Genomic DNA, 227,302 nt, shown 5'->3' with positions numbered 1-227,302 from the left:
CCCGCCACGCATGAGCATGCAGGGAATGGCGCGCAGGTCGGAAACGGGGGCATGACGCATGATGATCTGCTTATGGATGGTTGAATGGCCTCAAGTATTCATCGCGGCACCGTTTCCATGGTTGCGTTGTGCCTGATGATTTGTTCTAATCTGCTTATCGTTACTACCGAGTGCATCTCCGCGCCATGATCCTGGTCAGCCTGCGCCACCTTCACGCTTTCAACGCCGTCGCCAACGCCGGCGGCATCCGCCGCTCGTCCGAAAGTCTCTATCGCGCCTCCTCGGCCATCGCCCGCTCGGTAACGGCGTTGGAGCAGGCCCTGGGCACCCTGTTGTTCGAGCGTAAAGGACGCGGCATGCTGCTCACCGCCGCAGGCGACGTGGTGCGACTGCGCGCCGGGCGCATCGAGGCCGAGCTGCATGCCGTGCGCGAGGATGCCCTGCGCCAGCGCGACCGCGACGGCGCCAAAGTCGGCGGCATCGAGGCCCTGCTCAATGAACGTCGCCTGCAAGCGGCCACACTGCTGGCCGAGACACACCACATGCCGACCGTGGCCAACGTCATGGGCGTGTCGCAGTCGGCGGTCAGCCAGGCCGTCTCGCGCCTGGAAGACATGCTGGGCCAGCAGTTATTCTTGCGCACCGCGCACGGCATGGTCCCGACCGACGCGGGTCGGCGCTGGACCGAGTCGTTCGAGCGCGTGCTGGCCGAACTGCGCCACATTCCGGAAGACATCGCGGCGCTTGAAGGCGTGGTGCTGGGCGTGGTCACCATCGGCGCGCTGCCGCTGGCGCGTTCACAGCTGCTGCCGACCGCCATCGCCTCGGTGCTGAAGCGCCACCCGCAACTGCAAGTGCGTTCGCTGGAAAGCCCCTATGAAGAGCTCACCGCCAGCTTGCTCAGCGGCCGGATCGACTTCATCGTCGGCGCGCAGCGTACCGGCGCTGGCGACGCCTTTGAATCGCGGGCGCTGTTCGAGGACAAGGCGGCGCTGGTGGCGCGCTGCGGCCACCCGCTGGCGGGCCGCGACCAGGTGCACATCGGCGCCCTTGCCGGCTACCCGTGGGTGTTGTCGCGTCACGGCACGCCACTACGCGAATCCCTGGTCGAGTTCTTTGTCTCCAACGGCGAGCGGCCACCCTCGCCGGCCGTCGAAACGGGCGACCTTGCGCTGCTGCGCGGGCTGCTGGTGGCCAGCGACATGCTCACCGTGTTGTCGGCCCACCAGCTCTATCACGAGGTGCGTAGCGGTCAGCTTGCCGTGCTGCCTTTCGAGATGCGGGGTATGGAGCGCACCATCGGCGTGACCACCCGCAAAGGCGCGCATCTGTCGCCCGGCGCCTATGCCCTGCTGGCTGAAATCGATACGATCAGCGCGCACTGGCGCAACTGAGAATATCCCGGCCGATAAGCAGATTGAAACAGTCCGGCAAGCAAAAGCAATACATCACCTCCTGTCGATACGTACACTGAAAAGCGTTATCAGTGCCTTCGCGCAAGCATCGGCCTTTACACCGCTTTACATATAACCAAAATCTTGACAGGAGACTTAATGAATATAGGACATGTTCTGGATGTGCGGGCGCACATCAATGGCCGCAAAATGAGCCCCCGCCAGTGGCTGTTGCTGGCCCTGTGCTTTTTGATCGTCGCCACTGATGGCATGGATGTCGCCATCATGGGTTTTCTGGCGCCAGCTATCACCAAGGAGTGGGGAATCTCCCGCGCCGCCTTCGGCCTCGTCATGAGCGCCGCCCCGATCGGACTGGCCATCGGCGCCATCCTCGTAGGCCCGATGTCGGACCGCTTCGGCCGCAAGAAGCTGCTGATGGTGTCGGTGGCATGGTTCGGCATCTTTACCGTGCTCAGCGGTTTCGCGCACGACGTCACCACCTTGTCGCTGCTGCGCTTCGTGACCGGCCTCGGCCTGGGTGCCGCCATGCCCAACACCACCACGCTGTTATCCGAATACGTGCCGGAACGCTCCCGGTCGGCCCTGATCGCCATCATGTTCACCGGCTTTAACCTCGGTTCGGCGCTGGTGGGCTTTGGCGCGGCGGCGATCCTGCCGGAGTACGGCTGGCGCGGCGTACTGATCGCTGGGGGCGTGATCCCGCTGGCCTGCCTGCCGCTGTACTTGATATTGATCCCCGAGTCGGTCCGTTTCCTGGTGGTGCGCAAGTTTCCGGCCGAACGCATCGCCCGCACGCTGCGGCGTGTGGTGGGCGGCAATGTTCCCGAAGGCAGCCAGTTCACCATCAGTGAACCGCAGGTCACCGGCTCGCAGCCGGGCAAGGTACTGTTGTCTTCCGCTTATCGCGGCACCACGCTGTCGCTATGGGGAACCTACTTCATGGGTCTGCTGGTCATCTACCTGTTGAGCGGCTGGCTGCCGACCATGATCAAGGACGCCGGTCTGCCGATCGAGCGCGCCGCCAACATCACGGCACTGTTCCAGCTGGGCGGCACCGTGGGCGCGCTGCTGGTCGGTTACTTCATGGACCGCGTGGCCCCGACCAAGGTGATTTCCGCCGCCTACATGGGTGGCGCCCTCTTCATCCTGTGCCTGGCCTCGGGCAGCGTGGAATCGACGCTGTTCGCCACCTTCGTGATGTTCGCCGGGTTTTGCATGAGCGGCGCCCAGACCGGCCTGAACGCATACGCCCCGCAGTGCTACCCTACCGCGGTGCGCGCCACCGGCGTCAGCTGGATGCTGGGCATGGGCCGTTTTGGCAGCATCTTCGGCTCGTTCGCCGGCGGCGTGCTGCTGTCGATGGGTTGGAGCTTCAGCGCGGTGATCGCCATCCTGGCTGGTCCGGCGACGCTGGCGGCGATCTTCATCCTCATGAACAAATACGGTCAGCGCACCGTCGCAGCCACGCATAAAACAGTCTAATCAACGCACCATCGCAACGCATAGGAACCATCATGGCTAACATCATCGGCGCCATCGCCTCATCCCACACGCCGACCATCGGCTTCGCGCTCGACGCCGGCAAGCAGCAGGATGCCGCCTGGGCGCCCATCTTCAAGGCGTTCGAACCGGTCCAGCAATGGTTGGCCGAGAAGAAGCCGGATGTCATGCTGGTCATCTACAACGACCATGTGACCTCCTTCTTCTTTGACCACTACTCGGCCTTCGCGCTCGGCATCGGCGACAGCTACCACGCCGCCGATGAAGGCGGCGGCGCGCGCAGCCTGCCGCCGATCGCCGGCCATGCCGGCCTGGCGCGGCACGTCGGCCAGTCGCTGATGGCCGACGAATTCGACATGTCATTCTTTCAGCAAAAGGGCCTGGACCACGGCTGCTTCTCGCCGCTGTCCATTCTGTGGCCGCACGACCAGCAGAACGGCTGGCCGGGAAGCATCGTGCCCTTGCAGATCGGCGTGCTGCAATTCCCGGTGCCATCGGCGCGGCGCTGCTACAAGCTGGGGCAAGGGCTGCGCCGCGCCATCGAAAGCTACCCGGAAGACCTGAACGTGGTGCTGGTCGCCACCGGGGGGCTGTCGCACCAGGTGCACGGCGAGCGCGCCGGCTTCAACAACACGCCGTGGGACCATCAGTTCCTCGACCTGTTCGAAAGCGATCCGGAGACCCTGCTGAACATGACCCATGCCGAGTATGCGAAGCTGGGCGGTTGGGAAAGCGCCGAAGTGGTGATGTGGATGGCGATGCGCGGCGCCATGTCCAGCAAGATCCGCTGCCTGCACCGCGAATACTACTTGCCGTCGATGACCGGAATCGCCGTTGCGCTGTACGAAAACGAGACCGTGCCGGACCCCGCGCTGAAGGCGCGCACCATCGCGATGCATCGCGAGCACATCGCCCACCAGACCAAAGGCGCGGAGGAATTGCAAGGCACGTACCCGTTCACACTGGAGACCAGTGTGCGCGCCTATCGCATTAACAAGTATCTGCACCAGCTGGTGGACCCGGCGTTCCGCCAGCGCTTCAAGGAGGCGCCGCAGGCGACCTACGACGATGCGCTGCTGACCGATGAGGAGCGCGACCTCGTCACGCGCCGCGACTGGCGCGGCATGATTCATTACGGCGTGATCTTCTTCCTGCTGGAGAAATTGGGCGCGGTGACCGGCGTATCCAACCTGCACATTTATGCGGCCATGCGTGGCCAGACGCTGGAGGAATTCCAGAAAACCCGCAACGCGCCCGGTGCGCTGTATTCGGTCGGTTCCAGCGCAGCGTGGGACAAGCCCGTCGACAAGTAAGCACGCCCGACTAGAAGGATGCCGCCGCGCCCCACAACGGGGGCGACCGGCACCCGCACGCCTATTCAAAACCAAAAGGAGACAGAACATGAAAAGAACCATCACACTGGCGGCAGCAGCCGTGGCCGCGCTCGCCTCGACCGCAGCACACGCGCAATCCAACGTCACCATGTACGGCATCCTCGATGTCGCCGTTGAGCGCTACAGCAACGCTGACGCCACCGGCAATAGCGTGACCCGCATGCCCAGCCTGGGCGGCGGCATGTTTCCTTCGCGCCTGGGATTTCGCGGCGCCGAGGACCTGGGCGACGGCCTGAAAGCCATTTTCCAATTGGAGAGCGGTTTCGCGCCGGACACCGGCGCCATGGGTCAAGGCAACCGCTTGTTTGGACGCCAGGCGTGGGTCGGTCTTTCCGGCAATTGGGGCCAGCTGACCTTCGGCCGCAACTACAACATGCTGAACGTGTCGACCTATGACGTCGACATCATCGGTCCTTCGCAATACGGTCTCGGCTCGCTTGACGCCTTCATCCCGAACGGCCGCACCGACAACTCGATCGCCTATCGCGGCACGTTCAGCGGCCTGACACTCGGTGGCACCTACAGCCTGGGCCGGGACACGTCGTCGGCGGGCGGCCCGGCAGCGACCAACTGCGCCGGCGAAAGTGGCACCGACGCCATGCAGTGCCGCGAATGGTCGGCGCTGGCGCGTTACGACGGCAACGGCTACTCGCTGATCAGCGCCTACGACCGCATCTATGGCGGGCCGAACGCGTCCGGTGGCCTGAACAGTAGCGACAAGACCGACAGCCGCCTTCACGTCGCCGCTTTCCTCAAGCGCGACGACTGGAAATTGGGACTGGGCCTGATCACTCGCGACAACGACGGCTCGGCGACGCCGCGCAGCCGCCTATCGTACATCGGCGCCGCCTACAACGTCACGCCGCTGTTCACCATTGATGGCCAGTTGTCCAAGCTCGATGTGCGCGACAGCAGCAACGATGCCACCCAGGTGGTGCTACGCGGGACCTACAACCTGTCGAAGCGCACCGCCGTCTACGTGGCGGTGGCGCGCATGAACAACGACGGCCAGTCGGCGGTGGTGTTGAGCGCCGGCGGGTCGGTTGGGGCCGGCCTGAACCAGAATGGTGTCATCACCGGTATCAAGCACAGCTTCTAACGCGCGTGCACGGGCATGAAAAAGCCCCGAAGTCAGGGGCTTGGTCTTAGGCTACTGCTAGGTAATCCTCAGGCTTTCACTCAGCCTGATCATTCCCACTCGAGTATCATCTGAGCTGCCAAGTCCCTGATTCGTCACAGATTTCACGCACTCGACGCCCGAACCACCATCAGAAATACCATTGGCTGCGCTTTGCTTAAATGTCGACAGATCAAAGGTCAACCACTAACACCGCTGTCTGCGCACGTGAAACGCAGGGCATGAACACCGTCCCGCCTAGCCGCTCTGCCCCGTCAAGGACCGAATCGCGGTGGTCCGGCTGCCCCTCCAGAACCGCGGTACGGCAAGTGCCGCACACACCCACCTCGCATGAACTATCGATATCGATGCCTGCGGCTTGCAAACAGGCCAGCGCCGACTCGCTCGCGGGCACCTCGACGTCGCGCTGCGATCTCGCCAGGCGCAACACGAAGCACGTGTCGCCTCCCGGCGGCGTTGCCACAGCACCAAACGATTCCTGATGGACCGCCGCATCGCCAAACCGCGTCGCTCCCTGATCCCTGACCATGTCCATAAAGCGACCGGGTCCGCACACATATACTTGGGTATCGGCCTGCGGCGCCGCACTCATCGAACTGGCAATCAAGCTAGCCACCGCCTCGTTGCCAAGGCCGGCGTGAATCTCGGCGTACGCTGCCAGCGGACCGGTTTCCAGCTCGTCGCCGAACGCAACGTCTTTCCCCTCGCGCACGAAGTAAATGAGCTTGAACGCGGCGCCACGCGCCAGAAGCGCGTACGCCATCGACAGGATCGGCGTGATACCGATGCCGCCCGCGTACAGCAAGTACTGGCCGGCGCCAGGCTCGAGCGCGAACACGTTGCGCGGCGCGCCCAATCGCAGGCACGTGCCAGGCTCAGCCATGTCGTGCAACCACGCCGAGCCACCACGCGAGTGCGGATCGCGCTTCACCGCGATGCGCCAGGCGTCGCGCGAGGGCGCGCTGCAGCACAGCGAATACTGGCGCACGAGGTTTCCCGGCAGATGCACATCCACATGGGCGCCGGCCTCGTAATCGGGTAGGCTTGCGCCGTCGACGGCGCGCAGTTCCAGGATGCGCACGGCGCCAACGTCGCGCACAGCGGCAATCACCATCTCCATGCAATCACCCTCCCGCCTGCGATGCGACGGCAGGTGGCCGCGCCGCATCGGACGCTTGGCTCGCCACCTGCGCCGCGACAATGCGACGCGCCCGGTTAGCGCCCGCGTCGACGTGGATATCGACCATCGGGCCGTTGCCGTAGCCTTTCATATTCGCATACTGCAACTCGATCAGGACGCGGTCTTCCTCGAACGTTTGTGCGGTCTGGCGATAAACAATCTCGGCGTTGTCCGGCTGGTCCGGGTGCGCCGAGCTGGCCATGGTCCAGAAATAGTGTGTGGATGTTTCCGTTTCCGGCGTAATGCCGTGGAAGCCGCGCATGTGGAAACCGCCCCGCTCAGGATCGTCCAGCGCGTAGGTGCCAGGGTCGACGGCACCGGTGAAGATTTGCAGATAGGTCATATGAAATTCGATTTCTTGCCAGCGATCGATGGCGCCTTTGAAGGGCCACGCGGCGGTGTAGGTTGCCGGCGGCTGCGACTGCTTCATCCATCGTACGACGCGCACCCGTTCGCCTTCGGAGGTGACCTCGGTCGGCGCCTCCATGTGCACCTTGGCGTTGCCGCCGATGGTTTTGCCGTGCAGGTAGCCCACGTGGCTCAAGTCCAGCAGGTTGTCGTGGATGAGCTGGAACGGCGCCTGGTAATGGAACGCGCCGCCCTTCCACGTGTACTGGGGATTTTCGTGAGCCGGCAGTTCAGGCGGCGGGCCGGGTGGCACGCTGTCGACGGTCACACCGAACCAGACCCAGATCACCTGGTTGCGCACCGCTGCCGGAAAGGCGCGCACCTTGGCTTTGCTGGGGATTTTCAACTGGCCCGGCACTTCGATGCACTGGCCGCTGGGGGCGAACTTCAGGCCGTGGTAACCGCAGCGGATTGCGTTGTCTTCGAGCGTGCCACACGACAGCGGCACGGCGCGGTGGCAGCAGCGGTCTTCCAGCGCTGCCACGCCGCCGTCGGCCGTTGGGAACATCACGATCGGATAATTGAGCAATTTTCGCGCTAACGGCTTGTCGCCGAGCTCCCAGGCAAAGCCTGCGACATACCATTGATTGAGTGGGAACATGGAGAGTCTCCTTCGTGTTGACGGGTTATTGGGCGGGATCGCGGACGTTGTCATAGCGGTCGATTTCGGTCGCACCGTAGCCACCACCCGCGAGCTTGTCGATGCGGCGGATGTAGATCGTCTGCACAATGTCGCGGGTGGCGGGGTCGATGGTGACGCTGCCGCGCGGGCTGGCCGCTTGATAGCCCTTCAGCGCGGCTGCGAAGGTTGGTCCGTCGGCCCTGCCGCCCGTCTTGGACAGCGTCGCCGCGATCAGGGCCATGCCGTCGTAGGCCGCCACGGCCTGGAAATTGGGTTTGAGGCGCGGGAACTTGAGCTGCGTCGCTACCTGACTGAAGGCAGCGGTGAACGCCGCGTTCTCGGCGCCGGGACGCGTATTCGCATAGAAGCCGGCCGTATAGATGCCGGCGATGGCATCTCCCGCCGCCCCGAGCACGTCGGCGTCAGCCCAGCCCTCGCCGCCCAGAAAACGGATGCCAGCCTTATCCAGCCCCTTTTCCCGGTACGCCTTCATAAACGCGATCATCGGTTGCCCGTTGGGCAGGAAGACGTGGATCGCGTCCGGCTTGGCATCCTTGATGCGTTGCAGGTAGGCGCTGAAGTCGAGCGTGGCCAAAGGTACTTTGACCGACTCGATCACCGTGCCGCCGGCGGCCTTGAAGGCGCTGCCGAACCACTCGTGGGCGTCATGACCAGGCGCATAGTCGGCAACGATCGAATACACGCGGCGGGAGCCGGTTTTATAGGCCCACTGCGCCAGCGGCTGCACGGACTGCGCAATCGTATAGGAGGTGCGTGTGAGATACGGCGAACGCTTCGTGATCGACGATGTGGCGGCGTTCATCACAACCATCGGGATTTTCGCACGGTCGGCCACGCCGGCCGCCGCGATCGCGTTGGGGGTAAAGACGAAACCGGCCAGGATATCGACCTTCTCACGCCCGACCAATTCGGCCGCCAGGCGCTTGGCCACTTCGGGCAGCGGACCGGTGTCATCCTTGTACACCACCTCGATGGTCTTGCCGGCGGCACGATTGCCATGTTGCGCCAGCCACGTCTGGATGCCGGCTTTCATCTGTTCACCGCTTTGCGCCGCAGGTCCGCTCAGCGACGTGATCACCCCAACTCGAATGATGCCAGTGTCGGCGTGGCAGATCGTGGCGGTACAAACGAAGGCGGCGGCGCCCAGCAGCGCCCTTGGGGAAAATTGCATGGTTTGTCTCCGGTTATTGTGAATTTTTATGCTTCGGAGCGATGATCAGCGATGTACGGCTATTTTGAAATAGAATAAAATGCATAACCAGTATGTGATTATCAAATACGACGAGATGGAGTAAGCAATGTCGGCCTTCGACCTCAATTTGCTACCTGTGGCCCTGGCGATCTTCGAGCAGCGCAGTGTGAGCGGCGCCGCGCGCGCGTTGGGCATGAGCCAGCCGGCGGTGAGCGTGGCCCTGAACAAGCTGCGCCGAGCTCTGGGCGATCCGCTGTTCGTGCGTACCGTGCAGGGCATGGCGCCGACGCCGCGCGCGCTGGCGCTGATGGACCCCACGCGCGACATTCTGCATCGGCTGCGCACTGACATTTTGGCCAGCGAGCAATTCGTGCCGGCCACTACCACGCGCAATTTCACGGTAGCGCTGTCGGACATCGGCGAGATGACGTTCCTGCCCCGCTTGTTGCAGCGGGTACGGCGCGATGCGCCGCTCGCCACCCTCACCTCCACCACGCTGCCGCCGGAGCAGCTGGCGGCGGCGCTGGAGGACGGGAGTGTCGACTTGGCTGTTGGATATTTCCCTGACCTGAAACACCAGAATTTTTTCCAGCAGCGCCTGTTCTCGCACTCGTTCGTCTGCCTGCTGAGTGCAGACCATCCGTGCCAAGCCAAGACATTTAGCCTTGCGCAGTTCCTGGAGTTGGGGCATGTGGTGATCAAGGCGGAGGGACGCAGCCAGGAGGTGTTTGAGCAATTCCTGGCGCGCAAACGGATCGAGCGGCGGGTGGTGCTATCGACACCTCATTTCATGTCGATCCCGTTTGTGATCGCCGGAAGCGACCTGGTGGCCACGGTGCCGAGGGCGGTCGGCGAGAGTTTCGCCCAGCTCGCAGCCATCAAACTGGTGGAGCCGCCGCTGGAGGTTCCGCCGTTCGACCTTAAACAACACTGGCACCGCAAGTACGCGAAGGACGGCGCCAACGCCTGGTTGCGCGCGATCCTGGCCGAGATGTTCGGCAACGAGGAACAGCAGGTCACTCGTCGAAGATTGCCACCGCGCGCGTCCAGCCAGCCGACGCTGCCCTGACCTTGTGCGGGAAACAGCTGATTGTGAATCCCGACGACGGCAGCGATTCCAGGTTGTGCATCTTCTCCAGATGGCAGTAGCCGATGTCGCGCCCGGCCTTATGCCCTTCCCAGATCAAGCTCACATCGCCTGTTTCCTGGATTTTTTTAGCGGTGTAGCTGAACGGCGCGTCCCAGCTCCAGGCGTCGGTGCCGGTCACGCGTACGCCGCGCTCGAGCAAATACATTGTTGCGTCATAGCCCATGCCGCAGCCGCAGTTGACGTAGTCGGGCTGGCCGTAGCGCGAACCGGCGCGGGTGTTGACCACCACGATCTCCAGCGGCCGCAGTGTGTGCCCGATGCGGGACAGTTCGGCCTCCACTTCGGCGGCGGTGACGACATGGCCGTCCGGAAGGTGTCGGAAGTCGAGCTTGACGCCGGGCTGGAAACACCATTCCAGCGGCACTTCGTCGATGGTGATCGACCGCTCCGCCGCGCCAAGCTTGCGGTTCATGGTGGAGTGGAAGTGATACGGCGCATCCAGGTGCGTGCCGCTATGGGTGGTCAGACGCACCCACTCGGCGGCGGCCGCTTCTCCGTCCGGAAAATCGCCAGCGGTCGTGCCGGGCAGCATGTGCATGAACTCCCCCAGCGTCTCCTTGTGGGTTTGGTATTCGATCTTGGGCGCGAGAATCGGCGGATCGGAGAGTACTTCGTTTTCCAGGTAGATCGACAGGTCGACAAAACGGCGGCTCATGGCATTTCCTTTCATAGGTTGCGGCATCCTATGCAGCCATGTCCGCGCCGTAAAACGAATTCTATCGATATGAGGTATCGACGGCGTCGATACCGGCATCCATCCTCCGCACCGCCTGATGCATCAGCGCACGCAACCACAGCAGCCCGGGATCCTGGGTGCGGTATTTGTGCCACTGCATCGCCTGGGTCATCTGCTTCATCGGCAGCGGCAACGGCAGGATCACGACCGGCGGACCACCGCTGACCGTACGCGCCAGCCGCTGATGCACCGTGGCGATACGCTCGGTGCCGACCACGAGATAAGGAGCGGCCAGGAAGCTGAACGAGGTCACCTCCACCCGTCGCGCCAGGCCCGTTCCCTGCACCAACGTGAACTCGAACGAGCGGTCCATGCCCGGCGGCTGCATGACGACGTGGCCAGCGGCCGCGTACTGCTCGGCGGTCAAGCCATCCCGGGCATGGCGGCTCTGGTCCCACACCACGCAGCAGAACTTTTCATCGAACAGCGGCTCGATCGGGTGTTCCTGCGAGCAGTAATCGTGCGGAATGACCAGCATGTCAGCGTCGCCGTGCTCCAGCGTACGCTGGGGCTGGCGCGTCTGCGGCAGAAGGTGGAAGCGCACCGTGCTCGATTGTTCCTGCGCCAGCGCAAGGACATGCGGCATCAGCACCGCCATCGAGAAATCGGAAACGAAGATGCGGAATTCGCGGTCCGATTGCGTTGCATCGAAATGCGGCATCGCCGTGATCGTCGTATTCACGCGCACCAGAACATCGCGCACCGCTTCCCGCAACACCTCGGCGCGCGGCGTCAGCTCCATCTGCCGGCCAACCTGCACCAGCAATTCGTCGCCAAAGTATTCGCGCAACCGTCCCAACGAGCTGCTCAACGCCGATTGGCTCATGTGCAGCTGCTCCGCCGCCCGGCTGACGCTGCGCAGCGTGAACATCGCATCGAGCGCCACCAGCAAGTTCAGGTCAAGCTTGTTAAATCGCACTAACGTCTCCTCTATTTTTTTGATGTATCCACAAAACCGATACTAGGAATGCATGCAATCAATTTTACACATATAAGCGGCGTCGGCACACTGTGCGCTCCAACTACAAAAACACGATGGAGACAAAATGGACTATTCGATTGGGCAGCGCCGCCTGCGGATGACCTGCATAGCCGCAGCCCTGCTGGCTGCTGGCCACACTGCCGCGGTGGAATTGGAAACCGCCAATCCCGACTGGAGCCTGCGCTTCGATAACACGCTGAAGGCGACCGCCCTGTATCGCCTGCATGACGCGGACCCGGCCCTGGTCGACAGCCTGCGCCTGCTGGTGCCAGGAGTTCCGGCGTCGGCCTTCCCGCAAGCGATGAACTTCAACGCTGGCAACGACAACTTCCGCAATCGCGGCTGGGTCTCCAAGCGGGTCGACCTGCTGAGCGAGTTCGACGCGGTCTACCGCAGGGATTTCGGCCTGCGCGTCAGCGGCGCCGGCTGGTATGACCAGGCCTACGACGGCAGGACCGACGCCGCCGACCGGCTCAACGGCCAGTCACCTTACAATGCCATGCCATCGAGCACACGCAAGCTGGCCGGCCGCAAGGCCGAGGTGCTGGACGCCTTCATCTTTGGCGGATGGGAAATCGGCGCGGGCCACAAGCTGACCGCGCGCCTGGGTCAGCATGCGCTGGTGTACGGCGAGACGCTGTTCTTTGGCGATAACGGAATCGCCCGCGCGCAAGGGCCGATCGACATCTGGAAGCTGCAGTCGTCGCCCAACGCCCAGTTCAAGGAAATCATCCGGCCGGTGCCGCAGGTGTCCGGCCAGGTCGCCCTGAGCCAGGACGTCACGCTCGGCGCCTACTACCAGTTCCGCTGGCAGGCCGACCGCATGGCGCCAGCCGGCAGCTACTTCAGCACGGCCAACAACATCTGGGGCGGCTCTCCGCTGCCGGAAGTGATCACCACCAGCGTCTTGCTGCCGGGCGCCGAACGGCATCCGTCGGACAGCGGCCAATACGGCGCCCAGCTCAAATGGCGGCTGGAAGAAACCGACCTGGGCTTTTACGCAGCGCGCTACCACGACAAGTCCGGCGTGTTCTACTCACGGCTGAACGTCACCAGCCCGGCACCGGGCAGCTGGTACTACGTGTTCCCGGACGCCGTCACCACCGCCGGCTTCAGCGCCACGCGTTCGATCGGCAACACCAATGTGTCGCTGGAGGTTTCGGCGCGCGACAACATGCCGCTGGTGAGCGCCAACATTGTGTACCCGAACGTGCAGCCGGAGCCGATGTACGCCACCGGCCGCACCGCGCACGCCAACCTCTCCTGGCTGACAACCATGGGCCCGAGCTTCCTGGCCCGCGAGGCGACGCTGATCGGCGAACTGGCCTGGAACCGCGTGCTGTCCAAGGACGACCAGTACCACACGCTGGATGAGCTGCGCACGCGCGATGCCACTGCTTTGCAGGTGGTGTTCTCGCCAAGCTATCGGCAGGTGCTGCCGGGCCTGGACCTGAACGTCCCTGTCGGTCTGCGCTACGTCGTCGATGGCAATTCATCGGTGACCGGCATGGGTTGGGGACCCAAGCACAGCGGCACCGCGACACTGGGCCTCGACGGCACCTACCAGGGCGTGTGGCAGCTGAGTATCAGCTTCAACAAATACCTCGGCAAGGCCGAACCCTTCGTCAACTACAAGCCGCTGCTGACCGGAGGCCACGCGGTCTACAGCAGCGGCAACGCGCTGGCCGACCGCGACTACCTGGCGCTGTCCCTGCGCCGCACCTTCTAACACACCAAAAACAGGAGACAACCATGAACCCACGTATCACTTCCGTGCTGGCGATGCTGGCCGCGGTATCCCTTCCAGCCATGGCGGCCGTCGGCGCCGACGAGGCGGCAAAACTAAAATCCGAATTGACGCCGCTGGGCGCCGAAAAAGCTGGCAACAAGGACGGCAGCATTCCCGCCTGGACCGGCGGCCATACCACCGCCATTCCCGGCGACAAGGCCGGGGGAAGGCGCGGCGACCCGTTCAAGGACGAGAAACCGCTGTACACCGTCAACGCAAAGAACGCCGAGCAGTACGCCGCCGTGCTGACCGACGGCACCAGGGCCATGCTGAAGAAGTACCCGGAATTCCGGCTCGATGTCTATCCGACCCACCGCACCGGTGCGGCGCCGCAATGGGTCTATGACAACACTTTCAAGAACGCCACCCGCGCCAAGATGACCGGCGACATTACCAGCGGCGCCTATGGCGGCATTCCGTTCCCGATTCCTAAAACCGGCGCCGAGGTGATGTGGAACCACATGCTGCGTTGGCGCGGCACGGCGTGGCAGTTCAACGTCAATCAATACCAGTTGACGGCCGATGGCAAGGCCGTACTGACCACCAGCGGCACCGGCGACCAGCAGATGCCCTACTACTTCCAGGACGGCACGCCGGAGCAATTCGCCAAGGGTAACGAGTTCTGGCTGCTGCGCCTGATTAACTCCGGACCGCCGATTCGCGCCGGGGAAGCGATCGTCGGTCGCACCAATATCGATCCGGCCAAGGACGCGGCGTGGGTCTACCTGACCGGCCAACGCCGCGTTCGCAAGCTGCCGAACCCTTGCTGCGATACGCCGACGCCGTCCACTGCCGGCGTGATGAGCTTTGACGAGATCGAGACCTGGAACGGCCGCACCGACCGTTTCGACTGGAAACTGATCGGCAAGCAGGAGATGCTGATCCCGTACAACGGCAACAAGCTGCTGCAGCCAAAGACCGATGCGGAGGTGCTGGGCAAGGCTTACCTGAATCCCGATCACGTGCGCTGGGAACGCCATCGCGTGTGGGTGGTGGAGGCCACGCTGCGCGCCGGCCAGCGCCACCAGGCGCCGAAGAGCCGCTACTACTGCGACGAGGATACGTGGAACTGTGTGCTGGGCGACCGCTGGGACGCCAACGGTCAACTTTGGAAGACACTGTGGTCGCAGACATTCGTGGCCCCGGACCTGCCTGGCACGGTCATCGGCGCCTTCGGCTTTAGCGACCTGATATCCGGCACCGGTTTTGTCGGCAATCTCTACAACGCCAAGGCATCGCAATATCCGCTGAAGCCGCGCTACCAGGACAGCGTCTTCACGCCGGACGCAATGGCTGGCGAGGGTGCACGCTGATGTCCATGAAATTGAATTTACTGGCCGTTGGGCTGCCGCTGGCGGCGCTGGCCTGCAGCGCTACGGCAGGCGCTCCCGGGTCGCCGGCCCCAGCGCCCGCCGCGGTCACGGCGGCCATGCAACGTCCTGCCGTGCTGTCCCGCACCGCCGCGCAATCGGTGCTACTGGGTGCAGCCAAAGCGGGCAAACGCATCGTCGCCGTCGGCGAGCGCGGTGTGATTCTGTTTTCGGACGACAACGGCTGGACCTGGCGGCAGGCAGCCGTTCCCACCAGCGTCACGCTGACGTCCGTGCGCTTTGCCGATGCCCGCAACGGCGTGGCCGTCGGCCATGCCGGCGTGGTGCTGACCTCCGCCGACGCCGGGGCCAGCTGGAAACCTGTGCTGGACGGCCGGCGCATCGCCGCGCTGGCGCTGGCTGCGGCAAAGGCGACCAATGACGATGCCGCCATTCGCGAAGCCGAACGCCTAGTAACCGACGGCGCCGACAAGCCGCTGCTCGACGTCTGCCTGCTCGGCGCCGGCCGCGTGCTGGTGGTCGGCGCCTACGGTCTGGCCCTGGCCACTGAAGACGGTGGCCGCACATGGGCGCCGTGGATGCAACGCATCGACAACCCCAAGGGAATGCACCTGAACACCGTGCGGCGCCAGGGCGACACCATCCTGATCGGCGGCGAACGGGGACTGGCGCTGCTGTCCAGCGACGGTGGCGCCAGCTTCCGGCGCTTGACCGTCCCCTATCAAGGCAGCTTCTTCACCGCGGAATTATCGAACGGTGGCAGCATGGTCCTGGCCGGTCTGCGCGGCAACGCCTGGCGGTCGACCGACGGCGGCGGCAGCTGGAGCCAACTGGCCAGCCCGATGCCGGTCTCGATCACCGCCTCGGCCGAACGCGCCGACGGCACGCTGGTCTTCGCTAACCAGGCAGGCATGCTGTTGACGCTGCGTGGCCAGACGTTGGTCCCTGCTCAGGCAAAGCCGATGGCGCCACTCAACGGCGTACTGGAAACGGACAACGGCAGCCTGCTGGCCCTGTCCGTTCAAGGACCGATCATCGCGGGAGCGGCGCGATGAAAATGAACGACCAGCTTCCCCCAGCGGCGCCCGGCGACTTGTCGCAGTTCGACAGCGCTTCAGGCTCCATCGTCGAACGCCTGCTGTTCAACCACCGTCTACTGGTGGTGATCGCCTGCGCACTGGTCACCATCTTGCTTGGCTGGCAGACCAGCAAGCTGTCCATCAACGCCAGCTTCGAGAAAACCATCCCGGCGCAGCATCCCTACATCCAGAACTACCTGCACTACCAGAACGAGCTCACCGGATTGGGCAATGCGGTGCGCATCGCGGTGGATAACCCCGAGGGCAGCATCTACGATCCCGCTTACCTCGACACGCTGCGCAAGTTGAGCGAGGAAGTATTCCTGGTGCCGGGCGTCGCGCGCAACCAGATGAAGTCCCTGTGGACACCAGGCACGCGCTGGGTCGGCGTGACGGAGGAAGGCCTGGAAGGCGGCCCGGTGATCCCGGACGGCTACGACGGCGGCGCTGGCAGCCTGGCGCAGCTCAAGGCCAACATCGCCCGTTCCGGCGAAATCGGCCAACTGGTGTCGTTCGACGGCGCGTCGAGCATCATCTATGTGCCGATCCTGGTGCGCGATGCCGAAGGCAAGTTGCTTGACTACGGCCATTTCGCCCAACGGCTTGAAGCGTTGCGCGTCAAGTACGAGCAACAAGGTGTACGCATCCACATCACCGGTTTCGCAAAACTGGTCGGTGACCTGATCGACGGCGTGCGCGCGGTGCTGTTGTTCTTCGCCATCGCCGTCGCCATCGCCACCGCCATGGTTTACTGGTACACCGGCTGCTGGCGTTCGACCGCGCTGGTGGTGCTGGCGTCGCTGGTGGCCGTGGTGTGGCAGCTCGGCATGCTGCCGATGCTGGGCTACGCGCTTGACCCCTACTCCATCCTGGTGCCCTTCCTGGTCTTCGCGATCGGCATGAGCCATGGCGCCCAAAAGATGAACGGCATCATGCAGGACGTCGGCCGCGGCATGCACAAGCTGGTCGCAGCCCGCTTTACCTTCCGCCGCCTGTTCCTCGCCGGGCTGACCGCGCTGCTGGCGGACGCCGTCGGCTTCGCCGTGCTGTCGGCCATCGACATCGCCGTCATTCGCGAACTCGCGGTGGCGGCATCGCTCGGCGTCGGCATGCTGATCGTCACCAACCTGATCCTGCTGCCGATCCTGCTCAGCTATATCGGCGTCAGCCCGAAGGCCGCAGCACGCAGCCTGCGCGCCGAGGAAGCGGCAGCCAACGGCGGGTCGCGCCACGCTTTGTGGGCTTTGCTGGACCGGTTCACGCAACGCCGCTGGGCTACCGGCGCGATCGTCACCGGCGTGCTGCTGGCGGCCGGGGCCTATGCCTTGAGCACCCAGTTGAAGATCGGCGACCTCGATCCCGGCGCGCCGGAGCTGCGCGCCGACAGCCGTTACAACCGTGACGTGGCCGCGCTCAACGCCGCGTATGGCGCCGCCAGCGACGTCCTTGCGATCATGGTCAAGACCGCCGACGGCCAGTGCTCCCAATACGACACGCTGAACAAGATCGACGCGCTCGAATGGCAGTTGCGCCAGCTTGACGGTGTGGAGAACACCAACAGCCTGGCGCTGCTGAACCGCCGCGTTCTGGCCGGTCTGAACGAAGGCAGCCCGAAATGGTATGAGTTCCTGCCCAACCAGGACATGCTCAACACCGTCACCGCCGGCGCGCCGCGCGGCCTTTACAACGACAGCTGCAACCTGCTGACGGTCTACGTCTACCTGCGCGACCACAAGGCCGATACGCTGGCGCGCGTGGTGTCGCATGTCGAAGCCTTCGCAGCCTCGAACAACACCAAGGACACGCAGTTTTTGCTGGCGGCCGGTTCGGCCGGCATCGAGGCGGCCACCAACATCGTGGTGCGCGACGCCTGGCGCACCATGCTGGTCCTGGTGTACGCCGCGGTGGTGTTGCTGTGCTTCGTCACCTTCCGCTCCTGGCGCGCGGTGGTGGTGGCGGTGCTGCCGCTGATGCTGACTTCCGTCATGGCCGAAGCCTTGATGGTCTTGTTCGGTATGGGCGTCAAGGTCGCCACCTTGCCGGTGATCGCCCTCGGCGTCGGCATTGGCGTCGACTATGCGCTGTATATCCTCAGCATCACGCTGGCGCAGCTGCGCAGGGGCGCCAGCCTGTCGGACGCCTACTTCCGCGCGCTGATGTTCACCGGCAAGGTCGTGATGCTGACCGGCGTCACGCTGGCAATCGGCGTCGTCACCTGGGTGTTCAGCCCGATCAAGTTCCAGGCCGATATGGGTTTGCTGCTGGCCTTCATGTTCATCTGGAACATGCTGGGCGCGCTAATCCTGGTGCCGGCGTTGGGGCACTTCCTGCTCAAACAGACAAAACAGAATTAACCACCAAGGAGCTTCAATGTTTCGCTATTTCCCCACCAACTACGTCTGGGACCTCTCCATCAACCTGGCCATCGAAATGGGCGCCAAGATGGGCGAGATCCAGGAGATGTGCGCGCCGCTGCGGGAAGCGGCTGACCAGCCCGACGCGGCCGGTACGCAAGCCTTTCGCACCACGTGGGTACGAATGGCCGACAAGCTGTGCGATCTGGCGGCGGAGGACGAGGCGCGCGGCCGGCTCATTTCCGCCGGCGACAAGTACGGCCGCGCCGCCACCTACTACCTGACCGCCGAGCGCCTTCAGGCGCACGGCGCCGAAGGCCGCGTGGCGCTGTATCGGCGTTTTCAGGAAGTATTCAACAAGGGCATCCGCATGGCCGGCGAGAACTGCGAGCGCGTCGAGATCCCGTATGGCGACAGCCACATCTCGGGCCTGCTGGTGCGCGCCGAGGGCGTCAGCGGCCGCGCGCCGATACTGTTGCAGCTCAACGGTCTCGATTCGACCAAGGAGATGAAGTACCGCGTCGGCCTGCCGCGCTGGCTGGCCCAACGGGGCGTGTCGTCCCTGATCATCGACCAGCCGGGCACCGGCGAGGCGCTGCGCCTGCAAGGCCTGACCGCCGTCTACAACGCCGAACTGTGGGCCAGCAAAGTGGTCGACTGGCTGGAAACCCGCGCCGACGTCGACCCCAAGCGCATCGGTTGCGAAGGGGTGTCGCTGGGCGGCTACTACTGCCCGCGCGCGGTGGCCTTCGAGCCGCGCTTTGCCTGCGGCGTGGTCTGGGGCGCCAACCACGACTGGCGCGACGTGCAAAAGAAGCGCTTGCAGAAGGAAGGCAGCTTCCCGGTGCCGCACTACTGGCAGCACGTGCAGTGGGTGTGGGGCGCCAAGGACATGGACGACTTCATGCGCATCGCCGAGAACGTCCACCTGGACGGTGTGGTCGAGCGTATCAAGGTGCCGTTCCTGGTCACGCACGGCGAGAAGGACTCCCAGATTCCGCTCCACTGGGCGCAGCGCACCTACGACCAGCTGGTCAACAGCCCTAAACGCGAACTGAAGATCTTCACCGACCGCGAAGGCGGTGTGCAGCACTCCAGCTTCGACAACTCCGCCAACGCCGGTGCCTACATCGCCGACTGGGTCGCCGAAACGCTCGGCGGCCGCGTCTCCATCTAAAAGGATCACCCATGAACATTATCGGACCAGATGCATTGATTTTCGGCGTCGACGACGTCGCCGCCTGCAGCCAATACCTGACAGACTATGGCCTGACGCCGGTGGACGCCACCGCCGCCGGCGGCCGCTTCGAAGCGCTGGACGGCACCGCCATCGTCATCGCCCACAAGGACGATGCCGCGCTGCCGGCGCCGCTGCCGACCGCCAGCATGTTGCGCAAGACCGTCTACGGCGTGGCCGACCAGGCCACACTGGAGGCGTTGGCCGGCGACCTGTCGCGCGACCGGGACGTCAGGCTGCTGCCGGACGGCTCGTTCGAAACCACCGACGATGCCGGTTTCGTGCTGGGCTTCCAGGTCACGGTGCGCCGCGCCATTGCTGTCGCTGCCGAGACGGTCAATGCGCCGGGGGCTGCGGCCCAGCGCGGACCGAACGTGGTCGCCGTCGACGAGCAGGCCTTGGTGCGGCCGCGCACCCTTTCGCACGTGGTCTACTTTGTCCCGGACGTGGCCAGGGCCGAGGCCTTCTACGTCGAGCGCCTCGGCTTTCGTTGCACCGACCGGCTGGCCGGCGCCGGCCCCTTCCTGCAGCCGGCCGGCACACTGGACCACCACACGCTGTTCCTGATCCAGACGCCGCCATTCATGCAGGGTGTGGAGCACTTCACCTTCCACCTCGGCGGCCCGACCGAGTTGATGTTGGCCGGTACCCGGTTCGTCAACAAGGGATACCAGTCGTTCTGGGGCCCGGGCCGCCACAAGTTCGGCTCCAACTGGTTCTGGTACTTCAACAGCCCGCTGGGCTGCCACGTGGAATACGACGCCGACATGGACTTGCACGATGCCAACTGGCAGGCGCGCACCACACCGATGAGCGCAGACGCTTCGCAGTTGTTCCTGTTCCAGTCGCGCGAAAAGTGGGCGCCGGGAGGTCCGCCACCAGGCGCAACTGGCGGGCCACCTGGCGCGGCGCCAGGCCGTCCGGGACCGGCACGCTAAGCCCGTGCGCGCCGGCGCCACCCTGCTCTGTCATCTGGCCGACCTGCCGGATGGCGACGCGCGCGGCTTCGATCCGCAGCGCACCGGCCAGGACAGCGTGCTGGTGGTGCGCAAGGGGCAGCGATTGCACGCCTACCGCGACCTGTGCCCGCACTATGGCGACACGCCCATGGCCTGGCGCCGCCATGCTTACCTCAATGCCGAGCGCAGCCAACTGGTCTGCGCGGCGCACGGCGCGCTGTTCGAGATCGAGAGCGGACTCTGTACACGGGGACCATGCCTCGGCCAGTCGCTCGCGCCGGTGCGCCTGGAAGTGTCGGACGACGGTGCGGTTTATCTGGTGGACGCGCCCTGACCACGGCGCAAGTATCGGCGATTCCGATACTGCGTATGTACACAATCAATTTTACAAATACCCGACCCGTCGTCAGACTGGCCTGCAATAAAACCTATACAGAAGGAGACAACATGGTATCGCCCGCAAAAAAAATCCTCATCATCGGCGGCGGCTTTTCCGGCATGGCGGCCGCCATCCAGTTGCGCAAGCAGGCGCTGGACGTCGACTTGGTGGAAATCGATCCCGGCTGGCGCTCCTATGGCGCCGGCATCAGCCTTGGCGGCGCCACGCTGCGCGCCTTCCAGACGCTCGGCATTCTGCCGCAATTCCTGGAACAGGGCGCGGCCAGCGACGGTGTCGACCTGTTCCTGGCCCACGGCCAGCATATCGGCATCTTGCCGACGCCGCGCCTGGCCGGGCCGGACGTGCCGGGCGGCGGCGCCATCATGCGCCCGGTACTGGCGCGCATCCTGGCCGACGCCACGCGCGCCAGCGGCGCCAACATCCGCCTGGGCTGCACCTTTACCGCGCTGCGCCAGCACGCCGACGGCGTCGAGGTAGACTTCACGGACGGCAGCACCCACAGCTACGACCTCGTGATCGGCGCCGACGGCCTGTATTCGCACGTCCGCGCCCATGTGCTGCCTGATGCGCCCAAGCCCGTCTACAGCGGACAGTGCGTCTGGCGCGCCGTGCTGCCCCGCCCGCCGGAAGTCGAACGCGCAATGATGTGGCTTGGACCGAAGATCAAGACCGGCGTCAATCCCGTCTCGCGCGACCAGATGTATTTGTTTGTGACCGAGGACCGGGTCGACAACGTCGCCATCGATCCCGCCGGGTTCGCGCCCATGCTGTCGGCGTTGCTGGCGCCGTTCCCTGCACCCCTGATGCAACAATGCCGCGCGCAGATCGAACAGGCCGCCGCCAGCGACAACCTGATCGTCTATCGCCCGCTGGAATCGCTGCTGGTACAGCAGCCGTGGCATAGCGGCCGCGTCGTTCTAATCGGCGACACCGTGCACGCCACCACGCCGCACATGGCGTCCGGCGCGTGCATCGGCATCGAAGACGCGATCGTGCTGGCCGAGGAACTGGAAGACGCGGCCAGCATCGAGCAGGCGCTGGCGCGGTTCGAGGCGCGGCGCTGGGAACGCTGCCGCCTGGTGGTGGAGAATTCCGCCCGTCTCGGCGAGATCGAAATCACCGGTGGCGACAAAGCCGAGCACGCACAGATCATGCGCGACACGCTCATCGCGCTGGCCGCGCCGATCTGACGCGCCGGGAGCCGCTCATGAGCAACGACAATAGCAAGCAAGAGCGCTGGCCGGCCCGCCTCGCGCTGATGGTGGCGCACTGCGCCGGCATGGTGGACCTGGTGGCGCTGCCGGTCTGGGTCGGCACCTTGATCACCCGCTATGGCCTCGATCCGCAGCAGGCCGGCACGCTCGCCACGCTGTTTCTGCTCGGCGCGGTCGGCAGCAGCCTGCACTGCGCGCCGCGCTTCCACCGCCTGCCGGCCGCACACGTGGCGGCCGCCGGATTCGGCGTCGCCTCGCTGGCCTTCCTCGGCCTGACGCGCACCAGCGACTTCGCGACGATGGCAGCGCTGCACGCGCTGGCCGGCGCCGCCGCCGGCAGCGCCTTGAGCATGACCCACGGGACCATCGGCCGCAGCGCCCGCCCGCACCGCACCTTCGCAATGGCTGGCCTGGCGCTGGCGGTGTTCGGCGTGGTCTTCCTGGGCGCGATGCCCGGCGTGGTGGCCGCACAGGGTGGACCGGCGTTGTTCTACGCCTTCAGCGGCGTGATGCTGGTGGCCACGCTGGTGTCCATCGCCGCGTTCCCGCGCGCGCAACCATCGTTGCTGGCCACAACCGGCGGCGCCGACGCACCATTGAGCCGCGCGGTGTGGTTCACCGCGATCGGCATCAGTTGCATGGGCCTGGTGCAGGCCATGATGTTCAGCTTTGTCGAACGCATCGGCGCCGATCGCGGCTACACCGTCAGCGCCGTCACCGGGGTGCTGATCGCGCTTGGCCTGGTCAACCTGCTGCCTGCGCCGATCGCCGCGCTGCTGGAAAAACGGCTGCCGGCGCGCATGGTGGTGCTGGCCGGGCCCGTGGTGCAAGCCGCGCTGGCGCTAGTGATTACGCAAAGCAGCGCGTTTCCGCCCTACGCCGCCGCCACGGCCTGTTTCGTCGCGGTGATGATCTTTACCCATACCTTCGCCTTTGGGCTGCTGGCCCAGCTGGATCCTGCGGGCCGGGCCCTGTCGGCCACGCCGGCCATGTTGATGACCGGCGCAGCGATCGGCCCTATCCTGGGCGGCACGCTGGTCAAGAGCGCCGGCTACGGCACTCTTGGCATCGCGGCCGTGGTCATCGCGACAATTTCAGTGGTCTGCTTTGCGCAGGCCGGCCGCCGGCGCGCGCCCGTTCTTCCCTGAATCGAAGGAATCCATCATGCCATTGCCATTTCCAGCTATTCATCGCGTGGTCACCGGCCACGATGCCGAAGGCCGCGCCCTGATCGTCTCCGACGGACCGCCACCTACCGTGGTGGAAGTCAGCGCCATTCCCGGGACCGTGTTCCATGAAATATGGAGCACCACCGGCTCGCCGGCCCCTGTCGACAACGGCGCCGATCCTACCCTTGGACCACTAGTGCTGCCACCGCCGGCGCAAGGAACGCGCGTGCGCTTTGTCGACATTCCGCCCGATACCGAAGACTTGCTGGCGCACGGCGCAAGCCGCATGCACGACGCCTTCAGCCAGATCGGCGACGCCGATGCCTCGACCGTCAAGCCGGGGTCACCCCATCCGTTAATGCACCGCACCGAGTCGGTCGACTACGGCATCGTCATCGAGGGCGAGTTGACGCTGGTACTGGACGCGTCGGAAGTCCGGCTGAAGCCAGGCAGCGTGGTGGTCCAGCGCGGCACCAATCACGCGTGGGCCAATCGCTCGCGGCATCCTTGCCGGATGCTTTTCGTATTGATCGACGGGGTCTATGACCCCGACATAGCCAAGGAACTGCAACGATGAAATTCGCCACACTCGATGACCACACGCCCGATGGCCGCCTGTTGCTGGTCTCGCGCGACCTGTCGCGCTGCATTGATGCCGGCGTCGTCGCCCCCACCCTGCTGTACGCGGTGCAGCACTGGCGGGAGGTGGAAGCGCCGCTGATGCGCATCTATGAGTCGCTCAACGGCGACGCGCAGGCCGGCCAGCCGTTCGATCCGCGCCGGTGCGCCGCGCCGATGCCGCGCAGCCCGCAGTGGTGCGACGGCTCGGCCTTCCTCAACCACGCCAACCTGATGGCGCAAGCGTTCGATACGCCGCCGATACCCGACCTGACGACCATCCCGCTGATGTATCAAGGCGCCAGCGACGATTTCCTCGGTCCGCATGCGGACGTGGCGCTGCCGAGCGAAGCGGACGGCATCGACTTCGAGGGCGAATTCGGCGTGATCGTCGACGCGGTGGCAATGGCCGCCACGCCGGAAGCGGCGCTGCGTCAGGTGCTGCTGGTGGTGCAGCTCAACGACTGGAGCCTGCGCACCTTTGGTCCGCGCGAAATGCGTACCGGCTTCGGCTTCCTGCAGGCCAAGCCGTCGACCAGTTTCGCGCCGGTGGCCGTCACTCCCGATGAACTGGGCAACGCATGGACGGAAGGCCGCGTCTATCTGGACCTCGAAGTGAAGTGGAACGGTGAGCGCTTCGGTCAACCACATGGTGGCGAGATGAACTTCAGCTTTGGCGATTTGATCGCCCATGCGGCGCGCACCCGGCGCCTGACCGCCGGCACCATCATCGGCACCGGCACGGTCTCCAACGTCAGCCGCGCGGCCGGCTCGGCGTGCATCGCCGAACGGCGCGTGATCGAGATGATCGACAAGGGCGGCGCCGAGACGGGCTTCATGCGGTTCGGCGACATTGTGCGCATGGAAGCGCGCTGGCCGGGCGCCGGTACCGGGCCATTCGGCATCATCGAGCAACAGGTGGTGCAGGTCAAGGTGGGGACATGAGCCATATCCTGGTCACCGGGGCCGACGGCTTCGTCGGCCGCGTGCTGGTGCGCCGCCTGCTGGCGCAAGGCGGCCATGCGCTGACGCTGATCGACCATCGCTTCGAGCATGGGCCGGCAGCCGACAGCGTACGTCAGTTCAAAGGCAGCTTTTGCGGGCCGGAGATTCTCGACCATGCGCTGGATCGGCCAGCCGATATTGTATTCCACCTCGCCAGCGTGCCGGGTGCGCTGGCGGAGCGCGACTACGAACTGGGCCGCGAGGTCAACCTGTACGCCACGCTCTCCCTGGCGCACCGGTTGGCGGACCAAGGGCGCATGACGGGCAGCGCGCCGCGCTTCGTTTTCGCCAGTTCGGTCGCAGTTTACGGCCCATTGGGCCCGGCGCCCGTACGTGAAGACCAGATGCCGCAACCGGCCCTCAGCTACGGCGCGCACAAATGGATGACGGAAATCGCGCTGGCGGACTTGAGCCGGCGCGGCGACATCGACGCCGTCAGCCTGCGCCTGCCGGGCATCGTCGCCCGTCCCCCAGGCGAATCGGGCCACGGCAGCGCCTTTATGAGCCTTGTCATGCACAAGCTAGCCGCAGGCCAGCCCTATGTTTGTCCGGTCTCGGCAACAGCCACGGGATGGTGGATGTCCTTGCCCTGCTGCGTGGACAATCTGCTGCACGCGGCCACCATGAACACGGCCGGCGCGCCGCCTTCGCGCACCTGGCAGCTGCCCGTTCTGCATCTCGGCATGGAAGAAATCGTGGCGGCGCTGGCAAGCCGCTATGGCCAGCAGTGCCGGAATCTCGTCTCGTTCGCGCCGGATGAACGGATCGAAGCGCTGTTCGGCCGCTATCCACCATTGCATACGCCGGCCGCGCTGGCGGCCGGCTTCCGCCACGACGACAATGCCGGCCTGCTGATAAAAGCGGCGTTGTCGTAGCATTTAGTCCAGCAGCAGTTCCTGACTCAGCGCCAGGTCGGCCGAATTTTGGCCGGCCGATAGCGTCACGCGGCCTTTGGGCATCACCCACCGGCCCGTCTTTTCATCCCAATACGACAGCTGGCGCCGTTCGATGGGGATCGTGACTACACGCTCCTCGCCTTTGCCCAGTTCGACGCGCGCGAATCCGACCAGTTTCGCCACCGGCGTCTCTATCGCCGCCGGCAACTTGCCGCTGTAGACTTGAACGACAGTGGTGCCGGCGCGGGCGCCGGAATTCTTTACCCGGACTGAAACGGTCGCCGCCGCGCCGCTGCCGGCGGGCTTGCGCACCTGAAGGTCGCTCAAACGATACGTGGAGTACGACAGCCCGAAGCCGAACGGAAACAAGGGCTGCTGGCCGTGCTTTTGCAAATAACGATAGCCTACCATGATGCCTTCGTCATAGCGCACCGTGCCGCCGCCGCGATATGGACGTACGCCCTGGCTTTCATCCGCCGGGAACGAAATTGGCAGTCGGCCGCCGGGGTCGGCGTCGCCGAACAACACGCTCGCAATACCGGTGCCCGCCGCAGCGCCGGGGTACCACATCTGCACCACGCCCTTGACCTTGGACAGCCACGGCATCTTGACGGCGCCCCCGGTGTTGAGCACCACCACCGTATTGGGGTTGACGGCCGCCACGGCTTCAACCAGCGCGTCCTGGTCGGCTGGCAACGCGTAATCGTCGCGGTCCATCTCTTCGCCCGTCACCTGATTGACGAACACCACCGCCACATCCGATTTGCGCGCCAGCGCCACTGCCTCCGGGATCTGCGACACCGGCTGCCATCCCAACTGCATACGGCTGCCCGTGAAGGCACCGCGCGTCGAATACTCAACCTCGATCCGGACCTTGCGGCCCGCCGACAGCTGCACCGTTCCCTGGAGCGGATAGGTCGATGGGCCGGACCCGGGGAAGCCTTCGGCGGTAGACCGCAAGCCTTCGATGACGGCCTTGCCGTCCACGGTCACCTTGACGGTCCCGCTAACGGAGGCCGCCAGCCGCACCAGGCCATCCCCCTGCGGCGTATAGTCGGCAGTCCACCTGGCCGACCATTTGGCCGGCAGCGCGGCGTTCGGTCTTGGTTTGACATCGATGCCTAGCACGGTTTCCTGCAGCGCGAGCTCGCCGTTGGGCTCCTCGCTTGCGTAGTAGCGAGCATGCCAGCCCGGTTTTCCATCCGGCGTCGTCAGCGCCGCCGGCGGAGCGAATATGCCGCCGTCAGCCGACAACGTCGGCAGCGTAACATCCCCCAGCGACCCCTGGGCATAAACCACCTTGGCGCCGGTGCCGGCTGCGGCGATGGCGTCGACCGGTGTGGCAAACTGTCCCGGATCGACAAAGCTGGACCACATGACACCTGTCACCGTCTCCTTGCCCGCAGGGCCGATCACGGCGATCTGGCCGCTACGTTTTAACGGCAACACACCGCCTTCGTTTTTAAGCAGTACCATGCCCGCCTGCGCCACCTTCAACGCCAGGGCTTGGTGCGCGGGCGTGGTGACCACGGCGGAAGGGGTATCGGTCACCGGCCTGTCATAGGCGCCGGTCGAGAACAAGGCCCACAGGTTGCGGCGCACGGCGTCGTCCAGCCTGGCCTGCGCGATACGGCCGTCGCGCAGGGCTTCGGGCTTGCGCAGGAATGGCTGCAGCGACCAGGAATCGATGCCGGCGTTGAACTGGGCTACCCCATCTTGCCCGCCCATGAAGTCCGTGGCCATGTAGCCATCGAACCCGTGCCGCTTGATCTGCGAAATCAGCGCCTGGTTCTCCAGCATGAACTTGCCGTTCACCTTCGGATATGAGCCCATCAGCGCACCAATTTTAGCTTTCTCGATCAGATAGTAGAACGGCAGGTTGTACACTTCATGCAGCGCGCGCGGCGATACCTCGACGCCCATCGTCAGGCGCTCGCGCTCCGTGTTGTAGGCGGTATAGTGCTTCGCCATCGCCACCACGCCCTCGCCCTGCATCGCGGCGGCCACCGCAGTCCCCATGACGGCGTTAAGCAAAGGATCTTCGCCGAAGGATTCCGTCAACCGCCCCGTAAGGCCGTCGCGCGCGACATCGACCGTCGGTCCGAGAATGATATTCCAGCCTTTGCCACGTGCTTCGAGCGCTATCGCCCTGCCGTACTCGGATGCCAGTTCCGCGCTGAACGTGGCGCCCAACTGCAGCGGCACCGGGAACGCCGTCACGCCGCGATCGCCGCGCAAACCCGACGAGGCGTCGACGCGGGTCATGGCCGGTATGCCAAGCGGCGCGAGGGGCGCGAATTCGGCCGGATCGACAGCGCTGACCAGCGCGACCTTCTGCTCCGGCGACATCGCCTTCAGCAGCTGCGCCGCGCGCACCTCGGCAGGCTGGTTAGCGTCGCGCCACGGCTGCGCCGCCACGTCCTGCCCCGCCGCGTGCGCCAGGCCGCCGACCGCCAGTGTCATGGCGACGGCGTAGCGTAAATTCTTCTTTATCTTCATTGTCTCTCTCCGTTGGAATAGATTAATGCGCCGCCGATGTCGGCAGCCGGCGAATGTACAGCCAGCCTAGCGTGGTGGTGAAGGCCACCGCCAGCGTCAGGGTCATGAACAGCGTCGAAGGCCCGCTTTGGATCAGGTATGGCGTGCCAAGCGCGGATACCGCCGCCAGCATGCGGGTGAAGAAGGTGGATGCTCCCTGGGCGGTCGACCGCAACAGCGTCGGAAACAGCTCCTGGCTCCACACCTTCCACATCGACTCGCCGGCGAAGGCTCCGCCGATGCCCTGCAAGATCTGCCATGCCGCCAGCGAGACGACGTTGACGCCGAATATCACCGGGATAGCCTGGCCGCCCACCGCGAGGATGCCGCCCACCAGGAACCACGACATACGCGAAGGCAAATCGACGGTGCGCATAAAGATGATCGCGCACAGGAAGGACACGGCCAACTGGAGGGTGTTGATCATGCCGGCGACCGACACCGACGTATGCGCCAGCTCGGTGTAGAGCAAGGTGCCGAACTGGCCGCCCGTATTGGCCGCCAGATTAAATACGCCGTAGAACAAGGCCAGCGCCACGAACGGACCAATGTAGCGGCGCCCGAACAGCTGGCGCAGGCCACTCGATTCGATGGCCACGCCCGCGAGATCCTTTTCGCCGCGCCGCGCGTGCGCCCTGACCCACTCCTGCGACTCGGGCAGCGTCGACCGAAGCCCAAGCACCAATAGCGTTACGATCAGGATGTGGGCCCACATGATGCGGCCACCGAACGCGCCAAGATCGCCCACCACGATCTGCAGCACGAACGCGACGCCGATGGCCGCCATCCACAGCACATGGGAAAAGGCGATTAGCCTGCCTTTGTAGCCAGGTGGCGCCTCTTCGGCGATCATCGCCATCGACACCGGCAAGTCGGCGCCGATGCAAAAGCCCACCACCGCCGTGCCGGCGTACAGCATCGCTACGCCGGGGGCGAACGCCAGCATCGCGGTGCCTATCGCCAGGCCGACCATCGTCACGGTGAACACCTTGCGGCGGCCGTAACGGTCGCCCAGGCCGCCGCCGACCAGCGCGCCGATCGCGAATAACGCCGTCAGCAACGCTGAAAGCTGGCCGATCTGCGACAGCGTCAGGCCGAAATGCTCCTTGTACAGCACCAGCGCACCGCCGCTGGTGATGATCGCGCCGGCGTCGAGGTACGAGGCCATGCCGGCCAGGATGGCGACCCGCCAGGCCGAGCGTGGCAGCTCGCGCAGGCGGGTTGCGGTGAAGGTGACGTCTTTCATGCAGGCTCCTCGCCGGACAGCCCAAGCCCGCATGCGCGAAACAGCCAGGTCGGCGAACAGCTCCACGCATGGCAGTAGCTATTGGCGTGGATGTCACCATAGGGCGACGTCAACGGATCCTCAGGATCGAAGGCTTCCCAGAAGGTGTCCGCGCCGGCGTCCAGCATCGCTCCCCAGTACGAACGCACCAGTTCAAGCGCCTCGTCGCGCATGCCGCAGGCCAGCATGGCCTCCGCCAGATAGTGGTAGGAGTACGGCGTAATCGGTCGCACGGCGGTTGGATCGGCCAGTGCGTTACGCAGCGCCGCCTGCGCGGTGGCCGGGGATTCGGGAATCTCCGCGAGCACCATCCACGCTTGCGTGGCGCACGAGACCTGCTGATCCGGCCCGCTGGTGTAAACGCCACGGCCCGCATGAAACAACTGCGTACGCGCTGCCGCGCACATGCCGTCGATGATGGCGGCATAGTGGCCGATCTCCGCCGAGGCACCCAGCATTTCCGCCAGCTTCACCATGCGGCGCAAGGCGAAAACGATGACCGCATGGGTCGCGGCGCTTTTATCCAGCCCGAAGGCCCAATCGATGAAGCACCAGGTCTCACCCGTATCGTGGAACATCAGCGTGTCGTCGAGCCTGGCCAGCAGGCAATCGATCTGCCGCCGTGCGACCGGCCATAGCTCCCGTCCACAATCGGTGTCGCCGGTCGCGGCCACATACTCTTGCAAAGTGACGCAGTACAGCGCCGCGTAGTCGAGCGTTGTGGTGTCCGCGTAGGTCGGCACCGGCCGCTCATAGACGCAGCCGTTCACCAGGCCGTCGGAACGCGGCAGGCCGGCGAACAGGTATAGGCAGCGTTTGACCACGTCGTTGGCACGGAACGTTTCGTAGCTGGCCAGCGCCTGCAGGCGCAGGTCGCCCACCCACAAGCGGCGATCCCGCCTTGGTCCATCCTCGAAACAGGTTTGCAGGCAGTCGCGCAGCGTGAACTGCGACACCAGGTCGACGCGCCTCACCCACTCTGGATAGCTATCCGGCAGCGACGAAGGCGCGCTGGTGGCTGATGTGACGGCATGCGCCGTCACGCGCTGGAAGCGTAATCCGAAGCGGCGCGAGGCGGCGAGCACCTCCACCTTCACATAGCGGAAGGCATGGCGGCGGCTCATCCGGAAGGCGGACGGCAGATCGTCGATCGTGACCACTTCGTCCGGCAACCATGCCGCGCTGACCCAGCCGCGGTAAGGGTAAAGCGGCTCGGCGACGTCGGTCGGCACCTCGCCGAAGGTCAGGCGCAGGCGAATCGGACTGTCCGCCACGCTACCGACAGGGCCGACGCGGAACGACAGGTAGCCTGTCAAATGTTCGCCGAAATCGACGATGAACTCTTCCCCCTCATGCCAGACGTGGTCGTCCAACGCCGCTCCGTCTGCGGTCTTGCGCATCACGAAACGCAGCGGCAGATCGGGCCTCGGCTGCGCCTCGACCAGCGCGTCGGCGCGCACGTCCCGCTCGATCAGCTGTGGGATCAACGCTTGCGCGGTGCTCAGGAACATCGTCACCGGTGCGCCGGCGGGCAAATTTATCCTGCGGGCTTCCTCCGCCGCGACGGCGCGCGCAATTTCTTCTGGACTAGGCTTCATGAACTCCTCTATGTTGGTCATTAGGGGCGTTTCCGGCGACCGGGAACGTATATGGATGGGATCAGGGGCATGCGCTGGCAGCCGGTGTCAGCGTCGGCTTCGACAATCTGCACCTGCACGCCGGCGCGCTCCAACATCTGGATGCCGGCATCGGGCGCGCCGGTGTCGGTGATGACGCGGGCGATCTTGTCGAGCGAGCACAGAAACATGCCGCCCTTGCTGGCGAACTTGGAGGAATCGGCCAGCACCGTCACCTGCTGCGCCTGCGGAATCAGGCGGTGCCCCGCCTGGATCAGCAAGGGGTCGGCTTCCATCAAGCCCAGCGACGACAGGCAATGAATGCCCATGAATAGGTGGTTGGCGTAGCAATACTGCATGGCCTCGCGCTCGAAAGGGCTCAGGATGACACCCTGCTCCGGATAGATTTTGCCACCGGCCAGTATTACCTCGTTGTCGGACGTGGTGATCGAATGGCGCGCCAACTCGAAGGAATTGGTCATCACGCGCATGCGCCTGCCGGCCATGAAATCGACCATCTGAAAAGTGGTGGTGCCGCCGCCGATCAATACCGTGTCGCCGTCGGCGCACAGTTCAACCGCGCGGCGGGCGATCGCGCGTTTGCGCTCCAGGTTGTGCGACATATTGGCCTCGAAGGACATGCTCCTGAGCCGTGGAGTGCCTTTCGGCTCCACGCGCCGCGCGCCACCGCGCGTGCGGCGCAGGTGCTGCGCCGCGTCGAGCAGGCGCAGGTCGCGCCGTATCGTCGCCACCGATACACCCAGCCAATCGACCAGTTGCGGAACCGTGGCGGCGCCGTGTTCGGCCAGTAGCCTCAGCACGCGCTTTTGTCGTTCTTGATGCGTCAAAACTGTCTCCTTGCTGCCATTTTTTTAATGGTCTCGCTAGTTAGCGGCACGGGAAAGGGATCAAAATCGCACGGTCGACCTTGCGGATGTCGCTCAAGCCGCAAAACGCCATGGTGAGGTCCAGTTCCTTGCGGATAAGCTCCAGGCATGTGGTCACACCCCGCTCCCCGCCGGCGCCGAGGCCGTACAGGAACGCGCGGCCGATGTAGACGCCGCGCGCGCCCAGCGCCACGGCCTTGATGACGTCCTGCCCCGAACGAATGCCGCCGTCCATATGGATCTCGATCCGGTCGCCCACGGCGTCGACGATGGCCGGCAATGCCGCGATGCTGGAAGGCGCGCCATCGAGCTGGCGCCCGCCGTGGTTGGAGACGATCAGCGCGTCGGCGCCGCTGCCGACCGCGTGCCGCGCATCCTCCGCGTCCATGATGCCCTTGATGATCAACTTGCCGCCCCAACGCTCCTTGATCCATTGGACGTCGTCCCACGACAGCGCGGGATCGAACTGCTGCGAAGTCCAAGCCGACAGCGACGACATATCGGAGACGCCCTTGGCGTGGCCGACCACGTTGCCGAAGCCGCGCCGGGACGTCGCCAACATGCCGGCGCACCAGCGCGGCCGGGTCATGAGGTTCAGAATGTTGGACAGGGTGAGCTTGGGCGGCGCCGACAGGCCATTGCGGATGTCCTTGTGGCGCTGGCCCAGGATTTGCAGGTCCAGCGTCAACACCAGCGCCGAGCAGTTGGCGGCCTTGGCGCGGTCGATCAGTCGCAGGATGAAGTCGCGGTCCCGCATGACGTACAGCTGCATCCAGAACGGCTTGCCCGTATGGGCGGCGACATCTTCGATCGAGCAGATCGACAGCGTCGACAGCGTGAAAGGCACGCCGGCCTTTTCGGCCGCCCTGGCGGCCAGGATCTCGCCGTCGGCATGCTGCATGCCGGTCAGGCCGGTCGGCGCCAGCGCCACCGGCATGCTGACATCCTGGCCGACCATCGTCGTCGCCAGCGTCCGGTTCTCAAGATTGACCGCGACGCGCTGGCGCAGCTTCATCGCAGCAAAATCATCGCTGTTGGCGCGGTAGGTCGATTCGGTCCAGGAACCGGAATCGGCATAGTCGTAGAACATGCGGGGAACGCGGCGTTGCGCCAGCACCCGCAGATCCTCGACACAGGTTATGACAGACATCGATACTCCCTCACAAATTACTCAGTTGCGCCGCGCTGACGGCGCGCCAGTGCCGCGCATAGGAAGCGAGCCCCAGCAAACGTAACGGCGTTACCGGTTCGGATGGGGAACCGGCCGGCAGGGCTTTTCCGGTAGCCAGCATCCAGCCGCCGGAAGTGGTGCCGCTGGCATCCTCCGAGACGGTAACGATGCGGCCGGGCCGCAACGCCGCCAGCAGCGGCCCGAAATATGGGTTGGCGCTGAAACTGCCCTCGATCACGACGGGCGCATCGCCATCCAGGCACTCAAGACAGTAATCGGTCATCAGTGCGCAGTACAGCGTGGCCAGCGCATAGCGCTCCGCCGCCGTCGCGGCCGGCGGGCCAAGTACGCGGCCCGGCTGTCCATTGAACGGCCCGCCGATGGGCGCAAAACACGGAACCGCGATCGTCATGCGTGCAATCAGGTGGGTCAGGTCGGCGACGCTGCATACCTCCGGCGCGACGCCGGCCAGTTCCGAGAATTCGCGCCCGCCCATGAAGCGCATGCACGACACGGGTGCGCCGGCGGCGCTGACGTTGGCCAGCATGTCCCGCCCCTCCGCCAGCGCGAGCACAGGCGCCCCCAAGGCGGCGGCGATCACCCAAGTACCGGTCGACAGCACTGTCTTGCGATGGCCATCCAGATGACGCAACAGCGATGCGTTGCTGTCGTGGATGCCGCAGACGATGCGGCAATCGGCACGCAGGCCGGTGCGGGCGGCAAGCTCCGGCAGCAGGACTCCCAGCACGGCGCCGGCGGGCCGCAGTGGCGGCATCAACTCCCGCCATTCCATTGCCTCCACCAGCGACGAATAGGCGCCGGCGCCGGGCTGCCACAAGTCCGTATGGCAGCCCAGCGATGTCACTTCAGCGGCGGGCACCCCGCTCAGACGCCATGCCCAATACTGCGGATACATCAAGATGTGTCGCGCGCGGCGGAACGCGCCGCCATGGTTGCGTTGCTGCCAATGCAGCTGCCTGCCCAGATTCAGGCCGGCCGGCAGCGCCGGCGAGCAAGTCTGAGCGAAAGGCGGCCGCACTTTCTCGTAGACCGGCGACAGCACCGGTTCCAGCGCCGCCTCGTAGTCCAGCACGGGCAGAACCAGGCCGTCGGCATCGACCAGCGCAGCGGTGGCGCCGTGGGCGACGGGCACGATGGCGCGTATATCGAAACGTCCCGCCCAGTCGCCCAGCGTCGCCAGCAGCCATGTCCAGATGCCGTCGATGTCGTGCTGGCGATATGGCGGCCGCGTCGACGGCTGATTGGCGCGCCGCGCTTCGACCAGCACCGCCGCCGAATCGTCGAGCGCTGTCAGCTTGACGTTGGTCTTGCCGATATCAAGCACGACGTACACCGCGCCGCTACCGTCCCCACTCATGCGTCCGAACCCTTCGCCCGCATCACACTATGCCCCCGCCGGAGCTGCGCACGGCTGGCCGCTCGGCGCCAACGCGGGCGCGATAGCCCTCCGCCCGATAGGCCGCGATCGGATCGATCGCGCCGCCCTGCTCCAGCCGCAGCATGGCCAGGATCGGCGAGACGTCGGTGGTGTACGCCTGCTTCAGCGTGCGGGTCGCGCTCAGCGCGTCGTTCGCCTCCTGGAATCCTGTCAGGGTTTCCCGATCGATCAGCAGCGCCTGTGTATAGGCGCGCTGCACCTCCATCGCGCTGTTCATCAGGCTTTCGATCGGATCGGTCACGTTGTGCGACTGGTCCAGCATGTAGGCCGGCTCGAAGTTGGTGGCGTGGCGCGTGGCCGCGTCAACCAATTCATTGAAGATCAAAAACAGCTGATAGGGATTGACCGAACCGCTGTCGAGGTCATCGTCGCCGTACTTGCTGTCGTTGAAATGGAAGCCGGCCAGCTTGCCGAATTGGACCAACCGGGCGACGATCATCTCGATGTTGACATTGGGCGCATGGTGGCCGAGGTCGACCAGGCAACGGGCCTTGTCGCCCAGCGTGCTGGCGGCCAGGTAGCTGCTGCCCCAGTCCTGCAGCACGGTCGAGTAGAAGGCCGGCTCGAACATTTTGTGTTCGAGGAACATGCTCCAGTCGTCCGGCAGCGCGGCGTAGATCTGGCGGTTGCTGTCGAGGTAGCGCTCGAAGCTGCGGGTGAAATTGTTCTGGCCGGGGAAGTTCGAGCCGTCACCGACCCACACCGTCAGCGCCTTGGAGCCGAGTTGCTTGCCGATCTCGATGCACTCGATGTTGTGCTCGACCGCCTGCTGGCGGGTCGCGGCATCAGCATGGCTCAGGCTGCCGAACTTGTAGCTCAGCGCTTGCCCGGGCTGGTCCTGGAAGGTGTTGGAGTTGACGCAGTCAAAGCTCAGGCCGAAGCTGGCGGCATGCTCGCGCAACTCCCGGTAGTCGCTCGCCTTGTCCCACGGTAGGTGGGGCGAGACCGTCGGCGTGGCACGGGTGAGCCGGTGCACCACGCCGCAGTCCTGGATTTTGTCGAACACATTGCGCGGCTCGCCCACGCCGGCGAAGCGCGCAAAGCGGGTGCCGCCGGTGCCGACGCCCCAGCTAGGCAGCGCGACCGCGAAAGTGCCGGCCTGCGCTTTGATCAGGCCGATGTCGATGTTACGGCGCGCCAATTGTTCGCCGAGCGCCGCGTAGTCCTGGCGCACGGCGTTGATCAGCGCCGCGTTGCCCGCCTCCACGGCGGAAGAAGTAATGACAGTGTTGTTCATCATGGTGCCTTAGCGGGTGAATGCCATCAGGTTGCCGCCGTCGACGTTGAGGATGTTGCCAGTGGACTTGCCCGACAAATGTTCGGCGGCGAAGAAGTACGCGCCTTCGGCGATATCCTCCGGCAGCACGCTGCGCTTGAGCATGGAGCGCTGGCGGTAAAACTCTTCCAGATCGCCCTCCCCGATCTTGTTCGCTTGCGCGCGCTCTTTGCTCCAGTCACCCGACCAGATGCGCGAGCCGCGTATCACCGCATCCGGATTGACGACGTTCGAGCGGATACCAAGGGGCGCGCCTTCCAGCGCGAAACACCGCGACAGCTGGATCTCGGCAGCCTTGGCAACGCAGTAGGCGGCCGCCTGGTTCGACGCCACCAGACCGTTCTTGCTGGCGATGAACACCATCGCGCCGCCGACACCCTGCGCCTTCATGGTGCGGAAGGCTTCGCGGCCGACCAGGAAGTAGCCGGTGGCCAGGATGGACTGATTGCGGTTCCACAATTCCAGGCTGGTGTCTTCGATCGGCGCGGAAGAGGCGATACCGGCGTTGGAGACCAGCAGGTCGACGCCGCCGAAGGCCAGCGCGGTGCCGCGCAAGGCCAGTTGGATCGATTCCTCTTTGGTGACATCGCAGACCGCGCTGTGCACCACGTCCCGGCTATAGGTCTTCGCCAGCTCGCCGCCAACCTGCGACAGTGCTTCGGCATCGATATCCAGCAGCGCCACGCATGCGCCCTCCTTCAGATAGCGTTCAGCGATGGCGCGGCCGATGCCGCCCGCGGCACCGGTCACCACGGCGATCTTGCCCGCAAGCGCTTTCGGCGCGGGCATGCGCTGCAGCTTGGCTTCCTCCAGCAACCAGTATTCGATGTCGAACGCTTCCTGTTCCGGCAGCCCGACGTACTTGTCCACCAGATTGGCATCGCGCATCACGTTGACGGCATTGACATAGAATTCGCCGGCGATGCGGGCGGTCGCTTTGTCCTTGGCCAGCGTGACCATGCCGATTTGCGGCAGCAGGAACACCACTGGATTGGCGTCGCGCATCGCCGGGCTGTTTTCACGCTTGCAGCGTTCATAGTAGGCGGCGTAGTCGGCGCGGTACGCGGCCAGCAGCGTCTCGAGCGCGGGGCGCAGTTCTGCCTCCTCCAGCGACCAGATCGACGGCGGCACCACGGCCGGGCGGATCTTGGTGCGCAGGAAGTGGTCCGGGCACGACGTGCCCAGCGCGGCCAGTTCTTCCAGCTGCACCGAGTTGACAAACTCCTGCACTACGGCACTACGGTCCACGTGCGCCAGCTTGTACACGCCGTTGGCCGAGGCCAGCCCGCGTAAGACCGGCAGCACGCGGCCCAAGATCGCATCACCGTCGGCGTCGGCCAGGCTGCTCAACTTGCCGCCGCCGAAGGCGCTGCGGCCGGCGCCCCTGGCCGCCAGCCAGGCGTTGGCTTTTTCAATCACGGCCACGGTGTTGTCGTAGCAGCTGCGGGCGGTGTCGCCCCAGGTGAACAGGCCGTGTCCGGCCAGGATCAGGCCGCGAATGCCCGGATTGGCCTTGCAATAGGCTTCCAGCTGCAAGCCGAGTTCATAGCCGGGACGGCGCCACGACATCCAGCCCAATTCGCCGCCGAAGATTTCGCGCGTCAGCTGCTCGCTGTTGGCGGTGGCCGCGACGGCGATCAGGGCGTCGGGGTGCATGTGATCGGTATGGCGGAACGGCAGATAGGCGTGTAGCGGCGTATCGATGCTGGCCGCGCGCGGATTGAGGTTGAAGGTACAGTGCGGCAGGTAGGCCACCATCTCGTCTTCGAAATCGGCGCCACGGTACCGCTTCTTCAGACCGTTCAGCTTGTCCATGTACAGCGAGGAAAAACCGTCCATCTTCATCGATCCCAAGTCGCCGCCGGAACCCTTTACCAGCAGAACCCGCGTCGGCTCGCCGGTGACGGGGTCGGGCAGTTCCACCTTGGCCGCCGTGTTGCCGCCGCCGTAGTTCGTAATGCGCAGGTCCGAGCCCAGCAAGTTGGAGCGGTACAGCAACAGCTCCGGCTCGCTCATGCCAGCGGTTAAATCATCGTTCCACTTTGGAAATGGGATCACGTTTTACTCTCTCTATCGTCAAAAAAATGTTGAAACAGCGGATGGCGGCCGTTGTCAGGCCGCCCCGCAACAGGCTTACCAGTCCTTGTGGAAACCGAGCGAAACCACGCGGCCCAGGGCTGAAGCGGATTGCGCATCGAAACCGATCAAGCCGTTGTTGCCGCTGGTGTAGTAGACCGGTGGATTGCGGTCGAACAGATTGCTGATGTTCAGCGTGAGCTTCGCGCCTTTCAACCAGCCGTCGGTGTTGGGCAGCGACCAGGCCCAGTTGGTGTCGACCGTATTGAACGAGGCGACCTGCTGCACACCGGTGCTGATCGAGTTGCGGTAGCCGCCGGTGTAGTTGTAGAAGACGCTGGCGGCAAAGTCGCCGCTGGACCAGCCCAGTTGCGCGCGCGCCTTGGTCTTGATTGCATAATTGGTGCCCAGCAGGTCGATCTTTTCGGCCACGCCAGGCACGATCTGATCGAACTTCAGCATGCGGGTGCCCGCGAGGTTCACGTTCCATTTTCCGAGGTCGTTGCGGAAACCGTAGCCGATATCGAAGTCGATGCCATGTATGCGCTCGTCGGCAAAGTTCTGGCGGCGCAGGTCATAGACGGCGGTCGGCAGCGCGGTGACGTCGGGATAGACCTGGCCGTCGTGGCGGAAGCCGTTCAGCATGGGCTGGATCACCGCCAGCCATTGCGCGTCGCTGACGCCGGCCGGGCGCACGGTGCGGTACTTGTCATACGCTGCCAGCGGGTTGGTGACCGGGGCGAAGGTCGGGAAGGTGATCACATCGTCGTAGTTGATGATGAAATACGACATGCTCAACTTGAAGCCCTTGAGCAGCGATGGTCCCAGGTCGAAGCCGAAGTTGTAGGTGGTCGCCTTCTCCGGTTGCAGGCCGCTGTTGCCGCCTGCTAGCACCACGGTGTAATCGGACGCGCCAGCGGCGGCGCAGCCGATGTAGCCGCCGGCGATGCAAGGGAAGCGGATGGCGCGCGTGTCGATGGCGGTGCCGGCGTCGGCCAGGCTTGGCGCGTGGAACGAGCGGCCGGCGCTGGCGCGCAGTTGCGCGCCCTCGACCACGGTCCAGGTCACACCCGCCTTGGGATTGGTGGTGCTGCCGACGTCGCTGTAGTTGTCGTAGCGCGCGGCCAGGGACAGGTCGAGTTTTTCGATGCCCGGAGCGCCGTTGGCCTTGCCCACCAACGGGAAGAACAGCTCGCCAAACGCCGAGCGGCTGGTGCGGGTACCGCCTGCATTGTAGGGGTTGCCGGCGTCGCGCGGCCCGGTGACGACCAGGCCATCGAACCCCTCCTGGCGCACATCCACACCCACCGCCAGCTTGACCTCGCCGCCCGGAATGTTGAAGATTCCGCCGTCGAGCTTGGCTTGGCCTTCCTTGAGCGTTTGGCGCGCATAGTAGCGGGTTTCATAGTTGCCGATGCGCGCCAGCAGCCCCGGCTCGGTGGCCGCGCCGACGCCGTAGGGATTGAAGGTACCGTTCTCGGCGCTGCTCGCGGCGAGCGCCTGGTTGATGCCGTGGTTGCGGACATCGTCGCGCTCCAGTCCATAGTTCAACTCCACCTTGGCGTTCCAGCCGCCGGACAGCTCGACGTTGGCGCCCGCCACCAGCGACAGCGTCTTGGTCTTGATGTTGTTGGTAAACGATGGACCGAAGTCGGCCGACGGATTGTAGGTCACCGATTGGGTCGCGGTGGAGCCGTTGATCGGCCGGTAGAACGGACTGGTCGAAGGCACGTTGACCGAGGTGCCGCCGCTGGTGATACCGTCCCCGGCGACGTGCGACTTGACCTCGCGGTGCGACGCCAGCACGCTGCCGTACAGCTCGGTATTCTCGGTGACGTGCTGGCGCACCGACGAGAACACGGAGTCGCGCGTTTGCGCGGGATACAGGTCCGTCGCACGGTTCACCTCGCAGTTGGTAGTGCCGGGCACAATGGCGCCGCCCGCATTCAATGTATAGGCCGCGCCGTTCATGGCGATGTTAGCCGGGTTGCAGAGCGTCGACCGGCTGTCGGGACCGCCGAAGCGGCGCTGGTCGTTGACGATATAGTCGCGCTTGGTACCGGCCAGCGCCGTGTTGTGCGTGTGCTCGTAAGACAGCAGCCAGCCGCCGCCGTCCCAGGTCTTGCCGAGCAGCTGGCTGAAGTTCGTCGTGCGGTAGCCGTTGCCGGTGCCGCTAGTCAAGCCCGTCTCGGCGCCGTTGAAGTTGCGGCGGGTGACGAAGTTGACCACGCCGGCGATGGCGTCCGATCCGTAGATGGAGGAGCCACCGTCGGCCATCACTTCGACGCGTTGCAGCGCGGACAGCGGAATGCCGCCGGCGTCCGGCGCGGTCTGGTTGATGCCGGCGCCCGGCAGGCGGTGGCCGTCCAGCAGCAGCAAGGTCAGGCCGCCGCCGCCGTTGCCCACGCCGATGCCGTGCACCGCCGGCTGGTCGACAAAGTTGGCCTGGTTGCTGCCCGTGTTGTTGCCGGTGGTGTTGAAGTTGTTCAACTGCGGCAGCGCGCGCAGCATCTCGGTGCCGGTGGTGGCGCCGGTGGCGGCGATCTCGGCAATGCTCATCTTGGTCAAGCCGGCGCCGACCGGCGCGACGCCGCGAATGCTGGTGCCGGTCACGGTGACGACATTGTCGACCGGCGCCGGTTTGGCTTCCGCCGCCGCCTTCTCGGCAACGGTATCCGGCGCTACGTTCTGGGCGGCTGCGATGACGGAAGTGCCCGCCAGGATGGCGCCGATGGCCGCAACCAGGGCTTTTTGCTTATACGGTGTCTTTTCCAACTCTGTCTCCATGGTGTAGTTTTTTGTTTGTATGGGTGGGGAGATGACTGCCCCAACGTTCGTCATCGCTGAATTTTCAACATTAACAATCGTTAATAAAATATAGCGTCACATTAATTTAATGTAAATCTCGGTAATGCCGACGATTCGATACAATCACATTCGTGATCGAAGTCGCTGGCATGCGGGTTCATATATTGTTAAACTTTGTCCATGCAAATACTCCTCGCAGAAGACGACACCATGCTGGCCGACGCCCTGAGCGCGCAGTTGCGCCACCTCGGCTATGCGGTGGAACTGGCCCCCAACGGTCCGGTCGCGCAGTACCTGTTGCAAAGACACCACTTCGACCTGGCCATCCTCGACCTCGGGCTGCCGATGGTGGATGGTTTGACCGTGCTGCGCGAGCTGCGCGTGGCGAACGAGCAGATGCCGGTGGTGGTGCTGACCGCACAGGACGGCCTCGATAGCCGGGTGGCGGGACTCAATGCCGGCGCCGACGACTACATCACCAAACCGTTTGACTTTCCGGAACTGGAGGCGCGTCTGCGCGCCCTCTTGCGCCGGGCCAAGGCGGTCACCGCCAGCGCCGACCTCAGTTGCGGCGCCCTGATCTTCGACGCCAAGAACCGCCGCGCCGCCGTCAACGGCCAGGCGCTCGAACTGAGTCCGCGCGAGTACACGCTGCTGGAATTGCTGCTGATACATCGCGACAATGTGGTGACCAAGGACCAGATCACGCAGGTATGGGCCAACGACGGGGGCGGCGTCGGTGCCGGCAATGCGATCGAGGTCTACATTCACCGTCTGCGCCGGCGCCTGGAAGGCTCGGGCCTCGACATCCGCACGGTACGCGGGCTTGGTTATCTACTGGAAGAATCAGGCAAGCCCGGCGTTCAGGCCGGATAGGCGGGCATGGTCTCCCTGTCCCGCAAACTGACGCTGTGGCTGCTACTCCCGCAGTTGGTGCTGTGGCTTGCCGGCGGCCTGGCGACCTACCGCCTGGCCGCAAACTATGCCAATCGCGCCATCGATGCGAGCCTGGTGCAAGCCTCGCGCGCCCTGCTGCGGCAGCTCAAACCGATCGACCAGGGCCTGCTGATCGACTTCCCGCGCGCCGCCCAGGATGTACTGGAAGCGGACCCCAAGGATCGGCTGATGTACACCGTCAGCACCCCGCCCGGCAGTTTCATCCTCGGTAACAATACGCTGCCGCCGCCCCCGCCGATCAAGGCCCGCAAGCTCGATACGCCCTACTTCTACGACAGCTCGGTGGCGCCGGCCGATGGCGCGCGTGGCCCGGAAAAACAGATGCGCATCGTGGCCCTGTACGTCGCCTTCGGGGATATCGCCGCCCCCAAGCAGACCATGCTGGTGCAGGTCGCGCGCAGCAGCACCAACCGCGAAGAGCTGGCGCGCGCCATTCTCGCCGACACTTTGCTGCCGCTGTCCGTGCTGGTACTGCTGATGACCCTCATTGTCAGCTACGGCATCCGCGCCGGACTGGCGCCGTTGGCACGCTTGCGGCGCGAAGTCGAGAGCCGCGCGCCGGACGACCTGACGCCGCTCAAGCTGGATTTGGCGCCGGTGGAATTGCGCTCGCTGGCCACCGCCCTGAACGACTTGCTGGCAGCCGTGCAGCGCCAGGTCGGCGCGCAAAAGCGCTTTATCGGCGACGCCGCGCACCAGCTGCGCACCCCGCTGGCAGGCCTGCAGAGCCAAACCAAACTAGCGCTACAGGCGGCCACCGACCCGGAGCAGCGCAAGCGTCTGGAGCTGGTGCATCAGAGCGCAACACGCAGCGCGCACCTGGTGTCCCAGCTCCTGGCGCTGGCGCACGCGGAGCCCAACGGCGCGGCCATGCCGGGAAGAGAACGCCTCGAACTGCGCCAGTTCGCCAGCGAACTGGTGGCCCAACTGGTGCCGCGCGCGCTGCGCGCCGGTCAGGACTTGGGCATGGACGACGATGGCGCCGAGGCCCCGGTCGTGGTACGTGCCAACGCCATGCTGTTGCGTGAGGCATTAAGTAATGTGATCGACAACGCCATCCAGTACGCCGGTGTCGGCGCCGAGCTCACTGTGCGCGTGCAGCAACGCAGCGGCACGGCGCTGCTGATCGTCGAGGACAACGGTCCCGGCCTGCCCGAGGCCGAACATGCGCGGGTGTTCGAGCGCTTTGTGCGCGCCACCCACGGCGGCAACGGCTGCGGCCTGGGACTCGCGATCGTCAAGGAAATCGTCGAGCGGCACGACGGAACGGTGACGCTGGAGCAGGTGCGGCCGCGCGGCCTGCGCGTCGTCATCGGACTGGCGCTGGCAGACAAGGAAGAACAGGTATGAAACAGCCCTGCCCGCGCGCGCACCGGCTTGCCCGGGCGCTCTTGCCGCTGCTGCTGTCCCTGTCGCTGCAATCCAGCGCAGGCGAGGTCGAAGTGCTGCATTTCTGGACCAGCGGAGGCGAAGCCGGGGCGCTGGCGCAATTGAAAACCTCGATACGCGCAAGGAACCATACCTGGAAGGATTTCGCGGTCGCCGACGGCGGCGGCGGGCTGGCGTTGACGCTGTTAAGTTCGCGCGTCATGTCGGGCAATCCGCCAACGGCGGCGCAGGTCAAGGGCGCAACCATCGAGGAATGGGCGCATGCCGGCAAATTGGCCAATATCGACGCGGTGGCCAAGGCCGAACGCTGGGACGACTTGCTGCCCAAGATCGTCAGCGACACGATGAAAGTCAACGGCCACTATGTCGCCGCGCCGCTGAATGTTCACCGGGTAAACTGGCTGTGGGTCAATGCCGCCGCGCTCAGGAAGGTCAATGCCAGGCTGCCAACCACATGGGACGAGTTCTTTGCGGTGGCGGACGCCATGCGCAAGGCCGGTATCGCACCGCTGGCCTATTCCGGGCAGTCGTGGCTGGACCTGGGCACCTTCGAGACCGTGGTGATCGGCATTGCGGGCGCCGAGTTCTACAAGCGCGCCTTCATGCAACGCGATCCGGCCGCGCTCAATAGCCCGCAAATGGAGCAGGTTCTGTTGACCTTCAAACGCATCAAGCGCTACACCGAACCGCACGGCCGCAGCCGCGATTGGGTGGCTGCGACGGCCGCTCTGGTCAAGGGCGAGGCGGGAATGCAGCTGATGGGCGACTGGGCCAAGAGCGAGATCCGTGCCGCTGGCAAAGTGCCTGGCGTCGATATCTTATGCACCGCAGCGCCGGGATCGGCGGCGGCGTTCACCTTCGACATCGATTCGCTCGCGATGTTCAAAGTGAGCCAGACCAACCAGGCGGCCCAGCAGGACTTGGCGCGCGCGATCATGGGCAAGGACTTCCAGCAAGCGTTCAACCTGGCCAAAGGTTCGATCCCGGTGCGGCGCGACGTCAAGCTCGATGGCTTTGACGAATGCGCCCGCCAGTCCAGCCGCGACTTTGCCGCCAGCGCCAGGCGCGGCACGCTGCTGCCCAGCTTTGCGCACGGCATGGGACTTCCGTATGCCACCACGCAAGCGATCTGGGAGGTGATACGCCAATATTGGAATCAAGACAGTATGAGTCCACGTGAAGCGATGGCCAGGCTTGCGCGGGCGGCAACGTCGCCGGCCGAACCGCCAAACCGCTGAGGCCGGTCCGCCACCGGCACCGCTCGGTTTTTCCGATACCACGGATTGAGAAATCCGCATATACGCCAAGTCCCAATTCCGTATGATGTGGCTGCATCGGCCATCGAAAAGGAAGGGAGCGGTATGTCACTATCTGAGAGCATGCGGGAGAACTTGCTCGAGCGAGAGGCGATGCGATGCCGCGCGCTGGTCGAACGCGATCGACAGGTGCTCGACGACATACTCGATCCGGTGCTGGTGCACACGCATTCGACGGGAGAAACCCACGACAAGCCGTCATACCTGACACAGGCGCTTGGCCCGGCGCTCACGCTGGCGGTGGAGCGCGGGCCGCTGGAGATCCAGTTATTCGGCCAGGTCGCCATTATGCGCGGCACCATCTCGACGACCGTGCAGCCACCGGTGCCCGTGGCCGCCGCGACGGTGCATTGCCAGCTGTTGCAGGTTTGGCGCCAGCACGATGGCGCATGGCGCCTGCTAGCCTATCAAGCCACCCGCACGGCGCGCATTTAATAGCCTTCGAAGTGCTGCGCTCTGCTGGCGGCGACTTCCTTCAAGACATTGCGGAACCAGATGTGGGCAGGATCCTTGTCGGAGAATTTATGCCACTGCATGCACTCCATCACCGGCGGCATGTCCAACGGCGGCTTGATGAGCCGAAGCGGGAAATAATGCGCATACAGCGACGCTAACCGCGTGTGCATGGTGGCGACGCGGTTTGTGCCGATGACGAAATGCGGCATCGCGCTGAACGTGTTGGTGGTGGCCTCGATACGCCGAGACAGGCCTGCGCTCTGCATGAACCATTCCTCGAAACTGGGCGCCTGCCGCTGGATGCCGAACAGTGTCGATACGTGGCCCAGCTCCATGAACTGCTCGAGCGTCAACGTGTCGCCCACAACGGAATTGCTGGCCCAGACCACGCAACTGTAGCTGTCTTCGAACAGCGGCACACTCGGATGCTGCGGCGACAGGTACTTCTCCGGCATGATCAGGATGTCGACCTCGCCGCGGTCAACTTGCTCCAGGAAGCCGTCGTGCGGCGCCATGATCTCCATCGTCATCCGGGGCGCCGAAATATGCAGGCGCCGCCCCACTTCGGCCAGCAGTACCGTCGCCGGGTAGTCGGAACTGATGATACGAAAATGGCGCTCCGAGGTGGCCGGTACGAAAGCCGGCCGAATGTCGATGGTGGACTGGATCTGCAACAGCACATCGCGTATCGGCGCCTCCAGGCTGACAGCCAGGGGCGTCAGCACCATCGCGCGGCCTACCTGCACCAGCAACTCATCGCCGAAAAACTCGCGCAGCCGCGCCAGCACGCCGCTGGTCGCGGACTGGCTCAGGTTCAATCGGTTGGCCGCACGAGTGATGCTGCGCTCGGCCATCAGGATATCGAGCGCCACCAGCAGGTTCAGGTCTAGACGATTAAAACGCATCGTGGGCCGTCCGCCATATTTGTCTCCGTCTTTTTATTTTGTATGGCCAAAATGATAGCACGGCGATACCGGGCCGATTCCATCGCCGTATCGCATTGCGCGATTGCTGGTATCGGAAAAGCCGAGTCGTGGCCGGCGCGCATAGCTCCTATACTTTCGGACATTACAACAAGGAGACCTCGATGCAAAAAAGACGACTAACCGTCGCGCTGGCTGCAGCTTTGGCCATGACCGCAGGCCACGCCGCCGACAGTGCCGACGCTGTGGCGGACCAACGCGCCACGGCGTTGCTGGCGAAGATGACGCTCGACGAGAAAATCCAGCTGGTTCATGGCGCCGGCTTGGGCACATCGCCGCTGGGCGGTGGCGGCTACATCCCGGGCATCGCCCGCCTCGGTATTCCGGCGCTGAACATGGCCGACTCGGCGACCGGCGTCAACGCCGGCATTACAGGGGCGACAGCATTCCCCTCCCCGCTGGCCTTGGCGGCCAGCTGGGACACCGCGCTGGCCGGCGACATGGCCGGCACCATCGCAAAGGAACTGCGAACGCTGGGATTCGCCGTCTCGCTGGGTACCGGCATTAATCTGGCGCGCGAACCGCGCAACGGCCGGACTTTCGAATACATGGGGGAAGACCCGGTACTGGCGGGCGCCATCCTGACCGCGCGCACCCGCGCGACGCAGGCGCTGAAGGTAGTCGGTACGGCCAAGCACCTGGCCGGCAACGAGCAGGAAACCAATCGCTTCGCTTCGAACTCCGTCATCTCGGAACGCGTGCTGCGGGAGCTATACCTGCTACCGTTCGAGATGACCGTCGAAGGCGCCCAGCCGGGCAATGTCATGTGTGCTTACAACCTGGTTAACGGCGTCAAGGCCTGCGAGAGCAAGGAACTGATCGCCGACATACTGAAAGGCGATTGGGGCTACAAGGGCATCGTGCAATCCGATTGGATCTTCGGACTGACCGACACGGTACGCGGCGCCAACGCCGGCCTGGACGAAGAGCAGCCGGGATCGCAGGACGACTACGCCAGCATCAACGGCCTGCCGCCGACGCATTTCAACCAGAAACTCAAAGCGGCAGTGCAAAGCGGTACGGTATCCGCAGCGCGCCTGGACGATATGGTGTTCAGGAAGCTGCGCACGTTGTACAAGATCGGCGTGATGGACGAGCCGCCAACCAGGGGCGGCACCTTGGACAAGGCGGCCGGCCTGGCGATGGCCCAACGGGCGGCGGCGCAGTCGATGGTGCTGCTGAAGAACGCAACGCCGGAGCGCAAAACGGCACCGCTGCTGCCGATCGCAAAGACGATACGGTCCATCGTGGTCGTAGGCGGCAACGCGGATGTCGGCGTCATGCACGGGGGCGGCTCGGCCTCGATCGCTCCGCAGGATGGCAACCCGGTCGCCTGCCTCCGGCCCAACATGGCCTTCGATCCGTTCGGCGTCTTCCCGCGCTGCGCGCCGTTCTTCAAATCGTCGCCGCTGGCCGCGATACGCGCTAAGGCGCCGGGCGCGATCGTGACCTACTTCGATGGCAGCGACTCGACGGCGGCGGCCGAAGCCGCCGCCAACGCCGATGTGGCCATCGTGTTCGCCACCCAGTTCACCAGCGAGAACATGGATCTGCCATCGCTCAACCTGCCGAACCAGAACACCGATCCCGCCAACCAGGCCTACGACCAGGACGCGCTGATCGCCGCTGTCGCCGCCAGGAATAAGTCGACCGTGGTGGTGCTGGAACACGGCACGGCGGTGGTCATGCCGTGGTTGTCCGGCGTACCCTCGGTATTGGCTGCATGGTATCCCGGCGTGCGCGGCGGCCAAGCGATCGCCGATGTGCTGTTCGGCGACGTCAACCCATCCGGTAAGCTGCCGCTGACCTTCCCGCAGCGCGAGCAGGATTTGCCGCAGCAGCTCATCTCCGAAACCGACACCACTGTGAACTACGCCGAAGGGCTGAATATGGGCTATCGCTGGTTCGATGCGAACAACATCGTGCCGCTGTTCCCGTTCGGTCACGGCTTGTCGTACACGACGTTCAGCTATTCCGGGCTGCAGGCAAGCAAACAGCCCAACGGCGATGTGGTGATCAAGGTCACGCTGAGGAATGACGGCGTGCGCACGGGAGCGGAAGTGGCACAGGTCTACGCGGCATTGCCAGCGGGGATAGACCAGCCGCCGCAACGCCTGGTGGCGTGGCAGAAGGTCGAGTTGAAACCGGGCGAGGCACGCCAGGTGGCGATGACGGTGGTGAAGAAGCGCCTACAGATGTGGAATACCAGTCAGCGCAGATGGGATACAGCACCCGGATCTTATAAGATGCGCGTGGGCGGTTCATCGCGCACGCCGACCATGCTCAGTGCGAACATCGACATGTAGGAAAAATGGGGGGGGGGTGGACAGCCGTTGCGGCGTTCACCCTGTTCACGCAATGCGAGCCGGCGGAAATAGACTGCCCTGCTTACCGCAAATTAAAGGCCGCTGACGATCTAAAACGCGTCGTCAACGACCTCAAAGTGCTCTTTTCAACCCAACGACGCAGGCGGACTCGTCACTCCCACTCGATAGTCGCAGGCGGCTTGCCCGAGATGTCGTACACCACGCGGTTAATCCCGCGCACCTCGTTGATGATGCGGTTCGACACTTTGCCCAGCAGCGCGTGCGGAAGATGCGCCCAGTGCGCCGTCATGAAGTCCTGCGTCTGCACCGCGCGCAGCGCGACCACATACTCATAGGTGCGGCCATCGCCCATCACGCCCACCGATTTGACCGGCAGGAACACCGCGAACGCCTGGCTGGTCGCTTCATACCAGTTCTTCGGCAGGTTGTCCGAATCGACCGCCTGACCGGCGATGAACTCATACGGCGTATTCCGCAGCTCTTCGATGAAGATCGCGTCGGCGCGGCGCAGCAGGTCGGCGAACTCCTTCTTGACCTCACCCAGAATGCGCACACCGAGGCCCGGACCCGGGAACGGATGACGGTAGACCATGTCATGCGGCAGGCCCAGCGCCACGCCCAGCTTGCGCACCTCGTCCTTGAACAGTTCGCGCAATGGCTCAAGCAGCTTGAGCTTCATCGTCTCCGGCAAGCCGCCGACGTTGTGGTGGCTCTTGATGGTCTGGCCCTTCTTGCCCTTGCCGGCCGATTCGATCACGTCCGGGTAGATGGTGCCCTGCGCCAGCCATTTGGCGTTGACCAGCTTGCCCGACTCGACCTGGAACACTTCGACGAATTCGCGGCCGATGATCTTGCGCTTCTGTTCCGGGTCGGCAACACCGGCCAGGTGACCCATGAACTGGTCTTCGGCATCGATGCGGATGACCTTGACGCCCAGGTTCTTGGCGAACATGTCCATGACCATCTTGCCCTCGTCCAGGCGCAGCAGGCCGTGGTCGACGAACACGCAGGTGAGCTGGTCGCCGATGGCGCGGTGGATCAGCGCGGCGGCCACGGACGAGTCGACGCCGCCGGACAGGCCGAGGATGACTTCGTCGGTGCCAACCTGGGCGCGGATCTTCTCGACCGCTTCCGAGATGTAGTCCGGCATGTTCCAGTCCGATTTGCAGCCGCAGATCTCGTGCACGAAGCGGCCCAGCATGGCCTTGCCCTGCACCGTGTGGGTCACTTCCGGATGCCACTGCACGCCGTAGAAGTGCTTCTCCTCGTGGGCCATGGCGGCGATCGGGCAGCTAGGCGTGTTGCCCATCAGGACGAAGCCCGGCGGCATTTCCAGCACCTTGTCGCCGTGGCTCATCCACACCTTGAGCATGCCGTGGCCTTCGTCGGTGACGAAGTCGTTGATGCCGTCGAGCAGCTTGGTGTGGCTGCGCGCGCGCACTTCGGCGTAACCGAATTCGCGCACCAGGCCGTTTTCCACTTTACCGCCCAGCTGCGCGGCCATCGTTTGCATGCCGTAGCAGATCCCCAGCACCGGCACGCCCAGCTCGAACACGGCTTGCGGCGCGCGCGGGGAGTCGCCGTCCAACGTGGAGTTGTGGCTGCCCGACAGGATCACGCCGGCGGCGCCGTAGTTGCGCACGAACTCGTCGCTGACGTCGTACGGGAACACTTCCGAGAACACGCCGGAGTCGCGCACGCGGCGGGCGATCAACTGGGTGACTTGGGAGCCGAAATCGAGAATGAGGATTTTAGAATGCATGGATGTCTACAGAAGAGGTCTGGAATGGAAAAACGCCGGCTGACTAGCCGGCGTCGCAAGGACTGCTTAGTCGCCGGAACGGTAGTTCGGCGCTTCCTTGGTGATTTGCACGTCGTGCACATGCGATTCGCGCATGCCGGCCGAGGTGATCTCGACGAACTCGGCTTTGTTACGCAGTTCGTCGATCGTGGCGCAGCCGCAGTAACCCATCGATTGACGCACGCCGCCGACCAGTTGAAAGATGATCGCCAGCACGCTGCCTTTGTAGGCGACGCGCCCTTCGATACCTTCGGGCACGAACTTGTCGGCCTTCATCGTGGCGTCCTGGAAGTAGCGGTCGGCCGAACCGTCCGACATCGCGCCCAGCGAACCCATGCCGCGATACGACTTGTACGAGCGGCCCTGGTACAGGATCACTTCGCCCGGCGCTTCTTCGGTGCCCGCGAACATCGAACCCATCATCACGGTCGACGCGCCGGCGGCCAGCGCCTTGGAGATGTCGCCCGAGAAGCGGATGCCGCCGTCGGCGATACATGGCACGCCGGTGCCTTCCAGCGCCTCGGCCACGTTGGAGATGGCGGTGATCTGCGGCACGCCGACGCCGGCGACGATACGGGTGGTGCAAATCGAGCCTGGGCCGATACCGACCTTGACCGCGTCGGCGCCGTATTCAACCAGCGCCTTGGCGGCGGCGGCCGTGGCGATGTTGCCGCCGATGACGTCCACGTGCGGGAACTTGGTCTTGATCCATTTCACGCGGTCGAGGATGCCTTGCGAGTGGCCGTGGGCGGTGTCGACCACCAGCACGTCGACGCCGGCGGCAACCAGCAACTCGATGCGTTCTTCATCCTTGGCGCCGACGCCGACAGCGGCGCCGACCAGCAGTTTGCCGTGCTGGTCTTTCGATGCGTTGGGGTGCTCGGTCGACTTCTGGATATCCTTGACGGTGATCAGGCCGCGCAGCTCGAAGGCGTCGTTGACAACCAGCACGCGCTCGAGGCGGTGCTTGTTCATCAGGCGCTTGGCTTCGTCGCGGTCGGCGCCGTCGCCGCTTTCCTTGATGAACACCAGCTTTTCGCGCGGAGTCATCTTGGCGCGGGCTTCGGCGTCGAGTTCCTGTTCAAAGCGCAGGTCGCGGTTGGTGATGATGCCGACCACTTCCTTGCCTTCCACGACCGGGAAGCCGGAAATGCCGTACTGCTCGGTCAGTTTGATGACGTCGCGGATTTTCATCGTCGGCGGGATCGTGATCGGATCGCGCAGCACGCCAGCCTCGAAACGTTTGACCTTGGCCACTTCGCGCGCCTGGTCCTTCGGATTGAGGTTCTTGTGGATGATGCCGATGCCGCCCTCTTGCGCCATGGCGATCGCCAGACGGCCTTCGGTCACGGTGTCCATCGCTGCCGACAGCAGCGGAATGTTCAACGTAATATTACGGGTCAGACGAGTTTTGAGGGACGTATCGGCAGGCAGAACATTCGAGTACGCTGGGACGAGAAGCACGTCATCGAACGTGAGTGCTTTTTGGAGAAGACGCATAGCAATTCCTATAGGCGCAAAAGCAGATTATACAGAGTTTGGGCCATTCTGTCTGGAACTTCTCCGGGCGCCGGTCGCAGGCCGTATAATTATTTTAACAATGTTACATTGTGATAGTTTGCGCACTTCACAAACTACGTATAGTACCGGCGACTCCTGGTTTATCGACATCGATCAGGGGCAGACAAACTTATCATCACAAAAGGGTGGACATGAATAAATCGATTTTGAAGTTGCTTTCCGCAGCAGCGCTAGTTGCCGCGACAGCGGCGCCGGCATTCGCAGACACCGCCCACGGCGCCGATGTCGACGTGTGGTTCTCTGGCTTCGATCTGCTTTCAAGCACCGGCAACACCTTCACCTTCTCCAGCGGCCCGTACGTCGGGAACGGCATTCCGGACAACAGCTCGTTCAAAAGCGCGTTCGACCTTACCGCGCACGACGGCAAGGTCTTGACGGGCAAACTGAGCTTCACCATGGACGTGCAATATCAGTTGGCGGCGCCGCCTAACCTGTACGATGGCGACTACAGCGCCTACGCACGGGCAAGCTTCGACATGCTGGCGCCCCACTGCGACCATTGCGGACCATATGATGCGGAACTGGTGGGTAACGCGCAAGGCAGCGCCAGCAGCGGTCCGACCACCGCGCCGACGAGCGGCACTTTGTCGTTCAACTCCAACGCGAGCGATGCCAGTGGCAGCTATGACCGCCTCATCGCGTATATGTTCTACAACCTGGACCCAAATCCGGCCTACGGCTCGATGACCATCACTTCGTTGACGATGTCCATCGAAACGGCGCCGGCCGTAAGCCCGGTGCCGGAACTGCCGCCGTTCGCCATGATGGGCGCCGGTCTGGCCGTGCTGGCACTGCGCGCGCGTCATAACAGCCGCAAGCAGGCCAAGGCCGTTCTGGCAGCGTAACTGACACTGCACTATCAAGGAAGCGTGGCGTCGGCACCCTTTGATGCCACTGACCTTGAAGCTTGGCGCTTCACACGACGTCGGTTGACACCGACGTCGAATCATGGCGAAATCAGCTCCATTGTTATCGGAGCGCACCATGGATCACTCACGCACCCGTCCCCTTCTTGTCTGCCTGACCGTGCTGCTGATGCTGCCGGCCGCACCGCGGACGGCGCTCGCGCAATACATCTGGATTGACGACAAGGGCATCAAGCAGTTGTCGGACCGTCCCCCTCCGCCATCGATTCCCGCCAAGCGCATCTTGAAAGCCCCCGGAAAGACCACGTTCAATCCCAACGCGACCAGCCCGGACCCTGGTGGCGCCGCCGCGCCCGTCGCCGACGTCAATACGGATACCGGCACCAAGGCCGCGCCCTCGCTGACGGAGCGCAACGACGCCTTCAACAAGCGCCGCGCCGATGCAGCCGCCGCCGAGCGCAAAGCAGCCGATGAAGCCCAGCGCAACGCCGACGGCGCCGCCAACTGCGAGGCGGCCCGGCAAAACCAGCGGGCGCTGGACCAGGGCATGCGCATGATGAACGTCGATAAAAACGGTGAGCGCGCAATCATGAGCGACCAGGAGCGCGCCGAATTGGGTAAAAAGAATCAAAAAGTGTTGGCTGGCTGCCAATAAGCGCTCTCCCCCCTCTCCCTTTAGCCCTAAGCTGCCGTATGATATCGCTATCAATATCCCTATAAGTCTTACCGATGACGAAATCACAAGCGAGCAGGAGCCGCGCGAGCGGCCGCATCACGCTGGCGATGGTGGCCAAACATGCCGGCGTGGCGACGATGACCGCATCGCGCGCCATCACCCAGCCGGACATGGTGTCGCAGGCGCTGCGCGACCGCGTCGACAAGGCCGTGATCGACCTGGGCTACGTGCCCAACCGCGCGGCCCGGGCGCTGGCCTCGTCCCAATCGAAGGTAATCGCCGTGCTGGTGCCGTCGCTGTCGAACGCCGTGTTTACCGAAGTGCTGGCCGGCATCCAGGACGCGCTCGACGCCGACGACTACCAGATCCTGATCGGCAACACCCGCTATTCGGACCAGGAAGAGGAAAAACTGATCGGCACCTATCTGCAGTCGAATCCGGACGGCATGCTGCTGTCGGGGCTGACGCACAGCGACCGCGTGCAGCAGATCCTGACCAACTCGCGGGTGCCGGTGGTGTCGATGATGGACATGTCCACCGACCCGTCCCAGCTGACGGTGGGGTTTTCGCAGTTCCAGGCCGGCCAGGCGATGACGCGCTACCTGCTCGACAAGGGCCACAAGCGCATCGGTTTCATCGGCGCGCAGCTCGACGAGCGCACCCTGCGCCGCGCCGAGGGCTACCGCCAGGCCATGAACGAGGCCGGCCTGTCCGACGTGCGGCTCGAGGTCATGGTGGCCGAGCCATCGACCATCGCGCTGGGCGCCGAACTGCTGGGACGCATGCTGGCGCAGGCGCCCGACTGCGACGCCATCTTTTGCTGCAACGACGACCTGGCGCACGGCGCCATCTATCAATGCCAGCGGCGCGGCATCTCGGTGCCGACCCAGCTGGCGATCTGCGGCTTCAACGACCTGCCGGCGTCGGCATGGATGAATCCTTCACTGACCACCATCGGCACGCCGCGCTACCGCATCGGCTTCGAGGCGGCCACCCTGCTGCGCGCCGTGATCAAGGGCGAGGCGCCGCCCAACCGCCAGATCGACCTGGGCTTCACGCTGATGGCCAGGGAGAGCGCCTGACGCAGGCCGCCACGGGCGCCGCTTGATGCGGCGCAGCATAGAATCTTGTTTACAAATCGCGGCAAAAGCTTACACTACAAACAATCTGTTAGCGCTAACATAAACTTACCAATATGAGTCATCAAACAACGCAGATCCGCTGGGTCGTCATGGGCGTGAGCGGCTGCGGCAAAAGCTCGGTCGGGCTGCAACTGGCCACCGCGCTGGGGGCGCCCTACCTCGAGGGCGACACGTATCACTCGTATGCCAACGTCGCCAAAATGTCGGCCGGCGTGGCGCTGACCGATGCCGACCGCGCCGACTGGCTGCAGGCGCTGCACGGCGAGATCGCGGTGGCGCGCGACCGCCACGCCGGTCTGGTCCTCTCGTGCTCGGCATTGAAGCGCCGCTATCGCGATCTGCTGCGCGGCGCCGATCCGCAACTGCGCTTCGCCCACCTGAATGGGCCGCGCGAACTGATCGCCGCGCGCATGGGTGCGCGCGCCGGCCACTATATGCCGACCTCGCTGCTGGACAGCCAGCTGGCGTCGCTGGAACCGCTGCAGGCCGACGAAGCCGGCATCGTGCTCGACATCAGCAAGGATCCGTCCGAACTGGTGCGGGAGATCCTAAATACTTATAAGCAGGAGACAGCATGACGTCCTTCACAGTTACCGCTACCAGATCCGCGCCGCCAGCCTTCGGCTGACGCGCACACCGGGCTCTCTCGGGGTGGCGTCTCCCGCCACGCTGGACTGTGCTAGTGCATGCGCGCATGTGGACAGTTCCAGCGTTCCGCCCTGTTCGGGCAGTGGAGTTCCGGCTCCACTGCCTCTTTTTACATGTGCAACCACCGACGGTATTAAACTGTCAGCTACCGTTTAAACAAGGCGACTGTGAATAAAAAACTGACTTGGCGTGAAAAGATCAGCTACGGCATCGCCGATATGGGCTTCAATTTTTATTGGACCAATATCGCCACTTTCCTGCTGATCTACTACACCGATGTCTTCGGCATTTCGGCCGGCGCGGCGGCGTCGATGATGTTTACGATTAAACTCATCAACGCCTTCACCGATCCGATGATCGGCGCGGCGGCCGACCGCACCAGCACCCGCTTCGGCAAATTCCGCCCCTATCTGATCTGGGTGCCGGTGCCGCTGGCCTGCGCGGCCATCCTCACCTACACCACGCCGGACCTGGGCCACGACGGCAAGCTCATCTGGGCCTACGGCACTTATCTGCTGATGATGGTCTGCTACACCTGCATCAACATCCCCTACAACGCGCTGTCCGGCGTGCTGTCGGCCGATCCGCAGGAACGCTCCACCGTCAACGGCCTGCGCTTCATCTTCGCCTTCGCCGGCGGCACGCTGGTCACCGCCGCCACGCCTGCCATGGTTTCCTGGCTGGGTGCCGGCGACGACAAACTGGGCTGGCAACTGACCATGCTGGCCTGGAGCGTGTTCGCCTCCGGCCTGTTCGTGCTAACGTTCCTGAACACGCGCGAGCGCATCGCGCCGGCGCCCTCGCAAAAGTCCAACGTGGCGCAGGACATTCGCGACCTGTCGCGCAACCGGCCATGGGTGGTGCTGTTCTTCCTGGCGCTGATCATCATGATCACCATCACGCTGCGCACCACCAGCGCGGCCTACTACTTCAAGTATGTGGTAGGGCGCCCGGAGCTGATGCAAGGCTTCGTGCCGGCGTATATGATCTCGGCGGCCGTCGGCGCCTCGATCACGCCGTTCCTCACGCGCTTCGTCGACAAAAAGAAACTGATGATGATTTTGATGAGCGTGACCGCGGTGCTGTCGTCGGCCTTCTTCTTCGTGCCCACGGACCAGGTCACGTTGATGTTCGCGCTGCAGATCGGCATGGGCCTGGCGCTGGGACCGAAGTCGCCGCTGGCCTTCTCCATGTACGCCGACACGGCCGACTACAACGAATGGAGCACCGGCCGCCGCGCCACCGCGATGACCTTCGCCGCCGCCACGTTCTCGCAAAAGCTCGGCACCGCGATCGCAGTCGCCGTCATCGGCTCGCTGTTCACCCAACTGGGCTATGTCGCCAACGCGGCGCAGTCGGTCGGCTCGCAAGCCGGCATCGTCTGGCTGATGTCGTTCATCCCGGCGGGGTTCGCGGCGCTGGCCGTTGCCGTCATGTTTTTCTATAACCTCGACAACACCAAACTGGTTCAGATCCAGGCCGAGCTGGAAGAACGCAAAGCCAAGACCGCATAACTTCACACCTCATATCGCTTTAATACGGAGAACCGTCTCATGCTACGCCCAACCCACAATGGCGACCGCTTCGAACTGACCAGCGCCACGGCCATGCCGCGCGCCGCCGGCTTCCTGTGGAACCAGAAAATGATGATACAGGTGACCTGCCGTGGCTACGCCGTCGCCCAGTACATGCAGCCGGAACCCGCCAAGTACGCCTACGCGCCCAACCTGGAGGCCAAGACCTTCATGCAGCCGGAGCAGAACTACTACGCCCATCATCCGGGGCGCTTCTTCTACATCAAGGACGAAGAGACCGGCGAGCTGTTTTCGGCGCCGTATGAGCCGGTGCGCACGCCGGTCGACAGTTTCAATTTCTCGGTCGGCAAAAGCGACATCGCATGGACCATCGAGCATCTGGGCCTGCGCGTCGAGCTGACGTTGAGCATTCCAACCACCGACGTGGTGGAACTGTGGTCGCTGCGCGTGACCAACCTGTCCGGCCGCGCGCGCAAGCTAAGCGTCTACCCCTACTTCCCGATCGGTTACATGTCGTGGATGAACCAATCGGGCGAGTATCGCGGTGATCTGGGCGGCGTGGTGGCGAGCAGCGTGACGCCGTATCAAAAGGTCACCGACTACTTCAAGCAAAAGGATTTCAAGGACAAGACCTATTTCCTGTGCGAGCAGGCGCCGGTGGCGTGGGAAGTGCAGCAGCAGGCCTTCGAGGGCGAAGGCGGCCTGCATTATCCGAGCGCGATCCGGGAGCAGTTGCTGGCCAACGGCGACGCGCGCTATGAAACCCCGGCCGCCGTGGTGCAATACCGGCTGGCGCTGGCCGAGGGCCAGGCACAGGACTACCGCTTCATTTTCGGCCCCGCCTTCGACGATGCGGAAATCATCGCCATGCGTGAAAAGTATCTGGGCGCCGCCGCTTTCGACCAGGCGCGCAAGGATTACGCCGACTACATCGCCGGCGGGCGCGGATGCCTGCGCATCGAAACGCCCGACAAGGAGCTCGATAACTTCGTCAACAACTGGCTGCCGCGCCAGGTGTTCTATCACGGCGACGTCAATCGCCTCAGCACCGATCCGCAGACCCGCAACTACCTGCAGGACAATATGGGCATGAGCTTCATCAAGCCCGGCGTGATGCGCAAGGCCTTCCTGCATGCGCTGTCGCAGCAGGAGGCCAGCGGCGCGATGCCCGACGGGATCTTGCTGGCCGAAGGCGCGGAGCTCAAATACATCAACCAGGTGCCGCACACCGACCATTGCGTGTGGCTGCCGGTGGCGCTGAAGGTGTACCTGGACGAAACCGGCGACTACGACATCCTCAACGAGGACGTCGTCGGCCACGACAGCGGCGTGGCCATCACCGTCTCGGAGCGCATGAGCAGCGCCATGGACTGGCTGCTGCAGGCGCGCGACCAGCGCGGCTTGAGCTACATCGCCCAGGGCGACTGGTGCGATCCGATGAACATGGTCGGCTACAAGGGGCGCGGCGTATCGGGCTGGCTGACGGTGGCCACGGCCTATGCGCTGAACCTGTGGGCCGAGATATGTGAAAAAAGCGGCGGCGCCAGCGCCTCGCTGGTGGAAAGCGCGAAGCACTTCCGCGCGGGCGCAGTGGCCGTCAACCGCGCGGCCAACGAGCACCTGTGGGACGGCGACTGGTACGCGCGCGGCATCACCGACGACAACGTCACCTTCGGCATCAGCAAAGACAAGGAAGGCCGCATCTATCTGAATCCGCAGGCGTGGGCGATGCTGGGCGGCGCTGCCGATGCCGGCAAGCGCGCCGCCATGATGGCCCAGGTCGAGGAGCAGCTGGACACCCCGTACGGCGTGGCGATGTTCGCGCCGCCGTACAGCGCCATGCGCGACGACGTCGGCCGCGTGACGCAAAAGCACCCCGGTTCGGCGGAAAACGGCGCGGTCTACAACCACGCCTCGATCTTCTACATCTACAGCCTGTACACCATCGGCGAAGGCGACCGCGCCTACAAGCTGCTGCGCCAGATGATCCCCGGCCCGAGCGAGGCCGATTATCTGCAGCGCGGCCAGCTGCCGGTGTTCATCCCCAATTACTACCGTGGGGCGTATCACCAGTACCCGCGCACGGCCGGCCGTTCCAGCCAGTTGTTCAACACCGGCACCGTCTCGTGGGCCTACCGCTGCTTCATCGAAGGACTGTGCGGCTTGAAAGGCGATACGGACGGTTTGCTGGTCAATCCCCAGTTGCCAAAACACTGGGACGCCATCAAAGTCACGCGCCAGTTCCGCTATGCGACGTTCGAGGTGTCGATCCGCCGCGCCGACGTCGGCGAAATTCAGGTCGCGCTGGACGGAAAACGATTGCCTGAACCGCGCGTGACCGGTATCGTTGCGGGTGGAGTATACGCGCTCGAGGTTTTGATCCCGCGCGCCGACCTATAAATCGAAATATAAGGACATAGCAATCGTATGAAGAAGCGTCTCTGGCTGTCACTGGCACTGGTTTATCCCCTCATGCTGTCTTCCACGTTAAGCGGAGCGGCCCATGCCGCCGACGCCAAACGTCCATGGCTCGATAAAAAGCTGACGCCGGACGCGCGCGCCGAGCAGCTGGTCAAGGCGATGACGCTGGATGAAAAAATCCAGACCGTGTTCGGCTACTTCTCCACCGATTTCGAGTCCAAAAAACACGTCGCGCCGAAGGAAGGCCGCAAGGATTCGGCCGGTTTCATTCCCGGCATCGAGCGTCTGGGCCTGCCGCCGCAATGGCAGGCCGACGCCGGCGTCGGCGTCGCCACCCAGGCCGCATCGAAAAAACCTTACCAGCGCACTTCCCTGCCCTCCGGTCTGGCAACCACCGCCACGTGGAATCCGGAACTGGCGTTCGCCGGCGGCGCGATGATCGGCAGCGAGGCGCGCAAGACGGGCTTCAACATCATGCTGGCGGGCGGCGTCAATCTGCTGCGCGAGCCGCGCAACGGCCGCAACTTCGAATACGGCGGTGAAGATCCGCTGCTGGCGGGCGTCATGGTCGGCGAACAGATTCGCGGCATCCAGTCGAACCACATGGTATCGACGCTCAAGCACTTCGCCTTCAACGACCAGGAAACCAACCGCAATCACGTCAACGTCAAGATCGACGACACCGCCGGCCGCATGTCGGACCTGCTGGCGTTGCAGATCGCGATGGAACGCGGCGATCCGGGTTCCGTCATGTGCGCGTATAACCGCGTCAACGGCTCCTACGCCTGCGAGAGCGACTATCTGCTGAACCAGGTGCTCAAGCAGGACTGGGGCTTCAAGGGTTACGTTATGTCCGACTGGGGCGCGACCCACTCCACCGTTCCGGCCGCGCTGCACGGACTGGATCAGCAATCGGGCCATCCGTTCGACAAATCGGCCTACTTCAACGAGGCGCTCAAGGAGGCGGTGGTCAATGGCCACGTGCCGCAGGCGCGCCTGGACGACATGGTCAAGCGCATCACGCGCGCGATGTTCGCCAACGGTTTGATCGAACATCCGGTCGTCACCCCGACCACCGACGGTGCCGGCATCGACTTCGCCGCCAACGGTAAGATCTCGCAGTCGGATGCCGAGGAAGCCATCGTTCTGCTCAAAAACAGCAACGACCTGCTGCCGCTGGGCGCCAACGTGCGTACCATCGCCATCATTGGCGGCCACGCCGACGCCGGCGTGCTGTCGGGCGGCGGTTCGGCCCAGGTTTATCCGGTCGGCCTGTCGCCGGTCGCCAACGAAGGCCCGGCCTTCTTCCCGGGCCCGATGGTCTACCACCGCTCGTCGCCGATGCATGAACTGAGCGTGCGCACCGGCGCCAAGGTGGTGTACAACGACGGCAAGGACGCCGCCGCCGCCGCCAAGCTGGCCGCGTCGAGCGACGTTGCCATCGTGTTCGGCAACCAGTGGATGGCCGAAGCCCTCGACGCGCCGGACCTGAACCTGCCGAACAAGCAGGACGCGCTGATTTCGGCCGTGGCCAAGGCCAACGCCAAGACCATCGTGGTGCTGCAGACCGGCGGTCCGGTCGTCATGCCATGGCTGAACAACGTCGGCGCCGTGGTCGAAGCCTGGTTCCCCGGCACCAGCGGCGGCGCGGCGATCGCGCGCGTGCTGACCGGCGAAGTCAATCCGTCGGGCCGCCTGCCCGCCACCTTCCCGGCCTCGGTGGCGCAGCTGCCACGTCCGGTGATCGACGGCGACGCGGTGACCAAGGATGAAAACATCATGGAGAAGGTCACCACCGACTACAACATCGAAGGCGCGGCGGTCGGCTACAAGTGGTTCGACCTGAAGGGCCACAAGCCGCTGTTCCCGTTCGGTTACGGCCTGTCGTACACCAGCTTCGCCTTTGCGGACCTGAGCGCGAACAAGTCGGCCGATGGCGCCGGCATCGACGTCAGCTTCAGCGTGCAGAACACCGGCAAGCGCGATGGCAAGGCGGTTGGCCAGGTGTATGTGTCGCCTGCGGCCGGCGGCTGGGAAGCGCCGAAGCGCCTCGGCGGCTGGGACAAGGTGGCGGTGAAAGCCGGCGCCAGCGGCAAGGCCAAGGTGAAGATCGATCCGCGTCTGCTGGGCGTCTACGACAGCGCCAGCAAGACCTGGAAGATCGCCGCCGGCGAATACATCGTTACGCTGGCCGAATCGGCGGGCGCCAAGCCGGCCGCCACCGTCAAGGTCAAGCTGGACGCGCGCACGCTCAACATCAGCGGACGCTAAGCGGTCCCGCAGGCGGCATCGCGGTTCACGCGGTGCCGCAAAACTCTTCCATCATTTCTCTTTCCAGAACACGTCGACGGTGTCGACGCTGTTCTGATTCCACGCCCGGACCTTGGCCTCGACAAAGGTGCCTTCCATATCGTCGCGGGGGCTGATGCCCACCGCGTGATAGCGGAACTGCTCACCGTGCTTTTCCCGCGCAAGCTGCTCCGCCTTGTTTTTCAAATCGCTGTTTTGCCCGAGCTGTTTGCCGGTCAGCGCCAGCATCGACAGCGTCACGCCGATGGTCAGCGCAACGTTGATGCCCGGCTTCTTGCGGCCTGTGGTCTGGATCGCCGCCTGCACCGGCTGACGGCCCAATTGCTGCAAAAGCCAGTACAACAAACCGCAGAACAGCACCAGCGGCAGCGCCGCGCCGAAGCGGGTGGCCGGCGCCAGGCGCAATTCCGTCACGGTCAGGTCGAGCGGCTGCATCAGCGACATGGCGCCGCTGGCCATGGCCATCGGCAACAGGATCGCGGCGATCCAGATCAGGGCGACGGCGGCTCTGACGCTGCCGCGCATCAACAGCACGCCGGCGATCACGGCGGGAATGGTCATGCTGTACGAGTAGCTCGCGCCGGTGGACAGGCACCAGATCAGGTAGGCGATATCGACCGCCCCGACGGCCAGCAATACGATGCCGGCCCGGTGCAGGATTTGTGGTGCGCTCTGTGTTTCGATCAATTTGGCTCCGCTGTATTTTCGGTCGGCCAATATTGTAGCTTATGCATGCGCGGCGCCCGTCGCCGCGCGGCATAGGTGCCGAAATCCAGCCCGCAGAAGTTCAGCAGGATTTCCGTGTTGTCGAGGCGGGCGGCGAATGTGCAAAAGCTGCGCAAACAACCCAGGCGCCCGAGGCATCACTGCTCGGGCCATGGGCGATGGCGGGCTTGGCCATGGCCGCGCACGGCCGCTGGCGGCAAGCCGTCTAATTGCTGTGGGCTTCGCGCCAGAGTTGCGGGCGCGAGCGCCGGTACTCGACGAACTCCCGCTCGACATAGGCGGGATCATGCGCGATATGCCATAACAGTGTTTCTTCGTTGAAACTGGGACGCGCCTCGCCCGATTCCCAGCGCCGAATGTTGCGCAGGCTGAGGCCAAAACGACTGGCGAAGTCGGACTGCGACAGGCCGGTCGATGCGCGCAGGTTGGCCATGTTGATCGGCGCGGGTATGAACTCGATGGTGTCAAGTTCGACCTCGCCACGAAGGTGCCGGCCCATTTCCTCAACCGCCTCGATTAGTGCGTGTACGTTCATCGCTACCTCCTGTCATGAGTATCATGTTGTTGGACTGATTAGGAATCAATAAGGTTCCATATCCATCTCAAGCCGCTGCGCACCGTTGCCGATACCGCGCTCGCGGTCGCCGCCGACAGCGCTACGCGCAGCAGGCGCTGTTCGTTCGCGGGCAGTGGCGGTTCGTCCCAATCGACTTTTTCGATGCTTAGCAGGTGAATCCGCATGCCATCGGCGGACAAATTGTAGTAAATAATGGTGCCGGCGAAATCGAGGCCACGCAACCCACCCGCGCCAAAGCCCCCCACCGGCTTGCCGCATCCTGCGTTGTGCGCCAACACCAGCAACAGCGCGCGGTGTTCTTCCCGGTTCAACGACAACTCCATGCCGCGTTTGAATTTTTTCGTGGAGGAGATCCGCACCGGCGGTAAGGACGAGGGAAGGGGTTGGTTCATAAGGCCGCCGTGCATGAGGAAGCGTCATTGTCTTCCTGCTAACGGCGGAGCTTATGAGCTATCTCAATTGAAGTCACATTGCGACAGCATAGAGCGCTACGCAGACGCGAAAACGGGTTAAATCATTTACCCGATTCAACGAACCAGTTTTTTCCGGCGGCGGGCGTTTTTCGGATCCGCAATCAGGGGACGGTAGATCTCCACGCGGTCGTGTTCGCGCAGCACCGTGTCAAGCGTCTTCTTTTTAGCGTAGATGCCGACCTGCATGGTCGTCAAATCGATGCCCGGCACTTCGGCCAGCACGCCGCTGGCGGCAATGGCCTGCTCCAGCGTGCTGCCGGCGGGCATTTTCAATTCGCGCAGGAACTGCACCGCGTCGCTGGCGTAGCACACCTGCACGTTGATAATCTCAGCCGCCATACACGGTTTCCGCCCGTTTGCAGAAGGAATCGACCATGCTGTTGGCGATCATGCCGAACACCGGCCCGACCAGCTTGTCGAGCAGGGTGCCGGAGAATTCGTAGCGCATGTCGAGCTCGATCTTGCAGGCGTCCTCGCGCAGCGCCTTGAACGTCCAGACCCCGTCGAGGCACTTGAACGGTCCATCGACCAGCTTCATCTTGATGGTGGTCGGCGCGGTGTTCTCGTTGGAGGTCGTAAAGCTCTGCTTGACGCCGTGGTAATTGATGCCGATGCTGGCCACGACGACGTTGTCGCGCCGTTCGCGTATCTCGACGCCGCTGCACCACGGCAGAAATTTGGGATAGTCATCGATGTTGGCAACCAGATCGAACATCTGCTGGGCGCTGTAACCGAGGAAAACTGATTTGTGCACTACTGCCATTGGCTAACCATTTGCTATGATGTTGAATTAGTCGCGTTTTTTGACGCGAAGCAGTAGTTTAACCGACCCGCACGCAAATACAGCTGATTTACGACCCCATGACCATAGCCGATAACAAAAAAGCCTTTTTTGACTACTTCATCGAGGACCGCTACGAAGCGGGCATCGTGCTCGAAGGCTGGGAAGTGAAGGCGATCCGCGACGCCCGCGTGCAGATCAAGGAAGCCTACGTCACCATCCGTGGCGACGAGCTGTTCCTGTTCGGCGCCCACATCAGCGCCCTGCCGACCGCCTCGACCCACATCAGCCCGGAAGCGGTGCGCACCCGCAAACTGTTGCTGCACCGTCAGGAGATGGACAAGCTGATCAGCAAGGTCGAGCGCTCCGGCTATACTTTGGTGCCGCTCAACCTGCATTACAAGGGCGGCCGCGTCAAATGTGAAATCGGCCTGGCCAAGGGTAAGAAAATGCACGACAAGCGCGCCACCGAGAAAGATCGCGACGGCAAACGCGAGGTGGCGGCGGCAATGAAGACCCACAGCCGCTAAAACCACGCGAACTGTTGCGCGCTCCGTACACAACCCGGTCCCGAACCGGGTTTTTTATCGCCTTGAGAATTTCTAAACGGAAACATCCATGCTAAACTGGACGCTGGATGATTTTACATTCGCGCCCGCCGCATACACCAAGCGGACTCGAATAACGGTAGACTTTTGACGATGAGGCAATAATGGCGCTGAAAACTGCAATGGCTCTGGCAGCCGGTCTGGTCCTGTCAGGATGTGCGGCGCGCTATACGCCGGCGCCACTGGCCGCGAACTTCCCCACCACCAAGCAGGCCAAGCTGCAAGCCGCCTACCATTGGGGCGTGGTGTCCAACAGCATCGAGAAACGGCTGGTGGCCCAGCTCAAGAAAAGTCCGCCGCGTCCGGTGTTCATCAACGAGCCTGCCGACTCCAACCCGTTCCAGCGCGCACTGGTCACCCAGCTGACCACCTCGCTGGTCAACGACGGCTATGTCGTCACGCGCACCCCGGCCGGTTCGCTCAAGATCGATCTGGACATCCAGGCCGTCACGTTCTCCGCCAGGCGTCCGCAATACCGCCCGGTCGGCGAGCGCACCGCCCTGCCCGGCGGCGTCTCGATGGTCGAGCTGACGCCGGCGCCGCTGTCGAACGAAGAAGCCTTCCACGGCGGCTGGGACCCTTACGACCTCGGCAACGCCCAGTTCGCCCCGGGCCAAACGCCCAAGACCGAAATCATCGTCACCTTGTCCGTGTCCGACCAGTATCGCTATCTGGCGCGCACCACGTCCGCCTACTATGTGGCCGATTCCGACCGCGAGCTGTATGGCATCGTCGAGCAGGACGCCGACCTCACCAAAGTGACCCGTATCTTCAAAGTACGCGGAGACATGTAATGCTGATGACATCCCTTGCCCGCGCCGCCGCGCTGGCGCTGCCGTTGATACTTGCGGCCTGCTCCTCCACCGCCACCAAGGACGAAGGCAACTATTCGACGATCTCGTCCAACCAGTTCATCGACGCCAACTACAAGGCCGCCGATTCGCTGATGCATCAACTCAGCGGCAAACTGACCGCCGACAAGCCGCTGATCATGGCCACCATCGTCAACATCGACGCGCTGGAGCAGACCACGACCCTGGGCCGGCTGGTGTCGGAGCAAGTGTCGACCCGCCTGGCGCAAGGCGGCATGCGCATGATCGAGATGAAACTGCGCAACAACGTCTACCTGAAGCGCAATCAGGGCGAGCTGATGCTCACCCGCGAAATCGGCGAAGTGGCGACCGCGCACAACGCCCAGGCGATCGTGGTCGGTTCGTACGCGGAAACCAGCGACATGGTGTTCATCAACGTCAAGGTCATCCAGCCGAACTCCAACCTGGTGCTGGCGGGGCAGGACTATGTGCTGGCCAAGGAAACCATCGTCCGCTCGATGTTGCAGCGGAACTAAGCCAGCCCCCAGCTAGACCAGGCGCGGCAGCACATCGGCCGCCGCCGCCTCCACCTTCAGTCCGATCAGGTCGTCCGCGCGGGTCTTGCCCAGGTTGATCGCCGCGATCGGCTTGCCCGCAGCGGCCGCCAGCTTGCAGAAGCGGAATCCTGAAAACACCATCAGCGACGAACCGACCACCAGCAGCGAATCGGCGCGCTCCATCATGGCCAGCGCGTCGGCCGTGCGCTGGGCCGGGATATTGTCGCCGAAGAAGATCACATCGGGCTGCAAGGTGCCGCCGCAATGCGCGCAGACCGGCACATGGAAGCGCTGCAACGCCTCGAGCTCGACCTCGGCGTCGCCGTCGGGACGCACTTCGGCGTCGACCGCGAACAAGCCGGGATTCGCTTCAAGCAACTCGGCCTGGATCGCGGCGCGCGCGCTGACGCGACGGCAATCCAGACAGACAACGCCGTGGATGTTGCCGTGCAGCTCGATCAAATTGCGGCTGCCGGCGCGCTGGTGCAGGCCGTCGACGTTTTGCGTGATCACACCGTCGATGCGGCCGGCCTCCTCCAGTGCCGCCAGCGCGCGGTGGCCGACGTTTGGCGCCGCTTGCGCCAACGTTGGCCAGCCGACCATGCTGCGCGCCCAATAACGGCGGCGCACGCCTTCGTCGCGGCGGAAATCCGGCCCCTGAATCGGCGTGCGGCCGCGCCGGACGCCGTCCTTGTCGCGGTAGTCGGGAATGCCGGAGTCGGTGCTGAGGCCGGCTCCGGTCAGGACCAGCACGCGCCGATGCTGGTGTAGAAAGGTTTGCAGGTGGTCGATTTGAGCGTTCAGGTTCATGATGCCATGGTAGCCGAATCCCGGTGGTAGCATGCGTCATGGACAGGTTTTGACCCGGCGTCGCCTGTTGCTGGCTTGTTGACTGCTTGTTGACTCCTTGTTGCACATATATATTTGCTGTTTAGTAGAACCATTTACCCGCCGACCGGCATCTACGGCAAACAATGGAGGATGGCGGATGCGTCAATCACAGGGCCTGTCGACGGGCTCATTACCGGATGCGAACGAGGCGTGCCTGCTAGGCAGGATAGCGGGCGGGGACAGGGCCGCCTTCGAGCAGTTGTACCGCAGCTATTTTCCGCGCCTGTCGCGGTTCATCGGACGGATGACCCGCAATGCCACGTTGATCGAGGAGATTGTCAATGACACCATGTTGGTGGTGTGGCAAAAAGCCGAGACCTTCGATGGCAGTTGCAAGCCTTCGACCTGGATTTTCGCCATCGCCTACCGCAAGACCCTCAAGGGTTTGCGTGGCAGCGACGATCCGGTGGAGTCCGACGCGTCGCTGTACGAGGATGAAAGCGGTAACCAGCCCGAGCAGACGTTCACCCGCCTGCAGTTGCAGAACACGGTCGCCGAGGCGTTGGACAAATTGCCCGCCGCACAGCGAGCGGTGATGGTGCTAACCTATTATCATGAGATGGCCTACAGCGACATCGCTGAAGTGGTCGATTGCCCGGTGAACACGGTCAAAACCCGGATGTTTCACGCGCGGCACAGATTGAAGGATTTGTTGTGGAACGAGAGAGAGAGCGGTCGATGAACGGGCAAGTCTTCAGACTGGATGTCCCGGCCCACCAGGCGGTGCAGGAACTGCTGCCCTGGTATGCGTCATCGCAACTGGAACCGGACGACGCGCACCGCGTGGAAGTGCATCTGCACACCTGCGAGCAATGCCGTCAGGATTTGCAATGGGAGCGCAAGATGCTGGACCAAGGGAGCGCGGACACCGCCCTGCCGCCGGGTGTGGATATGGAACGTGCGTGGGCGCGGCTGCTGCCGGCGCTGGGCCCGACCGAGCACGTGGAACAAACGGAACCGCCGGTGCGCGCCAGCGCAGCTTCGTCTCCGGCGGCGACCGCCGCGCCAGCGTTCGTCCAGCCGCCCGGCGCATCGGTGGTTCCACGGCGCTGGTGGGCTCTCGGCGCCGCGAACCAGCCCACCTGGCTGCGCTGGGCGGTGGCGGCGCAATGGGTGCTGATCGTCGGTCTGGTGGCGCTGCTGGCACGGCCGGATCAACCGCCCGCCGCCTATCGTGTGCTGGGCAACAGCGTCGGCGCCGGTGCCGTCGGCAACATGGTGGTGATGTTCCAGCCCACCACCACAGAGCGCGAACTGCGCCGCATTTTGCAAGCGCAAGGCGCGCGCGTGGTCGACGGCCCGACGGTCACCGACGCTTACCTGATCAGCGTGCCGGACGAAAACCGCGAACGCGCGCTGCAAGCGCTGCGCGCGGACCCGGCCGTCAAACTGGCCGAGGCGCTCGACGACGGCGGCCCACCTTGAACGCGCGTGCCGGCTTGCTGGCCGCCGTAATCGCCGCCGTGCTGTCGCTGACGCTAACTGGCAAGGCGCTGGCTGGCCCCGCCGAGCCGCAAACCGCACCGCCCGTTCGTGCGGCAAGCGCGGCGCCGCCGGCCGGCGACGAGCGCTTGCTGCCGCCCGCCGATGACGGCGCCCACGACCCCGGTGCCAACCAGTTGCTGGTCATGCTGCGCCTGCCGGCCACCCACTACCGGCCCGACGCCACGTACGGCGGCCGTTATATGGACGACAGCGGCAGCAGCGGTCGCATGCGCCGCGCTCAAGCGCTGGCGCAGAAGCATGGCATGACGGTGGTCGAAGGCTGGGCCATGTCGCTGCTCGGCATCGATTGCTACGTGATGCGCTACCAGGACAACGCCGACGCCACCAGCATCATCGAGCAGCTATCGCGCGATCCGCAAGTGGAATGGGCGCAGCCGGTGGCCAGGTTCGACGGCATGGCCGAACAGGCGCCGCACACCGTTCCGGCCGCACCAGCGAATCCGGTGGTACCGGTTGCCGCCTTGCCGGCCGGCGCCGCAGCGTCAGACCCGCTGTACCCGGTGCAACCGGCCTCCCGCTACTGGCATGTGGCCGACCTGCACCGCTACACCACCGGCCGCGAGGTACGGGTAGCGGTGATCGACAGCGGCATCGACGGCAACCACCCGGACCTGCAGGGCCAGCTGGCGGTCAACGCCAACTTCGTCGACAACGGCGAGCCGCCGCCGGAGATCCACGGCACCGCCGTCGCCGGCATCATCGCGGCGCGCAGCGGCAACGGCGGCATACTCGGGGTCGCGCCCAAGGCCAGGCTGATGGGCTTGCGGGCCTGCTGGCAACTGCCCAACCAGAGCACCCGATGTAACAGTTTCACGCTGAGTAAGGCAATCAATTACGCGATACTGAACGGCGCCAAAGTCATCAACCTCAGCCTGTCCGGTCCGCCCGACAGGCTGTTGGACCGTTTACTGGACGTCGCAATCGCGCGCGGCATCGGCGTGGTGGGTGCGGTGGACGCGCAGGCCAGCGCGCCGACCTTCCCCGCCAGCCATCGCGGCGTGCTGGCCGTGTCCTCGCAACCGAGCGTCAAGGTGTCCGGCAATTTCGCGCCGGTCAGCGCGGCCACGCTGATGGTGAAGGCGTCGGCGGCCGCCGGCCTCGAACGCCCGCTATTCGCTCCGGGCAACGACGTGCCGACCACCGCGCCCGGCGCGCGCTGGTCCTTCGTCAGCGGCAGCTCGTATGCGGCCGCGCATGTTTCCGGCATGCTGGCGTTGCTGGGAGAATTACAGCCGGGCGCCACGCCCGCGCAGTTGCGGCGCATGCTGCAACCGTCGGAAGTGTTGAACGCTGTTAATATTGACGCATGCGCCACCATTTCCCAACTCATCGACCACTGCAGCTGCGGCTGCCCAGCCAAACTCACCCAGCGCGGCGCCGCCCAGTGACATTGCGCGGCGCCGTCATCGCCCTCGCCGGTCTTTGCGCGCTGGCGCCGCCGGCGCGCGCGCAGCTGGATATGGATATCAGCGGTAGCGTGGCGCTGCAGTCGGAGTACCGGTATCGCGGCCAAAATCCGGGCCGGGGCAAGGCGGTGCCACAGGTGACCGTCAATATCGACGGCGTGGCGGGATGGTACCTGGGCGGGTTCGCCAGCGCGATGACCATCGGCGACGCCGAAGGCTACAAGCTGCAGGGTTACGCCGGTTATGCGCAACGTCTGCGCTCGGGCGGCAGCTGGGAGGCCGGCTGCAGCCGCATCACCTACACGCAAGCGCACGCTAACGATTTTTCAGAGTGCTACGCAGGCTTGAGCTTCGAGCGTGGCAGCACACGGATCTATTATTCGCCCAAGTACCTGGGCTTCCCGGTGAAGACGGTGTACGCGGAGGTCAGCGCCTTCTACCCGGTGCATCCGCGCTTCAATCTGATCGCCCACATGGGCGTGCTGCATAACATCAGCGGCGGCTACTGGGCCGGCATCCCGACCTCGTCACGCATCGACGCGCGGCTCGGCGTCGGCATCCCGTTCGGTAACTGGACGGTGCAAATCGCCCGCGAATATGTGCAGGACGACGGCCGGCGTTATGTCTGGTATCCGGTGCACCCGCCGAAATCCTGGAGCCTCGGGCTGACCTACGCGTTCTAAGTCGCAGCAACATTCGCCGACGAAAAAGCTCGCACAAAATAAATTACTGGATTACAATTTAATTATCCTATAAGGAATTCTAGTTTCCAAAAATAAATGTTACGGGGAAATACAAAAATGAAAATCACGACTTTGTTCAAATCTTCCATGCTCGCCGCCCTGCTGTTCGGCGGCAGCGCCTTCGCCGCGCCCGTGGAACTGCTGGTGAACGGCAGCTTTGAAGCCACACCCCAGGCGGCAGGCAGCTGGAACAATTATGCCAACCTGAGCGGTTGGACCGGCGGGCAGTACGGCATCGAACTGCGCAACAACGTCCAAGGCGTAGCCGCCGATGGCGTCAACTTCATCGAGCTGGACACCACCCGCAACAGCAGCTTCAGCCAGACGGTGTTGACCACGCTCGGCCAGCACTACACGTTGAGCTTCCAGTTCCAGGACCGCGCCGGCGTAGCCGCTTCGTCACAAGGCCTTTCAGTGAACTGGGGCGGCAGCTTGATCGGCCAAGTCAACAACTCGCTGAACGGCGGCTGGCAAACCCAGACCTACTCCCTGATCGGCGACGGTTCGGCGATGAAACTGAACTTCAGCGCTATCGGCGTCAGCGACAGCCTGGGCACGTCGCTGGACAATGTGTCGTTGATCACCGCCGTGCCTGAGCCGGAGACCTATGCGATGCTGCTGGCGGGCATGGCTCTGGTCGGCGTCGCAGCGCGCCGCCGCAAGGCCGCCAGTTAATTCCCGCGGCTCACCGTCAAAAAACGCCCTTCCGGGCGTTTTTTCATTTCAGGCGACGATGCGTTCACGCAGGGCTTCGACCGAGGCGCGCCATGCCTCGTAATGTTCGCTCTCGGCCCACAGCTCGCGCAGTTCCGATTGGTCGGACAGGATGCGGGCGATGGCCTGCAAGGCCTTGTCCTCCAGATCCGCGCGCCGACGCGCTTTCGGCTTGCGCGCCTCGACCCATTCGTCCACCGCCGCGCTGTCCTCGCTGGCCGCGCCGCCCTTGCCCTGAAGCCGCGCGAGGACTTCGATGGCCACCAGCGCCTCCGCCGCGAACGGCGCTTCCAGCTCGCCAGTGCCGGTGTCGAGCGCCGTGTTCAGCGTGTCCTCGACCGCGTCCAGATTACTAATCTCCTGCAAATCCTGCGCCCAATCCTGCGCGTAGTCGTTGCCGAACGCGTCCACCGCCCATGTACCCATCATCCGCTCCTTATGCTTTGGCGGGTTTGATCAGCGGCGCATCCTTCTGCGTCTTCACCACTTGCATCGCGGTGGCGATCAAGCCGCTCATCTCGCCCAGGTTGGCCGGGATGATAATCGAATTATTGGTTTTGGCAAGCTGGCTGAAGGCGCCAACGTACTGCTCCGCCACCTTCAGATTGACCGCGTCCTCGCCACCGGGCTCGCGGATCGCCGCGCCGACCTGGCGCAGCGCCGACGCATTCGCTTCCGCCAGCGCGACGATCGCCGCAGCCTGGCCCTCGGCGCGATTGATGGCGGCCTGCTTGTCGCCTTCCGAGCGGGCGATCTGGGCTTCGCGCTCGCCGTTGGCGATGTTGATCTGTTCCTGCTTGCGGCCTTCGGAGGCGGCGATCAGCGCGCGCTTTTCGCGCTCGGCGGTGATCTGCGCCTGCATGGCGTGCAGGATCTCCTTCGGCGGCGTCAGATCCTTGATCTCGTAGCGCAGCACCTTCACGCCCCAGTTGGCGGCCGATTCGTCGATCGCGTTGACCACCGTGGTGTTAATGTGGTCACGCTCCTCGAAGGTCTTGTCCAGCTCCATGCGGCCGATCACCGAGCGCAAAGTGGTTTGCGCCAGCTGCGTGATGGCGGCGATGTAGTTCGACGAACCGTACGAGGCGCGCATGGCGTCGGTGATCTGGAAATACAGTATGCCGTCCACCTGCAGCTGCGTGTTGTCCTTGGTGATGCAGACCTGCGGCGGCACGTCCAGCGGGATCTCCTTGAGCACGTGCTTGTACGCGATACGATCGACGAACGGGATCACGATATTGAGGCCGGGCCCCAGGGTCGCATGGTATTTACCGAGCCGCTCGACCACCCACGCGTGCTGTTGCGGCACCACGTTGATGGTCTTGAACACAAATACCAACGCCAGGACAAACAGGACCAAGCTTACGTTACCAAAACTGATATCCATCTAAACTCTCCAGTAAATTAATCTTAGCCAGCCACGATCAGGCGGCTGCCGCGCACTTCGCGTATCGTGTACTGGCCGGGCACCGGCGCAGCGTCATTCGGCACGCTGCGCTCCAGCTCCACATCCCACAGCGCGCCGCGATACATCACGCGCGCCGAGCCATCCTGCCACCCCGGCACATTGACCGTCTGGCCGATATCCATATTGACGTTGGGATCGCGCTCGGCCTTCACCTGGCTTCCGGTTTTGCCAAAGCGGCTGCGTCGCAGCGCGACGGTGGCGCCCACGCCAACCAGCGCTGCCACCAGCGTCTGCGTCGCCTGGCCGAAGCCCAGTAACGCCGCGAGCGCACCGGCGGCAAGGCCGATCGCGATCATCAGCAAATAGAAGGTGCCGATGAACAGCTCCACGATGACGGCCGCGCCGGCGGCGACGAGCCAGTAACTCCAGTCAGTCATGATGTTCCCCTTGGACCACGGTTGAAAAATGCAAAAACCCCCGCTTCCCGGAGTGGGACACGAGGGTTTTTGCAGCAAGACAGATAGTATTGATAGAGTTTTTTGCAACTAAATTCGACAACTCCAGTCTATACCATTTTAAGTCCGCGTCAATACTTTATTACTTTTGCAGCGCGGCCAGCTTCTGCCACGTGTCGATCACCGAGTCCGGGTTCAGCGACATCGACTCGATGCCCTGCTCCATCAGCCAGACCGCGAAGTCCGGATGATCGGAAGGACCCTGGCCGCAAATGCCGATGTACTTGCCCTGCGCGCGGCAAGCCTTGATCGCCAGCGACAGCAGCGCCTTGACGGCCGGATCGCGCTCGTCGAAGTCGGCCGCCAGCAGCGCCATGCCGGAGTCGCGGTCCAGGCCCAGGGTCAGCTGGGTCAGATCGTTGGAACCGATCGAGAAGCCGTCGAAGTGCTCCAGGAACTGGTCGGCCAGGATCGCGTTCGAAGGCACTTCGCACATCATGATCAGACGCAGTTCGTTTTCGCCGCGTACCAGGCCGTTCTTGGCCAGCAGGTTGACGACCTTCTCGGCCTGGCCGAGCGTACGCACGAACGGCACCATGATCTCGACGTTGGTCAGGCCCATGTCGTTACGCACGCGCTTCATCGCCTGGCATTCCATTTCGAACGCACCGGCAAAGTCATCGGCCAGGTAGCGCGCCGCGCCACGGAAGCCCAGCATCGGGTTTTCTTCGTCCGGCTCGTAGCGCGAACCGCCGATCAGCTTTTTGTACTCGTTCGACTTGAAGTCGGACAGGCGCACGATGACCGGTTTCGGCCAGAAGGCGGCGGCGATGGTGGCGATACCCTCGGCCAGCTTGTCGACGTAGAAGGCCTTCGGCGAGGCGTGGCCGCGCGCGACCGACTCCACCGCTTTTTTCAGGTCCGCATCGATGTTCGGGTATTCCAGAATCGCTTTCGGGTGAACGCCGATGTTGTTGTTGATGATGAATTCCAGACGCGCCAGACCGACGCCGGCATTCGGCACGGACTGGAAGTCGAACGCCAGCTGCGGATTGCCGACGTTGAGCATGATCTTGGTCGGCAGTTTAGGCAGCTCGCCGCGCGCCACTTCCGACACTTCCGTCTCCAGCAGGCCGTCGTAGATCTTGCCCTCGTCGCCTTCGGCGCAGGACACGGTGACGAAGGTGCCGTCCTTCAGGATGTCGGTGGCGTCGCCGCAACCAACGACCGCCGGCACGCCCAGCTCACGGGCGATGATCGCCGCGTGGCAGGTGCGGCCGCCGCGGTTGGTGACAATCGCCGAGGCGCGCTTCATGACCGGTTCCCAGTTAGGGTCGGTCATGTCGGCCACCAGCACGTCGCCCGGCTGCACGCGTTCCATGTCGGCCGCGTCGTGGATCACGCGCACGGGACCGGCGCCGATCTTCTGGCCGATCGCGCGGCCCGACGCCAGCACGGTGCCGCTCGATTTCAGCTTGAAGCGCTGCTGCACGTCGGTCGCCTTCTGCTGCGATTTGACGGTCTCCGGACGCGCCTGCAGGATATACAGTTTGCCGTCGCGGCCATCCTTGCCCCACTCGATGTCCATCGGACGGCCGTAGTGGTTTTCGATGATGACGGCGTACTTGGCCAGTTCCACAACTTCGGTGTCGTTCAGCGAGTAGCGGTTGCGCATTTCCACCGGCACGTCTACGGTCTTGACCGAGCGGCCAGCCTTGGCTTCGCTGGTGAACTCCATCTTCAGCAGCTTGGAGCCGATGTTGCGGCGGATGACAGGCGATTTGCCTTTTTCCAGCATCGGTTTGTGGACGTAGAATTCGTCCGGATTGACGGCGCCCTGCACCACCGTCTCGCCCAGGCCATAGCTGGAGGTGACGAAGACCACGTCCTTGAAACCGGATTCGGTATCGATGGTGAACATCACGCCGGCCGCGCCCAGGTCCGAACGGACCATGCGCTGCACGCCGGCCGACAACGCGACTTCGGCGTGGGTGAACCCTTTGTGGACGCGGTACGAGATCGCGCGGTCGTTGTACAGCGAGGCGAAGACGTGCTTCATCGCGTCCAGCACGTTTTCAATGCCGACGACGTTGAGGAAGGTCTCCTGCTGGCCGGCGAACGAGGCGTCCGGCAAATCCTCGGCGGTGGCCGAGGAACGCACGGCAAACGACATTTCGGTGCTCGAATCGGCGACCAGCTTGTCGTAGAACGTCTCGATCTCCTGCTGCAAGCGTGGCTGGAACGGGGTTTCGACGATCCATTGACGGATCTCGGCGCCCGCTTGCGCCAGCGCGCGCACATCGTCGATGTTCAAATCGGCGAGGCGGTCGGCAATGCGCTCGGCCAGCGGTTTGCCGCCGTCGATGCTATGCGACAGGAAGTCGCGGAATGCCTGCGCCGTGGTGGCGAAGCCGCCCGGAACCCGCACACCGGCTTCCGCCAGTTGGCTGATCATTTCGCCCAGCGAGGCGTTTTTGCCGCCGACGGATTCGACATCCGTCATGCGCAAATTTTCGAACGATGCGACATAAACCGCTTCGTTGTTTTGCTCCTTCAATGCTGCGTTAGACATGTTGACACCTTTTGATGATAGAAATCTTCTGGCGGTGCGCCGACGCTATACCTTCGCATTACTTGTTTCATTCTTGTTATTCTGGGCGTCGTGCAGCACAATCTTACCTATGGCGTCCATTCTACAGGCTGCGGCTCAAATTGACGATTCACAATCCTGACAGGCTTACATCACATGACACAAGAACAACGTCCTACCCTGCCGTCGTCCGCCCGCACCGTGTTCTTCGTCTCGGACGGCACCGGCATCACGGCTGAAACTTTTGGTCACTCGGTCCTGACCCAGTTCGAGATGCGCTTTCGCCAGGTGCGCCTGCCTTTCATCGATACGCTGGACAAGGCGCACGACGCGGCACGCAAGATCAACGAAGCATTTGCAACCGACGGTCAACGTCCGATCATCTTTTCAACGCTGGTGCAGACCCAGTTGTCGGACGTGATCCGCGCCTGCAAAGGCATGTATATGGACTTGTTCCAGACATTTGTTGCCCCGCTGGAACAAGAATTAAATGTCAAATCGACACACACGATCGGCCGCTCCCACAACATCGTGGACAGCGAGGAATACAAAAACCGCATCGAAGCGATCAATTTCTCGCTTGCGCACGACGACGGCCAGTCGCACAAGAACCTGGCCTCGGCCGACGTGATCCTTGTCGGCGTTTCGCGCTCGGGCAAGACGCCAACCAGCTTGTATCTGGCCATGCAGTACGGGATCAAGGCGGCAAACTATCCGCTGATCCCGGACGATTTCGAGCGCGGCAAGCTGCCGTCGTCGCTGTACGACTTCAAGCCGAAGATTTTCGGGCTGACGATCACGCCGGAGCGCCTGGCCGAGATCCGCAACGAGCGCCGCGCAGGCAGCAAGTACGCGTCGATCGAAAACTGCCGCTATGAGGTCAACGAAGCGGAAATGATGATGAAGCGCGAAGGCATCCGCTGGCTGTCGTCGACGACCAAATCAATCGAGGAGATTTCGACCACGATCCTTCAGGAGATCAAACCTAACCGTCGGGAGTACTGACATGATCCGACGCGCCGCGTTGACCGTGCTGTTGGGGGCTGTTGTCTTAAACGGGGCCGCGCAGGAGACGCCCTCCCTGGCGAAAGCCTATGAAGGACGGTTGAAGATAGGCGCCGCCATCGAACCGTCGCAACTGACGTCGGCCGAGGCGCCTCTACTGGCAGCGCACTTCAACAGCATCGTCGCCGAAAACGTCATGAAGCCGGCCGACATCCAGCCGAAGGAAGGCGCGTATAACTTCGCGCCGGCCGACAAGCTGGTGGCCTATGCCCAGGGGAGCGGCATCGCCATGCGCGGCCACACGTTGCTGTGGCATCTGCGCACGCCTGAGTGGATGTGGACCGACCGCGAAGGCAAACCGGCGTCGCGTGATCTGGTGCTGGCGCGCTTGAAGTCGCATATCGAAACGGTGGTTGGCCGCTACAAGGGCGCGGTGTACGCCTGGGACGTGGTCAATGAAGTCATCGACGAGAAGCAGCCCAACTGCCTGCGCAAGGACAAATGGTTCGCCGCCACCGGCGAGGACTACATCGAGCAAGCCTTCCGCTACGCCCACGCCGCCGATCCGAAGGCGCGGCTGTACATCAATGACTATTCTACCGACGAACCGGCCAAGCGCCAGTGTCTGGAGCGCGTCGTCAAGGGCTTGATCGCGCGCGGCGTGCCGGTGCACGGGGTCGGGCATCAAATGCATGTATCGGTGTTCGGACCGTCGACGGAAGCCATCGACGAGTCGCTGACCACTTTCGCGCGCTTAGGGCTGGAAAACCAGGTCACCGAGCTCGATGTCAGCTTGTACAAATATAAGGCCAAGTCGCTGTCGGACAGCGAGGAGAAGCTGCTCCAATTGCAGGGCGAGCGCTACGCGGCGCTGATGAAGGTGTTCCTGGCCCATCCGGAACTGCGCGCCGTCACGCTATGGGGCATCTCGGACAGCCACACCTGGCTCAACCACGGCGAGTATGAAGGGCGCCACGATTCGCCACTGCTGTTCGACCGCCGGCAAAAACCCAAGCCCGCCTACACCGGCATGCTGAACGCAGCAAAAACCATCACGAACTAGATATACAGACCACGGCGACAGCAAAAACCGCCGCGGGCATCTAGAAAAAATGCTGCCAGTCGGCGAGCCAGGCGGGAAATTCCTCGACCGGCATCGGCTTGGCGATGTAATAGCCTTGCGCGTAAGTGCAGCCCAGACCTTGCAGGAAGTCCCAATCCTGCTTGGTCTCGACGCCGACCGCGACCGACCGCCTATCCAGGCTGCGCGCGAGCCCCAAACATGAGCGCAGCACCGTGCCAATCGCTTGCTTCTTCGAGGCGCCGTCGACAAAGCTGCGGTCGATCTTCAACTCCGAGAACGGTATGCGCGCCAGCAGCTGCAGGTTGCTGCGCCCCGTGCCGTAATCGTCGATCGCCAGGCCGAAGCCTTTCATCCGCAGCCGCAGCAGCCGCTCGAGAAAGTGCGGGTCGGTCGTCAGCACCGCCGATTCGGTCATCTCGAAGGTGATGTAGTCGGGCAGGATGCTGTGCCGCGCCAGGCACGCCGCGATCTGCTCCATGAACTGCGGGTGCGCCAGCGTGCTCTGGTCGACGTTGATCGAAAACGAGATCGGAATGCCTTGATCATGCAAGACGCGGCAGGCCGCCACCGACTTTTCGATCATGCTCCAGTCGAGGAAGTCGATGCGGCGGTTCTGCTCCAGCGCCGGCATGAACGACGCCGGCCCCAGTACGCCATGCAGCGGATGACGCCAGCGCGCGAACATCTCCAGTCCCTTGACCTGCCCCGTCTCCAGCTCTATCTTCGGCTGGAAGAACGGATCGAATTCGCGCGCCTGCAGGCCCGCGCCCACTTCGGCAAACGACATCGGATGCACCTTGCCGGTGGCGGCGTGGGGCACCGGCCGGTGCAGATGATTGGCGACCAGCGCTTCGAGGCGGCTGCCGATGACCGGCTTGCCGATCGCGCCCAGCACGTCGACACCGTAGGCGTCAGCCATGGTTTCGACCGAGAACAGCACGGCGTTGGTTTGGGCGCCGACGATGATGATGCCGGCGCTGCTTTTTGCTTCACCCAGCCGGCGTATCAGTTCCAGCGCATCCATGCCGGGCAGCGCCAGATCGAGAATGGCGATATCGACCGGCGGCGTGATGCCGGCGCTGAAGTGGCGCAGCGCGGTGTAGCCGTCGGGCGCTTGCGTGATCCGGCCGACACCCAGGTGTACCAGGATATCGGCCAGCGCGTGCCGTTGTACCTGATCTCCTTCAGCCACCAGAAAATGCAACTGCGCGATATCCATGACGGCTCCGATCAAACGTTCTAGAGCTGATTCTGCCTGACTTGTTCGAAAAAGCATACTGCCGCGCATGCGGCGACGTTGAGCGACTCGACCTGGCCCAGATGCGGTATCACCACCTGATGGGTCGCCATCGATAGCAGATCGTCCGCCACGCCCTGCCCTTCGTGGCCGAACAGCCACGCGACCGGCTGCCGCAGATCGACATCGTACAAGCGCTGCGTGGCGTAGCCGCTGGTGGCAAGCGACGTCACTTTGGAGGCCGACACCAGCGCTGCCAGGTCGACGTTCTCGAAAATATCAAGCACAAAGTGCGCGCCCATCGCCGCCCGCAGCACCTTGGGCGACCAGCAGAACGCCGTACCGGCGCTGCAATAGACTTGTTTGATGCCAGCCGCCGCCGCGCTGCGCAGGATCGAACCGACGTTGCCCGGGTCTTGCACGTTATCGAGCAGCACCGCCGATACGGCCAGCGGCTCCGTGACGACGCGTTCCGGCGTCTGCACCGAGAACATCACGCCGACACCGTGTTCGACCTGGCTGACGGCGTTGTACAGCGCATCTGGCAGCGCCAGCACGTGCGCGTGCTTCGCTTCCAGCTGGCCGACGATGTCCATCACTTCCGGGTTGTGCAGCGCTGTCTCGCTGACGATGCACTGCTCCGGCAGGCCGCGCAATTGCAGGTACGCCTGGCAAAGGTGCACGCCGTCCAGCAAGGTGCGGCCGGACTTGCGGCGCGCCTGCGAACTGCCCGCCAGCTTGACCAGTTCCTTGTATTGCGCGTTGTCGCGCGAGGTGATGGTCTTCATGCATAGCCTCCGGCGGCCAGCAAGTCCATGGTTTGCGCGTTCTGCACCGCCGCTTGCACGACTTTTACCGTCTCGACGACCACGCCGTTGCGCAGCGCGTGCAACTCCAGCACCTCGCGCACCGGCGCGAACGAGCGGCGGTGAACCGGCGAGGCGCCGTGCTCGCGCAGGCGCTCCATGTGCAAGGCGGTACCGTAGCCCTTGTGCTGGTCGAAGCAGTAATGCGGATATCGCTCGTGCAGCGCCACCAGCGCGGCGTCGCGCGCGGTCTTGGCCAGGATCGAGGCCGCCGAAATGGCATCGACCTTGTCGTCGCCGCCGATGACGGCGATGCTCTGGATTTTCATGACCGGGCAGCGGTTGCCGTCGATCAGGGCCAGCGTGGGCACCGTCTTCAGCGCTTCCACCGCGCGCCGCATCGCCAGCATCGACGCCTGCAGGATATTGAGCTTGTCGATTTCCTCTTCCGACGCTTCGGCGATGGCCCAGGCCAGCGCTTGCGCCTTGATCATAGGCGCCAGCAGATCGCGCTTGGCTTCGGTCAGCTTTTTCGAGTCGCGCAGGCCGACGATGGGCCGCGAGACGTCGAGGATGACGGCGGCCGCGAACACCGGCCCGGCCAGCGGGCCACGGCCGGCTTCATCGACGCCGCAAATGATCTCGTCGGCCGAATCGGGCAGATCGTCGAACAGGCCGGGATGTTGATTTTTCACGTTGATTCTCTACTTCTACTTTGATATGACCTTGAGCACAGCCGCCGCGCTTTCCACCGCGCTGTTGCGCAGCAGGCTGTGATGCATGTCGCTGAAGCGCTGCACCAGCTTGAGACGGTGCGGCACGTCGCTCAGTTGCTTCCACATGGCGTCGGCCAGTCCCTGCGGGCTGGCGTCGTTTTGCAGCATCTCCGGCACCAAAAACTCGCGCGCCAGGATGTTCGGCAATCCTATCCACGGCTGGTAGCCGAAGTGGCGCAGGATCTGGTACTCGGCCGCCATCATTTTATACGCGATCACCATCGGCTTCTTGAACAGCGCCACCTCCAGCGACGCCGTCCCCGACGCCACCAGCACCGCGTCGGCCGCCGCGATGGCGGTATGCGACTGGCCGTCGAGCAGCTGGACTTCCACGTCCTGCAGGCCGGCCTGCGCCACCAGTTCGAGGAAATACTGGCGTTGGCGCTCGCCCGCCATCGGCGCGACAAAGCGCAACGAGCGGTCGCGCTGCTTGAGCAGTTTGGCCGCGCCGATAAACGCCGCCGTGTTGTACTTCAGCTCAGACATGCGGCTGCCCGGCATGATCGCCACCACGTTGGCGTCTTCCGGCAGGCCGAGGACGCGGCGCGCGGCCGCTTCGTCCGGCGCCATCGGTATCAGCTCGGCCAGCGGGTGGCCGACATAGCTGACCGGCACCCCCGCCTTGCGGTAGATCTCCTCCTCGAACGGGAAGACCACCAGCATGTGCGACACCGCCTTGACGATTTTCTTGATGCGGCCACCGCGCCATGCCCAGATCTGCGGCCCGATGTAGTGGATGGTCGGTATACCCGCATCCTTGAGCTGCATCTCCAGGCCCAGGTTAAAGCCAGGGTAGTCGGCGCCGATAAAGGCGGCCGGCCGCTCGGCCAACAGGCGGTCGCGCAATTCGTTCTGGATGCGTTTGATTTCCGGATAGCGCGGGATCACGGCCAGCAGGCCGCGCACGGTCAGCTTGTCCATCGAATAATGCGATTCGAAGCCCTGCGCGATCATATGCTCGCCACCGATGCCGTGGAAGCGCGCGTCCGGCAGATGCGGACGCAGTCCCGATAGCAGGCGCGCGGCCAGCACGTCGCCCGAAGGCTCGCCGGCGACGACCGCCAGCGACACGGGCGATCGCTCCGGCAGGTTCATATCAGCGGACGATGCCACGGCTGGCGATGCCGAGGAATTCGCGCATCGAGCGAATCTGCTCGGCGGCGGCAGGCGTCGCCTGCTCCTCTGCCAGCAGCGCGGCCTTGGCTTCTTCAAGCGTCAGGCCGGAGCGGTAAATCAGCTTATACGCGGTGCGGATACCGTTGATCTGCTCGCGCGTGAAACCGCGCCGCTTCAGACCCTCGATATTGACGCCGTGCGCCTGCGCCGGGTTACCGTTCAACAGCACGAATGGCGGCACATCCTGCGTCAGCGAGGTGCTCATGCCGACAAAGGCATGGGCGCCGATCTTGCAGAACTGGTGCACGTTGGCGAAGCCGCTCATGATCACCCAGTCGCCGATTTCTACGTGGCCGGCGATCTGCGCGTTGTTCGAAAAAATCGTGTTGCTGCCGACCTGGCAGTCGTGCGCCAGGTGCACGTAGGCCGAAATCCAGTTGTCGTGGCCGAGCGAAGTCACGCCCTTGTCCTGCACCGTGCCGGTGTTGAAGGTACAGAACTCGCGGATCGTGTTGCGGTCGCCGATGGTCAGCCGGGTCGGTTCGCCCGACCACTTCTTGTCCTGCGGGGCGGCGCCGATCGACGAAAACTGGAAAAACTTGTTATCGCAACCGATGCTGGTGTGACCTTCGATGACCACATGCGGACCGACGACGGTCCCCGAACCGATTTGCACGTTCGGCCCGATGACCGAGTACGGACCGACCTCGACGCTGCTGTCGAGTTCCGCTTTCGGGTCGACAATGGCGGTGGCGTGAATCTTCGACATGCTTACTTCCCCATCGGCTGGCTGGCGTCGACGGCGCTGCGGATGGTGCACATCAGTTCCGCCTCGAGCGCGAGCTGGCCGTCGACGGTGCCTACGGCCTTGTACTTCCAGATGCCGCGCGCGTGGCGCAGGATCTCGACGTTCATCACCAGCTGGTCGCCCGGTTCGACCGGACGCTTGAAGCGCGCGTTGTCGATGCCGACGAAGTACACCACCGAGTTCTCGTCCGGCTTGACGCCGATCGACAGGAACGACAGGATGGCCGCCGTTTGCGCCATCGCCTCGATCATCAGCACGCCCGGCATGACCGGCTTGTGCGGGAAGTGGCCGTTGAAGAATTCCTCGTTGACGGTGACGTTCTTGATCGCCGTGATGCGCTTGTTGGCCTCCCAATCCAGCACGCGGTCGACCAGCAGCATCGGATAACGATGCGGCAGGTACTGTTTGATCGCGTGAATATCCAGGCACTTCTTGGTGCAGGACGATTCGGTGGTTTCCGGAGTGGTGGTCATAATTATTTCTCTTCTTGATTCGTCAGTGTTTTAATTGTTTTTTCCAGCGCGCGCACCTTGTCGCGCATGGCCGACAGATTGCGCACGATGACGGCCGACTTTTCCCATTCGGCCGGCCGCGACATCGGGTAGTAGCCGATGTAGGTGCCGGGCTCCGTGAGCGAGCGCGGTATCATCGTCGACGGGCCGACATTCACGTGGTCGGCGATGGTGATATGGCCGTTGATCATGGCGGCGCCGCCGAAGGTGCAGTACTTTCCGACCGTGGTGCTGCCGGCCATGCCGACGCAGCCGGCCATCGCCGTATGTGCGCCGATGTGGCAGTTGTGGGCGATCTGGATCAGGTTATCGAGCTTGACGCCGTCCTCGATTACCGTGTCGGCCAAGGCGCCGCGGTCGACCGTGGTATTGGCGCCGATGTCGACGTCGTCGCCGATCATCACGCGTCCGGTCTGCGGAATCTTGATGTAGACGCCCTTCTCGTTGGCGAAGCCGAATCCGTCGGTTCCGATGACGGCGCCCGAGTGGATGATGCCGCGCGCGCCGATCTGGCAGTAGGCGTGGAAGGTGACGTTGGCGAAGAAGTGCGTGCCCTCGCCGATCACCGCTTCGCGCCCGATGTAGCAGCCGGCGTCGATGACGGCGTTCTCGCCGATCACGGCGCCAGCCTCCACCACCACCTTCGGTCCGATATGGGCCGAAGCGGCGACTTGCGCGCCCTCGCCGATGAAGGCGGTCGGATGGATGCCGGCCGGCGGCACGAAGGCCGTCAGCGAGTAGAAATACTGCGCCGCCTTGGCGAAGTAGACATACGGGTTGGGGGTGACGATGCGCGCGCCGGTGTAGCCGGCGGCGATGAATTCGTCATCGGCGGGCGAGACGATCAACGCCGCCGCCGCCGTCTGCAGCGCCTGGGCGCGCAGTTTGGTGTTGCTCAGAAAGCTGATGTGCGAAACGCCGGCGTCTGTCAATGGCGCGATCCCGGTCACTTCCAGGTTCGCGTCACCCATCAACTGACCGCCGAAGCGTTCGACCAATTCTCCCAGTCGAGTGCCCATCGGTGTATCCAATCTTGTGTGATTTATTTGTCTTTATCGAGCGCCGCCAGCACCTTGTCGGTGATGTCGATGCGGGGGCTCGCCCATACCGCGTCCTGCAGCACGATGTCGAAGCCTTCGACATTGGCCATCTGGCGGATGATCTTGGTGGCGCGGTCAGAGATGGCCTGGCGCTCCTCGTTGGTGCGCTGGCTCAGATCCTCGCGGAACTCGCGCTGGCGGCGCTGGTATTCCTTATCGAGTTCGAACACGTCGCGCTGGCGCTTGACGCGGTCGGCCTCGGACAGCGCCGGCGCTTCCTTCTCCAGCTTGTCGGACGCCGTCTTCAGGCGCCCGGCCATCTCCTGCATGGCTTTTTCGCGGCTCTTGAACTCTTCCTGCAGCTTCTCGCTGGCCAGCTTGGCCAGCTTGGACTCGTTGTAGATACGCTCGGGGCTGAGCCACGCGATGCGCGAGGCCGAGGTCTGGGCCTGCACCGGCGCCAATGCACTCCAGCCCAGTGCAAGCACGGCGAGATATTTGGTCAGATTAGCGGATGCAGTCTTCAACTTGTTTCTCCGAGGTAAATATTGGTGCGGTACGTCGTTCAAACGTGCCCGCATCAGAAGCCGCTACCCATCTGGAACTGGAAGCGTTCCAGGCGGTCGCCTTCCTTGGCGTTCAAAGGCTTAGCATAACTCAACTTGAGCGGACCGACCGGCGAAATCCAGCTGATACCCAGACCGGCGGAATAACGCAGCTGCTGCAGGCGCATCTTCTCGCCTTCCTGGTACACCTGGCCGCCGTCGACGAAGCCGAACCAGCGCAAACTGCGATCCTGCCCCGAACCCGGGAACGGCATCTGCAGCTCGGCGTTACCGATCAGGCGCGAGGCGCCGCCCAGCGCATCGCCGTAACGCGGATCGACCGCGCCCAGCGAGGAGCTCAGGTAACCGCGCACCGAACCGATACCGCCGCCGTAGAAGTTTTTAAACACCGGATACGAACTGTCGCGCAAGCCGCGGCCGTAATCGATCTCGCCCTTCAGCGCCAGGGTCACCTTCGAGAACAGCGGCTTGTACCACTGCTGCTCGTAGACCGCGCGGTAGTACTTCTGCTGGCCGATGATGTCCAGTTCCAGGTTGGCGCGCTGGTAGCGGCCGACCGTCGGCGTCAGCGCCGAGTCGCGGCTGTCGCGCGCCCACGCCATCGTCAGCGGTACGGCGTTGGTCTTGGCGCTGCCGATGCCGCTCTGGATGCCGGTAATGTCCCGCACATACTGCTGGAAGCGGGTCGGCGAAGTGGCGTCGGTCTCGATGTTCGAGCGTTCCAGGCCGATGCCGAAGAACACGGTGTCGACTTCGGAGAACGGCACGCCGTAGCTGACGCGTCCACCCTGCTGTTTAATCGTGTAGTAACCGGTGTTGAGCGCCGGCGGTTTTTGCGTACGCAGATAAATCTCGTACGAACGCGAGACGCCATCGTCGGTGTAATACGGGTCGGTCTGCGAGAACGAGATCGTGCGGCTGTACTTGGACGTGTTCAGTTCCATGCCGACGGTAGTGCCCGAGCCGGCGAAGTTGGCCTGCTGGATCGCCGCCTGGAAGGTGAACCGCTCCGACTGCGAGAACGCGCCGCCGATCTGGAAGTTACCGGTCGGCTTTTCGACCACGGTCAGGTTGACGTCGACCTGGTCGGACGTGCCCTGCGCTTCCGGCGTGTCCACGGTGACGTCCTTGAAGTAGCCCAGACGGTCGACGCGGTCGCGCGACAGCTTGATCTTGTTGGCGTCGTACCATGACGATTCGAACTGGCGGAACTCGCGGCGTATCACTTCGTCGCGCGAGGTGGTGTTGCCGGCGATGTTCATGTGGCGCACGTAGGCGCGCTTGCCCGGATCGATGAAGAAGGTGAACGCCACTTCGCGCTTGTCGCGGTTGATGTCCGGATTGGCGTTGACGTTGGCGAAAGCGTAGCCGAAGGTGCCGAGGCGGTCGGAAATGAGCTTGTTGGTCGCGGTCAGGCGCGCGCCGGAATAGGTTTCGCCGTTGCGCAGCAGGACCAGCGAACGCAGTTCTTCTTCGCGGCCGAAGGTCTCGCCCTCGAACTTGATGCCGGAGACAGTGTACTTCTCGCCTTCGGTGATGTTGATCGTGATGTAGATGTCCTTCTTGTCCGGCGTGATCGACACCTGCGTCGAATCGATGTTCATCTCGATGTAGCCGCGATCGAGGTAGAAGGACTTGAGCGACTCGATGTCGCCGGTCAGTTTGGTCTTGGAATACTGGTCGGCCTTGGTGTACCAGCTGAACCAGCCGCCGGTGTTGAGGGCCAGCTGCTCCTTGATCTCTTTATCCGAGAACACCTTGTTGCCGACGATGTTGATCTGCTTGATCTTGGCGACATCGCCCTCGTCGACCGCGAACGTGATGTTGACGCGGTTACGCTCGATCGGCGTGACGGTGGTGACGATCTTGACGCCGTACAGGCCGTGCGACAGGTACTGGCGCTTCAATTCCTGCTCGGCGCGGTCGACCGACGCCTTGTCGAAAATCTTGGCCTCGCCGACGCCGATGTCCTTCAGCGCCTTGACCAGCGTGTCTTTTTCAAATTCCTTGGTGCCGGTGAACTCCACCTTGGAGATGGCCGGGCGCTCCTCGACCAGCACCACCAGCACCTGGCCGTCGGCTTCCAGCTTGACGTCCTTGAAGAAACCGGTGGCGTACAGCGCCTTGATGGCGGTGACGCTCTTGTCGTCGTTGAAGGTCTCGCCCACCCGCACCGGCAGGTAGCTGAACACCGTACCGGCCTCCGTACGCTGAATACCTTCGACGCGGATGTCCTTGATGACGAACGGTTCGATCGCCATGGCACGCCCGGCGCACAGCGCCAGGACGGCGGCGCCGATCAGGCTGCGGCGTAAAGAAGGTGAAGTAATACGGTCAGAATATAATTTCATTGGGGTTATTCAATGGCTAAATCAACGAACTACTTTATAAAAGCCGGGCGACGTCGTTAAATACCGCCAACAGCATTAACGTCATCAGCAAACCGATGCCAACTCGCTGTGCAATCTCATTAAAACGTTCCGGCACAGGACGCCCAGTTAAAACTTCCAGCGAATAATACAGCAAATGCCCCCCATCTAGAACCGGAATCGGTAGCAAATTCATTACCCCTAAACTGATGCTGATGAAGGCGATAAAGCTTAAATAACTGACCACGCCCATGCGCGCGGTCTGGCCGGCGTAGTCGGCGATCGTGATGGGGCCGGTAACGTTCTTGAGCGAGACCTCGCCGACGATCATCTTGCCGATCATCTTCAACGTCATCGTACAAGTGTCCCAGACGCGGGCGACCGCCTTGCTTACCGCCTCGAGCGGGGACGATGGCACGACGATCATATCCGGCTGCAAAGCGACGTAAGCGCTGATCTTACCGACTGTTACAGTTCCTTTGCCGCTTTTTGCCTGCTCGGCCTGGGGCGTCATCGCCAGCGTGACCGGCTGGCCGGCGCGGCGTACCACCACATCGACCGTCTTGCCGGCCGACGCGCGGATGATGTCGATGAAGGCGATGCCGTCTGCCACCGGCGTGCCGCCGACCGACAGCAGCAGGTCGTCGACCCGCAAACCCGCGCGCTCGGCCGGACCGCCGGGCAGCACCTGCTGCACCACCGGCGCCGGACGCGCCACGCCGAGGCCCAGTTTGCCCAGCACGTCGCCTTCGAGGTCGAGCGCGGCCAGCACCTCGGCCGGCAGCACGAAGTGCATGCGGCCCTCGCCCGGACGTTCGACCGTCAGGCGCGCTTCTTTCTTGTCGATGGCCGACTGCATCAGGCTCCAGCGCAGCTCGGACCACACGGCCACCGGCTGCTCGTTGACGGCGGTGACCAGGTCGCCGCTGCGCAGGCCGGCGCGCCAGGCCGGCGTGGCGGCGCCGGCTGCCGGGGCGGGTGCGGATGCCGACGCCGCGTCGGCGACAACGTCGGCCGTCTCGCTGGCGTGCACGCTGATCTTGCTGACCGGCTCCTCGACGCCATACATATACAGGCCCGCGAACAGCACGATCGCGATCAGGAAATTGGCCAGCGGGCCGGCGGCGACAATGGCGATGCGCTTCCACACGTTCTGGCGCGTGAACTCGCGTTTCAGGTCGGCGTCGGGCAAGTGGGCCAGGTCGCCTTCGCGGGCGTCGAGCATCTTGACGTAGCCGCCCAGCGGCAGCGCCGACACGGCCCATTCGGTCTGGTCGGGGCCGAAACGGCGCGACCACACGACCTTGCCCATGCCGACCGAGAAACGCAGCACCTTGACGCCGCACCAGCGCGCCACCAGATAATGACCCAACTCGTGGAAGACGATCAGGGAGCCGAGGCAGACGACAAACGCCAGCACCGTTTGCAGGAAGTTCATTTTGCCAGCCCGGCGATGATGGTTTCAGCGGCGTCGCGCGCCAGCGCGTCCTGCGCCATGACCGCTTCGATGCTGTCGGCGGCGCCGTGCGGCAGCGCGTTCACCACCTGCGCGATCACGCGGTCGATCTGGCGGAAGCCGATCTTCAGGTCCAGGAAGGCCTGCACGGCGATCTCGTTGGCCGCGTTCAGCAGCGCCGGCGCGGTGCCGCCGGCGCGCAAGGCGTCGAAAGCCAGCGCCAGGCACGGGAAGCGGGCGTAGTCGGGACGCTCGAACTGCAACGTGGCGATCTGCGTCAGGTCAAGCTGGGCGACGCCGGAATCGATGCGCTCCGGGTAGGCCAGCGCGTGGGCGATCGGCGTACGCATGTCCGGATTGCCCAACTGCGCCAGCACCGAGCCGTCGACATACGACACCATCGAATGAATCACCGACTGCGGATGGATGACGACCTCGATCTGGTCGGCCGGGGCGCCAAACAGCCAGTGCGCCTCGATCACTTCCAGGCCCTTGTTCATCATCGTGGCCGAGTCGACCGAAATCTTGCGGCCCATCGACCAGTTGGGATGCTTGCAGGCCTGTTCCGGCGTGACGGCGTCGAGCGTCTCGACCGCGCGCGTCAGGAACGGCCCGCCGGAAGCGGTCAGCAGGATCTTGGCGACGCCGCTGCCGCCGGGCCGGCGGCCGTACGACGACGGCAGGCACTGGAATATCGCGTTGTGCTCGCTGTCGATCGGCAGCAGCACCGCGCCCGCTTCGGCGGCGGCGTCGATGAACAACTGGCCGGACATGACCAGCGCTTCCTTGTTCGCCAGCAGCACTTTCTTGCCGGCGCGGGCGGCGGCCAGGGTCGGCGCCAGGCCGGCGGCGCCGACGATGGCCGCCATGACACTGTCGACCTCGGGCGCGCTGGCGATGGCGCACAATGCCGCCTCGCCATATTCGACCTCGGTGTTGACGCCGGCCGCGCGCAGCAGCGCGGTCAGGCGTTGGGCGGCGTCCGCCGTGCCGACCACGGCGCGGACCGGACGAAACTGGATGCACTGCGCGGCCAGTTCGTCGACGCGGCTGTGCGCCGACAGCGCGTAGACCGCATAGCGCTCGGGATGGCGGGCCAGCACGTCCAAGGTGGACACGCCGATCGAACCGGTGGCGCCAAGGATGGTGATGCGTTGCATAGGGATGTCTTTCAGAGCCAGGCGGTCAGCAACGCGGCCAGCGGCAGCACGGGTATCAGCGCGTCGACACGGTCGAGCACGCCCCCGTGGCCCGGCAGCAGGTTGCTGCTGTCCTTGATGGCGGCGCGGCGTTTGAGTTGGGATTCGAACAGGTCGCCGATGACGGAGGCGGCCACGATGACCAGCAGCGCGAGCAGGGTCAGCGCCCAGCCGAAGCGCGCCTGCAGGCGCACGGCAAAGGTGTCCTGCAGCCATGGCGCAGAGCCGGCAACAACGATGGTCAGCGTAGCGATCGCCAGCACGGCGATGCCGCCGCCGATGGCGCCCTCCCACGATTTACCGGGGGAGATGGTCGGCGCCAGCTTGCGCTTGCCGAAGGCCTTGCCGGAAAAATAGGCGCCGATGTCGGCAATCCACACCAGGGCCAGCACCGACAGCAGGTACACCGGCGACTTCAGGTACAGGCCGACGATGGCGAAGAAGCAGGCGAAAATGGCAAAACTGAAGGTGATGGCCATCGACCAGTTGGCCGCGCCCTTGAGCGGCGGCAGCCCCAAGCCCAGCGTTGGAGCGTAACGAATCAGCCACAGCAGCGCGGCCACGCCGTACAGCGCGGTGACGGCGCCCGGCTTGGCGCTGTACATCAGCAGCACGAACAGGCCGCAGCTGACCACGCCGGTGACCTGGGCGGCCGTGGGCGACAGCCCGAACAGGCGGGCGCCCTCCCACATCGCGGCGCCGACAAACAACGTGACGACCACGGCAAAGGCGGGGAAATAATTGAAGAACAGGACCGGCAGCAACACCGCCAGCAAGAGCACCGCGGTAATAATCCGTGTTTTCAGCATTAGTTTTTCTTTTCCGCCAGTTGCGCGCCGGTGCGGCCGAAACGGCGCTCGCGGTGCTGGTAGGAGGCGATCGCCTCGTCAAGGCATTCGATGGAGAAATCGGGCCAGTAAATGTCGGTGAAGAACAGTTCGGTGTAAGCCTGCTGCCACAGCAAGAAATTGGAAATGCGCTGTTCGCCGCCGGTGCGGATGAACAGGTCCGGCTCGGGCGCGTACGCCATCGCCAGGTGCGGCGCCAGTTGTTCCTCGGTGAAGTTGCCGGCGCCCGGATGGGCGGCCACCATCTTGCCGACCGCTTGCATGATGTCCCAGCGCCCGCCGTAGTTGGCGCACACGGTGACGGTCATGCGGGTGTTGTTGGCGGTCTTGCGCTCGGCGCTGGCGATCATGCCTTGCAGCTTGGCGTCAAAGCGGCTCAGGTCGCCGACGACTTTCAAGCGGATATTGTTGGCGTGCAGCTTGGAGACTTCGCGGTCGAGCGCCGTCACGAACAGGCGCATCAGCAGCGACACTTCCTCCTCCGGCCGGCGCCAGTTTTCGGAGCTGAAGGCGAACAGCGTCAGGTATTCCACGCCGCGACGGGCGCACGCCTCGACCACGGTGCGCACCGCCTCGACGCCCTTGACGTGGCCGGCCACGCGCGGCAGAAAGCGCTTGGTCGCCCAGCGGCCATTGCCATCCATAATGATCGCCACGTGACGCGGCACATTCGGGGCTTCCGGAACCTCGGTAGTCGAACTCGTATATTTCATGAAAACTTTGGTGCCAAAGTATAAAGTATTGCAGGTGTGACGCGAAAAAACAAGACGCCGTGAAAGCGGACGCCGCCCGGACGCGTCGAAGCGGCCGGGCGGCGGGCGGTCAGGCCGCGCTGAACTTAAACCGTCAGCACTTCTTTTTCTTTTTCGACAACCATCTTGTCGATGTCGGCGATGAACTTGTCGGTCAGCTTTTGCACGTCGTCGGAGGCGCGGCGCTCGTCATCTTCCGAGATTGCCTTGTCCTTGACCAGCTTTTTCAGCGATTCATTGCCATCGCGGCGGATGTTGCGCACGGCGATCTTGGCGTCCTCGGCTTCGCTCTTGACCAGCTTGACCATCTCCTTGCGGCGCTCTTCGGTCAGCGGCGGGGTCGGCACGCGGATCATGTCGCCCTGCGACGACGGGTTCAGGCCCAGGTCGGCGTCGCGGATGGCTTTTTCGATGGTCGAGGCCATTTTCTTTTCGAACGGCTGCACGCCGATGGTGCGCGCATCCATCAGGGTGACGTTGGCCACCTGGGTCAACGCGGTCGGCGAACCGTAGTACTCGACCATCACGTGGTCGAGGATGCCGGTGTGGGCGCGGCCGGTGCGCACCTTGGCCAGATCGGCGCGCAAGGTTTCCAGCGATTTGGTCATGCGTTCTTGCGCATTCTTTTTAACGTCAGCTACGGACATTGCTGCTCTCCTGTGATCGGATATTGAATATGGTGATACTGCTAACTAAATAACAGCGTTAAACGTGGACCAGTGTACCCTCATCCTCGCCCATGATGACGCGTGCGAGCGCGCCCGGCTTGGTGATGGAGAACACTTTGATCGGCAATTTCTGGTCGCGGCACAGCGCGAAGGCGGTCGCGTCCATCACTTGCAGGTGCTTGGCGATCGCCTCGTCGAAGGTGATGGTCTGGTACAGCGTGGCGTTCGGGTCCTTCTTCGGATCGGCGGTGTACACGCCGTCGACCTTGGTGGCCTTCAGCACGATCTCGGCGCTGATCTCGGAACCGCGCAGCGCGGCGGCCGTGTCGGTGGTGAAGAACGGGTTGCCGGTGCCGGCCGCGAACACCACGACCTTGCCCTCTTCCAGGTACTGCAGTGCCTTCGGGCGCACGTACGGCTCGACCACCTGCTCGATGCCGATGGCCGACATCACGCGCGCGGTGATGCCGACATGGCGCATGGCGTCGGCCAGGGCCAGCGCGTTCATGACGGTGGCCAGCATGCCCATGTAGTCGGCGGTGGCGCGGTCCATGCCTTGGGCGCCGGGTGCGACGCCGCGGAAGATGTTGCCACCGCCAATGACGATCGCCAGTTCCACGCCCATTTTCGCGACCTCGGCCACATCGGCGACCATCCGTTCGATCGTGCCGCGGTTGATGCCGTAAGGATCATCGCCCATCAGGGCTTCGCCGGACAGTTTAAGGAGGACGCGCTTGTAGGCTGGTTTGGACATGAGACGGGGCTCCTAAAGTGTGTGGGGTTGATTCAGGGATGGCTGCCGGCGCCTATCATACCTTGAGATAGGCGCGACGGCCGCCGGGGACAACTGGTGTTACGGACAAGATTATCTTGTCGGGCTAAAAAAACGGGCCTCTCGGCCCGTTTTCACTATTAACCCTGGGAAGCGGCCATCTGAGCGGCCACTTCAGCAGCGAAGTCATCCACTTTCTTCTCGATGCCTTCACCGACGACGTACATCGTGAACGATTTCACGGTGGTCGCTTTTTCCTTCAGCATCTGTTCGATCGACTGCTTGTCGTTCTTGACGAACGCCTGGTTCAGCAGCGACACTTCCTTCAGATACTTCTGGACCGAACCTTCGAGGCGCTTGGCGACGATTTCCGGCGACTGCGCCGGCTTGCCGGCGGCGGCGGCGGTGGCTGCATCTTCGTCGGCCTTCAGTTGGGCGACCGAGCGCTCTTTTTCGATCAGTTCGGCTGGAACCTGGTCGGCCGACAGCGAGACCGGCTTCATCGCGGCGATGTGCATGGCCACGTCTTTACCGACTTGCTCGTCGGCGCCGTCGAACTCGACGACCACGCCGATACGGGTGCCGTGCAGGTACGACGCCAGTTTGGCGGTCGTTTCGAAGCGCTGGAAGCGGCGGATCGACATGTTTTCGCCGATTTTACCGATCAGGGCTGCGCGCACTTCGTCCAGGGTCTGGCCGTTGCCAGCTGGCAGGGCCAGCAGCGCGGCGACGTCGGCCGGGTTGTTTTCGGCGACCAGCTTGGCGGCGGTGTTGGCCAGGTTCAGGAAGTCGTCGTTCTTGGCGACGAAGTCGGTTTCCGAGTTCACTTCGATCAGTGCGCCCACGCCGTTGGCGATGTAGGTGGCGACCACGCCTTCGGCGGTCACGCGCGACGACGCTTTCGAGGCCTTGCCGCCCAGCTTGACGCGCAGGATCTCTTCAGCACGACCCATGTCGCCTTCGGCTTCGGTCAGTGCTTTTTTGCATTCCATCATTGGCGCGTCCGTCTTGGCGCGCAGTTCGCCTACCATTGCTGCAGTAATCGCTGCCATAGTGTTTCTCCTGTATTCGGTATTCGGTGGAAGGGGAGCGGCCGGTCAGCCCTGCTCTACCCATTTACGTTAAAAAAAAGGGGGAGCTGTTGGCCACCCCTTTTTCCTTACAGCTTACAGCCAGTTCGGAACAATTAAGCCTGTTCGTTCACTTCGACGAATTCGTCGCCTGCTGCGGCTTTGACCATTTCAACTACTTCGTTACCGGCGGCTGCACGGCCTTCCAGGATCGCATCTGCAACGCCACGGGCGTACAGCGTGATGGCTTTCGACGAGTCGTCGTTGCCTGGAATGACGTACTGAACGCCTTCTGGCGAGTGGTTGGTATCGACCACGCCGATGACCGGGATGCCCAGTTTAGCGGCTTCGGTGATGGCGCCTTTATGGTAGCCGACGTCAACGACGAAGATTGCGTCAGGAACGCCGCCCATGTCCTTGATACCGCCGATCGATTTTTGCAGCTTGATCATTTCGCGCTGGAACATCAGGCCTTCTTTTTTCGACAGCTTCTCAACCGAACCGTCTTCGATCTGGGCTTCCATGTCTTTCAGGCGCTTGATCGAGGTCTTGATGGTTTTGAAGTTGGTCAGCATGCCGCCGAGCCAACGCTGATCGACGAATGGAACGCCTGCGCGTGCCGCTTCGGCCGCGATGATTTCGCGGGCTTGACGCTTGGTGCCGACCATCAGGATGGTGCCGCGGTTCGAAGCAACCTGCTTCACGTGTTTCATCGCCTCTTGATACATACCCATCGTCTTTTCCAAGTTGATGATATGGATCTTGTTGCGGTGACCGAAGATGAACGGTGCCATCTTTGGGTTCCAGAAACGGGTTTGGTGACCAAAGTGGACACCGGCTTCCAGCATTTCGCGCATCGTTACGGACATATTTAACTCCAGGGTTGGGTCTGGAATCCGATCAGTCACCATAGAGGCACCCTTGTCGATCGGATTCGCGTTTATGAATAAACAATAATTTAACTACACATCGCCTGAACCGAAAGTCAAATTCAAGCAACCCGAGATTCTACCCTGAAAACAGCCACTTAGGCAAGTCCGCGCCGCTGGCGCGGTGTGCCCCGCAGCGCCCGGCAACTTGCCCTGGACAAAAAAAGCGAACGCGACCGCAATACAACGGTCGAAACGTTAAATTGTAACATTCGGAAATTAATTGTTCTGGATCACTCGAATCATAAGCAATTTGTAATATCATTCGCAAAAGATTAGTGCCGCTGCATTAAGACACTTGCCTTTTTGAAAGTCTGCTAAAATTGCAATGTTGTGTTTCGGAGAGTATTTAATGTCTACCCTTTTTGCCATTACCCTGGCGGCTGCGGCCACCGTTCAACCCAGCTGCTCATGGGATCGGCCGGGGGCCAATCCGTACACCGGCAACGCCGACGCCGCGATCGACCGCTATACAGACATCCCGGAACGCACCCGCGTCAAACTCAAGCACCGCCTGAATTATGGCAATCCGGACGAGACCGTCAGCATCACGCGCGACGCCATCACCGGCAAATATGCTTACGATCCCGCGATCCGCGACATGCACTTCGGCGCCGCCTCCGTGTGCCACAGCGTCACCCGCAGCAAGTGGTCCGCCAGCCGCAACGAGCCGGGCGCCGTCTACTGCGTCGACCAGCATTGCATTTTGGTACCGAAAATCTGCGGTAACGTCAGCCGCATCGTGCGTCCGCGCCCTGCCGTGGCGCAACTGCCGCCGCCAGCCGCCGCCACGCCGCCGAACTGGAACGAGCACGTCGGTGACACCGACCTCGGCCTGATCGACGCGCCCATCGTCGAGGACGTGCCCAACCTGCGCACCGCCGGCTTCCTGCCAGCGCCGGTGGCCCAGGCCCCGGTCGAGGAACGGGTGGTCGAGCAGCCCTTCGTCAACCGGCCGGTGCCGGGCAACCAACCGATCTTCCCGGGCGGCAGCGTGCGTCCGATCGTCCCGCCACCACCGGGCGTGCCGCCTGTCACCCCGGTGCCGGAGCCGGAAACCTACGCCATGCTGTTGAGCGGCCTGGGCCTGCTGGGCTTTGCCGCGCGCCGCAAGCGCCGCGCAGCCGCCGCGGCAGCCGCCAAGACCGCCTGAGTCGGGTCGCTGGAGCCGGGCGACCAGTGCCTGGCCGGGACCGATTCCGCCACAACCCGGCCGTTGCCGCACGCGACGCCCCCGGCGTCGTTTATAATTTCAGCATATTTGCACGCCGCGACGGACGAAAGTCCGCTCGCCGCCTGCGTTTTTACCGTTTACCTTGCTGATTGCGATCCTCTATGTCTATCTCCATCAAATCCGCCGAAGATATCGCCGGCATGCGTGTGGCCGGCCGCCTGGGCTCCGAAGTGCTGGACTACATCACCCCCTTCGTCAAGGCCGGCGTGACCACCGGCGAGCTGGATCGCCTCTGCCACGAATACATGGTCAACGTGCAGGGCACCATTCCGGCGCCGCTGAACTACTGCCCGCCCGGCTACACGCCGTACCCGAAGGCGATCTGCACCTCGGTCAACGACGTCATCTGCCACGGCATCCCCGGCGACAAGGTGCTCAAGAGCGGCGACTCGGTCAACCTCGACATCACCGTCATCAAGGATGGTTACCACGGCGACAACAGCCGCATGTTCCTGATCGGCGAACCGTCGATCATGACCAAGCGCCTGTCCGACATCACCTACGAATGCATGTGGCTGGGCATCGCCAAGGTCAAGCCGGGCGCGCACCTGGGCGACATCGGCCACGCCATCCAGCAACACGCGGAAAAAGCCGGCTACAGCGTGGTGCGCGAGTTCTGCGGCCACGGCATCGGCAAGATCTTCCACGAGGAACCGCAAGTGCTGCACTACGGCCGTCCCGGCACGCTCGACGAGCTCAAGCCGGGCATGATCTTCACCATCGAGCCGATGATCAATGCCGGCAAGCGCGAAATCCGCGAAATGGGCGACGGCTGGACCATCAAAACCAAGGACCGCAGCCTGTCGGCGCAATGGGAACACACCATCCTGGTCACCGAGACCGGCTATGAAGTGCTGACCTTGTCGGCCGGCAGCCCGCCGCCGCCGGCGTTCATCACGAACGCCGCCGCTGCCGCCGTCGCGGCGTAAGCGCACATGTCGGCGGTCGTTATCAAGAACGAACTGCGCGAGCAGCTCAAGCGCCAGCTCAAGGCCGATCGCCAGATCGTCATCGCCGGCTTCCAGGCCGACGGCATGCCGGAAAAGCTGCTGCGCAGCCTGCGCCAGAGCGTCGACGCGGTGCTGACGACGGCCTGGCACGAAGCGCGCCTGCCCGCCAACACGGCGCTGATCGGCGTCGGCGGCTACGGCCGCGGCGAGCTGTTCCCCTACTCCGACGTCGACCTGCTGATCCTGCTCGAGGAGGCGCCCGACGCCCCCACCACCGCCAAGCTCGAGGAACTGGTGCAACTGCTGTGGGACCTGGGGCTGGAGATCGGCCACAGCATCCGCACCGTCGATGAATGCCTGACCGAATCGGCCGCCGACATCACCGTACAAACCAGCCTGCTCGAGGCGCGCATCATCTGCGGCGACGAGCAATTGTTCGAACAGCTGCAGCGCCGCTACGACGCCGCGATGGACCCGCGCGCCTTCTACCACGCCAAGCTGTTGGAGATGCGCCAGCGCCACGCCAAGTACGAGGACACCGCCTTCAGCCTGGAGCCGAACTGCAAGGAAAGCCCGGGCGGCCTGCGCGACCTGCAGGTGATCCTGTGGCTCGTCAAGGCCGCGCGCCTGGCCAACTCCTGGCGCACCCTGGCCACCAGCGGCCTGATCACCCAAACCGAGGCCAAGCAGCTGATGGAAAAGGAGCGCGCCTTCAAGGACATCCGCGTGCGCCTGCATTTGCACGCGGGACGGCGCGAGGACCGGCTGGTGTTCGACATCCAGACCGCCATCGCCGAGTCGCTGGGCTTGCAGGCCACCGGCAGCGGTCCGGGCATGCGGCGCGCCAGCGAATATCTGATGCAGCGCTACTACCGGGCCGCCAAGACCGTCACCCAGCTCAACACCATCCTGCTGCAAAACATCGAGGAACGGCTGTTCCCACAGGAAGAGCTGGCCGCGCCGATCAACGCCCGCTTCAACGATCTGAACGGCCTGATCGACATGCGCGACGACGACACCTTCGTGCAGACGCCGTCTGCGATGCTGGAGATTTTCGTGCTGATGACCGAGCGCCCGTCGCTCAAAGGCATGACCTCGCGCACCATGCGCGCGCTGTGGCACGAGCGCTTCCTGATCGACACCGCGTTCCGCGCCGATCCGGTCAACCGCGCGCTGTTCCTGCGCATCCTGCAGGCGCCGCAGGGCATCATCCACGCGCTGCGGCGCATGAACGACCTGTCGATCCTGGGCCGCTACCTGCCCAACTTCCGCAAGATCGTCGGCCAGATGCAGCACGACCTGTTCCACGTCTACACGGTCGACCAGCACATCCTGATGGTGGTGCGCAACATGCGCCGCTTCACGATGGCAGAGCACGCGCACGAGTATCCGTTCTGCAGCCAGTTGATGGCCAACTTCGCGCAACCGTGGCTGTTGTACCTTGGCGCGCTGTTCCACGACATCGCCAAGGGGCGCGGCGGCGACCACTCCAAACTGGGCACCGTCGACGCCCAGCAGTTCTGCAGCGAGCACGGCATGAGCGCCGAGGACACCGAACTGGTGGTGTTCCTGGTCGAGCAGCACCTGGCCATGTCGCAGGTGGCGCAGAAGCAGGACCTGTCGGACCCGGACGTCATCGCCGCCTTCGCCAGGACGGTGGGCGACGAGCGCCACCTGACCGCGCTGTACCTGCTGACGGTGGCCGACATCCGCGGCACCAGCCCCAAGGTGTGGAACGCCTGGAAGGCCAAGCTGCTCGAGGACCTGTACCGCATCACCTTGCGCGTGCTGGGCGGCGAGCCGCACAGCGCCGACCACGAACTGAAGAACCGCCAGCAGGAAGCCTTGGCCACCTTGCGCCTGTACGGCCTGGGGCCGGACGCGCACGAGGCGTTCTGGCGCCAGCTCGACGTCGCCTACTTCCTGCGCCACGACGCCTCCGACATCGCCTGGCAGACGCGCGCGCTGTACGACCGATTCACCAGCGACAAGCCGATCGTCAAGTGCCGCCTGGCGCCGATCGGCGAAGGCTTGCAGGTCGCCGTCTACATCCGCGACCAGCCGGACCTGTTCGCGCGCATCTGCAGCTATTTCGACCGCAAGAATTTCAGCATCCTCGACGCCAAGATCCACACCACGCGCCACGGCTACGCGCTCGACACCTTCCTGGTGACCGAGCAGAACTTCGCCAAGAGCTACCGCGACATCATCAACCTGATCGAGCACGAGCTGAGCGGCGTGCTGACCCATCCGGAGCCGCTGAGCGCGCCCGGCAAGGGCCGGCTGTCGCGGCTGTCGCGCACCTTCCCGATGCAGCCGACGGTGGACCTGCGCCCGGACGAGCGCGGGCAGTACTACCTGCTGTCGATCGCGGCCAACGACCGCACCGGCCTGCTGTATGCGATCGCCAACGTGCTGGCCAAGTACCGCCTCAACCTGCATACGGCCAAGGTCATGACCCTGGGCGAGCGGGTCGAGGACGTGTTCCTGATCGACGGGCCGGCGCTGGGCAATGCCCGCAGCCAGCTGCAACTGGAAACCGATTTGCTCGAGGCCATCAAGGTATAAACCACACCGTTCACCATTATAGAAAAGCATCATGTCAGAAGAATTATTACGCCTGTCCAAACGCATGTCCGAACTGGGCCTGTGCTCGCGCCGCGAAGCCGACGAGTGGATAGCGCGCGGCTGGGTCCGGGTCGATGGCCAGGTCATCTCCGAACTGGGCAGCAAGGTCTACCCTAGCCAGAAAGTCACCGTCGAGCGCCAGGCCGCCGCCGAGCAATCCAAGCGCGTCACGGTGCTGATCAACAAGCCGATGGGTTACGTCAGCGGCCAGGCCGAGGACGGCTATCAGCCGGCCGTGGTGCTGGTCAAGCCGGAAAACCGCTGGCCGGACGATCCGTCGCCCGAGCTGTTCCACCCGACCCAGCTGCGCTCGCTGGTGCCGGCAGGCCGCCTCGACATCGATTCGGTCGGCCTGCTGGTGCTGACCCAGGACGGCCGCGTGGCCAAGCATTTGATCGGCGAGACCACCAGCGTCGACAAGGAATACCTGGTGCGCGTGGAGTACACCAAACCGGGCAAGCTGCCCGACAGCGACCTCAAAAAACTCAACCATGGCCTGTGGATGGACGGCAAGCCGCTGCTGCCGGCCAAGGTGCGCTGGCAAAACGACGACCAGCTCAGCTTTACTTTGCGGGAAGGCAAGAAGCGCCAGATCCGCCGCATGTGCGACATGGTCGGGCTCAAAGTGCTCGGTTTGAAAAGGGTACGCATCGGCAAGGTCAAACTGGGCGACCTGCCGGTCGGCCAATGGCGCTACCTGCGTCCCGAAGAGCAGTTTTAAGCAGCGGCCGAGGAGCGCCGACCGCGCCCTACCCGGCGTGCGCGTGGACCAAACCGCACAGTCAACGAAATATTCTCACTGTTTATTGCTATTTAGCAAGCCAAGTGCGCGAATAACTTGTAAACTGTTCGGACCGACCTCGCATTGCTGAAGTCACAATCAAAGAGATATGCCGTCGTGAACGATCCCATACCCAACGAAATTCGCCGGGGCCCGCCCAGCCTAAAAGATGCTGTGGAGCCCATACCGGCGGGTTCGAAGCCGCATGACATGACTGATGAGCATGACATCGGCGACTCGCTGACCCTGCTCGCCGACAACGGCGACCCGGTGTCGATCTACCCGGCCAGCACCACCAATGTGGTGATGGCGCGCATCCGCTCGGTCGATCCCGACAATCCGCGCTTTGTGCTTGAACTGAACGAGGGCGAATTCCTGCCGCCCGGCGAAGCGACCTTTGTCGCCTGGCTGCGCTCGGCGAAGATCCAGTTCAAGCTGAGCTCGGACGAGTGGGCCTGCCAGCCCGGCGTGCCGACCCTGATCCCGCTGGGCTTCCCGCTCAAGTGCCTGGTGCTGAACCGGCGCGCCTCGACCCGGCTCGAAACACCGCTGGGCATCTACTACATGGCCTCGTTCGTGTTGAACGGCAAGCCGTACGAATTGCAGCTGTACGACTTCTCGTCCGGCGGCGTCGGCATGCGCGCGCCGCCGCGCGACTGCGTCGGCCTGCACGTGGGGCGCAAGCTGCAGCGGGTACGGCTCGAGCTTGGTCCGGATTCGGTCATGATCGCCGACCTCGAGGTGCGCCTGTCGCGCACCTTCCGTTCCTTCCTGCTGGGCGAACAGGTGCAGATCGGTTGCCAGTTCACCAATCTGTCACCGGGCATGCGGGACGAGCTGACCCGCCTGCTCGACAAGCTCAACGCCAACCGCCAACGCTAGTTCGTTAGCACCAATGTGGTGCGCTCGCATCTCGCCGCACCACGATGGGGCGGCGCGCCCATCGCAACCGCCATCGATTCCGATACCGCCCCGGGTTCAGCTTAGTTTATCGGCATAACTCTTGCTTGTAAGTCAGGAGCAGATAACGATAAGCCAGAACAGGGAGTACATGAGCACCACCGCGGCAGAGACCGAACCGCCCCAGCGCATCGTCAAGATCCGGCGCGACTACAACACCTGGGTGGCCAACGAAACGATCGAGGACTACGCGCTGCGGTACACCCCGCGCTCGTTCCGCAAATGGTCGGTGTTCCGCGTCTCCAACACGGCCTTCGGCGCCATCTCCTTCCTCGTGCTGGAAGCGATCGGCGGCACCATCACCGTCAACTACGGCTTCATCAACGCGCTGTGGGCCATCATGGCCGTCGGCCTGATCATCTTCCTCACCGGCCTGCCGATCAGCTACTATGCCGCCAAATACGGCGTCGACATGGACCTGCTCACGCGCGGCGCCGGCTTCGGCTACATCGGCTCGACCATCTCCTCCTTCGTCTACGCCTCGTTCACGTTCATCCTGTTCGCGCTGGAGGCGGCCATCATGGCCTACGCGCTGGAACTGTATTTCGGCCTGCCGCTCTATCTCGGCTACATGGTCAGCGCATTGGCCGTCATTCCACTGGTGACGCACGGCGTGACCCTGATCAGCCGCATCCAGATGCTGACACAGCCCGTGTGGCTGATCCTGATGGCGCTGCCGTTCGTCGCCATCCTGCACAAACAGCCTGAATTGCTGCCGCAGTTAATGGACTACGCCGGCCGCTCAGGCCAGAACGGCCAGTTCAATGTGCTGATGTTCGGCGCGGCCACCGCTGTCGGCGTGGCGCTGATCACGCAGATCGGCGAGCAGGTCGACTTCCTGCGCTTCATGCCGCCCAAGACCGCCGACAACCGTATGCGCTGGCACCTGGGCGTGCTGATCGCGGGACCGGGGTGGATTTTGCTGGGCATCGTCAAGATGCTTGGCGGCGCGCTGCTGGCCTTCCTGGCCATCAGCAGCGCGGTGCCGCTCGACCTGGCCGTCAATCCGACGCATATGTACCTTGCCGGCTACGGCCAGGTGTTCGCCGATCCGCGCTGGGCGCTGCTGGCCACCGCGCTGCTGGTGGTGATCTCGCAGGTGAAGATCAACATGACCAACGCCTACGCCGGATCGCTGGCGTGGTCGAACTTCTTCGCGCGCCTTACGCACAGCCATCCGGGCCGCGTGGTGTGGGCGGTGTTCAACGCGCTGATCGCCGTGCTGCTGATGGAGCTCGACGTGTTCCAGGCGCTCGACCAGGTGCTCGGCCTGTACTCGTGCATCGCCATCTCGTGGATCACGGCGGTGGTGGCCGACCTGGTGGTCAACAAGCCGCTCGGCCTGAGCCCCAAGGGCATCGAGTTCCGCCGCGCCTACCTGTATGACATCAATCCGGTCGGCGTCGGCGCCATGGTGCTGGCGTCGGCGCTGTCGGTGGCCGCCTTCATGGGCGTGTTCGGCCACCAGGCGCAGGCTTTTTCCGCCTTCATCGCGCTGCTCACGGCGCTGGTGGCGGCGCCGCTGATCGCCATCGCCACCAAGGGTAAATACTATATCGCGCGTCAGCCCGGCGTAGTGCAAAAGACCTGCGTGATCTGCGAGAAGGAATACGAGGCCGAGGACATGGCGCACTGCCCGGCCTATCAAGGTTCGATCTGCTCGCTGTGCTGCTGCCTGGACGCGCGCTGCAACGACGTCTGCAAGCCGCACGCGAAAGTGTCGGCGCAGTGGCAGCAGGCGATGCAGGCGCTGCTGCCCAAATCGCTGTGGCGCTATCTCAGTAGCGGTCTCGGACACTACCTGCTGCTGATGATCGTCACGGTGCTGTTCCTCGGCGCCCTCCTCGGCTTGATCTACTACCACGAGCAATCGGTGCTGCCGGCTGGCGACGCCGCGCTGCTGCCGCAACTGCGGCTGGTGTTCTTCAAGATCTTCGCCGCGCTCTTGATCACCAGCGGCATCGTCGCCTGGTGGCTGGTGCTCACCAGCGAAAGCCGCCGCGTGGCGCAGGAGGAATCGAACCGCCAAACCGGCCTGCTGACGCGTGAGATCGAACTGCACAGCCAGACCGACGCGCAGCTGCAGCAGGCCAAAAAGACCGCCGACCTGGCCAACCAGGCCAAGAGCCGCTACATCGCCGGCATCAGCCACGAGATCAGGACACCGCTTAACTCAATACTCGGCTACGCCCAGCTACTCGACAACGATCCATCGATCCCCGAGCACCGCCAGCAGGCCATCCGCGTGATCCGCAGCAGCGGCGAGCACCTGCTGTCGCTGATCGAAGGCACGCTCGATATCGCCCGCATCGAGGGCGGCAAGCTGACCTTCGACACCAAGGAGATCAACTTCCCCGACTTCATCGGGCAGTTGGTGCGCATGTTCGAGCTGCAGGCGGCCAACAAAGGCCTGACCTTCCGCTACGAGTTGACCGGCGCGCTGCCGCGCATCGTGCGCGCGGACCGCAAGCGCCTGGGGCAGATCCTCATCAACATCCTGGGTAACGCAGTCAAGTTTACCAGCGAGGGCGGCGTCGTGCTGCGGCTGAAGTATGCACGCGAAATCGCCGCGTTCGAGATCGAGGACTCCGGTCCCGGCATCCTGCAGGAGGAACTCGATCACATCTTCGAGCCGTTCACGCGCGGCAGCGCCAGCGCGCACGCCAACGCCAGCGGCACCGGCCTCGGTCTGCCGATCAGCAAAATGCTGACGCAGCTGATGGGCGGCGAAATGAAGATCCGCAGCGCGCCGCAACAGGGCAGCTTGTTCCACATCCGGCTGTTCCTGCCCAGCGTGCACGTCACCGGTAACGCACTGCGGGAACTGGAGGCGCCGGCGCAGCAGCGCACCGGTTATCGCGGACCGCGCCGGCGCATTCTGGTCGTCGACAACGAACGGGTCGACCGCGAGCTGCTGCTCAACATCCTCGCGCCGCTGGGGTTCGAGATCGCGCAGGCGGCGTCGGGCCTCGAATGCCTGGACTTGCATGCGTCGTTCAAGCCCGACCTGATACTGATGGACCTCGCCATGCCGGGCATGGACGGCTGGGAGGCCAGCTACATCCTGCGCCGCCGCCAGTTGTCGCAGGCGCCGATCGCCATCGTCTCGGCCAACGCCTTCGACAAGGGCATGGAGAACGCAGCCGGCATCAAGGCGGAAGACTTCATCATCAAACCGGTCAACGTCGGCGAGCTGTTGGACTGGATCGGCCGCCGCCTCGCGCTGGATTGGATCACGCAGCCGCGCGCGGAGGCGATCAGCAGCGAGATGCCGGCTGCCGTGGGTGCTGCGGCAATGGCGATGCCCCCGGCCGCGCAGATGGCGGCGCTGGAGGAATTGATACGCATCGGCTATGTACGCGGCATCCAGTCCAAGCTCGATGAGATCGACGCGCTCGACGCCCAGTACTCCCGCTTCACCCACGCCATGCGCGATTTTGCCAAACGCTTCCAGCTTGATGCGATGGCCGACTTTGTCCGAAAGAATAAGAGCGATGAACTTCAACATTGAACCCGCGCGCGGCAACCTGGTACTGGTGGTCGACGACGTCCCGGAAAACCTCGCCGTGCTGCACGACGCGCTGGACGAATCGGGGTTCACCGTGCTGGTGGCGAACAACGGCGAGGCGGCGTTGCAGCGCGCCGCCGAAGCGCAGCCGGACATCATCCTGCTCGATGCCATCATGCCCGGCATGGACGGCTTCGAAGCGTGCCGGCGGCTGAAAGCCAATCTGGCCACGCGTCATATTCCGGTGGTATTCATGACCGGCCTGACAGAGGCCGAGCATGTGGTGGCCGCCTTCGAGGCCGGCGGTAACGACTACGTCACCAAGCCGCTGCGCACCGGCGAGGTGCTGGCCAGGATCGCCGCCCACATGCAGACGGCGCGCCTGATGGACCAGGCCCGCAGCGCGCTGGACGCCTTCGGCAACGCGGTCATCGCGATGTCGCCGCGCGACGGCAAGATCGTCTGGCAAACACCCTTGGCGCGCACCTTGATGCAGGGGTATCTGGTCGACACCGAGTTACCCACGTGGCTGGCGGCGACGCAGGCCGCGCATAGCCAAGGCCAGTCGCATCCGCCCTTGACGCTGGCGCGCGGCGCGCGCAGGTTGATCTTCTCGGCGGCGGAGTTCAGCGAGGACGAGCAATGGATGATCGTGCTGCGCGAGGAGTCCGACGTCGCGCAAATCGAAAAGCTGATGGCCGCGTTCAAACTGACGCAGCGCGAATCGGAGGTGCTGAATTGGCTCATCAAGGGCAAGACCAACCGCGATATCGGCGAGATCCTTGGCACCAGCCCGCGCACGATCAACAAGCACCTGGAGCATGTGTTCGTAAAGCTTGGGGTGGAGACGCGCACCTCGGCGGCGGCTGTGGCCATGACCAAACTGCGCGCCGGCGGCCGCAACGAGGAGCTTGAGCGCTCCTAATCAAAGCGCTAGCGCTGTGGGCGGGGCCGACGACTTCGGGACGATTACTTGAAACTCGACACGACGTCCGAACGGCCAACGGCTGCTTCCGCGCCATGGCAAACCTTCAAACCTTGTCTGGAAACACGTGGCGTTAGCGCGGCGTTAACTCCTATCCCAACTCCGTGTCATCAAGTCGGTCCGCCTGACCCGCTTTGGTCCTGGCCGTTAATTTGTTCCGCGTATGTGCGACTAGGTCGTCCTGGATCAGGCGTTCACTGGGACAGATAGCTTCGGATGATGAAGCAGGCGGAGTACAATGCCGAAGAAATATTTATTGCAATTCTAAACGCTAAATTTGGCGTTCGCCCTTCCTGGTAAAGCATATCTTGATTCACACATCCAATTCCCATGATGACAATATACTAACCCTTGGAATTGGAGGCGAGTTTGACATTATTTTCCTCAGACAGCGATCACGCCAGATCGCCGAGGCCTGCGGTTTCGGCAACCTCGACCAAGCGCGCATCAGTACGGTGGTTTCGGAGCTGGCGCGTAATATTTATAATTACGTGGGCACTGGATTTGTCTCGTTCGCCGTCGTTGGCAGGGTGGCTCCCCAAAAATTGCTCATCACATTCGAAGACCAGGGAGCGGGAATTGCGGACGTTGAACTGATCCTGTCGGGAAATTACCGTTCAACTTCAGGAATGGGGCTAGGGATTTTATCGGCCCGTCGTCTGATGGATCATTTTGAGATCGCCAGCAGCGCAGCAGGCACGCGAATCACTGTCGGCAAGCCGTTTCCGCGACAAATCGTATTCAAGGCAGCCGATGACTTCCGTTCGATTATCTCGCGGCTCGAAGCGCTGCCTAATCAAGCGGCGTTATCGGAGGTACGTCACCAGAACCGTGAATTGACTGATGCCCTCAATGCACTACAGCTACGTCAGGACGAGCTGCTCACGGTAACAAGTCGTCTAGAAGATCGAAATCGCAGGATCGAAGCGCTTAACCTTGCACTTGATGACCAGGCTGCCGCCCTGCAGCAGGCAGATCGCAGCAAGGATGCGTTCCTGACTATGCTCAGCCATGAACTGCGCGGTCCCCTGTCGGCGACGGCCATGGCCGCCACGCTTCTCAGGCCGACCGGCGTGAGTTCGGAACGCGCCAACCAGATGGGCGAAATGATCAACCGGCAAGTCGCTCATATGAGCAGAATGGTCGAGGATCTGTTGGACGTCTCGCGGGTGAGCCGTGGTCTAGTGCACATGGAGAAGATTTCTGTGGAAATTGCGGAAATTGTGGCGGCGTCGGTCGAACAAGTGCAATTTGCGGCAGACGCCAAGGGCCACCGTATCACGATACAACTGTGCCACGAAAATCTGTTGGTGCTCGGCGACCGTACAAGGTTGATCCAGGTCCTGTGCAACGTCCTCAACAACGCTATACGTTACACCGACAATGGAGGGGACATCGACATTGCATTGGAAAAATGCGGGCCGATGGCGTTGCTGCGGATAACGGACAACGGCAACGGCATCCCAGCGGAGCTTGTTCCGCGCCTATTCGACCTCTACGTTCAGGCTGAACTTTCGTCGGATCGTACCGGCGGCGGCCTGGGCTTGGGGTTGGCGCTCGTAAAAAACTTGGTCGAAGCCCACAAAGGCCACGTGACGGTTCATAGCGACGGACCAGGAGAAGGCAGTGCGTTCACGGTGTTTTTACCGCTATGCGTTGATTTGCCTGAGTCCAAGTGATTGGCTCTATGCAACCGCAGCCGCCCCTCATGAAATGTCACGCACTTCCTAAAGTCCACCGAGCAAATATACGCCTTGCAGTTCGCAGACTGTATTCAGGAGAGGTCGTGAGATTTATCTAACGTCCGCTAGCGCTTGGCAGGCGGTCCGATGCCACATCAGTGAAGTATTGACTTCGTGCAGCAACAACGCATCGTCACCGCCGCCACGACGGCGATGGGCGGCCGACGTTTTTACGCGTCCTTGGACACGTTCGAGTTCTTCAGCGGCGAATCCGGCGCCAACCGGCGGATGTGGGAACAGCGTTTCGATGGACTGGACGCGCTATTGCATGAGCACACGGAGGCGCAATGAAGCGTGCTAAGTCGCCACCGTGGAATAAGGCGCAATAACAGTCCAGCCTAACGTCGAATACAGAGCACGCCCGGCATCGGTCGCCACGAGAACCCGCCGCGTGGCGCCTGAGCGTTGCGCGGAACCCAGCGCCGCCATCATCGCCCTGCCCAACCCTCGTCGCTGATGCGCCTCCTCGACGATGATGCGGTCGAAAATGAATGTCCCGCCGTATTCGGCCGCATAGCCGCTGGCGGCCAGGTCGCCATCGACGCTGAAAATGCGGGCCAGGGTGGTGCAGCCTTCCATGACCAATTCCAGCCGATACCCTGCAGGCAAGGCGGGTCGCGCATCCTGTGCGCCATCGTGGACCATGAAGTGGGCGCCGGGCTGCAATTGCCATGCGGCCGGCACGAGTTCCAGCAGTTGCTCGGCTGGCCCGATCATTTTGATGAAGGTGCGCGGTTGCGTAATCGATTTGGCCAGCTCGCGTATTTCCTGCACCGGTCCGGCGAACACATAGCGCCGAACTTCGATGTCCGATCCCGTGTCGACGCGCAGCCCGCCGCTGTCGGCTACCGGCAGCGGCAAGCCGCGCGCGACCGACCGTGCGGCAAGCCAACCCGCCAGCAACTCGGGGGCGACGGCACTGGAGATATTCGGCTTGCCCATCGTAGGTCTGCGCTCCTGTCGAGTAACCGGCGCTCACTGGCCCGCTGCGGCGCGATTCTTCGCCTGCTGCTCGGCCGCCTTCTCCGCCATGTCCTTGCCGGCGGCAATCGCCGTGGTGACCTGCTGCGTCGATAGTGGCCCCTTCAACGCCATTTCCACCTGGGTCTTGTAAGGATTGGGGAAATTCGGGTCGCTCCGTGCCAGCATCCGATCGAATATATCGCTCACCGCGTAGGTATAGCGCAGCGCCAGCGCCGGATCGGCGTCCAGCGTCCCGCCATAGCTGTACTCCCGCATCAAGGTCAACATGCTTATCATGTCGCCCGCCTCCGCGTGGGCCGTCAACAACTGCTCCGCCTCCAAGCGCCACGCCTTCACCAACGGATCGTCCGGCCGCGTCTTCAGCGCGCTGCGATCGCCGAACGGACCGACACGCAGAAACGCGTCGTCCGCCCCGCTCACCCCTGCCCTGGCGGCGATCGCCAGATGGTCAAGGCGCGACATCTTGATGCGCTCCGTGAGACCGGCACAAAGCGCCGTTTGCGCCCGATATTCCTCGTCGGTCAGCCCACGCAAGAACGTTTGGCTTTGTGGATCCTCCGTCAGTGCTATGCCCTTCTCCGCGAAGTCGATGCAGCCCTGCGCCAGCCAGTAAGCGCGCAGCGCGTCGGCCGGCACGCCGGTGGAGACTAGAAGATCGATTTGAGTCGCCAGCGGCATGCCCGTGGCGGCGGCTGGAAGATCGACACGTGCCGTATCGGCCGATGGCGCATGGTGCGCGGCGCGCGGATTGGCCAGCCAAGCGTCTGCAGGGCGATGCGGCGACGCCGGCGCTCTCGCAGGCCGTGGAAAGCTGGAGTAAAAATACAGTGCGAACAGCGCGAACATCAACAACAAGAACGCGTACAGCGAATGCTTTACTTGCATATGACGACGCGGCGCGGGCGCCACTCAAAAAGAAAACAAAGCAATGTAGCACAATATTTAACAGCGAAAATGCGCGCTTTGTCACAAAACGTTGCCGCGCCGACGGCCGAAAAACCAGCCAGGAAGGCTCAAGGCGCGGTGCACATCTCCAGCATCAGCATGGGCACGCACGTCCACACGATGGCCGCCAGCGCCAGCGCCGCCGACGCCAAATGGACCCAGACGACCAGGCGCACAGGCTGCGACGCGCGGCATGCCGGCCGTACCGCACGCGCCAGCAGAAGGGCCGCCGCGCCCAGCGCCAGCACCGACGCCACCGTCAGCGCCAAGCCTGGATCTGCACCGCGCTGGCAGGCCGCAGCCGTCCACGCATAGCAAAAAAAGAAGTGTGCCGCCCAGATCAGCAGCGGCGCCACCGCCAGTGTCATTTTGCTCAAAAGCCGGTCTTGGGTGCGCATGATCATCCCATCAGTTTGGGCAGCCACTGCACCGCCGCCGCGATGACGACGCCTTGCAGCGTGGCGTAGTGCCACACCAGCGCACAGTTGTCGAGGGTCGCGCGGGCGGGCGGCGTCAGCCTGCCGGTCCAGGAACGGACCAACAGATAACCCGCCAGGATGAACAGCAGCACCGCGTGCAGGCCCTGATAGGCCAGCATCGCCGCCACCGTCGCGCCCCAGGCGTGGGCGGTCGGATCCAGACCCGCCAGCGCCTGGCCGCGCAGATCGAGTCCGAAGGAGCCAAGCATGCACGCCAATGCCAGTGCGATCGCCAGCCGCTGCCAGCCCTGTCCCCGGCGTGGCGCCTTGCCCGCCTTGTCCGGCACGACGGCGCAGGTGCGCCGGGTCCATTCGATCAGCAGCGACCCGGCCAGCAGCAAACCACACGACAGCAGCGGCCAAAACGGTTCGGGCAGGCGGCTGCCCGGCGGCGGGCATACCTCCAGCCGCATCGATATGTGGATATGGGCGAACAGGAAGGCGGCGAAGATGGTGCCGTTCACCACCAGCATGATGACCGTTCCCCACCACGAATGCGAGGCCGTGCCGGTGACGCCGACCGGCAACGACACGTCGTCGGAGACCTTGGCCGTGCGCTGCACCGGCGGCGTGTCCGACTGCCACATCCACGCCAGCACCGAGGCCACTGCCACGATGCCGCAGACCCACGCGACCAAGGTCATTTTGATCGTCAGCAGCAGGAAGAAGCCGGCCGTGCCGACTGCGGCGGCGAACGGCCACCAGCTGTCACCCGGGAGCACCAGCAGATACAGCGGGCGCGCGGCCACCGGGCTGGTGACGATGGACTCGCGCCGCCCGGTCGCGGTGCCGGGCAGCCAGTGCGCGCCCTCTTCCACCTCCCGCGCCAGTTGCGGCCTGTCCCACAACGGCTCGCGCGACTCCACCTGCGGAATGCTGCGAGTGGCGTAGTCCTCCGCTGGCAGCCATTCGAGCGTGGACGCGCGCCACGGATTGCCATGCTCGCGCTCCGGCAGGCGCAAGGTGCGGACAGCATCGACGATGAACACCAGCACGCCCAGCGCGAGGGCGAAGGCGCCGATGCTGGATAAAAGGTTCAGGAGGTCCCAGCCCATCTCGGGCGAGTATGTGTAGACCCGGCGAGGCATGCCGAGCAAACCGGTGATATGCATCGGGAAGAACGCCAGGTTCATCCCGCCGAACATCAACCCGAACACCCAGCGCGCGGTCGGCTCCGACATGCGATGGCCGTTCACCAGCGGCATCCAGTAATACAGCGCCGCGAACATCGGGAACACCAGGCCGCCGATCAGCACATAGTGCAGGTGGGCGACGATGAAGTAGGTGTCGTGCACCTGCCAGTCGAACGGCAGCACCGCCACCATGACGCCCGTCAGCCCGCCCAGCACAAAGATGAACATGAAACCGAGCAGGAACAAGGTCGGCGCGTTGATGCGCACCTGCCCGCGCCACAGCGTGGCGATCCACGCGAACACCTGCACGCCGGTGGGTATCGCCACCGCCATGCTGGCCGCCGACACCAGACTCGTTTCAAGCAGCCCGAGGCCCGCCGTGAACATATGGTGCGCCCACAGCGCGAAACTGAAGAAGCCCACCGCCACCAGCGCGGCGACGATCGAGCGGTGCCCCACCAGCGGCGTGCCGGCCAGCGCCGGGATCATCGTCGACACCATGCCGGCCGCCGGCAGGAAGATAATATACACCTCGGGGTGGCCGAAGAACCAGAACAGGTGCTGCCACAGTAGCGGATCGCCGCCGCGCGCGGGAATGAAGAAAGGCCAGTCGTAGGCACGCTCCAGTTCCAGCAAGGTGGTGCCGGCGATCACCGCCGGGAAGGCGAAGACGATCATCACGGCCACCACCAGCATGGCCCAGGCATACACCGGCATGCGGCCCAGGGTCATGCCCGGCGCGCGCGTAAAAAGGATACCGACAATCAGTTCGATGGCGCCGGCGATCGCCGAGATTTCGATGAAGCCTATGCCAAGCAGCCAGAAATCGGCGTTCAGGCCCGGCGAATACTCTTTGCCCGTCAGCGGCGGGTACATGAACCAACCGCCGTCCGGGGCCAGCCCCCAAAAAAGGCTGAAGAAAAAGCCGATGCCGCCCACCGCGTACGCCCAGAAGGCGTAAGCGGACAAGCGGGGGAACGGCAAGTCGCGCGCGCCCAGCATGCCGGGTAACAGGAACACGGCGATCGCCTCGACCACGGGAATGGCGAACAGGAACATCATCACCGTGCCGTGCATGGTGAACACCTGGTTATAGGTGCCGGCGCTGAGCAGTGCGTTCTCCGGCACCGCCAGCTGGGCCCTGATCATCAGCCCCAGGATGCCGGCCAGGATGAAAAACAGCAGCGCTGTGCCAATGTACAGCAGGCCGATACTGGTGTTGTTGACCGATGTGAGGAAGGCCGGCCCGCGCGGCGTGCGCCAGACCCGTTCGAGTTGTTCGAGTTCTCCCTCCGGACGTGGCAGGGAGCTCGGAAGATCGCGTACCGCCGTCATTTGAGCTGCTCCAGGTAAGCGGCCAGCGCCCGCAAGGTCGCGCCGTCCATATCGGCGCTGGCGGGCATGCGCACGCCCGGCTTGGCAACGTGCGGATCGGCGATCCATGCCGCCAGCGCGCCCTGCCCGTTGCGCAAGGTGCCCGCTCCCAGATACAGCCGGCTGCCGATATGCGTCAGATCCGGGCCTAATGCGGTGCCGCCGTCGGCAGCCTTCGCGCCGGTACGTATCGTATGGCAGGCCGCGCAGCGCTGGTCTTCAAAGGCTCGGCGGCCGCGTTCGACCTCGCCGCCCTCCGCCGCAGCTGCCGCCGGCCGCGCCTGCGCCGCCAGCCAGGCCGAGAATTCGGCCGGCGACTGCGCCACCACGTGCAAGGCCATGCGCGCGTGCTGCTCGCCGCAGTATTCGGCGCACTGCGCGCGATACACGCCGGCGCGGTCAGCCTGCAAGGTCATGCCGTGCACCCGGCCAGGAACCATATCCACCTTGCCCGCCAGCGCGGGCACCCAAAAGCTGTGTATCACGTCGGCGCTGCTCAGGCCCAGATACACCGGTTGACCAAGCGGCACGCGGATCTCGTTGGCAAGCACGATATCCTGGCCGCCGGCGGGATCGGCGTAGCGCACCTCCCACCACCACATGCGCGCGATCAACGATATCTTGATCGCATGCTGGGACGTCGGCTTGCTCAATTGGGCGCTGCGCCAGGTGCCGAACACCAGCAACGCAGACAGCAGCACCAGCGGCAGCAGCACGCCCCCGCCGACGATTGAGACCATCGGGCGCACCGGACGTGCGCCGCGCAGGCTCATCGCACACAGGACCATCACACCGATGAACAGCAGCGTGCCGCCAATGAACAACACCCAGGTCAGTTGCGCGATGACGGCGGCATCCGGCCCGGCCGGATGCAGCGCCGATTGCAGCCACGAGGTTTTGCTTATGCTTGCGCTCATGCCTGCACTCATGGCAGCGCGTAGAGGTAGGCCGCCATGTGGCGGGCGTCGGCAGCCGACACGCCCATGGCCGGCATCGCGGTGCCGGGCTTCATGGACGCCGGGTCGACGATCCAGCGCGCCAGCGCGTCGGGGCGATTGGGAATCTGACCGGCGATGTAACTGCGCCGGCCATAGCTCTCGAGCGCCGGGCCAAGCGTGCCGCGTGCGGCCGCCACGTCGGGAATCTGGTGGCACGACCCGCATTGGTACTGTGCCAGCAGCAGCTTGCCGCGCCCCGCGTCACCGCCAGGCACGGGCGAACGCGCCTGCTCGCCGGAGTCGCAAGCGGCCAACAATGACGCCAGGGCCAGTAGGTAGAGGGGAAGGATGCGCACGATTGGAACCTGCTCGAGCCTATCGAATGGCTATAATACAAGAAACATATCATTTCGCTATTTTCAACAGAACACCAGCCGGCGCGGCGTTGTCGGCCCGCTCGGCGAAGGGCTCGAACGATGACGATGCACCGCCGACGACTCGTTTTGATCACTGTCGCCGCCACCTTGGCGACGCTTGGAACGTTGGGCGCCATCGTCGGCGCGGTGGTTTTTTTCGGCGGCTACTACGATATCTCCTCGACCAAGCTGCACTTCCAGCTGGTGCACACGGTGCTTGAACAGGGCATGCGCGAATCGGTGCGTCATTACGCGCGGGACGTGCAAACGCCGGCTTATGTGGCGCAGGCCAAAGCGCTGCCGGCAACCGGCGTGGCGTCGTCGCCAGCGCTGCTGCGCGGGGCGGGGCTGTATCGCGATAATTGCGTGGCTTGCCATGGCGCGCCGGGTGTCGCGCAGGACGACATCGGCAAGAGCATGCAGCCGGTGCCAGGTCCGCTGGCGGACGCCTCGCGCCGTTGGCGTCCGAATGAGCTGTATTGGATCACTCGTCACGGCATCAAGATGAGCGGCATGCCGGCGTGGGAGTTCCATCTGGCAGACGAGGATTTGTGGGCGGTGGTGGGTTTTCTGGTGGCGCTGCCGGAGCTGTCGCCGCAGGCCTATGCCGCAATCACCAAGCAGGCCGGCGAGCAGTCGCGTGCGCCACGGCCGGAACGCGCGGTGTCGAACGCCATGCGCGGACGATTGGCGCTAAGTCAGTATGCGTGCAACGCCTGCCATGTGATTCCCGGCGTGACCGGGCCGGACACCTTTGTCGGCCCGCCGCTCAAGGACCTGGCGGCGCGCAAGTACATCGCCGGGCACCTGCCCAACAGTGCGGCCAACCTGGCGCAGTGGATACGCGATCCACAGAAGATCAATCCGCAGACGGCGATGCCTGCGATGGATGTCACAGAATCGGATGCGCGCGATATGGCCGCGTATTTGCTGTCCCAATAGCTGGAAAATGCCGTTCTACACGGCGAGGTGGCGTTTGACTTCCGGGTCGTTCATCGTCGCCTGTGCGCCGGAAGCCACAACCTCGCCGCGCGACAGCACCATGAACTGGTCCGCCAGCTCGTGCGCGAAATCGAAATACTGCTCGCACAGCAGGATCGCCATGTCGCCGCGCTGGCGCAGCAGCCGGATCACGTTGCCGATGTCCTTGATGATCGACGGCTGGATGCCTTCCGTCGGCTCGTCGAGAATGATCAACTTAGGTTCCGCCAACAACGCGCGGGCGATCGCCAACTGCTGCTGCTGACCGCCCGACAAATCGCCGCCGCGCCGGTGCAGCATGTCTTTCAACACCGGGAACAACTCGTACACCTCGCCCTTGATGGTGCCGGCCTTCTTGCCGCTATGCGTGGCAAGCCCCATCAGCAGGTTCTCCTCCACCGTCAGGCGCGCGAAAATCTCGCGACCCTGCGGTACATAGGCGATGCCGGCGCGCGCCCGCTGGTGTGGCGCCATGCGCGTGATGTCGCGTCCCTCCAGCTTCACGCTGCCGGCCGACACCGGCAACACGCCCATCAGGCACTTCAACAGCGTGGTCTTGCCCACGCCGTTGCGGCCCAACAGCGCCATGCACTTGCCGCGCTCCAGCTCCAGCGACACGCCCCGCAAGGTATGCGAGGACCCGTAGTATTGATTTATTTTTTCAACTTGCAGCATATTCTTCAGCGTCCCAGATAGACTTCGATCACCCGCTCGTCGGACTGCACCTGCGCCATTGTTCCCTGCGCCAGCACCGAGCCCTCGTGCAGCACCGTCACCACGCCCTGCTGCGCGATCTCCGTCACGAACGCCATGTCATGCTCGACCACCATGATCGAATGCTTGCCGCGCAATTCGTTCAGCAGTTCCGCCGTGCGCGCCGTCTCGGCGTCCGACATGCCGGCCACCGGCTCGTCGAGCAAAATCAGCTGCGGTTCCTGCATCAGCAGCATGCCGATCTCCAGCCACTGCTTCTGGCCGTGCGACAGCAGGCCGGCCAGCCGCGCCTCGCTGCCGTTCAGGCGTATCAACTTGAGGATCTCGTCGATCTTGCCGCGCTGCTCGGAGTTCAGCCGCGCGAACAAGGTTGGCCGCACCCGCTTGTCGGTCTTCATCGCCAGTTCCAGATTCTCGAACACCGTGTGCTGCTCGAAGATGGTCGGACGCTGGAACTTGCGGCCGATGCCTGCGTGGGCGATCTCGTATTCCGTCATGCGGCTCAAATCCATGGTCTGGCCGAAGTAGGCGGTGCCGGACGTCGGCCGCGTCTTGCCGGTGATGACGTCCATCATGGTGGTCTTGCCGGCGCCGTTAGGCCCGATGATGCACCGAAGCTCGCCGACCGAAATATCCAGGCTCAGTTTATTCAACGCCCGGAAGCCGTCGAACGACACCGTGATCTCCTCCAGGTACAGGATCGCGCCGTGCGTCGTATCCAGACCGGCGACTGCTACGCGGTCATAGCTCTCGTTTCCGCTCATGCCGCTTCCTCCTTGCCTTTGCCCCAACGCGCCGCCAGACCGGCGATACCCTGCGGCAGATAGCGCGTCACTAAAATGAATATCAACCCCAGCGCGAACAGCCACAGGTCCGGGAAGGCGCCGGTGAACCAGCTTTTCAACCCATTGACCGAGAACGCGCCGATGATAGGACCGATCAGTGTTCCGCGCCCGCCGACGGCAGCCCAGATCACCATCTCGATCGAATTCGCCGGCGACATCTCCGACGGGTTGATGATGCCCACCTGCGGCACATACAAGGCGCCGGCTATCCCGCACAGCACCGCCGACAGGGTCCAGACGAACAATTTGAACCACAGCGGGTTGTACCCGATGAACATCAGGCGCGACTCCGAATCGCGCACCGCCTGCAGCACCCTTCCCAGCTTCGATTGCACGATCGCGCGACACAGCAGCAGCGAGCCGGCCAGCACCGCCAACGTCACCAGATATAAGGTCGCCTTGGTGCCGGGCGCGCTGATTGAATACCCGAGGATGCGTTTGAAGTCAGTGAAGCCGTTGTTACCGCCAAAGCCGGTGTCGTTACGGAAGAACAGCAGCATGAAGGCATACGTCATCGCCTGTGTGATGATCGAAAAGTACACCCCCTTGATGCGCGAACGGAAAGCGAAGAAGCCGAACACGAAGGCCAGCACGCCGGGGACCAGCACCACCAGCGCAAGGCAATACCAGAAGCTGTCGGTCGCGGTCCAGTACCAAGGATAGGTTTTCCAGTCGAGGAAGACCATGAAGTCCGGCAGATCGCTTTGATACACGCCTTCCCGGCCGATGGCGCGCATCAGGTACATGCCGTGCGCGTAGGCGCCCAGCGCGAAGAACACGCCATGGCCAAGCGACAGGATGCCGGCGTAGCCCCACACCATATCCAGCGCCAGCGCGGCCAGCGCGTAGCACATGAATTTTCCGATCAGGCTGACCATGTAGCTTGGCACGTGCAGCGCGTGGCCGTCGGGGAAAACCAGGTTAAGCAACGGCAGCGCCGCCAGCGCCACGCAGGTCGCGACGATTCCGCTCCACGCCCTGCGCGAAAATAAAGAGTTATGAATCATTCGGCACTCCTGCCTTTCATGGCGAACAGACCCTGCGGCCGCTTCTGGATAAAGATGATGATGAAGATCAGGATGGCGATCTTGGCCAGCACCGCGCCGGCCACCGGTTCCAGGAATTTATTCGCCTCACCGAGGCCGATCGCGGCGATGATGGTGCCGGCCAGCTGGCCAACGCCACCCAGCACCACGACCATGAACGAATCGACGATATAGCCCTGGCCCAGGTCCGGTCCCACGTTACCGAGCTGCGACAGCGCCACGCCTCCCAGGCCGGCGATGCCGGATCCAAGGCCGAAGGTCATCATGTCGATCTTGGCGGTGGAGACGCCCACGCAGCCGGCCATGCGGCGGTTCTGCATCACGGCGCGCACGAACAAGCCCAGTCGCGTTTTGTTCAGGATCAGCCAAACGCCCGCCACCACGATCATCGCGAAGACGATGATGGCGATGCGGTTGTACGCCAGCACCAGGTTGCCGAGCACCGTCACGCCGCCGGACATCCACGACGGATTGGCCACTTCGACGTTTTGCGCGCCGAAAATGGTGCGCACGCCTTGCATCAGTATCAGGCTGATACCCCAGGTGGCGAGCAGCGTTTCCAGCGGACGGCCATACAGCCAGCGGATCACCGTGCGCTCCATCGCCACGCCCACCGCAGCCGTCACCAGGAAGGCGGCCGGCAGCGCGGCGATCAGATAGGCGTCCACCGCCGACGGAAAGTAGTGGCGGAAGGCCGTCTGGCACAGGTAGGTGGTATAGGCGCCGATCATCAGCAGCTCGCCGTGCGCCATATTGATGATGCCCATCAGGCCAAAGGTGATGGCGAGGCCCAAAGCCGTCAGCAGCAGCACGCTGCCGAGCGAAATCCCGTAGAAAACGTTGCCGACAAATTCGGTGCGCGCCAGGCGGCTGTCGATCGCTGCCAGGGTGCGCGCGGCGGCGACACGCACGCCCTCATCCGGCTCGACCGGCGTGCCATCCGCATTTTTAGTCAGCATGGTTTGCAAGGCAGGCCGCAGGTTGGCGTTGCTGCTGTCTGCCAGCGCCTCCACCGCAGCCTTGCGCTTGGCGGCGTTCGGCGATTGCAGGTTGGCGGTGGCCGCGACCAGTTGCAGCAAGGGGCGGATGTCGGCGTCGGTTTCTTTGGCCAGCGCCTTGTCGATCAGTGGCGCCTGCGCCAGGGTCACGCTTTTTTGCAGTTCGGTGACGGCCGCCAGGCGTTCGTTGCGGTCGGGAGAAAGCAGTTTGAGCGCCGACAGCGCGTCGTCGATGGCGCCGCGCAGCCGGTTGTTAATCATCAGGCCATCGATCCCCTCGGGCAGCGGCCCGGTGGCGCCGGTGGCGGGGTTGTAGGCCTTGTCGTCGGTGACGATCAACACCTGGCCTTCCGGCGTCGCATAGGCATCGCCGTTTTTCATCGCCATCAGCAGGCGGGTGGCGTCGTCATTGGCCAACGCGCCGATCCGGCCGACCGCCGCGATGCGGGCGTCGGCATCGTCGCCGGTCAATGGCGCCAGCAAGGCGCTATCGATGGCCGCCTGTGCCGCGCCGGCGAGCAGCAAAGCGGCGATAAGCAGGAATTTTTTCAAGATACATGTTCCTCAATTGAAGCCGGCCGGCCGCCGGACGGCGGCCGGCTCCCACTTACAGCTTTTGCTTGCTTTCGTTACCCTGGATGTACGGGCTCCAAGGCTGCGCGCGCACCGGACCAGGGGTTTTCCACACGACGTTGAACTGGCCGTCCGCGCGGATCTCGCCGATGAAGACCGGCTTGTGCAGGTGGTGATTGGTCGCGTCCATCGTCAAGGTGAAGCCCGACGGCGCCTTGAAGGTCTGGCCGCCCATCGCCGCGATCACCTTGTCGGTGTCGGTCGACTTGGCCTTCTCCACCGCCTGCGCCCACATGTGGATGCCGACGTAGGTCGCCTCCATCGGATCGTTGGTCACCACGGTTTTCGCGTTCGGCAGCTTCTTGGCGACGGCATAGGCCTTCCACTTTTTGATGAAGTCCGTATTGACCGGATTTTTCACCGACTCGAAGTAGTTCCATGCCGCCAGGTGGCCCAGCAACGGCTTGGTGTCGACGCCGCGCAGTTCCTCTTCGCCCACCGAGAACGCCACCACCGGCACGTCGGTCGCCTTCAGGCCCGCGTTGCCCAGCTCTTTGTAGAACGGCACGTTGGAGTCGCCGTTGATGGTCGAGATCACGGCCGTCTTGCCGCCCGCCGAGAACTTCTTGATGTTGGCGACGATGGTCTGGTAGTCGGAGTGGCCGAACGGGGTGTACACCTCGTCGATGTCGCTATCCTTCACGCCTTTGCTTTTCAGGAAAGCGCGCAGGATCTTGTTGGTGGTGCGTGGATAAACGTAGTCGGTCCCCAGCAGCACGAAGCGCTTGGCGCCGCCGCCGTCCTTGCTCATCAAATATTCGACTGCGGGAATCGCTTGCTGGTTCGGCGCCGCGCCGGTGTAGAACACGTTCTTTTCCAGTTCCTCGCCCTCGTACTGCACCGGGTAGAACAACAGGCTATTTAACTCTTTGAACACCGGCAGCACCGATTTGCGCGATACCGACGTCCAGCAACCGAAGACGGCCGACACCTTGTCCTGGGCGATCAGGCCGCGCGCCTTTTCGGCGAACAGCGGCCAGTTGGAGGCCGGATCGACCACCACCGCCTCGAGTTTCTTGCCCATCACGCCGCCCTTGGCGTTGATCTCGTCGATGGTCATCAAGGCGACGTCCTTGAGCGACGTCTCGGAGATGGCCATGGTGCCGGACAGCGAGTGCAGGATGCCGACCTTGATGGTGTCGGCGGCGTAAGCCGAGGTGGATAAGGTCGCACCGGCGGCCAGCAGGGAGGTAGCGGCGGCGATGCGGCTGATGGTGCCGATGAAATTGCGACGATTTTGCATGTGATAGCTCCGTGGGTGGCGAGATTAGTATTGCAGCTGCAAAGTGAGCGAGAACTTGTCCTGGCTGGCGACGCTGGTGACCTTGGTCTTCGAGTACACGGCGCTGATTTGCGCGTTGTAGCCGTCGATGATGTAGTTCACGCCGGCGTCGATCTGCTTCGTATCGATGTTGGTATCGGCGGCGAATTTCTGCCAGCGCGCGAACGGCTGCAGCTTGCCCCAGCCGAGCTTCTGGTCGAAGATATAGGACACGCCGGCCGAATACGCGTTGCCCTGCTCCGCCAGGATGATGTTGTCGGTGTCGTAGTCGTAGTAGGCCGCTTCCACCGCCACCGCGCCGGAGCCCTTGATGCGCTTCTCCATCAGGAAGTCGACGTTGTAGGAGCTGTATTTGCCGTTCCTGGCGACGGTCAGGATGCCGTCCTTCTGATAGCGGCCCGCCACGCCGATCGACAGGATGTCGGCGTTGCCGAGGTAGTTGCCGGTGCCGTAGTAGCCCGGCTCCGCGTCCCAGAAGTCGTACTGCAGGCGGCCCGCGTACATCAGCGAATCGTCGGCTTTGACGCCGGCCGCCTTGGCCTGCGACTGCGTCAGCGAACCGATGCCGAAGGTATGCCCCTCGAAGGCGCCGAAGGAGTAACCGAGCTTGCCGTCGGCGACATTGCCCCAGACGACAACGCCGTCGTCGCGGCCGCGGAAGATACCGCCGTTGTAGCCGTAGCGCGAGGCCACGCCGGCCCAGTAGCCGCCGCCCATCGAGTAGTATGGCCCGGCCATGTTGGCGCGGTCGCTCGGCGACAGCAGGCGGCCGGCCCAGATATTAAGCTCCGGCGAGATGGCGAACTGGCCGGCGGCGTCGAGCACGCGGATCTTGTCGCCGTCCCATTCGGTGTTGAACATGCCCTTGATGTTCTTGTTGAGCGAGGCGCCGAAGTACAGGCGGCCGCTATCGAGGTTGAAGTCCTGCGAGCGCCCGCTGCCGTTGGGCGCCGCGTCTTCCGCGCTGGTGAAGCTCTCGCGCAGGCCGAAGCCGACGCTGACCGACTTGTCGTCGCCCATGTTGATCGTCGCGCCGGCGCAGGCCGGTTTGACCGCCGCTGCCGCCACTACCGCCACCGCCGCCAGCAGCACTTGCCGGCTTCCCCGTTTCAGACGCATCGTGTTTCCCCTTGGTTGGACTATTGTTGAACTAATATTGCAACTTTAGCCAGCGGCGGGGTGTCGGGGAATACGTCGAATGACGTACGACGGATGAGCGCAACGCCGTCGGCCCTGCACGAGCCGCAGTACGCGTACACGGCCGATTGCGCCGGAACAGCGCAATTTGGTGCACAATCACGCTTTCAGATTTCAACAGAGCCCCGTCATGACCATCTTCGCCGCCCCCGTCTTCGACGCCACCGTGATTTACGAAGGCAACGAGCTGTTCAAAGGCCAGGGCGCCGCACGCGGCTGGGCCGAGAAGCTGGCCAAGGAGCTGGAGTGCGAAATCGGCGTCGAAAAGATCGGCACCGGCTGGGCACTATGCGGCACCGTCGACGGCGAAGCCCTTAAATGGGGCATCCATGGACAGCGCCTGAAGCGGCTGGACTAAGCGCAAAAGCGACAGCGCGCCGGCCTGCGGGGCGCCCGTTTGACATTTCGCAAGCTCGCCAACGGGACGCTGGCTAAGCTGGGACGATGCAAATAGCGTCCCTATCGCCCTGCTCCGCAGCCTGGCGGGTCTCGGCCTGCATTGCGGTGTTCCTGCTTCCCGCGACGAGCCTGGTCACAGGTTTCGGCTTGGGCGCATGGGGCTTATTAAGTATCGCGTTGTTGGCCTGCGCCGGCCGCAGGTCCGTCGCAGCATGGCAGCTACAATGGGCCGACCGGACGACACACTGGGTCCTGCTGGCTTTCCTGGTCAACGCGCTGCTGCATGCCGGCTTTCTGGCCGCGCGGGCCGATGCCCACTTCGGCGCACTCGAGAAACCAGTGCGCATGCTACTTGCAGCGGCGGCCACCACGCTGGTGTTACTGGCGCGCCCCCCGCTGGCATCGTTGTGGCACGGCGCGGCGGTCGGCGCGATAGGTGCCGCCGCGTTCGCCGTCTGGCAGCGCTGGGGGCTCGGCTGGCCGCGCGCGGGCGGCCTGATGAACCCGATCACCTTTGGCGACCTGTCGGCCTGCCTGGCGCTGCTATGCCTGATCGGGGCAGGCACGGCGCGCGCGGCGCCGTCCTCCTCGCGCCGACAGCCGACGACAGACTTGGCCACTTCACCGGTTTCTTCACCGGTTTCTTCACCGGCGACTTTATTAGCCAACATTCGGGCCACTTCACCGGGCACCTTGCTGACCATCTGCGGCGCGGCGGCCGGCGTACTGGCCGCGCTGCTCAGCGGCAGCCGTGGCAGCTGGCTGGTGCTGGTGTTGGCGCTGCCTGTGCAATTATTGATCGGCTACCAGGATCGCCGCCGGCTGCGCGCGGTGCTCAAGCTCGCCGCGCTGACCCTCGCCGTGGCCAGCACGCTGTGGCTGTTACCGCAAACCGGTGTGCGGGAACGCCTGGCGCTGGGCGGAAGCGACCTGCGCCTGTATTTCGCCGGACAACCGGCCACACCGCTCGGCTTGCGCCTGGACCTGTGGCGCGCCGGGCTGCGCATCGCCGCCGATCATCCCTGGACCGGACTGTCCGACGACGATTACGTGCAAGCGCTGCGGCGGATGGTGGTTGCGCGCCAGCTCAGTCCCGCCGTCTTCACGCTGGCGCCGCCGCCCCACTTGCACAACGATGCGCTGCAAGCGCTGGCCAGCCGTGGCTTTGCCGGCCTGCTGGCCTGGGCCGGCACGATGGCCGCGCCGCTGTGGTTTTTCGCCGAACGCCTGCGCGCGCGACCTGGCACGACGGCAAGCGCGGCGCCCAACGTGCGCGCGCCAGCGCTGGCCGGACTGCTGCTGGTGCTATCCTACCTGTGCTTCGGCTTGACGGAGGTCATCTTCTGGTCCGTCAAGGGCAGCCTGTTCTATGCGCTGCTGGTGTTCTTGTTGATCGGCTATTGCCTTGCCGGCGCACCTGCCACCGTGCCGGCGCCCGGCGGCACGCCTCAGGCCGCCGGGCCGGCGCCCAATCGACGCAGATATCCATCGCGCAAAGCCCGACCCAGCCAGCGCCAGGCAGCAGCGCTGCGCCAGCCGCCGCATACCAGCAACATGCCGAGGCCGACGCCGCCGGCCGCCAGTCCCGGCAGCAGCGGCAGTCGGGCATGATCGCGCGCCACCACGATGCGATTGCGGACATTGAGATAGTGGCGCCGCCCGAACCCGCCGGCGCGCAGCCGGCCTTCCGGCTGGCGCAGGTGATCGACGACGCTTGCCGGCGCCAGCCACAGCGAAAAGCCGGCGCGCCGCAGCCGCAGCGAATAATCGGTGTCGTCGTAGGCCAGGAACAGCGCCGATTCCGGCAGGCCGGCGCGCGCCACCGCCCGCGCCGCCACCAGCATGCCGACAAACGATGCGGTGTCGATACGCATCGCTTCCCGGCCGCCGTCGTAGACCGCCGCAGGCAACGCACGCTCGAGCCCGGTCCAGGCGCCGAAGCGGCGCCGGTGCTGCAATGCCGGCTCGCCGAACTCGACCACCTTACCGCACACGGCGCCCGCGTCCGGCTCCAGCGCAGGCAGCGCCCGTTCCAGCCCGCGCAAGGCGTCCGGCCGCGCCACCGCATCATCGTCCTGCAACCAGACCCAATCGAAGCCGGCCGCGCAGGCGTGTTGCAACCCAAGCGCGAAACCGCCGGCGCCGCCGAGGTTGCGCTCGCAGCGCAGCACTTCCAGTGTGTCGTCGCCGGCCGCCAGCGCGCCGAGCAGATCGACCGTTGCGGCCCCGCTGGCGTTGTCGACGACGATGACGCGCTCGGGCGGACGGGTCTGCGAGCGCAGCGCCTGCAACGCCAGCTCGAGCAAGGCCGGCCGGTCCCGCGTGACGACCACTGCGGCGATGTGCCCAGGCGTCGCCATCAGACCATCCGCAGCACGCGGTTGGCCGCGCGCCGCAACGGTGCGCCGCGCCCGCGCGGGTCGAACAGGAAATCGTGCAGCGGGCGGGTATGGCGGAAGCCAACCCGGGCGATCCGCTTGCGGCGCTGGCGCGCGGCGATCGCCGCCCGTAAGCGGTCGGCTTCCGGGCCGGTGCCGAGGTAGTCCGGATTCAGCGCCAGCCAGTCCAGATGCATCAGGTTGGCCATGCTCTGGAACAGCGAGCCGCCCACCCAGCCATAGCGCGGGCAAACCAGACCGATCTGCCACGGGTCGAGCAGCATCACTTCGCTCGCCAGAAAGCGCCGGAACTCGGCCAATACCGTCTCGTTCGCATCATTCAGATACGCCGGAACGCCGTAGCCGAGCCCTTGCGCATAGTGGAGGCAATAGTGCTGCTCCACCGCGAACCGGGCGCGGAACTGGCGCTCGAAGTAGGTTGCGCCCGGCGCGTGGGGATGCAGCTCGTGATGGCGTCCATCCCCCGCGTCCATCGGCGGCGCCGACCAGTAACGGCGCAACGCATCGATGGGGCCGAACTGGAACCAATCGCTCAGGTGGAACGGCAAGCGCTCGAACACCGTCGGATCGAGCGTGAAGAACGAACAGGCCAATACGCGCTCGCGCTCGCGCCCGCGCTGCTCGGCGTGGAAGTCGAGAAAGCCGGCGTGTTCCAGCCAGCAGTCGGTGCGCAACTTGGCCGCGTACGGCGTGCTGACGGCGGCCATACCGGCCAGCGTCGACACCAGTTGGCGGTTGACGTTGTTGACCTTGCCGTCGTGCAGCTTCAACGGCGCCAGGGGACCCGGATCGGCGCTGCGCACAACCACGTCCACCGGCAGGTCGCGCGGCAGCTCGGCATCCTCCCAGGTCGACAGTATCACGCATGCGCCCGGCAGCGCCCGCCGCGTGCGGCGCAGATTGCGTAGCGCGTGCTCGCCGTCACGGGTGACATAGGGGCGGAAAGCGCCCTGGAATACCAGGGTCAGGTCGGAAGTTCGCATCTTTTACCCCGTCAGCGGCGGTGTTGGCGGCCGCGCGCCGCCGTGGGCGGCCGCCAGCGCATCGATATACGAACGCAACGGCGCATTGACCCGGCGCGGCACGCGCTTGACCCCGAACAAACCGTGCGGCTCATGCACACGCCACATATTATTGCCGTCGGACAGCCATTCATAGGGTGCCAACAGCTCGCTGCGGTCCTGGGCCACGCGGTCTACCCAGCGGCGGTCGATGCGGTGGAAGCCGCTGCGTATCAGCAGGTGTTCAAGCACGCGCCGCAGGAACGCCCGCGCTGCCCCACCGCCCTCGATCAAAGGCGCCAGCCTTTGGCGCCAGCGCCAGTGCACGCGGTCGAACCGGTGAATCTCGGAAAACACATACGGCGTCCCCGTACGCGGCGCGCCCAGTGCCTCGGCCACTGTCGACAACCAGACCTCCTCGCGCGGATAAGGACGCGGCGGACGCTGGCCGAGCGCCCCGGCCAGCACGGCGGCGATTTCGAACAGCCAGTCGGCCTGGTAGCTGGCGCCCTCGACCTGCGAACCATTGAGCGGGGCGCCGCCCAGCCGCCGGCGCAGCGCGCGCAGTGCCGGATCGGCCAATGCGGCGTCGGCAAAACGCCAGTAGCTGCCGGGCGCGATCGGCCGCTGGTGGAACAGATTGCCCGACCGCGCCAGCCAGGCCGACAAGCCCGGCCGCACCAGCATATCGTTGGACGCGTGCAGACAGACACGGCTGGCATCACGAAGGGTGCGAATCAAGGCGACATTGGCCAGGTGCGCCTCCAGGATGCGGCCCCAGCCGGTCGAGCCGCGCGTCGGGTTCAGCACCACGTTGCGGCAGCCAGCGCGGCGTAGCGCCGCGCGCAGCTCGGTCAAGCTGAAACGGGCCTCGGCCGAGACGTGCAACACCACCATCGCCTGCGGCAGAAAGGCGGCGAAGTTGTGCAATTGCGCGGCGATGACCGCCGGCTGCGTGTGGACCGGGAGCGATATGTAGATCATGCCCATCATGGCCGCTCGGCCAGCAGCGCACGGTATTCGTCGGGCGTGCCGGCAAAGTGCACCAGCTCGCGTCCGATCTCGTGGTACACCACGCGCCGGCCCTGGGCCAGCATGGCGTTATACAGCGGGGCGACGTACAGCTCGCCCCAGCGTTCGCGGTAGTCGTCGGCGTGCCGCACCGCCTTGCCGCACACCTCGGCAAAGTCGATGGCCCGCGCGAAATAATACAAACCGGTGCTGCACAGCGGCGAAATGCGTTTTTTTTCACTGGTCTGCGCCACCCGCGCGCCGAACGCGGCCGATGGTTGCACAAACGACCAGTGCGTGCCCTGCCCGCGAAAAACCTCGAGGTAGCCGTCGGCGGCCTCGGCCTGCGCCGGGAAGCGGTAGCGCGGCCGTATCGTGTCGATATTAAAGATCAACAGCGACTCGTTGGCGCCACAGCCGCTGTCCTGCAAGCCCAGCAGCACCGTTTCGGCCTGACCGGCGGTTTCGCGTCGCAGCCGCACCACCCGGTGATCGGCGATGCCCAGGCGGGCGCATTCGGCGTTGACGAAACCGACCGCATCGGCGTCGTCGCGGCACACGAACAGGAAGCGCTCGCTGTCGAAATAGTGTTCGAATGAACGCGCACAGGCGGCAAACAGCGACTGCCCGCCCAGCGGCAGCTCGTACTTGGGCCGGTTGTAGCCGGCCTCATAAAAGCGGCGGCTGCGCCCCGCCATCGGCAGGATGATCATGTTGCCTCCATTCCAGATAAAGCCTGATGCCATTGGCCATCAGCGCTTGTTGACGCAAGGGGTTGTCCGCGTGCAGCGGCAACATCGACAGGAACAGTGTCACCATCAGCGGGTAGCAATCCCACTCTGCCGGACGGCGGCCGGCGAACGGGGTGGCCAGAAACTGCCGTTGGAGCGGCATGCTGTGCTCTGCCAGCAAGCGCAGCCGCAGCGCCTGGCCGTCGATCGCCAGCTCGAAGTAGCCCGCCACGATGTGGTCGTACAGACCCAGCACCGAGTGCGCCAGCTTGCCGATCTCGTAGCGACGGTCGCCGTGCACGCTGGGCCGGCATTGCGCGTCGGTGCCGCGCGGGTCGATGAGCTTGACGCTGCCGGCGCGGAAGTCGAACAGGATGTTGCTGAAGCACAAGTCGCCGTGGATGAACGACGGCGTCGACGGCGCCGCCATCAGCGCGGCCGCCGCCTCGCTCGCCATGGCGCGCAGCGATGGTGTGGCGCGGCCGTTGAATCGCCAGCCGAGGTCGAGGTCGCAGCCGCTTTGCGCGGCGTATTCGTCGAGCCGGCGCAGCGTCTTGTCCAGATACAGATCGCGAGCGTGCCCGGCTTCCAATGGCGGACCGGGCGGCAAGTCGCCGGCTCGCCGCAGATAATGGTCGCAGGCGGCGAAAATGCGCCGCCACACCGGTTCGGGCAGCCGGCCGAAGACAAACAGCTCGCTCAACGTGGCCAGGTGCAGGTACTCGACGGCGTAGCCGCACGGCGGCCCGTCGAAGCGGCCCATGTACGGCGCCAGGAAGGGTTTGACCGGCATCGGCGCCTGCTCGAACCAGGCGGCCTCCGCGCGCATCTTGTCGCCATCGTCGCTGGACTTCGCCACCACACCGTCGCCAACCTCCAGATGATTGAAATGGCGCTCCGTGGTGACCTGGCGGCGCGAATCGAAAAAGGTATGGACGTGGCCGAAGTCGAGCCAGCGCGCCACTGCGTGGTGGCGCATGCCGCCCACGAGCTCGCCATAGCTGTCGACGGCGGCAATGAAGTCGCCCAGCTCGCGCAGCCGCTGGCGCAGCAGGCGCGCGTCCGAGAACGAGAACATGCCGCTCCACACGCCGCCGGGCTGGCCGCGCCGGGGCGCCTCCTCGCGCCAGTTGTAATGCGTGTCGGTGCGGCCCACCGCCAGCCAGTCACTGCCCTCGGGCGGCGCGTCGCTGATCAACGTGTCGCCGTACAGCACGTCAAGCTGGCCGCGCACGTCAGTGTCGGCCAGAAAGTCGTGCAGCGCGGCCCCGAGCGGCAGGCCGGCGCCGCTGCGGTACAGCCGCACCGCGCTGCGCGCCAGGTCGCGCTGATCGCCCTCGTCGAGCGCGAAGCCGCCGGGCAGGGTCAGGTACACGGGTCCCTGGCCGCTGCTGCGCGCCAGCTGGTGGGCGTACAACCGGCGGTTGCCCACCGGTAGAAAAGCTGGGGGCACTTTGCCGAACTCGGCCACCAGTTCGCTGTCGACATACGCGCCCGAGAGTATCACCAGCATGTTAGCGCCCCGCCCTTTCCGCCGACAGCAGCGCGTCGATCTCGGCCACCGTGCAGCGCGCGAACTCGGAAGGCCGTACCGCGCGGTCGTCGACATAGAAGCCCTGCAGGCCGCACCACGGCTTGCCGACATGGACCTCATCGAACGGCACGTCGTGTCGCGTCAGCCATGCGAGGATCAGCGGCAGCGTATGCACGTTGATCATGCCGATATTGCCCTCGTAGGTGCGCATGTTGCGGCTGGTGTGGATGACGATCTGGTAGCCGTCCGCACGATACTGGCGCAGCCGCGCCAGCAGCGCCACGTCCGGCACGGCGTGGGCATAATCGTTGGCCGCGGCAGGCGTGGCCGCCACCGGCAACGCAAGCGTGCCATCGAGGTCGATAATCAGTCTTTTCATCCGACAAGCATAGTCCCGCGATCAGACGCTTGTTTGATCTGCCTCTATCGTGCGGATGGGATGCGGCGGCGTTGGCGATGTCAAAGCGCGTCGGCGCCGACCTCGCGCAGCAGGCCATGTTCGAGGCGCAGGAAGCGCCGGCAGTGGCGCTTGACGGCAGCGGCGTCGTGCGAGGCGAACACGAAGATGCCTACCGAGGCGATCAGCGCCTCCATGCGGCGCGCCGCCTGCACCTGGAACTCGGCGTCGCCGGCGCCGAACACCTCGTCGAGCAGCAGGATGTCGGGGCGGCTGGCGGTGGCCACGGCAAACATCAGCCGCGTCATCATGCCGGCCGAGTAGGTGCGCACCGGCAGGTCGAGGAAGTGGCCCAGTTGCGTGAACGTTTCGATGTCGGGCAGGCCGTCGCGGATCTCGTCTCGCGTCAGGCCCAGCAGCAAGCCCATGCGGAAGATGTTTTCGTATCCGCTCAGTTCGCGATCCATGCCGGCGCCCAGCTCCAGCACCGTGGCCACCCGCCCTTCGCTTTCGATGCGCCCGGCCACCGGCCGGTAGACCCCGGCCATGGTGCGCAGCAAGGTGCTCTTGCCGGCGCCGTTGTGGCCGATCAGGCCGACCGCGTCGCCATGTTCGAGCACGAACGAGGCGTCGCGCAGCGCCGTCACCACCTGCACGCCGGAGGCGGCGCGCTCGAAGCGCCCGCCGGTGGACAGGCGCAGCAGCTCGCGCCGCAGCGACGTGGCGCGCTGGTCGTAGACGGGATACTGCACCGTCACCGCGTCGAACAGCAGCCGCGCCATTGCGCCCTACACCCAATACGCGATGCGGTCGCGTTTGACATTGAACAGCCAGCATGTCAGCAGCATGCCGCCGGCGCACAGCAGCAGGTTGACGGCGACCACGAAACCGGGCGGCGCCGTGCCCAGCAGCGGATGACGCATCAACTCGATTAAGTGGCTGAACGGATTCCACCACAGGTATTCGCCATTGAACGGCAGATAGCTGGGCCGGTAGAACACCGGACTGAGGAACATCAGCACCGGCAGCGCGGCGGCCACCATGTATTCCAGATCGCGGAAACGCGCGCCGAGAATGCTGAACAGCAGCGTCATCCAGAACAAATTGGCCGCCAGCAGCACGAAACACGGCAGCACTAGCAGACAGTAGCGGTTGACCGGCACGCCGAACCACAGCACCACCGCCAACAGCACCGGCAGGTTGTGGGCGAAGTTGATCAGGTGCCGCGCCAGCATCTGGATCGGATGCATGGCCAGCGGGAGGTTGACGTTGCGCACGATGGCGCCCTGGCGGGCAAAGGTGGTGGTGGCCTCGGCCAGGCAGCCGCTGAGCAGCTGCCACATGATCAGTCCGGCGGTCAGCGCCGGCACGAACACCGCGCGCTCCATGCGCAACAGTTCGCTCCAGACCAGCCCCAGCCCGACAGTGCCGGCGGCCGTGCCCAAAGTCATCCAAAGCGGCCCGAGCACGCTGCGCCGATAGCGCGAGCGCAGGTCGCCGGCGGCAAGATAGGCGATCACGGGCAGCAGCGCGGCGGCCTCGCGCAGGTCGCGCAGGGCCGGACTGGTCAGCACGCGGCGGCCGGTGGCGTGCAAAGCGGGATGGATGAATGCAAACATGCGGCGATTGTGCGCCCTGCTAAACGCACAACGGCTGATCTGGCGCAAGCATGCGCCGGATTGGCGCAACCCTGGCGCGCCGCGCGACTCTTACCGTAACAGGCCGCGCCGCCGCACACGGGAGCACATCATGGGCAACGAAATACGGCAACAAGAGATCCTGCGCTACGCCAGCATGCAAAAGGCGTTCTACGACGACATGCCGCACCAGACCGAGGAAATCGTCGGCAACTACGACTTCCACCAGAACTTCCCGTACGAGACACATTTGCTGCATTTATATGGCGACTTGCGCAAGCCGGTGCTGGCCGATCCGGCGCGCGCGCGCGGCTTCGACATCGGCTGCGGCGAGGGCCGCATGATACGCCGCATGGCGCCGCTGCTGGGCCAGTGCGACGGGGCCGACATTTCCCAAAAAATGGTTGACGCGGCGCGCCGCCGCACGCCCGGCGCGCAGATTTACCTGTCGTCCGGCACCGACTGCGGCGGCGCGCCGTCCAACGCCTACCACTTCGGCTTTTGCACTATCTCGCTGCACCACATCTGTGTGCACCAGACGCGCTCGCTGATCCTGCACGACCTGGTGCGCATCCTGCGGCCGGACGGCTGCGCGACCTTGCAGTTCATGTTCTCGCGCTACTATCCGTTCTGCCGCACTGTGCCGCCGCCGGTCAACGACGCCTACCTGGTCGACATCCACCACCGCGACCGCCTGCAAGCGGGATGGTTCGACAACCGCTGGGACGCCGTGGGCACCAACAGCATGTGCGACGCCGCCTTCGGCAGCGCCGACCTGGACGCGGTGCGGGCCGACTTCGGCCGCTGGTTCCACGAGGTCGACGTCTGGTTCCACGACCTGTCGATCGGCCGTCCCGACCACCGCGCCGACGGCCGCGCCAGGCTGCTGCCGGAAACGCACCCGAATTGCCACGGCTCGGACGACGCCTGGTTCACGCACATGGCCTTCTTCCACCTGCGCGGGCCGAAAAAATGACACGTCGCCCGCCCCCGGCCAGTTGTTCGGTGGTTTGCTATGACAACCCGCCGCAACTGCTGGACCGGATGCTCGCCAGCGTCACCGCGAGCCTGCCGTCGATCCGGCCGTATGTGGTCGACAATTCTGCGCACCCGGCGTTGGCGCCGGTGGCGCGGCGCCACGGCGCGCAGTACTGCCACCTGCCGCACAACCCCGGCTATGGCGGCGGGCACAACCACGCCATCGGAGAAGCGCTGGCGCGCGGCAGCGCCTACCACTTCGTGCTCAATCCGGACATCTACATCGCCGCCGGCGACCTCGCCGCGATGCTGGCGTTCATGGAGCGCCATCCCGATGTCGGCCTGTTGTCGCCGCGCGTACACTATCCGGACGGGCGCCTGCAACCGCTGTGCAAGCTTCTGCCGAACCCGGCGGACATGCTATTGCGGCGCTTGCTGCCTAGGCTGCATCGCAGCAGCGGTCGCCAGGCGCTGTACGAGCTGCACCACAGCGGCTACGACCATCCGATGGAGGTCCCGGTGTTGTCGGGCTGCTTTCTGCTGATGCGCGCCGACGTCGTGCGCCGGGTCGGCCTGTTCGACGAGCGGTTTTTCCTGTACTTCGAGGATGTCGACCTGAGCCGGCGGATCGGCAAGGTGGCGCGCACCATGTACTTTCCGTACCTGCAGATCGTGCACGACTACGCCAGAAGCTCATACCGCCAGCCGCGCATGTTCTGGCATCACACCGTGTCGGCGCTGCGCTACTTCAACAAATGGGGCTGGTTCAGTGATCCCGAACGCGTTCGTATCAATCATCGTACGCTCAGGCGGCTGAGCGAGCAACCGCGAGCGTAACAGAGGGCGACCTGCAACATTGGCATCTTCACCATGGCGCCGGTGGCTTTGCGCAATTGACACGACGCAGAGCACCGGACCGGTTCGGAGCGTGTGCTCACGCACATCCGGCCGCGTTGCTTAGGGTTAGCATCGTTTCCTATGATACTCAAAGAGGATGGCGATGAAGCGTGATGACCTACCGGCGGCCCCCGGCGGCGCGGCCGATGCACCCGCAGCGGCCAAATCCGCCGGCCTGCGCTACGTGCACGACCACCAGCCGGGCATCGCCCGCCGCAAGCGCGGCAAGACTTTTTACTATGTCGACGGCGACGGCCACCCGGTCAAGGACGCCGACACGCTCGCGCGCATCAAATCGCTCGTGATCCCGCCCGCCTGGACCGACGTCTGGATCTGCAAGCAGCCGCTGGGCCACCTGCAGGCGACCGGGCGCGACGCGCGCGGCCGCAAGCAGTACCGCTACCATCCGCGCTGGCGCTCGCTGCGCGACGAATCGAAATACGAGCGCATGCTCAAGTTCGGCCAGGCGCTGCCGGCCATCCGCAAGGCCGTCGACGCCGCGCTCAAGCTGCCCGGCCTGCCGCGCGAAAAGGTGCTCGCCACCATCGTCTACCTGCTCGAGGCGACGATGATGCGGATCGGGAACGAGGAATACGCCCGAGAGAACAAATCGTTCGGCCTGACCACGCTGCGCGACCGCCACGTGCGCCTCGACGGCAGCAAGGTCGAGTTCCGCTTCCGGGGCAAGAGCGGCGTCAACCATACTGTGCAGGTGCAGGACCGGCGCCTGGCCAACACCATCCGCCGCACGCTGGACTTGCCGGGCCAGGAGCTGTTCCAGTACATCGACGACGATGGCAATCCACACACGGTGGGCTCGGCCGACGTCAACGAGTATCTGCAATCGATCGCCGGCGAGGACTACACCGCCAAGGACTTCCGCACCTGGTCGGGCACCGTGCTGGCGGCGGTGGCGCTGCTGGAATATGAAAAGTACGACTCCGAGGCGCAAGCCAAGAAGAACATCGTGCAGGCGATCGAATCGGTGTCCAAGAAACTCGGCAACACACCCACTATTTGCCGCAAATGCTATGTGCATCCGGCGGTGATCGAGTCCTATCTCGACGGCACGATGCTGACCGCGCTGCGCCAGCGCGCCAGGGAAGAGCTGAAGGAAGACCTGCACGAGCTGCGCCCCGAGGAAGCGGCCGTGCTTGCACTGTTGCAGCAGCGGCTACAGGCCGGTTGAAGACGGCTTTGCCGCCGCGCCGGACAGGCTCCAGCGGCCCGACAGATGGTCGAGGGTGATCACGCGGTCGCCGAACGGGCGCAATCCCAGTACGCCGACTTTGGCCGGCAGCAGCATCGCCGCCCGTTCGACGGGACCGCCGCCGATGCTGGCCATATACCAATGAAACGGATGCCAATCGGCCGCTGCAGCTGCGGGGGCAGCGCAAGACAGGAACGATGCAAGCAGTTGTGCGGGTATCTAGCGGATAGGAAAATCGGTAATTGACCCGAGGAAAATATTAACATATCGGCCACACATGAGGTAGCACAGGGTTCGCGTGACACCGCCCTTCGGAGTAGAATCTAACTCCGTTTATTGCGAGAGCGCCCATGCCCACTGCCCTGCCATTTCCCATCCGCAAAGAGTGCCCACCCGGCGCCTGCGAATGCGGGCACGGCGAATTGCTGGATGCGTGGGAACGCGACGGCGCGACCGACATTCGCGTGCTGCGGCTCACGCGCGAAGAGGAAAAAGCACTCATTGCCCGTATCGAAGCGATCGACAGCTACGAGGCGCTGGGCCGCATCGAGCAACGCATGCAGGAACTGTTGGGCATCCGCCTGACGATCACGCCCAGCGCGAACGGCGTGCGCACCGTCATGGGCTTGCAAATCAAGCTGGCCGAGCAGCCCGGCCTGTGCCGGCGCACCCGCGAAAACATCCCCGCTGCAATACGCCGTTGCTTCGGCCAGCATCCAGAGATTATCTACGCGCTGCTGAATGCCCGCGACCTGCTGGGTGCGGAAGGCTGATCGTCACACCTGGGCGGTGATTTGCGCGTACCAGTCCGCATAAGGGGTATTGCCGATAGCGCGCCGGTTGAAATCGGGCACTCCATCGGTCCACCATACCGGGCCACGTTCACCCAGGCCACGTTTGGTCTCGTCGACGATGGCGCGCGCGCGGCGTTCGGCTTCGGCGTCGCCGGCCTTCTTCGCCGCCCCGACCTGCCTGCGCGCCTGCATCAGACAATCGACCAGCCGCCGGCGCTCTTCCGGCGCAAGGTTGGGATTGCTCAGACGCCAGAGGCGGCCCGCGACGATGAAGTAGCGGCCGTCGGGCGTGGCGGGATGTTTATCCATTTGACGCGCTCTCTTGCGGTCGCCCTACTCGGTATGAAACTCGCTGGCGTTCGCGAACAAATCCCACGCGGCGATGAACAGCGCCGCGATCACAGGGCCGATGACGAAGCCGTTCAAGCCAAACAAAGCCATGCCGCCCACGGTGGACAGCAACACCACGTAATCGGGCATTTTGGTGTCCTGGCCGACCAGCACCGGACGCAAAAAATTGTCGACCAGGCCGATGACGAACACGCCGAACGCCGCCAGGGTGACGCCCTGCCAGACCGCGCCCGTCGCCAGGAAATAGATCGCTACCGGCGCCCAGACGATGGCCGCGCCGATCGCCGGCAGCAGCGACAGGAAAGCCATCAGCACCCCCCACAGCACCGGCGCGCGCACATCCAGGAACCAGAAAATCAAGCCGCCGAGCGCGCCCTGGGCGATGGCCACCAGGATATTGCCTTTGACGGTGGCACGGATCACGGTGGTGAAGTTCAGGAACAGGCGCTGCTTGTACTTCGGGCTCAACGGCACGGCTTCCTTGATGCGCCGGGAGAGCTTGTCGCCATCGCGCAAAAGGAAGAACAGCAGGTACAGCAAAATACACAGGCTGGTCAGGAAATCGAACGTATACAGCCCGGCATTGATAGCCCGCTTGGCCACTTCCTGGCTGACTTGCGACGCGGCTGCGCTGAGTTTTTCTTGCAGATACGCAAGGCTGGTCAAATGGAAGCGGTCGAGCAGCGAGATCAGCCAGTTCGGCAGCGCGGCCATGATCTTGTTGAAGAACATCCCCACCGTAATCTCGCCGGAGCGCACCAGCTCGACGACGGACGCGGCCTGGTTGACGATCGAGATCGAGATCAGCGTGAGCGGTAAGATAACGATTACGATGATCAATAGCAGCGTCAGCATCGACGCCAGGGTGGCCTTGTTACGCGTCCGTTGCAACAGCCAGCGGTAGATCGGCGCGAACAGGATCGCCAGCACGACACCCCAGAAGATGGCGCCGCCGTACGGCGCGAGTATCCAGCCGAAGGCGATGGTGACCACCGCCAGCAGGAACAGGAACACTTTTTGTTGGAACGTGAATTGTGGCATTGGCTTTATAGTTATTTGAATGATGATCCAGTTTCATATCATAGACGATGCCGCGCCACGCTCGCGTACGCCATCTAACGGTCGTCGCGGCGGCGACGCCGGGCAAACCACGGTCAATCGTCGTCGTTTGGATCGAGGTCGGGGAACATTACGTCGGTGAAGCCGAACTTCGAAAAGTCGGTGATGCGCATCGGGTACAGCACGCCCAGCAGATGGTCGACTTCGTGCTGCACCACGCGCGCGTGGAAGCCGTCCACTTCGCGCGAGATCGGCTGGTTGAACTGGTCGACGCCTTCGTAGCGCAGTTTGGTCCAACGCGGCACGCTGCCGCGCAGGCCGGGCACGGACAGGCAGCCTTCGAAGCCCTCTTCCTTTTCGTCCGACAGCGGCGTCAGGACGGGATTGATCAACACCGTTTCAGGCACCTGCGGCGCGTCCGGGTAACGCGGATTTTGCTTGAAGCCGTAGATCACCAGCTGCAGGTTGACGCCGATCTGAGGCGCCGCCAGCCCGGCGCCATTAGCCGCGTGCATGGTGTCGAACATGTCGGCGATCAGCTGCTTCATCTCCGGCGTGTCGAATTCGGTCACCGGTTCGGCCACGCGCAGCAGGCGCGGGTCGCCCATTTTGAGGATTTCACGTACGGTCATCTCGCCACCTTTTTCAGTTATTTCGCCAGCAGTTCCTGCAGGCCCGCCTCGTCGAGGATGGTCACTTCCAGCTCCTGGGCCTTGGCCAGCTTGCTGCCGGCATCGGCGCCCGCCACGAGGTAGTGGGTCTTCTTCGACACCGAACCGGAGACCTTGCCGCCCTGCGCTTCGATCATCGCGGCAGCCTCGTCGCGGCTCAGATTCGGCAGCGTCCCGGTCAGCACAAACGTCTTGCCGGTCAACGGACCTTCGGCCGCTTCCTCCGGCAGTTGCGCCAGCAGGTCCTCGCGCAGCTGGTGCAGCGACGCGACCAGTTCACGGTGTCCCGGCGCCGCCATCCACTCGGTCAGGGCGTCGCCAACGGCGGCCGGCAGCCCGAACACGGTGAAGAGCGGCAGGTTGGCCATCGCCTTCAAATTCATGCCCTGATCGACCAGCTGCTTGCTGCGCGGTTCGGTCAGTTTCGGGATCGCCAGTGCCGCCATCAGCTTGACAGTGTCGAGCTTCTCGCGCAGCTTGGCGCTGGGCGGATGCTCGCCTTTCGGCGTCACGCCGGCGGCCAGCAGAGCGTCGATGGCTTCCTGGTTTTTCGGCTCGGCGAAGAATTCGGCGATCGACAACGCCACCGTGCCGCCGATATCGGGCAGCACGCGCAACAGCGCCGCCGGCACACGGCGTATCAGGTCGAAGCGCCCCAGCCACTCGGCCAGCGTTTTGGCGGTCGATTCGCCGACGTGGCGGATGCCGAGCGCGAACAGCAAGCGTTCCAGCGGCGGGTTCTTGCTGGCGGCGATGGCCTCCAGCAGATTGTCGGCCCACTTGGTGGCGACCTTGCCCTTGGCGACAGTCTCCGGCGTGGTGCCATCGCGCTCGTCGGCCAGCCGCTTCATCTCCAGCAGGTCATCGAGTTTGAGCGAATACAGGTCGGCCACGCGCTGCACCTTGCCCCATTCGACCAGGCTGTCGATGTAGCGGTCGCCCAGCCCCTCGATGTCCATCATCTTGCGGCCGGCGAAGTGGCGGATCGCCTCCTTGCGCTGCGCGGAGCAGAACAAACCGCCGGAGCAGCGGGCGATCGCCTCGCCCTCTTCGCGCACAACGTGCGAACCGCACACCGGGCAGGTTTTCGGCAGCTCGTAGATCGCCGGTTCCGGGGTCGGACGCCGCTCCAGCACCACCGCCAGCACTTCCGGGATGACGTCGCCGGCGCGGCGCACGATCACCGTGTCGCCGACCCGCACGTCCTTGCGGCGCACTTCGTCCTCGTTATGCAAAGTGGCGTTGGTGACGTTGACGCCGCCGACGAATACCGATGCCAGACGCGCCACCGGCGTGATCGCGCCGGTGCGGCCGACCTGCACCTCGATCGCCTGCACGGTGGTCAGCGCCTCCTCGGCCGGGAACTTGTGGGCCAGCGCAAAACGCGGCGCGCGCGAGACAAAGCCCAACGTGCGCTGATCCTGCAGCAGATTGGCCTTGTAGACCACGCCGTCGATTTCGTACGGCATGGTCGGACGGGCTTCTCCGATCTGTTTGTAGTACGCCATCAGTCCTTCGTAGCCGCGCACCACCTTGCCCTCCTTGGCCACCGGCAGGCCGAGCGTGCGGTACCAGTCCAGCAAAGCGGAATGCGACTGCGGCATCTCGGCGCCATCGAGCAGGCCGACGCCGTAGCAGAAGAAACTGAGCTTGCGCGCGGAAGTGATGCGCGAATCGAGCTGGCGCAAGCTGCCCGCCGCCGCGTTGCGCGGATTGACGAACTCCTTCTGGCCGGCCTCGCGCTGGCGTGCATTCATGGCGTCGAAATCGGCTTTGAACATCAGCACTTCGCCGCGCACATCGAGGATGGCGGGCGGATTCGGTGTCTTGAGGCGTAGCGGAATGCTGCGGATGGTGCGGATATTGGCCGTCACATCCTCGCCGGTGTAGCCGTCGCCACGCGTGGCCGCTTGCACCAGCAGGCCGTTTTCGTAGCGCAGGTTGATGGCCAGGCCGTCGTATTTCACCTCGGCCGCGTATTCGACGGCGCCGGCGGCGTCCAGGCCCTCGCGCACGCGGCGGTCGAAGTTTTCGACATCCTCGTCGGCGAAGCCGTTATTCAACGACAGCATCGGCACCGAGTGCGTGACCTGGTCGAACTGCGGCAGCGGCGCCGCGCCCACTCGTTGGGTCGGCGAGTCGGGAAGCGCCAGCTCCGGATGCTCCAGCTCCAGCGCCTGCAATTCCATAAACAGCTTGTCGTACTCCGCGTCCGGTATGGTGGGCGCGTCCTCCACATGATAGGCGTGCAGGTGCCGGTTCAGCTCAGCGCTCAGCGATTCGATCCGCGCCTTGTAATCCACTTCAGTCATTGCTACTTCCAGAATCAGCTAAACAAACGCAGTGCGCGGGTGGAACCGGCCGGGATGTCGGCCTCGTTCATCTCGGTGTAAAAGTCCTGTACCTGCGTGGCGATCTCGCCCAGCGCGGCATCGGTCAACGGCTGGTTGTAGTCGTCGACGATGGTGCCGTCCAGGCGACCCATCAGCGACTTGGCGCAGGCGACCATGGCGCCGAAGCCGTCGCGCGCCGGCGCCACGCATGGCACGTCCAGCAGCAAAGTAAGGCGCGAGGTGGTTTCCTCGGCCAGCGTGACGTTGGTCGACAGCGAGAACAGGAAACCGCCGTCACCGTCGGGCATGACGAAGCGGCCATCCGGACGCACGTCGAAGCCCTGCTTTTCCAGCGCGCCGATCAGCGTCGAAATCGCCCACGGCGCACCGTTCGATTGCAGGTTGACGCCCAGCTGCGCGTCGTGGCCGGCGACGAAGCGGTGCAGATTGCGCGCCTCGGCCATCACTTCGATCATGTCCGGGATTTCCGGCTCGGCGCCGATTTCGTCGGCCATCGCGCGCAGGCGCGTGACCAGTTCCGAGTATTCCAGCTCATTCAGAGCGGTGCTGCGGCTGGCCAGTTGCACGCCGCCTTGCAGCTTGGTGTACACGCCGCCATGGACGATCGGTTCCCAGTCGCCGCTGACGGCCAGGCCGATGTAGTGCACCGGCTTGTTGCCGACCATGCGCAGGGTTTGCAGCACCGGCAGCAGCTTGTCGCCGCGCGCCGCGCCTTCCAGCGCCAGCGGCAGCAGGCAATCGATCAACGGATCGACCAGCGCGGTGGCCTGTTCGGCGGCGGCTGCCGAGGCGGCGTTGGCGCGCGCGATCAGCGCCGCTTCGGCGGCCTCGTTCGACGACGACCGATCGATGGCATCGCTGGTGAATTCGCCGGCGACAGCACCCAGCGACGACGCAGCGGCGGAAGCTTCGCCACCCGCCACGACCGGCGCGCTGGTGTCGGCGTCCAGCGAGAAGCTCGGCTCCTGACGCGGTCCGCCCACCGGATCGACGCGCGGTTCGATGCGCGGTTCGGGACGCGGCTCCTGGCGCGCGGCCGGCGTCTCGCCGGTGCGCATCAGCACATCGTCGTGATCGGTCCCGAAGGCGCGTTCGACGCTCTTCTTGGCCTTGTATTCCTGGATTTTGTTGTAAGTGAATACACCGGCGACGAATACGCCGGCGATCCCGATCAAACTCATTTGAAGGTCTGTCATGCTGCTTGTGCCTCTGAAGCGAAATTGGCGGCGGATTGCATATCCACCGCCACGATGCGCGATACGCCCTGCTCCTGCATCGTCACACCGATTAGTTGATTGGCCATCTCCATCGCAATCTTATTGTGCGAGATGAAGAGGAATTGGGTATGGTCGGACATGCGTTTGACCATCCGGCAGAATCGTTCGGTATTGGCGTCGTCCAGCGGCGCGTCGACCTCGTCGAGCAGGCAGAACGGCGCCGGGTTGAGCCGGAACATCGAGAACACCAGCGCGGTCGCCGTCAGCGCTTTTTCGCCGCCGGACAGCAGGTGGATGGTGGCGTTCTTTTTGCCCGGCGGCTGCGCCATGACCTGCACGCCGGAGTCGAGGATTTCATCGCCGGTCATGATCAACTTGGCCTGCCCCCCGCCGAACAGGATCGGGAACAGCTCCGAGAAGTGTCCGTTGACGCGATCGAAGGTGTCTTGCAGCAGATCGCGCGTTTCCTTGTCGATGCGCGCGATGGCGTCTTCCAGCGTGTTGATCGCCTCGTTCAAGTCGGCGTTTTGCGAATCGAGGAAGTTCTTGCGCTCGGACGCCGTCGCCAGCTCGTCCAGCGCCGCCAGATTGACAGCGCCCAGCAGCGAGATCGCATTGGTCAGGCGCGTCACCTCGCCCTGCAGATACGAAGCTTTCATATCCGGATGCAGCTTCTCGGCCAGCGCCGCCTCGTCGGCATGCACTTCGGCCAGCTGCGCGGCGAACTGCTCCTGGTTCAGGCGCGCGGCCTGCTCCTTGAGCTGCATTTCCATGATTCTGTCGCGTTGCGGTTGCAGCGCGCGCTCGGTCGACATGCGCCCTTCCTCGAACTGGCGCAGTTGCTGCGTGATCTGGTCGAGTTCATGACGAGCGTCCGACAGCGCCTTCTCCTGGTCGGTGCGGCGGTCCAGCAGGTCTTGCAGGCCGTCGTTGGCAGAGCCGGATTCCATCGTCGCCAGTTCATGCTGGCCCGCTTCCAGGCTTTGCGTCACCTGGGCCACCTGCGCGGTCGCGGTGGCGATCGAACGGCGCAATTCCTCGATCTTGTTGCGCTGGGATTTCTCGGCGAACTGCGCCTCCTGCGCGGCGCGCTCCAGATCGCGCAAGGCTTCGCGGGCGTCGGCCAGGCGCTGCTCCTTTTCCAGGAAGACCGTCTGGCCGTCCTCGTGGTCGCCCTGCAGGTTGCCGAGCTCCATATCGAGCTGCTCGAACTTTTCCTCGGACTCCATCTTGATCTGGGTCTGTTCTTCTTCCTGCGCGGCGATTTCGGCCAGGTCGGTTTCGATCTGGTTGCTGCGCTGATTGAAGCGCGCCTCGATCTCGGACAATTTGACGACGTCGAGCTGCAAGGTATGCACCGACTGCTGCAGGCTTTGCAGCTTGGCGCGGTACTCGGTCAGGCGGCGCGTGTGTTCCGATAGCGCCGCCTCCGCGCGCACCGAACGGGCGCGCGCCTCGTCGGCCAGCATCTGCTGCGCGCGCAACTGCTTGGTGATGTTCTCGATTTCCTGCTGCCGCCCCAGCATGCCGTCCTGCTCCGAATCGGCGGCGTAGAAACGCACGCTGTTCTGCGTGACGACGTGACCCTGGCGGGTGACGAAGTAGCCGCCGGCGGGCAGTTTGGCGCGTTCGGCGAAGGCCTCGGCCGCATCCTCGGCGTGGTAGGCATTGTGCAGCCAATCCTGCAGTAACCCACGCAGCGACGGGTCGTTGAGCTTCAGCAGATTCAGGAGCGGCTTCAGGCCCGCCGCTTCCAGCGGCGCCGGCGGCACCGCCGTCGATGGCGCGAACAGCGCCAGCTTGGCCGGCGGCGCGTCGCCGAAGAAGGCCTTCGCCCATTCGATGTTCGACATTTGCAGCGCCGAGGTGCGCTCGCGCAGCACCGATTCCAGCGCCGTCTCCCAGCCAGATTCGATATGCAGTTTTTGCCACAGGCGCGGCAAGGAATCCAGCTCGTGCTTTTGCAGCCATGGCGTCACCTTGCCCTGGGTTTGCACGCGCTCCTGCAATTGGCGCAGCGCGTTCAGGCGCGCTTCCAGCTGGGCGTTGGCGGCGGTCTCGGTGTTGACCTGCTGCTGCGCGGCCTGGCGTTCTTCCTCAAGGCGCGGCTGCTGCTCCAGCGCCTCCTCCAACAGGAAGCTTTGCTCTTCCAGCGCCTGCTGCTTTTCCTCCAGCTGCATGCGCATATTGGTCAGATGCGCGCTGTCGGGCAAACTCAAGCCACTCTTTTCCTGCTGCAGGCGCTCGCGCCGCACGGCCAGGCCGTTAAGGATGTTGTTGGCGTTGCGCTGGTGCGCCGACTCCAACTCAAGCTGCTGCTGCGCCTGCATGATGCGGGCGCGCGATTCGGTGCTCTTGGTCTGCGCCTCGCGCCATTGCTGCTCCAGCATCGGCAGCGACTCGCCTTTTTGCTCGGCCATCATCTGCGATTGCTCGACCCTGGCCGACAACTCTTCTAGCGTGAATTCGGCCTCCTCGATCTGGCCACTGTACTCGGTGGCCTGATGTTGCCACTGGTCGCGCTGCGCGGTCAGCGCGGCCAACTGCGATTGCAGGCGCCCGCGCGATTCGATAACGAACTTGATCTGCGCTTCCAGGCTGCCGATTTCGGCGTTGGTCTGATACAGGCTGCCCTGCGCCGTGTGCAGGCGGTCGCCGGCGGCGAAGTGTGCCTGGCGCATGTGCTCCAGGGTCAGTTCGACGTTGCGCAGCTTCGCGGTCTGTTCCTCCAGATCGTTCTGCGCCTGTTCCACCTCGCGGAAGTATTTTTTCTGCTCGTTTTCCGCCTCGATCTTACGCAACAGCCAAAGCAGCTTTTGCTTCTCTTCCTGGTCCGACTGCAGCTGGTGGAACTTGGTCGCGACGGCGGCCTGCCCTTCCAGCTTTTCCAGGTTCGAATTGAGCTCGCGCAGGATGTCTTCCACGCGCAGCAGGTTTTCGCGTGTGTCGTGCAGGCGGTTTTCGGTTTCCCGGCGGCGTTCCTTGTACTTGGACACGCCCGCCGCCTCCTCCAGGAACACGCGCAGTTCCTCGGGGCGCGATTCGATGATACGGCTGATCATGCCCTGGCCGATAATCGCGTAGGCGCGCGGACCGAGACCGGTGCCGAGGAAGATGTCCTGGATGTCGCGCCGGCGTACCGGCTGGCCGTTGATGTAGTAGGTCGAAGTGCCGTCGCGCGTCAAGGTGCGCTTGACGGCGATCTCCGCATACTGGCCCCACTGGCCGGCGGCCTTGCCGTCATTGTTGTCGAAGACCAGTTCGACGGACGCCCGGCCGGCCGGCTTGCGGTGGGTCGAGCCGTTGAAGATAACGTCCTGCATCGATTCGCCGCGCAGCTCCGACGCCTTCGATTCACCCAGCACCCAACGCACGGCATCGATGATATTCGACTTGCCGCAACCATTCGGTCCCACCACGCCAACCAGCTGGCCCGGCACCTGGAAATTGGTGGGATCAACGAAAGACTTGAATCCCGACAATTTAATGGAAGATAGACGCACGTGATTATCTGGGCTATGGGCTGTAAAAGATCACAATAATACCATTTAGCGCATTAAATAAGGGTGTAAAGCAGGTCTGCATGCGCCACGGCCAGGCTATGCCCTACTCGTGTCCGCGATGTTTGGACTGGGCCCACATGGCGCGGGTATAAGGCTGGTCGCGGCCGGAGATTGACAACGCGGCCTGGGTGATCCATTGCTCGGCGGGCACTGGCTCGACGCGCGGAGCGATCAGCACGATCGGCAGGCACAGCACGACCAGCATGCGGCTAAGCGCCCAATGACGCTCGGTGCTGGCGTAACGAATGAAGATGCCGGCGATCACCAACCCCAGAATGCTGCCGGTGACCGATTCCGAGACCGAGTGTGCCAGCACCGGCACGCGCGAGATGGAGATCAGGATGGCGAAGACGACACCGGCGGCGGTTGCCGCGTACTTGGCGCGGCTGCTGGAGCTCCGAAAAGCGAGGAAGGCGGCCACCGGATACACCGCTGCGGAACGCATCGCATGGCCGCTAAAGCCTGCGAACTCGACCGACTCGACGCCGATACCCCAGCCAACGAAAGCCATCTTGGTCACGACCACCAGCGCCATGCCGATACCGAACAACAGCGCCCACATCCACGACAGCCGCCAGGACTTGCCCGCAAGTAGCCAAACGCCGATCGCAATGCCTATCGGTCCTGTTATCGCCAAACTACCCGCTACGCTTAGAGCATGCCACCACATCATCCAATCACCGCCTTTCAATTTTTTGCACTGCACCATCATTAAAACACACCCAGCAGTACTTGACCGAACAATTGCTGCGCACCAACTCTTCTATGCCAAAAGATAAGCATGCAAAGAGCGTGCCGGAGGCAGAGGAAACGCCCCGTCAGCAGCCTCCGACGACCCGTGGCATACTGTTGCTCCTGCTCACTGTTGTTTGATCGGACACGCTTTATGACACTCTCGACCTGGCTGCTGTTTCTTTCCGTCTCCCTCGCTGCCGCCTTCAGCCCGGGACCGGGTGTATTAATGGCCATTTCGACGGCCACCACCCAAGGCGCGGGACGCGCATTGTATAGCTCCCTGGGCAATGCGCTGGGCGTATTTATCGTCGCCACCACCGCTGTGGCCGGCCTTGGGCTCGTGCTCAAGACATCGGCGCTGGCGTTTGGCGCGCTCAAGGTGGCCGGTGCGGCCTATCTGATCTATCTGGGCATCAAAACCTGGCGCCAGGCGTCGAAGGCCCCGGCGCCGGTCGACGACAGCGCGGCGTCGATGCCGCTCGCGCAGGCCAGCCGCTGGAGCACTTTCCGCTCGGGGCTGCTGGTGGCGGTCAGCAATCCCAAGGCGATCCTGTTCTTCACCGCCGTGTTCCCGCAATTCATGCCGCCGGACCACATCGACCCGATGCGCTTCCTGCTGCTGACGTCGACCTTCACCGCTTGCACCCTGCTGTCGCACTTCTTCTATGTGGCGTGCGCGTCGTGGATGAAGCGCCGGGTACGCCAGAGCGCGGCCCGCTCGCGCTTTACCAAGCGCACCACAGGCGCGTTGTTCATCGGCATGGGTGGCGCGCTGCTGACCGTGAAGTAATTATTCCCCCGCTTTCCCGATTCCAACAGGTGCCTTGACGAGGCGCAATGAACGAGTGTGGACTTTGCTTACCATCATTATCTGGTCAGCCCGCCCCGCTCCGCCGTTGCACGCCTCCACCAAGGACACCTATGAAATTCCTGCACAACCTGGAAACTTCCAGCAAGCTGTCGATCGCGTTTGCCACCGTGCTGATCCTGACCGCGCTGCTCGGCCTGGGTTCGCTCACGCGCATGGGCGCCATCAACGACGCGTCAACGCAATTGTCTGGCAGCTGGCTGCCGCAGACCATGGCCGTGCTATCGCTCAAAAACGATTTGCAGGAACTACGCAAGCTGGAGCACGTCGTCGTCAGCGACAAGGGCAGCATCGAAGGTTCCGAGCAAAAACTGACGGTCGCTTTGTCGACCTTCCATGACAATGCGGATCGGCTCGGCAGAACCGTGAACGACGCCAATATCAAGGCGGAAGCAGTCGAATTACAACGCATGGCGTCCGCCTATCTGGCCGAGCACCGCAAAATGATGGCCTTGGCCAACGAAGGCAAGAAGGACGAGGCGGTCGCGGTGCTCAAGGGCTCTTCGCTGCCGGCGTTCGACGCCACGAACGGCCAACTGGACAAATTGCTGTCCAGTAACATGGCAGGCAGCCAGCAGGCCGCGCGCGGCGCCGACCAGACCTATGCCGTCGCCCGTGTCGGCACGCTGGCCATGCTGGGCACGGCGATCGGCTTCGGCGTGCTGCTGGCGATGTGGCTGGCGCGTTCGATCTCGACACCGTTGCAGCAGGTGATGCTGGTGGCGCAGCGCATTGCCGATGGCGACCTGAGCACCCGCATCGAGGTCCGCTCGATCAATGAAACCGGCAAGCTGCTGCAAGCGATGCAGCACATGAACGACAGTTTGATGACGATGATCGCCCAGGTTCAAAGCGGCGCGCGGGCGATCGGCCAGGCCTCGGCCGAGATCGCCGACGGCAATCTGGACCTGTCGAGTCGCACCGAGCAACAGGCCGCGTCGCTGGAGGAAACCGCCTCGTCGATGGAACAGCTGACGGCCACCGTCAAGCAAAACGCCGAGCACGCGGTACAGGCCAATAAGCTGGCCGTCTCCGCATCGGCGGTCGCGGTACGCGGCGGCAACGATGTCGATCAGGTGGTCGGTACGATGGCGTCGATCAACGACAGCTCGAAGAAGATCGCGGAAATCATCGACGTCATCGACGGCATTGCTTTCCAGACCAACATCCTGGCCCTGAACGCGGCGGTCGAAGCGGCCCGCGCCGGCGAGCAAGGCCGTGGCTTCGCGGTGGTCGCCTCCGAGGTGCGCAACCTGGCCCAGCGCAGCGCGGCGGCCGCCAAGGAGATCAAAAGCCTGATCGACGATTCGGTCGACAAGGTCGTGCGCGGCACCCAACTGGCCGACCAGGCGCGCCTGACGATGGACGAGGTGGTGGGCAGCGTCCAGCGGGTTACCGGGCTGATCGGAGAGATCGCCGACGCCAGCGCCGAGCAGACCGCCGGGCTGGAGCAGGTCAACCAGGCGATCGCGGCGATGGATCAGGCGACCCAGCAGAACGCCGCGCTGGTCGAGCAGGCGGCGGCGGCCGCATCGTCGATGCGCGATGAAACGGGCAAGCTGAACGAGGCGATCGGCGCGTTTGCCATGCACGACGGCGGTTACCGGGACGCCCGGGCGCTGCCGTCCGGCGCCGTCGGCAGAACAGGCGCGGCCGATAGCGCGAACCGCGACGAAGCGCCGCCCGCCAGCGCAAGCGCCGCCGACCTCCGTGAGCGGACCCCGCCAGCATTGCCGTCGCCGGAAAAGCGCCCTACCACGCCGCGTCGACCAAGCGCCAACACCGCCCCCGCCAGCAGTCCCGCCGCCAACGCCAAGGCGGGCACCGCCGCGCGTGCCAAGGCCGGCGCGAGCGCGCGCACAAGCACCACAAGCGGGCTGGGCAAAGCCTCCGGCAAGCTCAGCAATGAGGTCGAATGGGAAGAGTTTTAATGCCAAGTGCGAGGCATGGTCCTACAGCCCGCCAAGACGCGTTCCGATAGCAAGTGCCTGAACGAAAACGCATCATTGCTGCACCAGAAATGCGCGCGCTGCCCAGCAGTGATCCGATCAGCACGGCGCTTTTTTGGCGAGTACGTTCTTTCACTTTCGCAAAGGAATTAAAATGAACTCGAATCAAAAAGGCGGCAGCAGCAAGCAAGGCGGCAACCAGGGCAGCAGCAAGCAATCGGGCGACAAAGGTTCGTCGGGCGGTTCGCGCTCCGGCAACCAGGGCGGCACCCACGAGCAACATGTTGAAGCCGGCCGCCAGAGCCACAAAAACGACGGCAACAAGCAGTCCGGCAACAAAAACCGCTGATCGGGCTGCACCCGATAGCGGCATCGGCGGCGCCTTCATGGCGCCGCTCGCCTTTCAGCGGGCGGTCAGATATTGGCCACGCGCTGTCCGCGCGGCGGCACGAAATCCTTGACCGCGTTGACCATCCCCACCGCCACCCCCTCGGCAGCAGTCAGGTGCAGGTCGGAATAGGCGTGCGTGCGCCAATGCTCTTCGGACAGTTGTACGTGTTCGCGCAGGATCTGCTCGGTGCGCGCGTCGTCGGCCTGCAAGCCTTCGACGATGATGCGCAGCGCATCCGGCCGGGCGCCGTGCGGCGCGCTGGCATGCGACTTGTGCACCATGAAACGTGCCGTGTCGCTGGCATAACGCTCCTCGCCGGACAGGAACAGGATCACCGCGATCGACGCCACGGCGCCGGCGTTGTAGGTGATGATTTTAATCGGCAACTTGCTCAGGTAGTTGTACAGGCAGATGCCGTCGCTGACATAGCCACCATTGGACTGGATCAGGATGTGGGCGGTGGTGATGCGGTCCTCGGTCATATCGGCAACGGCGTCGAAGACACGACGCACCATGTCACTGTTGACGTCGCCGGACAAAGTGAACCACGCGTGGCCCTCGTAGGAATTTGGATCTTGGCTCATGTGTGGGCTCTCGAATAAGTGTCATTTATTCTAGCAAATAGTTGTTTATACGGCGTTTTTATTGTTCTCCATTCGTGCGCGCCTCAGATTCGCCCCTGGCCCCAAGATTGACATTCAGGCCCTTCTGACATATATTCCCGAGTCTTGATCGGGAGAGGGTTGCGGGCGGAAACGCCAACGCGGCCGCCGAAGGGGCACTACCCAAAAACTCTCAGGCAAAAGGACCGATCAAGGGACCGGCGCGGCCGACGTGGATACCATTATCACGGCGGGATGCCAACTGGTCCAACTCTGGAGAGCGGTCGCGGCACACGCCGGCGACCCACCGAAGGGGCGCACGGGAATGGGGTCCGACAGCGGTCGGCTCGTCCCGTAATCTCTCAGGTACCAAGGACAGAGGGGTCTGCGATCATTGTGGAAACAGCTTTTTAGCCGTTCCTTGTATGTTCTGTTAACCCCTTTTCGATATGGACCGAGGAATTATGACGCTCAAAGCCACCCCACTCAATAACGCACACCGTGCCGCCGGCGCCAAGATGGTCGATTTCGGCGGTTGGGACATGCCCGTCAACTACGGATCGCAGATCGAAGAACACAACGCCGTGCGCACCGACGTCGGCATGTTCGACGTCGCCCACATGTGCGTGGTCGACCTCAAGGGCGCCAACGTGCGCGCCTTCCTGCGCGGCCTGCTGGCCAACAACGTCGACAAGCTGCAGGTGTCGGGCAAGGCGCTGTACTCGTGCATGCTGAACCCGCAAGGCTTCGTCATCGACGACCTGATCGTCTACTTCATCGACGAAAGCTGGTTCCGCCTGGTCGTCAACGCCGGCACCGCTGAAAAAGACGTGGCGTGGATGCAGGCGCAGAACTCCGCCACCAACAGCGGCGTGACGATCACCCAGCGCAGGGATGGCGATAATGCCATGGCGCTGATCGCCGTGCAGGGCCCGAACGCCCGTGCCAAGGTGTGGGAAGTGATACCCGAATCGAAGGCCGGCACCGCCGAGATGAAACCATTTAACGTCGCCTTCGCGCACAGCGCCGCCTTTGGCGAGGCGATGATCGCCCGCACCGGCTACACCGGCGAAGACGGCTTCGAGATCGGCGTCGCCGCCGACCAGGCCGAGAAGCTGTGGAATGCGCTGACCGCCGCCGGCGTCAAGCCGGCCGGCTTGGGCGCGCGCGACACGCTGCGCCTGGAAGCCGGCATGAACCTCTACGGCCAGGACATGGACGAAACCGTCAACCCGCTCGACGCCGGCCTGGCCTGGACCATCGACCTGGTGTCCGAGCGCGACTTCATCGGCAAGGCAGCGCTGCAAGCGATGGGCCAGAACGCCCAGTTCGTCGGCTTGATCCTGCGCGAAAAAGGCGGCGTGCTGCGCGCCCACCAAAAGGTGATCGTGGCCGGCACCGACGCCGTCGGCGAGATCACCAGCGGCACCTTCAGCCCGACCATGCAGCAGGCGATCGCCTTGGCGCGCGTGCCCAACGGCGTGGCCGTCGGCGACACCGTGCACGTCGAGATCCGCGACAAGAAGCTGGCCGCCTCGGTGGTCAAGCTGCCTTTCGTCCGCAACGGTAAAATCCTTGCCGCTTAATTGATTTAGTATCTGCGTTCGCACCCCGTTTAGTACCCCGACCCCGACCCTACCCCTCTGGAGCCTTACATGAATATTCCTGCTGACCTGAAGTACACCGAATCCCACGAATGGGTACGCGCTGAGTCGGACGGCACCGTCACCGTCGGCATCACCGAGTACGCGCAGGACGCGCTGGGCGATATCGTCTTTGTCGAGCTGCCAAAGGTCGGCAAGAGCTACGCCGCCGGCGACGACGCCGCCGTGGTGGAATCGGTCAAGGCGGCCAGCGACATCTACGCGCCGGTGTCGGGTGAAGTCATCGCCGTCAACGAAGACGTGGCCAGCGCACCGGAATCGATCAACACCGACGCCTACGCCGCCTGGTTGTTCAAGATCAAGCCGGCCGACGCCAGCGCGATCGACGGCCTGCTCGATGCAGCAGCTTATGGCAAGACCACTGAAGCGTAAATTATGACCCGTTCAAGCCTGACCCAACTCGAAGCACGCGATGCTTTCATCGCACGCCACATCGGCCCCGACGCCGCAGAACAGCAAGCCATGCTGGATGTCCTCGGCTACGCCTCGCGCGCAGCCCTGATCGACACCATCGTCCCTGCCAACATCCGCAACAAGGCCACGCTGCCGCTGGGCGCGTACACGCAGCCGATGCCGGAGCAGGAGGCGCTGAACAAGCTGAAGAAAATCGCCAGCAAGAACAAGGTCCTGAAGTCGATGATCGGCCAGGGCTACTACAACACGCTGACTCCGGGCGTGGTGCTGCGCAATATCTTCGAAAACCCGGCCTGGTACACCGCGTACACGCCGTACCAGCCGGAGATCTCGCAAGGCCGCCTGGAAGCGATCCTGAACTTCCAGCAAACCATCACCGACCTGACCGGCATGGGCATCGCCAACGCGTCGATGCTGGACGAAGGCACTGCCGCCGCCGAAGCGATGACCCTGATCCAGCGCGTGGGCAAGTCGAAGTCGAACGTGTTCTACGTCGCCGACGACGTGCTGCCGCAAACGCGCGAAGTGATCGAAACCCGCGCCAAGCCGCTGGGCATCGAAGTCAAGGGCTTCCACCCGGCCGAATTGTCCGGCATCGGTGAAGCCTTCGGCGTGCTGCTGCAGTACCCCGGCGTCAACGGCGTGGTGCGCGACTACAAGGCCGATGTCGAGACGATCAAGGCCAAGGGTACGATGGTGGTTGTCGCCGCCGACCTGCTGGCGCTGACCATGCTCACGCCACCTGGCGAATGGGGCGCGGACGTCGTCGTCGGCAACAGCCAGCGCTTCGGCGTACCGCTGGGCTTTGGCGGCCCGCACGCCGGCTACCTGTCGACCCGCGACGAATTCAAACGCAGCATGTCCGGCCGCCTGGTCGGCGTCACCATCGACGCCCAGGGCAACAAGGCCTATCGTCTGGCGCTGCAAACCCGCGAGCAGCACATCCGCCGCGAAAAAGCCACCTCCAACATCTGCACCGCGCAAGTGCTGCTAGCGGTGATGGCGTCGATGTACGCCGTCTACCACGGTCCTAAAGGCCTGCTGCAGATCGCCCAACGCGTGCACCGCTACACCGGCGTGCTCGCTGCTAACCTGAAGACGCTCGGCTACACCGTCACCAACGACAGCTTCTTCGACACGCTGACCATCTCCACCGCCAACGCCGAGCAGCTGCACGCGTCGGCCCACTCGCACGGCGTCAACCTGCGCGTGATCGACGCCTCGCACGTCGGCGTCTCGCTCGACGAGACCACCACGCGCGAAGACATCGCGCTGCTGTGGACCGTGTTCGCCCACCCGGTCGGCGGCCCGGCCCACGGCCCGGATTTCGACACCGTCGAAGCGGCCGTCGCCGAGTCGTTCCCGGCATCGCTGGCGCGTTCGAGCGAGTACCTGACGCACCCGGTGTTCAACCGCTACCACTCTGAAACCGAAATGCTGCGCTACCTGCGCAGCCTGGCGGACAAGGACCTGGCGCTGGACCGCACCATGATACCGCTCGGTTCGTGCACCATGAAGCTTAACGCCACCAGCGAAATGATTCCGGTCACCTGGCCCGAGTTCTCCAACATCCACCCGTTCGCGCCGGACAGCCAGACCGTCGGCTACCGCGAAATGATCGGCCAGCTGGAAGAGATGCTGTGCGCGGTGACCGGCTACGCCGCCATCTCGCTGCAGCCCAACGCCGGCTCGCAGGGCGAGTACGCCGGTCTGCTGGTGATCCAGGCCTACCACCAGTCGCGTGGCGAAGGCCATCGCAACATCTGCCTGATTCCATCGTCGGCGCACGGCACCAACCCGGCATCGGCCAACATGGTCGGCATGCAGGTGGTGGTCACCGCCTGCGACGCCAACGGCAACGTCGACCTGGCCGATTTGAAGGCCAAGGCCGAACTGCACTCGAAGAACCTGGCCGCCGTCATGGTGACCTACCCTTCGACCCACGGCGTGTTCGAGGAAGGCATCCAGGAGCTGTGCGAGATCGTTCATAGCCACGGCGGCCAGGTCTACATCGACGGCGCCAACATGAACGCGCTGGTCGGCGTGGCCGCTCCGGGCGCGTTCGGCGGCGACGTCTCGCACCTGAACCTGCACAAGACCTTCTGCATTCCGCACGGCGGCGGCGGTCCTGGCGTCGGCCCGATCGGCGTTGGCGCGCACCTGGCCAAGTTCCTGCCGAACCAGCGTTCGAACGGCTATATCCGCGACAACGCCGGTATCGGCTCGGTCAGCGCCGCGCCGTATGGTTCGGCCAGCATCCTGCCGATTTCGTGGATGTACATCGCGATGATGGGCGCCGAAGGCCTGACCGCCGCCACCGAAACCGCGATCCTGAGCGCCAACTACATCGCGCGCCGCCTGTCGCCGCACTACCCGGTACTGTACTCGGGCCACGACGGCCTGGTGGCGCACGAGTGCATCATCGACCTGCGCCAGCTGCAGGACGCGACCGGCATCAGCAACGAAGATGTCGCCAAGCGCCTGATGGACTTCGGCTTCCACGCGCCGACCATGAGCTTCCCGGTGCCGGGCACCTTGATGATCGAGCCGACCGAAAGCGAATCGAAGGCCGAGATGGACCGCTTCATCGACGCCATGATCGCCATTCGCGGCGAGATCGCCAAAGTGGAAAGCGGCGAGTTCGACAAGCTGGACAACCCGCTCAAGTTCGCGCCGCACACCGCCGAGGTGCTGACGGCCGACAAGTGGGAGCGCAAGTACAGCCGCGAAGTGGCGGCCTACCCTGTGCCGTCGCTGCGCAAGCAGAAGTACTGGCCGCCGGTCGGCCGCGCCGACAACGTCTACGGCGACCGTAACCTGTTCTGCGGCTGCGCGCCGATGAGCGACTACGAGTAACGACTGCTCGCGCGGCATGCCGCGAGAGCCAAAAAAGCAGGCGAACCTCGCGGTTCCGCCTGCTTTTTTCGTTATAAGATAGATATTTTCCATATCCGGGAGCTAAACGATGCATCCAGTATCTTTGCCACGCCTGTATTTGCTGAGGGCCGTCTATCTGATCATTGCCGTGGGCTTGGGCGTGGTCGTGTGGCCGGGGATTATTCATCATGACAAGCCGTGGGAATTGATGCAGGGTTTCGTCAACTGCATGCTGGCCGCTTTCGGATTGCTGTGCGCGGTCGGTGTGCGTTATCCGCTGCGCATGCTGCCCGTGCTGCTGTGGGAGCTCGTGTGGAAAACGCTGTGGCTGGCCATTGTCGCGCTGCCGGCGTGGCGCGCGGGGGCGCTCGACCAGGCGATGATGGAGAACGTGTTCGCCTGCCTGCTGGTGGTGATGATACCGATCGCCATGCCGTGGGGGTATTTCGTCGACAACTACGTGAAGCGCCCGGGTGATCGCTGGCGCGGTGCGGTCGGGGGTTGAAGGTGGCGCGGTGGCGACGCATGCATGGCGGATTACGCTTCGCTAATCCGCTCTACGTGGTTCAGACTATATTTGGCTCCGCCACCGCGGTGCATGAGACGCGATAGACCCCACGATCCGCAACACCCCACGCGTGTGCTCAATGCCTAATCGACGCCAGCCGCAGGCGCACTACCCGCGGCGAGCCCGGTTGCTGGGGTCTGGTCGGCTCCTGCCCTTCTTCCAGCTTGAACATCGCCACCGCCTCCGACAAATTGAGCGCCTGGCGCTGCAACCCGGTGGACGCCGCTGCCGCCTGGCGCACCAGCGCCAGGTTCTGCTGCGTCACCTGGTCCATTTCCAGGATCGCCATGTGCGCGCCCTGCAAGCCCTCGGCCTGCTCGGCGCTGGCTTCGCTGATCTGGCCGATGATGTCGCCCACCTGCTGCACCGACGACACGATCTCCGCCATGCTGTCGCCGGCCGCCTTGGCCGAGCGCTGCGCCAGATTGAGCACCTCGCTGGCCACCTGCGCGAACGCCTCGCCCTGGGCGCCGGCGCGCGCCGCCTCCACCGCCGCGTTCAAGGCCACCAGGTTGGTCTGGAACGCCAGCCCGTCGATGACGCCGACGATGTCCACCACCTTGCGCGAACTGCCGCGTATCGACGCCATCGTCACCACCAGCCGCTGCACCACGCCGCCGCCACGCAGCGCGAAGTTGGTGGCGCAGCGCACCAGCTGATTGGCCAGCTGCGCGTTGTTGGCCGTCTTCGCGACGGTGGAACTGAGCTCGCGCATCGCGCCGCTGGTCTCGCCCAGCGAGCTGGCATGACGCTCGGCGCGCTGCGTCAGGTCCACGCTACCCTGGAGCACCGAGCGCGAGGCGGTATCCATCGATTCGGCCGACGCCAGTATCGTCTTGAGCGTGGTGTTCAGATTGCGAATGCTGGTGTCGAGCGCGCGCGAGGTCTCGGAGATCTCGTCCCTGCCGTAGACGCGGGTCTTGACCGTCAGGTTGCCCTCGGCCAGATCGATCGCCGCCGCGCCAATCTCGCGCACCTCCCTGAGCAACGCGTTACGCACCGCCATCGTCACCAGTAACGACAAGACAATTGATATCGCTACCATGATCGGCATCCAGACCGACACGCTGGTGAATTCCGATTCCGCCTCCGTAAAGGCGCGTTCGCTAAGCGACTGCTCGAGCCGCGACAGCTCGTCGAGCCGCTGCGACACCACGTCGAACGCCCGCTCGGCCTTGAACATGGCATTGGCGGCCATTGAATGATCGGCCATCCCCAGCTCGATCACGTCGGCGACCGCCTTCACATACTGGGCATGCGCGGCCTGCGACTGCACCACGAAACGGCGCTCGGCCGGACTTGATTGGGTCACCATCTCCAGCTGCGCGAACTGGCGGTCCAGCGCCGCGTGGCGGGTGTGGATGCCGCGCACCAGCCCATCGATGCGAGCCGGCGCGAAGCTGGCGTTGATCCACGTGAGCAGTTGATAGATTTCGGTGTGCGCACGGTTGGTGCCGGCCACCAGGTCGGCGGTCGCCTTCAGGCGCACCGCGCGCTGCTGCACCATGTTTTCAAGCGACGCGTTTTGCCGCACCATGCCGAGGTAGGCCGCAGCGGACAGGCAAATCAGCAGGATCAGCACCACACCGGGCGCCAACAACAGTTTAGGACCTATGCGAAGTTTGCTCAGCATGACATTGACCGGTCAGTGTTTATAGATGCCGGCTTCCAGCGCCACGTCGTCCACCCGCAGCACATAGGTGCTCTTGGGTGCGACCTTGCCGGTTGCCGGATTGCGAAATTTGTAGTCGACCCACCCTTTGCCGCTGCCTTGGGCGACGGCCACCATCTCGTGGCGGAACGCCTTGCCGTCGGCGTCCGGCACGTCGAGGAAATCCTTGCCGATCAACGCGTGGGTGGGATGGGCGATGGTGATGCCGTGCATGTCGCGCATCGCCAGATACAGCGCGCCGTGGTTGAACAGCGGGTCCTTGCGGTTGATGCGGGCGATCATTTCCGCTTTGCCGTAGGTTTTGATGAACTGCGCCCCGCGCTCGGCCAGCGCGACGGCATCCTTCTCGCCAGGCTCGGCGATGGCGTTGACAGACAAGCAGCTGAGCATTGTGACGATTCCGAAGATGGCGCGCATGATTTTCCCCCGCAGGTAACATGCTGTAATCTACGCCTCGTACCCCAACGCAATCTTGCGATGTCTCAACTTGGCGCCAGCGCTACCAATAAACAACAGCTACAACGAACGGAACCACACACGCATGATGAAACCCACTACCAAGGCGGCCCTGGTGTCGGCGCTGATTTTCCCCGGCCTCGGGCATCTGGTGTTGAAACGGCCGCTGCGCGGCTGCCTGTTCATCGTTCCGGCGCTGCTGGCCGTCGGCTTCCTGCTGCGCACCACGCTGGCGTTGGCCCAGACCCTGGTCGATGAAATCAACAGCGGCAAGCTGGCGATCGATCCGGTCCGGATCGTCGAGCGTATCCACGCGACCGGCGTTGACAATCCGGCCACCAACGCGGCCTCGCTGGTGATCCTGCTATGTTGGGTGGGCTCGGTGGCCGACGCCTATTGGCTGGGACGGCGCGGACAGGCGTAGAATCGAGCGGCGCTTTCGCGCTCCCAGGTTCGATCCATTACAGAAAAGGATACGCCATGCCACAGCCGCTCCCCAGCCCCTACCCGAGAATCCGCCTGGCCCTGCCGATACTGCTGCTGGCCGCCAGCGCCGTGACGGCGACCGCGCTGGCGCAATCGTCGGCGATCCGCCGCACCGTGATCCAGAAAGGCGCCGTCTCGGTGCCGGGCCGCGAGGCCGTCGTCGCCCGCGTGGAGCTGGACAAGGGCGCCACCGCCGGGCGCCACTCGCACCCGGGCGATGAAATCGGCTACGTGTTGGAAGGCGAAGCGGATCTGGTCATCGACGGCGAGGACCCGCGCCGCATCAAGGCCGGCGAGTCGTACATCATCCCGGCCGGCACCGTCCACGACGCCGTCAACGCCGGCGCCGGCACGCTCAAACTGGTGGGAGTGTTCGTGGTCGACAAGGGCAAGCCGCTGGCGGTCGCCGCCAAGTAGCCAGCATCGTGCCTCCATAGCCCTGCCCTGCGGACCTCACGCGGCTACGCTATTTTTCCTCGGCGGGCTTGTCTTCGTTCTTGAAGGCGCCGCGGATGTTGGTGGCGACCAGGCACAGTTGAAGCGCGATCAGCGCATAGGCGTCGTCATGCAGGCCCCATATCACCCACAGCACGTTGCTGGTTAAAAAACACCAGAATCCGAGCTTGCGGCGGGTATGGCGGGTGGACGCGACCAGCCACGCGGCAAGCACTGTCACCGCCATCGCTGGCCACTGCATAAGATCAATCCAATCAGGCATGTGCACAGCTTAGCGGCGTGGCCGCCCGCGCTATGTGCGCTGCCTCACCGCCGCCGCGATCCTGCTCGGCACCTGCGCGCCATGCCCCCGATGTGCTGACTATAATGCAATGAAAAGGTCGGAGGCATCGGCGTAAATCGTACGGGAGAAAAGCATGTTCGACATGGAATTGCCATGGTGGGAATTCGTCTTGCGCGCCAGCATCGTGTACGTCGCCTTGCTGATCATGATGCGTTTCTCCGGCAAGCGCACGGTGGGACAGTTCACGCCGTTCGACCTGCTGGTCGTGATGCTGCTCAGTGAGGCGGTGTCGTCATCGCTGTCCGGCGGCGACGACTCGATCCCCGGCGCGTTGATCCTGGCACTGACGCTGATCGTGCTCAATGTGGTGATCGCGGTGGCCACGTCGCGCAGCGAGAAGATCGCCGCCATCATCGACGGCGAAGCGGTGCTGCTGGGGCGCGACGGCAAGGTGTTCCAGGACGCGATGCGCCGCAACCATGTGGGGAAGGGCGACGTCGATCAGGCGCTGCGCGAAGCCAACTGCCCGCAAGATAAAATGAAGTGCCTGTTTTTGGAGGCGAACGGGATGATCACCGTCGTCTCCGACGAATAGCCGCGCGTCAGCAACGTACACAAGGAGTTCCATGCGCATCGCCACCTTCAACGTCAACGGCATCGGCAGCCGCCTGCCCGCCCTGCTCCAATGGCTGCACGAGACGCAGCCGGACGCCGTCTGCCTGCAGGAGCTCAAAGCGCCGCAGGAAAAATTCCCCGAAGCGGCCATTAATGAAGCGGGCTACCAGGCCATCTGGCACGGCCAGAAAAGCTGGAACGGCGTCGCCATCCTCGCGCGCGGCGTGGCGCCGATCGAAGTCGGTCGCGGCCTGCCGGGCGATCCGGAAGATGAACAAAGCCGCTATATCGAAGCGGTGGTCAACGGCGTGTTGATCTGCGGCCTGTATCTCCCCAACGGCAACCCGGCGCCCGGGCCAAAATTCGACTACAAATTGAAATGGTTCGAGCGGCTGATCACGCACTCGGCCCGGCTGCTCGACAGCGGCACGCCGACGGTGATCGCGGGCGACTTCAACGTCATGCCAACCGAGCGCGATGTGTACAAGCCGGAACGCTGGGGCGACGATGCGCTGTTCCGCCCGGAGGTGCGCGAAGCGTTCCACCGCCTGCTGGCCCAGGGCTGGACCGACGCGCTGCGCACCATGCATCCGGACGAGACGATCTACACCTTCTGGGATTACTTCCGCAACGCCTACGGGCGCAACGCCGGTCTGCGCATCGACCACCTGCTGCTCAGCCCCGATCTGGCGCCGTCGCTGAAGGCGGCCAACGTCGACCGCGACGTGCGCGGACGCGAAAAACCCAGCGACCACGCGCCGGTGTGGATCGAGCTCGATCTTGACGGCGACGGGGGCAAATGATGGAGCGCGAACAAAAATGGCCCGACCATATCTGGCTGGTGCGGCACGGCCAGAGCGCCGGCAACGTCGCGCGCGACGCCGCCGAAGCCGCGTCGCAGTTCTTGATCGACATCGCCGAGCGTGACGTCGACGTGCCGTTGTCGCCACTGGGCGAGCGTCAGGCGCAGGCGCTGGGCGGCTGGTTCCGCGCGCTCGGTCAGGACGGCCAGCCGACGGTGGTGCTGTTCTCGCCGTACGTGCGCGCCCGCGCCACCGCCAATGCGGTGCTCGACCAGCTGGGCCGCGAAGGTCTGAACACCGTGGTGGCCGACGAGCGCCTGCGCGAAAAGGAGTTCGGCATCCTCGACCGGCTGACTCCATTGGGCATCCACGACAAATACCCGGACCTGGCCGAGCAGCGCCAGCACGTGGGCAAATTCTATTTCCGTCCGCCCGGCGGCGAAAGCTGGTGCGACGTCATCCTGCGCCTGCGCAGCACGCTCGATACGATCAGCCGCGAATACCGGGGCGAGCGGGTGTTGATCGTCGCCCACCAGGTGATCGTCAACTGCTTCCGCTACCTGCTCGAGCGGTTGGACGAGGAAGGCATCCTGGCGATCGACCGCATGGGCGACGTGCCCAATTGCGGCATCACCGAATACCGCTACGATCCCAAGGCCGGCAAGCACGGCAAGCTGGTGCTGGTGCAGGCCAACTTCGTCGCGCCGCTGGAAGACACCGGCACGCCCGTCACCCACCAGCCGGACATGCCGTCCGCCCCCAAATCATGAATACCACATCCCATTCGGTTGCCATCACCGCCGGCTCGCTGCGCGACTGGAAGCTGCCCATGCCGGGGCCGGACGCTGACAAGGAGGTGCGCGGCCATGTGCTGATCGTGGCCGGATCGCGCGAGATGCCGGGTGCCCTGCTGCTGTCGGCGACCGCCGCGCTGCGTGCGGGCGCCGGCAAGCTGACCATCGCCACGGCGGCCAGCGTGGCGCCGCAGCTTGGCGTGGCGCTGCCGGAGGCGCGCGTCATCGGCCTGCGGGAGACGCCCGACGGTGGACTGGTCGCCGATGGCGCCGCGAGTTTGCACAAGGCGTGTGCGCGTGCCAGCGCGGTGTTGATCGGTCCCGGCATGCAGGACGAGGCGGCCAGCGCGGCGCTGGTGCGCACGTTGCTGCCCGATTGCGCGCACGCGCCGCTGATACTGGACGCCGGCGCCATGTGCCTGGTGCGGGACGGCTTCCACTTCGATAGTCCGGTGCTGCTGACGCCCCACGCGGGCGAGCTGGCCGGATTGACGGGCGATAAAAAGGAGGACATCGCCGCGCGGCCGGAGGAGGCGGCGCAGGCGGCGGCGGGCAATTGGCGGGCAGTCGTGGCGCTTAAGGGCGCGGTGACCGTCATCGCCGAGCCGTCGGGCAATCAGTGGCGGCATGAAGGCGGCAATGCGGGCCTGGCGATTTCGGGATCGGGCGACGTGCTGGCAGGGTTGATCGCGGGCCTGGCGGCACGCGGGGCGGCGCTGGAGCAGGCCGCCGCGTGGGGCGTGGCCCTGCATGCGATGGCCGGCGAGCAGCTGTCGCTGCAACATGGACCGCTGGGGTATCTGGCGCGGGAAATCAGCGGCGAAGTCCCGGCGCTGTTGCGGGCGCTCGCGGCGCATTGATGCGGCGCGAGCGGCGCGGTGGCGGATCAGGCGGAACGCCGTAATCCGCCATCTGTGAGCCGCCGGCGGCTTACACCAGTTTGGCCGAGTGCTCGCGCGTGGCGTGGAACTTCAGCTTCGGCCAGCGCTCCTCGGTCAACCTCAAATTGACGCCGGACGTGGCCAGGTAGGCCATATTCCCGGCGGCGTCGTAGGCGACGTTGTGTCCCAACGCGTTCTCGAAGTCGGCCAGCGCCTTCTTGTCGTCGCTGGAAATCCAGCGCGCGCTGCTGATGCTGGTGCCTTCGAACACGGCGTCGACGCCGTACTCGTTCAACAAGCGGCTTGCCACCACCTCGAACTGCAGCACACCGACCGCGCCCAATACCAGCTCGCCGCCCTGCACCGGCTTGAAGACCTGCACCGCGCCCTCCTCGCCCAGCTGCTGCAAACCCTTGTGCAACTGCTTGATCTTGAGCGGATTACGAATCCGCACCGAACGGAAGAAGTCCGGAGCGAAGTACGGAATGCCCGTAAAGGTCAACAGCTCGCCCTCGGAGAAGGAGTCGCCGATCTGCATGTTGCCGTGGTTCGGCAGGCCGATGATGTCGCCGGCGTACGCCTCTTCCACCTGCTCGCGCGACGACGCCATGAACGTCACCACCGACGAGACCTTGATCTCGCGCCCCAGGCGCAGATGCTTGACCTTCATGCCGCGCTCGAAACGTCCCGAGCACACGCGCAGGAAGGCGATGCGGTCGCGGTGCGCCGGGTCCATATTGGCCTGGATCTTGAACACGAAACCGGTGAACGGCTGCTCCTTCGGATCGACCGAGCGCACCGTCGCATCGCGCTCGCGCGGCGCCGGGGCCCAGTCGACCAGCGCGGACAGAATCTCGCGCACGCCGAAGTTGTTGATCGCGGAACCGAAGAACACCGGCGTCTGCACGCCCGACAAAAACTGCTCCAGGTCGAACGGATGCGACGCGCCCTGCACCAACTCCACTTCCATGCGCAGCTGGTCCATCTCCAGCGGGAACATCTCCTGCAGGCGCGGATTGTCGATACCCTTGAGGACTTCAAAGGCGCCGTCGGCCTTCTCTTCGCCGGCCTTGAACAGCATAATCTCGTCGTTCAGCAGGTGGTACACGCCGCGGAAGTTCTTGCCCATGCCGATAGGCCAGGTCACCGGCGCGCACTGGATCTTGAGCACCGATTCCAGCTCGTCGAGCAGTTCCAGCGGATCGCGCGTCTCGCGGTCCATCTTGTTCATGAAGGTGACGATCGGCGTGTTGCGCATGCGGCAGACGGCCAGCAGCTTGATGGTCTGCGCCTCCACACCCTTGGCGGCGTCGATCACCATCAGCGCCGAGTCGACCGCTGTCAGCACGCGGTAGGTATCTTCCGAGAAGTCCTGGTGGCCCGGCGTATCGAGCAGGTTGACGACGTGGTCGCGGAATTCGAACTGCATCACCGACGAAGCCACCGAAATGCCGCGCTGCTTCTCGATCTCCATCCAGTCCGAGGTCGCGTGGCGGCCCGATTTACGGGCCTTGACGGTGCCGGCCATCTGGATCGCGCCCGAGAACAGCAGCAGCTTTTCGGTCAGCGTGGTTTTACCCGCATCCGGGTGGGAAATGATGCCGAACGTGCGGCGGCGCTGCACTTCGCGCGCGATCAGCGCCGGCGTTTTGGCGCTGGCCGCCGGGGCGGCGTCGTCGTTATTGTCGGGTATTGCGGTGTCGATATCGTTGACCATTTGTTCGCGATCTAAGGCGGTTCTGCAAAACCCTCGATTTTACCGGCACTTGGCTGTGCCGTGTGAATTGTTTCACGGCCGCCGGGCGCCGATTATTCCCCCCGGACGCGCCGCCAGCCCACCCGATGCGCCTCGGCGGCCACCTCCTCCTGCCCCTCGTTGACCACTTTGCGGCCGTCGGCCAGCGTGGAAATCAGCTTGAGCTGGCCGCTGGGCAGGCGCACGATGATGAAACCGACCGCCGCCGACGTGCTCGACAAGGTGATGCCGGCCGGATTGATGCCAACCGCATGGCCGTTGCAGACATTGACCTGATACAGGTTGCTCGAGCCGCCCACCGAGCACGACGAAGACGACGTCGGCAGGTTGGTCACCACGTTGGCCACCCCGCCGACGATCTGCGGGTCCAGGTTCATGCGTTCGCCCGGCACCAGCGACCAGTCGAAGAACCAGCCGTCCTTCTGCGACAGGTCGACCGGGTTGCTGGTGATCGCAAACCGGTCGATGTTGCTGCTCGAACCGAGCAGGCTGAGCGTCTGCTGCACCATGGTGGCACCGCGGACGTTGCTGACGGGAACTCCGCTATCCTTGATCAGGTACAAGCTCTGGATCGCGGTGCTGGACGTGTCCGGAATATCCAGCAGGCGCCCGGTGCCGTACAACACCACGCGCACGCCCTGCACACTGGTGCTGGTCACGCCGCCGGTGGTGGTCGTGGTCGGCACGCCGCACATGGTGACGTCGGGCCGGGTCGTGATCGGCTTGGTGACGCCGGCGTCGCCCATCTTAATCACCGATACCGCGCCGCTGGCGGTCGTCAGGTCGAAGCGCCACATCTGGCCCTGGTTGTCGCCGCCGTAGATGAAGGTGGCCTTGGAATCGGAGCCGGGATCGTCGGAAATGGCGGTGATCTTTGCCAGCCCCGACGGCGTGGTGGTGTCGCCCGAATTGGTGCCGACCTTTTTCAGCAACTGGCCGGTGTAGGCGTCCAGGATGTACAGGTAGCCCTTGCCGTCTCCGCTGTTGACGCCGTCGGTGCCGGGGATGTTGTTGTAGCCGGAGGTGACGAAGACCACCCAACGGCCATCTGCCAAGGTGCCGAACTGGGGGTTGCCGAAGGTCAGTCCCAGGTCGGGATCGTTGAGCGCGCAGACGGCCGCATCGGCGCAGAATTCCCACAACTGCTTGGGCGCGCTGCCGGTGTCGGTGATGTCGAGCGCGTAGTAGCCGCGCCCCCCGCCGTTCAGGCCGGCGACCAGGATGGTGCGCCACTGACGGCCAGAGGGCGTGTCGACCTTGACATCGGCCACCTCGGGCGAGCCGTCGGTGGTGTACTGGTGGTTGGTGCCGTACGTGGTGCCGGCCTGCGCGTGCAGCTTTTTCATCGTGATGCGCGGCACGTAGGCCCATACTTCCTCGCCGCCCTCGGCGTTGAACGCGTGCAGCATGCCGTCGTTGGCGGCGGTGTAGACCGTGCCGGCGCGGTAGTTCGCACCATCCGGGTTGCCGTACTTGTCCTTGTAGGCGTCGTAATCGGCGTCTGGGTACTCCCCCAGCGGCGCGCGCACGAAGGCCGGCTTGGACGAGGCGATGTCGCCAAGCACGATCGGAATCGGCGTCGACACGCCGCTCGGGTCGTCCGGCGTCATCGTGTAGGCACGGAACACGTTGTCGTCGGCATACTGTTGCTGGCCGCGCAGCCAGTTGACCAGGTTGTTGCCGTCGTTAACGATGGCCCGGTCGGCGGGCGACAGCAAGGTGCACTGCGACAGCGCCGCGCATTTGTTGCTGAACCAGCCGGCGGTGATGCCGGTCATATTGGCGAAGCGGAAATCGATCAGATCGCCGCCGGGCGCACCTGCCGGATTGGTCATATAAATGCGGCGGGTGTCGGTGCTGGCCGCCACCCTTTTTCCCAAGGTCTTGCTGGTCGTCCAGACCGGCGTCGGGAGCACGCTGCCGTCGGCGATGTCGATTTTTTGCTTGGACAGCTCGCCATACCATTTAACGGTGGTGAACGTGTCCGAGAAGATATCGTTGTCGGTGAGGGTGATGTTCGGCGTCGACGTTGCGGCGGCGGCCGCCGCGCCGCTGCGCACCTGCATGTTCGATAGCGCCTCGCTGAGGCCGCTGATAACCTCCTTCGGCTCCTGCGCGCTGAAGTATTTGCCGTGACCGTTGATCGCCGCGTGCCACAGATCGTCGACCCGCTCCTGCACGGTGTTGGCCGTGCTGCCGGTGGCGGGATCTGGCCACACATAGGGACCGTTGTTGTTCCACGGACAGCCAGTGGTGGCGCCGGTGACCAGGTTATAGAAATCGCCGCCGGGCTTGGCGGCCGTGTCGTAATTGCGCTCGTAGGTCATCACGCCGTCCACGCCCAGGCCCAGCGTGTAGGTGTTCATGTGCAGGTGGGTGTTCTCGCCGAGACCGGCCGGCACCGACCCGGGGCGCGTCATGTCCGGCTCCAGCACCGGGCGCAACGACACCGTGGTCGTGCTCGATCCGCCGTTGTACCAGTGCAGCGCGACGTCGGCAATCGACGGCTGCCCCTGCGCCCGGCCATCGACGCAGCCGCGTGCCTGGGTGCAGAAGCGCGACGGATTTTCCAGGTTGTCGTTATTGACCACGTTGCTGGTGGTGCTGCCGTTCCAGTAGCCGTCGGTGGTGAGGATCAGGAAGTTTTGCTGGCAGGGATATTGCACCACCTCCTGCCCGGCGCCGTAGTTGTAAGGCGCCAGGTTGCCGAACATGCGGCCGACGTTGTCCATCGCCGTGCGGATCGGCGTCGAGCCGGAGGTGGTGGTGGTGTAAAGGTTGTTGTACCAGTTGCTGCGCGCGGTGCCGGTGAAATCGGCCGGCTTCTGGTCGATCGCCTGGCCGGCGCCCGCGTTCGACAGTTTGACGTAGCCGACCTTGTAATTGCCGGTGATGGCCGCGAAGGCCAGGCCCACCGAGGTCTTCATCATCTGCAGACGGCTCTTGTAGTACACATACCAGTTGGCGAAGTTGGTCATCTCTTCGTCGTAGCTGCAACTGGCGCCGGTGCAATCGACGCGGTCGGCGCTTTTCGGATAGGTCCGGCCGCTGACGATGTCGACCCGCACGAACGGATTGGGCGCGCCCGACCCGGCGGAGATGGCGGCCGTGGAAATGGGAATGCCGTCGTTGACGGCCGCCTGGTAGCCGCTGGTGGCGCCACGCGTCCAGCTCACGCCGCCCTGGTTGTCCATGGTGAAGTTGCTGATGGCAGCGGCGTTCGACGTGGCGCCGTAGTCCAGCAAGCACACGCTGGTGTTGGCCAGGCCGGGGCACAGCGTGCTGCCGCCCAGATAGGCGCGGATGGCGCCCGCCACGCCGATGCGGCCGACCAGCGCGTTGGCCGCATAGCTCGCGCTCCGATTACGGCCGATGTTGAAGTAGCTCGGATTGGCGCCGCTGCTGCCGCCGATCAACGTGGTCGTGCCCAGCGCCAGGTTGCGGAAGATGGCGTCCTGGTTGCCGGGCGTGTTGCTCGTGCCGCTGAAGGTGATCACCGACTTGGCCGGCACCATTGCGCTGACCACCACCTGCGGCGCGGCCACCGTCAGCCCCCAGCCGGCGCGGCTGCCGTCGCTGATGACGACACAGCCGCTGACGGTTTTCGGCGTGCCGGCACAGGTCACCGGCACCACCGCCACGATATTATCGGACGCCAGGGTGATGCCGAACACGCTGCAAGCAGGCACGTTCGACTGGCTGGTCGGCGTGCGCACGCAGGCGAACATCTGTTTTTGCGCGGGATTGGTGGTGGCGATGATGTTGGCGGCCAGCGCGCTGGCCACCGCTTGCTGTTTGATGGCGGAATTGGTGCCGCTGGCGGCGGTGATGGTGGCGCTGGTCAGGCTGGTCTGGGCGCCGCCGGCGTCGGTCAAGGTGACGCCGGTGATGGTCATCGAGGTCGCGGTGGCCGAGGCGCCGATGGCGATGGTGCCGTACGCGGCCACCGCCCCCGCCGGCGCCGAATAGCTTGGATAGACGAAGGTGCCGACCCGCTTGCCCTGGCACTGCGTCAACAGCCGGTCGCTGCACCAGCGCACCTTGACCGGCACTGGGTAGCCGGCCGGCGCGGTCGCCCCGACGGCGGTGGACTGGCACACTTTCATCGTCTCGTCGGTGCAGAACTGGCCCACGCCTATGGTGTAGTAATACGGACCGGTGGTGACCGCGCTGGCGGTCTGGTAGGTGGCGTCCGGATAGGTATAGCTGGAGGTATTGGCGCGGCAGGTGCCGCCGGAGCACCAGCGCAGGTCCGGGAAGCCGGTCACCAGATTGAGGTTGGCGGTGACGGTGGCGCCGGCGAGATCGCGCTTGCTGGCGCCGAAACCGTCGCCGCTGACCGAGGTCCAGTCGGCGGTATTGGCGCGGGTCTGCTCGGGATAGTAGCTGCCGTCCGCCTTGACCGGCACCACGTAGCGGATCGCCGGGTTGTAGTACTGCTTGTTGAAATCCGGGCTCATGAACGGCGGATGGCCGACCGCGCAGACGGTCGTGCCGGCCTGCAAGGTGGCGCCGCTGCGGCACAGGCTGTCGTTGACGTAATCCGGCGTGTAAGTCTGCTCCATCGAGCCGGAGTTATCGAACAGCAGCATCAGATTGGGCTTGACGGTGCCGGTACCGGTGATATTAAGCAGCGGCACCTGGGCGATCTGGGTCGCGGCGGCGTCGGCGGACGACGGCGCAAAGCCAAGGGTCAAACTCAGGGTCAGACTGAGCAGCAATGCCCGCAGGGAGAGGTGCTGGTTCATTTAAGGTCCCTTCAAGACCACGGCTTGCGTGACCACGTTGGCGCCGCGCGCGCCGTTGATGCGCGCCGTCACCACATAATGGATTTGCGGCTGCTGCAGGAATTTGGAGCCACCCAGCGCCAGCGACGTGCCGAACGGTTGCGGGGCCTGGCTGTTGGGCCGCGCCGACGTGGTCCGGCAGCGGTTGTTGCTGGCGTTGTAAGCCCCGGTGAAAGTGCACATGCGGTGGATCACGTACTGGACCTGGTCGCCGGTGGCCGGATTGACCGGCAAGCTGACGGCGCCGAGCCAGAAGGATGGATTGCTCACAGTCCAGGTCGGCGTCAAGGTCGCGACATAGCCTTGCGCCGGCTGGTTGACCAGCAGATCGGAACGGTTTACCACCGAACGCAGATAGGCAAAGCCGGCGTGCAGGCCGGCGTCGGCGGACTTGCTGAGCGCGGAATCGTAGGCTAGGTTGGCGGCGGTCATCGTCGTCGAGGTGCTCGACTTGAGCAGGTAGATGCTGCTTACCATCATCACCGTCAGCATGATCAGCATCACCGGCAAGGCGAGGCCGCGCTGGCGCCGCCGGGATGATGGCGACAAAACCTTGGTCATCATGGCCTCCACTGGGCGTTACGGATCGGCACGATCGTCTCGAACACCCGGTAGCGATAGCACTTCCAGTCGAGCGTATCGCCGGCCACCGCCACGTTCACCTGTACCGGCGCGGCCGCCACCGTGGCAGGCGCATTGCCGGCGAACACGGTCGGCTGCACGGTGGTGGCATCGCACTGACCGTTGCGATCAGGCTTCTCGGCGCTTTTGCTGCGCGCGACCACCGCTAACCGGACCGAGCCGATGCGCTGGAAGTCGCCGGCGCCGCCAATCACGCCGTCATTGTCGGCGTCGATCATGGTCGAACTCCAGACGCCGATGCGCATGCCGCTGGCGGCCGACACCGGCCCTGCGCTGTTGCCGGGCGTGTTGGGGTCATACGCCGGCAGCGCGCGGTTGTCGAAGCCGTACTGCGCCTTGAGCGACACCACATTGTCGATCACCGACGCACCGCGCTGTGCCGAGCCGGGCATGTCGGTCGAGCGCAGCAGCAGGATGCCGTTGTTGACCGACCAGGTATGGAAATGCAGCCGCGTGGCACTGCCGAGGTTGTAGACATAGCTGACGTTGAGCGGATACGCCGTGGTAAGGCCGACCTGCGGATTGAACGGGAAATCCGTGCCGCTGGCGACCTGCAACTGTTTGCCATTGATGCCGATGCCAAAGCCGGACAACTGGAACAGCGTGCATGGTCGCGCGCCCTGGGTCATCGGCGCGACCACCAGCACGTCGCCGACATTGAAATCGTAGGGATTGGGGCTGTCGACGGTCAGCGTGCTGTCGCCGGGCACATAGTTGGTCACCAGCTTGGTCGAGCCGACCGCAGCCTGCGAGGTGCCGCTGTAGAACGACACCACGTCGCTGTCGGCGCCGTTGGACTGGATCACCACCGGCGCCAACGGCGTGATGTTGGCGCCGCCGCGCTGCGCAGCCGCCAGCTGATAGCCGTTCGCGTCGGAAAACACGGTATCGCAGCCGGCCAGCATTGTATCGTTCAAGCCCCAGCCGGCGTCGGCGGCGTCGCCGCTGAGCGAGAACAGCGCCAGCATGCCGTTCTGCATCGAGTCGGAACCGCCGACGGCGGCATCCTTGTTCTTTTCGCCGCTGACCACCAGCCGCGTGGCAAACACCAGCGCCAGCATGCCGATCGCCAGGCTGACCAACAGCTCGACCAGCGAGAAGCCGCGACGGCGCCGGGCGGCCTGGACGGGGGAAGGATGGGCGGCCATGTCAGTTGGCGATATAGGACGTGAGCAAATGCCGGTTTTGCTCGGTGTTGGCCTTGCGCTGCCAGCGGATCGCGATATCGACCCGGGTCTGGACCACCTGGCGGGTCACGGTGACCGAAACGATGGCGCCCGGAATCAGCACGCGCGTCTCGGCAAGCCAAGGCGCGATGGCCGCGCCCGGCGTGCCACCCTCGGCAAGGTTGTAGGCGGCCAGATTGGCGGTATCGGCAGTCATCACACCCAGCAGCTTCTCGCCGGCGATAGTGGCTTCGGCGCGCATGCCGGCGTCCGACAGCGCCGAGTAGGCGCGCGCCTGCAGGCCGACCGTGCCCAGCAGCCCGATGCCCAGGATCACGATGGCCAGCATCGCCTCCAGCAGCGCGATGCCGCCCTGGCGGCGGGTAGGCATGGTCTTCATGGTGGACAGCCTCTGCTATCGGTTTCCGGTAAAGCCGGATTGCACTTGGTCGCCATGCCGGCCAAGGTCACCACCAGCGCCACCGGCGGCACGTCGCCGGCAAACGCCGTCGACGGGTCAAGGCGAAGGCTGCCGAGGCGGCCGGCAAACAACGGATCGACCCAGCCGAGCGGCGTGTAATACACCTGGCTGGTGCCGGCCGGTTGCGTAGTCGGCAGCAGGATCTCGGCCGGCGGCAGCGCGTCGGCGGCGCGGAACACCGACTTCCAGCCGGCCTCTCCTTCCGGGTCGTTCGCCGATGGCGCATCGGTGGTCGACCAGGCGCCTTGGGCGTCGCTGCACTGGGCGGCCGGGCTGACGAAACAGATATCGACCTGCCAATCCATCTGGCCGGTGTTGACGTTGGGCGTCAGCGAAATGCGGCTGAAGGCGTTGTGGACGACGGCTTGGCGGCGCGCAAGGCTGAAGCCATCGGCATAGAACTCGCTGGCGCCGCGCGCGCGGTTGGCCAGCAGCCAGTGGCTGACATTGGGGATGCCAATCGCCAGCATGATGCCGAAAATGGTGATCGTCACCAGCAGTTCGATCAAGGTGACGCCACGCTGGCGACGCCGGCCGCGCCGGAACGACCGCGTCAATTGGTGCATGCGCCACCCTTATGGTCGACCCAGCAGGCGCTGTTGACGCCCCAGCCGTTCGGGCTGCCGGTGGTGGCATGTGCGCCGTTCTGGTCGATGGTGTAGACGAAGCCGGTCATTTTGCCGGTGCCGGTCGCGGTCAGCGTATAGGCCGAGGCCGACGCGCCGCTCAGGGCATAGGTGAAGTAAGGGGTATTAGCCGGAAAGGTGTTGGACGCGTTGAAGCCGACGTAGGTGCGGTTGTTAGACCAATACTGCTCGGCGGCCGGCTGAGCGCCGCCGAGCGCCGTGAAGACCTCGCTCAAGCGACCGCGCACGACGTAATCGCTATACGCCGGAACGGCCACGGCCAGCAGGATGCCGACAATGGCCACGGTCACCATGACCTCGATCAGCGTAAATCCGTTTTGTAAGCGTCGCTTCATGACTGGCTCCCGGCAATGTTATTTCCTAGAACCAGTCTACGCGCGCTAGCTTGCATTACCCTGAGGAAATGCTGACAAACACCTGACAAACAACAGTTGGGGCGCAATAGGGCTCGGGAGGCTGGCAAGTTCTGATCCGCAATGCATGCGCTGTTGGCGGAGCTGGCGGATTACGCTGCGCTAATCCGCCCTGCTTGTCTCCTGGGTATCTCCAGGGGCTGTGGCCGGGAGGTTGAAACGGATCGTGAACAGGGCGCCCTGGCCGCTGTGGGCCTCGCCGATGTGCAATGAGGCGCCGTGGACGACGGCAATGTCGCGCACAATCGCCAATCCCAGGCCGCTGCCGTGGGTCTTGTCGTCGAGCCGGACGTAGCGGCTGAATATTTGCTCGCGCTTGGCCGCCGGAATGCCGGGACCGCTGTCCTCGACACTCAGCACGCCGCCACCGTCTTCCACCCCGCAGGACACCGTCACCGCGCCGCCCGGCGGCGTGTAGCGGATCGCGTTGTCGATCAGGTTGTCGATGAGGTCGCGCAGCAGGAAACGGTCGCCGCTGATGTCCACCGGGCGCAAATCGAAACCGATGTCTATTCCTTTCGCGCTGGCCTGGTCGACAAAGGATTGAATCGCGTCCTCGACCAGCACGTTCAGCGCCACCGCTTCCAAGCGCGTTTTTTCGAAGTGGTTCGGTTCGGCGCGGGCCAGCGCCAGCAGCTGGTTGGTTTGCCGTATCATGCGCTCGGTGGCCGACAGCATCAGCTTGACCGAGTGCGCCGTGTCCGGCTCGGCGTGGCGCGCACCCATCCATTCGAGCTGCGTCTTGAGCCCCGCGAGCGGCGTGCGCAGCTGGTGCGCAACGTTGGCGAGAAAGTCCTGCCGCGCCCTGGCGCCGTCGCCCATCTTGTCGAGCAGGCCATTGAGGGCCGATACCACCGGCTCCAGTTCGTACGGGACATCGGCGACCGCGATCGGCGCGAGGTCGTCGCCGTCGCGCGCATTCAGGTCGGCGCGCAGGCGGTTCAGCGGCCGCAGTGCGTTGCTCACCGAGAACCAGATCAAACCGACGCAGGCCAGCGCGATCAGTACTTCCAGCAACACCAGCCCACGCACCACCGCTTGCCGCATCTGCACCTGCCTGTCGGGGCTTTGGGCGACCGCGTTCCGTTCGCCCGGCGGCGACTGCGGCGGCGCGTCGGACTGGCTTTCGACGAAGGCGATCCGCGTCGGCAGCCAGGCGAGCATGTAGGCCAACGCCCCGCCCGCCAGATTGATCAGCAGGATGGGTACGATCAGCGTTTTGAGCAGCCGCAGCCGGATGCTAGTCATCCGTCCTCCGGGCCGGCGCCACCTCGAGCATGTAGCCAAAGCCACGGATGGTGCGGATCGCGACGCCGGCGTCGGCGATCTTCAGCCGCAGCCGCGAGATGTACACCTCCACCGCGTTCAAGGTCAGGTCGTCGCCCCACGGCAGAATGGCTTCGATGATTTGCTGCTTGGACACCACGCGCGCGCCGTGCTGCAGCAGGTATTCAAGCACCGCCCATTCACGCACCGACAGTTCGACGGTCTTGTCGCGCACCCGCGCCCGCTTGGCCGACAGGTCCAGCACCAGATCGCCCAGAGTCAGCAACGTCGGCCTGGGCGCGTTGCGCCGCGCCAGCGCCTTCAGCCGCGCGACCAGCTCGGCGGTCGCAAACGGCTTGACCAGGTAGTCGTCGGCGCCCAGCTCCAGTCCGCGCACGCGGTCCTCGATGGCGTCGCGCGCCGTGAGCAACAGCACCGGCACCTGACTGCCGCGCGCGCGCAGCCGGCGCACCACTTCGAAGCCGTCGATGCCAGGCAGGCCGATGTCGAGCACGATCACCTCCGCCTGCGCGGCACGCTGCAGCAGCGCGTCGGCCTGGGCGCCGTCGCCAAGCACCTCGACCACCATGCCGTGGCCGCCCAACACGCGGCTCAGGCCGTCGGCGAGGACTGCGTCGTCTTCCACTACAAGTACATGCATGTTGTGCGCCCTCCGACTGGGATTTGTGCATTATGCACCTGCGCCAAAGGGAAATATAGTTGCCGCGTAGGACCAGACCTACAGCCAACCATGTTGCAAGCCTACATTTGTGCGTCTACTCCTCTTATGTTCGCAAACTAACATTCCCCCTAAAGTGCTATCAACACGTCACATATGCCCCGGACGTGATGTGTATCGCCAGAGATTAGTGAGGAAAACATGAACAACACCCAAGTCAACGCAACCAAAAAATCCACCGCATCGAGCACCATGGCGGTCGATTCCAGCCAGTTTAAGGTTGCGTCGCGGCCTGTTGTCAGCTACAGCGGCACCCAGCAAAACGAACTGCTGGCCGCGCTTCCCCGCGAGGTGCTGGAGTCCTTGTTCGAGCACCTGGAACTGGTGACCCTGCCCTTTGGCAAAGAATTGTTTGAATTCGGCGGCGCCATGGATTACGTCCATTTCCCGACCACCGCCATCGTGTCGCTGCTGTATGTGATGGAAGACGGCGCCACCACCGAGATCGCCGTGGTCGGCCATGAAGGCGTGGTTGGCGTGTCGCTGTTCGACGGTGAGCGCGCCATGTGCAGCGCCGTGGTGCAGGCTGCCGGTTACGGCTATCGCATGAAGGCCCAGCATCTGCGCGACGCCTTCAACCAGGGCGGCGCCCTGCCCGCGCTGCTGATGCGCTATAACACCGCGCTGTTCGCGCAGATGGCGCAAAACGCCGTTGGCGGCCGCCACAGCTCGATTGAACAAAAGCTGTGCCGCTGGCTGCTGGACCGCCTGGACCGCTCGCCATCGAACGAATTGAAAGTAACGCAGGAAATGATTTCGATCATGCTGGGCGTGCGGCGTGAAAGCATCACGGCCGCCGCCGGCAAACTGCAGGAAGAAGGTTTGATCACCTACCGTCGCGGCAACATCACCGTGCTTGATCGCTCAGGCTTGGAGGATTATGCGGGTGAGTGCTATAAGGTTGCGAAGACTGAGTACGACCGTCTGCTGGTTGATGTAGGACGCTGTTAAGAACGTCGGTAATGGCGGTCGGCAGCGGCGGTAACGGCGCTGCCGTTTGCATGGTCGCCGCCATCACCGCCTGCGCCGTCTGCGGCCGCGCGCGCCGCTCTTGTCCCGGCGCCGGCACCGCTTCCGGCGCCACCCCACTGCCGCTATCGCTCTTACGCAGCGGAATCGCCACTTCGATGCAGGTCCCTTTATCGTCACGTCCCCGACGTATCGTCATTGTCCCGCCCAGCAGCAAGGCACGCTCGCGCATGCCCAGCAGACCATGCGACATTGGCTTGACGATGTTGTTGGCTTCGATGCCGATGCCGTCATCGATAATGCGCAACATCAGCGCTTCCTGATTGCGGTTCAGCGTCACCGTCACCCGGCTGGCCTTGGCGTACTTACGGATATTGGTCAGCGATTCCTGCACGATGCGGAACAGAGCGATCGACAGGTCGCCGGAGTCGCGGCCGAGCGCCTCGATGTCGGCGGCGACGTCGCAATCGCAGCGCACGCCGGCCATGCGGCTGAACTCGTCACAATAACTTTCGATGGCGGCGCACAGGCCCAGGTTGTCCAGCAGGCTAGGCCGCAGATTCTCAACGATGCGGCGCTTCATCTCCACCGCCTCCATCAAGGTGCCGCGCGCGCGCGTGAGCTGGGCCGCCATCTCCGGCTGGTCTTTTTTCAACTGGTGTGTGACCGCCGCTATGTCCATGCTGATCGAGGTCAGGAAGGCGCCCATTTCGTCGTGCAATTCGCGTGACAGCCTGACTTTTTCCTCCTCGCTGATACTGATCAGGTGGCGCGACAACACGGATAGCTGCTCGGTACGCTGCTCGACCTGCGTTTCCAGGGTTTCGTTGGCCGCTTGCAGCGCGTGCTCGACCTGGGCGCGGTTGGCGAAACTGCGCCGCACCAGCTGATAGAACATGATCAGCACCACGATGGCGACAGCGTTGATGCTCATGCCGAGCAACACCGCCTTTTGATATTCCTGATAGAACATGGCGCTGCGCGTGGCCATGGTCTCATTTTGTTCCTGCTCCATGATGACCACCTGCAGGCGGATCTCATCCATGCTGCCGCGTCCATCGCTAAGCTTCGCGATTTTGACGATTTCCTCCAGCCCGCCCTCGCGGTAGACGTCGATGGCCTGGCTCACCGTGGTCAGCCGGCGGCGCACCAAGGTTTGCAATTGGGTCAGGTTTTTGAGCTGAGTCGGATTATCGGCCAGCAGCTTTTGCAGTTCCTTGAATTCGTGTTCGCTGTCGACCAATGCGGTCCGGGTCGGGCCCAGATAAGCGTCGCTGCCGGACAGGAAATAGCCGCGCATGCTGCTTTCGGCATCCAGCACCAGCACATTGAGGTATTGCAGACGGTCGGCGACGCGCGCGCTCTGTCCGAGCAGCACTTGCGCACCGCGCAGGGCCTGCAAATTGTAAAACAGGCTGAAGCCGTTGACGATCAGCAGCAAGGCGCAGGTCACGCACAAGACAGTCTTGTACAACGGCAGCCGATGATGCGGCGCTGTTTCGGCGGTGAAATACATCCACTTCCTTCGCGGGGGGGGTTAAATTCAGTCCGGCAACACGCCAAGCTGACTAATTATAGTCCGTTAGGGAAATAGATGCAGCAGCGGCGCACCTCAAAAGTGCGCAACTGTATCCATTGAGCAAGTGGTCCCAGGACGGGACCATCTCACAAAATTTCAGTCAAGCAAGTTATTTTTCATTGCGTAATATGTTAAATCGCTGTTCGACTGCATCCCCATCTTTTCCATGATGCGGGTGCGGTAGGTGCTGACGGTCTTGATACTCAACGACAAGGCCACGCCGATATCGGACACCGTGGCGCCCCGTGCCAGCCGCAGGAAGACCTGGAACTCGCGATCGGACAGCTCGGTGTGCAGCGCCGTATTTGGATCGCGGTCGAAGCTTTGCGCCAGCAATTCACCGACGGTCGAGCTAACATACCGGCGTCCCTGGTACACGGTGCGCACGGCGGTGATCAGCTCATCGGCCTCGCACTCCTTGTTCAGGTAGCCATTGGCCCCCATTTTAAACAGGTTGAGTGCGTACTGCTGAGCCGGATAACCGGACAATATCAGCACCGGCAAATCGGGCTGTCCCTGCCGTATCGTACGCAAGGTATCGATGCCACTTTGATCGGGCATGGCGATATCGAGCAGCAATACGTCGCAAATCTCACGGCGAGCGATATCGAGCGCTTCACGCCCCGTACCGGCTTCCGCGACCACGTCGAAATCGTCCGACGCCGAAAAAATCTGTTTAAATCCTGCTCTTACTATTTGATGGTCGTCACAAATGGCAACGCGTATCATTGTTTCCCCTCGTCTTGTCCGGCCCGCACCCGCTGGGGTACGCCTGACTTCACGCCACCGTGTATATCAGCGTCGCTGATAATTGAATAATATTGAAAGTATATCAGGAATTAGCTTCTTGCCACGCCCTGTGCAGCAGTGCGCGCACTAGTCTCGCTGGAGCAGACTGAGGATGGAAAGCAGTTCGCTGCGTATCATTTCGCGGTCCAAGGGAGCGGGCAAATCCTTCGCCACGTCGCCGTTGAGAGCCGTTTCGACATCATACTCCGCAGCCGCGCCATCGACAGCACGGCTGTCCAGTTTATTGCGCGCACCGCTGATGGTGAAGCCTTGCTCGTACAACAGCTCGCGAATGCGCCGTATCAGCAGCACCTCGTGGTGCTGGTAATAGCGGCGGTTGCCGCGCCGTTTGACCGGTTTGAGCTGGGTAAATTCCTGCTCCCAGTAACGCAACACATGCGGCTTGACGCCGCACAGCTCGCTGACCTCACCGATGGTGAAGTAGCGCTTGGCCGGTATCGGCGGCAGGACGACCAGGTCGGACTTGGCGAGACGATCGTTCATCACTTCTCAGCTCCCACTCAGGCGGCGCGTGCCATCGGGTTGGTCTCTTCGACCATACCCTTGAGTTTTTGACTGGCATGGAAGGTCACGACGCGGCGCGCCGTGATCGGGATTTCCTCGCCGGTCTTGGGATTGCGGCCCGGACGCTGCGGCTTGTCGCGCAACTGGAAGTTGCCGAATCCGGACAGCTTGACGGCTTCGCCACGCTCGAGCGCATTGCGAATCTCGTCGAAGAAGGTTTCCACCATGTCCTTGGCCTCGCGCTTGTTCAGACCGACCTGTTCGAACAGCAGTTCGGCCAGTTCCGCCTTGGTCAGCGTGGGCAAATCTTTTTCCGCATCCTGGCGTACCTTGGCGACCTGCATGGCCCGATGCAAATCGGCAGCCAATGCGGATTGGAGTACGGCGGAATCAACGTCGTTGTTATTAATTTTCCTGCCCTGCCTTATCAAAGAACGACTGAGTCCGGCCTTGTGCCGGACTCCAGAATGATCAAAAAAAGAAAATGCGACCGCGTGGCGATGGCCCTATGGACGCATCAGGTGCGCAAGCGGGCGCCGTGTTTTTGCTTGGCCGCGTCGCCTGCCGCAGCCATGATGGCTTCGACAACATCGTCCTGCAGCGTGTTTTGAGTATCTTGCAAGCTAAAGCGGAAAGCAAGCGATTTCTCGTCTTGCTCCAAACCTTTTCCACGATATTCATCAAACAAAACAATGGCTTGCACGATCTTTCCCTGCGGACTCGCTTGCACGGCAGCATGAAACGCGTCCAACAAATCCTGGGCTGGAACGTCTTGCTTGACTACCACGGCCAGATCGCGCGTGGCGCCGGGGAACTTGGAGATCTCTGCATATTCTGGCACGGACCGTTGCTGCAATGCAACCGCATCCACCTCGAACACGACCGGCGCTTGCGGCAGTTCGTACTTCTGCAACCAGCGCGGATGCAGCTCGCCGATGAAGCCGATCACCTTACCGTCGAGCAGCACGTGCGCCGAGCGGCCCGGGTGCAGCGCCGGGTGCTCAGCCTTGACGAAGCGCAGCGGCAACGGCGCGAACAGGTGCTCCAGGTCGGCCTTCAGGTCGAAGAAATCGACCGCGCGGCTGTCCTGGCCCCATTGCTCGTCCGCCACGGTACCGTAGGCGATCGCGGCGACGCGTTTCGGCTGCCTGTAGCCGGCCACCGTCAGCGGACCGTCCGGCACGCTGTCGTCGCGCTGGTAGATCGCGCCGACTTCAAACACGCGCACGCGGTTGGTCTTGCGGTTCAGGTTGTAACGCACGTTGGCGACCAGGCTGCCGACCAGGGTCGAGCGCATCACGCTCATCTGGCTGGCGATCGGATTTTGCAGCTTGATCGGATTGGCGTTGCCGCCGAAATCCTGCTCCCACGCCGCTTCCACAAAGCTCATGTTGACCACTTCCTGGAAACCCAGGTCGGCCAGCTGATGGCGCACGGCAAACAGCGAGCGCGTGTTTTCCGGCGCGATGATCATCGTGTTGGCGGCCACCGGGGCCACCGTCGGAATGTTCTCGAAGCCGTAGACGCGCGCCACTTCCTCGATCAGGTCTTCCTCGATTTCGATGTCGAAACGATAGCTCGGCGCGGTCACCGAAAACACGCCGTTGTCCAGCGTGAACGGCAGCGCCAGGCGGCTGAAGATGTCGGCCACGGTCTGGTCGTCCAGCGCCACGCCGATCACTTTTTGCGCGCGCGCGGTGCGCATCTTCACCGGTTCGCGTTGCGGAATGTTGACGATCTGGTCATCGACCGGACCGACCTTGGTCGCCGCCGTGCCGCAGATTTCGATCAGCAGCGCGGTGATGCGCTCGATGTGCTCGACCGTGGTGGCGTAGTCGACGCCACGCTCGAAGCGGTGCGCCGCGTCGGTCGAGAAATTGTATTTACGGGCGCGGCCCTGGATGGCGTTCGGCCACCAGAACGCCCCTTCCAGATAGATCGACTCGGTCTCGAGCGACACGGCGGTGGCGTCGCCGCCCATGATGCCGGCCAGCGATTCGATTTCCTGATCGTCGGCGATCACGCCCACCCATTCGTCGACGCTGACGGTGTTACCGTTCAACAGCTTCAAGGTTTCGCCGGCCTTGCCCCAACGGACGTCGAGGCCGCCGTGGATCTTGGCTAGGTCGAACACGTGGCTTGGACGGCCCAGCTCCAGCATCACGTAGTTGGAGATATCCACCAGCGCCGACACCGAGCGCTGGCCGCTGCGCTCGAGGCGCTGCTTCATCCAGTCCGGCGTGGCGGCCTTGGCGTTCAGGTTGCGGATCACGCGGCCGGAAAAACGGCCGCACAGGTCCGGCGCCGAGATTTTCACCGGCAGCACTTCGTCGCTGTTGACGGCTGCGTTGCGGAACTGCGGCGCGTGCAGCGCCACGCCGGTCAGCGCCGACACTTCGCGCGCCACGCCCAGCACCGACAGGCAGTCCGCCTTGTTCGGCGTCAGCTTGATGGTGAACTTGAGGTCGTTGAGCGCGTAGTAGTCGCGGAAGTTCTTGCCGATAGGCGCGTCGTCCGGCAGTTCCAGCAGGCCGCTGCCCTCTTCCGACAGTTTCAGTTCCTTGGCAGAGCACAACATGCCCTGCGACTCAACGCCGCGCAGCTGGCCAACCTTGATTTCAAACGGCTTGCCGTCCGCGCCCGGCGGCAGCACGGCGCCGGCCATGGCGCACACGACCTTCAAGCCCGGGCGCACGTTCGGCGCGCCGCAGACGATGTTGAGCAAGGTGCCAGTGCCGACATCGACCTGGCAAACGTTGAGGCGGTCCGCGTTCGGATGCTTGGCCATGTCGCGCACCAGACCGACGACGACGTTGGAGAACGGCGGCGCGACCGGTTCGACTTCTTCCACTTCCAGGCCGGACATCGTCAGCAGATGGGCCAGTTCGTCCGAAGTCATCTTCGGATCGACCATGGTACGGAGCCAGTTTTCGGAGAATTGCATAATCAAGCCTTCAAAGAGTGTCCAGCGGGAGCGCAATGCCTTAAAGGCCGCGCTCGACCGCGTGTGTGTACTGAACCGTTAGTTGAACTGCTTCAGGAAGCGCAGGTCGCCTTCGTAGAACAGGCGCAGGTCGCTGACGCCGTAACGCAGCATCGTCAGGCGCTCAAGGCCGGAGCCGAACGCGAAGCCGATGTACTTTTCCGGATCCAGGCCGAAGTTGCGCACCACCGAAGGATGGACCTGGCCCGAGCCGGAAATCTCCAGCCAGCGGCCCTTCAGCGGTCCGGAGCCGAAGGCGATATCGATCTCGGCGGACGGTTCGGTGAACGGGAAATACGACGGACGGAAACGCACCTGCAAGTCGTCGGTCTCGAAGAAGGCCTTGACGAAGTTCAGGTACACGCCCTTGAGGTCGGCGAAGCTGATGTTCTCGGCGATCCACAGGCCCTCGACCTGGTGGAACATCGGCGAGTGCGTGGCGTCACTGTCGACGCGGTAGGTGCGGCCCGGCGCGATCACCTTGATCGGCGGCGTGTGGCTGCGGGCATAGCGCACCTGCATCGGACTGGTGTGCGTGCGCAGCAGCAGCGGCTTGCCTTCGCTGTCGTTGCCTTCGATATAGAAAGTATCCTGCATCGAACGGGCCGGATGGTTCTCCGGGCTGTTCAAGGCGGTAAAGTTGGTCCAGTCGTTTTCGATCTCGGGGCCGTCGGCCACGTCGAAACCGATCGAGCGAAAGATTTCCTCCACACGCTCCCAGGTGCGCATGACCGGATGCAAACCGCCGCCGGCGCGTCCGCGGCCAGGCAGCGAGACATCGATGGCCTCGGCGTTCAAACGGGTCTGCATCTGGGCGTCGGCCAGCGCGTCGCGCCGGGCCGTCAAGGCCGCTTCGATCTGGCCCTTGGCCGCGTTGATCAGGGCGCCCTGCGCCTTGCGTGCCTCGGGGTCGAGCTTGCCCAGACCCTTCATCAATTCGGTGATCTGGCCGGTCTTGCCCAGATATTTGGCTTTGGCATTTTCCAGCGCGGCGGCGTCATCTTGCGCGACCGTGAAATCCTGCACTGCTGAGGCGACGAGTTGTTCCAGGGAGTCCATGCGTTTTTCTTATCCTCAATCAAAAACGGGGCACAGGTCTAGACCTTTGCCCCGTTCCCACCACCTGCCCGGTAAGGGGCAAGCGATCAACAATCAATGCTTACGCAGCGATTTTTGCTTTCACAGCGTTGACAATCGCGGCGAAGGCCGGCTTGTCCATCACTGCCATATCGGCCAGAACCTTACGGTCCAGTTCGATCGAAGCTTTTTTCAGACCGTTCATGAACACGCTGTACGTCACGCCATGCTCACGGGAAGCGGCGTTGATACGAGCGATCCACAGGCGGCGGAAGACGCGCTTCTTGTTACGACGGTCGCGGTAAGCGTATTGGCCAGCGCGCATAACTGCTTGCTTGGCAACACGGTAAACCTTGCTGCGACGACCACGGTAACCTTTGGCCAGGTTTAAGACTTTTTTATGACGGGCACGAGCTGTAACCCCACGTTTTACTCTAGGCATAGTAACTCCTTAAATTGAGTGTGAGATTAAGCGGATGGCATCATGCGCAGGACGGATTTCACGTCAGCCGCATCGACATTCGTGATACCGCGCAATTGGCGCTTCGACTTGGTGGTTTTCTTGGTCAGAATGTGGCGTTTGAACGCGTGACCACTCTTAACAGTACCACCTGGACGCACGCGAAAACGTTTCTTCGCGGAGCTTTTGGTTTTCATTTTTGGCATAGCAATCTACCCTCAGGGTAGCTCCATATCAAACAGGATTGCAGGTGGTGACACGACGTCACACTTAGATGCCTGCTTTCACTTGTTTTTGCAGCAGATGCGAGTCCACTACATTTACAACAGCCGGCAATTATAGACCACTTGCGGCAAATCTGCACCACAAATTGCAAAGGGCGCCCGAAAGCGCCCCTTGTCGATCCAAACCGGATGGATTATTTCTTCTTCTTGGGAGACAGCACCATGATCATCTGGCGCCCTTCCATTTTGGGGAACTGCTCGACCTGGCCATACGGCTCCAGATCGGCTTTCAGACGTTCCAGCATGCGGAAGCCAATATCCTGGTGCGCCATCTCACGGCCGCGGAAACGCAGCGTGATCTTGGTTTTGTCGCCTTCATCGAGGAACTTGATGAGGTTACGCAGCTTGATATTGTAGTCACCGTCATCGGTACCCGGACGGAATTTGACTTCCTTCACGGCGATGATTTTCTGTTTCAATTTAGCTTCGTGAGCCTTCTTCTGCTCCGAATACTTGAATTTGCCGTAGTCCATCAAACGGCAAACCGGCGGTACCGCCGTTGGCGCGATCTCGACCAGGTCGACATTGGCCTCTTCCGCCAGGCGGAAGGCTTCGGCCAAAGTGACGATACCGAGCGGCTCGTTCTCGACCCCACTTAAACGCATTTCAGGGGCAGTGATTTCGCCGTTGATGCGATGCGACTTGTCAGTAGCTATGGTGATTCCTTTTAAAATCTAATGGTAAGGCCAGTGCGATCAGGCTTTATTGGCGACGTCTTGCTGGAGTCGCTCGATCAGGGCATCGACGGACATGACGCCCAGATCGACATTGCCCCGTGCCCGCACGGCCACGGTGTTGGCATCCCGTTCCTTATCACCAATTACAACGATGTAAGGCAGTTTTTGGACGGAATGTTCACGTATTTTATAGGTTATTTTCTCGTTGCGCAAATCGCTCTGTACCCGGAACCCGCTGCGGCGCAGCTTTTCGGTGACCTGGCTAACATAATCGGCCTGCGCGTCGGAGATGTTGAGCACCGATACTTGCACAGGCGCAAGCCACGTCGGCAATGCGCCGGCGTAGTTCTCGATCAGGATGCCGATGAAGCGCTCCATCGAACCGACGATGGCCCGGTGCAGCATGACCGGCACCTGGCGACTGTTGTCAGCCGCGACATATTCCGCGCCCAGACGCTCGGGCATGAAGAAGTCGACCTGCATCGTGCCGACCTGCCATGGGCGGCCCAGCGAATCCTTCAGATGGTACTCGATCTTCGGACCGTAGAACGCGCCCTCGCCCGGCAACTCGGTCCAGGTCACGCCGCAGGCGCGCAGGCCCGAACGCAGCGCGTCCTCGGCCTCGTCCCAGATTTCATCGGTGCCGATGCGGTTGTCCGGACGCAGCGCCAGCTTGACGTCGATATTGTGGAAATCGAAGTCCTTGTAGACTTCCATCGCCTGCGTGTGGAACGACACCACTTCCGGCTCGATCTGCTCTTCGGTACAGAAGATGTGGCCGTCATCCTGCGTAAAGCCGCGCACGCGCATGATGCCGTGCAGCGCGCCGGACGGCTCGTTGCGGTGGCACTGGCCGAACTCGCCGTAACGCAGCGGCAGGTCGCGGTAGCTGCGCATATTGCTGTTGAAGATCTGCACGTGACCCGGGCAGTTCATCGGCTTGAGCGCGTAGGAACGGTTTTCCGATTCCGTCACGAACATGTTTTCGCGGTAGTTATCCCAGTGGCCGGTCTTGCCCCACAGGCTGGAATCGAGGATCTGTGGCGCCTTGACTTCCTGGTAGCCGTTGACCTGGTACTTGTTGCGCATGTATTGCTCAACTTGCTGCCAGATGGTCCAGCCCTTCGGATGCCAGAACACCAGACCCGGGGCCTCGTCCTGGAAGTGGAAGAAGTCCAATTGCTTTCCAAGCTTGCGGTGGTCGCGCTTTTCCGCCTCCTCCAGCTGGAACAGGTACTGTTCTTGATCTTCTTTTTTGGTCCAGGCGGTGCCGTAGACACGCTGCAGCATTTCGTTCTTGCTGTCGCCGCGCCAGTAGGCGCCGGCCAGCTTCATCAGCTTGAAGACCTTGATCTTGCCGGTGGACGGCACGTGCGGGCCACGGCACAAGTCGGTGAACTTGCCTTCCGAATACAGCGATACGTCCTGGTCGGCCGGAATCGACGAGATGATCTCTGCTTTATATTCTTCGCCGATCGACTTGAAGTAAGCGACGGCCTCGTCGCGCGGCAGCACCTTGCGGGTGACCGGCTCGTCCTTTTTGGCCAGCTCGGTCATCTTCTTTTCGATCGCCACCAGGTCGTCGGGCGTGAACGGACGCTTGTACGAGAAGTCATAGTAGAAGCCATTTTCGATGACCGGGCCGATGGTCACTTGCGCATCCGGGAACAATTCCTTGACGGCATAGGCCAGCAAGTGGGCAGTCGAGTGACGGATCACATCGAGACCTTCCGGGTCTTTGTCGGTGATGATGGCCAGATCGGAATCTTTCTCGATCAGGAAAGAGGTATCCACCACTTTGCCGTCGACCTTACCGGCCAGGGCGGCCTTGCCCAGGCTGGTGGCGATGCTGGTCGCCACTTGTGCCACGGTGACTGGGCCGTCGAATTCACGGGCAGAACCATCTGGAAGGCGGACTGAAAGCATAGTGATCTCCTGTTGGCGCGAGGCCGGTGTAGTTACAGCGGAATTTGATAATAAAAACGCGGACGAAAAAAAACGCGGGCTAGCCGCGTTTTCTCTTTTTTTGAGCAAAAGAATCCCGATCGACTAGCGTCACTCCCAAAGCTTGGTAGTAGTTCGCGGTGTCATAACCGGATTGCCTTTCTCGCTCTTACATATGTTCTGGTGGGCGGTGCAGAATTCGAATCTGCGACCCCTTGGATGTCGACCAAGTATTCTAACCAGCTGAACTAACCGCCCGTGGTACTGCTCTACTTCTATTTTACCGCTTTTTACTGCGCCGTACTGCTCGCATTTACTACCGTACTACGTAATCTGGTGGGCGGTGCAGAATTCGAATCTGCGACCCCTTGGATGTCGACCAAGTATTCTAACCAGCTGAACTAACCGCCCGAAGACCAGCATTATAGAGAGCGATTCGGAGAAAAACAAGGGTATTCATAGGAAACATTTACAAAACGCACCATGACAGCGCAAGACGCGCGGGGCGGCATCCTTTAAACTGTGGTTATTCGTCACTAAGTCGTCGCCGTCGACCAAGCCCATGCAAGCTGAAACCCGCATCACCCCTAGCGATGAGGCGCCGCCCTCGCCTTCCGCCCATCTGCACGAACATCGAGACGGCGACGCCAAGCATGCGCACTTCACCCTGCAGCGCAGCCAATCGGTGCTTGCCTGGTCGCTGGCGTTGACTTTGGGTTTTGCTGTGGTCGAGGTGGTCACGGGCTTCATGTCCAACTCGCTGGCGCTCATTTCCGACGCCGGCCACATGGTCACCGACGCCGCCGCGCTGGGCCTGGCCTTGCTGGCGCAGCTGATCGCCAAGCGGCCGCCTTCGGCGCGCCATTCGTTCGGCTTCGGCCGCGCCGAAGCGCTGGCCGCCTTCGTCAACAGCCTGGTGCTGCTGGTACTGGTCGGCTGGATCGTATTCGAGGCCGCGCAACGCTTTGCGCAGCCAGAACAGGTGCACGGCGCCACGGTGTTCATCGTCGCCGGCATCGGCCTCGTGATTAATATCGTGCTGGCTTATATGTTGTCGCGCGGCGACAGCAATATGAATACGCGGGCCGCGCTGGTCAACGTCATGGGCGACTTGTTGGGATCGGTCGCCGCGCTGGCGGCTGGCGCCGTCATCTATTACACGGGATGGATGATGATCGACCCTCTGCTGTCGATCTTCGTCGCGCTGCTGATTTTAAAATCGACAGTCGGCGTGCTGCGCGAGTCCTACCACTTCCTGATGGGCGGCGTGCCCGAGCCGATCGACTATCTGAAGGTAGGCGCCGACCTGGAACAGATAGCCGGCGTATGCTCGGTGCACGACCTGCACGTGTGGGACATGTCGCCGGGCGAGCCGGCGCTGATCGGCCATGTCGAGATCGTCGACCTCGAACGCTGGCCCGACATCCTGCACGCGATCAAGACCATGCTGCTGGACAAGCACGGCATCGACCACATCACATTGCAGGCCGAAGTCGGCCCGCAAGCACCACTTTAACCATCGTCTTCGGAACATCATGCACAATTTTGAAAAGCGCCGCGACCGCTACAACCTGTTTGCTGCGTTTGAAAAGCCGCTCGTCAACGTCAGCTTCGAGATGCCCTTGCCGGACTTCCGGCCCTACTGCAAGGCGCACAAGCTGCCGCCGTTCCACTTCTTCCTGTATTGCATACTGAATTCGATCAAGGAGATCGACAACTTCATGTACCGCATCAACGACGGCGAAGTGATCAAGATTGACGAATTCTGGGCGTCGTACACCGTGCTTAACAAAGACAACAATCTCAACTTCGCGTGTTTCGCGATGTCGTCGGATTTACAGGAATTCGTCGCCCGCAGCCTGGAAGCGAAGGCCATTGCCGAGGCCAGCACCGAGATGATCAACTCCGCCAAGGAGCAGTCCGAGCGCGAGCAAAAGAACAACGTCCACATCACCTGCATGCCGTGGTTCAAGCTGACCTCGATCGAACACCCGATCTACCGCCATGGCGACTACGACATTCCCTCGCTAGCCTGGGGCAAGTTCGGCGACGCCGACAACGGCAAGATGACGGTGCCGTTCTCGGTGCAGGCGCACCACGGTTTTGTGGACGGCTACCACATCCATTTGCTGGCCCAGACCATTGCCGCGCGCGTTGCCGCAATCATCCAGGCATGACGGCCTGCGGGGCTGGAAAAGACCTGATGCGGCGCAGCCTGCTTGCGCTGTCGCTTGCCGCGACGTTCGGGTTATCGTTGCCAGCGGTGTCTGCCGAGCCGCCACGGGAGTCGCTGGCGGTCGTCGACGATGCGTGGAGCACTTTGCGCCAGCAAGCGCGGGTCGAACAACTTGGGCAGCTGATGGCGGAGGATTTCGTCCTGATCGACACGGATGGCCAGGTCCAAAGCAAGCTCGACTATCTGATGCATCTGGCGGCCCGCCCGACGTTGAGCAACGCCATCCTCAACGAAGCGTCGAGCACGCGGTTCTACGGCAACACGGCGGTCATCAACAGCGTCAGCACTGAAACCGGCACCCGCGACGGCGCGCCGTGGACCGAGCTCCAGCGCATCACCCGCGTCTGGCAATGGGATGGCGACAGCTGGCTGCTGGTCACATCGCACGCCTCCCGCAAAACCAGCCTCCCAATGCCGGGGTCAAGTCTGTCATTCGGACACGAAGCCAGCAGTAATGCGCTGCGACAGTTGCGTTCGTGTCCGAATGACAGACTTGACCCCGCAGCTTATCAACAGCGTCAGCGCTGAAACCGGCACCCACAACGGCGCGCCGTGGACCGAGCGCCAGCGCATCACCCGCGTCTGGCAATGGGATGGCGACAGCTGGCTGCTGGTCACATCGCACGCCGCCCGCATCCCGCAAAAGCAACTTCCCAATGCTGGGGTCAAGTCTGTCATTCGGACACGAAGCCAGCAGTAATGCGCTGCGACAGTTGCGTCCGTGTCCGAATGACAGACTTGACCCCGCAGCTTTTAGGCGCGGCGGGCTTCCTGGACGCCGGTGACTTCGGCGATGGCGTTGAGCGCTTTCTGTAGTTGCGCGGTGGCGCCGATTTCGGCCGTGAACGTCATGCGCGCGTAGCCCTTGGCGCTTTGCGTGTTGACGCCGACGACGTTGATCTTTTCACGCGAGAAGATCTCCGAAATGTCGCGCAGCAGCCCCTGCCGGTCGCCCGCCAGGATGAAGATGTCGACCGGGTAGACCGTGTCCGAGACGGCGCGCCCCCATTCGGTGACGATCACCCGCTCCGGTGCCTTGGCGCGCATTTCGGCGAAGTTCTTGCACGTGGCGCGGTGGATCGAGACGCCCTTGCCGCGCGTGACGAAGCCGACGATGCCGTCCGGCGGCGCCGGCTTGCAGCACTTGGCCAGCTGCGTCATCAAGCCGTCCGTGCCGACCACCAGCACGCCCGATTTGGCGCCCTGATCCACGCTCGATGCCTTGCTCTTGCCCAGCACCACTGCGTCTTCCTGCTCGACCGGCTCGCCCGTGTCGTGCAGCGCGTGCTCGACATGGCGCAGGCTGAACTCGTCCTTGCCCACCGACAGGAACAAGTCGTCGACCTTGGCGAAACCGAGCTTGTTGGCCAGCGCTTCGAGATTGACCGCCGTCTTGCCTTCGCGCTGCAGCGATTTTTCCACCATCGCGCGTCCGTGCGACAAGGTTTCCTGCATGTCGATGGCGTGGAACCAGGCGCGGATCTTCGAGCGCGTGCGGGTGGCGACCGTGTATTCGTCGCTGAGCCAGTCACGCGACGGTCCGGCGGTGCCCGGCGCGCCCTTGGCGGTGATGATTTCGCAAGTCTGGCCGTTTTTGAGCGGTGTGTTCAGCGGCACCATGACGCCGTCGACGCGCGCGCCACGGCAGCGGTGGCCGACATCGCTGTGCAGGTGATAGGCGAAGTCCACCGGTGTGGCGCCGACCGGCAACTCCAGCACCCGCGCCTGCGGCGTGAGCACGAAGATGCGATCGTCCAGCGCCGCCGACTTGAGCTTTTCCACCCATTCGCGCTGCTGCTCTTCCTGTCCGACGACCGCGTCGGCAACGTCGGTTTTCCACGCCAGCAACTGGCGCAGCCAGGCGATCTTTTCGTCGTACTTCTGCCCGGCGAAGTTGGAGCCGCCCTCTTCCTTATAACGCCAGTGCGCCGCCACGCCGTACTCGGCAAAGCTGTGCATTTCTTGCGTGCGGATCTGCACTTCGAGCGGTCGACCGTCCTCGGCCGTGACCACCGTGTGCAGCGACTGGTAGCCGTTCGGCTTCGGACGGGAGATATAGTCGTCGAATTCCTTCGGGATCGGGGTCCAGATGTTGTGCACCACGCCGAGCACCGTGTAGCAGGTCTTGACGTCGGAGACGATCACGCGGAAGGCGCGCACGTCGTACAGGTCGGTGAAGTCGAGCTCCTTGCCCTTCATCTTGCTCCAAATGGAGTAGATGTGCTTGGGTCGGCCGAACACCTCGGCCTTGATGCCGGCGGCCGCCATCTCCGATTGCAGGCGCGCGATGGCGTTGGTGACGAAGCCTTCGCGCATCATGCGCTTTTCTTCGAGCATCTTGGCGATGCGCTTGTAAGCCTCCGGCTCGATGAAGCGGAACGACAAATCCTCCAGCTCCCATTTCAGTTGCCAGATCCCCAGCCGGTTGGCCAGCGGCGCGTACAAGTCCAACGTTTCGCGGCCGTAGGCGCACGTCATGTCGTTGAACAGCTTGATGTCGGCGAAATAGCGCAAGGTCGTCACGCATGAGGCGAGGCGCACCAGCACCACGCGCATGTCGGAGGCCATCGCCAGCAGCATCTTGCGCAAGGTTTCCACCTGCGCCACCGCCATCTGCGCGGCGTTGCGCCCGCGCCCCACCGCCACCGGCGCCACGCCGCCATGGCCGCCCGGCGCCTGCGTCAGTTCACGCAGCCGTATCAGCTGGCGGACGCCGGCCACCAGATCGCCGACCTCTTGGCCGAAGCGCGGTTCGATCACCGCCGCCTGCGCCGTGTCGAGCAAGGTCAGCTCGAACATCAGGCCGGCGATGCGGGTTTCGACGTCGGTGCGCATGAACGACAAGGTGCCGGCCACGCCGATCGAAAAGTCCAGCGCCGACTGGCCGCTGGTGCTGACCAGGTCGCCGTACGCGGTGCTGGCGAAGTCGAGCGCCGACAGCATGCGCGCGCTGTCGTCGGGCGTGAGCCCCTGCACCAGTTGATCCGACGTGGCGCTGGTAAGCGCGGTGATTGAAACCATGATGTTCCTAACGCTGGGCAGCGACGATGACGATCTCGACCAAGACTTCCGGATTGGCAAGCTTGGCTTCGACCGTGGCGCGCGGCGGCGTGTGGCCGCTCGGCACCCAGGCGTCGTACTCTTCGTTCATGCCGTCGAAATCGGCCAGGTCGGCGATGTAGATCTGGCAGCTGAGGATGCAGGTTTTGTCGCTGCCCGATTCGGCCAGCAGGCGGTCGATATGACCGAGCACTTCACGGGTTTGACCCTTGATATCGAGACTGGTTTCCTCGGCGATCTGGCCCGCCAGATAGACGGTGCCATTGTGAATTGCCACTTCGGACAATCGTTTGCCTACATGCAGTCGTTTGATTTCCATACTTTTTCTACTTTTCTCGTGATTCAGTCCCGCCCGGCCTTGTCAGCCGAGCAGGAATTTCCGGGCGATCGCAATCTGATCGTCGTGGGTAAAAGTCGGCGCGTGGCCGACGTTGGGGATTTCCACCAGAGTGGCTTTCGGACCGCGTTGCGTCATCATGGCCGCCGTCTCGCGCGTGAGCAGATCGGAATCGGCGCCGCGCACCAGCAAGGTCGGACAGGCGATGGCGTCGTAGGCGGCCCACAGCATGGCCTCGTCGGCGGCGGCCGACTCGGGCGTCGCCGAGCGGAACGGCAACGACAGCCCCATATCATAATGGCGTATCCATTTGCCGTCCTTATCCTGGCGCAAAACATCGGTGGCCAGTTTGTGCCATTCCTGCTCGGTGTGCTGGCCGAAGGACGACGAGACGTCGCGGACGAACTTGGCGCCATCCTCGAACGTGTCGAAACGCAGGTCCTGGCCGATGTAGTCGCCGATGCGCTGCAGTGCCGACGGCGCCAACACCGGGCCGATGTCGTTGAGCACCAGCTTGCGGATCGGATTGTCCGGCAGCGAGGCCAGGCCCAGGCCGATCAAGCCGCCCATCGAGGTGCCGAACCAATCGACCTTTTGCGCCGGCCCCTGGTCCAACACACGTGCCAGCAAGGTCACCATGTCGCTGACGTATTGCGGAATGCGGTACAGCTGGGGATTCCTGAGCCAGTCGGAGCGGCCGCGGCCGACAACGTCCGGGCAGATCACGCGGTAGTCGGACGCCAGCGCGCGCGCCATGCTGTCGAAATCGTCGGAAACGCGGGTCACGCCGTGCACGCAGAGCAGCACGTTCGGATTGCCCTGGTCGCCCCATTCCTTGTAGGCCATCTGGTGCAAACCAGCCAGCGACAGGCATTGAACGGACTTTATTTTCGCTTCGAGCATGCGGCTTCCTTGATGATTTTTATGTAATGATGTTTTGACATACCATTTTACCGGGCGTTGCGCTTAAAATCCTACCGCAGTGTAGCGCAGCCGCCTTTTATCTCCAACCCCGCAGAGGACACTATGACAAACAAGACTTTGAGCGGCAAAACAGCATTGGTCACCGGCTCCACGTCCGGCATCGGATTGGGCATCGCGCGCACCCTGGCGGCCGAGGGCGCCAACGTGCTGCTGAACGGTTTCGGCGACGCCGCGGAGATCGACAAATTGCAGCAGGACCTGGCCAGCGAATTCGGCGTCCAGGTCGCCTATCACAACGCCGACATGTCCAAGCCGGCCGAGATCGAAAGCATGATCGCTTTCGCCGGCGACAAGTTCGGCGGCGTCGATGTGCTGGTCAACAATGCCGGCATCCAGCACGTGGCCAACATCGAGGATTTCCCGGTCGAGAAGTGGGACGCCATCATTGCCATCAACCTGACGTCGGCGTTCCACACGTCGCGCCTGGTGCTGCCGCGCATGCGCGCCAACAACTGGGGCCGCATCATCAACCTGGCCTCGACCCACGGCTTGGTGGCGTCGGCCGGCAAGTCGGCCTATGTCGCGGCCAAACACGGGCTGATTGGCCTGACCAAGGCCGGCGCGCTCGAGACGGCCACCACCGGCGTGACGGTCAACGCCATCTGCCCCGGCTTCGTGCTCACGCCGCTGGTGCAAAAGCAGGTCGACGCCCGCGCGGCCAAGGACGGCATCAGCAACGACGAGGCGAAGAAGGCGCTGCTGGCCGACAAGCAGCCGTCCGGCGAATTCGTCACCCCGGAGGAACTGGGCGCGCTGGCCGTCTTCCTGTGCGGCGATGCCGCCAAGCAAGTGCGCGGCGTGGCGTGGAACATGGACGGCGGCTGGGTCGCGCAATAAATTAATTTCGGGTACGTGTTATCCCTCATATGGGAGAGTTATCACAGCCAGTGATTTGCGGGTTTCCACAATAGTGATAACTCTCCAGTTGGGACATCATTGACTCCTCAAATGAACGCGAGGAGACCCCGTGAAAAAGCCATTCTATAAAATCCTATATATCCAGGTGTTGTTCGCCATCGCCTGCGGTATCCTGCTCGGCATCTTCCTGCCTGCCGACGCGGTCGCCATGAAACCCCTGGGCGACGGCTTCATCAAGCTGATCAAGATGATCATCGCCCCGGTGATCTTCTGTACGGTGGTCTCCGGCATTGCTGGCATGCAAGACGTCAAGAAAATCGGTCGCGTCGGCGGCAAGGCGCTGATCTACTTCGAAGTGGTGTCCACCTTCGCGTTGGCCATCGGCCTGGTCGTGGCCAACGTGCTCAAACCGGGCGCCGGCTTCAACGCCGATCCGGCCCACCTGGACGCCAAGTCGATCGCGCAATACACGCACGCCGAAGGCCTGACCACCACCGACTTCCTGATGAACATCATCCCGAAGACCTTCGTGGACGCGTTCGCCAAGGGCGACATCCTGCAAGTGCTGCTGATCGCCATCCTGTTCGGCTTCTCGCTGTCGCTGCTCGGTGAGCGCGGCCGTCCGATCACCAAGCTGATCGACGAGCTGTCGCACGCCATCTTCGGCGTCGTCAACATCATCATGAAAGTCGCCCCGATCGGCGCGTTCGGCGCGATGGCCTTCACCATCGGTAAATACGGCCTGGCCTCGCTGATCCCGCTGGCAAAGCTGATGGGTTCGTTCTACCTGACCTGCGGCCTGTTTGTGTTTGTCGTGCTGGGCATCATCGCCCGTTACACCGGCTTCTCGATCTTCAAGTTCATCAAGTACATCAAGGAAGAACTGCTGATCGTGCTGGGCACGAGCTCATCGGAAAGCGCGCTGCCTTCGCTGATGACCAAACTGGAACGCCTCGGCTGCGCCAAACCGGTGGTCGGCCTGGTGGTCCCAACCGGCTACTCGTTCAACCTGGACGGCACCAATATCTACATGACGATGGCTGCGCTGTTCGTTGCCCAGGCAACCAACACCGAGCTGACCTTGTGGCAGGAACTGACCATCCTGGGCGTGGCGATGCTGACCTCCAAGGGCGCTTCCGGCATCACCGGCGCCGGCTTCATCACGCTGGCCGCGACCCTGGCCGTGGTGCCGACGATCCCGGTGGCCGGCATGGCGCTGATCCTGGGCATCGACCGCTTCATGAGCGAATGCCGCGCGCTGACCAATTTCATCGGCAACGGCGTGGCAACGGTGGTGGTGTCGAAATGGGAAAACGAGCTCGACGTCGCCAAGATGAACGCGGAACTGAACAACCCAGGCTCGACCGTGGTTGCCGCCGACACCGAAGTGAAACCGGTGATCATCGTACCAGCCCACTAAGCTGACACCCTTTCAGCAAAAAGCCCCGCGCAGCGATGCCCGGGGCTTTTTCTTTGGTATCGCCAACAGGAAACCTCTTCTCAAGCAATTAAGCCGGAAAGGCACGGTGGTAATAATACATTGGCGTCGAGCAGCACTTGTGTGGCGCCGCCAGGTGACGAAAATAACGCAATGTTTTCGTCGCTCCGAGATGACCCATCCTGCCCTCAAAAAAAAACGGCAAACGCATGCAGCGTTTGCCGTTTTTCCGGATCGATCACATAAGCCTGTTACACCGCCGACAAGTCCAGCTCGACGCCGGTGGCGGCCTGGATCTGTTCCTTGCTGACGCCCGGCGCCAGTTCGGTGACCTTCAGGCCGCTCTCGGTCACTTCCAGCACGCCCAGGTCGGTCACGATCAGGTCGACCACGCCCACGCCGGTCAGCGGCAGGTCGCATTTTGCCAGCAGCTTGTGCGACGTCGTGCCGTCCTTGGCGGTGGCCACATGCTCCATCAGCACCACCACCCGCTTGACGCCGGCCACCAGATCCATCGCGCCGCCCATGCCCTTGACCATTTTGCCCGGAATCATCCAGTTGGCCAGGTCGCCGTGCTCCGACACCTGCATCGCGCCCAGGATCGCCAGGTTGATCTTGCCGCCCCGGATCATGCCGAACGAATCGGCCGAGCTGAAGTAGGCAGCGCCCGGCAGCGCCGTGACGGTCTGCTTGCCGGCGTTGATCAGATCGGCGTCGATCTCGTCCTCGGTCGGAAACGGGCCGATGCCCAGCAGGCCGTTCTCCGACTGCAAATACACTTCGATACCGGGCGGCACATAGTTCGCCACCAGGGTGGGCAAGCCGATGCCCAGGTTGACGTAAAAACCGTCCTGCAATTCCTTCGCCGCGCGCGCGGCCATTTCGTCACGTGTCCATGCCATGATAGTGTCTCCGATGTTCTTAGTTGGCGCGCACGGTGCGCTGCTCGATGCGTTTTTCCGGGCTGGCGTTGACGACGATGCGGTGCACGAAAATGCTCGGCAGGTGCACGGCGTCCGGGTCGATCTCGCCGATCTCGACCAGGTGCTCGACTTCGACGATGGTGACCTTGCCGGCCATGGCCGCGTTCGGATTGAAGTTGCGCGCCGTCTTGCGGAACACCAGGTTGCCGGCCTTGTCGGCCTTCCACGCCTTAACCAGCGCCACGTCGGCCACCAGGCTGCGTTCCATCACATATTGTTCACCGTCGAATTCACGGATTTCCTTGCCATCGGCGACGATCGTGCCGACGCCGGTCTTGGTGAAGAAGGCCGGAATGCCCGCGCCGCCGGCGCGCAGCTTCTCGGCCAAGGTGCCTTGCGGCGTGAATTCCAGCTCCAGCTCGCCGGCCAGGTATTGGCGCGCGAATTCCTTGTTTTCGCCGACGTAGGATGCGATCATCTTCTTGATCTGCCGCGTTTCCAGCAGCTGGCCCAGGCCGAACCCGTCGACCCCGGCGTTGTTGGAGATGGCGGTCAAGCCGGTCACGCCGGAATCGCGCAACGCGCCGATCAGCGCTTCGGGGATGCCGCACAAGCCGAAACCGCCAACGGCGATCGTTTGACCGTTTTGAACGACGCCCGCCAAGGCTGCGGCGGCGTCGGGATAGATTTTGTTCATGTTGTCCCTTAACTCTTGTATTTAGTTGATGCTGGTCTTATTTATCGAAGTCGTCTGTTGCTAAATCAGTTGATAACGTTGTTAACTGTGCTACCCACGCGGCGTCTCAGCATAGAATACGCTCTCCAAAAGCACAATACCGTAGAACTACCTGCCACTTTCACAATGAACGCCGCCCCCGCCATCGACTACGAATCCATTTTCCTGCACGCGCCGGTCGGCATGTGTATCTCGGAAAGTCGCGTCATCCAGCGCTGCAACGACGCGCTGGCTTCGATGTTCGGCTATACCCGCGCCCAGCTCGAAGGCCTGTCGTTCCTGGCGCTGTATCCGACGATGGACGAGTTCCTGCGCACCGGCGACCGCATCATTCCGATCATGAACGCCAAGGGCCGTTATTCGGACGAGCGCATCATGCGCCGCGCCAACGGCGAGCTGTTCTGGTGCCACGTCACCGGCCATTCGATGAAGTCGCAGGAGCCGCTCGGGCCGGGCATCTGGACGTTCGAGGACGTCAGCGAAAAACGTCCCGTCACCGCCGAGCTGACGCCGCGCGAACGGGAAATCGCCGCCCTGCTGGTCGAGGGCAAGACCAGCAAAAGCATCGCCCGCCAGATCGACCTCAGTCCGCGCACGGTGGAAATGCACCGCGCCAAACTGATGCGCAAATTCTCGGCGTCGACCTCGTCCGAGCTGGTGCACAAGCTGGTGGGCATCCAGCTTTGACGCATCGGTAAGCGTCACATCGCGGTCATGCCATCGTCGGCCGAGATAATGGCGCCGTTGATGAAATTCGAATCCTCACCCGCCAGCAACAACAGCAACCCATCCAGATCCTCCGGCGTGCCGGGACGCTTGCGCGGCAGCATGTTGATCAGCTTCTGGCCCTGCTCGCTGGCGAAATAATCCTCGTTGATCTCGGTCGAGATGTAGCCGGGACAAATCGCGTTGGTGTTGATGCCGTACTTGCCCCACTCCACCGCCATCGCCTTGGTCATCTGCACCACGCCGGCCTTGCTCATGCAATAGACGCCGATCTGCGGCAGCACGCGCAGGCCCGCCACCGAGGCGATGTTGATGATGCGGTGCTTTTTAGTCGGGTCGCCCTTGGCGCGCGCGATCATGCGCTTGGCGGTCTGCTGCGCGACAAAAAAGGCGCCGCGCAAATTGGTGTCCATCACGAAGGCGTAGTCCTCGGGCGTGACGTCGACCAGCCGCTGGGTGGTCGACACGCCCGAATTATTGACCAGGATGTCGATCGGCCCGGCTTCCGTCTCGGCGTGGGCGATGGCCGACTTGATGCTGGCGAAGTCGGTCACGTCCAGGCTGACCACGTGCGCGGCGCCGCCGTCGGCCTCGATCTCGGCGCGCAGCTCCTTGAGCCGCTCGGTGCGGCGCGAGGCCAGCACCACCTGGGCGCCGGCCTGGGCCAGCACTTTGGCGAACCGGGCTCCCAGACCGCTGGAGGCGCCGGTGATCAGCGCGATTTTTCCCTCAAAGTTGACTTCTATGCCCACGAGCTACTCCTAGATTTATTGGTGACGAATTCCTGATGGCCGGGTCCGACCATGCGTGTCTACCCCGGCTGTCGAAACGTAATCATTACACAAATCGCCAGTATTAGATTGCGGTGTCTAATAATGTCCCTCAAAATGGCGCCAAAGTTGCATTCGGACGGAAAAAGAAGCACACTCGTGCTAAAATTTTCCACGTCACGCATCCCTGTCCGCATTTAGACGCTTACAAACACCATAACCACTATAAAAAGACCATGACACAGCCACAAAATCTCGTAGAACAGTACGGCCCGCGCGACGCCATGGAATACGACGTCGTCATCGTCGGCGGCGGTCCCGCCGGCTTGTCGGCGGCGATCCGCATCAAGCAGCTGGCGGCGCAGCAAAGCCGCGAAGTCTCGGTCGTCGTGCTGGAAAAAGGCGGCGAGCTGGGCGCACACATCCTGTCGGGCGCCGTGATGGACCCGAAGGCGCTGACCGAACTGATCCCGGACTGGAAGGAAAAAGGCGCGCCGCTCAACACCGCCGTCACCGAAGACCGCGTGCTGTTCCTGACCGAAACCAAGTCCTTCAAGACGCCCGCCTTTGCGCTGCCGGCCTGCTTTGAAAACCACGGCAACTACGTCATTTCGCTCGGCAACGTGGTGCGCTGGCTCGGCCAGCAGGCCGAGGCGCTTGGCGTCGAGATCTTCCCCGGCTTCCCCGCCGCCGAGATCCTGTACAACGACGACGGTTCCGTCAAGGGCGTCGCCACCGGCAACATGGGCGTCAAGCGCGACGGCGAGGCCGGCTCGGACTTCCAGCTCGGCATGGAACTGCACGGCAAATACACCCTGTTCGCCGAAGGCTCGCGCGGCCACCTGGGCAAGCAGCTGATGGCCAAGTTCGACCTGAACAAGGGCAAGGACCCGCAGTCGTACGGCATCGGCATCAAGGAACTGTGGGAAATCGACCCGGCCAAGCACCAGCCCGGGCTGGTGGTGCACACCACCGGCTGGCCGCTCGACAACAAGACCTACGGCGGCTCCTTCCTGTACCACATGGAGAACAACCAGGTGGTGGTCGGCTATGTCGTCGGCCTGAACTACGAAAACCCCTACCTGTCGCCGTACGAGGAATTCCAGCGCTATAAAACCCACCCGGCCATCAAACCGTTCTTCGAGGGCGCCAAGCGCATCTCGTACGGCGCCCGCGCCATTACCGCTGGGGGGTTGCAATCCTTGCCGAAACTGGTGTTCCCGGGCGGCGCGCTGATCGGCTGCGACGCCGGTTTTCTGAACATGAGCCGCATCAAGGGCAGCCACGCGGCCATCAAGACCGGCATGCAGGCGGCCGAGGCGGCCTTCGAGGCGCTCGGCGCCGGCCGCCAGCACGACGAGCTGGCCGCCTTCCCGGCCGCGTTCGAGAAATCGTGGCTGCACGAGGAGCTGCATGTGGCGCGCAACGTCAAGCCGTGGCTCAACAAGGGTCTGGTGCTGGGCTCGCTGATGACGGGTATCGACCAGATCGTCTTCCGTGGCAAGGCGCCGTGGACCCTGCACCACACGCACGCCGACCACGAATGCCTGAAGCCGGCCTCGCAGTTCACGCCCATCGTCTACCCCAAGCCGGACGGCAAGCTGACCTTCGATCGCCTGTCGTCGGTGTTCATCTCCAACACCAACCACGCCGAAGACCAGCCGATCCACCTGACGTTGAAGAATCCGAGCGTGCCGGTCGATGTCAACCTGGCCCAGTACGCCGGGCCGGAGGCGCGCTACTGTCCCGCAGGCGTCTACGAGTTCGTCAAGACCGACGCCGGCGCCGACCGGCTGCAGATCAACGCGCAAAACTGCGTCCACTGCAAAACCTGCGATATCAAGGACCCGACCCAAAACATCGTCTGGGTCACGCCGGAGGGCGGCGGCGGGCCGAACTATCCGAATATGTGATCGGGCGCGCGTGGCCGTGTGGCAGGCCACGCGTTCGCTGCGCTCAATTGTGCTGCGACGCGGTCAGCCGCGGCGCAACTTGTGCATGTCCGAAGCCACCGCCGCAATCACCGGCGCCCAGTCGCCGCGCCGGGACTGCCGATACAGCGTGGCGCCCGGATACCACGGACTATCGGCGCCCTGCTCCAGCCAGCGCCATTCGAACGGCGCCTGCAACAACAGCCAGACCGGTTTGCCCAACGCGCCGGCCAAATGGGCGACGCTGGTATCGACCGTGATCACCACATCCATCAACGCGCACAAGGCGGCGGTATCGGTCAGGTCGTGCAGACGCTCTGCGAACTGCCGCACCGGCGAGGCATCCAGCAACGCTTGTTCGTCCGGCCGCACTTCCTTTTGCAAACTGACGAACTCGTATTGATCCGACAGCAGGCCGGCAAACAGCGGCAACGGCACGCTGCGATTGTGGTCGTTCGCGTGCCCGGGAGCACCGCGCCAGACGATGCCCACGCGTGGCCTCGTGCGCTGGCCGAGCAGCGTGCTCCATTGCGCCACCTTGGTGGCATCGCTGTCCAGATAAGGCAGCGCGGCCGGCACCGTGTCCAGCCGGGTGTCAAACGCCAGCGGCAGACTCATTAAAGAGATGTGGTAATCGAACGCCGGTAACGGTTCGTCCTGGACGACAATCCGGGACACGCCCGCCAGCGTGGTCATCAAGGCGGCCAGCGGCCGCTTCACTTCCAGGACCACGGTCGCGCCGCGCGCCGCCACCAGCGGCGCATACCGACAAAATTGCAAGGCATCGCCGAGCCCCTGTTCCGTGTGCAGCAAGATGGTTTTGCCGTGGAGGGATTCGCGGCCGGTCCACGCCGGTTTCGCAAAGCTGCGCTTGCCTTTGTAGACTGCCAGCGTCTCCGCCTTCCAGCGCCACTCGTATTCGCGCCAACCACGCTGGTAATCGCCCCGGCGCAAGTACACCAGCGAGCGATTCCAGCGCGCCAGCGCGCAATCCGGATCGAGCGCAATGGCTTGCGCGTAGTTAGCCATGGCCTGCTCGGTATCGCCCAGCTGATCCAGCAGGCTGCCCAGATTGGTGTACGCGGCTGGATGGCGCGGCGCCAGCCGCACCGCCGTCTGGTAAGACTGCAGCGCCTCGTCGTAGCGCAACGCGGCGCGCAGGATCGCGCCCCGGGTCAGGTGGTAGTCTCCACTGTCGGGCTGGAGCGCAAGGGCGCGGTCGATGCTCTGCAGCGCCTCGTCCGGCCGGCGGTCGGCGTTGAGCATGCGCGCGTGCAGTTGCCACAGGCCGGCGTCGGTGTCGTCCAGCGCCAACGCGGCGGCAAACTGGCGTGCGGCCGGGCGCGGACGATCCAGCTCCTGGAGCTGCGTGCCGAGCTGGCGGCAGGCATCGATCTGTTGCCGCACCAGCCGCGTCGCGGCTTGCTCGTCCTGCACGGCGTCGATGGACCGGTCCAGCTGGCGCAAGATGGTCGCGCGCTGGCGATAAGCCTCGGTCAAGCCCGGATCGAGGCCGATCGCGGCGTCGAAACACCGCAGCGCGTCGTCGACCGCTCCGTGCGCGCACAACAGGGAGCCGAGGGCGTGGTGCGCCGACGCGTAGTCCGGCGCCAATGCCAGCGCATGCTGGTAACTGTCCCCTGCCTCGTCCGGCCGCCCCATCGCCCGCAGGATGTCGCCACGATGCTTGTATGCCTCCACATTGTGCCGATTGACGGCCAGCGCCCGCTCCACGCTGTGCAGTGCCTCAACGGATTGGCCGGTCTGCTGTAATGCGACCGCGCGATTGGCCCAGGCTTGATCGTCGCCGGCGTCGATGGCCAGCGCCTGATCGTAGCCCAGCACCGCGTCGGCGGGCCGTTGCAAGGCCTGCAGGGCGACGCCGCGGTTGTAGTGGGTGTTGGCGTCGGCGCCATTGAGCGCGAGCGCGCGGTCGTAGCTCTGCAGTGCATCGTCCGGCTGGCCCAGCTCGCGCAAAGCGTTGCCCAGATCGCTGTGGACGGCCGCACTGCCCGGATCGACCGCCAGCGCGGAACGCATGAAGCCGGCCGCCATGTCGAAGTTGCCTATGGTGAAAGCAATCACGCCCACATAGTGCAGCGCACCGAAATGCTCCGGGACGAGCTTGAGCGCCTGCTCATAGGTGCGCATCGCGGCAGCCAGGTCGCCGTCGCTGTGCAGCGCCACGCCCCGGGTAAACAAAGCTTCGGCCTCAACCGCAAGCGCGTCCGCCGCCGCAGGCGTGGAAGATTGTTGAATCGATATCGCCATCTGTCGTGCCGTTTATTAATGAGAGAAGAATCCAGGCAGCCAGCATACCCCAGCGCCGGGAAAATGTTAGGCCCGTGCATCACCCAGCAGTACAATTTCATAGGCAAATGCCCCGGTGGCGCCAGACAGACATCGGCCCGCAGAAATAATTTGAAGAAATTTCCACAAAGCATTTAATGTCCTCCCGGATACGGTCGTCTTGTACTTGGGAGAGCGCAAAATACCGACGCTCCGAACTGAATCCACCTACCAGGAGTATTTCCATGCTGAGCCTTCACACCAATTCCGCTGCTCTGTCGGCACAAAACTCGATCACCCGCACCCAGTCGTCGCTGTCGACTTCGCAGACCCGTCTGAGCACCGGTTTCCGTGTCAACTCGGCAATGGACGACGCGGCCGGCCTGCAGATCGCCACCCGTTTGAAATACCAGACCAGCGGCATGACCGTTGCAATGCGCAACACCCAGAACTCGATCTCGATGATGCAAACCGCCGAAGGCGCGCTCGACGAGACCACCAATATCCTGATGCGTATGAAGGATCTGGCCACCCAGGCAGCCGACGGTTCGTCGACCGCCGCCGACCAGACCGCCATGCAGTCGGAATTCGACGCGCTGGGCAAAGAACTGACCAACATCGTCGGCAACACCGGTTTCGGTGGTAACTCGCTGATCGGCACCAAAACCGACTCGAAGTTCAACGCCGCCATCACGTTCCAGATCGGTAGCTCGACCACTGAAAAGCTGGCCCTGGACGTCAGCACCACCCTGCAATCGATGCACACCGCCCTGGGCAACGCGACCAAGAACTTCTCCGCTGACGGCGTCGATCCAGCCGTTACCGGTACCGAGCTGACTGGCGCGGGCACCGCCAACACCATCATCGACACGCTGGCCACCGCGATCGACTCCGTTTCGACCGTCCGCTCGTCGCTGGGCGCCGTCTCGAACCGTCTGGACCACGTCTATAACAACCTGGCCAACGTTTCCACTAACACCAAAGCCGCAACTGGCCGTATCATGGACACCGACTTCGCGACCGAATCGTCGAACATGACTTCCAGCCAGATGCTGCTGCAAGCCGGTACCGCGATGCTGAAGCAGTCGAACAGCACCTCGTCGCTGGTTATGTCCTTGCTGCAATAATCGTAGCCTTTCCGTTCCGCTTGCGGGACGGAAAAACAAGGAGCCAACCGGAGTTTTCGGTTGGCTTTTTTTTCACCGAATCGCATCAGTTACATTAAAGAGCGAGCCTGATGGCCGTAGACCGCGTCGGCGCAGCGTTGCGCCCCTTGAGCATCCCCGACAGGCAGTCCGGACAGCCGGGCCCGGCCGTGCGCGGACCGATCGACGCGCGCGACAGCAACGCCCATTATCCGGTCACGCCGCTGTCGCCCGCGCCGGCCGGTCCGGCCAGCGTCGGCATGCCGTTCGACGGCCCCGACGCCCAGCCGCTGCCGCAGTCCGGACTCGAGGCGCTGGCCGCCGCGCTGGCCGATCTGCCGAACGCGTCCGAGCCGTCGGCGATGCGCCCCAACCAGGTGTTCATGTCGCGCCAGATGGTCTGGCAGCCGCCCGACACGGCCATGATGGCCGGCTCGTGGCAAACCATGGTGCGCACCTACGGCGAGCAGCGCGCCGCCTGGCTGGAACAGGCCGCCGGCCAGCACGTCCCGTCGAGCCTGTTCATGGCCGACCACACGCCGTCGGCGCTGCGCGAGGGCCGTCCCGGCCTGCCGTTGGTGACCGAAATGGAACCGTGGCGCTTTGCCGTGTTCGCTTGGGGCGCGGAACGGCTGGTGCTGCGCGTGGTCGTCAACGACGACGAGGAGCCCGTACCGCAGCGCCGCAAGCGCGCGCGCGTGGCGCTGCGGCTCGAACTGATGCTGCCCGGCCTGGGCCGCATCGTCATCCAGATGGAACCGGCGGCCGGCAACGGCGTCATCATGGAAGTGGGCGCGGCCCACACGTCGGCCATGCAACACATGCGCGAAATCCTGCCGCAGCTGGCGGCCATGGTCGGCCGCTGCGGCCTGACGATCCTGCGCTGCCGCCTGCGGCGCGAACTGCCGCCGACCAGCAGCGAACATCCCTATCCGACGCGGGCGCACACGGCGGCGCTGACGGCGGCCGTGTTCCGGGCCATGGCGGAGATGGCGGTAATACTGTCGCAGCCGCTGCCGCCGGAGGACGCCGTTGCCGAAACGGCATGATAGACTGCCGCGCATGAGCGCAAAAGACATCGAACACCGCCCCGTCGAAGCGGCGCCGCAAGCGGTCGGCTTCGGCGCCGCTTTCCTGTATTGGCTCAAGCTGGGCTTCATCAGCTTTGGCGGACCGGCCGGCCAGATCGCCATCATGCACCAGGAGCTGGTCGAACGGCGCCGGTGGATCTCGGAACAGCGCTTTCTGCACGCGCTGAATTACTGCATGGTGCTGCCCGGTCCCGAGGCGCAGCAGCTGGCGATCTACATCGGCTGGCTGATGCACCGCACGCGGGGCGGCATGGCCGCCGGCGTGCTGTTCGTGCTGCCATCGCTGTTTATATTGATCGGCCTGTCGTGGATGTATATGGCGTACGGCCACACGCCGGCCGTGTCCGGACTGTTCTACGGCATCAAACCGGCAGTCACCGCGCTGGTGCTGCATGCGGCCTGGCGTATCGGCTCGCGCACCCTGAAAAACCGATGGCTGTGGGCGATCGCAGCGGCCGCCTTCCTGTCGATCTTCGTGCTGGCGATCCCGTTCCCGCTGATCGTGCTGGCCGCCGGCCTGGCCGGCTACCTGGGCGGACGCTACGCGCCGCAGCGCTTCCACGGCGCTGGCGGCCACGGCAAAGCAGCCGCGCCGGCCGGCCCGGCGCTGATCGACGACCACACGCCGACGCCGGCCCACGCGCTGTTCAGCTGGCGCCGTTTCGGCATCGTGCTGCTGGCGCACCTGGCCCTGTGGTTGGGCGCCATGGGCGCGCTGATCGCCGTGTTCGGCACCGACGCCGTGCTCACGCGCATGGCCTGGTTCTTCACCAAGGCGGCGCTACTGACCTTTGGCGGCGCCTACGCGGTGCTGCCGTACGTGTTCCAGGGCGCGGTCGAGCACTACCAATGGCTCAGCGCGGCGCAAATGATCGACGGCCTGGCGCTGGGCGAGACCACGCCGGGGCCGCTGATCATGGTGGTGTCGTATGTCGGATTCGCCGGCGGCTGGAACACCGCCATCTTCGGCGGCGGCGCGCTGTTGCTGTCGGGCGCGGTGGCGGCGGCGGTGGTCACCTGGTTCACCTTCCTGCCGTCGTTCCTGTTCATTTTGCTGGGCGGACCGTTCATCGAATCGACCCACGGCAATCTCAAGTTCACCGCGCCGCTGACCGGCATCACCGCCGCCGTGGTCGGCGTCATCGTCAACCTGGCGCTGTTTTTCGCCTGGCATACCCTGTGGCCGGCCGGCTGGGGCGGCGCCTTCGAGTGGCCGTCCGCGCTGATCGGGCTGGCGGCCGGCGCAGCGCTGTTCCGTTACAAGCGCGGCGTGATCCAGGTCGTGGTAGCCTGCGGACTGGCCGGCTTGGCCTGGACGCTTTTCGTCAAATGAGGAATATGAAAGCTTACGTTTATCCCGCACTGCTGCTGGCCGCGCTTGGCGGTTGCGCCCTTCAAACGCCGGCGCCCAAAGCGGTGCATGTCTGGGAAAGTCCGGCGGCGGAATATCCGGCGATCTGCATGGTGATGCAATCGGACGGCACGGTCGCCTTCAAGGGTGGTTTCCAGTTCTACCAGCCGGGCACATGGCGCCAGGACGGGCAGACTGGAATGCTGACCTTAACCCTGGGCGGGACGGCGCCCTTTCCGTCGGACATCGCCAAGGTGCAGTTGCGCAGCAAGATCGGCGCGCTGGCGGCCTACAACGAGCAGCGCCGCGAGCTGACCTACAAGGTCGGCGCGGCGACGCCGTTTATCGCGCTGGGGAATTTTTACTTTTACCGCGCGGACGCCTGCCACGCCAGCTGAAACTCGCCGGCGTACACCGCCGTGACGCGCGCATGGGCGGTTACCCACCAGCCCGTGTAGAAATGGTATACCTGCCCCCCCCGTTCAACCGACGGTGCCGATGATGCTCACTTCGCGGTTCTCGGGGATCTCGTTGTACGACAGCACGTGCAGGCCCGGCGCGAACAGGCGCGCGTACCGCGCCAGCAGCGGCCGGATCTGCGGCAGCACCAGCAGCAGCGGCGGCGTGGCCTGCTGCTTCATCTGCTCGCGCGCGACCGGCATATTGACCTGCAACTGCGCCAGCAGGTGCGGGTCGATCGGGTAGTTGTCGAGTACGACCTTGCCGCCCTGGCGCGCCTGGTTCAACGAACCGAGCAGCATGTTCTCCAGGTCGCCGCCGAGGTTGAACGCCAGCATTTCGGTCCTTTGCCCGAACAGCCCGGTGACGATCTGGCGCCGCAGCGCGCAGCGCACCTCGGCCGCCAGCAGGATCGGGTCCTTGGTGGTCTCGGAACTGTCGACCAATGTGGTGGCGATCGGCACGATGTCCTTCAACGAGACGTTCTCGGCCAGCAGCACGCGGAACACCCGCAGCATCTGCGTGTGCGTCAGCGCCTTGTCCAGCGACGCGGCCAGCTTGGGCGACAGCGCCGTCAGACGGTCCATCAGCGCCGGCACGTCCTCGTGCCGGAACAGCTCCGGCAGGTATTCGCGGATCAGCTTGGACAAATGGGTGGCGATCGCGCTTGGCGTCTCGACCACCTGGTAGCCCAGCCCCAGCGCGTTGGCCTTTTCGCTGGTCTCGATCCACGTCACCGGCATGCCGTAGGCGGGCTCGATGCCGGGGATGCCATCGATCTGGCCGTAAATATTGGGCGACGGGATCGCCATCAGGCGGTCGGCAAACACTTCGGCCTGGGCCACCACGCTGCCCGAGAGCATCACCGAGTACTGCGTCGGTTTGAGGCCGAGGTCGTCGCGCACGATGATCGGCGGCAGCAGCAGGCCCATCGATTCGGACAGGCTCTGGCGCACGCCGCGCACCCGCTTGGTCAGCGGCTCGCCGTGCGTCTTGTCGATCAGGCCGACCAGCTTGTAGCCCAGCGCGAGCTGCAACTGCTGCACCGCCGGCAGGCTGTGCCAGTCGAGCTCGGGCGCGCGGTCGTCGCGCAGCGCCGCCTCGATGGCGTCGATGCCGGACGTGTCGGGCGCCTTGACCACCTGCCCCAGCTTCCAGCCCACATAGGCTAGCACCAGCGCGAACGGGGTGAACATTTGCCATGGCATGCCCGGCACCACGGCCAGGATGATCATCATGCCGGCCGCGCTGAACATCACCTGCGGCGACGTCAGCACCTGGTCGCCGACCTGCTTCTCGAAGTCGCCCGAGTCCGAGATGCGGGTGACCAGGATGGCCGAGGCGGCCGACAGCAGCAGCGCCGGGATCTGCGCCACCAGGCCGTCGCCGATGGTCAGCAGCGCGTATTGCTTGAAGGCGTCGCCGAACGACATGTCCTGCATGATGGCGCCGATCGCCACGCCGCCGACCATGTTGATGATCAGAATCAGGATACTGGCGACGGCGTCGCCGCGCACGAACTTGGAGGCGCCGTCCATGGCGCCGTAGAAGTCGGCCTCGGCGGCGACATCCTTGCGCCGCGCCTGGGCCTTTTCCTGGTTGATCAGGCCGGCGTTGAGGTCGGCGTCGATGGCCATCTGCTTGCCCGGCAAGGCGTCCAAGGTGAAGCGCGCCGACACTTCCGAAATCCGCTCGGCGCCCTTGGTCACCACCATGAAGTTAATGATCATCAAGATCACGAACACCACGATACCGACCACGTAGTTGCCGCCGATGACGACCTCGCCGAACGCTTCGATCACCTGGCCGGCCGCGGCCGTACCTTCATGGCCGTGCAGCAGCACCACCCGGGTCGAGGCCACGTTCAACGTCAGCCGCAGCATCGTGGTGGCCAGGATCACCGTCGGGAACACCGAGAAGTCCAGCGGCCGCTTGGCCGAGACGGCGACCATGATGACGATCAGGGCCAGTACGATGTTGAACGTGAACATCACGTCCAGCAGGATAGGCGGCAACGGCAGGATGATCATCGCCAGGATCACCAACAGGAATATCGGTGTGGCGAACTTGTGGCGACGCGCTTCGGCGATCAACCGCTGGAAAAAATTCATGACTGCTTAACCTCGCTCATGGATGTTGGTACGACGACTTCAGTTGGATACGCCGGCTGCGCGGGGCGCCGGCCGGTACGGAATGCTTTCAGTTGCAGCACATAGTTCAGCACCTGCGAGACCGCCTGGTACAGCTGCACCGGGATCTGCTGGTTGACCTGGCTGGTGTTGTAGATGGCGCGCGCCAATGGCGCCAGCTCCATCACTTCGATCTTGTGTTCGGTGGCGATCTGGCGGATGTAGAGCGCCATCTCGTCGACGCCCTTGGCCACCACGTACGGCGCCTCGGCGCGGTCGTGGTCGTACTTGAGCGCGACCGCATAGTGCTCCGGGTTGACGATGACAACGTCTGCGCTGGGCACGGTCTTGCGGGCGCTGTTGCGCGCCAGCGCGCGCTGCAGCTGGCGGATGCGCCCTTTCACCTCGGGCCGGCCCTCGGTCGACTTGTGCTCCTCCTTCTGGTCCTGCTTGCTCATGCGCTGCTGCTTGGCAAAGAAAAAGGCCTGCGCCGGCACGTCGATCAGCGCGAAGATGACGAACACGGCGATCAGCGCCATCAGGCTGTCGAGCATCAGGTTCGAGCCGTTCATCATCGCCAGCCCCATCGGCATGTGCTGCAGCTGCGTGTAATCCTTCACCGTCGAGCGGGCAACGTGGATCAGCACGGAAATCAGCACGCCGGCCTTGGCGATCGACACCAGCAGCTCGAAGGCGTGTTTGCCGCCGAACAGCCGGCCCAGGTTGGCGGCCGGGCTCATGCGGCTCAGCTTGGGCGCCCAGTGCTTGGTGCTCATCACCCAACCGCCCGGCACCATCGCGCCCAGCACGATGAACAAGGGCACAACAAACAGCGGCAGCACCATCTTGATGAACAACCACATGGCGCTGCCGAACACGGTCGACATCGCGTTGTCGATCGACCCGGTGCTGTCGAACGGCGCAAAGCTCTGGTGGAAGATTTCGTGGAACTCGGCCATATAGGTGGGCAACAGGTAGACAAAAAGCTTCAGGCTCACCAGGATGCCGATCGCCGTCGACAGGTCGCGCGAACGGACCACCTGGCCTTCGTCGCGCGACTTTTTCAGCTTCTGTTGTGAAGCCTTTTCTGTTTTGTCGCCGCTGCTATTGTCAGCCATTGGCGGCCACCTGCATCTGCTGGCGGATCAGCTCCAGCACCTGGTTGGTCATGCGCACGTAATGCTCGGGAATGAAGCGCACCACTTCGGCCAGCATCATCAGCCCGAAGATGGTGATCACCGAAAAGCCCAGCGCGAACAGGTTCAGGCTGGGGGCGACCCGGTTCAAAAAGCCGAAGCCGAGCTGCACCACCAGCGTGGAAAACACGATCGGGATCGCCAGCAGCATCGCCGCCGAGAAGATCCAGGCGACGTTGTAGGCCACCGCGTTGAGCAGCATCGGCGAGTAGCCCTGCCCCAGCGGCCAGGCGCGGAAGCTCTGGCCGATGATGTTGGAGATCACCAGGTGGCCGTCGATGGCGAAGAACACGATGATCGACAGCACCGACAGCAGCGCCGAGACCACGTCCGACGACTGGCCGTTCATCGGGTCGTTCATGACCGCCATCGAAAAGCCCATCTGCGACGACACCATGAAGCCGAGCACGCCGATGACGGACATCGCGAAGTGGAACGCCAGCCCGAGCACGAAGCCGATCAGCGCCTGCTCGATGGTGGCGACCACGCCGTGCATCGAGAACGGGTCGATGTTGTAGCCGCCGACGCCGCCGGTGGCCGGCAGCATCAGCACCGACAGCACCAGCGCGATCAGGATGCGCACCGTCACCGGCGTGACCGCCTCGCCCAGCACCGGGGCGCCGATGAACATCGCCAGGATGCGGCAAAACGGCCACCAGATGGCGGTGAGCATCGGCAGCAGCTGGGCCAGGACCGGTTCCATGTCGGGGTTGTCGGGGCGAGCGCCGCTAGCCGACCAGGGTGGCGGCGCGGGTGAAAATGGAGACGCAGAAATCCATCAGGTAGCCGGCCATCCAGCGGCCCATCAAAATGATGGCCAGCAGGGTGACCAGCAACCTGGGCAGGAAACTGAGCGTCTGTTCGTTGATCTGCGTGGCCGCCTGCACCAGCGCCACCAGCAGGCCCATGATCAGGCCCGGCACCACCAGCAGGATCACCAGCAGCATGACGATGTGCAGCGATTCGACCACCAGGTCGACGGCAACTTCGGGAGTCAGCATGGGTTGGCCTATCTCAATCCACTATTCAATACATCTAATACAGCTAATACGCCTGCACGCTGGTCACGAGCGTGTTGACGGTCAGGGTCCAGCCGTCGACCAGCACGAACAGCAACAGCTTGAACGGCAGCGAGATGACCAGCGGCGACAGCATCATCATGCCCATCGCCATCAGCACCGACGACACCACCAGGTCGATCACCAGGAACGGAATGAACAACATGCAGCCGATCTGGAACGCGGTCTTCAACTCCGACAGCACGAACGCGGCCAGCTTGACGGTGAAGGCGTGCTCGGCCGGCGTGGCGACCTTGTCCTCGCCGGCCAGGTGGGCGATCTGCTGCAGCGCGGCCTTGCTGGTCTGCGCCAGCATGAAACGGGAAATGGGTTTTTCGGCGATCTGCAGCGCCGTCTCCAGGCTGATCTTGTCCTGGTCGTACGGCACAAAGGCGTCGGTCCAGATCTGGTCGCCGATCGGGCGCATCACCAGCAGGGTCAGGATCAGGGCGACGCCGGTGATCACGCGGTTGGGCAAGCCCTGCTGCAGGCCCAGCGCCTGGCGCAGCAACGACAGCACGATCACGAAACGGGTAAAGCTGGTCATCATCATGACCATCACCGGGAGCAGGCCCAGCAAGGTCATGACGATCAGGATTTGCATCTTGACCGTCAATTCGGTCTTGGCGCCCGGCACCACATTGGCCAGCAAATCGACCGCCTGGGCGGCGCCCGCGGCCAGCGCCAACGTCAAACCAAGTCCGATCGCCACCACGGCCGAGGCCCCGGCGGCGGGCCGGCGCCGCAGCGTCGTCACACTCCGGGTCATGAAGTCATCATGTCGAGATTGAGGCCGTCCAGGTCGATGACTTTGAGGCCGTAGTTTTCGCCGGCCACCACCACTTCGGCGCGGCCGATGGCGGTGCCGTTGACCTTGATGACCAGCGGCTCGCCGGCCAGCACGTCGAGCTCGACCACGCTGTCCGGGCCGATCGCCATCAGTTCCTGCAGCGAGATGCGCGCCGAGCCGACCTCCAGGGTCAACGTCACCGGAATCTTGCGCATCATCGCCGGCAGGTCGCGACGCGGCGCGGCGGCCGGCACCTCGGCCAGCTCGGTGCCAACCTGGTCGATGATCATTTCCTCGGACAGGTCTTCCAGCAAGGCGTCAGTTGGATTGGCTACGTTCATGTTCATCATGTTTATTCAACATCTTCAAAGGAGGTTAGACAGAGTTTGCCCTTGTGCTCGGTCACGGCCGCGGTGAACAGCCGGGAATCCTCGAGCAGGACGTCGGCTCTGCTCAGGCTGATGGGGATGACATCGCCAACCTGCAAATCGTACAAGACGCCCAGCATCACTTCCTTGCTGGCCAAACGGCCCGTCAGCCCCACCTGCAGGCGCTGCGCCAGCGGCGGCGCGGCCTGCGGTTTCTTGGCGCCGTCGCGGTCGCGCAACAGGCCGCGCAACACGCTGGCCATCAGCGCCTTGTCGAGCGCGAACCAGAACTGCCCGGTGGCGCCGCTGACGTTGTCGGCCAGCGTGACGGCGATGGTCCAGTTGCCCTTGGGCGGCGGCGCGCCGGGGGCCGGCTTGAAGCCGGTGTCGGCCGCGTCCTGCTCGCCGTCGGCGGGCGGGGCCTTGTCGATCACCGGCAAATTCAGTTCGATGCGCCCGGCCAGTGTGCCGGCCAGTTGTTGCCCTAAAACCACAGCCAGGCGCTCTTCGGTGGCGGTCACGCGCACCGTGTTTTCATCGACGGCAACCGGTGCATTGTCGGACTTGCCGCTACTTCCATAACGGAAGTTGAGTACGCTGAGCAACACTTTACGCTCGAGCGAAAAGGAAATTTGGCCGGCCGGGGCCGCAAAACTCAACCAGCGTCCGCGCTGGGCGCCGTCGAAGCGGGTGAACTGCACGTCCTCGACCCGGAACGCGCCCCAATAGCGGCGGTTCATATTGAGCCGCATGGCCTGCGTCAGGTCGTCGCGCAACTGGGCCGCGAAGATGTGCAGCAAGTGCACCGGACGGCCCAGCAAGCAGGGGTCCAGTACCTGATGGTGCGCACTCTGTTTTGTGGTTGTCATGTTATGGCCAGGTCGGATAATTCTTCATACGGCTCCATCATCGCACTATCCAGCTAAAAACTGGTCTATTCCCAGCGCAAAATTTGGCCCCGTGCAACAGCATAACGGAAAGTAGTACGGGATCGCTAGTCGCAGTCTACATGAAAATTCACATTATTGCTATGGGACAAGTTTTGTCGCATGATGTTTACGTAGGGCAAATAAACCTTTACAAGAATATTGCTACCCGGTAAGCTGAACGCAGCCTCATAGAGCAATCGCTGCAATGCAACAAACATGAACAAACGGCCCTTAGTGAATGATTTATAACGGTATTTACTCCAGGAAAACACTTTTCAGGAGATCCGAAATTGGCAACGCAAACATTTAATCTGGGTACGATCAAAACGTGACATTTTCCCGCCGCACACCACCGCCCGACACAATTGCCGCAGTGCAATGCACCAGGGCTATTCCGACACCGCGCTCGCTGTTTTTCATACAAGACTGTGACATGCAAACCGGATGTGTAGCACGAACGCAATAGAGACCACGCGGCACACCCCGGCAATCAACGCTTCGATCACGCCGGGCTTGCTGCATACGGGCAATCTGGATATGGTAGACAGGTGGGACCGGGGCGGCACACAAGCCGCCGGGTCGCACGCAACAGGAGGTAACAAGCATGAGTAATGGATTCTCCAGCCTGATTCAGGCCGACCTGGCGTCGCTGACCAACGCCGCCCAGACGCTGGGCAGCAGCGCCATCGCGCCGGCGGCCCAGTTCGGCGGCCAGCCCGGCCAGTTCGGCCAGTTGGGCGCCGAGGCCAACCCGGGCTTTTCGTTCGCCCAGTCGATGAAGGACGCGATCGGCAAGGTCAACGACGGCGACGCCGCCGCCGGCCAGAAAATGGCCGATGTCGACGCCGGCAAGAGCGACGACCTGGTCGGCGCCATGCTGGCCAGCCAGGAAGCCAGCCTGTCGTTCTCGATGCTGATGCAAGTGCGCAATAAAGTCATGGGCGCCGTCGACGAACTCATCAAGCTGCCGCTGTAACCGCACCGCCCCAGTAACCGCGCACCCACAACGCGAAAGCCCTTACCGTGATCAACACCATCAAGACCGCCTTTGGTCGCTGGCGCACCAGCCCGGCCGCCATGTCGCTGCCCCCGAACCTGCTCAAGAACCTGTATCCGCTGCTGTTGCTGGCGATCGGCGTGACGGCGCTGGTGCTGATGTACCTTTGGAACGACCAGTCCGGCTACAAGCCGGTCTTCGGCGCGCGCGAAAAAGTCTCGGCGTCCGACATGATGACCGTGCTCGACACCGACCACATCCCCTACCGCCTGCATCCCGAGAGCGGCCAGGTGCTGGTGCCGGCGTCGATGCTGGGCAAGGTGCGCATGCTGCTGGCGGCCAAGGGCGTCACCGCCCAGCTGCCGGCCGGCCTGGAACTGATGGACAAGAACGACCCGCTGGGCGTGTCGCAGTTCGTCCAGGACGTGCGTTTCCGCCGCGGCCTGGAAGGCGAGCTGGCGCAATCGATCATGACCATGGACGCCATCGCGCATGCCCGCGTGCACCTGTCGATCGCCAAGTCGACCTCGTTCGTGTCGTCCGACGGCGACAAATCGTCGGCCTCGGTGGTGGTGGCGCTCAAGCCGGGCCGCACCCTGCAGCCGGAAGCGATCGCCGCCGTCGTCAACATGGTGGCCGGCAGCGTCGCCAGCCTCAACCCGCAGCGCGTGAGCCTGGTCGACCAGACCGGCAACCTGCTGTCGTCGCACATCGACCTGACCGAGGGCTTCGACGCCGGCAGCGCCAGCAACGAAAACGGCAAGCGCATCCAGGACGAGGTCAAGGCCAACGTCAAGAACCTGCTCGGTCCGGTGATCGGCGACGACAACTTCCGCCTGAGCGTGATGGCCGCCGTCGACAACGACAAGATCGAGGAGACGGTGGAGAAATTCGGCGCCGATCCGAAAGTGACCAGCGAGGCGATGCGCGAGGAGCAGGACCGCAACCGCATGACGATGGGCGTGCCGGGCACCTTGTCGAACCGGCCGCCGCCGGCCAACCCGAATCCGGCCGACGCCGCCAAGCCGGCCACCGATCCGGCCAGCGCCGGCGACGGCACCGCGCGCAAGAACGCCACCACGCGCCAGTACGCCTACGACCGCAGCATCACCCAGACCAAGCGCAGCCGTGGACGCCTGCAAAAACTCAGCGTGGCCGTGGTGCTGGCGCAGGCCGCCGCGCCGACGCCGAAAACCGGCTGGAGCGCTGCCGAGATCGCCAACATCGACAAAATCCTGCGCAACGGCCTGGGCATCAACGCCGAGCGCGGCGACCAGCTGGTGGTGTCGGCCATGAACTTCCCGCCGAAAGCGGCCGTGACGCCATGGTGGGAAGAGCGCGACAACATCGTCGACATCAGCTCCTACGTGATCTACGGCGTCGGCCTGCTGCTGGGCTACCTGTTGATACTGCGTCCGCTGCTGCGCCTGGTGACGGTGCGCTTCACGCCCGATCCGAAAGAATTGCAGCGCGTGGCCGCCGAGCGCCGCGCCGCCGAAGCGGCCGCCGTGGCCGCGGCCAAGGAAGCCAAGGATGCCAAGGACGGCGTGCTGCCGGCGCTGCCGGGCGCCGCGCCGGGCACGCCGGGCGCCCCTGCCCTGCCGGGTTCGGCGCAGCCGGGCATGCCGGTGGTGCCGCTGCTGGAGAACTACGATCTGCCGCCACCGGGCTCGGCGGTCGATGTCATGGTCGACCACCTCAAGGTGCTGGCCGCCAAGGAACCGGAACGCGTAGCCGAAGTCGTTAAACAATGGATGCAGAAAAATGGCCGAACTCAATAAACCGCAGGACTCCGACGAGTCCGAATACGCCCACGCCACCAAGCTGTCGCCGGTGGAACAGGCCGCGATCGTCTTGCTGAGCATAGGCGAGGAGCCGGCCGCGGCCGTGCTGCGCTGCCTGAGCCGCGAGGAGCTGATCGAGGTCACGCAAGTGATGTCGCGCATGAGCGGCATCAAGGTCGAGTCCGTCAAGGCGGCGATGCAGACCTTCTTTGACGACTACCGCGAGCAATCCGGCGTGCACGGCGCCTCGCGCAGCTACCTCAAGCGCTCGCTTGATTTGGCGCTGGGCGGCGACCTCGCCAACACGGTGCTCAACAACATCTACGGCGACGAGCTGCGCCCGAAAATGGCGCGCCTGCAGTGGGCCTCGCCGAAGTGGCTGGCCGAATACATCTCCAACGAACACGTGCAGATGCAATCGGTGTTCCTGGCCTTCCTGCCGCCGGCGCTGGCCGGCCAGATCATCGACGCGCTGCCGCAGGAGGGCCGCGACCTGGTGCTGCTGAACCTGGCGCGCCTCGACGAGATCGACCGCGACCTGCTGCAGGAGCTCGACGAGCTGGTGGTGCGCTGCCTGAGCTCGTTCGACTCGCAAAGCACCAGCGTCGAGGGCATCCGCCAGGCCGCCGAGATCCTCAACCGCCTGCCGGGCAACCGCGCGCAGATGGTCGAACTGCTGCGCGCCCATGATCCGGAGGTGGTGGCCCAGATCGAACTGTCGATGTACGACTTCTTCATCCTCGGCAACCAGTCCGAAGTGGCGATCACCCGCATCATCGAGGAAGTGCCGCTGGAACAATGGGCGATCGCGCTCAAGGGCGCCGAAGTGTCGATCCGCGACGCCATCCTCAAGACCATGCCGAAACGCCAGGCCCAGGCCTTCGAGGACATGATGCGCCGCGCCGGCCCGATGCCGATGTCGCGCATCGAGCAGACCCGCCAGGAGATCATGGCCACCGTCAAGGCCTTGGCCGACGGCGGCGAGATCGAGATTCAATTGTTCGCCGAACAGGTGGTCGAATGAAGCAGTTCCGCGCCTACCGCTTTCCGCCGCTGGCCCAGTTCACCTCGATGGCGCACCAGCGCGCCGTGGCGCAGAGCCACGGCCAGGGCGGCGACGGCGGCGCCCAGTGGGCGGCGTCGGTCAGCGAAGGGTTTGAACAAGGCCAGCGCGACGGTTACGAGATCGGCATGGCGCGCGGCCAGGAGGACGGCTTCGAAGCCGGCCGCACCGCCGGCCAGGAACAGGGCCGCGAGGAAGGCCGCCACGAAACCCTGGTCGCCTACGACCAGATGGCGCGCCCGGTCGACGCCATGCTCAAGAGCCTGAAAAAACTGCGCTCGGACTACCGCGCCGCGCAGCGCAAGGAAGTGGTCGACCTGGTGGCCAAGGTGGCGCGCCAGGTGATCCGCGCCGAGCTGGCGTTGCAGCCGGTGCAGCTGATGGCCCTGGTCGAGGAAACGTTGGCATCGATGCCACCGACGCGCGAGGAGATCGACGTCTTCCTCAACCCGGAAGAACTGAAGCGCATCGCCGAACTCGATCCGAAACGTTCCAAGCGCTGGAACCTGATCCCCGACGCCCGCCTGGAAGTGGGCGAGTGCCGCATCAAGGCTGGCGATAACGAAGTCGATGCCGGATGTCATCAACGTCTTGCCGCTGTCATGGAACAGGTCGATAATCAATTGCAGGCGGCCGATGGCGGCGACGATACGGAGACCGAAGAGTGATCGCTGACGCGTTACGCAATCTCGAGCTGGGCTCCGTGCCCATGGCGACCCCGACGGGCCGCCTGGTCGGCGCGTCCGGGCTGCTGCTCGAGGCGGTCGGCTGTCCGATGCACACCGGCCAGCGTTGCCAGATTGAGACAGTCGGCGGCGAATGGCTCGACGCCCAGGTCGTTGGCTTCCGCGACAAGCTTTCCTTTTTGATGCCGTTCAAAAAAGCGGTCGGCCTGACCACCGGCGCCCGCGTGCTGCCGTCGGCCGAAAAAGTCAGCCTGCAGATCGGCTCGAGCTGGCTGGGCCGCATGGTCAACGGCCTGGGCGAACCGATCGACGGCCTGGGCAAGCTCAGCGGCGACTTTCCGCTCGAGTCGCAACCGCCGCGCGTCCATCCGCTGAAGAAAAAACCCGTCACCGAGCCGCTCGACGTCGGCGTGCGCGCCATCAATTCCATGCTCACCCTGGGCAAGGGCCAGCGTGTCGGCCTGATGGCCGGCTCCGGCGTCGGCAAGTCCGTGCTGCTGGGCCTGATGACCCGCCAGACCGTGGCCGACGTCGTCGTCGTCGGCCTGATCGGCGAGCGCTCGCGCGAGGTGCGCGAATTTGTCGACATGTCGCTCGGCAAGGACGGCCTGGCCAAGGCGGTGCTGGTGATCGCGCCGGCCGACGAAAGCCCGCTGATGCGCATCATGGCAACCGAACTGTGCCACTCGATCGCCGCCCACTACCGCGACCAGGGCAAGAACGTGCTGCTGCTGGTCGATTCGCTGACGCGCTACGCGATGGCGATGCGCGAAGTGGCGCTGGCGCTGGGCGAGCCGCCGGCCACCAAGGGCTATCCGCCGTCGGTGTTCTCGGCGCTGCCGCAGCTGGTCGAATCGGCCGGCAACGGCGAAAACCAGACCGGCTCGATGAGCGCGATCTACACCGTGCTGGCCGAGGGCGACGACCAGCAGGACCCGGTGGTCGACACCGCCCGCGCCGTGCTGGACGGCCACATCGTGCTGACCCGCGAGCTGGCCGAGCGCGGCCACTATCCGGCGATCGACATCGGCGCCTCCATCAGCCGCTGCATGAGCCAGGTCATCACGCAGGAACACATGCTGGCCGCGCGCGCGCTCAAGTCGAGCATGGCCCGCCACAACCGCGTGCGCGACCTGATCCCGCTGGGCGCGTACGTGCCGGGCGCCGATCCGATCACCGACAAGGCGGTCATGCTGCACCCGAAAGTGGAAGATTTTCTGTGCCAGGGTACCAAGGAAGAAGCGCCGTTCGCGCCGTGCGTAAGTGAACTTGAAAAGCTGATGACATGAGCCACCACAATATCCGCAACCTGACCACGCTGGTCGCGCTGCGCAACACCGAGGTCGAGCGTCTGCAGACCGAGATGGCGGAAAAGCAAAACTTGCGCGACCGCTATCAGAAAAACCTGGACCGCCTGACCGGGCTGTACACCAACAGCGGCGCCAGCGGCAATCTGCACCCCGCGCTGGCCGGCAACTGCGGCGACTACAAACAGGCCGTGATGCAGATGGCCGACAGCCACCGGCTCGACCTGCACATGCACGAGGCCGACATGGCGGTGTCGCAAAAGGCGCTCAACGCGGCCTGGGCCAAGCGCGAGGTGCTGGGCAAGGTGCTGGTGACCCAGCAGAAGGTGGTGTTGAAGGAACAGGACGCCAAGGAGCGCAAGCAACACGACGACCTGGCCACCCAGGCCTGGCTGCGCGGACAGAAAGCGCCCGTGTAATCTTAGCGCCTTGCCAAATCTGTTGTCGCGGCGTCATTGATGAGCTTAATGACACATTCCACGCCCGTCGCGACACATTTGCAACACCTAAAAAAAAGTTAGAAATATTTTCATACGGAAACGATTAGGGTCGCCTTGTATCAAGGTACACTTCATTCATCCTTTCCAGGAGCAAGATCATGGCAGTCATCAGCAGTCCGACCTACGACCCGAAAACCACCGCGACCAACCTCGCCAACGCCTATGTGGCCCCGACCAAGGCGATCCTGGACGCGCAAGCGGCGCTGGCCAAGGCCACGTCGGGCGCGCTGACGACGCTCGGCTCGGCGCTGAGCGCGTTCCAGGGCGCGCTGTCGGGCCTGACCTCGGGCACCAAGACGGTGACGGCCAACGCGGCGACGATGAGCAACCCGGCCGTCGCCAGCGCCAGCGCCAACTCGAAGGCCGTGTCCGGCACGTATTCGTTCTACGTCGAGCAACTGGCCACCGCCGGCCAGGTGTCGTACAACGTTGCCGACAGCACCGCCACCAATGCCGGCTCGCTCAACATCGCGCTGGCCGACGGCTCGACCTTCCAGGTCTCGCTGACCAACGCCGACAGCGACGTCGACGGCAAGCTCAGCGCCAAGGAAATCGCCGCCGCCATCAATGTGGCCGCCACCAACAATTCGCGCGTCTCGGCCTCGACGATGACGATCAACGGCGTCTCCAAGCTGGTGCTGACATCGACCAAGACCGGCGCCGACAATGCCGTGGCGTCGATCGACGTCAGCGGCCTGGGCGACCCGGCGCTGCAGGGCGACCTGTCGGCCAAAACCGTGCTCAGCGCCGCGAGCAACGCCATCGTCTGGATCGGCGGCCAGAACGGCACCAAGATCGAGCAGGCGTCCAACACCATCAGCGCCATCGACAACGTCAGCATCACCGTCACCCAGGCGCAGGCCGCCAATGCCGCGCCGGTGACCTTGACGGTGGCCCCCGACAGCAGCGGCACGGCCGCCAACGTCCAGGCGTTCGTGACCGCCTACAACGCGCTGCTGACCGTGATGAACACGGTGACCAGCGCCGGCACCGACGGCGCCGAGGGCGCGGACGCCGCGCTGCACGGCGACGCCGGCGTGGCGTCGTTGCGCGACCGCCTGGGCTCGGCGCTGCGCGCAGCCACCGGCGGCCAGTCGCTGATCAACTTCGGCATTTCGGCAGGACGCGACGGCATGCTCACGCTCGACACCGCCCGCCTGAACAAGACCGTCGGCGCCAATCCGGCCGCGCTCGACACGCTGTTCGGCAAGACCGGCATCGCCGGCGCCACCGGTACCGGCGTGCTGGGCACGATGAACAAGCTGGTGTCCGGCTGGACCAACGTCAGCAACGGCTACATCGGCGCCCGCCAACAGGTGGCGACCAAGCAGCAAACCGACGTCACGGCGCGCCTGGCGACCCTGGAAAACCAGTTCACCAATGCCTACGAACGGTATCTGGCGCAATTTACCGCGCTGCAGACCTTGCAGGGGTCGATGACCTCGACGTCGAACATGTTCACGGCGATGTTCTCGTCCGACAGCAGCAACTAGCACAACCCTTATCGCCGCGGCAATCGTGCCGCGGATACTTACCCGTACGGTGAACCTTATGTTGAACCATGAAGCTTATAGCAGTTACCACTCCACCAATCTGGACGCCCAGGTCGCACGGGCCTCGCCGATCGAGCTGGTGCTGGTGCTGACCGACGGCTTGCTCGAGGAGTTGGCGCGCGCGCGCGGCCATATCGCCGGCAAGCGTTACGAGCTCAAGGCCATCAGCCTGAACAAGTGCACCGACATCATCAACGGTCTGTCGAGCTCGCTCGACTTCGACAACGGCGGCGAGGTCGTCGAAAACCTCGGCCGCCTGTACGACTACTGCGCCGGGCGGCTCTACACCGCCGGCGTCAGCCTCGACCCGGCCATCATCGACGAGGTGACGACTTTGCTGACGACCATCAAAAAAGGCTGGCTGGGCGTACAGGCCAAAAATGGATAGGCAAGCGACGTTGTTGCAGATGGCAAAGAAAATGAGCGCCGCCATCGCCGCCGAGGACTGGAAGCTGCTGGCGGCGTTGAACACGCTGGTGGCGTCGACCTTGCCGCAAATGGCGGCGCAGGGCAAATGGAGCGGCGCCGAACGGGCCGCCTTGTCCGCTTTGCACCAAATGCATCAGCAAGCTGTGCGCCGTTGCGACCTCGCCACCGAAGACCTGGGGCGCCGTCTGAACGAAATGCAGGCAAACAAGGAGGGGTGGCTGGCCTACGCCCTCGACAGCGAACAAGCAGAAAACGGAATTCAAGCATGAGCATCACGATGAACCGCGTCAACCACGCCAGCGCCGCCGACAAGGCCGACCAGGCCGCCAAAGCCGACTTCACCACGCCGGTCGCGGCCAATCGCCGCCTGCCGGAACGCGCCGCCGACAGCGCCGCTCCCGCAAAGCAGACAGCCAACCGCAACGCGGCGGCGGCGGACGCCGGCAGCGGCCGGGCCGCGCCGGCCCGATCGGTGTTCAGCCCGGCCCCGGCCAAAAGCGCGCAAGCGGCTAAGACCACGCAGTCCGGCAAGACAGATCAGAGCGCCGAAGCGGCCGACGAAGCGAGCGCCGACGCCCCGGTGGCGGCGCCGTTTGCGCAAATTCTCACGCTGGCGGACCTGGCGTCCGCCGACACCGGCACCGACGACGGCGCTACCGCCGCGCCCGCCGCAGATGCCAACAACACCAAAGACGCCAACACCGACGGCGCCGTCGCCAGCGCCAGTACCGATACGCTGCCGGCCATGATCACTTCGATGCTCAACGCCGGCGCCGCCCCGGGCGGCACGCTGGCCCTGGCCGCCAACGCCCGTGGCGAGACGGTCAGTGCCGTGTCCACGCTGAGCAACTCGGCCACCCGCCTGAACCTGGCCGCCGCCAGCGTCGCCGTCAACGTCGTCGCGCCGCAGCAGGCCGCCGCCGATGCCGCCGCCGCCCAGTTGCAAGCGTCGGCCGCCACCGTCCAGAACGCCAACACTGTCGCCGGCGCCGCCGTTCAGGGCGCCCTCGCCCAGCAAACCAAGACCGATGCGCCCGACGCCGCCATGCCGGCGCCGGCAACGACCGCCGACGCCGCCGTCCCGCAAACGGCCAGCGCCACCCGCACCCCGCCACGCGGCGCCGAAACCGCCGCCAGCCGGCCGGCCGACGCCGCGCCGCTGGCCACCGCCACCGTGGCCAAGGACGAAAGCCGCACCACGGCCGCCGCGCCCGCCGCCACCACCGCCGGCGTGACCACCGCCGTGCCGGCGACACCGGCGTCGGCCGCCACCGTCAAGCTGGCCGGCACGCCGGAACAATGGCAGCAGCCGCTGCGCCAGGCGCTGGGCGAGCGCCTGCAGGTCAATCTGCAACGCAACAACGACCACGCGGTGATCCGCCTCGAACCGCCAAACATGGGCAGCATCGAGATCTCGATCCGACACAGCGCCGGGTCGCTGCAGGTGAACCTGTCGGCCAACAACAGCGAAGTGCTGCGCCAGCTCAACACCATCGGCGACAGCGTGCGCCAGGACTTGTCGACCCGCCAGTTCAGCGATGTCGCCGTGACGGTGTCGTCGAGCCGCGCCCAGGCGCAGGCCCAGGACGGCGGCGGGCGCAACGGCCAGCAGCGCGACCAGAACGATGGCCGCAACCCGGGCCGCGCGCTCTCCGAGGACGGCGCCGCCTCCCTCTTTGCCATGACGTCCGAGCAGGAGTAACAAGTAGATGAAGAACATGAAAATGATTGTCGCGTTCGCCCTGGTGGCGGTGGTCGGCGCGGCCGTGGCCGGTGGCGCGGTATGGTACATGTCCAAGGGCGACGAGGCGGCGACCGAAGCGCACGACGGCAAGGATGGCAAGGACGGCAAGGAAGCGAAGGCCAAAAAGGCCAAGAAGGAAGAGAAGAAGGATGAAACGCCGCCGAAATACCTGACGGTCGACAAGGTCATCATCATGCTCAAGCGGGTGCCCACCGACACCGCGGCCCACTACATGTCGGCCGACCTGGTGATCACCACCAACGCCAAGCAGGAGAAGGAAGCCAAGGAACACTTGCCGATGCTGCGCAGCGTTGCCGTGCGCACCTTGTCGAACCTGCCGATGGCGACCGCGCAAGTGATGACGATCGACCAGTTCGCGAACGAGCTGAACAAGGCGTTCGACGATACGTATGAACATGAAGGCCGGGAAAAACCATTTTCCGAAGTCATGATCGGCAAGCTCATCATCGAGTAAGCCGACCCTGGCATGAACACGAGTGGAGCGGGCATGGCCTACACAGAGCAGTATGCGGAAACTTATGCCGAAGGCTACAGTGAGGACGGCAAGGCGCCGGTCATGCACAGTGCGGCCGACGAGCAAAAGTATCTGCTTGCCTACGCGCCGCTGGTCAAACGCATTGTGCGCCAGCTCAATTCGCAGGTGGCCGGCGCCATCGACCGCGACGACATGGAGCAGATCGGCCTGATGGGACTGCTGGAGGCGCTGCGCCGCTACGGCGAACCCGACGGCGGGTTCGGCAGCTACGCCAGCCTGCGCATCCGCGGCGCCATCCTCGACGAATTGCGGCGCCAGGACTGGCGCCCGCGCGCGGTGCGCCAGCAAAGCCACAAGCTGCGCGACGCCGTGCGCGCGCTGACCCGCAAGCTCGGCCGCGAGCCCAGCGAGCAGGAGATCACGACCGGCCTGGGCTTGACGGCCGAGGCCTACCAGGCCTACCAGCTCGACGAGAACGCCGAGCTGATCGCCAGCTTCGACGAGATCCTGCAGGACAGCGTGAGCAACGAAAGCTCGCCCAGCCCGGAGGACCAGCTAATGGTGCGTCGCAGCCTGGAGCAGGCGCTGCGCAGCCTGGACGAGCGCGAGCAGCGGGTGGTGCAAATGTATTACGAGTTCGAGCTCAGCTACAAAGAAATCGCCGCCGTGCTGGACCTGACCGACGCCCGCGTCTGTCAGCTCAACAAGGCGGCGCTGGGCAAAATGAAAGCCGTACTGCAAGCCTGAACCATTCAGGCCGGACGGAAAGAATAAATATATGACGCGGAAAGGCGAATCATCATGCAGCAACTAGTCGGCATCCTCATCGTTCTAGGCAGCGTCTTCGGCGGCTTTTTCATGATGGGCGGCGCGTTCCATCAGATCTGGCAGCCGATCGAGCTGATCGTTATCGCCGGTTCCGGCCTCGGCGCGCTTGTGATCGGCAACCCCGGTCACGTGCTCAAGGAGATGATGACGCAAATTAAAAAAATCATCACCCGCAAGAAGTACGACTCGGAATTCCAGCGTCAATTGCTGTTGCTGATGTACGAGCTGCTGCAACTGGCCGCCGGCGGCCTCAAGGCGCTCGACGCCCACGTCGAGGCGCCCAAGGACAGCCCGCTGTTCCAGCGCTACCCGCGCGTGCTCGACGAACCCAAGCTGCTCGCCTTCATCGTCGACAACTTCCGCCTGATGGCCATGGGCAAAATCAACGCCCACGAACTCGAGGGCGTGCTGGACCAGGAGCTGGAAGCGCTGCACACCGAGCTCGAACAGCCGGCCAAGTCGCTCGGCAAGATCGGCGAGGCGATGCCGGGCTTCGGTATTCTGGCCGCCGTGCTGGGCATCGTGATCACCATGAACACCGTCAGCGAAGGCGCGACCTCGGGCGAGATCGCCGAGCACGTCGGCGCGGCCATGGTCGGTACCTTCATCGGTATTTTCCTGTGCTACGGCCTGATCGACCCGCTGTGCAACATGATGAAACAGCTCGTCAGCCAGGAAGCGTCCAACAAGGAAACCGTCAAGGTGGTGCTGGTGACGCACGTCGCCGGCAAGCCGGCGCTGCTGGCGATCGACTCGGGCCGCCGCCTGGTGCCGCTCAACATCAAGCCGAGCTTCGCCCAGCTTGAACGCTGGATCAACGACCTGGAAGGCCGCGACAGCGAACCAGCCGATGACAGCTCACGTCGTGGAGGCCGTGGTGCTAAAGCCGCATGACAAGGCGCATGACCAGACCATCGTCAAGCGCGGTGGCGGCAAGCACAAACACGACGACCACGGCGGCGCCTGGAAGGTAGCGTTCGCCGACTTCTGTCTGGCGTTGATGTGCCTGTTCCTGGTGCTGTGGCTGATGGCCGCCCGCAATACCGAATCGCTCGAGCAGATCCTGACCGAGGCCGACGGCGCCAAGACCGACCAGGGCAAGGGCGTCATGCCGCAACAGGTGGGCGGCCCGCGCGGCAGCCTGATCGACCGCTATCCGATGCCGCACTTCGGCACCAGCGACGACCCGGGCGAGAAAAAGAACGCCCAGGGCGAGCCGGACCCGGAACCGGTCACCACGCCGGCCAAGGTCAAGTACGAGTCGCCGGCCGACCTGGCCGCGCTGTCGAAGGCGCTGACCAAGATGAGCGCCGAGTTCGGCCTGACGTCCAACCTGGAAGCCATCATCACGCCCTACGGCTTGCGCGTGATGCTGCACGACACCGACCGCCAGGGCATGTTCGTGCGCGGCAGCGCGGTGCCGACCGACAAGTTCCGCGCGCTGTTACGCAAGATGGGACCGCTGTTCAAGAAGATGGAAAACCAGATGCTGATCGTCGGCCACACCGATTCGCTGCAATACGCGGACACCAGCTACGCCGCGTTCTCGAACTGGACCTTGTCGTCGAACCGCGCCATGTCGGCCCGTGCGCAACTGCTGGCCGGCAGCATGAATCCGGAATCGGTGCTGCAGGTGGTGGGCATGGCCGACCGCGCGCCGCTCGACACCAAGCGCGTCGACGCCGGCGTCAACCGCCGCATCGAACTGCTGATTCTGACGACCGCGCAGGCCAAGACCATCGCCGCGATGTTCGGCATGCCCGACAACTCGGTGCCGCTGACCGAGGACATCAACACCGCCCTGCCCGACCGCAGCCTGCTGGAAAAACTACGCAACTCGCTGGGCGGCGGTAGCGCCCCGCGCCAGCCTGCGCCACCGAAGCACGATTCGGGTCGCAGCGGTAACAATTAAGCGGTAACATTTAAGACATCGTATGGAAACCAAGCCAAGCAGAGGCACTCGTATGCGAATCACAACCTCCACTCCGGACGGCATGACCGTCCAGCGCGTGGCCGACGCCGCGCCGGTCGAGGCCGGCGAGGCCGCCGCGCCGGCGCCGGCCGCCGCGCCGTTGCAGTCGGCCGTCATGCAGCCGGCGCTGCAGGCGATGCGCGACATGCCCGAAATCGACCAGGAAAAGGTCGACATGCTGCGCGACGCGCTGGCCAAGGGCGAACTGCCGTTCGACCCGGCCAAGCTTGCCGGCCTGATCCAGCGCTTCCACGGGAGCGAGAAGTGAGCACTACGGTGAGCACTGCGGTCAATACTGCGGTGAACGAGGGTGCCCGGAAAATCGCCGCCATGCCGCGTCAGGACGCCATGCGCGCGCTGCTGGCCGGCATCGCCGAAGATTTGCGGGCCTACCCGGCGCTGCAGGACTTGCTCGAGCAGCAGTTCCAGGCCGCGTTGCGCCACCAGGGCGCGCAACTGGGCCAGGTGGCGGATGCCATTTCGGCCCTGGTCGACACCTTGCAGGACCGCCGCGCCGAGCGCGTTGCGCTTGCGCAACGTTTACTTGGTCCAACTGCCAACATGGCTCAGGCATTTGCCTTGCTGAAAAATGCTGCCCGGGAGAAAATAGAGTCCGACTGGAAGACGCTGGAAACCATGGTGGTTGAATGCAAGCGTCTCAGCAAGCGCAATAGCGACTTGCTGTTAGAACAGCACAGCATCATGCAGCGCGTGCTGCATGGCGAGGACCAACTTTATGCGCCAGCTTAACAATATGCCCGCGACGGCCCCAACCGCCGCCACCGTATCGAACATGACCTCCAGCCGCCCCGTCGCGGCTGTTGGCGCTTTTGCGTCGTCTTCATCCTCCGGCACCTTCGGCTCGGCCTTCCGCCAGGTGCAGCAGGATGTCGCCACTTTCATCAGCCACGGCGGCGGCGGCTTTGGCGACGAGACGCCCTCGCCTGCCACGTCCCAGGCGATGAGCTTGCAAGCGATGGCGTTGCAGCGCTCTACCGGCGCCATTGACGGCGTCAACGCGGGCGGCATCGACAGCGATCTACAGAAACAATTCCTCGCCTCCATCAAGCCCTGGGCCGAAGAGACCGGCAGCAAGTTGGGCGTCTCGCCGGACGTGGTGTCGGCCCATGCCGCGCTGGAATCGGGCTGGGGCCAGCTGCCGCTGCGCAAGGGCGGCGCCGACACGAACAACCTGTTCGGCATCAAGGCCGGCGGCAACTGGCAAGGCGCGGTGGCGTCTGCCACCACCACCGAATACGAGCAAGGCGCGATGCTGAAGAAGACCGAGCGCTTCCGCAGCTATCCGGACACCGCCAGCGCCTTCCGCGACTACGCCGATATGCTTTCGAGCAATCCACGCTACCAGGCGGCGCTCAACACCGGCAACGACGCCCGCGCCTTCGCCACCGGCCTTGCGCGTGGCGGCTACGCCACCGATCCCGCCTACGCCGACAAGCTGAGCAAACTGGCGGCCCAGGTCCAGCGCGGCGCCAGCGCAGCGCTCGATTCCAAGCCTTAACACGCGATCAGCTGAAGCACATGACCCAACCTAGGGCTTGATCGTCACCGGCATGTCGGCCGGTTGCACGGTGCCGGGGCCGCTTACCTTGGCGCGGATGACGGTGCCGTTGGCGTTGCGCACCCGCACCAGCGAGCCGCGCGCGCCAGCGTCGAGCGCCTCGCCGGCCATGCTGACCTCGACCTGCTCGTTGCGCGCGACAATGCGCACCGCCTCCCCGCGCTTGACCAGGGTCGGCGAGGCCAACAGCGCCATGCGCAGCACCTCGCCGCCGCGCAAGGCGCGCTTGCCGCTCATGCCCACCACGTCCTGCGGATCGGAGATCGGATCGGTGATACTGGAAATATCGTGGCGCTCAAGCAACACGTCCTCATCGGCAATCACTTTGCCGGCCGGCACGTCGTTGGCGGCGACGGCGATGCGCGCCGACAGCTGGGCGCGCACCACGAACTCGTAGCGCCAGCCCGGCGCGCCCGCGCCGCTGGCGCACAGCGCGGCGAACTTCATGCGCCCCGGCGTGCGGGTATCGACCGCCTCGACCGTGACGGCCTGCGCGCACGCGGCCAGCGGCCGGCTGCCGCGCAACACATTCAACTCGAATTTAGGCTCTATCAATCCGCTACTGTCTGCCCAGCGCAACACATGTTGACGGGCCGCAGCCTCCACCAAAACCGGTACCTGCTCGGCGTTTGTGGGGCTGGAGGCGGCAAAAGTGTTAAAAATTGTTGTGCTAAGCAGCAACATTCCACCTAAACCAGTTACAATACTTTTGTTGAACATGGGCAATACCTCTACTATGATGCGGAGAGCGATGGTAGTTAAACCGCTGTGCCATCATTTTACATTGGCAGTAACGTTTTGCACTCATGCAACACCGTTTTTTAGCAACGCAGGCTGATTTTGGACAGGGGAAGACTATGGGCATCAACTTCAAGGAAGCGGCAGGGGTCCACGCCGACGCGCTGCAACTGCGCGCCGAACGTACCCGCATCCTGGCCACCAACCTGGCCAACGAGAATACACCGGGCTTCCAGGCGCGCGACATGGATTTTGCCGCGACCCTGGCCAACACCCAGGCCGAGGCGGCCGGCGACATCGGCGGCGACGACGGTGCCGCCTCGATGTACCGCGTGCCCTACCACCCGACCCGCGACGGCAACACCGTCGAGATCGGCGTCGAGCAGGCGGCGTTTTCGCAAAACGCCTCAGACTTCCAGACCAGCCTGACGTTCGTGACGATGCGCCTGCGCGGCATCGCCAAGGCCATCAATGGCCAGTGAGCACGCCGTAACGGCTGCCGCAGTGGACCGCAACCTCGCCCGCATCAACCACGGAGTAACCCATGTCCTTTAAAAATATTTCCGAGATCGCAGGGTCGGCCATGTCGGCCCAGAGCGTGCGCCTCAATACCATCGCCAGCAACCTGGCCAACGCCGATTCGGTCAACGGCAACGAAGCCGACACCTACCGCGCCCGCAAGCCGGTGTTCTCGACCGTCATGAGCGACAGCTTCGACGGCGACATGCAGGCCGGCGGCAAGGTGCAGGTGATCGACGTGGTCGAGTCGGCCGAGCCGCTGCGCAAGGTCTACGAGCCGGGCCATCCGATGGCCAACGCCGAGGGCATGGTGTTCTACCCCAACGTCAACGAAGTAGCGGAGATGGCCGACATGATGTCGGCCTCGCGCGCCTTCGAAACCAATGTCGAAGTCCTGGGCCGTATCCGCGGCATGCAGCAATCCCTCCTCAAACTCGCTGAAGGTTAAGCCATGGCAGTCAGTCTCCTCAACAACAGCAGCGCCAGCGCCGGCAATGCCGGTACCAGCGTCACCGGCAACGCCGCCAGCGCCTCCTCGGACATGTTCACCAAATTGCTGGTGGCGCAGATCCAGAACCAGGACCCGCTGTCGCCGACCGATCCGTCGCAGTTCGTCCAGCAGCTGACCCAGCTGTCGCAGACCGAGGCGTTGCAGAACCTGTCCTCGCTCACCAGCGCCAATTCGAGCGTGCTGCAAAGCATGCAAGTGATCTCGCTGGGCGCCCAGGTCGGCTCGGACGTCATGGCCGAAACCGGCAGCATCAAGATCGATGGCAAGACCGCCGTCACGGGCCAGACCACGCTGGCGGCCTCGAGCACCGCGACCAGCGTCGTGCTGACCGCCGACGACGGTACCAAATATTCGGTCAAGCTGGGCACGCAAGCGGCCGGCACGGTACCGTTCACGATCGATACGGCCGGAATGAAGATTCCAGAGGGCACCTACAAGCTGTCGGTCGAAACCAGCTCCAAGGAATCCCCGCCGGTCGACGTCCAGGGCCGCCTGAACAGCGTGCGCCTGTCGGCCGCCGGCGGCGTGGTGCTCAACGTCAGCAACATCGGCGAGATCGCGCCGA

Annotated in this window: 211 protein-coding genes, 2 tRNA genes, 1 pseudogene and 2 riboswitches (2 of these 216 only partly in view); of the genes and pseudogenes, 101 read left to right on the top strand and 113 right to left on the bottom strand. The window is 63.9% G+C overall.

The genetic code is table 11. The features are described 5' to 3' along the window. On the bottom strand, positions 1-60 hold the 5' portion of the coding sequence (locus tag ACZ0BA_RS06410; RefSeq protein ID WP_463450490.1) for a 4-oxalomesaconate tautomerase. Its footprint begins 1,047 nt before the window's first position; only the first 60 of its 1,107 coding nucleotides appear in the window; its start codon is at positions 58-60; its stop codon lies off the left edge, out of view. A 125-nt stretch (positions 61-185) separates the two neighbouring features. On the opposite strand from ACZ0BA_RS06410, the gene ACZ0BA_RS06405 reads away from it, so the two are divergent. The 4 genes from ACZ0BA_RS06405 (at position 186) to ACZ0BA_RS06390 (ending at position 5,408) form a co-directional block, all read left to right on the top strand. Next, positions 186-1,394, top strand: coding sequence for a LysR family transcriptional regulator (locus ACZ0BA_RS06405; RefSeq protein ID WP_463450489.1), 1,209 nt, complete (start codon positions 186-188; stop codon positions 1,392-1,394). A gap of 159 nt (positions 1,395-1,553) precedes the next feature. Then, positions 1,554-2,897: an MFS transporter gene (locus tag ACZ0BA_RS06400; protein WP_463450488.1), complete on the top strand. Its 1,344-nt coding sequence runs from the start codon at positions 1,554-1,556 to the stop codon at positions 2,895-2,897. A 32-nt stretch (positions 2,898-2,929) separates the two neighbouring features. After that, complete coding sequence (locus ACZ0BA_RS06395; protein WP_463450487.1) at positions 2,930-4,228, top strand: gallate dioxygenase; 1,299 nt, start codon at positions 2,930-2,932, stop codon at positions 4,226-4,228. Between the two features lie 88 nt (positions 4,229-4,316). Then, positions 4,317-5,408 (top strand): porin, encoded by a 1,092-nt coding sequence (locus ACZ0BA_RS06390; RefSeq protein WP_463450486.1) that lies wholly within the window; start codon positions 4,317-4,319, stop codon positions 5,406-5,408. A gap of 211 nt (positions 5,409-5,619) precedes the next feature. Here ACZ0BA_RS06390 and ACZ0BA_RS06385 read toward each other — a convergent pair whose 3' ends face one another. From ACZ0BA_RS06385 to ACZ0BA_RS06375, 3 genes are read right to left on the bottom strand one after another with little or no spacing between them, the layout of a single operon-like run. After that, a complete protein-coding gene (locus ACZ0BA_RS06385) occupies positions 5,620-6,567 on the bottom strand; it encodes a PDR/VanB family oxidoreductase (protein WP_463450485.1) in 948 nt (315 codons plus the stop codon). A 4-nt stretch (positions 6,568-6,571) separates the two neighbouring features. After that, complete coding sequence (locus tag ACZ0BA_RS06380; RefSeq protein ID WP_463450484.1) at positions 6,572-7,636, bottom strand: Rieske 2Fe-2S domain-containing protein; 1,065 nt, start codon at positions 7,634-7,636, stop codon at positions 6,572-6,574. A 25-nt stretch (positions 7,637-7,661) separates the two neighbouring features. Next, the gene (locus ACZ0BA_RS06375) at positions 7,662-8,849 is read right to left on the bottom strand and encodes an ABC transporter substrate-binding protein (RefSeq protein ID WP_463450483.1); all 1,188 of its coding nucleotides are present in this window, start codon (positions 8,847-8,849) and stop codon (positions 7,662-7,664) included. A gap of 127 nt (positions 8,850-8,976) precedes the next feature. Between ACZ0BA_RS06375 and ACZ0BA_RS06370 the strand changes: the two genes are divergently transcribed. Then, positions 8,977-9,939: a LysR family transcriptional regulator gene (locus ACZ0BA_RS06370; RefSeq protein WP_463450482.1), complete on the top strand. Its 963-nt coding sequence runs from the start codon at positions 8,977-8,979 to the stop codon at positions 9,937-9,939. Here ACZ0BA_RS06370 and ACZ0BA_RS06365 read toward each other — a convergent pair. Both ACZ0BA_RS06365 and ACZ0BA_RS06360 read right to left on the bottom strand, forming a co-directional pair. Beyond that, complete coding sequence (locus ACZ0BA_RS06365; protein ID WP_463450481.1) at positions 9,887-10,675, bottom strand: cyclase family protein; 789 nt, start codon at positions 10,673-10,675, stop codon at positions 9,887-9,889. The two genes, ACZ0BA_RS06370 and ACZ0BA_RS06365, sit on opposite strands and share 53 nt — an antisense overlap. A gap of 61 nt (positions 10,676-10,736) precedes the next feature. Then, positions 10,737-11,675: a LysR family transcriptional regulator gene (locus ACZ0BA_RS06360; RefSeq protein WP_463450480.1), complete on the bottom strand. Its 939-nt coding sequence runs from the start codon at positions 11,673-11,675 to the stop codon at positions 10,737-10,739. Between the two features lie 127 nt (positions 11,676-11,802). On the opposite strand from ACZ0BA_RS06360, the gene ACZ0BA_RS06355 reads away from it, so the two are divergent. The 12 genes from ACZ0BA_RS06355 to ACZ0BA_RS06300 all read left to right on the top strand — a co-directional run bounded on the left by ACZ0BA_RS06355 (position 11,803) and on the right by ACZ0BA_RS06300 (position 25,768). Beyond that, positions 11,803-13,467: a DUF1302 domain-containing protein gene (locus tag ACZ0BA_RS06355; RefSeq protein WP_463450479.1), complete on the top strand. Its 1,665-nt coding sequence runs from the start codon at positions 11,803-11,805 to the stop codon at positions 13,465-13,467. Between the two features lie 23 nt (positions 13,468-13,490). Continuing rightward, complete coding sequence (locus ACZ0BA_RS06350) at positions 13,491-14,840, top strand: DUF1329 domain-containing protein (protein WP_463450478.1); 1,350 nt, start codon at positions 13,491-13,493, stop codon at positions 14,838-14,840. 5 nt (positions 14,841-14,845) lie between these two features. Continuing rightward, entirely contained in the window at positions 14,846-15,913 is a 1,068-nt protein-coding gene (locus tag ACZ0BA_RS06345; RefSeq protein ID WP_463450477.1) for a WD40/YVTN/BNR-like repeat-containing protein, read from the top strand. Further along, on the top strand, positions 15,910-18,291 hold the full coding sequence (locus tag ACZ0BA_RS06340; RefSeq protein WP_463450476.1) for an efflux RND transporter permease subunit: 2,382 nt from the start codon (positions 15,910-15,912) through the stop codon (positions 18,289-18,291). Before ACZ0BA_RS06345 ends, ACZ0BA_RS06340 begins: the two co-directional genes overlap by 4 nt. A 16-nt stretch (positions 18,292-18,307) precedes the next feature. Further along, on the top strand, positions 18,308-19,468 hold the full coding sequence (locus ACZ0BA_RS06335) for an alpha/beta hydrolase family protein (protein ID WP_463450475.1): 1,161 nt from the start codon (positions 18,308-18,310) through the stop codon (positions 19,466-19,468). Between the two features lie 11 nt (positions 19,469-19,479). Then, positions 19,480-20,466, top strand: a complete 987-nt coding sequence (locus ACZ0BA_RS06330) for a VOC family protein (protein WP_463450474.1) — start codon at positions 19,480-19,482, stop codon at positions 20,464-20,466. Between the two features lie 4 nt (positions 20,467-20,470). After that, positions 20,471-20,821 (top strand): Rieske (2Fe-2S) protein, encoded by a 351-nt coding sequence (locus ACZ0BA_RS06325; protein WP_463450473.1) that lies wholly within the window; start codon positions 20,471-20,473, stop codon positions 20,819-20,821. Positions 20,822-20,934: 113 nt separating this feature from the next. Then, the gene (locus tag ACZ0BA_RS06320; protein WP_463450472.1) at positions 20,935-22,077 is read left to right on the top strand and encodes an FAD-dependent oxidoreductase; all 1,143 of its coding nucleotides are present in this window, start codon (positions 20,935-20,937) and stop codon (positions 22,075-22,077) included. A gap of 17 nt (positions 22,078-22,094) precedes the next feature. Further along, positions 22,095-23,249: an MFS transporter gene (locus ACZ0BA_RS06315; RefSeq protein WP_463450471.1), complete on the top strand. Its 1,155-nt coding sequence runs from the start codon at positions 22,095-22,097 to the stop codon at positions 23,247-23,249. Positions 23,250-23,271: 22 nt separating this feature from the next. After that, on the top strand, positions 23,272-23,847 hold the full coding sequence (locus ACZ0BA_RS06310; protein ID WP_463454713.1) for a cupin domain-containing protein: 576 nt from the start codon (positions 23,272-23,274) through the stop codon (positions 23,845-23,847). After that, on the top strand, positions 23,844-24,833 hold the full coding sequence (locus ACZ0BA_RS06305) for a fumarylacetoacetate hydrolase family protein (RefSeq protein ID WP_463450470.1): 990 nt from the start codon (positions 23,844-23,846) through the stop codon (positions 24,831-24,833). The genes ACZ0BA_RS06310 and ACZ0BA_RS06305 overlap by 4 nt, the downstream gene beginning before the upstream one ends. After that, positions 24,830-25,768 carry an NAD-dependent epimerase/dehydratase family protein gene (locus tag ACZ0BA_RS06300; protein ID WP_463450469.1) on the top strand — a complete coding sequence of 313 codons (939 nt, stop codon included), beginning with the start codon at positions 24,830-24,832 and terminating at the stop codon, positions 25,766-25,768. The genes ACZ0BA_RS06305 and ACZ0BA_RS06300 overlap by 4 nt, the downstream gene beginning before the upstream one ends. 3 nt (positions 25,769-25,771) lie before the next feature. Here the strand turns inward: ACZ0BA_RS06300 and ACZ0BA_RS06295 are convergent, their stop codons facing one another. The 9 genes from ACZ0BA_RS06295 to ACZ0BA_RS06255 all read right to left on the bottom strand — a co-directional run bounded on the left by ACZ0BA_RS06295 (position 25,772) and on the right by ACZ0BA_RS06255 (position 40,872). Beyond that, positions 25,772-28,288, bottom strand: a complete 2,517-nt coding sequence (locus ACZ0BA_RS06295) for a beta-glucosidase (RefSeq protein ID WP_463450468.1) — start codon at positions 28,286-28,288, stop codon at positions 25,772-25,774. Positions 28,289-28,310: 22 nt separating this feature from the next. Next, positions 28,311-29,573 (bottom strand): MFS transporter, encoded by a 1,263-nt coding sequence (locus ACZ0BA_RS06290; protein WP_463450467.1) that lies wholly within the window; start codon positions 29,571-29,573, stop codon positions 28,311-28,313. Beyond that, positions 29,570-31,210 carry an alpha-L-rhamnosidase-related protein gene (locus tag ACZ0BA_RS06285; protein ID WP_463450466.1) on the bottom strand — a complete coding sequence of 547 codons (1,641 nt, stop codon included), beginning with the start codon at positions 31,208-31,210 and terminating at the stop codon, positions 29,570-29,572. Before ACZ0BA_RS06285 ends, ACZ0BA_RS06290 begins: the two co-directional genes overlap by 4 nt. A 20-nt stretch (positions 31,211-31,230) precedes the next feature. Beyond that, the gene (locus ACZ0BA_RS06280; protein ID WP_463450465.1) at positions 31,231-32,076 is read right to left on the bottom strand and encodes a DeoR/GlpR family DNA-binding transcription regulator; all 846 of its coding nucleotides are present in this window, start codon (positions 32,074-32,076) and stop codon (positions 31,231-31,233) included. Positions 32,077-32,116: 40 nt separating this feature from the next. Then, the gene (locus tag ACZ0BA_RS06275) at positions 32,117-33,265 is read right to left on the bottom strand and encodes an alpha-hydroxy acid oxidase (protein ID WP_463450464.1); all 1,149 of its coding nucleotides are present in this window, start codon (positions 33,263-33,265) and stop codon (positions 32,117-32,119) included. Between the two features lie 10 nt (positions 33,266-33,275). Continuing rightward, a complete protein-coding gene (locus tag ACZ0BA_RS06270; protein ID WP_463450463.1) occupies positions 33,276-34,664 on the bottom strand; it encodes an FGGY-family carbohydrate kinase in 1,389 nt (462 codons plus the stop codon). A gap of 22 nt (positions 34,665-34,686) precedes the next feature. Then, positions 34,687-35,982: an L-rhamnose catabolism isomerase gene (gene rhaI / locus ACZ0BA_RS06265; protein WP_463450462.1), complete on the bottom strand. Its 1,296-nt coding sequence runs from the start codon at positions 35,980-35,982 to the stop codon at positions 34,687-34,689. Positions 35,983-35,991: 9 nt separating this feature from the next. Then, on the bottom strand, positions 35,992-38,079 hold the full coding sequence (locus ACZ0BA_RS06260) for a bifunctional rhamnulose-1-phosphate aldolase/short-chain dehydrogenase (RefSeq protein ID WP_463450461.1): 2,088 nt from the start codon (positions 38,077-38,079) through the stop codon (positions 35,992-35,994). Positions 38,080-38,154: 75 nt separating this feature from the next. Next, complete coding sequence (locus ACZ0BA_RS06255) at positions 38,155-40,872, bottom strand: TonB-dependent receptor plug domain-containing protein (RefSeq protein ID WP_463450460.1); 2,718 nt, start codon at positions 40,870-40,872, stop codon at positions 38,155-38,157. Positions 40,873-41,085: 213 nt separating this feature from the next. Here ACZ0BA_RS06255 and ACZ0BA_RS06250 point away from each other — a divergent pair, with 213 nt between their 5' ends. The 4 genes from ACZ0BA_RS06250 (at position 41,086) to ACZ0BA_RS06235 (ending at position 45,002) form a co-directional block, all read left to right on the top strand. Beyond that, the gene (locus tag ACZ0BA_RS06250; protein ID WP_463450459.1) at positions 41,086-41,781 is read left to right on the top strand and encodes a response regulator transcription factor; all 696 of its coding nucleotides are present in this window, start codon (positions 41,086-41,088) and stop codon (positions 41,779-41,781) included. A gap of 6 nt (positions 41,782-41,787) precedes the next feature. Then, positions 41,788-43,212 carry a sensor histidine kinase gene (locus tag ACZ0BA_RS06245; RefSeq protein WP_463450458.1) on the top strand — a complete coding sequence of 475 codons (1,425 nt, stop codon included), beginning with the start codon at positions 41,788-41,790 and terminating at the stop codon, positions 43,210-43,212. Then, complete coding sequence (locus tag ACZ0BA_RS06240) at positions 43,209-44,489, top strand: ABC transporter substrate-binding protein (RefSeq protein WP_463450457.1); 1,281 nt, start codon at positions 43,209-43,211, stop codon at positions 44,487-44,489. The genes ACZ0BA_RS06245 and ACZ0BA_RS06240 overlap by 4 nt, the downstream gene beginning before the upstream one ends. Positions 44,490-44,612: 123 nt before the next feature. Then, positions 44,613-45,002 (top strand): nuclear transport factor 2 family protein, encoded by a 390-nt coding sequence (locus ACZ0BA_RS06235; RefSeq protein ID WP_463450456.1) that lies wholly within the window; start codon positions 44,613-44,615, stop codon positions 45,000-45,002. On the opposite strand, the gene ACZ0BA_RS06230 is transcribed toward ACZ0BA_RS06235, so the two are convergent. Then, positions 44,999-45,928 (bottom strand): LysR family transcriptional regulator, encoded by a 930-nt coding sequence (locus ACZ0BA_RS06230; RefSeq protein ID WP_463450455.1) that lies wholly within the window; start codon positions 45,926-45,928, stop codon positions 44,999-45,001. The genes ACZ0BA_RS06235 and ACZ0BA_RS06230 overlap by 4 nt on opposite strands. Positions 45,929-46,110: 182 nt before the next feature. Here ACZ0BA_RS06230 and ACZ0BA_RS06225 point away from each other — a divergent pair, with 182 nt between their 5' ends. Continuing rightward, positions 46,111-48,312 (top strand): beta-glucosidase, encoded by a 2,202-nt coding sequence (locus ACZ0BA_RS06225; protein WP_463450454.1) that lies wholly within the window; start codon positions 46,111-46,113, stop codon positions 48,310-48,312. 172 nt (positions 48,313-48,484) lie between these two features. On the opposite strand, the gene guaA is transcribed toward ACZ0BA_RS06225, so the two are convergent. Next, complete coding sequence (gene guaA / locus ACZ0BA_RS06220; protein WP_463450453.1) at positions 48,485-50,095, bottom strand: glutamine-hydrolyzing GMP synthase; 1,611 nt, start codon at positions 50,093-50,095, stop codon at positions 48,485-48,487. A gap of 66 nt (positions 50,096-50,161) precedes the next feature. Further along, positions 50,162-51,634 (bottom strand): IMP dehydrogenase, encoded by a 1,473-nt coding sequence (gene guaB / locus ACZ0BA_RS06215; RefSeq protein ID WP_090313801.1) that lies wholly within the window; start codon positions 51,632-51,634, stop codon positions 50,162-50,164. 212 nt (positions 51,635-51,846) lie between these two features. On the opposite strand from guaB, the gene ACZ0BA_RS06210 reads away from it, so the two are divergent. The 7 genes from ACZ0BA_RS06210 to ACZ0BA_RS06180 all read left to right on the top strand — a co-directional run bounded on the left by ACZ0BA_RS06210 (position 51,847) and on the right by ACZ0BA_RS06180 (position 61,274). Continuing rightward, positions 51,847-52,560 carry a hypothetical protein gene (locus ACZ0BA_RS06210; protein ID WP_463450452.1) on the top strand — a complete coding sequence of 238 codons (714 nt, stop codon included), beginning with the start codon at positions 51,847-51,849 and terminating at the stop codon, positions 52,558-52,560. Between the two features lie 139 nt (positions 52,561-52,699). Further along, positions 52,700-53,236 (top strand): DUF4124 domain-containing protein, encoded by a 537-nt coding sequence (locus ACZ0BA_RS06205; protein ID WP_463450451.1) that lies wholly within the window; start codon positions 52,700-52,702, stop codon positions 53,234-53,236. Between the two features lie 74 nt (positions 53,237-53,310). After that, positions 53,311-54,339 (top strand): HTH-type transcriptional regulator GntR, encoded by a 1,029-nt coding sequence (gntR, locus tag ACZ0BA_RS06200; protein ID WP_463450450.1) that lies wholly within the window; start codon positions 53,311-53,313, stop codon positions 54,337-54,339. 113 nt (positions 54,340-54,452) lie between these two features. Next, a complete protein-coding gene (locus tag ACZ0BA_RS06195) occupies positions 54,453-54,977 on the top strand; it encodes a gluconokinase (RefSeq protein ID WP_463450449.1) in 525 nt (174 codons plus the stop codon). Positions 54,978-55,214: 237 nt separating this feature from the next. Next, positions 55,215-56,561, top strand: coding sequence for an MFS transporter (locus ACZ0BA_RS06190; protein ID WP_463450448.1), 1,347 nt, complete (start codon positions 55,215-55,217; stop codon positions 56,559-56,561). Positions 56,562-56,600: 39 nt separating this feature from the next. Then, entirely contained in the window at positions 56,601-58,982 is a 2,382-nt protein-coding gene (locus ACZ0BA_RS06185) for a GH36-type glycosyl hydrolase domain-containing protein (RefSeq protein ID WP_463450447.1), read from the top strand. A 27-nt stretch (positions 58,983-59,009) separates the two neighbouring features. After that, positions 59,010-61,274: a glycoside hydrolase family 3 C-terminal domain-containing protein gene (locus ACZ0BA_RS06180; RefSeq protein ID WP_463450446.1), complete on the top strand. Its 2,265-nt coding sequence runs from the start codon at positions 59,010-59,012 to the stop codon at positions 61,272-61,274. A gap of 51 nt (positions 61,275-61,325) precedes the next feature. On the opposite strand, the gene ACZ0BA_RS06175 is transcribed toward ACZ0BA_RS06180, so the two are convergent. The 5 genes from ACZ0BA_RS06175 to ACZ0BA_RS06155 form a co-directional block, all read right to left on the bottom strand. Beyond that, entirely contained in the window at positions 61,326-62,000 is a 675-nt protein-coding gene (locus ACZ0BA_RS06175) for a hypothetical protein (RefSeq protein WP_463450445.1), read from the bottom strand. A 244-nt stretch (positions 62,001-62,244) separates the two neighbouring features. Then, positions 62,245-62,574, bottom strand: coding sequence for a helix-turn-helix domain-containing protein (locus tag ACZ0BA_RS06170; protein ID WP_463450444.1), 330 nt, complete (start codon positions 62,572-62,574; stop codon positions 62,245-62,247). 38 nt (positions 62,575-62,612) lie between these two features. Continuing rightward, complete coding sequence (locus tag ACZ0BA_RS06165; RefSeq protein ID WP_463450443.1) at positions 62,613-63,008, bottom strand: hypothetical protein; 396 nt, start codon at positions 63,006-63,008, stop codon at positions 62,613-62,615. Between the two features lie 135 nt (positions 63,009-63,143). Continuing rightward, on the bottom strand, positions 63,144-63,428 hold the full coding sequence (locus ACZ0BA_RS06160) for an RnfH family protein (protein ID WP_463450442.1): 285 nt from the start codon (positions 63,426-63,428) through the stop codon (positions 63,144-63,146). After that, positions 63,418-63,852, bottom strand: coding sequence for a type II toxin-antitoxin system RatA family toxin (locus ACZ0BA_RS06155; protein ID WP_315212968.1), 435 nt, complete (start codon positions 63,850-63,852; stop codon positions 63,418-63,420). Before ACZ0BA_RS06155 ends, ACZ0BA_RS06160 begins: the two co-directional genes overlap by 11 nt. Positions 63,853-63,950: 98 nt before the next feature. Between ACZ0BA_RS06155 and smpB the strand changes: the two genes are divergently transcribed. The 3 genes from smpB to ACZ0BA_RS06140 all read left to right on the top strand — a co-directional run bounded on the left by smpB (position 63,951) and on the right by ACZ0BA_RS06140 (position 65,826). Beyond that, on the top strand, positions 63,951-64,400 hold the full coding sequence (smpB, locus tag ACZ0BA_RS06150) for an SsrA-binding protein SmpB (protein ID WP_090313823.1): 450 nt from the start codon (positions 63,951-63,953) through the stop codon (positions 64,398-64,400). Between the two features lie 200 nt (positions 64,401-64,600). After that, positions 64,601-65,272, top strand: coding sequence for a hypothetical protein (locus ACZ0BA_RS06145; protein WP_463450441.1), 672 nt, complete (start codon positions 64,601-64,603; stop codon positions 65,270-65,272). Then, positions 65,272-65,826, top strand: coding sequence for a FlgO family outer membrane protein (locus tag ACZ0BA_RS06140; RefSeq protein WP_463450440.1), 555 nt, complete (start codon positions 65,272-65,274; stop codon positions 65,824-65,826). The genes ACZ0BA_RS06145 and ACZ0BA_RS06140 overlap by 1 nt, the downstream gene beginning before the upstream one ends. 12 nt (positions 65,827-65,838) lie before the next feature. Here the strand turns inward: ACZ0BA_RS06140 and ACZ0BA_RS06135 are convergent, their stop codons facing one another. Beyond that, positions 65,839-66,657 (bottom strand): NAD-dependent protein deacetylase, encoded by an 819-nt coding sequence (locus ACZ0BA_RS06135; RefSeq protein ID WP_463450439.1) that lies wholly within the window; start codon positions 66,655-66,657, stop codon positions 65,839-65,841. A gap of 178 nt (positions 66,658-66,835) precedes the next feature. Between ACZ0BA_RS06135 and ACZ0BA_RS06130 the strand changes: the two genes are divergently transcribed. The 5 genes from ACZ0BA_RS06130 (at position 66,836) to ACZ0BA_RS06110 (ending at position 71,068) form a co-directional block, all read left to right on the top strand. After that, positions 66,836-67,420, top strand: coding sequence for an RNA polymerase sigma factor (locus tag ACZ0BA_RS06130; RefSeq protein WP_463450438.1), 585 nt, complete (start codon positions 66,836-66,838; stop codon positions 67,418-67,420). Next, positions 67,417-68,163 (top strand): zf-HC2 domain-containing protein, encoded by a 747-nt coding sequence (locus ACZ0BA_RS06125; protein WP_463450437.1) that lies wholly within the window; start codon positions 67,417-67,419, stop codon positions 68,161-68,163. The genes ACZ0BA_RS06130 and ACZ0BA_RS06125 overlap by 4 nt, the downstream gene beginning before the upstream one ends. Continuing rightward, a complete protein-coding gene (locus ACZ0BA_RS06120) occupies positions 68,160-69,632 on the top strand; it encodes a S8 family peptidase (RefSeq protein ID WP_463450436.1) in 1,473 nt (490 codons plus the stop codon). The genes ACZ0BA_RS06125 and ACZ0BA_RS06120 overlap by 4 nt, the downstream gene beginning before the upstream one ends. Next, positions 69,629-70,333, top strand: coding sequence for a TorF family putative porin (locus ACZ0BA_RS06115; protein ID WP_463450435.1), 705 nt, complete (start codon positions 69,629-69,631; stop codon positions 70,331-70,333). Before ACZ0BA_RS06120 ends, ACZ0BA_RS06115 begins: the two co-directional genes overlap by 4 nt. A 117-nt stretch (positions 70,334-70,450) precedes the next feature. Further along, on the top strand, positions 70,451-71,068 hold the full coding sequence (locus ACZ0BA_RS06110) for a PEPxxWA-CTERM sorting domain-containing protein (RefSeq protein WP_463450434.1): 618 nt from the start codon (positions 70,451-70,453) through the stop codon (positions 71,066-71,068). Positions 71,069-71,116: 48 nt separating this feature from the next. Here ACZ0BA_RS06110 and ACZ0BA_RS06105 read toward each other — a convergent pair whose 3' ends face one another. The 4 genes from ACZ0BA_RS06105 to ppsA form a co-directional block, all read right to left on the bottom strand. After that, entirely contained in the window at positions 71,117-71,536 is a 420-nt protein-coding gene (locus ACZ0BA_RS06105; RefSeq protein ID WP_463450433.1) for a DUF4259 domain-containing protein, read from the bottom strand. Between the two features lie 7 nt (positions 71,537-71,543). Continuing rightward, positions 71,544-72,494, bottom strand: a complete 951-nt coding sequence (locus ACZ0BA_RS06100; RefSeq protein ID WP_463450432.1) for an SPFH domain-containing protein — start codon at positions 72,492-72,494, stop codon at positions 71,544-71,546. Positions 72,495-72,517: 23 nt separating this feature from the next. Continuing rightward, positions 72,518-72,952, bottom strand: a complete 435-nt coding sequence (locus ACZ0BA_RS06095; protein ID WP_463450431.1) for an NfeD family protein — start codon at positions 72,950-72,952, stop codon at positions 72,518-72,520. A gap of 160 nt (positions 72,953-73,112) precedes the next feature. Further along, on the bottom strand, positions 73,113-75,542 hold the full coding sequence (gene ppsA / locus ACZ0BA_RS06090) for a phosphoenolpyruvate synthase (protein ID WP_463450430.1): 2,430 nt from the start codon (positions 75,540-75,542) through the stop codon (positions 73,113-73,115). 174 nt (positions 75,543-75,716) lie between these two features. Between ppsA and ppsR the strand changes: the two genes are divergently transcribed. Beyond that, the gene (ppsR, locus tag ACZ0BA_RS06085; protein WP_463450429.1) at positions 75,717-76,565 is read left to right on the top strand and encodes a posphoenolpyruvate synthetase regulatory kinase/phosphorylase PpsR; all 849 of its coding nucleotides are present in this window, start codon (positions 75,717-75,719) and stop codon (positions 76,563-76,565) included. 1 nt (position 76,566) lies between these two features. Further along, complete coding sequence (locus tag ACZ0BA_RS06080; protein ID WP_463450428.1) at positions 76,567-77,628, top strand: endo-1,4-beta-xylanase; 1,062 nt, start codon at positions 76,567-76,569, stop codon at positions 77,626-77,628. 40 nt (positions 77,629-77,668) lie between these two features. Here the strand turns inward: ACZ0BA_RS06080 and ACZ0BA_RS06075 are convergent, their stop codons facing one another. The 17 genes from ACZ0BA_RS06075 to rpsB all read right to left on the bottom strand — a co-directional run bounded on the left by ACZ0BA_RS06075 (position 77,669) and on the right by rpsB (position 94,513). Further along, complete coding sequence (locus ACZ0BA_RS06075) at positions 77,669-78,868, bottom strand: EAL domain-containing response regulator (protein ID WP_463450427.1); 1,200 nt, start codon at positions 78,866-78,868, stop codon at positions 77,669-77,671. Between the two features lie 20 nt (positions 78,869-78,888). Next, positions 78,889-79,674 (bottom strand): TrmH family RNA methyltransferase, encoded by a 786-nt coding sequence (locus ACZ0BA_RS06070; protein WP_463450426.1) that lies wholly within the window; start codon positions 79,672-79,674, stop codon positions 78,889-78,891. Continuing rightward, positions 79,671-80,387: a ribonuclease HII gene (rnhB, locus tag ACZ0BA_RS06065; protein ID WP_463450425.1), complete on the bottom strand. Its 717-nt coding sequence runs from the start codon at positions 80,385-80,387 to the stop codon at positions 79,671-79,673. Before rnhB ends, ACZ0BA_RS06070 begins: the two co-directional genes overlap by 4 nt. Before the next feature lie 15 nt (positions 80,388-80,402). Then, positions 80,403-81,581, bottom strand: a complete 1,179-nt coding sequence (gene lpxB / locus ACZ0BA_RS06060; RefSeq protein WP_463450424.1) for a lipid-A-disaccharide synthase — start codon at positions 81,579-81,581, stop codon at positions 80,403-80,405. Beyond that, positions 81,565-82,353, bottom strand: a complete 789-nt coding sequence (gene lpxA / locus ACZ0BA_RS06055; RefSeq protein ID WP_463450423.1) for an acyl-ACP--UDP-N-acetylglucosamine O-acyltransferase — start codon at positions 82,351-82,353, stop codon at positions 81,565-81,567. Before lpxA ends, lpxB begins: the two co-directional genes overlap by 17 nt. Positions 82,354-82,355: 2 nt before the next feature. After that, positions 82,356-82,865, bottom strand: a complete 510-nt coding sequence (gene fabZ, locus ACZ0BA_RS06050) for a 3-hydroxyacyl-ACP dehydratase FabZ (RefSeq protein ID WP_090313858.1) — start codon at positions 82,863-82,865, stop codon at positions 82,356-82,358. Between the two features lie 2 nt (positions 82,866-82,867). Continuing rightward, positions 82,868-83,923: a UDP-3-O-(3-hydroxymyristoyl)glucosamine N-acyltransferase gene (gene lpxD / locus ACZ0BA_RS06045; protein WP_463450422.1), complete on the bottom strand. Its 1,056-nt coding sequence runs from the start codon at positions 83,921-83,923 to the stop codon at positions 82,868-82,870. A gap of 23 nt (positions 83,924-83,946) precedes the next feature. Next, the gene (locus ACZ0BA_RS06040; RefSeq protein WP_090313863.1) at positions 83,947-84,471 is read right to left on the bottom strand and encodes an OmpH/Skp family outer membrane protein; all 525 of its coding nucleotides are present in this window, start codon (positions 84,469-84,471) and stop codon (positions 83,947-83,949) included. 53 nt (positions 84,472-84,524) lie between these two features. Then, the gene (bamA, locus tag ACZ0BA_RS06035; RefSeq protein ID WP_463450421.1) at positions 84,525-86,861 is read right to left on the bottom strand and encodes an outer membrane protein assembly factor BamA; all 2,337 of its coding nucleotides are present in this window, start codon (positions 86,859-86,861) and stop codon (positions 84,525-84,527) included. Between the two features lie 34 nt (positions 86,862-86,895). Next, the gene (rseP, locus tag ACZ0BA_RS06030) at positions 86,896-88,317 is read right to left on the bottom strand and encodes an RIP metalloprotease RseP (RefSeq protein WP_463450420.1); all 1,422 of its coding nucleotides are present in this window, start codon (positions 88,315-88,317) and stop codon (positions 86,896-86,898) included. After that, entirely contained in the window at positions 88,314-89,495 is a 1,182-nt protein-coding gene (ispC, locus tag ACZ0BA_RS06025) for a 1-deoxy-D-xylulose-5-phosphate reductoisomerase (protein ID WP_463450419.1), read from the bottom strand. The genes rseP and ispC overlap by 4 nt, the downstream gene beginning before the upstream one ends. Positions 89,496-89,506: 11 nt before the next feature. Beyond that, the gene (locus tag ACZ0BA_RS06020) at positions 89,507-90,343 is read right to left on the bottom strand and encodes a phosphatidate cytidylyltransferase (protein ID WP_463450418.1); all 837 of its coding nucleotides are present in this window, start codon (positions 90,341-90,343) and stop codon (positions 89,507-89,509) included. After that, positions 90,343-91,095, bottom strand: a complete 753-nt coding sequence (gene uppS, locus ACZ0BA_RS06015) for a polyprenyl diphosphate synthase (protein ID WP_463450417.1) — start codon at positions 91,093-91,095, stop codon at positions 90,343-90,345. The genes ACZ0BA_RS06020 and uppS overlap by 1 nt, the downstream gene beginning before the upstream one ends. A gap of 125 nt (positions 91,096-91,220) precedes the next feature. Beyond that, positions 91,221-91,781, bottom strand: a complete 561-nt coding sequence (gene frr, locus ACZ0BA_RS06010; protein ID WP_090313874.1) for a ribosome recycling factor — start codon at positions 91,779-91,781, stop codon at positions 91,221-91,223. 58 nt (positions 91,782-91,839) lie between these two features. Next, a complete protein-coding gene (gene pyrH / locus ACZ0BA_RS06005) occupies positions 91,840-92,556 on the bottom strand; it encodes a UMP kinase (protein WP_463450416.1) in 717 nt (238 codons plus the stop codon). 158 nt (positions 92,557-92,714) lie between these two features. Then, positions 92,715-93,626 carry a translation elongation factor Ts gene (gene tsf / locus ACZ0BA_RS06000; protein WP_463450415.1) on the bottom strand — a complete coding sequence of 304 codons (912 nt, stop codon included), beginning with the start codon at positions 93,624-93,626 and terminating at the stop codon, positions 92,715-92,717. Positions 93,627-93,760: 134 nt separating this feature from the next. Further along, positions 93,761-94,513 (bottom strand): 30S ribosomal protein S2, encoded by a 753-nt coding sequence (rpsB, locus tag ACZ0BA_RS05995; RefSeq protein WP_463454712.1) that lies wholly within the window; start codon positions 94,511-94,513, stop codon positions 93,761-93,763. A 412-nt stretch (positions 94,514-94,925) separates the two neighbouring features. On the opposite strand from rpsB, the gene ACZ0BA_RS05990 reads away from it, so the two are divergent. From ACZ0BA_RS05990 to ACZ0BA_RS05950, 9 genes are all read left to right on the top strand, one after another. Beyond that, the gene (locus ACZ0BA_RS05990; RefSeq protein WP_463450414.1) at positions 94,926-95,726 is read left to right on the top strand and encodes an MHFG family PEP-CTERM protein; all 801 of its coding nucleotides are present in this window, start codon (positions 94,926-94,928) and stop codon (positions 95,724-95,726) included. A 182-nt stretch (positions 95,727-95,908) separates the two neighbouring features. Beyond that, positions 95,909-96,736 carry a type I methionyl aminopeptidase gene (gene map, locus ACZ0BA_RS05985; RefSeq protein ID WP_463450413.1) on the top strand — a complete coding sequence of 276 codons (828 nt, stop codon included), beginning with the start codon at positions 95,909-95,911 and terminating at the stop codon, positions 96,734-96,736. A gap of 6 nt (positions 96,737-96,742) precedes the next feature. After that, positions 96,743-99,325: a [protein-PII] uridylyltransferase gene (locus ACZ0BA_RS05980; protein ID WP_463450412.1), complete on the top strand. Its 2,583-nt coding sequence runs from the start codon at positions 96,743-96,745 to the stop codon at positions 99,323-99,325. Between the two features lie 31 nt (positions 99,326-99,356). After that, positions 99,357-100,106, top strand: coding sequence for a pseudouridine synthase (locus ACZ0BA_RS05975; RefSeq protein ID WP_463450411.1), 750 nt, complete (start codon positions 99,357-99,359; stop codon positions 100,104-100,106). Between the two features lie 270 nt (positions 100,107-100,376). Continuing rightward, a complete protein-coding gene (locus ACZ0BA_RS05970; protein ID WP_463450410.1) occupies positions 100,377-101,048 on the top strand; it encodes a flagellar brake protein in 672 nt (223 codons plus the stop codon). Positions 101,049-101,217: 169 nt separating this feature from the next. Continuing rightward, complete coding sequence (locus ACZ0BA_RS05965; protein WP_463450409.1) at positions 101,218-104,637, top strand: hybrid sensor histidine kinase/response regulator; 3,420 nt, start codon at positions 101,218-101,220, stop codon at positions 104,635-104,637. Then, positions 104,621-105,559 (top strand): response regulator, encoded by a 939-nt coding sequence (locus ACZ0BA_RS05960; protein ID WP_463450408.1) that lies wholly within the window; start codon positions 104,621-104,623, stop codon positions 105,557-105,559. Before ACZ0BA_RS05965 ends, ACZ0BA_RS05960 begins: the two co-directional genes overlap by 17 nt. Before the next feature lie 368 nt (positions 105,560-105,927). After that, positions 105,928-107,298, top strand: coding sequence for an ATP-binding protein (locus ACZ0BA_RS05955; protein ID WP_463450407.1), 1,371 nt, complete (start codon positions 105,928-105,930; stop codon positions 107,296-107,298). 177 nt (positions 107,299-107,475) lie between these two features. After that, entirely contained in the window at positions 107,476-107,652 is a 177-nt protein-coding gene (locus tag ACZ0BA_RS05950; RefSeq protein ID WP_463450406.1) for a hypothetical protein, read from the top strand. Positions 107,653-107,658: 6 nt separating this feature from the next. Here ACZ0BA_RS05950 and ACZ0BA_RS05945 read toward each other — a convergent pair whose 3' ends face one another. The 6 genes from ACZ0BA_RS05945 to ACZ0BA_RS05920 form a co-directional block, all read right to left on the bottom strand. Further along, entirely contained in the window at positions 107,659-108,303 is a 645-nt protein-coding gene (locus tag ACZ0BA_RS05945) for a GNAT family N-acetyltransferase (RefSeq protein WP_463450405.1), read from the bottom strand. Between the two features lie 33 nt (positions 108,304-108,336). Then, entirely contained in the window at positions 108,337-109,230 is an 894-nt protein-coding gene (locus ACZ0BA_RS05940; RefSeq protein WP_463450404.1) for a hypothetical protein, read from the bottom strand. A 128-nt stretch (positions 109,231-109,358) separates the two neighbouring features. Beyond that, a complete protein-coding gene (locus ACZ0BA_RS05935) occupies positions 109,359-109,688 on the bottom strand; it encodes a hypothetical protein (RefSeq protein WP_463450403.1) in 330 nt (109 codons plus the stop codon). A gap of 2 nt (positions 109,689-109,690) precedes the next feature. Further along, positions 109,691-112,237 (bottom strand): cytochrome c oxidase subunit I, encoded by a 2,547-nt coding sequence (gene ctaD, locus ACZ0BA_RS05930; RefSeq protein WP_463450402.1) that lies wholly within the window; start codon positions 112,235-112,237, stop codon positions 109,691-109,693. Next, a complete protein-coding gene (locus ACZ0BA_RS05925) occupies positions 112,234-113,193 on the bottom strand; it encodes a cytochrome c oxidase subunit II (RefSeq protein ID WP_463450401.1) in 960 nt (319 codons plus the stop codon). The genes ctaD and ACZ0BA_RS05925 overlap by 4 nt, the downstream gene beginning before the upstream one ends. A gap of 8 nt (positions 113,194-113,201) precedes the next feature. Then, positions 113,202-113,570, bottom strand: a complete 369-nt coding sequence (locus tag ACZ0BA_RS05920; RefSeq protein ID WP_463450400.1) for a c-type cytochrome — start codon at positions 113,568-113,570, stop codon at positions 113,202-113,204. Between the two features lie 147 nt (positions 113,571-113,717). Here ACZ0BA_RS05920 and ACZ0BA_RS05915 point away from each other — a divergent pair, with 147 nt between their 5' ends. Continuing rightward, positions 113,718-114,572: a c-type cytochrome gene (locus ACZ0BA_RS05915; RefSeq protein WP_463450399.1), complete on the top strand. Its 855-nt coding sequence runs from the start codon at positions 113,718-113,720 to the stop codon at positions 114,570-114,572. 15 nt (positions 114,573-114,587) lie between these two features. On the opposite strand, the gene urtE is transcribed toward ACZ0BA_RS05915, so the two are convergent. The 6 genes from urtE to ACZ0BA_RS05885 are packed head-to-tail and all read right to left on the bottom strand — an operon-like array spanning position 114,588 to position 121,248. After that, complete coding sequence (gene urtE / locus ACZ0BA_RS05910) at positions 114,588-115,286, bottom strand: urea ABC transporter ATP-binding subunit UrtE (RefSeq protein ID WP_463450398.1); 699 nt, start codon at positions 115,284-115,286, stop codon at positions 114,588-114,590. A gap of 5 nt (positions 115,287-115,291) precedes the next feature. Next, a complete protein-coding gene (urtD, locus tag ACZ0BA_RS05905) occupies positions 115,292-116,089 on the bottom strand; it encodes an urea ABC transporter ATP-binding protein UrtD (protein WP_463450397.1) in 798 nt (265 codons plus the stop codon). Beyond that, positions 116,086-117,177, bottom strand: coding sequence for an urea ABC transporter permease subunit UrtC (urtC, locus tag ACZ0BA_RS05900; protein ID WP_463450396.1), 1,092 nt, complete (start codon positions 117,175-117,177; stop codon positions 116,086-116,088). Before urtC ends, urtD begins: the two co-directional genes overlap by 4 nt. Then, positions 117,174-118,766, bottom strand: coding sequence for an urea ABC transporter permease subunit UrtB (urtB, locus tag ACZ0BA_RS05895; RefSeq protein ID WP_463450395.1), 1,593 nt, complete (start codon positions 118,764-118,766; stop codon positions 117,174-117,176). The genes urtC and urtB overlap by 4 nt, the downstream gene beginning before the upstream one ends. 55 nt (positions 118,767-118,821) lie before the next feature. Then, positions 118,822-120,090 carry an urea ABC transporter substrate-binding protein gene (urtA, locus tag ACZ0BA_RS05890; RefSeq protein WP_463450394.1) on the bottom strand — a complete coding sequence of 423 codons (1,269 nt, stop codon included), beginning with the start codon at positions 120,088-120,090 and terminating at the stop codon, positions 118,822-118,824. A 24-nt stretch (positions 120,091-120,114) separates the two neighbouring features. Beyond that, positions 120,115-121,248: a porin gene (locus ACZ0BA_RS05885; RefSeq protein ID WP_463450393.1), complete on the bottom strand. Its 1,134-nt coding sequence runs from the start codon at positions 121,246-121,248 to the stop codon at positions 120,115-120,117. Between the two features lie 208 nt (positions 121,249-121,456). On the opposite strand from ACZ0BA_RS05885, the gene ACZ0BA_RS05880 reads away from it, so the two are divergent. Both ACZ0BA_RS05880 and ACZ0BA_RS05875 read left to right on the top strand, forming a co-directional pair. Continuing rightward, positions 121,457-121,684 (top strand): hypothetical protein, encoded by a 228-nt coding sequence (locus ACZ0BA_RS05880; RefSeq protein ID WP_463450392.1) that lies wholly within the window; start codon positions 121,457-121,459, stop codon positions 121,682-121,684. Positions 121,685-121,770: 86 nt separating this feature from the next. After that, positions 121,771-122,901: pseudogene (locus tag ACZ0BA_RS05875) on the top strand (O-antigen ligase family protein); the annotation flags it as partial. A 272-nt stretch (positions 122,902-123,173) separates the two neighbouring features. Here the strand turns inward: ACZ0BA_RS05875 and ACZ0BA_RS05870 are convergent. The 8 genes from ACZ0BA_RS05870 to ACZ0BA_RS05835 all read right to left on the bottom strand — a co-directional run bounded on the left by ACZ0BA_RS05870 (position 123,174) and on the right by ACZ0BA_RS05835 (position 130,417). Continuing rightward, positions 123,174-124,085 carry a glycosyltransferase gene (locus ACZ0BA_RS05870; protein ID WP_463450391.1) on the bottom strand — a complete coding sequence of 304 codons (912 nt, stop codon included), beginning with the start codon at positions 124,083-124,085 and terminating at the stop codon, positions 123,174-123,176. Further along, positions 124,085-125,107, bottom strand: coding sequence for a WavE lipopolysaccharide synthesis family protein (locus ACZ0BA_RS05865; RefSeq protein ID WP_463450390.1), 1,023 nt, complete (start codon positions 125,105-125,107; stop codon positions 124,085-124,087). The genes ACZ0BA_RS05870 and ACZ0BA_RS05865 overlap by 1 nt, the downstream gene beginning before the upstream one ends. Positions 125,108-125,110: 3 nt before the next feature. Next, positions 125,111-126,109 carry a hypothetical protein gene (locus tag ACZ0BA_RS05860; protein ID WP_463450389.1) on the bottom strand — a complete coding sequence of 333 codons (999 nt, stop codon included), beginning with the start codon at positions 126,107-126,109 and terminating at the stop codon, positions 125,111-125,113. A 5-nt stretch (positions 126,110-126,114) separates the two neighbouring features. Further along, positions 126,115-126,849 carry a glycosyltransferase family 2 protein gene (locus tag ACZ0BA_RS05855; protein ID WP_463450388.1) on the bottom strand — a complete coding sequence of 245 codons (735 nt, stop codon included), beginning with the start codon at positions 126,847-126,849 and terminating at the stop codon, positions 126,115-126,117. After that, positions 126,806-128,380 carry a phosphotransferase gene (locus ACZ0BA_RS05850; protein ID WP_463450387.1) on the bottom strand — a complete coding sequence of 525 codons (1,575 nt, stop codon included), beginning with the start codon at positions 128,378-128,380 and terminating at the stop codon, positions 126,806-126,808. The genes ACZ0BA_RS05855 and ACZ0BA_RS05850 overlap by 44 nt, the downstream gene beginning before the upstream one ends. A gap of 1 nt (position 128,381) precedes the next feature. Next, positions 128,382-128,780, bottom strand: coding sequence for an HAD family hydrolase (locus tag ACZ0BA_RS05845; protein ID WP_463450386.1), 399 nt, complete (start codon positions 128,778-128,780; stop codon positions 128,382-128,384). A gap of 80 nt (positions 128,781-128,860) precedes the next feature. Further along, positions 128,861-129,580, bottom strand: coding sequence for an ABC transporter ATP-binding protein (locus ACZ0BA_RS05840; RefSeq protein ID WP_463450385.1), 720 nt, complete (start codon positions 129,578-129,580; stop codon positions 128,861-128,863). Between the two features lie 6 nt (positions 129,581-129,586). After that, positions 129,587-130,417 carry an ABC transporter permease gene (locus tag ACZ0BA_RS05835; RefSeq protein ID WP_463450384.1) on the bottom strand — a complete coding sequence of 277 codons (831 nt, stop codon included), beginning with the start codon at positions 130,415-130,417 and terminating at the stop codon, positions 129,587-129,589. 130 nt (positions 130,418-130,547) lie between these two features. On the opposite strand from ACZ0BA_RS05835, the gene ACZ0BA_RS05830 reads away from it, so the two are divergent. The 3 genes from ACZ0BA_RS05830 to ACZ0BA_RS05820 all read left to right on the top strand — a co-directional run bounded on the left by ACZ0BA_RS05830 (position 130,548) and on the right by ACZ0BA_RS05820 (position 133,499). Next, a complete protein-coding gene (locus ACZ0BA_RS05830; RefSeq protein ID WP_463450383.1) occupies positions 130,548-131,411 on the top strand; it encodes a class I SAM-dependent methyltransferase in 864 nt (287 codons plus the stop codon). Then, entirely contained in the window at positions 131,408-132,250 is an 843-nt protein-coding gene (locus ACZ0BA_RS05825; protein ID WP_463450382.1) for a glycosyltransferase, read from the top strand. Before ACZ0BA_RS05830 ends, ACZ0BA_RS05825 begins: the two co-directional genes overlap by 4 nt. A 163-nt stretch (positions 132,251-132,413) precedes the next feature. Beyond that, positions 132,414-133,499, top strand: coding sequence for a DNA topoisomerase IB (locus tag ACZ0BA_RS05820; protein WP_463450381.1), 1,086 nt, complete (start codon positions 132,414-132,416; stop codon positions 133,497-133,499). Here ACZ0BA_RS05820 and ACZ0BA_RS05815 read toward each other — a convergent pair. Further along, on the bottom strand, positions 133,485-133,655 hold the full coding sequence (locus ACZ0BA_RS05815) for a hypothetical protein (protein WP_463450380.1): 171 nt from the start codon (positions 133,653-133,655) through the stop codon (positions 133,485-133,487). The genes ACZ0BA_RS05820 and ACZ0BA_RS05815 overlap by 15 nt on opposite strands. A gap of 215 nt (positions 133,656-133,870) precedes the next feature. On the opposite strand from ACZ0BA_RS05815, the gene ACZ0BA_RS05810 reads away from it, so the two are divergent. Further along, positions 133,871-134,293 (top strand): hypothetical protein, encoded by a 423-nt coding sequence (locus ACZ0BA_RS05810; protein WP_463450379.1) that lies wholly within the window; start codon positions 133,871-133,873, stop codon positions 134,291-134,293. Positions 134,294-134,296: 3 nt separating this feature from the next. On the opposite strand, the gene ACZ0BA_RS05805 is transcribed toward ACZ0BA_RS05810, so the two are convergent. The 7 genes from ACZ0BA_RS05805 to ACZ0BA_RS05775 form a co-directional block, all read right to left on the bottom strand. After that, complete coding sequence (locus tag ACZ0BA_RS05805; RefSeq protein ID WP_463450378.1) at positions 134,297-134,623, bottom strand: hypothetical protein; 327 nt, start codon at positions 134,621-134,623, stop codon at positions 134,297-134,299. A 24-nt stretch (positions 134,624-134,647) separates the two neighbouring features. After that, on the bottom strand, positions 134,648-135,706 hold the full coding sequence (locus ACZ0BA_RS05800; protein ID WP_463450377.1) for an AI-2E family transporter: 1,059 nt from the start codon (positions 135,704-135,706) through the stop codon (positions 134,648-134,650). 113 nt (positions 135,707-135,819) lie between these two features. Beyond that, positions 135,820-136,356 carry a peptide deformylase gene (def, locus tag ACZ0BA_RS05795; RefSeq protein ID WP_463450376.1) on the bottom strand — a complete coding sequence of 179 codons (537 nt, stop codon included), beginning with the start codon at positions 136,354-136,356 and terminating at the stop codon, positions 135,820-135,822. A gap of 17 nt (positions 136,357-136,373) precedes the next feature. Beyond that, complete coding sequence (ligA, locus tag ACZ0BA_RS05790; protein WP_463450375.1) at positions 136,374-138,707, bottom strand: NAD-dependent DNA ligase LigA; 2,334 nt, start codon at positions 138,705-138,707, stop codon at positions 136,374-136,376. Positions 138,708-138,721: 14 nt separating this feature from the next. Further along, entirely contained in the window at positions 138,722-139,945 is a 1,224-nt protein-coding gene (locus ACZ0BA_RS05785; RefSeq protein ID WP_463450374.1) for a cell division protein ZipA C-terminal FtsZ-binding domain-containing protein, read from the bottom strand. Then, a complete protein-coding gene (gene smc / locus ACZ0BA_RS05780; RefSeq protein ID WP_463450373.1) occupies positions 139,942-143,469 on the bottom strand; it encodes a chromosome segregation protein SMC in 3,528 nt (1,175 codons plus the stop codon). Before smc ends, ACZ0BA_RS05785 begins: the two co-directional genes overlap by 4 nt. A gap of 103 nt (positions 143,470-143,572) precedes the next feature. Further along, on the bottom strand, positions 143,573-144,091 hold the full coding sequence (locus ACZ0BA_RS05775; protein WP_463450372.1) for a phosphatase PAP2 family protein: 519 nt from the start codon (positions 144,089-144,091) through the stop codon (positions 143,573-143,575). Between the two features lie 324 nt (positions 144,092-144,415). On the opposite strand from ACZ0BA_RS05775, the gene ACZ0BA_RS05770 reads away from it, so the two are divergent. From ACZ0BA_RS05770 to ACZ0BA_RS05760, 3 genes are all read left to right on the top strand, one after another. Further along, positions 144,416-145,054 (top strand): LysE family translocator, encoded by a 639-nt coding sequence (locus ACZ0BA_RS05770; protein ID WP_463450371.1) that lies wholly within the window; start codon positions 144,416-144,418, stop codon positions 145,052-145,054. A gap of 131 nt (positions 145,055-145,185) precedes the next feature. After that, a complete protein-coding gene (locus ACZ0BA_RS05765; RefSeq protein WP_463450370.1) occupies positions 145,186-147,063 on the top strand; it encodes a methyl-accepting chemotaxis protein in 1,878 nt (625 codons plus the stop codon). Positions 147,064-147,235: 172 nt separating this feature from the next. Next, complete coding sequence (locus ACZ0BA_RS05760) at positions 147,236-147,430, top strand: hypothetical protein (protein WP_463450369.1); 195 nt, start codon at positions 147,236-147,238, stop codon at positions 147,428-147,430. Positions 147,431-147,495: 65 nt separating this feature from the next. Here the strand turns inward: ACZ0BA_RS05760 and ACZ0BA_RS05755 are convergent, their stop codons facing one another. Beyond that, entirely contained in the window at positions 147,496-148,056 is a 561-nt protein-coding gene (locus tag ACZ0BA_RS05755) for an ATP-dependent Clp protease proteolytic subunit (protein WP_463450368.1), read from the bottom strand. A 139-nt stretch (positions 148,057-148,195) separates the two neighbouring features. Then, positions 148,196-148,293: riboswitch (glycine riboswitch) on the top strand. Positions 148,294-148,337: 44 nt separating this feature from the next. Then, positions 148,338-148,463, top strand: a riboswitch (glycine riboswitch). 75 nt (positions 148,464-148,538) lie between these two features. Between ACZ0BA_RS05755 and gcvT the strand changes: the two genes are divergently transcribed. The 4 genes from gcvT to ACZ0BA_RS05735 all read left to right on the top strand — a co-directional run bounded on the left by gcvT (position 148,539) and on the right by ACZ0BA_RS05735 (position 153,534). Next, a complete protein-coding gene (gene gcvT / locus ACZ0BA_RS05750) occupies positions 148,539-149,660 on the top strand; it encodes a glycine cleavage system aminomethyltransferase GcvT (RefSeq protein WP_463450367.1) in 1,122 nt (373 codons plus the stop codon). A gap of 69 nt (positions 149,661-149,729) precedes the next feature. Beyond that, complete coding sequence (gcvH, locus tag ACZ0BA_RS05745; protein WP_463450366.1) at positions 149,730-150,110, top strand: glycine cleavage system protein GcvH; 381 nt, start codon at positions 149,730-149,732, stop codon at positions 150,108-150,110. Positions 150,111-150,113: 3 nt separating this feature from the next. Next, entirely contained in the window at positions 150,114-153,008 is a 2,895-nt protein-coding gene (gcvP, locus tag ACZ0BA_RS05740; protein ID WP_463450365.1) for an aminomethyl-transferring glycine dehydrogenase, read from the top strand. A 109-nt stretch (positions 153,009-153,117) separates the two neighbouring features. Next, positions 153,118-153,534, top strand: coding sequence for a hypothetical protein (locus ACZ0BA_RS05735; protein ID WP_463450364.1), 417 nt, complete (start codon positions 153,118-153,120; stop codon positions 153,532-153,534). A 139-nt stretch (positions 153,535-153,673) separates the two neighbouring features. Here the strand turns inward: ACZ0BA_RS05735 and ACZ0BA_RS05730 are convergent, their stop codons facing one another. Both ACZ0BA_RS05730 and ACZ0BA_RS05725 read right to left on the bottom strand, forming a co-directional pair. Then, positions 153,674-155,230 (bottom strand): methyl-accepting chemotaxis protein, encoded by a 1,557-nt coding sequence (locus ACZ0BA_RS05730; RefSeq protein ID WP_463450363.1) that lies wholly within the window; start codon positions 155,228-155,230, stop codon positions 153,674-153,676. 12 nt (positions 155,231-155,242) lie between these two features. Beyond that, the gene (locus tag ACZ0BA_RS05725) at positions 155,243-155,686 is read right to left on the bottom strand and encodes a cache domain-containing protein (protein ID WP_463450362.1); all 444 of its coding nucleotides are present in this window, start codon (positions 155,684-155,686) and stop codon (positions 155,243-155,245) included. A gap of 124 nt (positions 155,687-155,810) precedes the next feature. Here ACZ0BA_RS05725 and ACZ0BA_RS05720 point away from each other — a divergent pair, with 124 nt between their 5' ends. Both ACZ0BA_RS05720 and ACZ0BA_RS05715 read left to right on the top strand, forming a co-directional pair. Then, positions 155,811-156,149, top strand: coding sequence for a DUF6677 family protein (locus ACZ0BA_RS05720; RefSeq protein ID WP_463450361.1), 339 nt, complete (start codon positions 155,811-155,813; stop codon positions 156,147-156,149). 56 nt (positions 156,150-156,205) lie between these two features. Further along, complete coding sequence (locus tag ACZ0BA_RS05715) at positions 156,206-156,628, top strand: cupin domain-containing protein (protein WP_463450360.1); 423 nt, start codon at positions 156,206-156,208, stop codon at positions 156,626-156,628. 49 nt (positions 156,629-156,677) lie between these two features. On the opposite strand, the gene ACZ0BA_RS05710 is transcribed toward ACZ0BA_RS05715, so the two are convergent. Then, complete coding sequence (locus ACZ0BA_RS05710; RefSeq protein WP_463450359.1) at positions 156,678-156,908, bottom strand: hypothetical protein; 231 nt, start codon at positions 156,906-156,908, stop codon at positions 156,678-156,680. Positions 156,909-157,083: 175 nt separating this feature from the next. On the opposite strand from ACZ0BA_RS05710, the gene ACZ0BA_RS05705 reads away from it, so the two are divergent. Genes ACZ0BA_RS05705 through ACZ0BA_RS05690 form a run of 4 tightly spaced genes read left to right on the top strand, consistent with a single transcriptional unit; the run spans position 157,084 to position 160,022 of the window. Further along, positions 157,084-157,545 carry a DUF421 domain-containing protein gene (locus tag ACZ0BA_RS05705; RefSeq protein ID WP_463450358.1) on the top strand — a complete coding sequence of 154 codons (462 nt, stop codon included), beginning with the start codon at positions 157,084-157,086 and terminating at the stop codon, positions 157,543-157,545. A 31-nt stretch (positions 157,546-157,576) separates the two neighbouring features. Next, positions 157,577-158,368: an exodeoxyribonuclease III gene (gene xth, locus ACZ0BA_RS05700; protein ID WP_463450357.1), complete on the top strand. Its 792-nt coding sequence runs from the start codon at positions 157,577-157,579 to the stop codon at positions 158,366-158,368. Beyond that, the gene (locus ACZ0BA_RS05695; RefSeq protein WP_463450356.1) at positions 158,365-159,138 is read left to right on the top strand and encodes a histidine phosphatase family protein; all 774 of its coding nucleotides are present in this window, start codon (positions 158,365-158,367) and stop codon (positions 159,136-159,138) included. The genes xth and ACZ0BA_RS05695 overlap by 4 nt, the downstream gene beginning before the upstream one ends. Further along, positions 159,135-160,022 (top strand): NAD(P)H-hydrate dehydratase, encoded by an 888-nt coding sequence (locus tag ACZ0BA_RS05690; RefSeq protein WP_463450355.1) that lies wholly within the window; start codon positions 159,135-159,137, stop codon positions 160,020-160,022. The genes ACZ0BA_RS05695 and ACZ0BA_RS05690 overlap by 4 nt, the downstream gene beginning before the upstream one ends. 70 nt (positions 160,023-160,092) lie before the next feature. On the opposite strand, the gene ACZ0BA_RS05685 is transcribed toward ACZ0BA_RS05690, so the two are convergent. From ACZ0BA_RS05685 to ACZ0BA_RS05645, 9 genes are all read right to left on the bottom strand, one after another. Next, positions 160,093-161,760: a peptide chain release factor 3 gene (locus tag ACZ0BA_RS05685; protein WP_463450354.1), complete on the bottom strand. Its 1,668-nt coding sequence runs from the start codon at positions 161,758-161,760 to the stop codon at positions 160,093-160,095. Positions 161,761-161,852: 92 nt separating this feature from the next. After that, positions 161,853-166,547, bottom strand: coding sequence for a PilC/PilY family type IV pilus protein (locus ACZ0BA_RS05680; RefSeq protein WP_463450353.1), 4,695 nt, complete (start codon positions 166,545-166,547; stop codon positions 161,853-161,855). After that, positions 166,548-167,147, bottom strand: a complete 600-nt coding sequence (locus tag ACZ0BA_RS05675; protein ID WP_463450352.1) for a pilus assembly PilX family protein — start codon at positions 167,145-167,147, stop codon at positions 166,548-166,550. Further along, positions 167,147-168,376 (bottom strand): PilW family protein, encoded by a 1,230-nt coding sequence (locus ACZ0BA_RS05670; RefSeq protein ID WP_463450351.1) that lies wholly within the window; start codon positions 168,374-168,376, stop codon positions 167,147-167,149. The genes ACZ0BA_RS05675 and ACZ0BA_RS05670 overlap by 1 nt, the downstream gene beginning before the upstream one ends. A gap of 1 nt (position 168,377) precedes the next feature. Beyond that, on the bottom strand, positions 168,378-168,794 hold the full coding sequence (locus tag ACZ0BA_RS05665) for a type IV pilus modification PilV family protein (protein WP_463450350.1): 417 nt from the start codon (positions 168,792-168,794) through the stop codon (positions 168,378-168,380). Continuing rightward, entirely contained in the window at positions 168,791-169,441 is a 651-nt protein-coding gene (locus ACZ0BA_RS05660) for a pilus assembly FimT family protein (RefSeq protein ID WP_463450349.1), read from the bottom strand. Before ACZ0BA_RS05660 ends, ACZ0BA_RS05665 begins: the two co-directional genes overlap by 4 nt. Further along, positions 169,429-169,857 (bottom strand): type IV pilin protein, encoded by a 429-nt coding sequence (locus tag ACZ0BA_RS05655; RefSeq protein ID WP_463450348.1) that lies wholly within the window; start codon positions 169,855-169,857, stop codon positions 169,429-169,431. The genes ACZ0BA_RS05660 and ACZ0BA_RS05655 overlap by 13 nt, the downstream gene beginning before the upstream one ends. A gap of 180 nt (positions 169,858-170,037) precedes the next feature. Further along, positions 170,038-171,183, bottom strand: coding sequence for a sensor histidine kinase (locus tag ACZ0BA_RS05650; RefSeq protein WP_463450347.1), 1,146 nt, complete (start codon positions 171,181-171,183; stop codon positions 170,038-170,040). Beyond that, positions 171,176-171,862: a response regulator transcription factor gene (locus tag ACZ0BA_RS05645; RefSeq protein ID WP_463450346.1), complete on the bottom strand. Its 687-nt coding sequence runs from the start codon at positions 171,860-171,862 to the stop codon at positions 171,176-171,178. Before ACZ0BA_RS05645 ends, ACZ0BA_RS05650 begins: the two co-directional genes overlap by 8 nt. Positions 171,863-172,081: 219 nt before the next feature. Here ACZ0BA_RS05645 and ACZ0BA_RS05640 point away from each other — a divergent pair, with 219 nt between their 5' ends. After that, positions 172,082-172,891, top strand: coding sequence for a Crp/Fnr family transcriptional regulator (locus tag ACZ0BA_RS05640; RefSeq protein WP_463450345.1), 810 nt, complete (start codon positions 172,082-172,084; stop codon positions 172,889-172,891). Here the strand turns inward: ACZ0BA_RS05640 and ACZ0BA_RS05635 are convergent. The 12 genes from ACZ0BA_RS05635 to ACZ0BA_RS05580 form a co-directional block, all read right to left on the bottom strand. Next, the gene (locus ACZ0BA_RS05635) at positions 172,788-174,425 is read right to left on the bottom strand and encodes a CHASE3 domain-containing protein (protein ID WP_463450344.1); all 1,638 of its coding nucleotides are present in this window, start codon (positions 174,423-174,425) and stop codon (positions 172,788-172,790) included. The genes ACZ0BA_RS05640 and ACZ0BA_RS05635 overlap by 104 nt on opposite strands. A 159-nt stretch (positions 174,426-174,584) precedes the next feature. Next, positions 174,585-175,217 carry a response regulator gene (locus tag ACZ0BA_RS05630; protein WP_090313944.1) on the bottom strand — a complete coding sequence of 211 codons (633 nt, stop codon included), beginning with the start codon at positions 175,215-175,217 and terminating at the stop codon, positions 174,585-174,587. 147 nt (positions 175,218-175,364) lie between these two features. Next, entirely contained in the window at positions 175,365-175,781 is a 417-nt protein-coding gene (locus tag ACZ0BA_RS05625) for a MerR family transcriptional regulator (RefSeq protein WP_463450343.1), read from the bottom strand. Between the two features lie 17 nt (positions 175,782-175,798). Continuing rightward, the gene (locus ACZ0BA_RS05620) at positions 175,799-176,146 is read right to left on the bottom strand and encodes an integration host factor subunit alpha (RefSeq protein WP_008449399.1); all 348 of its coding nucleotides are present in this window, start codon (positions 176,144-176,146) and stop codon (positions 175,799-175,801) included. A gap of 173 nt (positions 176,147-176,319) precedes the next feature. Further along, a complete protein-coding gene (gene pheT, locus ACZ0BA_RS05615) occupies positions 176,320-178,746 on the bottom strand; it encodes a phenylalanine--tRNA ligase subunit beta (protein ID WP_463450342.1) in 2,427 nt (808 codons plus the stop codon). A gap of 78 nt (positions 178,747-178,824) precedes the next feature. After that, positions 178,825-179,844: a phenylalanine--tRNA ligase subunit alpha gene (pheS, locus tag ACZ0BA_RS05610; RefSeq protein WP_463450341.1), complete on the bottom strand. Its 1,020-nt coding sequence runs from the start codon at positions 179,842-179,844 to the stop codon at positions 178,825-178,827. Positions 179,845-179,944: 100 nt separating this feature from the next. Continuing rightward, complete coding sequence (rplT, locus tag ACZ0BA_RS05605) at positions 179,945-180,304, bottom strand: 50S ribosomal protein L20 (protein ID WP_090313948.1); 360 nt, start codon at positions 180,302-180,304, stop codon at positions 179,945-179,947. A 26-nt stretch (positions 180,305-180,330) separates the two neighbouring features. Next, entirely contained in the window at positions 180,331-180,528 is a 198-nt protein-coding gene (gene rpmI / locus ACZ0BA_RS05600) for a 50S ribosomal protein L35 (protein WP_026636906.1), read from the bottom strand. 212 nt (positions 180,529-180,740) lie between these two features. Further along, positions 180,741-181,280, bottom strand: a complete 540-nt coding sequence (gene infC, locus ACZ0BA_RS05595) for a translation initiation factor IF-3 (protein ID WP_255372374.1) — start codon at positions 181,278-181,280, stop codon at positions 180,741-180,743. 21 nt (positions 181,281-181,301) lie between these two features. Next, positions 181,302-183,209 (bottom strand): threonine--tRNA ligase, encoded by a 1,908-nt coding sequence (gene thrS / locus ACZ0BA_RS05590; protein ID WP_463450340.1) that lies wholly within the window; start codon positions 183,207-183,209, stop codon positions 181,302-181,304. 199 nt (positions 183,210-183,408) lie between these two features. Beyond that, positions 183,409-183,485: transfer RNA gene (locus ACZ0BA_RS05585), tRNA-Val, on the bottom strand. Between the two features lie 76 nt (positions 183,486-183,561). Continuing rightward, positions 183,562-183,638, bottom strand: a tRNA-Val gene (locus tag ACZ0BA_RS05580). A gap of 151 nt (positions 183,639-183,789) precedes the next feature. Here ACZ0BA_RS05580 and ACZ0BA_RS05575 point away from each other — a divergent pair. From ACZ0BA_RS05575 to ACZ0BA_RS05560, 4 genes are read left to right on the top strand one after another with little or no spacing between them, the layout of a single operon-like run. Beyond that, complete coding sequence (locus ACZ0BA_RS05575; RefSeq protein WP_463450339.1) at positions 183,790-184,743, top strand: cation diffusion facilitator family transporter; 954 nt, start codon at positions 183,790-183,792, stop codon at positions 184,741-184,743. A 19-nt stretch (positions 184,744-184,762) separates the two neighbouring features. Continuing rightward, the gene (locus ACZ0BA_RS05570) at positions 184,763-185,404 is read left to right on the top strand and encodes a CatA-like O-acetyltransferase (RefSeq protein ID WP_463450338.1); all 642 of its coding nucleotides are present in this window, start codon (positions 184,763-184,765) and stop codon (positions 185,402-185,404) included. 26 nt (positions 185,405-185,430) lie between these two features. Then, complete coding sequence (locus tag ACZ0BA_RS05565; RefSeq protein ID WP_463450337.1) at positions 185,431-185,991, top strand: nuclear transport factor 2 family protein; 561 nt, start codon at positions 185,431-185,433, stop codon at positions 185,989-185,991. Then, positions 185,957-186,163 carry a hypothetical protein gene (locus ACZ0BA_RS05560; RefSeq protein WP_463450336.1) on the top strand — a complete coding sequence of 69 codons (207 nt, stop codon included), beginning with the start codon at positions 185,957-185,959 and terminating at the stop codon, positions 186,161-186,163. Before ACZ0BA_RS05565 ends, ACZ0BA_RS05560 begins: the two co-directional genes overlap by 35 nt. Before the next feature lie 53 nt (positions 186,164-186,216). Here ACZ0BA_RS05560 and ACZ0BA_RS05555 read toward each other — a convergent pair whose 3' ends face one another. The 3 genes from ACZ0BA_RS05555 to ACZ0BA_RS05545 are packed head-to-tail and all read right to left on the bottom strand — an operon-like array spanning position 186,217 to position 189,763. Beyond that, positions 186,217-188,484, bottom strand: a complete 2,268-nt coding sequence (locus ACZ0BA_RS05555; RefSeq protein ID WP_463450335.1) for a RelA/SpoT family protein — start codon at positions 188,482-188,484, stop codon at positions 186,217-186,219. Positions 188,485-188,491: 7 nt separating this feature from the next. After that, positions 188,492-188,842 carry a RidA family protein gene (locus tag ACZ0BA_RS05550; RefSeq protein WP_463450334.1) on the bottom strand — a complete coding sequence of 117 codons (351 nt, stop codon included), beginning with the start codon at positions 188,840-188,842 and terminating at the stop codon, positions 188,492-188,494. A gap of 42 nt (positions 188,843-188,884) precedes the next feature. After that, positions 188,885-189,763 carry an alpha/beta fold hydrolase gene (locus tag ACZ0BA_RS05545; RefSeq protein ID WP_463450333.1) on the bottom strand — a complete coding sequence of 293 codons (879 nt, stop codon included), beginning with the start codon at positions 189,761-189,763 and terminating at the stop codon, positions 188,885-188,887. A gap of 123 nt (positions 189,764-189,886) precedes the next feature. Between ACZ0BA_RS05545 and ACZ0BA_RS05540 the strand changes: the two genes are divergently transcribed. Next, positions 189,887-190,681 carry a 3-hydroxybutyrate dehydrogenase gene (locus ACZ0BA_RS05540; RefSeq protein WP_463450332.1) on the top strand — a complete coding sequence of 265 codons (795 nt, stop codon included), beginning with the start codon at positions 189,887-189,889 and terminating at the stop codon, positions 190,679-190,681. Between the two features lie 130 nt (positions 190,682-190,811). After that, positions 190,812-192,122 carry a dicarboxylate/amino acid:cation symporter gene (locus ACZ0BA_RS05535; protein WP_463450331.1) on the top strand — a complete coding sequence of 437 codons (1,311 nt, stop codon included), beginning with the start codon at positions 190,812-190,814 and terminating at the stop codon, positions 192,120-192,122. Positions 192,123-192,391: 269 nt separating this feature from the next. Here ACZ0BA_RS05535 and ACZ0BA_RS05530 read toward each other — a convergent pair whose 3' ends face one another. Together ACZ0BA_RS05530 and ACZ0BA_RS05525 are read right to left on the bottom strand one after the other, a co-directional pair. After that, positions 192,392-193,042 carry a CoA transferase subunit B gene (locus ACZ0BA_RS05530; protein ID WP_463450330.1) on the bottom strand — a complete coding sequence of 217 codons (651 nt, stop codon included), beginning with the start codon at positions 193,040-193,042 and terminating at the stop codon, positions 192,392-192,394. Positions 193,043-193,061: 19 nt separating this feature from the next. After that, entirely contained in the window at positions 193,062-193,760 is a 699-nt protein-coding gene (locus tag ACZ0BA_RS05525; protein WP_463450329.1) for a CoA transferase subunit A, read from the bottom strand. A gap of 165 nt (positions 193,761-193,925) precedes the next feature. Between ACZ0BA_RS05525 and ACZ0BA_RS05520 the strand changes: the two genes are divergently transcribed. After that, positions 193,926-194,486, top strand: coding sequence for a LuxR C-terminal-related transcriptional regulator (locus ACZ0BA_RS05520; RefSeq protein WP_463450328.1), 561 nt, complete (start codon positions 193,926-193,928; stop codon positions 194,484-194,486). Positions 194,487-194,500: 14 nt separating this feature from the next. Here ACZ0BA_RS05520 and ACZ0BA_RS05515 read toward each other — a convergent pair whose 3' ends face one another. Continuing rightward, the gene (locus ACZ0BA_RS05515; protein WP_463450327.1) at positions 194,501-195,277 is read right to left on the bottom strand and encodes an SDR family oxidoreductase; all 777 of its coding nucleotides are present in this window, start codon (positions 195,275-195,277) and stop codon (positions 194,501-194,503) included. A 254-nt stretch (positions 195,278-195,531) separates the two neighbouring features. On the opposite strand from ACZ0BA_RS05515, the gene ACZ0BA_RS05510 reads away from it, so the two are divergent. After that, entirely contained in the window at positions 195,532-197,208 is a 1,677-nt protein-coding gene (locus ACZ0BA_RS05510) for an electron transfer flavoprotein-ubiquinone oxidoreductase (protein ID WP_463450326.1), read from the top strand. Positions 197,209-197,271: 63 nt separating this feature from the next. On the opposite strand, the gene ACZ0BA_RS05505 is transcribed toward ACZ0BA_RS05510, so the two are convergent. Continuing rightward, positions 197,272-199,497, bottom strand: a complete 2,226-nt coding sequence (locus ACZ0BA_RS05505) for a tetratricopeptide repeat protein (protein ID WP_463450325.1) — start codon at positions 199,495-199,497, stop codon at positions 197,272-197,274. A 263-nt stretch (positions 199,498-199,760) separates the two neighbouring features. On the opposite strand from ACZ0BA_RS05505, the gene ACZ0BA_RS05500 reads away from it, so the two are divergent. From ACZ0BA_RS05500 to ACZ0BA_RS05485, 4 genes are all read left to right on the top strand, one after another. Further along, positions 199,761-200,642, top strand: coding sequence for a flagellin N-terminal helical domain-containing protein (locus tag ACZ0BA_RS05500; protein WP_463450324.1), 882 nt, complete (start codon positions 199,761-199,763; stop codon positions 200,640-200,642). Between the two features lie 110 nt (positions 200,643-200,752). Beyond that, on the top strand, positions 200,753-201,709 hold the full coding sequence (locus tag ACZ0BA_RS05495; protein ID WP_463450323.1) for a hypothetical protein: 957 nt from the start codon (positions 200,753-200,755) through the stop codon (positions 201,707-201,709). Between the two features lie 13 nt (positions 201,710-201,722). Continuing rightward, positions 201,723-203,084 carry a chromate efflux transporter gene (gene chrA / locus ACZ0BA_RS05490; RefSeq protein WP_463450322.1) on the top strand — a complete coding sequence of 454 codons (1,362 nt, stop codon included), beginning with the start codon at positions 201,723-201,725 and terminating at the stop codon, positions 203,082-203,084. A gap of 5 nt (positions 203,085-203,089) precedes the next feature. Then, positions 203,090-203,500 carry a hypothetical protein gene (locus ACZ0BA_RS05485; protein ID WP_463450321.1) on the top strand — a complete coding sequence of 137 codons (411 nt, stop codon included), beginning with the start codon at positions 203,090-203,092 and terminating at the stop codon, positions 203,498-203,500. A gap of 84 nt (positions 203,501-203,584) precedes the next feature. Here the strand turns inward: ACZ0BA_RS05485 and ACZ0BA_RS05480 are convergent, their stop codons facing one another. Genes ACZ0BA_RS05480 through ACZ0BA_RS05450 form a run of 7 tightly spaced genes read right to left on the bottom strand, consistent with a single transcriptional unit; the run spans position 203,585 to position 209,971 of the window. After that, positions 203,585-205,672 (bottom strand): flagellar biosynthesis protein FlhA, encoded by a 2,088-nt coding sequence (locus tag ACZ0BA_RS05480; protein WP_463450320.1) that lies wholly within the window; start codon positions 205,670-205,672, stop codon positions 203,585-203,587. Beyond that, positions 205,669-206,808 carry an EscU/YscU/HrcU family type III secretion system export apparatus switch protein gene (locus ACZ0BA_RS05475; RefSeq protein WP_463450319.1) on the bottom strand — a complete coding sequence of 380 codons (1,140 nt, stop codon included), beginning with the start codon at positions 206,806-206,808 and terminating at the stop codon, positions 205,669-205,671. The genes ACZ0BA_RS05480 and ACZ0BA_RS05475 overlap by 4 nt, the downstream gene beginning before the upstream one ends. Then, positions 206,801-207,589 carry a flagellar biosynthetic protein FliR gene (locus ACZ0BA_RS05470; protein WP_463450318.1) on the bottom strand — a complete coding sequence of 263 codons (789 nt, stop codon included), beginning with the start codon at positions 207,587-207,589 and terminating at the stop codon, positions 206,801-206,803. Before ACZ0BA_RS05470 ends, ACZ0BA_RS05475 begins: the two co-directional genes overlap by 8 nt. Positions 207,590-207,614: 25 nt before the next feature. Next, entirely contained in the window at positions 207,615-207,887 is a 273-nt protein-coding gene (locus ACZ0BA_RS05465) for a flagellar biosynthetic protein FliQ (protein ID WP_090313971.1), read from the bottom strand. A gap of 43 nt (positions 207,888-207,930) precedes the next feature. Further along, the gene (fliP, locus tag ACZ0BA_RS05460) at positions 207,931-208,713 is read right to left on the bottom strand and encodes a flagellar type III secretion system pore protein FliP (protein ID WP_463450317.1); all 783 of its coding nucleotides are present in this window, start codon (positions 208,711-208,713) and stop codon (positions 207,931-207,933) included. Continuing rightward, complete coding sequence (locus ACZ0BA_RS05455; protein ID WP_463450316.1) at positions 208,710-209,081, bottom strand: FliM/FliN family flagellar motor switch protein; 372 nt, start codon at positions 209,079-209,081, stop codon at positions 208,710-208,712. Before ACZ0BA_RS05455 ends, fliP begins: the two co-directional genes overlap by 4 nt. Before the next feature lie 5 nt (positions 209,082-209,086). Continuing rightward, positions 209,087-209,971 carry a FliM/FliN family flagellar motor switch protein gene (locus tag ACZ0BA_RS05450; RefSeq protein WP_463450315.1) on the bottom strand — a complete coding sequence of 295 codons (885 nt, stop codon included), beginning with the start codon at positions 209,969-209,971 and terminating at the stop codon, positions 209,087-209,089. 664 nt (positions 209,972-210,635) lie between these two features. Here ACZ0BA_RS05450 and ACZ0BA_RS05445 point away from each other — a divergent pair. From ACZ0BA_RS05445 to ACZ0BA_RS05365, 17 genes are all read left to right on the top strand, one after another. Further along, entirely contained in the window at positions 210,636-211,007 is a 372-nt protein-coding gene (locus tag ACZ0BA_RS05445) for a flagellar hook-basal body complex protein FliE (RefSeq protein ID WP_463450314.1), read from the top strand. A 47-nt stretch (positions 211,008-211,054) separates the two neighbouring features. Further along, the gene (gene fliF / locus ACZ0BA_RS05440; protein ID WP_463450313.1) at positions 211,055-212,809 is read left to right on the top strand and encodes a flagellar basal-body MS-ring/collar protein FliF; all 1,755 of its coding nucleotides are present in this window, start codon (positions 211,055-211,057) and stop codon (positions 212,807-212,809) included. Further along, positions 212,793-213,836: a flagellar motor switch protein FliG gene (locus tag ACZ0BA_RS05435; RefSeq protein ID WP_463450312.1), complete on the top strand. Its 1,044-nt coding sequence runs from the start codon at positions 212,793-212,795 to the stop codon at positions 213,834-213,836. Before fliF ends, ACZ0BA_RS05435 begins: the two co-directional genes overlap by 17 nt. Further along, positions 213,833-214,543, top strand: coding sequence for a flagellar assembly protein FliH (gene fliH, locus ACZ0BA_RS05430; RefSeq protein ID WP_463450311.1), 711 nt, complete (start codon positions 213,833-213,835; stop codon positions 214,541-214,543). Before ACZ0BA_RS05435 ends, fliH begins: the two co-directional genes overlap by 4 nt. Continuing rightward, positions 214,540-215,850 (top strand): flagellar protein export ATPase FliI, encoded by a 1,311-nt coding sequence (gene fliI, locus ACZ0BA_RS05425; RefSeq protein WP_463450310.1) that lies wholly within the window; start codon positions 214,540-214,542, stop codon positions 215,848-215,850. The genes fliH and fliI overlap by 4 nt, the downstream gene beginning before the upstream one ends. Beyond that, entirely contained in the window at positions 215,847-216,287 is a 441-nt protein-coding gene (fliJ, locus tag ACZ0BA_RS05420) for a flagellar export protein FliJ (RefSeq protein ID WP_463450309.1), read from the top strand. The genes fliI and fliJ overlap by 4 nt, the downstream gene beginning before the upstream one ends. Positions 216,288-216,466: 179 nt before the next feature. Further along, positions 216,467-217,861: a flagellar filament capping protein FliD gene (fliD, locus tag ACZ0BA_RS05415; protein WP_463450308.1), complete on the top strand. Its 1,395-nt coding sequence runs from the start codon at positions 216,467-216,469 to the stop codon at positions 217,859-217,861. Between the two features lie 58 nt (positions 217,862-217,919). Beyond that, positions 217,920-218,309 carry a flagellar export chaperone FliS gene (gene fliS / locus ACZ0BA_RS05410; protein ID WP_463450307.1) on the top strand — a complete coding sequence of 130 codons (390 nt, stop codon included), beginning with the start codon at positions 217,920-217,922 and terminating at the stop codon, positions 218,307-218,309. Further along, the gene (locus ACZ0BA_RS05405) at positions 218,302-218,619 is read left to right on the top strand and encodes a hypothetical protein (protein ID WP_463450306.1); all 318 of its coding nucleotides are present in this window, start codon (positions 218,302-218,304) and stop codon (positions 218,617-218,619) included. Before fliS ends, ACZ0BA_RS05405 begins: the two co-directional genes overlap by 8 nt. Beyond that, positions 218,616-220,052, top strand: a complete 1,437-nt coding sequence (locus tag ACZ0BA_RS05400) for a flagellar hook-length control protein FliK (RefSeq protein WP_463450305.1) — start codon at positions 218,616-218,618, stop codon at positions 220,050-220,052. The genes ACZ0BA_RS05405 and ACZ0BA_RS05400 overlap by 4 nt, the downstream gene beginning before the upstream one ends. Positions 220,053-220,059: 7 nt before the next feature. Then, positions 220,060-220,569 carry a flagellar basal body-associated FliL family protein gene (locus ACZ0BA_RS05395; RefSeq protein ID WP_463450304.1) on the top strand — a complete coding sequence of 170 codons (510 nt, stop codon included), beginning with the start codon at positions 220,060-220,062 and terminating at the stop codon, positions 220,567-220,569. Positions 220,570-220,602: 33 nt separating this feature from the next. Further along, the gene (locus ACZ0BA_RS05390; protein WP_463450303.1) at positions 220,603-221,337 is read left to right on the top strand and encodes a FliA/WhiG family RNA polymerase sigma factor; all 735 of its coding nucleotides are present in this window, start codon (positions 220,603-220,605) and stop codon (positions 221,335-221,337) included. 54 nt (positions 221,338-221,391) lie between these two features. After that, complete coding sequence (motA, locus tag ACZ0BA_RS05385; RefSeq protein WP_463450302.1) at positions 221,392-222,312, top strand: flagellar motor stator protein MotA; 921 nt, start codon at positions 221,392-221,394, stop codon at positions 222,310-222,312. Continuing rightward, the gene (locus tag ACZ0BA_RS05380; protein WP_463450301.1) at positions 222,269-223,330 is read left to right on the top strand and encodes a flagellar motor protein MotB; all 1,062 of its coding nucleotides are present in this window, start codon (positions 222,269-222,271) and stop codon (positions 223,328-223,330) included. Before motA ends, ACZ0BA_RS05380 begins: the two co-directional genes overlap by 44 nt. A 52-nt stretch (positions 223,331-223,382) precedes the next feature. Continuing rightward, a complete protein-coding gene (gene flgM / locus ACZ0BA_RS05375) occupies positions 223,383-223,658 on the top strand; it encodes a flagellar biosynthesis anti-sigma factor FlgM (RefSeq protein ID WP_463450300.1) in 276 nt (91 codons plus the stop codon). After that, positions 223,655-224,140 carry a flagellar export chaperone FlgN gene (flgN, locus tag ACZ0BA_RS05370; RefSeq protein ID WP_463450299.1) on the top strand — a complete coding sequence of 162 codons (486 nt, stop codon included), beginning with the start codon at positions 223,655-223,657 and terminating at the stop codon, positions 224,138-224,140. Before flgM ends, flgN begins: the two co-directional genes overlap by 4 nt. Then, positions 224,127-224,909, top strand: a complete 783-nt coding sequence (locus tag ACZ0BA_RS05365) for a glycoside hydrolase family 73 protein (RefSeq protein ID WP_463450298.1) — start codon at positions 224,127-224,129, stop codon at positions 224,907-224,909. The genes flgN and ACZ0BA_RS05365 overlap by 14 nt, the downstream gene beginning before the upstream one ends. A gap of 30 nt (positions 224,910-224,939) precedes the next feature. Here the strand turns inward: ACZ0BA_RS05365 and flgA are convergent, their stop codons facing one another. Next, the gene (gene flgA, locus ACZ0BA_RS05360) at positions 224,940-225,524 is read right to left on the bottom strand and encodes a flagellar basal body P-ring formation chaperone FlgA (RefSeq protein ID WP_463450297.1); all 585 of its coding nucleotides are present in this window, start codon (positions 225,522-225,524) and stop codon (positions 224,940-224,942) included. A 302-nt stretch (positions 225,525-225,826) separates the two neighbouring features. Between flgA and flgB the strand changes: the two genes are divergently transcribed. The 3 genes from flgB to ACZ0BA_RS05345 form a co-directional block, all read left to right on the top strand. Continuing rightward, complete coding sequence (gene flgB / locus ACZ0BA_RS05355) at positions 225,827-226,189, top strand: flagellar basal body rod protein FlgB (protein WP_463450296.1); 363 nt, start codon at positions 225,827-225,829, stop codon at positions 226,187-226,189. A 62-nt stretch (positions 226,190-226,251) separates the two neighbouring features. Then, positions 226,252-226,674, top strand: coding sequence for a flagellar basal body rod protein FlgC (gene flgC, locus ACZ0BA_RS05350; RefSeq protein WP_463450295.1), 423 nt, complete (start codon positions 226,252-226,254; stop codon positions 226,672-226,674). Positions 226,675-226,677: 3 nt separating this feature from the next. After that, positions 226,678-227,302 carry the 5' portion of a flagellar hook capping FlgD N-terminal domain-containing protein gene (locus ACZ0BA_RS05345; protein WP_463450294.1) on the top strand. Its footprint extends 47 nt past the window's final position, so 625 of the gene's 672 nt are visible here — the first part of the coding sequence; its start codon is at positions 226,678-226,680; its stop codon lies beyond the right edge, outside the window.

This window comes from Duganella sp. AC917 (genome assembly GCF_979258245.1).
Note: the sequence above shows the minus strand (reverse complement) of the source record. Positions and strands in the feature narration are given on the sequence as shown.

Coding starts and splice junctions, on each gene's coding strand:
- urtC (WP_463450396.1), bottom strand. CDS start 117,177: ATGATTCATAACTCTTTATTTTCGCGCAGGGCGTGGAGCGGAATCGTC.
- ACZ0BA_RS05830 (WP_463450383.1), top strand. CDS start 130,548: ATGGGCAACGAAATACGGCAACAAGAGATCCTGCGCTACGCCAGCATG.
- ACZ0BA_RS05540 (WP_463450332.1), top strand. CDS start 189,887: ATGACAAACAAGACTTTGAGCGGCAAAACAGCATTGGTCACCGGCTCC.
- ACZ0BA_RS05400 (WP_463450305.1), top strand. CDS start 218,616: ATGAGCATCACGATGAACCGCGTCAACCACGCCAGCGCCGCCGACAAG.
- ACZ0BA_RS05865 (WP_463450390.1), bottom strand. CDS start 125,107: ATGCGAACTTCCGACCTGACCCTGGTATTCCAGGGCGCTTTCCGCCCC.
- guaA (WP_463450453.1), bottom strand. CDS start 50,095: ATGCATTCTAAAATCCTCATTCTCGATTTCGGCTCCCAAGTCACCCAG.
- flgC (WP_463450295.1), top strand. CDS start 226,252: ATGTCCTTTAAAAATATTTCCGAGATCGCAGGGTCGGCCATGTCGGCC.
- ACZ0BA_RS05640 (WP_463450345.1), top strand. CDS start 172,082: ATGAACAACACCCAAGTCAACGCAACCAAAAAATCCACCGCATCGAGC.
- ligA (WP_463450375.1), bottom strand. CDS start 138,707: ATGACTGAAGTGGATTACAAGGCGCGGATCGAATCGCTGAGCGCTGAG.
- ACZ0BA_RS05765 (WP_463450370.1), top strand. CDS start 145,186: ATGAAATTCCTGCACAACCTGGAAACTTCCAGCAAGCTGTCGATCGCG.
- ACZ0BA_RS05550 (WP_463450334.1), bottom strand. CDS start 188,842: ATGGAAATCAAACGACTGCATGTAGGCAAACGATTGTCCGAAGTGGCA.
- ACZ0BA_RS06205 (WP_463450451.1), top strand. CDS start 52,700: ATGGATCACTCACGCACCCGTCCCCTTCTTGTCTGCCTGACCGTGCTG.
- ACZ0BA_RS05695 (WP_463450356.1), top strand. CDS start 158,365: ATGATGGAGCGCGAACAAAAATGGCCCGACCATATCTGGCTGGTGCGG.
- ACZ0BA_RS05855 (WP_463450388.1), bottom strand. CDS start 126,849: ATGATCATCCTGCCGATGGCGGGGCGCAGCCGCCGCTTTTATGAGGCC.
- ACZ0BA_RS06320 (WP_463450472.1), top strand. CDS start 20,935: ATGGTATCGCCCGCAAAAAAAATCCTCATCATCGGCGGCGGCTTTTCC.
- rpsB (WP_463454712.1), bottom strand. CDS start 94,513: ATGTCCGTAACGATGCGCGAAATGCTGGAAGCCGGTGTCCACTTTGGT.
- ACZ0BA_RS06275 (WP_463450464.1), bottom strand. CDS start 33,265: ATGTCTGTCATAACCTGTGTCGAGGATCTGCGGGTGCTGGCGCAACGC.
- ACZ0BA_RS05725 (WP_463450362.1), bottom strand. CDS start 155,686: ATGCGCGCCATCTTCGGAATCGTCACAATGCTCAGCTGCTTGTCTGTC.
- tsf (WP_463450415.1), bottom strand. CDS start 93,626: ATGGCAGCGATTACTGCAGCAATGGTAGGCGAACTGCGCGCCAAGACG.
- ACZ0BA_RS05625 (WP_463450343.1), bottom strand. CDS start 175,781: ATGAACGATCGTCTCGCCAAGTCCGACCTGGTCGTCCTGCCGCCGATA.
- bamA (WP_463450421.1), bottom strand. CDS start 86,861: ATGAAATTATATTCTGACCGTATTACTTCACCTTCTTTACGCCGCAGC.
- ACZ0BA_RS06295 (WP_463450468.1), bottom strand. CDS start 28,288: ATGAAGATAAAGAAGAATTTACGCTACGCCGTCGCCATGACACTGGCG.
- ACZ0BA_RS05655 (WP_463450348.1), bottom strand. CDS start 169,857: ATGAAGCGACGCTTACAAAACGGATTTACGCTGATCGAGGTCATGGTG.
- ACZ0BA_RS05380 (WP_463450301.1), top strand. CDS start 222,269: ATGACAGCTCACGTCGTGGAGGCCGTGGTGCTAAAGCCGCATGACAAG.
- ACZ0BA_RS05445 (WP_463450314.1), top strand. CDS start 210,636: ATGAGTAATGGATTCTCCAGCCTGATTCAGGCCGACCTGGCGTCGCTG.
- ACZ0BA_RS05960 (WP_463450408.1), top strand. CDS start 104,621: ATGAACTTCAACATTGAACCCGCGCGCGGCAACCTGGTACTGGTGGTC.
- ACZ0BA_RS06270 (WP_463450463.1), bottom strand. CDS start 34,664: ATGAGTGGGGACGGTAGCGGCGCGGTGTACGTCGTGCTTGATATCGGC.
- ACZ0BA_RS06155 (WP_315212968.1), bottom strand. CDS start 63,852: ATGGCAGTAGTGCACAAATCAGTTTTCCTCGGTTACAGCGCCCAGCAG.
- ACZ0BA_RS05545 (WP_463450333.1), bottom strand. CDS start 189,763: ATGCTCGAAGCGAAAATAAAGTCCGTTCAATGCCTGTCGCTGGCTGGT.
- ACZ0BA_RS06315 (WP_463450471.1), top strand. CDS start 22,095: ATGAGCAACGACAATAGCAAGCAAGAGCGCTGGCCGGCCCGCCTCGCG.
- fabZ (WP_090313858.1), bottom strand. CDS start 82,865: ATGACCACCACTCCGGAAACCACCGAATCGTCCTGCACCAAGAAGTGC.
- ACZ0BA_RS05500 (WP_463450324.1), top strand. CDS start 199,761: ATGCTGAGCCTTCACACCAATTCCGCTGCTCTGTCGGCACAAAACTCG.
- fliH (WP_463450311.1), top strand. CDS start 213,833: ATGAAGCAGTTCCGCGCCTACCGCTTTCCGCCGCTGGCCCAGTTCACC.
- rseP (WP_463450420.1), bottom strand. CDS start 88,317: ATGAACTTCCTGCAAACGGTGCTGGCGTTTGTCGTCTGCCTCGGCTCC.
- ACZ0BA_RS06145 (WP_463450441.1), top strand. CDS start 64,601: ATGGCTCTGGCAGCCGGTCTGGTCCTGTCAGGATGTGCGGCGCGCTAT.
- ACZ0BA_RS05680 (WP_463450353.1), bottom strand. CDS start 166,547: ATGAACCAGCACCTCTCCCTGCGGGCATTGCTGCTCAGTCTGACCCTG.
- frr (WP_090313874.1), bottom strand. CDS start 91,781: ATGTCCGTAGCTGACGTTAAAAAGAATGCGCAAGAACGCATGACCAAA.
- ACZ0BA_RS05980 (WP_463450412.1), top strand. CDS start 96,743: ATGTCGGCGGTCGTTATCAAGAACGAACTGCGCGAGCAGCTCAAGCGC.
- smpB (WP_090313823.1), top strand. CDS start 63,951: ATGACCATAGCCGATAACAAAAAAGCCTTTTTTGACTACTTCATCGAG.
- ACZ0BA_RS05730 (WP_463450363.1), bottom strand. CDS start 155,230: ATGCTGAGCAAACTTCGCATAGGTCCTAAACTGTTGTTGGCGCCCGGT.
- ctaD (WP_463450402.1), bottom strand. CDS start 112,237: ATGACGGCGGTACGCGATCTTCCGAGCTCCCTGCCACGTCCGGAGGGA.
- ACZ0BA_RS06290 (WP_463450467.1), bottom strand. CDS start 29,573: ATGAAAGACGTCACCTTCACCGCAACCCGCCTGCGCGAGCTGCCACGC.
- ACZ0BA_RS06395 (WP_463450487.1), top strand. CDS start 2,930: ATGGCTAACATCATCGGCGCCATCGCCTCATCCCACACGCCGACCATC.
- ACZ0BA_RS06300 (WP_463450469.1), top strand. CDS start 24,830: ATGAGCCATATCCTGGTCACCGGGGCCGACGGCTTCGTCGGCCGCGTG.
- ACZ0BA_RS05785 (WP_463450374.1), bottom strand. CDS start 139,945: ATGACAGACCTTCAAATGAGTTTGATCGGGATCGCCGGCGTATTCGTC.
- fliD (WP_463450308.1), top strand. CDS start 216,467: ATGGCAGTCATCAGCAGTCCGACCTACGACCCGAAAACCACCGCGACC.
- ACZ0BA_RS05405 (WP_463450306.1), top strand. CDS start 218,302: ATGGATAGGCAAGCGACGTTGTTGCAGATGGCAAAGAAAATGAGCGCC.
- ACZ0BA_RS05395 (WP_463450304.1), top strand. CDS start 220,060: ATGAAGAACATGAAAATGATTGTCGCGTTCGCCCTGGTGGCGGTGGTC.
- ACZ0BA_RS05650 (WP_463450347.1), bottom strand. CDS start 171,183: ATGACTAGCATCCGGCTGCGGCTGCTCAAAACGCTGATCGTACCCATC.
- ACZ0BA_RS06250 (WP_463450459.1), top strand. CDS start 41,086: ATGCAAATACTCCTCGCAGAAGACGACACCATGCTGGCCGACGCCCTG.
- ACZ0BA_RS05465 (WP_090313971.1), bottom strand. CDS start 207,887: ATGCTGACTCCCGAAGTTGCCGTCGACCTGGTGGTCGAATCGCTGCAC.
- lpxA (WP_463450423.1), bottom strand. CDS start 82,353: ATGTCGAAGATTCACGCCACCGCCATTGTCGACCCGAAAGCGGAACTC.
- ACZ0BA_RS05670 (WP_463450351.1), bottom strand. CDS start 168,376: ATGGCCGCCCATCCTTCCCCCGTCCAGGCCGCCCGGCGCCGTCGCGGC.
- ACZ0BA_RS06130 (WP_463450438.1), top strand. CDS start 66,836: ATGCGTCAATCACAGGGCCTGTCGACGGGCTCATTACCGGATGCGAAC.
- ACZ0BA_RS05555 (WP_463450335.1), bottom strand. CDS start 188,484: ATGGTTTCAATCACCGCGCTTACCAGCGCCACGTCGGATCAACTGGTG.
- ACZ0BA_RS06185 (WP_463450447.1), top strand. CDS start 56,601: ATGCTACGCCCAACCCACAATGGCGACCGCTTCGAACTGACCAGCGCC.
- ACZ0BA_RS06240 (WP_463450457.1), top strand. CDS start 43,209: ATGAAACAGCCCTGCCCGCGCGCGCACCGGCTTGCCCGGGCGCTCTTG.
- flgM (WP_463450300.1), top strand. CDS start 223,383: ATGCGAATCACAACCTCCACTCCGGACGGCATGACCGTCCAGCGCGTG.
- ACZ0BA_RS05665 (WP_463450350.1), bottom strand. CDS start 168,794: ATGAAGACCATGCCTACCCGCCGCCAGGGCGGCATCGCGCTGCTGGAG.
- ACZ0BA_RS05970 (WP_463450410.1), top strand. CDS start 100,377: ATGACTGATGAGCATGACATCGGCGACTCGCTGACCCTGCTCGCCGAC.
- ACZ0BA_RS05835 (WP_463450384.1), bottom strand. CDS start 130,417: ATGTTTGCATTCATCCATCCCGCTTTGCACGCCACCGGCCGCCGCGTG.
- ACZ0BA_RS05530 (WP_463450330.1), bottom strand. CDS start 193,042: ATGGCATGGACACGTGACGAAATGGCCGCGCGCGCGGCGAAGGAATTG.
- ACZ0BA_RS06095 (WP_463450431.1), bottom strand. CDS start 72,952: ATGACTGACTGGAGTTACTGGCTCGTCGCCGCCGGCGCGGCCGTCATC.
- ACZ0BA_RS06170 (WP_463450444.1), bottom strand. CDS start 62,574: ATGAACGTACACGCACTAATCGAGGCGGTTGAGGAAATGGGCCGGCAC.
- ACZ0BA_RS06405 (WP_463450489.1), top strand. CDS start 186: ATGATCCTGGTCAGCCTGCGCCACCTTCACGCTTTCAACGCCGTCGCC.
- ACZ0BA_RS05480 (WP_463450320.1), bottom strand. CDS start 205,672: ATGAATTTTTTCCAGCGGTTGATCGCCGAAGCGCGTCGCCACAAGTTC.
- ACZ0BA_RS05850 (WP_463450387.1), bottom strand. CDS start 128,380: ATGCTGGTGATACTCTCGGGCGCGTATGTCGACAGCGAACTGGTGGCC.
- ACZ0BA_RS06285 (WP_463450466.1), bottom strand. CDS start 31,210: ATGAAGCCTAGTCCAGAAGAAATTGCGCGCGCCGTCGCGGCGGAGGAA.
- ACZ0BA_RS06105 (WP_463450433.1), bottom strand. CDS start 71,536: ATGATGGGTACATGGGCGGTGGACGCGTTCGGCAACGACTACGCGCAG.
- gcvT (WP_463450367.1), top strand. CDS start 148,539: ATGACGCTCAAAGCCACCCCACTCAATAACGCACACCGTGCCGCCGGC.
- motA (WP_463450302.1), top strand. CDS start 221,392: ATGCAGCAACTAGTCGGCATCCTCATCGTTCTAGGCAGCGTCTTCGGC.
- ACZ0BA_RS05735 (WP_463450364.1), top strand. CDS start 153,118: ATGCATCCAGTATCTTTGCCACGCCTGTATTTGCTGAGGGCCGTCTAT.
- ACZ0BA_RS06140 (WP_463450440.1), top strand. CDS start 65,272: ATGCTGATGACATCCCTTGCCCGCGCCGCCGCGCTGGCGCTGCCGTTG.
- ispC (WP_463450419.1), bottom strand. CDS start 89,495: ATGCAACGCATCACCATCCTTGGCGCCACCGGTTCGATCGGCGTGTCC.
- ACZ0BA_RS05390 (WP_463450303.1), top strand. CDS start 220,603: ATGGCCTACACAGAGCAGTATGCGGAAACTTATGCCGAAGGCTACAGT.
- ACZ0BA_RS05815 (WP_463450380.1), bottom strand. CDS start 133,655: ATGGCCAGCATCGGCGGCGGTCCCGTCGAACGGGCGGCGATGCTGCTG.
- ppsA (WP_463450430.1), bottom strand. CDS start 75,542: ATGTCTAACGCAGCATTGAAGGAGCAAAACAACGAAGCGGTTTATGTC.
- ACZ0BA_RS05760 (WP_463450369.1), top strand. CDS start 147,236: ATGAACTCGAATCAAAAAGGCGGCAGCAGCAAGCAAGGCGGCAACCAG.
- ACZ0BA_RS05510 (WP_463450326.1), top strand. CDS start 195,532: ATGACACAGCCACAAAATCTCGTAGAACAGTACGGCCCGCGCGACGCC.
- ACZ0BA_RS05645 (WP_463450346.1), bottom strand. CDS start 171,862: ATGCATGTACTTGTAGTGGAAGACGACGCAGTCCTCGCCGACGGCCTG.
- ACZ0BA_RS05770 (WP_463450371.1), top strand. CDS start 144,416: ATGACACTCTCGACCTGGCTGCTGTTTCTTTCCGTCTCCCTCGCTGCC.
- xth (WP_463450357.1), top strand. CDS start 157,577: ATGCGCATCGCCACCTTCAACGTCAACGGCATCGGCAGCCGCCTGCCC.
- ACZ0BA_RS05630 (WP_090313944.1), bottom strand. CDS start 175,217: ATGATACGCGTTGCCATTTGTGACGACCATCAAATAGTAAGAGCAGGA.
- fliS (WP_463450307.1), top strand. CDS start 217,920: ATGTTGAACCATGAAGCTTATAGCAGTTACCACTCCACCAATCTGGAC.
- ppsR (WP_463450429.1), top strand. CDS start 75,717: ATGACACAAGAACAACGTCCTACCCTGCCGTCGTCCGCCCGCACCGTG.
- ACZ0BA_RS05885 (WP_463450393.1), bottom strand. CDS start 121,248: ATGCGTCTGAAACGGGGAAGCCGGCAAGTGCTGCTGGCGGCGGTGGCG.
- ACZ0BA_RS06370 (WP_463450482.1), top strand. CDS start 8,977: ATGTCGGCCTTCGACCTCAATTTGCTACCTGTGGCCCTGGCGATCTTC.
- guaB (WP_090313801.1), bottom strand. CDS start 51,634: ATGCGTCTTCTCCAAAAAGCACTCACGTTCGATGACGTGCTTCTCGTC.
- ACZ0BA_RS05710 (WP_463450359.1), bottom strand. CDS start 156,908: ATGCAGTGGCCAGCGATGGCGGTGACAGTGCTTGCCGCGTGGCTGGTC.
- ACZ0BA_RS06355 (WP_463450479.1), top strand. CDS start 11,803: ATGGACTATTCGATTGGGCAGCGCCGCCTGCGGATGACCTGCATAGCC.
- ACZ0BA_RS05635 (WP_463450344.1), bottom strand. CDS start 174,425: ATGTATTTCACCGCCGAAACAGCGCCGCATCATCGGCTGCCGTTGTAC.
- ACZ0BA_RS06075 (WP_463450427.1), bottom strand. CDS start 78,868: ATGGATATCGCGCAGTTGCATTTTCTGGTGGCTGAAGGAGATCAGGTA.
- ACZ0BA_RS05805 (WP_463450378.1), bottom strand. CDS start 134,623: ATGGATAAACATCCCGCCACGCCCGACGGCCGCTACTTCATCGTCGCG.
- pyrH (WP_463450416.1), bottom strand. CDS start 92,556: ATGTCCAAACCAGCCTACAAGCGCGTCCTCCTTAAACTGTCCGGCGAA.
- ACZ0BA_RS05485 (WP_463450321.1), top strand. CDS start 203,090: ATGAAAGCTTACGTTTATCCCGCACTGCTGCTGGCCGCGCTTGGCGGT.
- ACZ0BA_RS06020 (WP_463450418.1), bottom strand. CDS start 90,343: ATGCTGAAAACACGGATTATTACCGCGGTGCTCTTGCTGGCGGTGTTG.
- ACZ0BA_RS06225 (WP_463450454.1), top strand. CDS start 46,111: ATGCAAAAAAGACGACTAACCGTCGCGCTGGCTGCAGCTTTGGCCATG.
- ACZ0BA_RS05800 (WP_463450377.1), bottom strand. CDS start 135,706: ATGCCACAATTCACGTTCCAACAAAAAGTGTTCCTGTTCCTGCTGGCG.
- ACZ0BA_RS05715 (WP_463450360.1), top strand. CDS start 156,206: ATGCCACAGCCGCTCCCCAGCCCCTACCCGAGAATCCGCCTGGCCCTG.
- def (WP_463450376.1), bottom strand. CDS start 136,356: ATGACCGTACGTGAAATCCTCAAAATGGGCGACCCGCGCCTGCTGCGC.
- ACZ0BA_RS05470 (WP_463450318.1), bottom strand. CDS start 207,589: ATGGAACCGGTCCTGGCCCAGCTGCTGCCGATGCTCACCGCCATCTGG.
- ACZ0BA_RS05975 (WP_463450411.1), top strand. CDS start 99,357: ATGTCAGAAGAATTATTACGCCTGTCCAAACGCATGTCCGAACTGGGC.
- rhaI (WP_463450462.1), bottom strand. CDS start 35,982: ATGAACAACACTGTCATTACTTCTTCCGCCGTGGAGGCGGGCAACGCG.
- ACZ0BA_RS05840 (WP_463450385.1), bottom strand. CDS start 129,580: ATGGCGCGGCTGCTGTTCGACGCGGTGACGGTGCAGTATCCCGTCTAC.
- fliJ (WP_463450309.1), top strand. CDS start 215,847: ATGAGCCACCACAATATCCGCAACCTGACCACGCTGGTCGCGCTGCGC.
- ACZ0BA_RS05990 (WP_463450414.1), top strand. CDS start 94,926: ATGTCTACCCTTTTTGCCATTACCCTGGCGGCTGCGGCCACCGTTCAA.
- ACZ0BA_RS06335 (WP_463450475.1), top strand. CDS start 18,308: ATGTTTCGCTATTTCCCCACCAACTACGTCTGGGACCTCTCCATCAAC.
- ACZ0BA_RS05965 (WP_463450409.1), top strand. CDS start 101,218: ATGAGCACCACCGCGGCAGAGACCGAACCGCCCCAGCGCATCGTCAAG.
- ACZ0BA_RS06400 (WP_463450488.1), top strand. CDS start 1,554: ATGAATATAGGACATGTTCTGGATGTGCGGGCGCACATCAATGGCCGC.
- ACZ0BA_RS05945 (WP_463450405.1), bottom strand. CDS start 108,303: ATGGGCAAGCCGAATATCTCCAGTGCCGTCGCCCCCGAGTTGCTGGCG.
- ACZ0BA_RS05495 (WP_463450323.1), top strand. CDS start 200,753: ATGGCCGTAGACCGCGTCGGCGCAGCGTTGCGCCCCTTGAGCATCCCC.
- rpmI (WP_026636906.1), bottom strand. CDS start 180,528: ATGCCAAAAATGAAAACCAAAAGCTCCGCGAAGAAACGTTTTCGCGTG.
- ACZ0BA_RS06305 (WP_463450470.1), top strand. CDS start 23,844: ATGAAATTCGCCACACTCGATGACCACACGCCCGATGGCCGCCTGTTG.
- ACZ0BA_RS05705 (WP_463450358.1), top strand. CDS start 157,084: ATGTTCGACATGGAATTGCCATGGTGGGAATTCGTCTTGCGCGCCAGC.
- ACZ0BA_RS05620 (WP_008449399.1), bottom strand. CDS start 176,146: ATGCAGGTCGCCAAGGTACGCCAGGATGCGGAAAAAGATTTGCCCACG.
- ACZ0BA_RS05450 (WP_463450315.1), bottom strand. CDS start 209,971: ATGACAACCACAAAACAGAGTGCGCACCATCAGGTACTGGACCCCTGC.
- ACZ0BA_RS05505 (WP_463450325.1), bottom strand. CDS start 199,497: ATGGCGATATCGATTCAACAATCTTCCACGCCTGCGGCGGCGGACGCG.
- ACZ0BA_RS06385 (WP_463450485.1), bottom strand. CDS start 6,567: ATGGAGATGGTGATTGCCGCTGTGCGCGACGTTGGCGCCGTGCGCATC.
- ACZ0BA_RS05720 (WP_463450361.1), top strand. CDS start 155,811: ATGATGAAACCCACTACCAAGGCGGCCCTGGTGTCGGCGCTGATTTTC.
- ACZ0BA_RS05675 (WP_463450352.1), bottom strand. CDS start 167,147: ATGACCAAGGTTTTGTCGCCATCATCCCGGCGGCGCCAGCGCGGCCTC.
- ACZ0BA_RS06110 (WP_463450434.1), top strand. CDS start 70,451: ATGAAAATCACGACTTTGTTCAAATCTTCCATGCTCGCCGCCCTGCTG.
- gntR (WP_463450450.1), top strand. CDS start 53,311: ATGACGAAATCACAAGCGAGCAGGAGCCGCGCGAGCGGCCGCATCACG.
- gcvH (WP_463450366.1), top strand. CDS start 149,730: ATGAATATTCCTGCTGACCTGAAGTACACCGAATCCCACGAATGGGTA.
- fliP (WP_463450317.1), bottom strand. CDS start 208,713: ATGACCCGGAGTGTGACGACGCTGCGGCGCCGGCCCGCCGCCGGGGCC.
- ACZ0BA_RS05845 (WP_463450386.1), bottom strand. CDS start 128,780: ATGAAAAGACTGATTATCGACCTCGATGGCACGCTTGCGTTGCCGGTG.
- flgB (WP_463450296.1), top strand. CDS start 225,827: ATGGGCATCAACTTCAAGGAAGCGGCAGGGGTCCACGCCGACGCGCTG.
- ACZ0BA_RS06070 (WP_463450426.1), bottom strand. CDS start 79,674: ATGAAGACCATCACCTCGCGCGACAACGCGCAATACAAGGAACTGGTC.
- ACZ0BA_RS06135 (WP_463450439.1), bottom strand. CDS start 66,657: ATGAACCTGAACGCTCAAATCGACCACCTGCAAACCTTTCTACACCAG.
- ACZ0BA_RS05455 (WP_463450316.1), bottom strand. CDS start 209,081: ATGAACATGAACGTAGCCAATCCAACTGACGCCTTGCTGGAAGACCTG.
- ACZ0BA_RS06330 (WP_463450474.1), top strand. CDS start 19,480: ATGAACATTATCGGACCAGATGCATTGATTTTCGGCGTCGACGACGTC.
- ACZ0BA_RS05365 (WP_463450298.1), top strand. CDS start 224,127: ATGCGCCAGCTTAACAATATGCCCGCGACGGCCCCAACCGCCGCCACC.
- ACZ0BA_RS06195 (WP_463450449.1), top strand. CDS start 54,453: ATGAGTCATCAAACAACGCAGATCCGCTGGGTCGTCATGGGCGTGAGC.
- ACZ0BA_RS05565 (WP_463450337.1), top strand. CDS start 185,431: ATGCGGCGCAGCCTGCTTGCGCTGTCGCTTGCCGCGACGTTCGGGTTA.
- ACZ0BA_RS06235 (WP_463450456.1), top strand. CDS start 44,613: ATGTCACTATCTGAGAGCATGCGGGAGAACTTGCTCGAGCGAGAGGCG.
- ACZ0BA_RS05880 (WP_463450392.1), top strand. CDS start 121,457: ATGACCATCTTCGCCGCCCCCGTCTTCGACGCCACCGTGATTTACGAA.
- ACZ0BA_RS05660 (WP_463450349.1), bottom strand. CDS start 169,441: ATGCACCAATTGACGCGGTCGTTCCGGCGCGGCCGGCGTCGCCAGCGT.
- ACZ0BA_RS05925 (WP_463450401.1), bottom strand. CDS start 113,193: ATGAGCGCAAGCATAAGCAAAACCTCGTGGCTGCAATCGGCGCTGCAT.
- urtA (WP_463450394.1), bottom strand. CDS start 120,090: ATGCAAAATCGTCGCAATTTCATCGGCACCATCAGCCGCATCGCCGCC.
- ACZ0BA_RS05570 (WP_463450338.1), top strand. CDS start 184,763: ATGCACAATTTTGAAAAGCGCCGCGACCGCTACAACCTGTTTGCTGCG.
- ACZ0BA_RS05690 (WP_463450355.1), top strand. CDS start 159,135: ATGAATACCACATCCCATTCGGTTGCCATCACCGCCGGCTCGCTGCGC.
- ACZ0BA_RS06340 (WP_463450476.1), top strand. CDS start 15,910: ATGAAAATGAACGACCAGCTTCCCCCAGCGGCGCCCGGCGACTTGTCG.
- ACZ0BA_RS05755 (WP_463450368.1), bottom strand. CDS start 148,056: ATGAGCCAAGATCCAAATTCCTACGAGGGCCACGCGTGGTTCACTTTG.
- ACZ0BA_RS05810 (WP_463450379.1), top strand. CDS start 133,871: ATGCCCACTGCCCTGCCATTTCCCATCCGCAAAGAGTGCCCACCCGGC.
- ACZ0BA_RS06365 (WP_463450481.1), bottom strand. CDS start 10,675: ATGAGCCGCCGTTTTGTCGACCTGTCGATCTACCTGGAAAACGAAGTA.
- urtE (WP_463450398.1), bottom strand. CDS start 115,286: ATGCTGCAAGTTGAAAAAATAAATCAATACTACGGGTCCTCGCATACC.
- pheS (WP_463450341.1), bottom strand. CDS start 179,844: ATGGACTCCCTGGAACAACTCGTCGCCTCAGCAGTGCAGGATTTCACG.
- ACZ0BA_RS06180 (WP_463450446.1), top strand. CDS start 59,010: ATGAAGAAGCGTCTCTGGCTGTCACTGGCACTGGTTTATCCCCTCATG.
- ACZ0BA_RS05870 (WP_463450391.1), bottom strand. CDS start 124,085: ATGGCGACGCCTGGGCACATCGCCGCAGTGGTCGTCACGCGGGACCGG.
- ACZ0BA_RS06165 (WP_463450443.1), bottom strand. CDS start 63,008: ATGAACCAACCCCTTCCCTCGTCCTTACCGCCGGTGCGGATCTCCTCC.
- gcvP (WP_463450365.1), top strand. CDS start 150,114: ATGACCCGTTCAAGCCTGACCCAACTCGAAGCACGCGATGCTTTCATC.
- uppS (WP_463450417.1), bottom strand. CDS start 91,095: ATGAAATATACGAGTTCGACTACCGAGGTTCCGGAAGCCCCGAATGTG.
- ACZ0BA_RS05520 (WP_463450328.1), top strand. CDS start 193,926: ATGAACGCCGCCCCCGCCATCGACTACGAATCCATTTTCCTGCACGCG.
- ACZ0BA_RS05935 (WP_463450403.1), bottom strand. CDS start 109,688: ATGCGCACCCAAGACCGGCTTTTGAGCAAAATGACACTGGCGGTGGCG.
- ACZ0BA_RS05475 (WP_463450319.1), bottom strand. CDS start 206,808: ATGGCTGACAATAGCAGCGGCGACAAAACAGAAAAGGCTTCACAACAG.
- ACZ0BA_RS06345 (WP_463450477.1), top strand. CDS start 14,846: ATGAAATTGAATTTACTGGCCGTTGGGCTGCCGCTGGCGGCGCTGGCC.
- ACZ0BA_RS06375 (WP_463450483.1), bottom strand. CDS start 8,849: ATGCAATTTTCCCCAAGGGCGCTGCTGGGCGCCGCCGCCTTCGTTTGT.
- map (WP_463450413.1), top strand. CDS start 95,909: ATGTCTATCTCCATCAAATCCGCCGAAGATATCGCCGGCATGCGTGTG.
- pheT (WP_463450342.1), bottom strand. CDS start 178,746: ATGCAATTCTCCGAAAACTGGCTCCGTACCATGGTCGATCCGAAGATG.
- ACZ0BA_RS05775 (WP_463450372.1), bottom strand. CDS start 144,091: ATGTGGGCGCTGTTGTTCGGTATCGGCATGGCGCTGGTGGTCGTGACC.
- ACZ0BA_RS06380 (WP_463450484.1), bottom strand. CDS start 7,636: ATGTTCCCACTCAATCAATGGTATGTCGCAGGCTTTGCCTGGGAGCTC.
- ACZ0BA_RS06390 (WP_463450486.1), top strand. CDS start 4,317: ATGAAAAGAACCATCACACTGGCGGCAGCAGCCGTGGCCGCGCTCGCC.
- ACZ0BA_RS06080 (WP_463450428.1), top strand. CDS start 76,567: ATGATCCGACGCGCCGCGTTGACCGTGCTGTTGGGGGCTGTTGTCTTA.
- ACZ0BA_RS05525 (WP_463450329.1), bottom strand. CDS start 193,760: ATGAACAAAATCTATCCCGACGCCGCCGCAGCCTTGGCGGGCGTCGTT.
- lpxD (WP_463450422.1), bottom strand. CDS start 83,923: ATGGGCACTCGACTGGGAGAATTGGTCGAACGCTTCGGCGGTCAGTTG.
- ACZ0BA_RS05685 (WP_463450354.1), bottom strand. CDS start 161,760: ATGGTCAACGATATCGACACCGCAATACCCGACAATAACGACGACGCC.
- chrA (WP_463450322.1), top strand. CDS start 201,723: ATGAGCGCAAAAGACATCGAACACCGCCCCGTCGAAGCGGCGCCGCAA.
- ACZ0BA_RS05435 (WP_463450312.1), top strand. CDS start 212,793: ATGGCCGAACTCAATAAACCGCAGGACTCCGACGAGTCCGAATACGCC.
- ACZ0BA_RS06160 (WP_463450442.1), bottom strand. CDS start 63,428: ATGGCGGCTGAGATTATCAACGTGCAGGTGTGCTACGCCAGCGACGCG.
- ACZ0BA_RS05820 (WP_463450381.1), top strand. CDS start 132,414: ATGAAGCGTGATGACCTACCGGCGGCCCCCGGCGGCGCGGCCGATGCA.
- ACZ0BA_RS06100 (WP_463450432.1), bottom strand. CDS start 72,494: ATGGATATCAGTTTTGGTAACGTAAGCTTGGTCCTGTTTGTCCTGGCG.
- ACZ0BA_RS06230 (WP_463450455.1), bottom strand. CDS start 45,928: ATGCGTTTTAATCGTCTAGACCTGAACCTGCTGGTGGCGCTCGATATC.
- urtD (WP_463450397.1), bottom strand. CDS start 116,089: ATGAGCGGAAACGAGAGCTATGACCGCGTAGCAGTCGCCGGTCTGGAT.
- ACZ0BA_RS05575 (WP_463450339.1), top strand. CDS start 183,790: ATGCAAGCTGAAACCCGCATCACCCCTAGCGATGAGGCGCCGCCCTCG.
- ACZ0BA_RS05825 (WP_463450382.1), top strand. CDS start 131,408: ATGACACGTCGCCCGCCCCCGGCCAGTTGTTCGGTGGTTTGCTATGAC.
- ACZ0BA_RS05940 (WP_463450404.1), bottom strand. CDS start 109,230: ATGCAAGTAAAGCATTCGCTGTACGCGTTCTTGTTGTTGATGTTCGCG.
- ACZ0BA_RS06350 (WP_463450478.1), top strand. CDS start 13,491: ATGAACCCACGTATCACTTCCGTGCTGGCGATGCTGGCCGCGGTATCC.
- ACZ0BA_RS05860 (WP_463450389.1), bottom strand. CDS start 126,109: ATGATCTACATATCGCTCCCGGTCCACACGCAGCCGGCGGTCATCGCC.
- rplT (WP_090313948.1), bottom strand. CDS start 180,304: ATGCCTAGAGTAAAACGTGGGGTTACAGCTCGTGCCCGTCATAAAAAA.
- ACZ0BA_RS06125 (WP_463450437.1), top strand. CDS start 67,417: ATGAACGGGCAAGTCTTCAGACTGGATGTCCCGGCCCACCAGGCGGTG.
- ACZ0BA_RS06245 (WP_463450458.1), top strand. CDS start 41,788: ATGGTCTCCCTGTCCCGCAAACTGACGCTGTGGCTGCTACTCCCGCAG.
- ACZ0BA_RS06210 (WP_463450452.1), top strand. CDS start 51,847: ATGAATAAATCGATTTTGAAGTTGCTTTCCGCAGCAGCGCTAGTTGCC.
- thrS (WP_463450340.1), bottom strand. CDS start 183,209: ATGCTTTCAGTCCGCCTTCCAGATGGTTCTGCCCGTGAATTCGACGGC.